This is a genomic window from Streptosporangium oxazolinicum, assembly GCF_039537505.1.
GTDB classification, from domain to species: Bacteria; Actinomycetota; Actinomycetes; order Streptosporangiales; family Streptosporangiaceae; genus Streptosporangium; species Streptosporangium oxazolinicum.
Map to the genome: position 1 here is coordinate 1 of NZ_BAABAQ010000003.1, position 182,665 is coordinate 182,665.

Annotated in this window: 184 protein-coding genes and 1 tRNA gene; 81 read left to right on the forward strand and 104 right to left on the reverse strand. The window is 68.8% G+C overall.

What is annotated here, in order from left to right:
- Positions 1-416: phage terminase small subunit (locus ABD817_RS09590; RefSeq protein ID WP_344917293.1), on the forward strand; the 416-nt coding region annotated here is incomplete at its 5' end.
- 9 nt (positions 417-425) lie between these two features.
- Here the strand turns inward: ABD817_RS09590 and ABD817_RS09595 are convergent.
- Positions 426-794, reverse strand: coding sequence for a hypothetical protein (locus ABD817_RS09595; RefSeq protein WP_344917296.1), 369 nt, complete (start codon positions 792-794; stop codon positions 426-428).
- Positions 795-1,069: 275 nt separating this feature from the next.
- On the opposite strand from ABD817_RS09595, the gene ABD817_RS09600 reads away from it, so the two are divergent.
- From ABD817_RS09600 to ABD817_RS09690, 19 genes are all read left to right on the forward strand, one after another.
- Positions 1,070-2,491 (forward strand): terminase TerL endonuclease subunit, encoded by a 1,422-nt coding sequence (locus ABD817_RS09600; RefSeq protein ID WP_344917298.1) that lies wholly within the window; start codon positions 1,070-1,072, stop codon positions 2,489-2,491.
- A gap of 73 nt (positions 2,492-2,564) precedes the next feature.
- A complete protein-coding gene (locus ABD817_RS09605) occupies positions 2,565-4,010 on the forward strand; it encodes a phage portal protein (protein WP_344917301.1) in 1,446 nt (481 codons plus the stop codon).
- A 75-nt stretch (positions 4,011-4,085) separates the two neighbouring features.
- Positions 4,086-4,664, forward strand: coding sequence for a hypothetical protein (locus tag ABD817_RS09610; protein ID WP_344917304.1), 579 nt, complete (start codon positions 4,086-4,088; stop codon positions 4,662-4,664).
- 75 nt (positions 4,665-4,739) lie between these two features.
- Positions 4,740-5,756: a hypothetical protein gene (locus tag ABD817_RS09615; RefSeq protein ID WP_344917306.1), complete on the forward strand. Its 1,017-nt coding sequence runs from the start codon at positions 4,740-4,742 to the stop codon at positions 5,754-5,756.
- Between the two features lie 70 nt (positions 5,757-5,826).
- Positions 5,827-6,198: a hypothetical protein gene (locus ABD817_RS09620; RefSeq protein WP_344917308.1), complete on the forward strand. Its 372-nt coding sequence runs from the start codon at positions 5,827-5,829 to the stop codon at positions 6,196-6,198.
- On the forward strand, positions 6,195-6,563 hold the full coding sequence (locus tag ABD817_RS09625; protein WP_344917310.1) for a hypothetical protein: 369 nt from the start codon (positions 6,195-6,197) through the stop codon (positions 6,561-6,563). The genes ABD817_RS09620 and ABD817_RS09625 overlap by 4 nt, the downstream gene beginning before the upstream one ends.
- Positions 6,560-6,853: a DUF5403 family protein gene (locus ABD817_RS09630; protein WP_344917312.1), complete on the forward strand. Its 294-nt coding sequence runs from the start codon at positions 6,560-6,562 to the stop codon at positions 6,851-6,853. The genes ABD817_RS09625 and ABD817_RS09630 overlap by 4 nt, the downstream gene beginning before the upstream one ends.
- Positions 6,853-7,284, forward strand: a complete 432-nt coding sequence (locus ABD817_RS09635; RefSeq protein WP_344917314.1) for a hypothetical protein — start codon at positions 6,853-6,855, stop codon at positions 7,282-7,284. Before ABD817_RS09630 ends, ABD817_RS09635 begins: the two co-directional genes overlap by 1 nt.
- Before the next feature lie 49 nt (positions 7,285-7,333).
- Positions 7,334-8,182 (forward strand): phage tail tube protein, encoded by an 849-nt coding sequence (locus ABD817_RS09640; RefSeq protein WP_344917316.1) that lies wholly within the window; start codon positions 7,334-7,336, stop codon positions 8,180-8,182.
- Between the two features lie 127 nt (positions 8,183-8,309).
- Positions 8,310-8,660 (forward strand): hypothetical protein, encoded by a 351-nt coding sequence (locus ABD817_RS09645; RefSeq protein ID WP_344917318.1) that lies wholly within the window; start codon positions 8,310-8,312, stop codon positions 8,658-8,660.
- A 460-nt stretch (positions 8,661-9,120) separates the two neighbouring features.
- Positions 9,121-12,324, forward strand: a complete 3,204-nt coding sequence (locus ABD817_RS09650; RefSeq protein ID WP_344917320.1) for a hypothetical protein — start codon at positions 9,121-9,123, stop codon at positions 12,322-12,324.
- 78 nt (positions 12,325-12,402) lie between these two features.
- A complete protein-coding gene (locus ABD817_RS09655) occupies positions 12,403-13,482 on the forward strand; it encodes a hypothetical protein (RefSeq protein ID WP_344917322.1) in 1,080 nt (359 codons plus the stop codon).
- Entirely contained in the window at positions 13,482-15,029 is a 1,548-nt protein-coding gene (locus tag ABD817_RS09660; RefSeq protein WP_344917324.1) for a Gp37-like protein, read from the forward strand. Before ABD817_RS09655 ends, ABD817_RS09660 begins: the two co-directional genes overlap by 1 nt.
- Before the next feature lie 3 nt (positions 15,030-15,032).
- Positions 15,033-16,349: a hypothetical protein gene (locus ABD817_RS09665; protein ID WP_344917326.1), complete on the forward strand. Its 1,317-nt coding sequence runs from the start codon at positions 15,033-15,035 to the stop codon at positions 16,347-16,349.
- 27 nt (positions 16,350-16,376) lie between these two features.
- The gene (locus ABD817_RS09670) at positions 16,377-17,438 is read left to right on the forward strand and encodes a hypothetical protein (RefSeq protein WP_344917328.1); all 1,062 of its coding nucleotides are present in this window, start codon (positions 16,377-16,379) and stop codon (positions 17,436-17,438) included.
- Positions 17,439-17,452: 14 nt separating this feature from the next.
- Complete coding sequence (locus ABD817_RS09675) at positions 17,453-17,701, forward strand: hypothetical protein (protein WP_344917330.1); 249 nt, start codon at positions 17,453-17,455, stop codon at positions 17,699-17,701.
- A 147-nt stretch (positions 17,702-17,848) separates the two neighbouring features.
- Positions 17,849-18,574 (forward strand): CHAP domain-containing protein, encoded by a 726-nt coding sequence (locus ABD817_RS09680; protein ID WP_344917332.1) that lies wholly within the window; start codon positions 17,849-17,851, stop codon positions 18,572-18,574.
- Positions 18,574-19,125, forward strand: coding sequence for a hypothetical protein (locus ABD817_RS09685; RefSeq protein WP_344917334.1), 552 nt, complete (start codon positions 18,574-18,576; stop codon positions 19,123-19,125). The genes ABD817_RS09680 and ABD817_RS09685 overlap by 1 nt, the downstream gene beginning before the upstream one ends.
- 150 nt (positions 19,126-19,275) lie before the next feature.
- Positions 19,276-19,548: a hypothetical protein gene (locus tag ABD817_RS09690; RefSeq protein WP_344917336.1), complete on the forward strand. Its 273-nt coding sequence runs from the start codon at positions 19,276-19,278 to the stop codon at positions 19,546-19,548.
- On the opposite strand, the gene ABD817_RS09695 is transcribed toward ABD817_RS09690, so the two are convergent.
- Positions 19,535-19,786, reverse strand: coding sequence for a hypothetical protein (locus ABD817_RS09695; protein ID WP_344917338.1), 252 nt, complete (start codon positions 19,784-19,786; stop codon positions 19,535-19,537). The two genes, ABD817_RS09690 and ABD817_RS09695, sit on opposite strands and share 14 nt — an antisense overlap.
- Positions 19,787-19,894: 108 nt before the next feature.
- Here ABD817_RS09695 and ABD817_RS09700 point away from each other — a divergent pair, with 108 nt between their 5' ends.
- The 3 genes from ABD817_RS09700 to ABD817_RS09710 are packed head-to-tail and all read left to right on the forward strand — an operon-like array spanning position 19,895 to position 21,029.
- Positions 19,895-20,236: a hypothetical protein gene (locus tag ABD817_RS09700; RefSeq protein ID WP_344917340.1), complete on the forward strand. Its 342-nt coding sequence runs from the start codon at positions 19,895-19,897 to the stop codon at positions 20,234-20,236.
- The gene (locus tag ABD817_RS09705; protein WP_344917342.1) at positions 20,233-20,763 is read left to right on the forward strand and encodes a DUF4082 domain-containing protein; all 531 of its coding nucleotides are present in this window, start codon (positions 20,233-20,235) and stop codon (positions 20,761-20,763) included. Before ABD817_RS09700 ends, ABD817_RS09705 begins: the two co-directional genes overlap by 4 nt.
- An 8-nt stretch (positions 20,764-20,771) precedes the next feature.
- A complete protein-coding gene (locus tag ABD817_RS09710; protein ID WP_344917344.1) occupies positions 20,772-21,029 on the forward strand; it encodes a hypothetical protein in 258 nt (85 codons plus the stop codon).
- Positions 21,030-21,095: 66 nt separating this feature from the next.
- On the opposite strand, the gene ABD817_RS09715 is transcribed toward ABD817_RS09710, so the two are convergent.
- The 7 genes from ABD817_RS09715 to ABD817_RS09745 form a co-directional block, all read right to left on the reverse strand.
- Entirely contained in the window at positions 21,096-22,115 is a 1,020-nt protein-coding gene (locus tag ABD817_RS09715; RefSeq protein WP_344917346.1) for a hypothetical protein, read from the reverse strand.
- 83 nt (positions 22,116-22,198) lie between these two features.
- Positions 22,199-24,271, reverse strand: coding sequence for a methyltransferase, FxLD system (gene fxlM / locus ABD817_RS09720; RefSeq protein WP_344917348.1), 2,073 nt, complete (start codon positions 24,269-24,271; stop codon positions 22,199-22,201).
- Positions 24,268-25,551 (reverse strand): lanthionine synthetase C family protein, encoded by a 1,284-nt coding sequence (locus ABD817_RS09725; RefSeq protein WP_344917350.1) that lies wholly within the window; start codon positions 25,549-25,551, stop codon positions 24,268-24,270. Before ABD817_RS09725 ends, fxlM begins: the two co-directional genes overlap by 4 nt.
- A complete protein-coding gene (locus tag ABD817_RS09730; protein WP_344917352.1) occupies positions 25,548-28,532 on the reverse strand; it encodes a lantibiotic dehydratase in 2,985 nt (994 codons plus the stop codon). The genes ABD817_RS09725 and ABD817_RS09730 overlap by 4 nt, the downstream gene beginning before the upstream one ends.
- 200 nt (positions 28,533-28,732) lie before the next feature.
- Complete coding sequence (locus ABD817_RS09735; protein WP_344917354.1) at positions 28,733-28,900, reverse strand: FxLD family lanthipeptide; 168 nt, start codon at positions 28,898-28,900, stop codon at positions 28,733-28,735.
- Between the two features lie 118 nt (positions 28,901-29,018).
- Positions 29,019-29,150 carry a hypothetical protein gene (locus ABD817_RS09740; RefSeq protein WP_344917356.1) on the reverse strand — a complete coding sequence of 44 codons (132 nt, stop codon included), beginning with the start codon at positions 29,148-29,150 and terminating at the stop codon, positions 29,019-29,021.
- On the reverse strand, positions 29,150-29,623 hold the full coding sequence (locus ABD817_RS09745) for an ATP-binding protein (RefSeq protein WP_344917358.1): 474 nt from the start codon (positions 29,621-29,623) through the stop codon (positions 29,150-29,152). The genes ABD817_RS09740 and ABD817_RS09745 overlap by 1 nt, the downstream gene beginning before the upstream one ends.
- Before the next feature lie 225 nt (positions 29,624-29,848).
- Here ABD817_RS09745 and ABD817_RS09750 point away from each other — a divergent pair, with 225 nt between their 5' ends.
- A complete protein-coding gene (locus ABD817_RS09750) occupies positions 29,849-30,664 on the forward strand; it encodes a helix-turn-helix domain-containing protein (RefSeq protein ID WP_344917360.1) in 816 nt (271 codons plus the stop codon).
- The gene (locus tag ABD817_RS09755) at positions 30,652-30,855 is read left to right on the forward strand and encodes a DUF397 domain-containing protein (protein ID WP_344917362.1); all 204 of its coding nucleotides are present in this window, start codon (positions 30,652-30,654) and stop codon (positions 30,853-30,855) included. The genes ABD817_RS09750 and ABD817_RS09755 overlap by 13 nt, the downstream gene beginning before the upstream one ends.
- Positions 30,856-30,938: 83 nt before the next feature.
- On the opposite strand, the gene ABD817_RS09760 is transcribed toward ABD817_RS09755, so the two are convergent.
- The 12 genes from ABD817_RS09760 to ABD817_RS09815 all read right to left on the reverse strand — a co-directional run bounded on the left by ABD817_RS09760 (position 30,939) and on the right by ABD817_RS09815 (position 39,103).
- Complete coding sequence (locus tag ABD817_RS09760) at positions 30,939-31,082, reverse strand: hypothetical protein (protein WP_344917364.1); 144 nt, start codon at positions 31,080-31,082, stop codon at positions 30,939-30,941.
- A 110-nt stretch (positions 31,083-31,192) separates the two neighbouring features.
- Positions 31,193-31,438 (reverse strand): hypothetical protein, encoded by a 246-nt coding sequence (locus tag ABD817_RS09765; RefSeq protein ID WP_344917366.1) that lies wholly within the window; start codon positions 31,436-31,438, stop codon positions 31,193-31,195.
- Complete coding sequence (locus tag ABD817_RS09770) at positions 31,438-32,274, reverse strand: N-6 DNA methylase (RefSeq protein WP_344917368.1); 837 nt, start codon at positions 32,272-32,274, stop codon at positions 31,438-31,440. The genes ABD817_RS09765 and ABD817_RS09770 overlap by 1 nt, the downstream gene beginning before the upstream one ends.
- An 80-nt stretch (positions 32,275-32,354) precedes the next feature.
- Entirely contained in the window at positions 32,355-33,623 is a 1,269-nt protein-coding gene (locus ABD817_RS09775; protein WP_344917371.1) for a DUF3987 domain-containing protein, read from the reverse strand.
- 80 nt (positions 33,624-33,703) lie between these two features.
- On the reverse strand, positions 33,704-33,940 hold the full coding sequence (locus ABD817_RS09780) for a hypothetical protein (protein ID WP_344917373.1): 237 nt from the start codon (positions 33,938-33,940) through the stop codon (positions 33,704-33,706).
- Complete coding sequence (locus ABD817_RS09785) at positions 33,940-34,212, reverse strand: hypothetical protein (protein ID WP_344917375.1); 273 nt, start codon at positions 34,210-34,212, stop codon at positions 33,940-33,942. The genes ABD817_RS09780 and ABD817_RS09785 overlap by 1 nt, the downstream gene beginning before the upstream one ends.
- 308 nt (positions 34,213-34,520) lie before the next feature.
- Positions 34,521-35,036, reverse strand: a complete 516-nt coding sequence (locus ABD817_RS09790) for an antirestriction protein ArdA (RefSeq protein WP_344917376.1) — start codon at positions 35,034-35,036, stop codon at positions 34,521-34,523.
- A 200-nt stretch (positions 35,037-35,236) separates the two neighbouring features.
- A complete protein-coding gene (locus ABD817_RS09795; protein WP_344917378.1) occupies positions 35,237-35,461 on the reverse strand; it encodes a hypothetical protein in 225 nt (74 codons plus the stop codon).
- 187 nt (positions 35,462-35,648) lie between these two features.
- Complete coding sequence (locus ABD817_RS09800; RefSeq protein ID WP_344917380.1) at positions 35,649-36,236, reverse strand: DUF7178 family protein; 588 nt, start codon at positions 36,234-36,236, stop codon at positions 35,649-35,651.
- Between the two features lie 361 nt (positions 36,237-36,597).
- Positions 36,598-36,858 carry a hypothetical protein gene (locus ABD817_RS09805; protein WP_344917382.1) on the reverse strand — a complete coding sequence of 87 codons (261 nt, stop codon included), beginning with the start codon at positions 36,856-36,858 and terminating at the stop codon, positions 36,598-36,600.
- Between the two features lie 1,196 nt (positions 36,859-38,054).
- Positions 38,055-38,657, reverse strand: coding sequence for a hypothetical protein (locus ABD817_RS09810; protein WP_344917384.1), 603 nt, complete (start codon positions 38,655-38,657; stop codon positions 38,055-38,057).
- A 68-nt stretch (positions 38,658-38,725) separates the two neighbouring features.
- On the reverse strand, positions 38,726-39,103 hold the full coding sequence (locus ABD817_RS09815; protein ID WP_344917385.1) for a hypothetical protein: 378 nt from the start codon (positions 39,101-39,103) through the stop codon (positions 38,726-38,728).
- A gap of 339 nt (positions 39,104-39,442) precedes the next feature.
- On the opposite strand from ABD817_RS09815, the gene ABD817_RS09820 reads away from it, so the two are divergent.
- On the forward strand, positions 39,443-39,745 hold the full coding sequence (locus ABD817_RS09820) for a hypothetical protein (protein ID WP_344917387.1): 303 nt from the start codon (positions 39,443-39,445) through the stop codon (positions 39,743-39,745).
- A gap of 161 nt (positions 39,746-39,906) precedes the next feature.
- Here ABD817_RS09820 and ABD817_RS09825 read toward each other — a convergent pair whose 3' ends face one another.
- The 19 genes from ABD817_RS09825 to ABD817_RS09915 form a co-directional block, all read right to left on the reverse strand.
- On the reverse strand, positions 39,907-40,380 hold the full coding sequence (locus ABD817_RS09825) for a hypothetical protein (RefSeq protein WP_344917389.1): 474 nt from the start codon (positions 40,378-40,380) through the stop codon (positions 39,907-39,909).
- Positions 40,380-40,574 (reverse strand): hypothetical protein, encoded by a 195-nt coding sequence (locus ABD817_RS09830; RefSeq protein ID WP_344917392.1) that lies wholly within the window; start codon positions 40,572-40,574, stop codon positions 40,380-40,382. Before ABD817_RS09830 ends, ABD817_RS09825 begins: the two co-directional genes overlap by 1 nt.
- Before the next feature lie 9 nt (positions 40,575-40,583).
- Positions 40,584-42,398 (reverse strand): DNA polymerase, encoded by a 1,815-nt coding sequence (locus tag ABD817_RS09835; RefSeq protein WP_344917395.1) that lies wholly within the window; start codon positions 42,396-42,398, stop codon positions 40,584-40,586.
- 101 nt (positions 42,399-42,499) lie between these two features.
- Entirely contained in the window at positions 42,500-43,054 is a 555-nt protein-coding gene (locus tag ABD817_RS09840; RefSeq protein ID WP_344917397.1) for a hypothetical protein, read from the reverse strand.
- A 65-nt stretch (positions 43,055-43,119) separates the two neighbouring features.
- Positions 43,120-43,773, reverse strand: coding sequence for a hypothetical protein (locus tag ABD817_RS09845; RefSeq protein ID WP_344917399.1), 654 nt, complete (start codon positions 43,771-43,773; stop codon positions 43,120-43,122).
- 35 nt (positions 43,774-43,808) lie between these two features.
- Positions 43,809-44,627 carry a metallophosphoesterase gene (locus ABD817_RS09850; RefSeq protein WP_344917401.1) on the reverse strand — a complete coding sequence of 273 codons (819 nt, stop codon included), beginning with the start codon at positions 44,625-44,627 and terminating at the stop codon, positions 43,809-43,811.
- Complete coding sequence (locus ABD817_RS09855) at positions 44,618-44,824, reverse strand: hypothetical protein (RefSeq protein WP_344917403.1); 207 nt, start codon at positions 44,822-44,824, stop codon at positions 44,618-44,620. The genes ABD817_RS09850 and ABD817_RS09855 overlap by 10 nt, the downstream gene beginning before the upstream one ends.
- Entirely contained in the window at positions 44,821-45,144 is a 324-nt protein-coding gene (locus ABD817_RS09860; RefSeq protein ID WP_344917405.1) for a hypothetical protein, read from the reverse strand. The genes ABD817_RS09855 and ABD817_RS09860 overlap by 4 nt, the downstream gene beginning before the upstream one ends.
- Positions 45,141-45,284, reverse strand: coding sequence for a hypothetical protein (locus ABD817_RS09865; protein WP_344917407.1), 144 nt, complete (start codon positions 45,282-45,284; stop codon positions 45,141-45,143). Before ABD817_RS09865 ends, ABD817_RS09860 begins: the two co-directional genes overlap by 4 nt.
- Entirely contained in the window at positions 45,284-45,610 is a 327-nt protein-coding gene (locus ABD817_RS09870) for a hypothetical protein (protein ID WP_344917409.1), read from the reverse strand. The genes ABD817_RS09865 and ABD817_RS09870 overlap by 1 nt, the downstream gene beginning before the upstream one ends.
- Before the next feature lie 37 nt (positions 45,611-45,647).
- The gene (locus ABD817_RS09875) at positions 45,648-46,289 is read right to left on the reverse strand and encodes a toprim domain-containing protein (protein ID WP_344917411.1); all 642 of its coding nucleotides are present in this window, start codon (positions 46,287-46,289) and stop codon (positions 45,648-45,650) included.
- A gap of 214 nt (positions 46,290-46,503) precedes the next feature.
- A complete protein-coding gene (locus tag ABD817_RS09880; protein ID WP_344917413.1) occupies positions 46,504-46,629 on the reverse strand; it encodes a hypothetical protein in 126 nt (41 codons plus the stop codon).
- Positions 46,626-47,054 carry an endonuclease VII domain-containing protein gene (locus ABD817_RS09885; RefSeq protein ID WP_344917415.1) on the reverse strand — a complete coding sequence of 143 codons (429 nt, stop codon included), beginning with the start codon at positions 47,052-47,054 and terminating at the stop codon, positions 46,626-46,628. Before ABD817_RS09885 ends, ABD817_RS09880 begins: the two co-directional genes overlap by 4 nt.
- Positions 47,041-47,931, reverse strand: a complete 891-nt coding sequence (locus ABD817_RS09890) for an AAA family ATPase (RefSeq protein ID WP_344917417.1) — start codon at positions 47,929-47,931, stop codon at positions 47,041-47,043. Before ABD817_RS09890 ends, ABD817_RS09885 begins: the two co-directional genes overlap by 14 nt.
- On the reverse strand, positions 47,931-48,716 hold the full coding sequence (locus ABD817_RS09895; RefSeq protein ID WP_344917419.1) for a hypothetical protein: 786 nt from the start codon (positions 48,714-48,716) through the stop codon (positions 47,931-47,933). Before ABD817_RS09895 ends, ABD817_RS09890 begins: the two co-directional genes overlap by 1 nt.
- Positions 48,717-48,726: 10 nt before the next feature.
- Positions 48,727-49,524, reverse strand: a complete 798-nt coding sequence (locus tag ABD817_RS09900) for a PD-(D/E)XK nuclease family protein (protein WP_344917421.1) — start codon at positions 49,522-49,524, stop codon at positions 48,727-48,729.
- 20 nt (positions 49,525-49,544) lie between these two features.
- A complete protein-coding gene (locus tag ABD817_RS09905; RefSeq protein ID WP_344917423.1) occupies positions 49,545-49,793 on the reverse strand; it encodes a hypothetical protein in 249 nt (82 codons plus the stop codon).
- An 84-nt stretch (positions 49,794-49,877) separates the two neighbouring features.
- On the reverse strand, positions 49,878-50,300 hold the full coding sequence (locus ABD817_RS09910; RefSeq protein ID WP_344917425.1) for a hypothetical protein: 423 nt from the start codon (positions 50,298-50,300) through the stop codon (positions 49,878-49,880).
- Positions 50,301-50,958: 658 nt separating this feature from the next.
- Positions 50,959-51,114, reverse strand: a complete 156-nt coding sequence (locus ABD817_RS09915) for a helix-turn-helix domain-containing protein (protein WP_344917427.1) — start codon at positions 51,112-51,114, stop codon at positions 50,959-50,961.
- Between the two features lie 237 nt (positions 51,115-51,351).
- Between ABD817_RS09915 and ABD817_RS09920 the strand changes: the two genes are divergently transcribed.
- Positions 51,352-51,957, forward strand: a complete 606-nt coding sequence (locus tag ABD817_RS09920; RefSeq protein ID WP_344917429.1) for a hypothetical protein — start codon at positions 51,352-51,354, stop codon at positions 51,955-51,957.
- Positions 51,958-51,992: 35 nt separating this feature from the next.
- A complete protein-coding gene (locus ABD817_RS09925) occupies positions 51,993-53,204 on the forward strand; it encodes a tyrosine-type recombinase/integrase (RefSeq protein ID WP_344917431.1) in 1,212 nt (403 codons plus the stop codon).
- Positions 53,205-53,545: 341 nt separating this feature from the next.
- Here ABD817_RS09925 and ABD817_RS09930 read toward each other — a convergent pair whose 3' ends face one another.
- Both ABD817_RS09930 and ABD817_RS09935 read right to left on the reverse strand, forming a co-directional pair.
- Complete coding sequence (locus ABD817_RS09930) at positions 53,546-55,186, reverse strand: GTP-binding protein (protein WP_344917433.1); 1,641 nt, start codon at positions 55,184-55,186, stop codon at positions 53,546-53,548.
- A complete protein-coding gene (locus ABD817_RS09935) occupies positions 55,183-57,849 on the reverse strand; it encodes a GTPase (protein WP_344917435.1) in 2,667 nt (888 codons plus the stop codon). Before ABD817_RS09935 ends, ABD817_RS09930 begins: the two co-directional genes overlap by 4 nt.
- A gap of 685 nt (positions 57,850-58,534) precedes the next feature.
- Between ABD817_RS09935 and ABD817_RS09940 the strand changes: the two genes are divergently transcribed.
- The gene (locus ABD817_RS09940; protein WP_344917437.1) at positions 58,535-58,780 is read left to right on the forward strand and encodes a hypothetical protein; all 246 of its coding nucleotides are present in this window, start codon (positions 58,535-58,537) and stop codon (positions 58,778-58,780) included.
- Positions 58,781-58,997: 217 nt separating this feature from the next.
- Here the strand turns inward: ABD817_RS09940 and cobA are convergent, their stop codons facing one another.
- From cobA to ABD817_RS09975, 7 genes are all read right to left on the reverse strand, one after another.
- Complete coding sequence (gene cobA / locus ABD817_RS09945; protein ID WP_344917439.1) at positions 58,998-60,230, reverse strand: uroporphyrinogen-III C-methyltransferase; 1,233 nt, start codon at positions 60,228-60,230, stop codon at positions 58,998-59,000.
- Positions 60,231-60,383: 153 nt separating this feature from the next.
- Positions 60,384-61,484, reverse strand: a complete 1,101-nt coding sequence (gene cobT / locus ABD817_RS09950) for a nicotinate-nucleotide--dimethylbenzimidazole phosphoribosyltransferase (protein ID WP_344917441.1) — start codon at positions 61,482-61,484, stop codon at positions 60,384-60,386.
- Between the two features lie 111 nt (positions 61,485-61,595).
- Positions 61,596-62,423 carry a sirohydrochlorin chelatase gene (locus ABD817_RS09955; protein WP_344917443.1) on the reverse strand — a complete coding sequence of 276 codons (828 nt, stop codon included), beginning with the start codon at positions 62,421-62,423 and terminating at the stop codon, positions 61,596-61,598.
- Positions 62,424-62,766: 343 nt separating this feature from the next.
- Positions 62,767-63,309 (reverse strand): GNAT family N-acetyltransferase, encoded by a 543-nt coding sequence (locus ABD817_RS09960; protein ID WP_344917445.1) that lies wholly within the window; start codon positions 63,307-63,309, stop codon positions 62,767-62,769.
- 184 nt (positions 63,310-63,493) lie between these two features.
- Positions 63,494-64,165 (reverse strand): LutC/YkgG family protein, encoded by a 672-nt coding sequence (locus tag ABD817_RS09965; RefSeq protein WP_425583305.1) that lies wholly within the window; start codon positions 64,163-64,165, stop codon positions 63,494-63,496.
- A complete protein-coding gene (locus tag ABD817_RS09970; RefSeq protein ID WP_344917447.1) occupies positions 64,162-65,568 on the reverse strand; it encodes a lactate utilization protein B in 1,407 nt (468 codons plus the stop codon). The genes ABD817_RS09965 and ABD817_RS09970 overlap by 4 nt, the downstream gene beginning before the upstream one ends.
- Before the next feature lie 106 nt (positions 65,569-65,674).
- A complete protein-coding gene (locus tag ABD817_RS09975; RefSeq protein ID WP_344917449.1) occupies positions 65,675-66,469 on the reverse strand; it encodes a (Fe-S)-binding protein in 795 nt (264 codons plus the stop codon).
- 70 nt (positions 66,470-66,539) lie between these two features.
- On the opposite strand from ABD817_RS09975, the gene ABD817_RS09980 reads away from it, so the two are divergent.
- Positions 66,540-67,295 (forward strand): FadR/GntR family transcriptional regulator, encoded by a 756-nt coding sequence (locus tag ABD817_RS09980; RefSeq protein WP_344917451.1) that lies wholly within the window; start codon positions 66,540-66,542, stop codon positions 67,293-67,295.
- On the opposite strand, the gene ABD817_RS09985 is transcribed toward ABD817_RS09980, so the two are convergent.
- Entirely contained in the window at positions 67,224-68,717 is a 1,494-nt protein-coding gene (locus tag ABD817_RS09985) for a sulfatase family protein (RefSeq protein WP_344917453.1), read from the reverse strand. The genes ABD817_RS09980 and ABD817_RS09985 overlap by 72 nt on opposite strands.
- A 111-nt stretch (positions 68,718-68,828) precedes the next feature.
- Between ABD817_RS09985 and ABD817_RS09990 the strand changes: the two genes are divergently transcribed.
- Positions 68,829-69,848: an LLM class F420-dependent oxidoreductase gene (locus ABD817_RS09990; protein WP_344917455.1), complete on the forward strand. Its 1,020-nt coding sequence runs from the start codon at positions 68,829-68,831 to the stop codon at positions 69,846-69,848.
- A 14-nt stretch (positions 69,849-69,862) separates the two neighbouring features.
- Here ABD817_RS09990 and ABD817_RS09995 read toward each other — a convergent pair whose 3' ends face one another.
- A complete protein-coding gene (locus tag ABD817_RS09995; RefSeq protein ID WP_344917457.1) occupies positions 69,863-71,869 on the reverse strand; it encodes an FtsX-like permease family protein in 2,007 nt (668 codons plus the stop codon).
- Positions 71,866-72,612, reverse strand: coding sequence for an ABC transporter ATP-binding protein (locus ABD817_RS10000; protein WP_344917458.1), 747 nt, complete (start codon positions 72,610-72,612; stop codon positions 71,866-71,868). The genes ABD817_RS09995 and ABD817_RS10000 overlap by 4 nt, the downstream gene beginning before the upstream one ends.
- A 156-nt stretch (positions 72,613-72,768) precedes the next feature.
- Here ABD817_RS10000 and ABD817_RS10005 point away from each other — a divergent pair, with 156 nt between their 5' ends.
- Both ABD817_RS10005 and ABD817_RS10010 read left to right on the forward strand, forming a co-directional pair.
- A complete protein-coding gene (locus tag ABD817_RS10005) occupies positions 72,769-73,419 on the forward strand; it encodes a response regulator (RefSeq protein WP_344917460.1) in 651 nt (216 codons plus the stop codon).
- Positions 73,420-73,565: 146 nt separating this feature from the next.
- Complete coding sequence (locus ABD817_RS10010) at positions 73,566-74,276, forward strand: DUF4328 domain-containing protein (protein WP_344917462.1); 711 nt, start codon at positions 73,566-73,568, stop codon at positions 74,274-74,276.
- Between the two features lie 114 nt (positions 74,277-74,390).
- Here the strand turns inward: ABD817_RS10010 and ABD817_RS10015 are convergent, their stop codons facing one another.
- Positions 74,391-74,657 carry a DUF6504 family protein gene (locus tag ABD817_RS10015; protein ID WP_344917464.1) on the reverse strand — a complete coding sequence of 89 codons (267 nt, stop codon included), beginning with the start codon at positions 74,655-74,657 and terminating at the stop codon, positions 74,391-74,393.
- 72 nt (positions 74,658-74,729) lie between these two features.
- Positions 74,730-75,485, reverse strand: a complete 756-nt coding sequence (locus ABD817_RS10020; protein WP_344917466.1) for a GntR family transcriptional regulator — start codon at positions 75,483-75,485, stop codon at positions 74,730-74,732.
- A 565-nt stretch (positions 75,486-76,050) separates the two neighbouring features.
- Here ABD817_RS10020 and ABD817_RS10025 point away from each other — a divergent pair.
- From ABD817_RS10025 to ABD817_RS10055, 7 genes are all read left to right on the forward strand, one after another.
- Positions 76,051-77,220, forward strand: coding sequence for an ABC transporter substrate-binding protein (locus tag ABD817_RS10025; RefSeq protein ID WP_344917468.1), 1,170 nt, complete (start codon positions 76,051-76,053; stop codon positions 77,218-77,220).
- Complete coding sequence (locus ABD817_RS10030) at positions 77,217-78,095, forward strand: ABC transporter permease (protein WP_344917470.1); 879 nt, start codon at positions 77,217-77,219, stop codon at positions 78,093-78,095. The genes ABD817_RS10025 and ABD817_RS10030 overlap by 4 nt, the downstream gene beginning before the upstream one ends.
- Complete coding sequence (locus tag ABD817_RS10035; protein ID WP_344917472.1) at positions 78,083-78,937, forward strand: ABC transporter permease; 855 nt, start codon at positions 78,083-78,085, stop codon at positions 78,935-78,937. The genes ABD817_RS10030 and ABD817_RS10035 overlap by 13 nt, the downstream gene beginning before the upstream one ends.
- Complete coding sequence (locus ABD817_RS10040; RefSeq protein ID WP_344917474.1) at positions 78,934-80,055, forward strand: ABC transporter ATP-binding protein; 1,122 nt, start codon at positions 78,934-78,936, stop codon at positions 80,053-80,055. Before ABD817_RS10035 ends, ABD817_RS10040 begins: the two co-directional genes overlap by 4 nt.
- Entirely contained in the window at positions 80,045-80,710 is a 666-nt protein-coding gene (locus ABD817_RS10045; RefSeq protein ID WP_344917476.1) for an HAD family hydrolase, read from the forward strand. The genes ABD817_RS10040 and ABD817_RS10045 overlap by 11 nt, the downstream gene beginning before the upstream one ends.
- Positions 80,711-80,747: 37 nt before the next feature.
- Positions 80,748-82,634 (forward strand): serine/threonine protein kinase, encoded by a 1,887-nt coding sequence (locus ABD817_RS10050; protein WP_344917478.1) that lies wholly within the window; start codon positions 80,748-80,750, stop codon positions 82,632-82,634.
- A 66-nt stretch (positions 82,635-82,700) separates the two neighbouring features.
- Positions 82,701-83,663, forward strand: a complete 963-nt coding sequence (locus ABD817_RS10055) for a quinone oxidoreductase family protein (RefSeq protein ID WP_344917481.1) — start codon at positions 82,701-82,703, stop codon at positions 83,661-83,663.
- Between the two features lie 212 nt (positions 83,664-83,875).
- Here the strand turns inward: ABD817_RS10055 and ABD817_RS10060 are convergent, their stop codons facing one another.
- Genes ABD817_RS10060 through ABD817_RS10070 form a run of 3 tightly spaced genes read right to left on the reverse strand, consistent with a single transcriptional unit; the run spans position 83,876 to position 86,665 of the window.
- On the reverse strand, positions 83,876-84,964 hold the full coding sequence (locus ABD817_RS10060; RefSeq protein WP_344917483.1) for a PucR family transcriptional regulator: 1,089 nt from the start codon (positions 84,962-84,964) through the stop codon (positions 83,876-83,878).
- Positions 84,964-85,767 carry an ABC transporter permease gene (locus ABD817_RS10065; protein ID WP_344917485.1) on the reverse strand — a complete coding sequence of 268 codons (804 nt, stop codon included), beginning with the start codon at positions 85,765-85,767 and terminating at the stop codon, positions 84,964-84,966. The genes ABD817_RS10060 and ABD817_RS10065 overlap by 1 nt, the downstream gene beginning before the upstream one ends.
- A complete protein-coding gene (locus ABD817_RS10070; RefSeq protein ID WP_344917487.1) occupies positions 85,736-86,665 on the reverse strand; it encodes an ABC transporter ATP-binding protein in 930 nt (309 codons plus the stop codon). The genes ABD817_RS10065 and ABD817_RS10070 overlap by 32 nt, the downstream gene beginning before the upstream one ends.
- 138 nt (positions 86,666-86,803) lie before the next feature.
- Between ABD817_RS10070 and ABD817_RS10075 the strand changes: the two genes are divergently transcribed.
- Both ABD817_RS10075 and ABD817_RS10080 read left to right on the forward strand, forming a co-directional pair.
- Entirely contained in the window at positions 86,804-87,637 is an 834-nt protein-coding gene (locus ABD817_RS10075; protein WP_344917488.1) for a patatin-like phospholipase family protein, read from the forward strand.
- A 166-nt stretch (positions 87,638-87,803) separates the two neighbouring features.
- Positions 87,804-88,838, forward strand: a complete 1,035-nt coding sequence (locus ABD817_RS10080) for a 1-acyl-sn-glycerol-3-phosphate acyltransferase (protein WP_344917490.1) — start codon at positions 87,804-87,806, stop codon at positions 88,836-88,838.
- 175 nt (positions 88,839-89,013) lie between these two features.
- On the opposite strand, the gene ABD817_RS10085 is transcribed toward ABD817_RS10080, so the two are convergent.
- From ABD817_RS10085 to ABD817_RS10105, 5 genes are all read right to left on the reverse strand, one after another.
- Complete coding sequence (locus ABD817_RS10085) at positions 89,014-92,310, reverse strand: NACHT domain-containing protein (protein WP_344917492.1); 3,297 nt, start codon at positions 92,308-92,310, stop codon at positions 89,014-89,016.
- Between the two features lie 117 nt (positions 92,311-92,427).
- On the reverse strand, positions 92,428-92,643 hold the full coding sequence (locus ABD817_RS10090; RefSeq protein WP_344917494.1) for an SHOCT domain-containing protein: 216 nt from the start codon (positions 92,641-92,643) through the stop codon (positions 92,428-92,430).
- A 178-nt stretch (positions 92,644-92,821) separates the two neighbouring features.
- Complete coding sequence (locus ABD817_RS10095; RefSeq protein ID WP_344917496.1) at positions 92,822-94,330, reverse strand: cobyric acid synthase; 1,509 nt, start codon at positions 94,328-94,330, stop codon at positions 92,822-92,824.
- A 386-nt stretch (positions 94,331-94,716) separates the two neighbouring features.
- Positions 94,717-95,619: a cobalamin biosynthesis protein gene (locus tag ABD817_RS10100; protein WP_344918098.1), complete on the reverse strand. Its 903-nt coding sequence runs from the start codon at positions 95,617-95,619 to the stop codon at positions 94,717-94,719.
- A 67-nt stretch (positions 95,620-95,686) separates the two neighbouring features.
- Positions 95,687-96,493, reverse strand: coding sequence for a phosphotransferase enzyme family protein (locus tag ABD817_RS10105; RefSeq protein WP_344917498.1), 807 nt, complete (start codon positions 96,491-96,493; stop codon positions 95,687-95,689).
- Between the two features lie 351 nt (positions 96,494-96,844).
- Between ABD817_RS10105 and ABD817_RS10110 the strand changes: the two genes are divergently transcribed.
- Positions 96,845-96,918 (forward strand) — tRNA-Arg (locus ABD817_RS10110).
- A 262-nt stretch (positions 96,919-97,180) separates the two neighbouring features.
- Here the strand turns inward: ABD817_RS10110 and ABD817_RS10115 are convergent.
- The 3 genes from ABD817_RS10115 to ABD817_RS10125 are packed head-to-tail and all read right to left on the reverse strand — an operon-like array spanning position 97,181 to position 98,080.
- Positions 97,181-97,411, reverse strand: coding sequence for a hypothetical protein (locus ABD817_RS10115; protein WP_344917500.1), 231 nt, complete (start codon positions 97,409-97,411; stop codon positions 97,181-97,183).
- Positions 97,412-97,445: 34 nt separating this feature from the next.
- Positions 97,446-97,733: a hypothetical protein gene (locus tag ABD817_RS10120; protein ID WP_344917502.1), complete on the reverse strand. Its 288-nt coding sequence runs from the start codon at positions 97,731-97,733 to the stop codon at positions 97,446-97,448.
- Positions 97,730-98,080 (reverse strand): hypothetical protein, encoded by a 351-nt coding sequence (locus ABD817_RS10125; protein ID WP_344917503.1) that lies wholly within the window; start codon positions 98,078-98,080, stop codon positions 97,730-97,732. Before ABD817_RS10125 ends, ABD817_RS10120 begins: the two co-directional genes overlap by 4 nt.
- Before the next feature lie 316 nt (positions 98,081-98,396).
- On the opposite strand from ABD817_RS10125, the gene ABD817_RS10130 reads away from it, so the two are divergent.
- Positions 98,397-99,890 (forward strand): NsdA family TPR-like regulatory protein, encoded by a 1,494-nt coding sequence (locus ABD817_RS10130; RefSeq protein ID WP_344917505.1) that lies wholly within the window; start codon positions 98,397-98,399, stop codon positions 99,888-99,890.
- Here ABD817_RS10130 and cutA read toward each other — a convergent pair.
- Entirely contained in the window at positions 99,856-100,116 is a 261-nt protein-coding gene (gene cutA / locus ABD817_RS10135; protein ID WP_344917507.1) for a divalent-cation tolerance protein CutA, read from the reverse strand. The two genes, ABD817_RS10130 and cutA, sit on opposite strands and share 35 nt — an antisense overlap.
- A gap of 719 nt (positions 100,117-100,835) precedes the next feature.
- On the opposite strand from cutA, the gene ABD817_RS10140 reads away from it, so the two are divergent.
- Positions 100,836-102,068: a hypothetical protein gene (locus ABD817_RS10140; protein WP_344917509.1), complete on the forward strand. Its 1,233-nt coding sequence runs from the start codon at positions 100,836-100,838 to the stop codon at positions 102,066-102,068.
- Positions 102,065-103,834 carry an ATP-binding protein gene (locus ABD817_RS10145; protein WP_344917511.1) on the forward strand — a complete coding sequence of 590 codons (1,770 nt, stop codon included), beginning with the start codon at positions 102,065-102,067 and terminating at the stop codon, positions 103,832-103,834. Before ABD817_RS10140 ends, ABD817_RS10145 begins: the two co-directional genes overlap by 4 nt.
- Positions 103,835-104,066: 232 nt before the next feature.
- Here the strand turns inward: ABD817_RS10145 and ABD817_RS10150 are convergent, their stop codons facing one another.
- Positions 104,067-104,816: a GNAT family N-acetyltransferase gene (locus tag ABD817_RS10150; RefSeq protein ID WP_344917513.1), complete on the reverse strand. Its 750-nt coding sequence runs from the start codon at positions 104,814-104,816 to the stop codon at positions 104,067-104,069.
- A gap of 1,016 nt (positions 104,817-105,832) precedes the next feature.
- Between ABD817_RS10150 and ABD817_RS10155 the strand changes: the two genes are divergently transcribed.
- The 4 genes from ABD817_RS10155 (at position 105,833) to ABD817_RS10170 (ending at position 111,292) form a co-directional block, all read left to right on the forward strand.
- Entirely contained in the window at positions 105,833-107,404 is a 1,572-nt protein-coding gene (locus ABD817_RS10155) for a zinc-ribbon domain-containing protein (RefSeq protein WP_344917515.1), read from the forward strand.
- 638 nt (positions 107,405-108,042) lie between these two features.
- Positions 108,043-108,798, forward strand: coding sequence for a DinB family protein (locus ABD817_RS10160; protein WP_344917517.1), 756 nt, complete (start codon positions 108,043-108,045; stop codon positions 108,796-108,798).
- Positions 108,799-109,340: 542 nt separating this feature from the next.
- Positions 109,341-109,937, forward strand: coding sequence for an RDD family protein (locus ABD817_RS10165; protein WP_344917519.1), 597 nt, complete (start codon positions 109,341-109,343; stop codon positions 109,935-109,937).
- 434 nt (positions 109,938-110,371) lie between these two features.
- Positions 110,372-111,292 (forward strand): TIGR03620 family F420-dependent LLM class oxidoreductase, encoded by a 921-nt coding sequence (locus ABD817_RS10170; RefSeq protein WP_344917521.1) that lies wholly within the window; start codon positions 110,372-110,374, stop codon positions 111,290-111,292.
- A 124-nt stretch (positions 111,293-111,416) separates the two neighbouring features.
- On the opposite strand, the gene ABD817_RS10175 is transcribed toward ABD817_RS10170, so the two are convergent.
- Positions 111,417-112,082 carry a class I SAM-dependent methyltransferase gene (locus ABD817_RS10175; protein WP_344917523.1) on the reverse strand — a complete coding sequence of 222 codons (666 nt, stop codon included), beginning with the start codon at positions 112,080-112,082 and terminating at the stop codon, positions 111,417-111,419.
- 304 nt (positions 112,083-112,386) lie between these two features.
- Between ABD817_RS10175 and ABD817_RS10180 the strand changes: the two genes are divergently transcribed.
- The 4 genes from ABD817_RS10180 (at position 112,387) to ABD817_RS10195 (ending at position 114,372) form a co-directional block, all read left to right on the forward strand.
- Positions 112,387-112,674: a hypothetical protein gene (locus ABD817_RS10180; RefSeq protein WP_344917525.1), complete on the forward strand. Its 288-nt coding sequence runs from the start codon at positions 112,387-112,389 to the stop codon at positions 112,672-112,674.
- Between the two features lie 105 nt (positions 112,675-112,779).
- Positions 112,780-113,214, forward strand: coding sequence for a hypothetical protein (locus ABD817_RS10185; protein ID WP_344917527.1), 435 nt, complete (start codon positions 112,780-112,782; stop codon positions 113,212-113,214).
- A 45-nt stretch (positions 113,215-113,259) separates the two neighbouring features.
- Entirely contained in the window at positions 113,260-113,883 is a 624-nt protein-coding gene (locus tag ABD817_RS10190) for a histidine phosphatase family protein (protein ID WP_344917529.1), read from the forward strand.
- 153 nt (positions 113,884-114,036) lie between these two features.
- Positions 114,037-114,372 (forward strand): SCO4225 family membrane protein, encoded by a 336-nt coding sequence (locus ABD817_RS10195; RefSeq protein ID WP_344917531.1) that lies wholly within the window; start codon positions 114,037-114,039, stop codon positions 114,370-114,372.
- A 405-nt stretch (positions 114,373-114,777) separates the two neighbouring features.
- Here the strand turns inward: ABD817_RS10195 and ABD817_RS10200 are convergent, their stop codons facing one another.
- The 5 genes from ABD817_RS10200 to ABD817_RS10220 all read right to left on the reverse strand — a co-directional run bounded on the left by ABD817_RS10200 (position 114,778) and on the right by ABD817_RS10220 (position 118,671).
- Complete coding sequence (locus ABD817_RS10200) at positions 114,778-114,957, reverse strand: hypothetical protein (RefSeq protein ID WP_329084556.1); 180 nt, start codon at positions 114,955-114,957, stop codon at positions 114,778-114,780.
- Positions 114,958-114,976: 19 nt separating this feature from the next.
- Positions 114,977-115,444 (reverse strand): signal peptidase I, encoded by a 468-nt coding sequence (gene lepB / locus ABD817_RS10205; RefSeq protein ID WP_344917533.1) that lies wholly within the window; start codon positions 115,442-115,444, stop codon positions 114,977-114,979.
- A 124-nt stretch (positions 115,445-115,568) separates the two neighbouring features.
- Positions 115,569-117,386 carry an ABC transporter ATP-binding protein gene (locus ABD817_RS10210; protein ID WP_344917535.1) on the reverse strand — a complete coding sequence of 606 codons (1,818 nt, stop codon included), beginning with the start codon at positions 117,384-117,386 and terminating at the stop codon, positions 115,569-115,571.
- A gap of 167 nt (positions 117,387-117,553) precedes the next feature.
- Positions 117,554-118,108 (reverse strand): TlpA disulfide reductase family protein, encoded by a 555-nt coding sequence (locus ABD817_RS10215; protein WP_344917537.1) that lies wholly within the window; start codon positions 118,106-118,108, stop codon positions 117,554-117,556.
- Complete coding sequence (locus ABD817_RS10220; protein ID WP_344917539.1) at positions 118,105-118,671, reverse strand: MauE/DoxX family redox-associated membrane protein; 567 nt, start codon at positions 118,669-118,671, stop codon at positions 118,105-118,107. Before ABD817_RS10220 ends, ABD817_RS10215 begins: the two co-directional genes overlap by 4 nt.
- A 232-nt stretch (positions 118,672-118,903) precedes the next feature.
- Between ABD817_RS10220 and ABD817_RS10225 the strand changes: the two genes are divergently transcribed.
- Positions 118,904-122,431: a BTAD domain-containing putative transcriptional regulator gene (locus ABD817_RS10225; protein WP_344917541.1), complete on the forward strand. Its 3,528-nt coding sequence runs from the start codon at positions 118,904-118,906 to the stop codon at positions 122,429-122,431.
- Between the two features lie 159 nt (positions 122,432-122,590).
- On the opposite strand, the gene ABD817_RS10230 is transcribed toward ABD817_RS10225, so the two are convergent.
- The 3 genes from ABD817_RS10230 to ABD817_RS10240 form a co-directional block, all read right to left on the reverse strand.
- Positions 122,591-123,007: a TIGR03668 family PPOX class F420-dependent oxidoreductase gene (locus ABD817_RS10230; RefSeq protein ID WP_344917543.1), complete on the reverse strand. Its 417-nt coding sequence runs from the start codon at positions 123,005-123,007 to the stop codon at positions 122,591-122,593.
- Between the two features lie 346 nt (positions 123,008-123,353).
- Entirely contained in the window at positions 123,354-125,567 is a 2,214-nt protein-coding gene (locus ABD817_RS10235) for a family 2 encapsulin nanocompartment cargo protein terpene cyclase (RefSeq protein ID WP_344917545.1), read from the reverse strand.
- A 203-nt stretch (positions 125,568-125,770) separates the two neighbouring features.
- Positions 125,771-125,971: a hypothetical protein gene (locus tag ABD817_RS10240; RefSeq protein WP_344917547.1), complete on the reverse strand. Its 201-nt coding sequence runs from the start codon at positions 125,969-125,971 to the stop codon at positions 125,771-125,773.
- A gap of 160 nt (positions 125,972-126,131) precedes the next feature.
- Between ABD817_RS10240 and ABD817_RS10245 the strand changes: the two genes are divergently transcribed.
- On the forward strand, positions 126,132-127,160 hold the full coding sequence (locus ABD817_RS10245; protein ID WP_344917548.1) for a hypothetical protein: 1,029 nt from the start codon (positions 126,132-126,134) through the stop codon (positions 127,158-127,160).
- Positions 127,147-128,331 (forward strand): helix-turn-helix domain-containing protein, encoded by a 1,185-nt coding sequence (locus tag ABD817_RS10250; RefSeq protein WP_344917550.1) that lies wholly within the window; start codon positions 127,147-127,149, stop codon positions 128,329-128,331. Before ABD817_RS10245 ends, ABD817_RS10250 begins: the two co-directional genes overlap by 14 nt.
- A gap of 47 nt (positions 128,332-128,378) precedes the next feature.
- Here ABD817_RS10250 and ABD817_RS10255 read toward each other — a convergent pair whose 3' ends face one another.
- The 7 genes from ABD817_RS10255 to ABD817_RS10285 form a co-directional block, all read right to left on the reverse strand.
- Positions 128,379-129,104 (reverse strand): hypothetical protein, encoded by a 726-nt coding sequence (locus ABD817_RS10255; RefSeq protein ID WP_344917552.1) that lies wholly within the window; start codon positions 129,102-129,104, stop codon positions 128,379-128,381.
- Positions 129,105-129,117: 13 nt separating this feature from the next.
- The gene (locus ABD817_RS10260) at positions 129,118-132,381 is read right to left on the reverse strand and encodes a CHAT domain-containing protein (protein WP_344917554.1); all 3,264 of its coding nucleotides are present in this window, start codon (positions 132,379-132,381) and stop codon (positions 129,118-129,120) included.
- 112 nt (positions 132,382-132,493) lie between these two features.
- Complete coding sequence (locus ABD817_RS10265) at positions 132,494-132,718, reverse strand: hypothetical protein (protein ID WP_344917556.1); 225 nt, start codon at positions 132,716-132,718, stop codon at positions 132,494-132,496.
- Positions 132,719-132,876: 158 nt separating this feature from the next.
- Positions 132,877-133,338 carry a hypothetical protein gene (locus tag ABD817_RS10270; RefSeq protein ID WP_344917557.1) on the reverse strand — a complete coding sequence of 154 codons (462 nt, stop codon included), beginning with the start codon at positions 133,336-133,338 and terminating at the stop codon, positions 132,877-132,879.
- Positions 133,339-133,517: 179 nt separating this feature from the next.
- Complete coding sequence (locus ABD817_RS10275; RefSeq protein WP_344917559.1) at positions 133,518-134,360, reverse strand: SAM-dependent methyltransferase; 843 nt, start codon at positions 134,358-134,360, stop codon at positions 133,518-133,520.
- A gap of 115 nt (positions 134,361-134,475) precedes the next feature.
- Positions 134,476-135,390 (reverse strand): helix-turn-helix domain-containing protein, encoded by a 915-nt coding sequence (locus tag ABD817_RS10280; RefSeq protein WP_344917561.1) that lies wholly within the window; start codon positions 135,388-135,390, stop codon positions 134,476-134,478.
- A gap of 177 nt (positions 135,391-135,567) precedes the next feature.
- On the reverse strand, positions 135,568-136,245 hold the full coding sequence (locus ABD817_RS10285; protein WP_344917563.1) for a hypothetical protein: 678 nt from the start codon (positions 136,243-136,245) through the stop codon (positions 135,568-135,570).
- 316 nt (positions 136,246-136,561) lie between these two features.
- Between ABD817_RS10285 and ABD817_RS10290 the strand changes: the two genes are divergently transcribed.
- On the forward strand, positions 136,562-137,026 hold the full coding sequence (locus ABD817_RS10290) for a PepSY domain-containing protein (RefSeq protein WP_344917565.1): 465 nt from the start codon (positions 136,562-136,564) through the stop codon (positions 137,024-137,026).
- Positions 137,027-137,144: 118 nt separating this feature from the next.
- Here ABD817_RS10290 and ABD817_RS10295 read toward each other — a convergent pair whose 3' ends face one another.
- On the reverse strand, positions 137,145-137,825 hold the full coding sequence (locus ABD817_RS10295; protein ID WP_344917567.1) for a hypothetical protein: 681 nt from the start codon (positions 137,823-137,825) through the stop codon (positions 137,145-137,147).
- Between the two features lie 121 nt (positions 137,826-137,946).
- On the opposite strand from ABD817_RS10295, the gene ABD817_RS10300 reads away from it, so the two are divergent.
- Positions 137,947-138,195 carry a hypothetical protein gene (locus ABD817_RS10300; RefSeq protein ID WP_344917569.1) on the forward strand — a complete coding sequence of 83 codons (249 nt, stop codon included), beginning with the start codon at positions 137,947-137,949 and terminating at the stop codon, positions 138,193-138,195.
- A gap of 110 nt (positions 138,196-138,305) precedes the next feature.
- A complete protein-coding gene (locus ABD817_RS10305; RefSeq protein WP_344917571.1) occupies positions 138,306-138,602 on the forward strand; it encodes a hypothetical protein in 297 nt (98 codons plus the stop codon).
- Positions 138,603-138,948: 346 nt separating this feature from the next.
- Here ABD817_RS10305 and ABD817_RS10310 read toward each other — a convergent pair whose 3' ends face one another.
- Positions 138,949-139,578 (reverse strand): nucleoside/nucleotide kinase family protein, encoded by a 630-nt coding sequence (locus ABD817_RS10310; RefSeq protein ID WP_344917572.1) that lies wholly within the window; start codon positions 139,576-139,578, stop codon positions 138,949-138,951.
- Between the two features lie 302 nt (positions 139,579-139,880).
- On the opposite strand from ABD817_RS10310, the gene ABD817_RS10315 reads away from it, so the two are divergent.
- A complete protein-coding gene (locus ABD817_RS10315) occupies positions 139,881-140,273 on the forward strand; it encodes an isoamylase early set domain-containing protein (RefSeq protein WP_344917573.1) in 393 nt (130 codons plus the stop codon).
- A gap of 267 nt (positions 140,274-140,540) precedes the next feature.
- Here the strand turns inward: ABD817_RS10315 and ABD817_RS10320 are convergent, their stop codons facing one another.
- A complete protein-coding gene (locus tag ABD817_RS10320; protein ID WP_344917574.1) occupies positions 140,541-141,653 on the reverse strand; it encodes an acetate/propionate family kinase in 1,113 nt (370 codons plus the stop codon).
- A 332-nt stretch (positions 141,654-141,985) separates the two neighbouring features.
- On the opposite strand from ABD817_RS10320, the gene ABD817_RS10325 reads away from it, so the two are divergent.
- Positions 141,986-142,333 (forward strand): STAS domain-containing protein, encoded by a 348-nt coding sequence (locus tag ABD817_RS10325; RefSeq protein WP_344917575.1) that lies wholly within the window; start codon positions 141,986-141,988, stop codon positions 142,331-142,333.
- A 113-nt stretch (positions 142,334-142,446) separates the two neighbouring features.
- Here the strand turns inward: ABD817_RS10325 and ABD817_RS10330 are convergent, their stop codons facing one another.
- The gene (locus ABD817_RS10330; RefSeq protein ID WP_344917576.1) at positions 142,447-142,665 is read right to left on the reverse strand and encodes an EF-hand domain-containing protein; all 219 of its coding nucleotides are present in this window, start codon (positions 142,663-142,665) and stop codon (positions 142,447-142,449) included.
- 165 nt (positions 142,666-142,830) lie between these two features.
- On the opposite strand from ABD817_RS10330, the gene ABD817_RS10335 reads away from it, so the two are divergent.
- From ABD817_RS10335 to ABD817_RS10345, 3 genes are all read left to right on the forward strand, one after another.
- Entirely contained in the window at positions 142,831-143,310 is a 480-nt protein-coding gene (locus tag ABD817_RS10335) for a GNAT family N-acetyltransferase (RefSeq protein ID WP_344917577.1), read from the forward strand.
- Between the two features lie 396 nt (positions 143,311-143,706).
- The gene (locus ABD817_RS10340) at positions 143,707-144,774 is read left to right on the forward strand and encodes a lytic polysaccharide monooxygenase auxiliary activity family 9 protein (RefSeq protein WP_344917578.1); all 1,068 of its coding nucleotides are present in this window, start codon (positions 143,707-143,709) and stop codon (positions 144,772-144,774) included.
- A gap of 202 nt (positions 144,775-144,976) precedes the next feature.
- On the forward strand, positions 144,977-145,522 hold the full coding sequence (locus ABD817_RS10345; RefSeq protein ID WP_344917579.1) for a cellulose binding domain-containing protein: 546 nt from the start codon (positions 144,977-144,979) through the stop codon (positions 145,520-145,522).
- A 129-nt stretch (positions 145,523-145,651) separates the two neighbouring features.
- Here ABD817_RS10345 and ABD817_RS10350 read toward each other — a convergent pair whose 3' ends face one another.
- Positions 145,652-145,897, reverse strand: coding sequence for a type B 50S ribosomal protein L31 (locus ABD817_RS10350; protein WP_344917580.1), 246 nt, complete (start codon positions 145,895-145,897; stop codon positions 145,652-145,654).
- A gap of 2 nt (positions 145,898-145,899) precedes the next feature.
- Complete coding sequence (gene rpmG / locus ABD817_RS10355) at positions 145,900-146,064, reverse strand: 50S ribosomal protein L33 (protein ID WP_344917581.1); 165 nt, start codon at positions 146,062-146,064, stop codon at positions 145,900-145,902.
- Positions 146,065-146,270: 206 nt separating this feature from the next.
- On the opposite strand from rpmG, the gene ABD817_RS10360 reads away from it, so the two are divergent.
- Entirely contained in the window at positions 146,271-148,052 is a 1,782-nt protein-coding gene (locus ABD817_RS10360) for a sialidase family protein (RefSeq protein WP_344917582.1), read from the forward strand.
- 126 nt (positions 148,053-148,178) lie between these two features.
- Complete coding sequence (locus ABD817_RS10365) at positions 148,179-150,524, forward strand: Tex family protein (protein ID WP_344917583.1); 2,346 nt, start codon at positions 148,179-148,181, stop codon at positions 150,522-150,524.
- Positions 150,525-150,688: 164 nt separating this feature from the next.
- Here ABD817_RS10365 and ABD817_RS10370 read toward each other — a convergent pair whose 3' ends face one another.
- Together ABD817_RS10370 and ABD817_RS10375 are read right to left on the reverse strand one after the other, a co-directional pair.
- Entirely contained in the window at positions 150,689-150,886 is a 198-nt protein-coding gene (locus tag ABD817_RS10370; protein ID WP_344917584.1) for a hypothetical protein, read from the reverse strand.
- 4 nt (positions 150,887-150,890) lie between these two features.
- Positions 150,891-151,436, reverse strand: a complete 546-nt coding sequence (locus ABD817_RS10375; protein WP_344917585.1) for a GNAT family N-acetyltransferase — start codon at positions 151,434-151,436, stop codon at positions 150,891-150,893.
- 779 nt (positions 151,437-152,215) lie between these two features.
- Here ABD817_RS10375 and ABD817_RS10380 point away from each other — a divergent pair.
- Positions 152,216-153,625 carry a ricin-type beta-trefoil lectin domain protein gene (locus tag ABD817_RS10380; protein WP_344917586.1) on the forward strand — a complete coding sequence of 470 codons (1,410 nt, stop codon included), beginning with the start codon at positions 152,216-152,218 and terminating at the stop codon, positions 153,623-153,625.
- Between the two features lie 45 nt (positions 153,626-153,670).
- Positions 153,671-154,996 carry a ricin-type beta-trefoil lectin domain protein gene (locus ABD817_RS10385; RefSeq protein ID WP_344917587.1) on the forward strand — a complete coding sequence of 442 codons (1,326 nt, stop codon included), beginning with the start codon at positions 153,671-153,673 and terminating at the stop codon, positions 154,994-154,996.
- Between the two features lie 161 nt (positions 154,997-155,157).
- Here ABD817_RS10385 and ABD817_RS10390 read toward each other — a convergent pair whose 3' ends face one another.
- From ABD817_RS10390 to ABD817_RS10425, 8 genes are all read right to left on the reverse strand, one after another.
- The gene (locus ABD817_RS10390) at positions 155,158-156,600 is read right to left on the reverse strand and encodes a WGR domain-containing protein (RefSeq protein ID WP_344917588.1); all 1,443 of its coding nucleotides are present in this window, start codon (positions 156,598-156,600) and stop codon (positions 155,158-155,160) included.
- Positions 156,601-156,666: 66 nt separating this feature from the next.
- Complete coding sequence (locus ABD817_RS10395) at positions 156,667-157,644, reverse strand: phosphotriesterase family protein (protein WP_344917589.1); 978 nt, start codon at positions 157,642-157,644, stop codon at positions 156,667-156,669.
- A gap of 167 nt (positions 157,645-157,811) precedes the next feature.
- Entirely contained in the window at positions 157,812-158,468 is a 657-nt protein-coding gene (locus ABD817_RS10400; protein ID WP_344917590.1) for a DUF998 domain-containing protein, read from the reverse strand.
- A gap of 263 nt (positions 158,469-158,731) precedes the next feature.
- Positions 158,732-159,895: a 4-hydroxybenzoate 3-monooxygenase gene (locus ABD817_RS10405; RefSeq protein WP_344917592.1), complete on the reverse strand. Its 1,164-nt coding sequence runs from the start codon at positions 159,893-159,895 to the stop codon at positions 158,732-158,734.
- Positions 159,896-160,057: 162 nt separating this feature from the next.
- Positions 160,058-160,804 (reverse strand): IclR family transcriptional regulator, encoded by a 747-nt coding sequence (locus ABD817_RS10410; protein WP_344917593.1) that lies wholly within the window; start codon positions 160,802-160,804, stop codon positions 160,058-160,060.
- Positions 160,805-160,867: 63 nt separating this feature from the next.
- On the reverse strand, positions 160,868-161,311 hold the full coding sequence (locus ABD817_RS10415) for an SRPBCC family protein (protein WP_344917594.1): 444 nt from the start codon (positions 161,309-161,311) through the stop codon (positions 160,868-160,870).
- A 23-nt stretch (positions 161,312-161,334) separates the two neighbouring features.
- A complete protein-coding gene (locus ABD817_RS10420) occupies positions 161,335-162,240 on the reverse strand; it encodes a phosphotransferase enzyme family protein (RefSeq protein ID WP_344917595.1) in 906 nt (301 codons plus the stop codon).
- Positions 162,240-163,688, reverse strand: a complete 1,449-nt coding sequence (locus tag ABD817_RS10425) for a helix-turn-helix domain-containing protein (RefSeq protein ID WP_344917596.1) — start codon at positions 163,686-163,688, stop codon at positions 162,240-162,242. Before ABD817_RS10425 ends, ABD817_RS10420 begins: the two co-directional genes overlap by 1 nt.
- Before the next feature lie 230 nt (positions 163,689-163,918).
- Between ABD817_RS10425 and ABD817_RS10430 the strand changes: the two genes are divergently transcribed.
- A complete protein-coding gene (locus ABD817_RS10430) occupies positions 163,919-164,203 on the forward strand; it encodes a hypothetical protein (RefSeq protein WP_344917597.1) in 285 nt (94 codons plus the stop codon).
- Positions 164,204-164,525: 322 nt separating this feature from the next.
- Positions 164,526-165,263: a glycosyltransferase family 2 protein gene (locus ABD817_RS10435; RefSeq protein WP_344917598.1), complete on the forward strand. Its 738-nt coding sequence runs from the start codon at positions 164,526-164,528 to the stop codon at positions 165,261-165,263.
- Between the two features lie 10 nt (positions 165,264-165,273).
- Here the strand turns inward: ABD817_RS10435 and ABD817_RS10440 are convergent, their stop codons facing one another.
- Together ABD817_RS10440 and ABD817_RS10445 are read right to left on the reverse strand one after the other, a co-directional pair.
- A complete protein-coding gene (locus tag ABD817_RS10440; protein ID WP_344917599.1) occupies positions 165,274-165,639 on the reverse strand; it encodes an STAS domain-containing protein in 366 nt (121 codons plus the stop codon).
- A gap of 87 nt (positions 165,640-165,726) precedes the next feature.
- Positions 165,727-166,101, reverse strand: coding sequence for an STAS domain-containing protein (locus tag ABD817_RS10445; protein WP_344917600.1), 375 nt, complete (start codon positions 166,099-166,101; stop codon positions 165,727-165,729).
- Between the two features lie 98 nt (positions 166,102-166,199).
- Here ABD817_RS10445 and ABD817_RS10450 point away from each other — a divergent pair, with 98 nt between their 5' ends.
- Positions 166,200-167,441, forward strand: coding sequence for a hypothetical protein (locus ABD817_RS10450; RefSeq protein ID WP_344917601.1), 1,242 nt, complete (start codon positions 166,200-166,202; stop codon positions 167,439-167,441).
- Between the two features lie 518 nt (positions 167,442-167,959).
- Here the strand turns inward: ABD817_RS10450 and ABD817_RS10455 are convergent.
- On the reverse strand, positions 167,960-169,315 hold the full coding sequence (locus tag ABD817_RS10455) for an APC family permease (protein WP_344917602.1): 1,356 nt from the start codon (positions 169,313-169,315) through the stop codon (positions 167,960-167,962).
- A 196-nt stretch (positions 169,316-169,511) separates the two neighbouring features.
- Between ABD817_RS10455 and ABD817_RS10460 the strand changes: the two genes are divergently transcribed.
- Positions 169,512-169,841, forward strand: coding sequence for a hypothetical protein (locus tag ABD817_RS10460; protein ID WP_344917603.1), 330 nt, complete (start codon positions 169,512-169,514; stop codon positions 169,839-169,841).
- A gap of 358 nt (positions 169,842-170,199) precedes the next feature.
- Here ABD817_RS10460 and ABD817_RS10465 read toward each other — a convergent pair whose 3' ends face one another.
- On the reverse strand, positions 170,200-171,330 hold the full coding sequence (locus tag ABD817_RS10465) for a glycosyltransferase family 4 protein (protein ID WP_344917605.1): 1,131 nt from the start codon (positions 171,328-171,330) through the stop codon (positions 170,200-170,202).
- A 72-nt stretch (positions 171,331-171,402) separates the two neighbouring features.
- Between ABD817_RS10465 and ABD817_RS10470 the strand changes: the two genes are divergently transcribed.
- The 3 genes from ABD817_RS10470 to ABD817_RS10480 are packed head-to-tail and all read left to right on the forward strand — an operon-like array spanning position 171,403 to position 176,772.
- On the forward strand, positions 171,403-172,224 hold the full coding sequence (locus ABD817_RS10470; RefSeq protein WP_344917606.1) for a PIG-L deacetylase family protein: 822 nt from the start codon (positions 171,403-171,405) through the stop codon (positions 172,222-172,224).
- A 54-nt stretch (positions 172,225-172,278) separates the two neighbouring features.
- Positions 172,279-173,340, forward strand: coding sequence for a lysylphosphatidylglycerol synthase domain-containing protein (locus ABD817_RS10475; protein WP_344917607.1), 1,062 nt, complete (start codon positions 172,279-172,281; stop codon positions 173,338-173,340).
- Between the two features lie 60 nt (positions 173,341-173,400).
- The gene (locus tag ABD817_RS10480) at positions 173,401-176,772 is read left to right on the forward strand and encodes an ATP-binding protein (RefSeq protein WP_344917608.1); all 3,372 of its coding nucleotides are present in this window, start codon (positions 173,401-173,403) and stop codon (positions 176,770-176,772) included.
- A gap of 149 nt (positions 176,773-176,921) precedes the next feature.
- Here ABD817_RS10480 and ABD817_RS10485 read toward each other — a convergent pair whose 3' ends face one another.
- Positions 176,922-177,500 (reverse strand): hypothetical protein, encoded by a 579-nt coding sequence (locus tag ABD817_RS10485; RefSeq protein ID WP_344917609.1) that lies wholly within the window; start codon positions 177,498-177,500, stop codon positions 176,922-176,924.
- 169 nt (positions 177,501-177,669) lie between these two features.
- On the opposite strand from ABD817_RS10485, the gene ABD817_RS10490 reads away from it, so the two are divergent.
- The 5 genes from ABD817_RS10490 to ABD817_RS10510 all read left to right on the forward strand — a co-directional run bounded on the left by ABD817_RS10490 (position 177,670) and on the right by ABD817_RS10510 (position 182,567).
- On the forward strand, positions 177,670-178,215 hold the full coding sequence (locus tag ABD817_RS10490) for a DedA family protein (protein ID WP_344917610.1): 546 nt from the start codon (positions 177,670-177,672) through the stop codon (positions 178,213-178,215).
- Between the two features lie 43 nt (positions 178,216-178,258).
- A complete protein-coding gene (locus ABD817_RS10495; RefSeq protein ID WP_344917611.1) occupies positions 178,259-179,272 on the forward strand; it encodes a D-alanyl-D-alanine carboxypeptidase family protein in 1,014 nt (337 codons plus the stop codon).
- A gap of 139 nt (positions 179,273-179,411) precedes the next feature.
- Positions 179,412-180,059 carry a GntR family transcriptional regulator gene (locus tag ABD817_RS10500; RefSeq protein WP_344917612.1) on the forward strand — a complete coding sequence of 216 codons (648 nt, stop codon included), beginning with the start codon at positions 179,412-179,414 and terminating at the stop codon, positions 180,057-180,059.
- 144 nt (positions 180,060-180,203) lie between these two features.
- Positions 180,204-180,884 carry a cysteine hydrolase family protein gene (locus ABD817_RS10505; RefSeq protein ID WP_344917613.1) on the forward strand — a complete coding sequence of 227 codons (681 nt, stop codon included), beginning with the start codon at positions 180,204-180,206 and terminating at the stop codon, positions 180,882-180,884.
- A 3-nt stretch (positions 180,885-180,887) separates the two neighbouring features.
- Positions 180,888-182,567: a SulP family inorganic anion transporter gene (locus ABD817_RS10510; protein ID WP_344917614.1), complete on the forward strand. Its 1,680-nt coding sequence runs from the start codon at positions 180,888-180,890 to the stop codon at positions 182,565-182,567.
- Positions 182,568-182,665 lie beyond the last annotated feature (98 nt).

The window sequence follows — 182,665 nt, forward strand, 5'->3', positions numbered from 1 at the left end:
GAGGGCCTGCCCCGAAGGAAAACGCCGTCAGGCGCAACACGGTGGACCTGAGCCACCTGGAAGGCGACGAGGACGTCCCCGACAAGCTGAGGAAGCTGTTCAAGCGAGATGGCTACTGCATCGCCACGCAGCGCTGGTGGGACACCTGGGCGGCCTCTGAGCAGTCCGAGGCGTTCCGTGCCACCGACTGGATGCGTCTCCAGATGCTCGCCCCCTTGGTCGAGGCGTACTTCCGCAGGCCCGGACACAACGCGTTGGCCGAAATCCGGCAAAACGAGAGCCTCCTGGGCGCCACGGTCACCGACCGCATGCGCCTGCGGATGAACAAGATCGAGAAGAAGCCCGACGACAAGCCCGGCACGTTTCCCGAGAACGTCGCCGACTTCGAGCTGTACAGGTCGCTCGGAGGCGCGTGACCAGAGAGGTCAGCGGCCGGGATGTTTGTCGGCGTAGTGCGTAATGAACTCTCGCTCCGTCCGGACGAGCAAAGCATTGGTTCGAGCTTCGCCCTCCACCGCGAGCTGTTCGATCAAGTCCTGGGCGGTGAAATCGGCCGACAGCATGACCCGTCCGGGCGACTGGCTGTCCATCTGCTCGTCGTAGTACCAGGGGCAGATCGGACAGCGGAATCGTAGAACCCCGTCGCCCAAGTTCTCCGGTTCCGGAATGACGCTCGGCGGCGGAGGCGGCTTTCGCAAGTCCTCCCGGTAAGCGCGCAGCGCTTCGTCCGAGCTTTCACGGCCCCGACGCTCGCTGGCCGCTTCGATCTTGGCCCATATCTCGTCGTAGTCCATCGGGCTCCCTCCACATCTTCATTGTCGCCTGCTTGAAGGCCCCATGCCTGGAAGCGACCTGAGCACCCGTTGGGAGGTGACCCACACTCCATGCAAAGTGGCAACGTTCCCGAAGGTGTCCCCCACCCGACGCGCAGCCTGGGCTACCAGATCTTGCGCTGGGGCGAGAAGTATCTCGTCCAGCCGGACGGCGAGCACGCCGGTGAACCCTGGCAGTTCACCACCGAACAGAAGATCTTCCTTTTGTGGCTGTACGCCATAGATGAACGAGGTAAGTGGCTGTACGACACAGCCTGCCTTCGCCGCAGCAAGGGGTGGTTACCAGGGGAAAAACCCCTGTCCTGGCAGCGCTCGCGATCGTTGAGTTCATCGGCCCCTGCCGGTTCTCCCACTTTGACGAGAACGGTTATCCGGTCGGCAAGGCGGTTCGTCTGCCGCTGATCCAGATCGCCGCGACCAGCATCGACCAGACGGCAAACACCCGAGACATGATCCGCGGGATGCTCTCCAACTCCCCCGCCGAGGTCGAGTACGACCTGGAAATCGGCAAGGAGAGGGTGCAGTTTCGCAGCGGGCGCCCTGGCCGCATTGAGCCCGTCACCAGCTCCAGCCGGGGTCTGGAGGGCGCAAGGCCGACGTTCTGCCTTGGCGACGAGACGCACCACTGGGTTCCCTCCAACGGCGGAGTCTCCGTGTTCGAGGTGCTCGACCGCAACGTGCGAAAGACCGCTGGCGCGGGCTCGCGCTTCGTCGAATCCACCAACGCGCACAATCCGAACGAGGACTCGGTAGCGCAGCGCACCTACGAGGCGTACCTGAAGCGGCCCAACGGGCGGCTGCTGTACGACTGCGTGGAGGCTGACTCCGACGAGATCGACCTCAAGGACCTCGGGGCCGTTGAGCTGGGTCTACGGCAGGCGTACGGCGACTCGCGGTGGGTGGACATCCCAGGGCTCCTGGAAGCGATCCAGGACCCGCGTACGACTCAGGCACAGGCGTACAGGTTCTATCTCAACAAGATCCAAGAATCATCCGACGCCTGGATGGCCAAGCCCGTCTATGACGGCCTGCTGTCCAACGTCGACCCGATCAAGCCCGGCGATCAGATCAGCATCGGCTTCGATGGGAGCCTCTACAGCGACTCCACGGCGATCGTGGGCTGCCGCTTGCGGGATGGCAAGTTGTTCCTGATCCACCTGGATGAGCAGCCGGACCCGAAGTTCTCCAAGAGCGCGGCCGACTGGCAGGTGGACACCCTGCTCGTGGATCGCAAGATGCGCGAGGCGTTCGCCACCTACCGCGTGATGTGGATCTTCGCCGACCCCAGCTACTGGCAGAACGTGGTCGGGACCTGGGCCTTGGACTTCAAGGAGAAGGACCCCGAGGGACGAGACATCGTCTTCGAGTTCTCCCCGCAGCGCGCTACTCAGATGACGAAGGCCATCGAGCGCATGCACACCGCAGCGCATCTGGCCGAGGACATCTGCCACGACGGCAACCCCGACCTGGCCCGCCATGTGGCCAACGCGGTGACCTACGAGGTCCCCCAAGGGACCTTGATCCGCAAGGAATCCAAGCGGTCCAAGAAGCGGATCGACGCCGCCATCGCGGCGGTCTTGGCCTATGAGGCCCGCGCTGAAGCCATTGCTGACGGCCGCATGAAGGTCCGGCGTAGAGCCCGGCTCCGCACTTACTAGCACAGCACCACGAAGGCCCCCGCGTGTGTGTCGGGCACCTTTTCGTGCCTGATCCACATGGAGGTTTGGCCTGTTGGCTGTTTTCGCAAAGCCACAGACACCGGTCGAATGGATACGTCACCTTGAAGGACAGCTTGCTGTCCAGCAGGCACGGGTCTCCAAGCCGACGCACTACTACGACTCCGATGTCCTGGGGTCCAGCCTGACCTACGCCCAGGAGAAGTTCCGCGAGATCTTCGGGGACACGTTCGTGGGTTGGAGGGACAACTTCGTCCCTCTGATCGTGGACAGCATCAGTGAGCGCTTGAGCGTTCAGGGCTTCCGCTTCGGAGGCCCTGAGGAGCAGGCGGACAAGGATGCGCAGCTGATCTGGCAGCGCAACTGCTTGGACGCCGACAGCAGCTCGGCGCACATCAACGCGCTGGTCCAAGGCTCGTCGTACATCACGGTGTGGGCCAACCAGGACCGCGAGCCGCAGATCACCCCGGAGTCCGCGGACGAGGTCGTCGTCCAGTACCGGGCGGGCAGTCGCCGCGAACTGGAAGTGGCCTACAAGCAGTACTCCGACGACTGGGGTACCGAGTTCTGCACCCTGTGGACGCCCAACTTTGCCTACACCTCCACTAAGGGACTCCGTGGTTGGAACGATCCAGTTACCAAGAAGAACCCGCTGAAGGTCGTCCCGGTCGTTCCACTGAACAACCGCTCCCGGCTCAAGTTGCTGCCGTACAGCGAGATCAGCGGTGTGATCCCGATCGCGGACGCCATCAACAAGGTGTCCATGGACGCGCTCACGGCCTCGGAGTTCGCCGCTTACCCCCAGAGGGTATTGAGCGGGATCGAGCCTTACGAGAACGAAGACGATGAACGCCGGGCGATGATGAAGGCGTACATCGACCGCATCATCACCCTGGACAGCCCGGACGCGCGCTGGGGGCAGTTCGACCCCGCCGACCTGAGTAACTACGTCCGGCTGATCGACATGCTGGTTCAGCACATGGCCAGTCAGAGCCGTGTGCCCTTCCACTACTTCTTGCTGAACGGCGGGGTCGCTCCCAGTGGCGAGAGCATCACAGCTGCCGAAGCCGGGTTGGTGGCCAAGGCGCGCGAGCGGATGTTGCACTTCGGCGAAAGCTGGGAGCGCGTGATGCGGCTGGCGTTCAAGGTCAAGAACGACCCCCGCGCGAAGGCGTTCGACTGCGAGACCATCTGGGCCGATCCCGAGCACCGCAACAAGGCGGCCCTGGCCGACTCGTTGGTCAAGCTCAAGGAGATCGGGGTCCCCGATGAGGTGCTTCAGGAGAAGTACGGCTTCACCCCCACCGAGATCAAGCGCAACCTCACGCTGATCAAGGCACAGCGTGAACGAGAAGCCGAGCAGGCCATCAAGCAGCAGACGGCTCTTGCTCAGGTCGCCGCCCCGGCTGGAGCCAGCACACCTGGCCAGCCGCAGAAGACTTCGCCCCCATCGAAGGACGCGAGCGTCGAGCGCCAGAAGGCCCGGCAGAAGGCTGCCTGACCCGGCGTGTGTCCGGCCCTGCCCGCACGGGCGGGGCCTTTCTTATGCCATCCGCACGGATACGGAGACACCACATTGAGCACCCCGCAGAGCACCGAGACCCCGCCATCTGTCGATGAGCTACTGAACCGCATCGCTCAGCTGGAGGATTCCGAGGCGAAGCTGAGAACCGAATCCCGCAAGTGGGAGGAGCGGTCGAAGACCAACTACGCCAAGCTCATGGAATACGAACGCGCTCAGACGGGCGCCCCTGAGACGGCCAAGGCCGACCAGGACCAGGCGATTGCCGAGGCCGTGGACAACGCGCGCCGAGCGCTGCTGGGTGAGTTCGGGCCGAAGCTGGCCACCGCGGCCTTCGAGACCGCCGCCGCCAAGGCCGGTCTGGATACCGCTGATCTGCTGGACGTTCTGGATGTCTCCAAGTTCCTCGCAGAGGACGGTTCGCCCGACTCCGAGGCCATCTCACAGAAGGTTTCGGCTCTCGCCTCCAAGTGGTCGCAGCCCGAGTACGCCCAAGATCTCGGCATCGGCCCGCAGGGTTCTGGCACTGCCGGCCAGCTCACCCGCGAGGCGCTTTCCCGCATGTCGCCCCGCGAGATCAACCAGGCCCATGAAGACGGCCGCCTGGATGCGCTGATGAGCGGCGAGATCTAACACCCCCTGCATCAACCAGGCCCTCGGCACCACGCCGGGGGCCTTTTGCATGCCCCATAACTAAGGACCCCCACCTTGCACAACAGCACGTTCGCGAATGGCACCTACAAGGACACCGGCGCGCGGCTGACCACCGGCACCAGCAACGTCTTCATCCCCGAGGTGTGGACCGCGAAGCTTTTGACCAACACCGAAGACCAGCTCGTGCTGGGAAGCCTGCTCGGCACGAACACCTACGAGGGCGAGTTCCGGCGCGAGGGGGATGTGCTTCGCATCCCGCACTTCCGTGACACCGTCCAGGACAAGGGCTTGGTGAGGGCGTACGGCTCCATCGGCTCGGCGGACCGCGCCGAGCTGGAGTACATCAAGATGCAGGTCGCGAAGGGCGCCTCCTGGCACTTCGAGGTCGACAACCTTCACCAGCTCCAGACCAAGCAGGGCATCAACCTCATGCAGGAGCTGGTCCGCCAGCGCGCCCGCAACGCGGCGGAGACCCTGGACGCGCTGGTCGCCGAAGCCATCGTCCTGGCCTCCCAGGAGACGGCAGTGGACTCCGGCCTGGGCAAGGACGCCAACTCCGACTCCAAGGCCGAGCCGCTGCACGGTCTGGTCGAGTCCGTCGCCCTGGGCACCGGTACGCAGGCCCGCTACAACCAGATCGTCGACATGCTCTCGCTGCTGGAAGACGCCAACGCCGAGGGCGACAACTTCCTCATCATCGGCACGACCGTCAAGGCCGAGCTGCTGAAGCTCAAGGAGTTCATGGACGCCGCGCATTGGGGCGGCACTCCGATCATGGTGAAGGGCTTCATCGGCAGCATCGTCGGCGTGCCGGTCATCGTCTCCAACACGGTCGGCCCGCGCGTGACCCGTAAGGGCAAGCAGGCCCTGGTAGGCGCCTCCCACAACGCGGCTCGCGGCGTGGACATGATCCTGGGCTCTCGGGGTGCAGTGGCCGCCGTCGTGCCGCACGCCGACATGGACACCTATAAGCCGGAGGCCAAGTTCACCGACGCCGTCAAAGCGCGTGTCCACTTTGACGCCAAGGTGATCGCCCCCCACTCGCTCGTCGTTGCCCCGACCGAGCCCTGATCCCTCGTACGCCTGTGAGCCCCCGGCCTGACGCCGGGGGCTTGCCCCGTGCTGCTCGAAAGGGGGCCGCATGCTGATGACGGTCGCCGACATCGAAGCTCGCACCGCACAGGTCTTCGAGGACGAACGGCTCACCCAGGTTCAGTCAGCCATCGCCGACATCACCGCTTTGGTGGAGACGTTCCTGCGGCGCAGCTACGCAACCACCCAGGCCCCGGCCGCCGTGAAAGCGATTGCCTGCCTGGAGGTCATCAGGGCACTCAACACCGACCCCGGGGTCGCGTCCGACCGCGTCGGTGACCTGGCCACGGGCTACGCCTACGGCGGCGCCGTGGTCACCCTCTCCCCAGCGGCGAAGGAATCTCTTCGCCCGTGGCGCAGTCGCAACAGCGTGGGCTCGATCCAGATCATCAGCCACCTCGCACCGGAGTGCCCGGCATGATCCTGGACAAGGCCAACGAAGACATTAAGGTCTTTCACACCGAGTGGGTTCCTGATGGCTACGGCGGCGGAAAGAGCCCGGTGGCCACCGCGGACTTCACCGAGTTCAAGGCGTTCGTGTTGCCGACCGGCTTCGCTGGTGCTGGGTGGGCGGCAAACCAGAGGTTCGCCTCGCAGGGGTGGGCCGATACCGCCCGCATCACCCTGGTCATCAAGTGGCGGCCCGAGTTGGCCGAGCTGGACCAGTGGTCTCGCGTCGAGGCTCAGGGCCTGCTGTGGACGGTCGTCCAACAGCCGCGCCGGTGGAGCAACCGCCGAGTCAGCTACATCACGGTCCTGTGTGAGCTGCTGGGAGACCCGCCGTGAGCTACTGGGTCAACCCCGACATCGAAGAGATAGTCGCCGGTCTACCGGGCGTTCGGGCCGAGGTCATCGAGACCGCCCACCGGGGCGCGAGGCTGCTGCGCCGCAACATCAACTCGTCGACGGGTGCGATGGCGGCCAGTGTCGAGTCCGAGGCCCTGGGGGCCAAGGACGCCTGGTTCGGTCTGAACGACGAAGGCGCGATGGGCTACAACTACGGCCACCACAACACCTGGTCCGACGAACCGGTCCCCGGCAGCCACGTCATCGCCAAGACGATCGGGGGGCTGTGATGATCCCCGATCCGGAAAAGGTCATCATCGCCGCCCTCGCGCACTACATGCCGGACCTGGTCACCGATGGCGTCCCCCGCATCCACAGCCAGCCTCCCAAGGAGTGGGCGCAACAGCCCTTCCTCGTGGTGCGCGCCACAGGCGGCGGAGCGAGTAGGCACCCGCACCTGTTCGCGGTCTGCTACTTCGAGGTGGAAGCGTTCGACGCCACGCGCGGAGGCGCCTCTCAACTCGCGCGCCGAGCCGGGGCCTGCCTGTCCAAAGCCAGCCGCCAGAGCTACCGCTACGAGACCCCCGACGAGGCCGGATACCTGTTCGGCCACCGCGAGGTCAACGCGCCTTCGCGCGTCTACGACGGCCTCTCTTCCAAGCATGGCGATAGCGCCATGTTTCAGGGGACCTATCAGATCTCCGTCCGGGCGCTGCGCTAACGCTAACCCCCTTCCTTCTTTCTACCTGCCTGCACATAGGAGATTGGTAATGCCCCCGACGTACCTGACCAAGGACCCGGTCCTCGTTCCGGCGACGGGCCACGTGTTCGTCGCGAGCCCCGGCACCCCGAAGCCCGTCCTGCCGCTTGACATCCTCAACCTGCGCACCCTGCGTGAGAGCGTTGGTGTCGCCTGGGCCAGCATCGGCAACACGAGTCTTGAGAACGGCATCGCTCACGACTCCGAGGGCGACGAGCCGGAGGTACTGGGGACCTGGCAGAAGCCGGCACTTCGTACGACCAGCCCGGCGAAGATTTACACGCTGACCTTGGCGTTGGCCGACTTCAACGTGGAGACCTACAAGCTCTACTACGGCGGCGGCGGCGTTGCTGCGGATGGCTCGTTCATCATCCCGTCCGTCCCTAGCGCCACCACCAAGGCCATGCTCATCGTCGCTGTCGATGGTGACCGTCACGTGGTCGAGTATTACGAGCGCGTGAGCCTCATCGGTGCTGAGGGTGTGACGTATGACCCGGCCGCGCTGAGTGAGATGCCGGTCAAGGCGACCATCCTGGGCGGCACCTCCGGCCTGGGTGAGATCTCCCCGGTCATGTGGGGCGCCGCAGTCGAGATCACTCCCCCGACCCTGACCTCCGTCAACCCGGCCACCGCTGCGCCCGGCGCCACGATCCAGCTCATCGGCACGAACCTGGACGCCCCGCTCACCGTGTGGTTCGGCGTCTACGAAGGCACCGGGGCGGTCACCACCCCGACCGGTACCCAGGTCACCGTCACCGTCCCGACACCGATCGAGTCCGGCGACCTGCCGGTGGATCTGCGGGTCGAGACGAACTTCGGCGAGACCGCGTCGAAGCCGTTCACCATCGACCAGTCCTGATCATCCTGCCTTTCTCATGCCTTTATATATGAGTCTGGTAACTAAGACCCCCGTTGAGAGCGCTCGGGAATGGCGCTCTCGGCGGGATTTTCCATTCCCACGTTCCCGCTGCTGTGAAGGAATCCCCATGGCTGTTTTGAAGTACGAAGACCTGGTCAACGACGTCAAGCGCGCGCTGGCCGAAAAGGGCCTTGAGTTCCACGCCAAGGACGGCGAGACCGTCACCCTTCGCCCGGTCCTGCTCCTCGGCAAGGAGGAGCTCAAGGTCGTCACCACCCTGCTTGGCGTGGTCGGCGATGAGGGCGCGGACACCTTTGTTCGCATCGAGGCGATGGACGCGATGCTCCTGGCTTCTGCCGACAAGAAGCAGTCCCTGAAGGACTCCCTGGACGACCTTCCGCCGCAGATCCGCACCCGCGTTTTCGACGCCTGGATGAAGGCTGGTAACGGAGACGCTCTGGGGGAAGCCTCAGCCTGATCGAGCTCATCGACCAGTACGGGGATGAGCTGGCCGCCGACTTTCAGCGGATCTACCACACTGATATCCGCGACATTCCGCGCGGCCGACTCTCTCCCAAGCTGGCGCTGGCGTGGATCAGGCAGCTCCCCATCGACTCGGCCTACGTCACAGCGGTCCGCGGTGGCCATCAGTACGCGGGGTGGGACCGGCAGACGTTCGTGCTGGCTGACCTCTACGACGCCGTCAACGCCTTGATCTATCTCTTCCAGCTGTCGAACTCCGACAAGCCGAAGAAGGTCGAGCCCTTCCCCGCCTACCCCCGCCCCGGCGCTCCGGCTGCGGCTCAGGCCCCCAAGAAGCCCACCCCATTGCTTGCCCGCCTGCGGGGTGAGGACGCCCCTGCGCCTGTGATCGGGCCTGGCCAGCGGAAGGTCCCCCTTCCTCCGTCTCCCCCTTAGGGGGCGGACCGGAGGAATCCATGGCGGGAAGTCCCGCTCGCAAAGAAGTCGGCCGGGTCGGCGTCAAGGTCGTCCCGGACACCAGTGACTTCAGCAACAAAATCAAGGCCGAGCTTGCCAAGTGGTCGTCCAAGACCATCGACATCGAGGTCAACGCCGACCTCGACAAGTTCGACGCCGACCTCAAGCGGGCCCTGCGCGACCGTGAGGTCCGGGTCAAGGTCACGCTCAACGCGGGGCAGGCCGATGCGTCGCTGAAGACGTTCCTGCGCGACCGCAGCGTGGACGTCAAGCTCCAGCTCGACACCGCCAACGCCAGTGCCCGCGTCGCGGAGGTCACCAAGACCGGCAGCAAGCGGGTCGACGTCAACGCCGATGTCGCGGCGGCGAAGGCGAAGATCAAGGAGGTCACCAGGCCGGAGACCAAGAAGGTCCGGGTCGAGGTTGACCGTTCGAGCCTGACGTCGCTGTCGGGCTCGCTGCGTGGGGTCGGTGGCCTCGCCCTCGGCGTCCTGGCCGGAGTCTCCGCAGCGGTCGGCCAGACCATGCAGTCCTTCGGCACGCTCGGTGAGAGCGCCCAGGGTGCCTTCTCCGGCATGACGCGGGCCGGGGGCCTGGCCAGTAACGCACTCGGCTCGGTCGGCTCCGCCGTCGCGGGCGTCGTGGCGAGCCTGGCCCAGATGGCGGGCACGGTCGTCATCGTCACCGCCGTAGTCGCCGCACTCGGCTCGATGGTCACCGCCGCTGTGTCGGCGGCCCTGGCGGTCGGCTCGGTCGTCATCGGGGTGGCCGCGCTGGCAGCCGTGCCGCTCGTCTTCGCCGCGATCGGCACGGCGATCGTCGCCACCAACGACGACCTGCGGGCCGATTTCAAGAGCCTCGGAGACACCCTCAAGCAGACCCTCGGCACCGTCGCCACGCCGATGGTCGAGGGCCTGCGCAGCTCGATGTCGCTGCTGAACGACGCGCTTCAGAAGGGGACACCCCTTTTTTTCGATCTTGTCGAAGCGTTTCGACACTCGGCAGCCGCCCTCCCCGTACTCACCCAGGGGCTGCTGTCCTTCGCCACCAACGCGCTCGGCGGGCTCAACAGTGGGCTGGCCAACCTCAGCGCCTCGGGTTTTTTCGTCGGGATCTCCGATGGCCTGTCTGTTTTGGGCTCCGCGTTTGGAACGTTCCAATTCCACTTGTCGGTATGGGCTTCCGCCCTCTCCGCAGGTTTCCAGGCGATCACGGCCGCAGCCCTCCGGCTAGCCCCCTCGGTCGCCACCCTCATGGGGTCTTTTGCGTCTTTTTCCCCTGGCGTCATCGACAGCCTCGCATCAGGTTTTCAGCGGCTTTTCGATGCCTTCTCCCGCAACAGCGCCGTCTACGGCCGGGCAGCTCAGGCGTTCGCCGACTCCCTGGCGGCAATGGCACCCGCCCTGGAACAGGTAGCCGCCGCCTTCGCCCGGATGGCGCCCGAGGTGCTGGCCACCCTCGCCGTCGCGGTCAGTGCGCTGGCCTCCCAGCTCTCTGACTCAGCGGCCATCGACGGCATCACCAACCTCACCACGGCGTTGATCAATTTCGCCTCGTCGGCGGCCTCGGCCGCCTTGTCCATGGCCGACTACATGGGCGACGCGGCGGAGAGTACGGCAGAATTCGGCGACCTGATCTCGGGAACGCTCAAGGCCACGGCCACCGTCAGCACCGAGCACCTGCGGGGCCTGGTCACCCAGGCTGACTCCACCAAGGAAGCGGCCACCAACCTCCAGCGCCAGCTCGGACTCACCCTGTCAGCCATCGTGGGCGAGAGCGTCGGCCGGATGCGCGAGTTGAACAGCTCGTGGCAGTCGAGCATCGACGGCCTGGTGGAGACCGGCAAGACCGGCTCCGCCGAGCTCAACGCAGGTTTCCGAGAGCAGTTCACCGGCTTGATCAACACGGTCACCGCCACGGGCGGCAAGGCCGATGCAGCCTGGCAAGCCTCCATGCAAAAGCTCATCGCCACGACCGCCGCCAGCGGCGATCCGCTGGCCATGAGCATGAGCGCGAACATGCAGTCGGTGCTCACGGCGATCCAGACCAAGAGCCCCGAGGCCATCGCCCAGGTCACGAACATGCTCAAGGGGATGGAGAACCAGACCCAGGCCAGCCAGATCGCCCAGCTCATGGGCATCAAGCTGGACGAGACCAACGCTAAGATCGCCGCTGGTGTTACGGCCGCTCAGTCGAACTTCGCCAAGCTTCCCCAGGTCATGCAGGAGATCATCAACTCCGCGAAGACCCCGGAGGAGATCGGGGCCAAGCTCACCGCGATGAACTCCATCATCGGGGCGAAGGCCACCGAAGGTGCGGCGGCCTTCCGGAAACTGCCCGAGGGCATGAGTCAGGCGGTGCTGTCGGAGAGCGTCTCGACCGGCATCACCTCGGTCATGAGCAAGATCACGACTGCGGTCACCACTGGGGTTGCCACCTCTAAGACCGCTTTCGCCGAGCTGCCCAAGAGCATGTCATCAGTGGTCGTCTCGGACGGCTCCATCGTCTCCGGCGTCCAGGGACAGATGACCAAGGTCACCACGGCGATCCGGACCGGGGCAACCCAGGCGACCACGGCCTTCAGGAAGCTCCCGACCGACATGGCCTCGGCGGCGCGGGCCGACAAGACCCCGGACGCGGTCAAGGCCAACATGTCCAAGGTCACCAGCAACATCAAGTCCGGAGTCACCACGTCGGTGGCTCAGTTCAAGTCGCTCGCGTCACAGGCTGCATCGGCCGGCAAGCTCTCCGGGTTCGTCTCGGCCGTCCAGGGCGCGATGAACTCGGCCAAGACGGCGGTCTCCTCCGCCGTCTCCACGATGATCGCCTCGCTCAACAGCCTGAACCGCACCTTCAAGGGCCCGACCGTCTCAGCTCCCACGGTGCAGGGCGGCGGGGCGGCCCCGGCCAGCCTGGTCGCTCCGCAGTCCATGAAGATGGCGCCGATGGTGATGATGTCGCTGATGGCCGTCGAGGACGTCACCCCGATGGCGGCAAGCATGTCCGCTGTGTCCGCCGTCACCGAACTGGCGCAGGGCGTCACCACCTACGCCCGCCAGCTCAAGGCCAGGAACGAGGCGCCCGAGGGACGCCAGCCGACCGTGCAGAAGATCTATAACTTCACCATCAACGCCGCCCCGAACATCCCCACCGAAGAGCAGCTCCGCAAGCAGCTCTCCTACGCCGACACCCTCTACGAGTAACCCCCGCTCCCCCGCACTGGGGCCCCGGCCACACCCTCCCGGCCGGGGCCTCTCTTTTCGCTGCCTTCAGGAGGCTCCGTGCTGTTCAAGCCCACTGTCGTGCAGTTGCTGGGAGTCGATGGCCAGCTCTACACCCTGACCGAGGAGACCTCCACCGGCGCGGCCATCATGCTGCGGCGCGGAGCCAAGGGGCTGGACGCCCCCAGGTGGGACGTCAAGGCGGACGAGTATCCCGCCATCGACGGAGGGTTCGTTCGTTCCGCCCGAGCGGGCATCCGGGAGATCTTCCTACCTCTGACCATTGCCGGAACCACGCGCCCGGAGATGGTGGCGCTCAGGCGCCGCTTCGTCAACAGCCTCAACCCCGCCCGAGGTCTGGTCACCCTCCAGACGACCGAGTACCAGATCCCCGACGACCTCGGTGACGCGGCGACCTTGGACGACATGATCGCCGAGCCGCCTCGCGCGATCTCGTGCTTCTACGCCGGAGGGATGGAGGGGGGCGAGGGAAGCGAGGACGGGGTCCACTGGGCCCGCTACGGCCTCATCCTGCGCTGCACCAGCCCCTACTTCTTCGGCCTGTCTCGCATCCGTGCCAGCTTCCAGGTCTATGACCAGTTGCGGGCCTTCATGGGCGATGCCCCCGCCGCTGACCCGTTCGTGTCGGTGGACGGCGCCACCCCCGGCGCGGGCCTTCAGCTGTCCACCAACCCGATCTGGGCGGATGAGATCAGCCTGTTCAACCCCGGTGGCATCGGCACCCAGCCGCGCTGGGAAATCCGCGGGCCCTTCAACTCTCGTCTGCGGCTGCTGCTGCTGGACGACGAAGGAGCGACTCTCAAGGAGCTGCGCTTCTCCGATGCGTTCCCCGTGCTCACCTCTGAGGTGCTCGTTATCGAGACCGTCAAGGGATCGCAGAGCATCCGCGTCTACCCCGAGGTCAGCCCGAGCGGGAACTACTCCCCCACCGCAGGCAAGTCCGTCTACTGGGCCTTCGACACCGCCTCGTCGCTGTGGGCGATCCCACCCGGCACCAACCGGGTGGCTCTGTCCATCGACAAGCCCACCGGCATGACCCCCGCCCAGGAGACCGCCTGGCGAGCGGCCAACAGCCCCCGCGCCTATGTCTCCTACCTGCCTGCCTACCTGGGAATCTGATGCGTAACTTCCGAATCGCCATCCGGGAGTCCTTGTTTCCCCGCAGTGTTGCGGAGGGCGGCGAGGGCCTGCCCCCGCTGTCCACCGTCGGCGAGATCGACGCCTACACCGACTTCGCCGCCATCCTGCGCCACAACGCAGTCGGCACCTGGACCCTCACCACCCCGGCCGGACACCCCCAAGCCAAGATGCTCACCCCTGGCCGGGGCATCATCGTCCGCCAGGAAGACGACAGTGAGCCTCTCTTCAGCGGCCCCATCCGCCAGATCGAGGAGCGCTGGGATGAGGAGAACTCCGGAGAGGGCTCCATCGTGGTGTCCGGAGTGGATGACAACTACTTGATGGCCGAGCGCCTCGCCTGGACCAACCCGGCCGCTGACATCCACCTGGCCTCAGCCGTTCAGTACTGGCAGGCCAACCCGTCTTGGCCCCATGTTGCCGAGCTGCTGCGCCAGCTGTTCCTGGCCAACACCCAGGGCCTGGCGGTGCGCAGGCTGGACCGGCTGTTCATCCCGACTGCCGACTCGACCACGAACTTCCTCCGCGACGACTCCGCGCGAGCGGCCCGGCTGCGCTTCGACCAGGCCGACCAGCTCACCTCGATGCTGAGCGCCGTCTACGGCTTCCGGATCAGGTTCGTCTGGCACCCCAACCCCTCCGAGGTCGCCAGCAACGGCGACCCGAACGCATCAGGCCCCGGCATCCTGCTCAAGCTGGAGCCGATCGCCAACCTCACCGGTGAGGTGCGCTTCGGCGCGGAGCTGGGCAACCTTCGCGGCCTGCACTACACGCTGCGCGCCCCCGAGGCCACCCGCCTGGTGGTGGCCACCCAGAACAGGACCTGGCGCGAGCTGGAGCGCACACCCACCTACACCACCGCAGGAGCCGTAGACGGCTACACCGAGAACTGGGTGGACAGGTCCGGCCCCGAGCGCTGGTACGGCTACTTCACCAACGACCAGTACGACCCCGACTGGTGGGGCGATGCGGCCGAAACGCCGGCTGATCGTCAGCACACGCTGGCGTGGGCGGCCCAGGGCTTCTCCGCCACCGAAACCGAGTGGGGCGTTACCGCTGAGCGGCTGCGCGACCGCCGTGACATCGGCTGGCAGTGGCTCCAAGACCCCGGCAAGCAGGCCGGTTGGGCGATGGACCCGCCCGTCTGGTCGGCCCAGTATCGCGCCATTCAAGACGAGGTCGAGGCTTTCAACCTCGATCAGGGTCCGCAGGCGTCTATCCGTATCGACCCGATCGAGACCAACAGCGTGATGTTCGGCCGGGCCTACGGCCTGGGCGATGTCGTCCGCGTCGAGCTCAAGTCCGGCACCCGAGACGAGATGGTGCGCGAGGTGCGGCTGACCTCCAACGTCGAGGACGGCCCGAGGGTGGTCCCGACCATCGGCACCTACGGCTCCGGTGAGACCCCTTACCTGTACGCATCCATCCGGGCTCTGTGGGCCCGCGTCACCGGTGTGGAATCTCGCGAGCAGCTCCACGAGCTGGACGAGGTCGCGGGCGTGGACTTCACCATCAGGAAGGCGGCGTAACCCGTGGCGTTCAACAACGTAGCGATCGACCAGGACCCCGGCACCTTCTGCCTGGTGTACACCTCGGGCGGCGCCCAGGTGCCGCTACCTAACCGGGTCCACCAGGTGAACTTCACCTGCACCGTGACGCACAACGTGGTCCTCCAGCTCGATGGCGCCACCATCACCTCCTCCTATCTCTACAGCGGTGGCGCGACGGTGCGCGCCATCCGCCTGCCCGTCCCGAACGACGGACGCCACCACCAGGTCAAGGTGGTGGACCGGGGAGTCAACGGCACCCCGGCCGCGCAGTCCAGCTCGATTGAAGTTTGGTCCGACTGCGCCGGGGTGGTCTCGCACGTCGTGCAGGCGGTCACGCAGAACCCGGCCACCAACGAGCAGTACGTGGACGTGACGGTCTCCAACACCGGCGTGATCCAGCAGGCGTACACCAACCGGCTGCTGCTCGACGGCGTGACGGTGGGCACGGAGATCGTGCTCAACCCCGGCCAGTCCGCCACCCGCCGCATCACCATCCCAGCCGACAGCCGACAGCACGTCATCAAGGGCGAGGTGAAGATCGGCTCGTCCTTCGCCAACGACCCGTGCCTGTGGTACGTGATCGCGGCGAACGCGCCCATCCCACCGCCGCCCGACCCCTCGGCGGGCGCCAGCGAGTTCAAGCCCGGTGAGACCGTCATCATCCAGTCGGCCACCTCCAGCTCCCCGCTGGCAGTCGATGGCAGCGAGTGGGTGCTGATGGAGATCAGCCCTCGCAACGCAGGCACCTGGAAGCCGGTGGGCTACGGAGGCGGGCTCATCGCCCCGCAGGAAGACGGAACCTGGTCGACCGCCATCCCCACCACGGCCGCCACCTACCCGGTGGGCTCGCAGTGGGATGTGCGCGCCCGGCGCTTTCGCAACTACCGCGAGTCCACGCCGACGCTGCACTACTTCAACATGGTGGCCGGTACCGTGCCCGACCCGCCCAACGACGGCAGCGGCAACCCGCTGCCGACCCTGACCGCTCCCACCATCACCGGCCCAACCGGACGTGACCAGGCTGGCGGAACCTGGCTGAAGATCTACGGCACCGGCACCCCCGGCGCGCGGCTGGAGTTCTCCACCGAGCGGGTCACCGCCTGGGGCCAGACCAACTACGTCCCCGAGCCGACCACGGTCGGCGCGAACGGCCGGTGGGAGACCCGCGTCTTCGGCAAGAAGCAGGTCGATCCGCACGATTACAAGGTCCTGGGATACCGGGCTCGTATCCGGCAGAACAAGCAGTTCTCCCCCTGGTCCAACCGCCTGGACGTCACCTGGCGCCATGCGTGGCGCTGACCACTACGTGAAGGATGTGTAAGAGGTATGGCGGATCTGGAGACCCCGGACCCCAACGAGCACGGATGGCCCTTCGCCACGGGTGCCGGCCGGGTCGTCACGGCCGAGAACTGGGAGACCATGGCCAGCACCTGGCAGCTCAACGGGGTGCGCGGGATGCCCGGCCCCGAGGTGCCTCTGGCAGGCAACCGCGGACTGTACGCCGTCCGATTGAGCAACACCCAGGTTGAGATCCAGCCGGGCGTAGCCCACATCGGTGGGCACTTCTATGAGCTGCGCTACCCCCGCGTCTTCGACCTGGATATCACCGGTACAGGCTTCGACGGCACCAACGTTCGGCGCGACCTGCTGACCCTGCGCCTGGACCGGGCGGAGAGCGTCTTTCGCTTCGTTCAGGTGAAGGGCGGCATCGGCGCCGGGACCATGACGCTCCCGGCCGGGGGCGATGAGCTTCCCCTGGTCCAGATCGACATCACCGGGGGGGTTGGTCTAACCGGCGACCCCGCCGACCGCCGCTGGTTCCTGTCCCGCCAGGTCCGGCCCATCAAGGGCCCCTACGGGTTCCTGCACCCCACGCCCGCCAACGGCGAGCTGGGCGTGGACTACCACAACAACTACCTGGTGGTGGGGGCCAACGGCCTGTGGGTGCCCGCCAGCCAGGTCTTCAACAACGACCCCAACCCCGCGACCCTCGACGCCATCGCGAAGGTGGCCGGGCTCATGCCCACCGCGTGGACGGATGTGACCTTCCTCCTCTCCTCGGTGACGCACGCCAACACCACCACAGCCAAGGTGCAGGTCTGCAAGGCAGGCAATGTCGTTCACATCCGGGGCGGCATGGTGGCGACCACCGCTGGCACGGCGCTTAACACAACCGTTGCCAAAACGGACGTCATCAGCATCCCCACTGGGTTCCGGCCCGACCGGGCGGTTTACCTGACCGCCGTCGCCTTCGAGTCCGACACCCCCTCCACCCCCACCCTCGCCGTGAGGATCGCCACCAGCGGAGCCTTGCAGGTCTTCACCCCGGCAACCCTGCGTTCCAACATCCTCCGAGTGGACTTCACCGGCACCTACTGCCTGAGCTGAGAGGAGACGAAGCCATGGACGACAACACGGATCACAACCTCGGTGGCGTGTTCATCAGCACAAGCCAGGTCTACAACACCCTGCTCGAAGTCAAGTACGACGTGCGAGGCATGGCCTCCAAGCTCGACAGCTCCCAAGAGAAGGTCACCGACCACGAGTCCCGTATTCGGGGCCTGGAGAAGTGGAAGTACGCCATCTCCGTCTCGGTGGTCGGCTCCCTGAGCGCGCTCGCCATCACGGTCATCAAGGTCATCAACCCCTGATCACGAAGTAAGACATCCCCCTCGGGGCCCTGCCGGAAACGGCGGGGCCCTTTGTCGTTTGGAGGACCATTGACCACCGCTGCGAAGGTCATCGCAGAGGCTAGGGCGGACCTAGGCATGCGTGAAAGCCCCGCAGGGTCCAACCTCGTGCCCATCACACGCGAGTTCGGGAAGATTCCCGGCTACCCCGGCGGCGGCTACGGCTACCCCTGGTGCGCCGCCGCGACGTCGGTGTGGTGCAAGGCGGCCGGGCTCAAGCCGAACACCGATTACCCCCACACCGCTGGCGTCCTGTCTCAGTACTCCTGGGCCAAGGCCAACAAGAGGTGGTTCACCACCCCGGCCGTGGGTGACCTCGTCGTCTACACCTCGGGCGGCGCGGCTGGCATCTACCACGTCGAGCTGGTGGAGAAGGTGACCGGCTCGACCATCACCACCATCGGCGGCAACACCTCGGGCAGCGCCGACAACGGCGTCCAGGGCAACGGCGACGGCTGCTACCGCAAGACCCTCAGCCGTTCCAACGCCCGCATCTACGGCTACGTGCGGCCCCGCTACGCGGCGGCCCCTGCCACCCCCAAGCCGCCTTCGGCTCCCGTTCCCACCACGCCCAAGCCCACCCCGAACTGGACGGAGACCCTCGTGGAAAACCTGCCGACCCTGACCAAGGGGTGCGAGAAGACCCCGGCGCTCAAGCGCCACATCAAGACCGCCTTCAAGTTGCTGGATGCCCGCGGATTCCCGGTCGGCGATCTGGTCGATGACCAGACGTTCGGCGAGCCCATGGACAAGCAGGTCCGCGCGCTTCAGAAGTTCCGTGGCCTGACCGTGGACGGCGTCATCGGCCGTGACACGTGGGTGGCTCTGCACTGATGGACCCCAACGACCTCCAGGCCCGCCTTCAGGCGCTCGCCGCCCAGCGAGCGAATTCGCCGACTTCCGCCCCAGCGCCGGTTCCAGCCCCCGTTCCGCAGCCCCGCTACCAGCCCCCAACCGAGATCCCGCAGGAGCCCGAGCCCGAGTGGCCCACGTGGGTTCCCCAGCAGCTGCTGAGTGAGGAAGTCGAGCCGCCCGTGGTCGACGCTGACCCCTTCTTCGAGCAGTACTTCACTCCGCAGGCCGACCCGCAGACCGCGATGTATGAGCCCTTCGACCAGCTCGACGACCTTCGTGACGACCAAGAGGAAGCAGGACAGGTGCAGATCACCCCCTCCGCCAACGCGGCCTACCGCGCCAAGCGAACCGCCCTTCAGGGCCTGATCGTCTCGGTGCTGGTCGCCGTGGGCGGGGTTCTCACCTCGCTCCAGCTCGACGCCGGGGTCGACTGGAAGCTCGTTGCCGTCTCGGTCGGCCAGGCCGTCCTGACCGCCCTCGTGTCGTACCTGCACAACGACAACAGCGCCGCAGCTTCCGCCTCCGAGTGACCCCGTAGCAAGAAGAAAGAAGGCCCTCGCCCCACTCGGGCGGGGGCTTTGTCATGCCCGAAAGAGAGGGACCAGGTGGCGGGGACGTACCGCTTCAACATTGACCAGGGCACGACCGTTCGGCGTCCCCTCCGCTGGCTCCGAGACGGCGTGCCTGTGGACCTCACGGGCGCAACCGCCCGCATGGAGATCAGGGCCAAGGCCGGAGGCGCCCTCATCCATCGGCTCGACACCACCAACGGAGGCATCACCCTCGGCGGAACGTCCGGCACGATCCTGCTCTCCATCGCCCCCGAGGTCTCCTCGACCTGGACCATCCTCAAAGCCGTCTACGACCTCGAAGTGGTCGAAGCCAGCGGCGCGATAACCCGCCTGATCCAAGGCCCCGTCTCAGTCTCCCCGGAGGTGACTACCGGTGAGTGATGTCGTAGAGGTCTACAGCGGCGGCCAACTGGCCGAGGTAATCGAGGTCGGATACCTGACCTTCGGCGGGGGTGCCGACACTCCCGGACCTCCCGGCCCGGCCGGTCCGGCTGGCGCTCCGGGGGAGCCCGGCCCCCAGGGCGAGGACGGTCCGCAGGGACCTGCCGGAGACACCGGGCCTCCCGGCCTTAAGGGCGACCAGGGCATTCAGGGCGTTCCAGGTCCGGAAGGTGTCCAAGGGCCTCCCGGCCTGCAAGGTCCGAAGGGTGACGCGGGAGCTACCGGCTCTACCGGCGTCCAAGGGCCCAAGGGCGACACCGGCACGGCGGGCGCGGCAGGCGCTGGGGTGCTGACGTACTCGGCGACCGGCGAGGTCTCGGCGGGTGTCGGCCAGTTCCGGTTGTACAACGACACCTTGGCCGCGTGGACGATCCGCAGCGTGCGAGCCACGGTCGGCGTCGCGCCCACCGGTGGTCCGCTCATCGTGGACGTTCACCTCAACGAGGTGACGATCTTTAGCACCCAGACCAACCGGCCGACCGTCGCCGCAGGCGCGACCACCTCGGGCAAGATCACCTCGATGAACGTCACCGCCGTCCCGATCGGCGGCTACATCACGGTCGACGTGGACGTGGTCGGCACAACACTCAAGGGGTCCAACCTCGTCGTGCAGGTGGTGGTCGCATGACCCACGTGCTGTGGGAGCCGACGGTGCCACCAGTCGTCACCGACACGGGCTCTGCGGGAGTCGTCATGGGGCTGAAGTTCCGCTCGACGCTCCCCGGCTTCGTCACCGGCATCCGCACGTACGTCGGCGCTGTGCGGGCCGGGGTTCGCACAGCCAACCTATGGACGAGGACCGGCAGCATCCTGGCTTCGGCCACGCTCAGCACCGAACAGCCGGTCGGCTGGATGTGGGCCAACTTCGCTGCACCGGTCCCGATCGAAGCCAACACCACCTACGTGGCCACCCACCACTCCACCACCGGCATCTTCTCGGTGACCCTGGATTACTTCGCCACCACCGCACACACCAACGGCCCGCTGACCGCGCTGGCCACCGGCACGGACGGCGGCAACGGGGTCTACAGCTACAACGCGGCTCACATCTTCCCGACGTTGACCTCCCGCGCCGCGTGCTACTGGATCACCCCCGTCTTCGAGACGAGCGCGGACGGAACCGTCAACGGCTGGGGACCTGTCCCCCCCAACTAAGGAGAAACGTGGCGTTCGAACAGGCCACCCCACACCACGGCCAGTCCGCGTACACCATCCACATCACCGATCCCTCGCTCCCCCGCGAGGAGTGGCAGACCGGCCCGGCTGGCTACGCCCTCCAGGTCGTCCCCCTGGGGTCCTCCATGGACTACCAGTGGCCCGACGCCGTTCAGCACTTCCTGACGACCCTGGTTGCAGCCCACCCCGAGTGGACGGTGACCGGCTACCGGTCCTTCCCCAGCACGCAGGTGATCACCCCGTAACGCAAGCGCCCCCCGGCTTCGGCCGAGGGGCGTTTTTTTGCGTTGTGCCCCTGCTTGTTCCCTCTTCTACAGCCGAGTCGTGACGCTCTCGCTTGTCCTGACCGCTGCCAGAAGTTCCGCCAGCAGCAAGGGTGGGATCGTGCCGACGCCAAGCCCTGAACAGCGCACGGTGGCCGACAGCGTCTCCTTCTGACTGCTGTTCAGGTGCGGTTTGCACCCGTCGTGGAAGAGCACTTCGCGGGCGGCGTACCCGTCGCCGCCTGCCACCGCCTCGTTTACCAGGCGCGCGGCGGCATGGGCTGCGAGCTGCTCGATGTTGCCCGCCAGGTCCAGGACGGTCACCCCCAGGCGGGTACGCCAGGCTAGAAGGTCCGGTGTCGGCTCCAAGGCGAGGTAGTGCTCGACCATGGCGGCAACGGCAGTGGTGGTCGACCAGCCGCCCGCTCGAAGGCATGCGACGCTCAAGCAGGCGGCGACGGCCTGTTCCCACGGCTCGGGTACCGTGCTGCCTTCGATCATCGCCAGTGCGGTGGTGACGTCCCCTCCCAGGCAGCGGGCCAGGATCGCGACCTGTCGCCCGTCCAGCAGCCGCTGGCCGACGCCATGGTGCTGCTCGACGTGGGCCAGCGCCTGCTCCCAGCGGCCCGCACCGGCCAGGGCCCGGGTGCCGTCGCCCAGCAGGATCGACCACAGCCACTGGCATACCGTCTGGTGGTCGTCGTCGGTGGCGGTGAGCGTCCGGAAGGATATGGTCCGGCCGTCGATGACCACCTGCGAGCGAGAGCATGCCGCCCGGTAGAGCGCATCGAGTAGCTGGTATGCGCCCTCGCCGTCACCGCTTCGGATTTTGAGCCGGGCCAGGTTGACGACCGGTTCCAGGGCGCGCCGCGCAGCCTGCGCGCCCATGGATTGGGCGCACAGGTGGGCGGTGAGCTGTTGGTGACACAGGGACCGGGCCAGACCGGGCAGGCCGCAGTCGCTAGCGATCAGCGCGGCCTTGTTGGCCGCAGTGGCGGCCAAGGCCAGGCGGTCATCGGCCGTAGCCGGGTTGGCGGCGGCCCGCGCGAGCGCGGTCACCTCCTCCACCCGCCGCTCCAGCGGCGGGCACGCCGGGCGGGGCCGGGCGACTAGGGGGAAGCGGAGTAACGGCCCGGTCAGGTCCATGTTCGCTACTCCCAGATGACGGTGATCGGGCGGTGCGGGCGCTCCAGTACGAACCGGTCAGCGGCCGGGTCAGCGACGGGTGCGTTGGGCATCTCGAACCGGACGGCGCGGCTGCGGTACTGCTCATTCCAGATCTGGACCAGCTCGGCCACCCGCTCCGTGAGGTCCTGGCTGGGTCCGTGGCCGATGACGCCGACCTCGTACAGCTTCCCGCCGTCCTCGGCCGGCCGGGCGGGTCGGGTGGTGAGGTAGGCGAGGCCCGCGCCCTGGACGGTAGCCATGGAGCCCCACGGGAACATAGGGACGACCTGGCCGCGCTCGGTGGCCGCAGGCTCGACGTTCATCCGCATCAGGGGGTTGGGCAGGTGGATGCACAGCCACAGCTCCATCCACTCGTACGGCACCTCCGGCGGGAAGGTCACACCGGTCCATCTCTCGTGGCGTTCGCTGTCCAGCACCCCGGCGAGCGCCTGGCCGTCGACCGCCTGATCTTTGTGAACCTGGAGAGTCACGTCTTCCTCTGGGGTGAGAGCGACGATGCGTCGCGCATCGTCGCCGATCCCGCGCAGCGGCATGAAGACTGCCAGTGTGCTGTGCGTGCTGTGCCAGCCGTACTCGCCGCGTTCAAAGACGATGCTGCGCGAGGCGGTGCCGCGCAGGCGCAGCGGCACGACCAGGCGCCCACCGGGGGCGAGCTGTTCCAGCCAGGCGGCGGGCACCTCGTAGGCGCCTACGGTCGCGATCGCCCGGTCGTAGGGAGCACCTTCGGCATGGCCGAGGGCGCCGTCACCGAGAATGACCTCAACGTTGCCCACGCCTGCGGCCTCCAGGTGCTCCCGGGCTCCCTCGACGAGGTCACGATCGACGTCGATCGTGACGACGTGGCCGTTCTCGCCGACAATGGCGGCCATGATCGCGGCGTTATAACCGGTGCCCGCTCCTATTTCCAGGATTCGCTCCCCGGGCTGGAGGGCGAGCTGCTCCAGCATCACCGCGACCATTCCCGGCTGGGAGGCGGCGCTGATCGAGGCGCCTGAGGCGTCCGTCTTGGTGTAGATGGGGTTGTTGGTGTACGCCTGCTCCAAGGGGACGTCGGGGATGAACAGGTGCCGTGGGGTCTGGCGGAAGGCGGCCTCAATGGCAGGGGTGCGGATCACGTTTCGGGAGCCCAGCCGGTCGACCATCTCGGTTCGGAGCTGGTCGGCAGACAGAGAGTGGTCACTGATAGTAGTCACTCGGTTGACCTTAGTGGTTGTGAGGGTGGCGGCGGCAGGCAGTGATCTTGTCACTGCCTCCGCCCTGAACACGGTCTCCACCGCCAACGCGGCCAGCATGGACTGATCCCCCAGGGGCAGCCCGGCACGGTTGGCGTGGAAGATGAAGTGGTGGGCGACGACGGCACGAAGGCCCCGCTGTAGCCGCCCGCACCGGGCCAGGTCGGCCAGGTCCTGTCCGGTCTTTTCGAAGGCGCTGATCCATCCGTCGTGGCCGACCAGTGGGCCGCCGGTCGCCGGGTTAGCCAGGGATTGGGTGTCGACAGTCATGAGCCGCCTCATCGCCCGAGCCAGCTCGGAGCTTCGCCCGGGGGCGAGGGCATCGGGCTCAGCGGGACGCAGCGCGGCGACCTTGGCCCAGGCGTCGCCCTGCTCGAACCAATCCAGACCTGCGGCGCGCAGCATCGCGCTGAACAGCACGACCGTGCTCTCCCGCCGTCCCAGGGAGCGGGCGCCGGGGCCGGTGGCACGGTTGAGCAGGTGAAGGCTGTCGTGGTGGAACAGCCGGTGGGCGACATCCATACCTTCAGGCCCGCCGAACGCCAGGGCCTCGGGCTCGTAGATCCCGGGCGTCCAGCCGACGATCCGGCCGTCAGCGGCCAGCTCGTCCAGAAGGTCGGCGACAATGGAGGAAAGATCATCAGGCAGGTACCGTAGCCTCCAGGGCTGCTTGCGTACGAACCACCAGCCGTGCAGAAGACCAGCGTTTTGGGCCGCGATCAGTGCCGGGCGCAAGTCATCGGCGGCGACCTGCTCGGCGGTCGCCCGGTCGGGGAAGGCGATGTTGTATTGGCGCCAGGTCATCGGCATCCTCCGAATCCTCCGATGAGCAGGCAGGCGTCCCACGCCGAGGCGGGCGGTGTGGCGGCGCTGGCTGACAGGTGGGCCAGGGCGATGCCGGCCGCCCCGTCCAGCAGGCCCGGCCCGGAGCCGCCCGGCGAGAGCAGGGCCTTAGCCGCAGTGTCGGGATGGGCGGGATGGGCGACGAGCAGGCCCGGCAAAAACGCGCGCAGCCGGGCGGCGGTGTCCGGATCGGCGTCGGCGGCGGCCCTCACGGTGATGTGGGCGAGCCCGGCGTATCCGTGGCAGAGTCCGGCGTCGGCGGGCACACGCAGGTGGGGGGCTGCCAAGGCGCGCACCAAGGCGTCTTCGGCCATGTGTCGGCGGTCGGCGTCGCCAGTGGCCAGGGCCGCGAGCTGCTGGACGCGGGCCAAGCCAGCGGCGCCGTAGCACCAGCCGGGACGCTGCGGGCCGAAGGTGTCCCGGTGTCCGGCGCGTAGCTGGGGGCGGTTGACCCAGTACGGCCAGAGCGGGCCGGTGTCGGTGTCGGTGCGCCACCGGTCAAACCAGTCGGTGATCCGATCGATCGCTTCGCGGTGCCCGGGAACGGTGATCCCACAGCGCAGAGCTAGCGCCAGGACGGCCAGAGGGCCGCCGATCCCGTGGGCCACGCCGCAGTTTCCATGGCCTCCGGCGAACCGGCCGCTGTCGCGCCCCGAAGGCCCCGAGGATGTCCACCAGCCGGGCAGCGCCTCCCCGTTGATCTCTATAGGATCGGTCAGACGCACCAGGTACTCCAGGACAGCGCGCACCGCCGCCCCGCCCGGGTCACGGCGCAGCAGGTAGGAGCCGACGCCAGCCAACCCGCGGATCACGTCGAACTCGGCCAGGGCGGGAAGGCGGCCCGCGTCGATGCGGGCGTGGGCGATGCCGACCCGGCGGCGGACGTCCGCACTGATCGTCTGATCCAGGTTCTCCAGAGCCCGCCCGTAGGAGCCGGGCAGGGCGGTGGCCGCACACGCCAGGACGTGAGCCAGAGCCGGAGCGCCGTGGAACAGGTGGCTGCCAGGCCCGGCGGTGAGCGGGGCGCGGGTGGCATAGGCGAGCCAGTCATGGGCGCGCCGCCACGGTGCGAGCCCAGCCCCGGCGCGTTCGGCGTGCAGCAGGGCGACGCCCAACGCTCCGTGGGCCAGGGACTGGTGCCACCACGGCTCAGCGCTCAGCGGCCCGGGAACGGCCTCGGGGTGCGCGAGCCGGTCGGCGACCGCTTCGGCCAGCGCGGCGGCGGGGTGTCCGCCGGTCATGACCGGCTGCCGCTCGTACGGGCCGTCCAGGCCAGGGCTGCGGCTCGGGCGAGATGGACGCCCACAGCCTCGTCGTCGAAGTCGATACCGCAGGCGCGGACGAAGTTGAGGTGCATGAGGGAGCCAAGCACGTCGTCCACGTCGACGCCGTGGGTGTCGGGGCCAGGCAGGTGGGTGCGGTAGCAGGCCAGCGCCGCCTGCCTCGGCTTCCACGCCTCGACGATGGCGGCACCGCCCGGGACCGCGCGCAGCGCCGCCCAGTCGTCGCGGGGGTCGGCCAGGCGGACGGCCTCGGTGAATACCGGGCGCGAAACCGGTTTCGCCGCAGCGGCGGGGACGTGCTCGATCAGCCACCGCATACCCGAGGCGACGCTGCCGGTGAACGCCTCGGCGATCGCGACGGTGTGAGCGGCCACCAGCGCCTGCCGGTGGGGCCGCCTCGGCAGGCGGAGCTGGGTGAGCAGGGTCCGAGAGTCGGCGCCGAACACCGCCTCGGCCGCGCGCATCGCCGCCCCGGCCCCCCAGCGGCCGGTCTCGGGGTAGGAGGTGGAGTAGGTCACCTCGCGCAGCAGCCCGGCCCGGTGTACCTCCTCGGCCCAGGTGCTCACCGTGCGGGCGGTCGGGCCGAACGCGGCCGGGTCAGGCAGGGCGATGCGCAGCCGCAGGTGGTGGTCGGGGTCGCGGTAGCGGATGTACCACCAGCCGGTCGGCTGACCGAGCCGCTCCAGCAGGTCGGGCAGGTACTCGGTCAGCACCACGTCCTGACGGTGGATGTCTCCGTACAGGCTGGCCAGCAGGATGCGTGAGGCGGCTGGTGCCTGCCCCCAGCCCAGGCGAGTGATCCGCGCCGGGGTGGGTTTCGGCAGGCGCGGCCAGGGCGGCGGTTGCGTGGCGCTTAGCGGCACGATGACCTCGTGGGGGCGCTCGCCGCACCATCCGGCGGCTTCCGGAGCGGGTGCTTCGGCCAGAACGGCGTGCGGCGCGGTGTTCAGATGGGTGCGCAGCAGCACCCGGTGCCCGGCCAATCCCAGATCCAGGGGCAGCCTCCGGTCCCCTTCGGAGAGGTGAACGAAGCGCGGCAGGCGGCGCCGGATCTGCCAGGAGATCAGCGCGTCCTCCCACACCGCCCAGGGTTCGGTCTGAGCGGGCAGTTCGGCCGCCTCCAGCCGCCACCGGGCCGGTGCCACGATGATGCGGCCGTAGCGCAGCCGGGGCAGAAACGGCAGGCGCTCGGCGGCGCCCCAGTGGAACGTCATTACCTGCGCGTACTGGGCGCGGCTGAGTTCGGTCAGGAAGCGGGCAAGCGGCGGTGTGTGGGCCACCAGGTTCAGCGCGTGCGTTCCCGCTGCTTCCAGCCGGTGCCCGAGCGCGGGCGCGGCTAGGTACATCCGGCGGCCGTCACACCCCACCGCCAGATCCTCAGGGGTCAGGACTAGGTCATCGGCGCTGCGGTGTTCGGCCATGCTGATCACAATCGGCAGGGTCTGCGGGGCCCGGGTTACGTGCGCGGTGCTCGGAAGCAGCGGCGGGAAGGACAGTTGCGCCGCCACGGTCTCGCGGTCGCCGCCCGGCAGGGTCGCCAGCTCGGCGGCCAACTCCGCTTGATCCTGCGGCTGAAGGAGGCTGAGGAAGCGGCCGGTCACCACCCCGGCGGCCCGGGAGACGGTCACGACCTCCACCCGGAAGTCGCCACGCCGCAACGTCTGCTGGTCGGCGGCGTGCACGCGCACCCCCAGCTCCAGATGCGACGGTGGCCGCAGCGGCTCGGCGCCTAGTTCCAAGGCGGCGATCAGGGACTCGTCCAAAATCACCTCGTCGCGGCCATCGAGCGCGGCGCCCTGGGCCAGTGCCAGGAGCGCCTCATCCCGGCTTGACAGTGGCGAAGGCCGCTCGGGTGTCACCGTTCCCGGGTATCCGTCGGGCCAGCCAGTGCCGCTGTCGCTGACGACGTCCAGCACCGGAACGAGTGATCCAAGACCAAACCGCTCGTAGAACCTCTGGTGGTAGGACCTCCACGCGGGGGTGGCGTAGGGGTAGGGGCTCAAGCGTGTCAGGAGCAGCGCGGCGCGCTCAACCTCGCGGGCGACCTCCTCGGGCAAGACGACCTTGGCGTCCAGCCGCAGATCCACCGCCAGGGGGTGCCGCCTGCTCTGGGCGATCCGGCGCATCCGCGCGGTCACCTCCTCGCGTACCGCGCCGCCCTGGCTCGCGGGCACCTGGTTGTGCTGCTCCAGGAGCGCGTGGATCTCCTTCAGGTCGGCGGCCAGGTCGGCGATCGCCGCCACCGTCGTGGCGCCGACCATCGTCAACTGCTTCACCAGGTGCCCAAGGGCATCGGGCTCGGTGCTGGGGGCGTGCAGGCTGGTGATCAACGCGCCACGGGTGATCAGCTCGGCGAGCATCGCCGTCATCTTCGCCGGCGTGGCCACCGGGAACTCCACCCGAACCTTCGCCTTCAGGTCCTCCACCCGGATCGGCGCGCGTGCCGCGTCGATCACGGCACGCACCGCGACGGTGTGACGGATCGAGGTCTCTACCGCCCCGCCCCCTTGCGGCCGGTAGGGCACGATCAGGCGGTTCCCACGGACCGTCAGCGTGGTGTTGGCCACCACCGGCAGCCGCTCCAGCAGGTCAGGGCACCCTTCGAGGGTGGTGATGACCTCGGCCAACCAGGCGGCGTCGGGGCGAGCAAAGGCGTGGTGCTGGGTGCCCCAACTCAGGTGCGGTTTACTTCCGAAGGCCGCCGGGGCCACCCCGGCGAGCCAGCCGAACGGCGTGGCACGCCCTGTCATGCGCAACATGTAGCGGGCCACAGCCAGCACCGCTCGCCGAGTCTCACGAACGGCCGGGGCGTCGGCCGCGCACAGGGCGTGCACCTGCTGGGCGAGCGCCGGGCTGGCGTGGCCCAGGGCCTCGGCGATGCCGTCGATCATCCAGATCTGCCGGAGCCAGTCCACCCAAGAGGGGACGCGCTCGGGCACGGAGTCGGTCAGATCGGGCCATGGCGGCAGGTCCGGCCATGAGTGTGCGACAGCGCGGATCAGTGCCGGTCCTGCGGACCGAAACCCGGGAAGGGCATCGCCAGGCACCTCTACCTCCATGTCGTGATTGATTGACAGCCGACGCCGCCGCCGGGAAAACCCGTACGGCGGCGGCGACCGGTACGTGGGCGTACGCCTGATCAGGCGGCGCCGGTGGTGCAGGCGCCGCAAGTGCTGCTGCATCCGTCGTCGGTCAGGTTGATCAGACCGCAGGGGTCGGCGATCTCCAGCGTGCGGACGTCAAGGTCGAACAGGTCCTCGATCGTCGCAGCCGTCTCCAGCCCCAGTTCCTCCGTTGTGATGGTCATCGGACTCCCTTCAGGTGACTGCCGAATCCGGCCCAGGGCCGGTCTTGCCCCGAGGGCGCCCGCAGGAAAGGCGCCCCCGGGAGTCGGTGTGCGGCCAGGCGTTTCCTGCCGCACGGGTTCACTGGATCGTCGCGAGCACCGCAGTGGACGACGCTGCGGCGTTGTTGAGCAGGTAGGCGGCCCTGTTCTGGAGCTTGACGACGTGCTCGGCGACGTCCGGGGCGTCAACGTGGGCCGAGCATGGGGTCATCACGACGACAACCTTTCAGCGTCGCCGGGCAGGGCATCAGCGTTCGCTAGATCGGCCCACACGACGCGATGACCGCACAGCGTGAGGTGTGTGCCGCAGCGAACCGACAGCACCGACACCAGGCCGAGGCCACGCCCCGATAGCTCCATGGAGCCCTCCTGAAGAGGGGTAAAGCGTGGCTCTGGTTTCGACGTTCCAGGATCGATCACCGTCAGGCGAATGAAGCCGTCCCCGAAGCCGAGCTGCACCTTGATCCAGTTGCGTTGCGGGCCCGCTGGCACGTGCTGGATGACGTTGGTCACCAGCTCCGATACGACCAGCAGAGCGTTGGATCGGATCGACGAGTGATCATCTGCTAGCCATAGATTGATCGCTAGCCGTGCCTGCCGTGGCGCCTTGTCGCCGCGCCGCAGCGTGGTGCCCTCCCATATGGCTACCTTGGGAGTCTGCGTGAGTATGGTTTCTGCTGGCACGAAATCACCGACTTATCCGAGTTGCTGCCCGTTTTCTCCGAGACAGACCTGCTGTCGTTTTCGCTGCGTCGGCTCCCAGCATGGACACTCGCACAGTCCATCGGTACGTTAATCACGCGAAACCTGCACGACAAAGAAATACAGCCGTCTTGTATTGCTTGTCTTTTCGTCGTCGCTGTACAGTCGCCAGCAACAGTTTCTCCTGCTCACAACCATGGAGACGCCATGGCGACTAACCCAGGTGACCAGATGTCACCCCGGGCCCGCTTCGCCTCAGATCTTGCCGAACACCGCAAAGCTGCCAGGATGACGCAGGCCGCGCTCGCAGCACGCATACGCTGCCACGAATCGCTTATCAGCCACATCGAGACAGGCCGCCGACCCCCCACATCTGACTTCGCCCAAGAAGCAGACAAAGCTTTCGATCTTGACGGACATTTTGTCGCTCTCTTCAAGCGAATATCCCAATCACCTACACTTGGCTGGTTTGCTCGATGGGTTGAGGAAATCGAACCACGAGCCGTTATCCTGCAATCCTGGGACCCGCTGCTCATTCCGGGACTGTTACAAAACGCCGATTACGCCCGTACGATCTTCGCCACGACCGCCTCCGCCAACCACGTGGAAGAGCGCGTACAGGCCCGCACCCGCCGCATCGCGATCTTCGACAGCCCGTACCCGCCGACCTTCCTCGGGCTCATCGACGAGGGGGTGCTACACCGCCCCATCGGAGGACCTGCCGTCCTAGCGGGTCAACTTCACTACCTGCTAGAACTGTCGCAGCATCCACGGATCACTGTCCAGGTGGTGCCTACCGCTGCGGGTTCCATATCTGGCATGATGAGCGCGTTCGCGTTGGCGCGACTGCGCGACGGCTCCGAGGTCGTCTCGGCCGACTCGGTACTGTCTGGACAAGTCACCGGCGACCACGAAGCGGTCGCGCGCCTCAAGCAGAGGTATGACAGCATTAGAGCGGATGCGCAGTCGAAAAACATAACACAACAGATAATAGAGGATGCGATAAGGCAATGGACCAGTTGAACCTCAATGGAGCGGAATGGCGCAAGTCCAGCGTCAGTGGCGACAATGGACAGTGCGTGGAAGTCGCCACCAACCTCTCCGGCATCGTCGCCGTCCGTGACAGCAAGAACCCAACCGGCCCGGCGCTCGTCTTCACTCCGAAGGAGTGGGGCGCGTTCCTCGGCGGCGTCAGGGCCGGCGAATTTGGGTGATGGCCGCTGGGCCTGTAGTTAAAGCATCAGAGAACCCCGGTTGCTGTCGTTACCGGGGTTCTCGCTTGCGGCCTCCTGACTGTCTACTCGTAGGCCAGGTGCTCGAAGCACTCGACCGCTGTACGGCGATTTGGGAAGTATCGGGTCCGGTGGGGGTCGAAGCTGTCGGCGAAGTGGGAGCGCTGGACAAACCATCGCCCAGCTCCCCCGGCCACAGTGAACGTCACCGTTCCAGCTCCCGAGATGTCCCGATCCGCAGTCTCAAAGTGGCGGACCCTGGCTCCCTTACGGTCAGCAGGGATGTCTGGCTTCCACGCCGACCCATCGGGCATGTAGCTCATGAGAACAGGTGCGGGTACTTAGTCGTGTCCACCACACCGCTGTCCACGTAGCGGTTGTAGGTGGTGATCAGGGCGTCGATCAGCATCGACAGCTCCTGGGGGCTGACCTTGACCGTGGCCTGGGCATCCAGGCCGGGCGCGCGAGTTCTGGTGACGAACTCTGTGGTGCCGTCCGCGTGGTCGTAGACGGTCATCGTGTGCAGCAGCTCGATGCCGGTCGAGTGGTCCCGGATCGTGTGCATCAGGCCCCCCGCTCCGCTTTTCCAGGGAAGGTGAGAAGGGCTTCAACGTCGTGGGCGGCGCGCAGCAGTCGCGTCACCTCGCGCCCTGTCTTGACGGCCTCAGCCCAGTTGCTCACTGCCTCGGCCTTGTGCTTGGCCGCACGCTCGAAGCCGTCACCGTGCTTGATCGTGTCTCCGCACCAGACGTAGACGTGTGAGCCTAGATTCCAGACCAGCGCGTTGACTGCGGAACAGGCCGCTGCGATGTCGTCGATGTCGGTCATGCTCCAGACGTAGTTCGCGGGATCTCCACCCAGCCGCTTGATCTGTTGGGCGAAGGCGCGAACCATGCCTCCGCTCCCTGCGGTGGGCTCATCGAACGTCATGCCCTTCTCGGGCAGCTCCGTCATCAGCATTGCGGCCATGGCATCGCAGACATCGGGCGGCGTGTGGTGCTCGCCCAAGCCCTTGCGGGCTCCATGTGAGCGCAGCTCGGTGACGACGTAGCTCAAGATGTCGGTCTCCAGTCCCTGGTAGGACTTGACCCGCTTGCGCATGGCCGTCTCCGCCACGGCCTTGGCCGCTGCTGCGGTGCGGTCGTTGGGGTCGTCGAGCCAGCTCGTGATGGGGCGAGCCATAGTCGCGAGGTGGGGGTGTTCCAACCACCAGCTGGCCCAGACCTTCCGCAGGAGGTCCGTGAACTCTTCGGTGCTCATCGTGGGAAGCTTCATCAGGGCTTGTGGGTCGGTGACGAGCACGGAGGCCACCACACCCACGGGGATCGCGATCCCGCCTGGTTGGTGGTGGCTGAACCATGTCTCGCTCACTGCCTCGGCGATCGAACGTTCTGGTCGCATCGGTTCCCTCTCAGGGGGTTAGGGCATGAAAAAGGCCCCGGCCATATGGCTCAGGGCTCGTCGTGGTTTCTGGTGGGGGTTTAGGTCATCTTGAACAGGGCCTGGTCCTCCGGCTCGAAGACCACCGCGGATTCCTCCGCCGCCTCCTCCTTCCAGGTGAGTAGGGTTGCCGGGCGGCCACCCTCGGACCGCAGCTTGGAGATGACCACGAACTCACAGCCGTCAGCGATGGCCCGGATCTCGGCGGCCCTGACCTTCTGGAACTTGCGGGCGACCTCCGTGCTGGTCACACCCTCCGGCCCGGCCTCCCGGACGTAAGCAAGGATGCGCGCCGGGATGTCGTCGCCGGACGCCGACGTCTCAGGCAGCGTGTACGTGACCGTCTCGACCATGTAGGTGACGATCGCCAGCGCCGCATCGAAGTCCGCAACCGTGATCTCTGTGCGCTTGTCGGCCAAGGCGTAGAGCCCGGCCAGACGGATCATGTAGGCCATGGCCCGCTCGGTGTACTGCCCGAGGGCTTCATTGCCGTTCGTCATCGCGTCGCAGATCTCGCGATGCTTGGTCTCGAAGACCTTGGCCACGTCCTTCGGAACGCTCAGGTCTGTGACCTCCTGGGCGAAGTTGACCATGCTCCGGAACCGACTCCCCAGACGCTCGATGACCTTACCTGGGCTCGCCGAGGCGAACACCGGGAGCTTCTTCGACTGGATCACCCAGACGGGGAAAAACCTGTTGTACGTGCCGCCCGTCGCGTCACGGCTACCCGAGATCGCACCCCAGTTCACCGGCTGCACATGCCCGACGATCGCAACGTGCGGCTTGTAGATCTGGAGGTCTACCTGGCTGGTGCGGTGGCCGATGGTCGAGCCGTCCCACGCCTTGCGGAGGTATCCACCGATCTTGGTGTCTCGCCGGGCGTTGGCGATGAACTCGTCCATCTCTTCTGAGACGAACAACATGGGGGCCGACACGCCTCGGATCGCGCGCTCCGCCAGCTCGTTGGCGAAACCCAGCCCCGTGGCCGGGAGGTTGTACGAGACGTTGTTCGCAGTGAAGACGCCGAGACCGGACTCAACGACCCTCATCGCGATTCCGGTAGCCGTACCCTTCCGGCCCACACCCGTAGGCCCAACCAGCACCGGCCAGAAACTCAAGGGCATTGCACCCTTACCGGTGCCAACGCCAGGCTGGTTGCCCACCGCAGCGCTGAATGCCGCTATCAGGGTGACCAACACACCCACCTTGGAACCCTCGGTGTATTTGTCGATCTCCTCAACCATTCTGCCCATGGGGCCATGGAACATGTCGTCCCCGGCTACAGGCATTTCGGTGTTAGCGGTGCTCATCTCCATTCTCCTTTACCAAGTAATTCGAGTCATTAGAAGCTCGGTAAGGGGCACCCATTCGGGTACCCCAGGCCCAACCGCTACACGCTCCGGTGGTCGTTCCAGTGGTATCCGCAGTCCTTATCCGGCAGGCCCTCGAAGATTTCTTCGACCTGCAATTCAGACCGATCGCACTCGTTGTTGTCCGCGTGAATGTTCTTCGCCCGCCATATCGCATCCGCTTCATTCAAAGCAGATACGGCCCAGGTGTAAGGCTCCTCGCCGTCCTCGCGCTCAGTGCCCGAGATGGTCACGGTGTAGGTCTTGAGCGTTGTCATCAGATGGCCAGTTCTTCCTCGTTGCATTCGGCGACGGTGTAGGCCAGGCCATCAATCCAGAGCTCAATGTTCAGGGCCGTGGAGTCTCCGTGGATTTCCTCGTGGGCGTTCCTCACAGCGTTCCTGATTACGCGCTCCCACTCGTCTCCGGGCAATGTCCGAAGCTGGTCGGCGATGATGTCCGAGGCAATTTCTGCGTTGTCTCCGTCACTCACCTTGGCCTTGCGGTAGGTCTGCTGAACCTGCTGTGCTCTGGCAATGGGATTTCGCATTTCAGTTCTCCCGCTCTTGTAGTTCCGCGATTTGGCAGTTAAGGCAGGTGGTCATGCCTCTTTTGAGAAGCTCGCTACCGGCTTCAAGCCCACACCGGATGCACGGATTGGCCATGAATCCCCTCGCGCATACCGCGCATGTACAGATTTCGTCATACGAGTAGGGGGCGCGAGGCGGAAAATCCGCAGGGTTTATCCCCATCACCTCATAGAGGAGGTGGCAGACAGAGCAGGAATCCCACCCGTTAGCGATTTCCCACGCCATGTTGCCCCACTTGCAGTACTTACAGGTCATGCCAATTCGCCTTTCAGACGGATCGGAAAACGTTGCCGGTGGCGGAAATCCAGTGATCGGATTCCCATGCGACGGCGTCCACCTCGACTCGGAAGCCGGGTGGGCAGTTGGCCAGTTCCGGATAGATGTCTTCGGCGTATTGCCAGGCGTATTCCTCGATCGAATCGAAGCGTCCGCAGTATGCATCCCGCCAGCCACTAACGCATTCATCCAAGCTCTCAACCCCGCCGATGTAGGAGAGGTATTCGGCGAATGCGTCACGCTCGTCTTCGTGGATCTCAAGAAGCGCTGAATGGGCTTCCCAGATCGAGCCGAGGTCCTGGTACTCGGAGAATGTGATTCCGAAATCGCACTCGGAGTCGCTGAGGAGGATTTCCTCAGCACCCCTGGTGACCTGCTTGACCTTGTCCCTGAACTCGTCAAGATCTGCGCACTGGTCAAGGTCAACCCAGTCGCCGACCAGCTGGCCGCTGGTGTATGCGGCGAGGTTCCAGAAGTGAACGGTGATGGTGGATTCGTTAACGCGCATACCTAGCTGCCCTTCGTGAACCTAATCGGATTGCTCGGTAAGGGGCACCCGTTAGGGCGCCCCAGGCCCAACCTTCCGCTGGCTATCCGAATAGCTTGATGAACAGCTCCATGTGTTCATCGCAATACCATTCGTCGTCTTCTTCTTTCGTGGCGTCTTTCGGACATCGATCGATAGGGAATCCAACACTGAGATTCCATTCACACTGCATTCCTGTCTCCCCTGTCTGTCTGGTCGAGCATCTCGACCAACTTGCACCTGTGGTTGAATGCGCGGTCGACTATGCATTCCAGCCAGTCGCCGTCGTCTATTCCGTAGACCATGACTCCGCAGGTAGCGCAGTCGAATACTCCGCCGAATGTGTCGCTGTATACGACGTCCTTGATCCGGTTGAGCACGATTTTCAGTGCTTCGCTGTCGCTCATTCCTCTTCCTCGATCCCTTCGATGCGCACGAACCGAGTCCAGGAGCACTCGGGATGTGTCATGGCATCCGCAGCATGTCCGGTGCAGAATTCGGCCTCGCGAGTTCCACCGGTAGATAACTTGACGGATAGGTGCCAGCGCACTTTGTAGTTGCAGAAGCCCCATTCGCAGCGCTTATAATCCACGCTCATGCGCCTTTGCCCTGCTCGGTCCAGACCACCCAGGTCACGGCCTGGACGACTTGCGGCAGCTCTCCCAGGCGCTGTGCGGCCTCACGGTAAACGTGTGCCATAAGGGCATAGCGGCCTCTCGCACCCAATCCACGTGACCCCTGCCCATACCTTTCACCCACGGCAATGTCGTGGGCATGGCGGTCAATGCAAATGGCATCTGGATCGGTGGGGTCAAGAATGCACCGGTAGAAGTGACCCGTCTTGATATCCATCGGAAGAACCTGCTCAGGCAGTTCACCAGACATAATCCTTTCGGCCTTGCGCAATGCGTCACCGAAGTGACCGGATGCCTTGCCAGAATCGAATGCACGATTGGCCAGCTTGATGTTCTCGCCCCATCGCTTGTTAGCGGAAAGCGCGGCGATAACGCCTGCTCCCCTGGCCACGTGTCCGTCAGACATCATTTCCGCGAGCTGGTGAGCGGTCGGATACCAGTTTTGACCGCGCGCTCTCTGGTCGCATGTGGCCGAATCCCAGACCCGGATGATGTTGTTCACATAACGCTCGCGGGTCTCCGCGTTGGCCTTAATCGGAATAGTCACAGCACACCTCATGAGGGTTGTTGGTGTATACGGGAAGTGCCCCTAGTCGCATTCGAAGCGCTACTCATGCCATGGCATGCAAGGGGCTTTTGCTAAGCTCAGTCGTTGATTCCGTGCGAATGCAGAACGTAAGTAATCGCCTCTCGGTCTCTCGCGTCTGCCTCAGAGGCGAGTTTCGAGAACAGCCGAGTCACACACCTGCACTGCTCCGCATATCCCATTACGTATTTCTCACCGGTCACAGGGCTTGTGCGTATATGCACAACACACCCGCAACCGAGCTGACGGATCTCCGAACTTCTGCACATCTCTACCAACTCCTAATGCTGCCAAACTTATGTATACGGGCACGGAAAGGCCATTAAGCCGCATCGAATCCCAGGTAGTAGTTGTCCTGAGCTGCGTACCACTGCTCAATCTGAGCGAATGCCGCCCACACGTCGTGGGCCGTACCAATGAATCGAACACGCTCACCGTGGACGATGTATGCCTCATGGGTTTCCCAGACCGTAGAATCGGCCCGCTCTTCCCGACGTATTGTCACGCCCTTTGTCTCACTATTACCGTCCTTCATGGCCAATCCATCGCGGTGAGGATAGGCGCCATAGGAGAAGTCGAGCATTTTTCCTCCAGTTGTGATCTGAGAACCACATGGATGATGTGATCCTTAGACCACCGCCGAAGCGGTGTTACCTGGTGACCGGCCAACAATCGGCGGAGACTTTTCCGGAATCAATATGATCCGGTTTCGGCGTCAATCGCCGATCACCTCAAAATTCGCCTGTTCATAACGTCCGACAGGCAGCCCGTAGATGGCTGATTCGCAAGATCAGCCCCGCTATTGATTTTTCAAGATTCGAGTCCCGACCGCCGTCTCGCTTCTGCGGAGTTCTGCGGTGGTGGCGGGGATCTCCCGCCTGCCGCCTACTTGGCGGCCCTGCTCCCTGCTCCCTTCCGTCGTGCTCAGTGGTGATGTGGAGAACATTGATGCATAAGTTGGGCAGTGTCAACACTCTTCACTCTTACTGCCCAACTAATACATGGTGCTGCCCAACTAATAAATAGGCTCTGAGCTGGGGAAACACACTCGGCGGACTCCCCCTAAAGAATCTTGAGATTGCCCATCAAAGGGCAGCTAGAAGACTCTCAAGGCCCCCTGAATGTGGCCCAGGTCACCCCGAAAGAGCCTTCTCGGGCTCGCCCTCGGACACTTCCCCTCACAAGGCCGTCCCCACAAGACGGCCCCCTCCTACTCCCCCGCTGCTCCCTTCCTCCCCGTGTTCCCCCTTGCCGTGCGGCACGGACAGCACCATGCACAGAGAGCACCATCAGCACGGACGCGCTTGCCCACACACAGGGCAGGGGGTTGGCACACAGGGCCAAGCAAGCGCGCTCACAGTGAGGCAGGCAGAGGGCAGGCAAGCGAGTGAAGCGAGCAAGGGAGATGAGGGATCAAAGGTGAGGTATGAGGCACTGCGTAGAAAGAAGTAAAGAAGCCTGTGATCTTCACTCTTACTTCTCTCTCACCGTGCCGGGGCACGGATGGATCAAGAGAGGAGAGTGATCAAGGGGTGGGGGGATACCTAAGATCATCCTTCTCACGAGCCCGGAGGGTCTGCCTCCTCCGAGCAAGTACAAGTCTGGGATCGTTCTGTACGCCACTCTCGGGGCCTAAAACGGCAGATTGGCAAGGGGCTCAAAAAGACAAAATCCCCGCTCAGAGGGCCCTTCTGGGGCCGTGAACGGGGTGTTTGTGGGGCCGCGGTGAGGCGACGGCCAGCAACCCGGAAACTGCCGGTGAGAACCGCGGAATCTGGGTCAGTTTTCGGGGCCGTAGGGGTTGTTGTCCGCAACCCAGAACTTGACGTCGATGCCCGCACCAACCCGGTCGACCGCGACGAGGGGAGCGCCGCGCGTGTGCGCAAGGCACGGGATCAGGTAGAAGCTTGGCCAGGGGAAGCCGAGCTGGACTCCGACGATGTAGAGCCAACCGGTGGGGAATCTCAGGCGCCTGACCGTGCATTGGTTGCTCTGGTGCAGGACCTCGGGCGTAACGTCGGGCGTGGAGGTGTAGTCGGCCTCGGGCAGTGAGGCGGCGACCTCTTCAAGGGCGAAGTCGTAGATGTGTGATTCCGTCTTGGGTGCCCACACACTGAGGTAGTTGAAATTTCCTTCAATAAAGGTCCGAAGGATTCGTCCCTTGAAGAAAGGGATCGCGAAATGGGAATCCTCGGGGTCGAGGGCGACCCCGGCAGGGATCATGTATTCGTAGATGTAGCCATCTACGTATTCCTGTCGCAGGACATGCACTCCTGTGGGGGTGTGCGTGAGAACTTCGAGATCACCTGTGGGGTGAAGTGCATCTGCTGGGCCGTGACGAGTGGCGGCCTGTGATGCCAGCGAGGGAGGAGTGCCTGACATGTTGAAATTTTTACCATTGCACCCACCAGTTTCCGGTCTCGTACCGGTCACAGTGAGTAAAGGAAAAGTCAAACTTTGGTAGATCCAGGGTTTTCCAGTACGTTTGGCTTTCCGGCCTTCTTCCACGCCTGTTCGACCTGGTAGCCCACCTTCCCGGTTTGGCTGACCTCCATGTTCCGGCCCCTCGCCCAGGCCCGCGCGAGGGCGGCGTCGGAGGGGGTCTCCTTCGGGGTCCTTCTGCGCCTTGTCTTGGGGGCCGGAACTGGCTCCGTGACGAGACTGGAGTTGCTCTCGACGGTGTCCCACGCCTTGGTGAAAGTCAGCTGATGGTCGTCACAGAGGTCGTTCTGCTTGCGCTCGCCCTTGAGGTTGGTCCACTCGTTGTGATGCGTGGCCGCAGCATCGGTTTCGTGCCAGTCGCACACGATGATGACCTTGGTAGCCATGCATCCCCTCCGGTGGGCCTGATGAAGAAGAAAGAAGTCGGGCCGGGGCCCGAGTTTGGTTGAGGGAGGATCTTACCAACCTCACCCCCGCCGCAGCGGGGGCGATCGGTTGCGCTGATGGCTGTGGAGTTGGTCACAAGGGCTGGAGATCTCCATGGGTCGGGAAACCGCGTTCCGAGAGGGTTTTTCGAAGTCCACTCGAAGTTGTCGGAGATCTTCATTGATGGTCTCTTTACATTTTTCGAGCATTCTCGACGTCCGATAGTTTGTGAATGAAATACCCTCCAATGACCCGAAGTTGCCCCCATCGCACCATCCGACGTCTAGGAGGAATGCGGTATGTGCGAGATCACTCCTAATCCGGTAGGTGACGAGGCCCGGAGAGAGTTGCGGGCCTACGCCAAGCTGCTGAGCGATATACGCAGTACGGAGAGCGTCCTGTCCGCGCTGCGGGGGCGGTCGATGGCGGCCAGGGCGTACCGGGAGATGGCACACAAGGTCAACCTGTCCTTGTACTTCCTGTTCCAGATCTACGACTGGCTCCTGACCCACCAGCCCGAGCTGGTGAAGGACATCTTGGAGCCGTTCCGCTGCCCTCACTGCAAGGCCAACCTCGACCCCCCGATGGGGGCGGAAACCTGAAAAAGGCCCCCGGCCCGGAGGCCGGGGGCGTCTCTCAGAGGTGCTACTCCCCCTGTGGGGTGGCGATGCGGACCCTCACAGGAAGACGACCAGGCCCATGAGGACGACGCCGATGATGATGCAGGCGATGGAGATGAACAGGAAGATGGCGTCTTCGATCTTCACAGGAGGCTCTCCAGCTCGCGCAGGCGGACGGAGACCACGGCCATCGCCGTGTAGTCGTTGGCCTTGGTGAGCCGGTCGAGGAGCTTCCTGGCCTTGACTATGCGGTTCTCGATCCGCGGCTTCAGACCGTTGTCGATCGCCTTCTTGTGGGCCAGCTCGGCGCGCAGGACCTCATTCTCCTTACGGAGCTGGGTAACCGTCTCGTCGAGCTGGAGCAACCTGTAGACGGCATCGAGCAGGTCGGTGTCCTTCAGCAGCGAGCCGTAGTTGTTCGGGCGGTACTGCGGGTATTCAGCCATGGGTTTCTCCAGTTCGGTGACGGTGAGCTTGGTGAGTTCGATTTCGGCGTGCAGGTTGCTCTGGCCTGGCCAGTGGCTTTCGAGCGAAACGTCTTGGAGCGGGAGGAAGGACAGCTCTCGCACGTCGAGCAGGAGGGCTCCGTTGAACGTCTTGGCCACGTGGAGTTCCATCAGAAGGGGATCTCCGAGCGGTCGACGCCTTCCCACATCACGTCGGTGAGGACGTCGCTGAGCTGACGGTGCAGTTCGGTGGCGGCCTCGGCGAGCTGGTCGGCGGAGGTGGCCCAGGGGTCCGAGGAGAGCCCGGTGGTCTCCTCGAACAGAACGCTGTTGAAGTGGGTTGAAGCGATGAGATCGACGTGCAAGTGGTTCTCCTAGTAGTCAGCGCCGTAGTCGGGAAGTGAGCCCCAACTCCGCTTTCCGATTGCCACGTCGGTGGTGAAGTCGATGCCTCGGATCTGTGTGCGGAGGCATTCGCCGATCGACAGAGCTAGCTCCTTGGCCTGCTTGCGCGGCAGGCTGGCTACGACCTCGTCATGGACGGGCAGGCGTAAGTAAGAAGTAAGTCCGGCCCTGTCGCACTTGATCAGCCCTCGGGCCGTCACGTCGCGGGACGCGGACTGGATGGCGTAGTTGATCGCGCTGTAGGCGCGGTCGGAGTCCACGTGCAGGCGGCGGCCCGTGATCGTGGTGATGTAGCCCGCCTTGCCCGCTTCGCGGGTCATCTGTTTGGCCAGCTTGGCGACGCCGGGGTACGCCTTGTTGAACCCGGCGATGGTCTGTCGGGCTACGGCCTCGGTGACCTTTCCCTGCTCCACGAGGGCCTTCCAGCCCCCTCCGAAACAAACCAAAAAGTTCGCCATCTTGCCTACGCCACGGGTGACGCCTGCGGCGTCGGCGGTGATCTGGTGCAGGTCCTCGTTGTTGGCGAAGGCCCGGTGCATACGCTCGTCGCCGCTGAGCGCGGCGGCCATGCGCAGCTCTTGGCCCTGGTAGTCGATCGACCCGGAGACTTCTTCCTCGTCGGCGAGGAAGCAGCGGCGGATCATCCAGTCCGAGGACGGGAGGGTCTGGGCCGGGATGCCCGTGATGGACATGCGGCCTGTGCGGGCCTGGAGCGTGTTGATGTTGGCGTGGCAGCGGCCGTCCTCATCCGCGTTGTCGAGGAAGCTTTCGGGCCAGGTTCCGGCCCATTTGCCGGCCTTCTTGTACTCCTTGATCGCCTTAGCGAAGTACATGCCGCCTTCGGCCAGGTGCTCCAGGAGGTCATCGTTCACCTGCGGCTTGCCCGTGGAGGTCTGGAGGAACTCCGTGTGCCCCATGTAGACGAGGGCTTCGAAGACCTGGTCGGTCGAGCCGGGGTTGAAGGTCTCGGCGTCGATGAAGCCGAGCTTCTCAACCTCGCGCTCGATCTCCATCAGCCAGTACTCCTCCTCCTGTCGGAGGCGGGTAGCCAGCTCGGTGGTGTAGGCCCGGTCCAGCAGGTAGCCGCGCTTGGAGATGTCGGAGCAGATGCGGGCGATCTCGTGCTCATAGCCAACGAGGTGTTGGGCTGAGGAGGGGATCTTCGGCGAGAGCGTCTTGGCCAGGACCCAGGACAAAACCGGGTCCATCAGCGAGTACAGCTGGTAGATCTCGTCATCGAGCGAGACCGACTCGAAGTACTGCTCCTTGGTGACCTTGAGGTCCTTGCACTGCTGGCCAACGCTGCCCTTGATGTCCTTGGCAGCCACCGGGTCAACGTAGACCTCGGTCAGCTCCTCCAAGCTGTGTCCGGGGCCGCCTTCCTTGCGGGCGCGGGAGTCGACCAGGCGGCTGATGATCCCAGTGTCGATGGTTTTGGGGAACAACTCCCCGAGGGGAACCCCCAGGTGGCGATCCGCCACCTGGAGGTCGAAGGACGCGTTGTGGATGTAGAGCCGTTTGGCGTGGCGAAGCGTCGTCGCGGCGTACCACTGGATTCGGGGGTGCCGCTCAACGGGGAGATACCAGGACTGGTCTCCCGCGCTGAACTGGGCGGTGCGAATCCGGAAGCCGGGCTTGTAGACGGCCAGGCTCGTGGTCTCCGAGTCGTAGCCAAACTCGGTGTTGCGTGACGCCCACTCCGCGAACGGCGCGAGGTCGGCTTCGGTCTCTACGACGTTGCCAGTGATCGTGCGGCCCGCGAGCCGCATCTCGTGGGTCCGCACTGCCAAACTCCTGTATTAGGGCATGCTGAAGTGCAAGAGGAGGATGAATGTGACGACCCAGATCGTCAGGAACACCAGAAGCACGTCTCGTGGGTCAGGCATTAGCGCTGCTTGACGAAGATCGGCTTGCACTGGTCGGGGTCGCCCTTCGGCAGCGAGCAAAAGTGCCCGGCCCAGGAGGTGTTGCCGCTGGTGCCAGTGCGGTAGGTCATCTCGCCGTGTGCGCAACTCTTGCCCTGCTGGCCGGGCGGGGTGGATGTCTGCTGGTGAGCCTGGCCACCACCGCTCGCGGCGGCGGGGCGGGCCACTGCGCCGGAGTCGAGACCCTTGGCGTACTTGGCGACCTTGGCGGTCAGTTCCAGCAGCGCCTTGGCCTCGGTGTTGAGGGTGTTAAGGGCCTCCTCCACGCTGGCGGAGTGGAAGACCGTCCACGGGGCGTCGTATCCCGCGCCGTACTTGATGGTGGTCGTGACACCCTTGGCCTCGGTGCTGTTGTTCGCGGTGATGGTGCGCTCCTTGCTCGGGGTAGGGGTGCTGCTCGGGGGGATGTTGTTCTGCGCCTCGTCGGCGGGAAGCGTGGGGGTGGGTGCTGCGGCGACCCACGGGTCCGCGGCCGGTGCCTCGGAGGCCCAGGGGTCGGCGTCGTAAGCGCTCATATAACTGCCAATCTCATGTATGCGGGGTCGTCAGCGGGTCGGGCCGAAGGTGGAATTGGCCAGGCTCAATTCCCCTGTTTGCGCGTGATGTAGATAGCGTCCTCATTGGGCAGGGCGCGGCGGGCGCCCGGCCCCTCGTGGTGGACGATCGACTTGTTCATATGGCGGTTCATCTCGCGGGTGAGCTGCGCGATGGCCTCGCTGAGGCGGCGCTTGTCGGGCTCTGGCAGGCCGAGGTCCTCGGGGCCATAAGCGGCGAGGATGGTGTCGGCGGCCTTGTCGCTGACCCGCTCCAGCGCCTTGTTGATGTCGGCGAGGTTGGCCCAGATACTCCGGGCCTCCACCGCGACGCCATGGTTGGCGTCCTTGCCGGGAGTCACCCAGGCGTCGGGGTTGTAGTAGAACTCGCGCAGCAGGGCGCGGACCTCGCGGGGCGTGTAGACCACTGTGGCGGTGTTCATCATGTAGGCGTAGTGCTGTCGGCCGCAGTACACGCTGGCCCGCTCAGAAAGAAGAAAAAGCAGCACGTTGTACTCGGAGCGGTTGTAGTCGGCCGCGTGGTCCAGCTTGGCCGAGATGTGCTTCCACTCGGTGAGGGCCTGGGCGATGACCTCGTGAGCGATGTCATCAGCGTCCAGGGCCGGGTACTGGCGTGCGTACTTCCGGCCGACTGCTGCGGCGGCCAGCATGAGCAGCTCTGCCTGCTCGTCGTTCAGCATCCTGCCGCTGCCAATCTTATGTATGAGGGCATGGGTCATGACGCGGCCTTGAACTTGCCGCTGGGGGTGCGTTTGAGAGCGCCGTAGCGCTCGCCTTCGACCACGAAGGAGCCATCGGCGAAGATGTCCACGGGGTACGGGCTGACGTCGTACTTGCCGACGTAGAGGATGCCGAAGCCCTGCTGCCAGTTTGCGACCGCTCCAGCTCCGAGGTACTGGGTTTTGCGGACGTCCATGAGGTTCCCTACCTCGAATCCCCACCTGCGGATGGCCTTGCCGCCAAACCACTGGGAGGTGTGGCGGCGGACGCCCAACCTGTGAGTGTGTCCCATCACGATGTTGATCCCGGCCTTAGCGGCGTGGTTGTAGGCCGTCGTGCCGGCGATCTGAGACATGCCCTTGATCTCGTGGCCGTGGATGGCAACGGTGTCCGGTCCGATCTTGGTGAACGGGGGCATGACGTTGATCCCGAAGCCGTCGAAGTCACACAGTTTCGCGGGGTGGAACATCTCGGTGTACTCGGCCAGCGCGGGGGCCTTCGCCGCCAGGTAGAGCATTCCTCGCTCATCGTGGTTTCCGATAAGGACATCCGTTGGCCCCCCGTATCGGGCTCGCAGGGGCGTCAGGACTTCGCGCTTGAAGCCGTCTGTGTGCTCGACCACCACCTGCCGGTACTCCTCGCGGGTTCCCTGGGACCAGCGGGAAGGGGTGGGCAGGTCGAGGAAGTCTCCGATCTGTATGACCTGATCAGGCTGGTAGTCCCCGATGAAGTTGATGACATTCTTGAGCGCACGCTTGTCGTGGTACGGGTACTGGATGTCGGAGATGACAACGATCCGCTTGGTCAGTCCCACAGGCCCTCCTTGACGATTTGATCGACGTTGTTGCAGTACATCCACGTCCACACGCCGGTGGATTTGTCCCAGACGCGCTCGGCGGTGAGCTTCACGGCGTTGTGGAAGGCGCAGCCGGGCTCGCACCACAGGCCGCTTTGCTGGCGTCTCTTGTGTCGTCGGAGCGCCGCGTAGCGGGCTCGCATCTGGAGGTTCACTCGGCGTCCTCGGCGTCCCCGGCGCTGAGGATCTCTCGTTCCTCGTCGGTCAGGGCGTCGTCGTCCCAGACGTAGCCGAGGTGAAGCCACAGGTCGTAGGAGTTAGGCAGCTCGGGGTCCTTCCAGACCAGGAATCGTGCGCCCTGGGCCTGGTCGCGGCCGGTGGTGAGGCATTGGCGTATCAGCCGGGCGAGCATGGCCTTGATGGTCTCGGCACTGGGGATGATCAGGCCCTCTTCGACGTGGTAGCACCAGCCCTTGGCTTCGAACAGGCCCGCCAGTTCCTCGGGGTCGACTTCCCACTCGCCGGTCAGATTCATTTGCCGCCCCTTCGCTCAGCGTGGAGGAGGACGACGGAGGTCAGCTGGAGGGCCTCGTCGTCGGTGAAACCGCATGTCTTCAGCTCGCGGAAGGCGAGCTTGATGTCCTCGGCCGCCTGCTCGATGTACTCGGGCAGCATCACGGCCCCACAAGGAGGTCGTGAGCGGAGCGGTAGGTGGGGCCGGGCACAGCGGGCGGCGTAGGCGCGAGGGCCTGGGCGGTGGAGCCGGGGAAGGCGAGGTCAAGCGCGGCCTTGAGGCGGGTGAGCTTGTACCTCAGCATCACGTTGTAGGCGATGCCGTCCTCAACCTCTTCGAGGGCGTACTGGACGATCTCCTGGAGGCTTTGGCGCTCGAATTTCTGGTTGGCGCCTTCCTCGTACTGGGCGCGGCCGACAGTCAGGATGCGATCCTGGACGGCGATGACGGCCGACATGATTTCTTGCGCGAGTTCTTCGCTGGTCACGAGCTGCCAATCTTATGTATGAGTGGAAAAAAGGGGGTCAGACGCCGATCTTGGCCCGTATCCCACTTCTGCCATGGGCCGAGAAGTAAGAAGTAACGTCTCCCCCGGTCATCGGGATCGGCCTGACGTTGTCGAGTCCAGAGTTGGCGACCTTGGCTACCAGCTCGCGGCCGGGGTCGTCGTCATCGTGCAGGAAGAAAACAGAGTCGAACTGCACGAGCAACCGTCTCCAGATCGGCTCCCAGGAATTCGCGCCGGGTACGCCCACGCAGGGCAGGCCGCACTGGTTGACGATGATCCGGTCGAACTCGCCTTCGGACATGCAGATGTTCCTGCTGCCCCGTTGGAGCGCCTCAGTGCCGTACAGGCGAGGTATATCGCCAGCGAGCGAGCGGTACTTGGGACCATCGCCGCCACCGAGCCGCCGAAAGCGAAGCGCTACGCACTCGCCGTCCGGCGTGAGGTAGGGGATGGCCAGGTGGCCTCGGACGTGTTCGTGTCCGGGTTCAGGAGAACGGACGACGCCTAGCCGGTGGCTTGCGATGGACTCCTCGCTCAGGAGCCGGTCCGGGCCCATCAGGTAGGCCAAAGCCTCGTCGTCGAGCTGGTCGTGATACACCCTGGAGGTCAGCTCCATAAACCTCCTGGAGGATGCGCTGGGGACTACTGTCGCCTTCATTCAGTTCGACTCTCCGTAGCAGGGTGTAGGCGTTGCCGAACGCAGGGCACGCCTGGCACCGGAACGCCTCGTAGCGGACGCTGGCGGATGCGTGGGAGTCATCGTGGAAACGGGCAGCGCATGCTGCGCCACCGCCCTCCTGCCTCCACGTGGGGGACGCTGGCGCCGAAGTACTCCAGCAGGGGTGTGATCGGGAGTTCCATAGCTGCCAAACTCATGTATAAGAGCGTGCGGAAAGGGCCCTCTGGAGGGCGAGCATGATCTCTGGGTTGCCGGGCCTCTCGTCGACAGGTCGCGGGCGGCGAAGGTCGGTGGGGATCTTGGAGGTGTAGTGCTTCATCGTTTTCTCCTCTGTCGTCCGTTGTTGGCCTCGGGCGCGGCGTAGCGGTACCCGATGACATCAATCGCGGGTGGGCGTTCCAGGTATTCAGCAGCAGCGCGCAGAACCTCCGGCCGGTCGCGGGCGGCGGTCAGCAACCGTCCGTTACACATGCGGCACAGCAGTCCGCGCACGACTCCGTCTCGGTGGTCGTGATCCACGCTCAGGCGTTGCTTACGGGTGCCCTCGCAGATGGCGCACGCGCCGTTTTGGGCGAGAAAGAGTGCGTCGTACTCTCCGATATCCAGGCCGTAGATCTTGCCGACCCTGCGTCGATGGTGGGCTTCGCTACGGGACCTCTTCTGGCAGGTGGTGCAGATGCGCCCCCGAGGGCCTGAGTAAAAGCGCTCCTGGCGGTTCAGCCCGCACCGCTCACATCGCTTCATGGAACTCGCGCTCGAAGATTCCCTCGACCTCGGCCTCGGTCTCCCATACATCGGCCGGCACTCCGCCCCCGGGTCGGTCCTCCATGTCGGTGATGCTCATCCGGTCCAGGTCAGCGTTCAGCTCGACCATCAGGTCTCCGGCGGCGGAAGCCCGGCCGGATCGGTTCTTGAGCACGTACACGCCCAGCGCGCGGCCGAACGCAGTGAAGGTGTCGGTGTATGCCAGCCCAAGCACGAGGGTTTGGAGCTTCGAGATTTTGCCCCTGATGTCCTTGAGCTTGAGCGGCTGGTCTCCGGACTCGGCATCACCCACCACGTGGTGCAGGACGACCACCGCGGCCTCGGTCTGGCGGGCCAGGTCCACCAGGAACGACATCGTCTGTTCTAGGCCGACGAACCCCTCTGCCCCGGACTCATCGAAGACGTTGGCGAGGTTGTCTAGGACGAGTAGCTCTGGCCACCTGCCGTACATGTAGGCGTAGGCGTACACCTCTTCTTCGATTTGAGTGAGGCTGGGGGCTGCGTCGAAGTCGAACCAGATCCTCGTGAACTCGGCCAATGCCTTGTCGTAGCGCTGGCCCCTGTCCGCCTTGTAGGCGGCCTCGATCTCGGCCACCCGATCCCCGGTGAGGATCGCGGCGGCGCGGATGGCCTGGGTGACCTCGTCGCTGTCGGCGCTCATGTAGATGCCCCTGCACCCGGAGCGGATCGCGAGGTTGAGGGTGAAGGCGGACTTGCCGACTCCCGGCGCGGCGGCCACCATCACGACCTGAGAGCGGCGCACGTGGGCGGTGGCCTCGGCCAGCGACTTCCACACGGTGGGGATCGGTGTGCCCGCGTCCTTGGCCTTCCTTTTGGCGTGAGACAGCAGCAGCATCAGGTGGTCGTCGCCCGCAGTGCGCGGTACGCCCAGAGCACCTGCGAGCGGGGCACCCACTCTCGAAGCCTGCCGAAGCCGTAGGCGGCGTAGGGCATGCCGTCCTTGCCAAAGCCGGTGTAGAGGCGCATGCCGTTGTGGACCTCTGGGATGTCCAGTTCCGCTGCGACCTCCGAAGCCGTAGGCGTGCGGCGTCCCTCTGGCCTCGCACCTCGCAGCGCGGCGGGAGCAGCCTGTTCCGGCATGAACGTAGGTGTCGCGGCCTCCAGCTTGTCGAGCCTGGCGTTGAAGTCGGCCAGCGCCTGGGCGATGCCGTTCAGGGCAGGCACGATGGCGGCCACGAGTACGCTCTCCGAAGTGGGGGCGTTCATGTGAACGTCGCGGGTGGACTCCTCCGCTTGGAGGAGGTATGAGCGCACCGCCTGAGCGACCGGCGAGTCCCGCAGCAGCATGCCCAGGTTGAGCACCGCCCTGCGGTCCCACACCGCGACGTTGCGACGCCAGCCGGTATTGAGGTTCGATTCGAACCTCAATCCCTCTCTGAGTGCCTTGAGCTGCGTGCCCTCGAAGACCCGGTAGCCGTTACTCGTGAACTCTTCTCTGTGGCGCTTGACCATGGATGCGATGGCCTCGCGGGGCACTTCGTAATACCCGGCCACCTGTTCGGTGGTCGCGAAGCTCTTCCCTGGCAGGGTTGCCAGGCCCTTCACCTTGTCGAGCACATCAACCCGGTGGGAGAGGGCAGCGCGCTGCTGCTGGTTGTCGATGATCTCTAGCGTGGTCATTGTCGTTCTCCTATTTCAGGGCGGGGCAGTGAGGTTTGACGCCGCAGGTGCGGCAGTTTTCGCCGGGGTCAGGTAGGAACAGGCCCTGCTCCTCGATCTGCACCTGGCGCTTGAACCACGTCTCAATCCACGCCTCGTCGAGGGTGGTCAGGTCGATCGGCATGGTGGGTTTGCCGTCGCGGGTCATGAAGAACTGACCCCACGTCACGTCCAGGCCGAGCACTTGGAGCACGGCTAGGCGGTAGACGATGAGCTGGAACGGTACGGCGGGTACCTTGGTGCCGCTCTTGATGTCTCGGACGAGGACCTCGCCCGTGGTGGTGTCCTGCATCAGGACGTCGATGTAGCCGCGCACGTTCACACCACGGAACTCGACCTCGAAGCCGATCTCGGATGCGATCGAGCCGTCAGGCATGACATACGGGGCCAGGGTGGTGTCTGCAAGGTTGTATTCGATGTAGGTCGCTATCTGCTCCTGGCCACTGTCGTAGCGGTCCACGAGGTCGTTCTGGACCTTCTTCCTGCCGCCTACGAGCCAGCGACTGCGTTCGAAGGCTGTCTGGTCGGCCTTCTCCATCTCCTCGCGCCAGGTGGTGCGGAAGACCTCCTGGGCATCTCCGATCGGCATGGTGCGCCCGGACTGCTCCCAGGCGTCGGCCGCCACGTGGATGGCCGTCCCTTGCATAAGCCATCCGGCCGGGAGGGCCGGTAGGCGCATTACACGCTCCAGCTCGAATGCCGTGCCGCAACGGGCGATACTGGTGAGCCGGGATACCGAGGTGCGCCTTACCAATTGGATGCTGCCCAACTCATATATGTGGGCATGGGTCAGGCCGCGTCTTTCCAGAAATTCACGCAGATGCCGTCCGGATAGTTGAAGGCGTCTCTGATCAGGGCATCCTGAGGCAGAAGTCGGAGACCGGCGATGATGTCGGCGATGGTGTGGGGAACGTCGATGTCTACGACGATTTCGTAGTACACACCTTGATCGCCTCTGGCAAGTCCCACCACCAGGCCGGTGCGCCGCCACACGGTTTCGGGGGCTTGGAGGTCGTTGAGGTTGTCGGGTCCGAGCATTTAGAGCTGCCAATCTTATGCATGTAGGGGTGAAAAAAGCGGCCCCAGCGATGTGGGGCCGCTGATCCCCTGGAGGGGGCTTGGCTATTGTTCGAGAGCCTGTTCCGCGTCGGCAAGGACTTGCCTGACGTGCCAGTTGTCTGGGTCGGCATCCTTCTCGAAGAATCCTTTTTCCTTGCTGTAGTCGATGTCCTTGTTCGCTTCGATTAAGCGGTTCGCCCAGCGAAGGGCCGTGTGCTTTTTCGTAAGGGGTATCTCTTGCCCCTGCGCGATTCGGCTCAGACGGCGCAATGAGTTCGCCGGGCCACTCTGGCTGTGCTCTCTAGCGAGCTTCCAAGGAATGGCCTTGTCATGCCTCAGATATCTCTGCTTCGTCAGTCCGAGCCGTTCGACGGCCTGCTGCACACCACCGACGGTCATGTGAAAGTATTCCGCAATCTCGGCATAGGGCTTGTTCGCCTCTACCATCTGCCGAAGCTTCAGCGGATCAATTTTAGTTTCCGGCATTTCGTTCCCTTATGTGATGCTCATGGTCAGGTCATCGAACTGCTCCTTATGCTGAGCTTTATGGCTGTATGCGGTGGTAGTAGAAGAGGACACATACGTCTTCAGCACGCATGACTAACATTTGGAAGGATATCCCTTTTATTAAGTGTGGGCATTGCATTCATTTGTGATGTAACCGCTCGATAGCTGGCCAAACGCACGGACAACAGGTCGCACGCTTGAAAGCTATCGAATCCACGTGTCAGGTTCCAACCCAGAGCCAGTACTGCCTGCATATGTAGGCCCACGGTTTTCGGTTTAGATTCACAGAACCTTTGCGGTCATGCGATGACTGGGGCGCGGCCGGTGATGGCCGTCTTTCTTTCCTTCGGTTCCCCTCACGAGATTTCAGCGGTTCGCCTTACGAGCTTAGCTACTGATCCCGGACCGTTCTTCTGGCGACGGTGCCCACGTTAATGCTGTCAATTTCCGTGCGCGTTCCCACTCTACTTTCCAGCCTTTCGGGCCGGTCGGTGATGGTGCGCTATTTGAAAGCTACCAAACTTATATAAGTCTGGCAACTGCCGCCACTTCGAGATCTTCACTGCCAGATCTTGTGGACTTGTTTCTGTGCTGCATCTCGCAGCGACAGGCGATCTCATTGAGTTGTCGGCTTGAGCTAGAGGGCTTGGCGCTCAAGCCAGGACTCCACGTTGCGCTCCCTGAACCTGAGGTTCCTGCCGACCCGGTAAGCCGGAAGGCCCCAGGTCTTCCACTGGTCGTAGACCGTGCTCTTGGGCACGCCCAAGTAGTCGGCCACGTCCTCAACCGACATCAGCCGGTTACTGCCGCCACTGCTCAACCGCTCTTCTTCTCCCTCCCGCCTGCGTGCACACGCGTGAGCGCATGCCCGCATGTGTACATGGTGAGCCGTCATCCGCTGCCGAACCGCGAAAGATCAAACCTCTCGACCTGGCCGAATCCCTAGGCAGGCAGGAGTAAGACTGCACTAAATATCGGGAGATCGCAACATCTGTTTCGAAACTCCCTATATTTCTGTTACGGTGACCCCATGAGCAACCAGCCACCACCCCCACGGATCGCCATCAAGGGCCACCACCACGCCATCCGCGTCGGCTCCTGGTCCGTCCTGTGCACATGGGATGGCAGAAGTAAGAAGGTCGGCCCCGCGCAGATGGTCATCATTCCCCACCCCGAGGGCGACCCCGAAGAGATCGCCAAGGGCATCACCCCTGGCGTCCTGCGAGCCATCCCACTCGGCGAAATCATCAAGTCCGAGCGAATGACCACGCAGACCGCCGCCGCCACACTCGCTAAGAAGGAGGCCAGGGAAAGCGGCGCGAGCGCCGCCTCACAGATCAAGCGCATGGTCACCGACCAGCCACGCCCCGGCAGAGCCGGACGACCCCCGATCTTCTACGCCACAGTCGCCTTCGCTTACACCAGCGCCCTGATCGCCAAGGAAGACAGCCCCGTGGCCTGGCTCACCCAGCAGATCGGCGCAGACCGCAAGACCGTGGAGAACTGGCTCCGCCTCGCCCGCGAAGAACACGGCATGCTCACCACAGCCACGCATGGCGTCGCCGAAGGCATCCTCACCCCCAAGGCCGAACGGGCGCTCATGGACGCCGCCAAAGCGGCCCAAAACCGCCCCTAAATCCCTCTACCAGCACAAACAAGAAAGACACGTACGTGGCAAACCTGATCAAGAAATGCGAGTGCGCCGACACCAAGGCCGCCCGCAAGCTCGACCTCCGCAAGCCCGAAGACCGCAAGGCCGCCGAACGGGTGTGGGGCAGATGCGAACACTCCTGGACCGTCCGCTACCGACTCGGAGGCCGGGACACCCCCCAGAAAGAGCAGTCCTTCCCCCACGACATGAGGCGCGACGCCGAGAAGCTGGTCCTGGACATCAAGGGCGACAAGGTCAGCCACCTGCGCCGCGTGGCGGACCCCAAGGCCGGGGCCATACTGTTCACCGACTACGCCGAGACATGGCTCACTGGTCGTGTCGGCCTGGCCGACAGCAGTGCCCGACTCTATAGATCAAGGCTGACTCATCAGCTCAACCCGGATCTTGGCCACCTGAAGCTCAATGCCATCACACGCCAGCACATCAAAAAACTGATCTCGGCCCTGCGCAAGGCGGGTTACTCCCCCAACACGGTCCACGGCGCGTTCATGGTCGTCAACGCGATCCTCAACGAGGCCGTGAAAGACAAGGCACTGGGTGAGTCCCCCTGTGTTGATATCGAACTGCCCTCCATCGGGCAGAGCAGAGACTTCGTGGTGCCGTCCTGGGATCAGATCAGGAGGCTTGCGGAAGCGATGCCCGACGATTGGGCACTGACGATCTGGCTGATGGCCGGGTGCGGGCTACGGATCGGGGAGGCCCGCGCCGTTGATGAGAACTGCATCATGTTCGGAGGCCGCAGGCTCAGAATCACCCAGCAAGTCACCCAGAGGCACAGTCTCGCCCCTCTCAAGCACCGGGAAGAGGGCGACTACCGAGACATGCCGTTGCCACCATTCGTCAAGGTAGCCATCACAGCCCACATCGCCGCCCACGGCGTCAGCGGTGACGGCCTCCTGTTTCGGGGGCGCAAGAGCCCATACATCAACTCCAGCACCTACCAGAGGGCGTTCAAGGTCGCTGTCGAGGCGGCGGGGCTGCCCGAAGGCTTCACCCCTCACGGGCTACGTCATGCCTTCGTCTCCCTGCAACTTGCCCAGGGTGTACCCATCACCGACCTGTCCCGCTGGTTGGGACATGCCGACATCAAAATCACCTACCGCATCTACGGCCACATGGTCGAAGAGGCGTGGGATCGAGCCACGGAAGCGATGGAAGCCAGCTACCGCGCCAGCATCAGCCCCCACGTGGAAAGCGCGGCGGCGTGCTGACGTTGTGCTGACCTTTGGATCACCAAAGCCCCTATATAACTGGGGTTTTTGCTCCCCTGCCATACATGTCGTTCATCGTGCCTCCCATGAGAGCCGGCCGAGTGCCGGCGGCATGAAAGACACGATGGCCCGGCCCACCCCCCGCACGGATTACCGAATCACGTTCTGTGGATAACCCCGGCCTCACCACCCCGGAGCGGCCCGCACCGGTTCCACTCCGCCGTAGAGAGCCATAGAGACAAGAGACAGGTGACAAGAAGGCAAGGACAAGAGGGCGAAGAGGGATCGGGCCGACGTTCCCGGACACCCCAAGACGAACGCTGACGAAGAACCGGCAGTCCTTAGCTCCGCAGGCCCCGCATGGCGGTGTAGAACTCGTTATAACGGGTCAGCTCCCGCTCCACCGGCTCGATCACCATGCTCTCGGCGACCCCGGCGACCCTGCGACGCATCTCGCGCTCCAGCGCGTCACGCTCGTTGCCCGCGCCGAGCACGACGAAGTTGCGGCTCGCCGTCGCGGTGAGCAACCCGAGCCCCAGGACAGAGAAGATCATCAATCCGACCCACGGCAGCGAGGCCGCGTCACCGAACACCTCCAGCCCCTCCGGCGGATTCCCCGAGCCGAACACGCCGTAGGTGAGAGCCGTACCGACCCAGGCCAGGCCCGCGACGAAGAGCAGGACCAGAAGGTACTGCCAGACCAGAAGCAACCGCCACCAGCCCGGAACCCTGTCCAGGCGCGGCGCGACCTCCGACAACTCCTCGGAGAGCACCTCGGGCAGCTGCGAGGAGCGGGAACGCGCGGCGTCCCTGATCCCGTTCTGCCACGCCTCGTGCATGCCCGAGGTCAGGCCGTCGGCGAGCGCCTGGACGGCGGTGTCCACCTCGGCGGGCTGCGCGCTGACCGAGCCGCCGGTCAGGCCGTGGATCTCGTCCCGCAGGTTTCCCAGGCGCAGGCTGTTCAGCGGGTCGGGGCGGAGCTTGGCGGCCCAGCGGGTGTAGGGCCAGCCGACCCACTCACCGGACCTCGCGGCGTACACGTTCTCCAGCGCCTCACCGACCGCGGGGACGCCGACCGCGTCGCAGAGGGCGTCGGTGAGACCGATCCTACGGGCGTCGTCGATGGAGGAGGGCGGGACGGAGGCGTTGTCGGCGGGCATGACCTTCGCGAGGCGGAGCGTCAGCCGGCCGAGGTCGGCCTCCAGCCGCTGGGTCGCGGCCCTGCGCTGGGAAACGGTCTCGGCGAGGACGGCCTTGAGGTCGTCGACGCCCCTGCCCGTGATCGCCGAGGTGGTGACGATCACGGGGTGCTCGACCCCTTCGCGGCGGAGCAGGTCGTCCAGGTCCGCGACGCACTCGGCCAGCTCCTCCTGGTCGAGCCGGTCCGCCTGGTTGAGCACGAAGATCGTCACCGCCTCGTGCCCGGCCAGGTCGGTCACGTAGCGCCGGTGCGTGGAGGCGTCGGCGTACTTCTGCGGGTCGAGCACCCACACGACGAGGTCGGCGACCTGGATCAGCCGGTCGGCCTCGGTGTCGGTCAGTGCCCGGATGGAGTCGTGGTCGGGCAGGTCGAGCAGGATCAGCCCGTGCAACTGGCCCTCGCCCCGGTCCAGGGCACTGGCCCGCGCGAAGCGGTGCCGCCACTGGATCTGCAGCCAGTCGAGCAGCGGGCCCGCGCCGTCCAGGCCCCAGACGCAGGCGTGCGTACGGGCCGTGGTCGGGCGGCGTACCCCCGTCGGCGACAGTTCCAGGCCGGAGATCGAGTTGAAGAGCGTCGACTTGCCGCTGCCCGTACCCCCCGCGAGCGCGACCACGGTGTGGTCGGAGGAGAGCTTGAGCCGGTCACCGGCGCGCAGCAGCAGTTGCCCCGACTCGGTGAGGAGCTTGGGCTCGACCCTGCCCGGCCCCAGTTCCACGATCCGGGCCAGCGCGGCGAGCCGGCTGCCGAGACCCTGGCCTGACTGGGTGGTGCCAACGCTCATCGGGCGACCTCAAGGTTGTACGTTGCCTGGTAAAGGCGGGTGGCGGCGGATTCGTCAGGTACGCCCGCACCGTCGAGAGCCTGGGCGTAACGCGCCATCTCGTCGTCGAAGAGCAGGCCGATCCGGGCTCGGAGATCGCTCCGGGCCTTCACGCCGATGTTGCGCAGCGACTCCGCGCCGAGCAGCGCGTGCACCAGCCGTTGCGGTAATGCCCCGGTGCCGTTCTGCGCGTCCGAGGAGCCGTAACCGAGCAGCCCGATGGTGAGGATCAGCGAGAGGGACTCGACGTCGAACGAGATCACCCTGGCCACCGACCGCTTGGTCACCCCCTCGGTGCGGATCAGCTCGATGATGTGCTCCTGCCAGGCCGCGATGGTCCGGCCGGTCCTGCGCGGGAACTCGTCGGACGCGCGGCCGAGACCGGGCGCCTCGGCCAGGGCCTCCTGCGCGCCGGGGCGGTTCAGCCAGCGCGAGGCGGCCTCCTCCGCGGCCCGCTGCGCCGCCGAGACGACCACCGACTCCAGCCCGGCCCGCAGCGCGGACTTCAGGGCGCTGAGCCGCTCGGGCGCCTGCTGGCCCGCCTTGCCGCCGAAGCGGCTCGGCCTGCGCAGGTGGAGGGTACGCATGAGGTCGCCGGACCCGGCGAAGTCCTGCCAGCGGGCGAGCACCTCACCCCGGAGCAGCGAACCGTCGCCGGTGCTCTTGTCGATGTCAGCCAGTGCCCGCGCGTAGGCGCCGTCCACGTCACCGCGGAGGTCCCTCCGGAAGGCGACCTGGATCTCCAGGTGCTTGGCCAGGGCGGGGACACGGGTGCGGAAGCTGTTCAGCACCCCGTCCAGGGTCGCCTGTACGGCCTGCGCGCGGCGCCGGTCGTCGACCGACAGCTCCGTCAGCCAGAGACGAAGCTCGCTCACCTCGTTGTCGGGGAGCATCCCGTCGGTGACCCTGCTCTCGTTGACGACGAACCGGTCAACCTCGCCGAGACCGTACTCGGTGAGCATCCTGACGAAGTGCTTGGTGATCACCTCTCGGGACCTGGGCGGGACCCGGGAGAGCACGATGGCCAGCCGGGCCCCGCGCTCCTTGGCCAGGCGGAGCAGCCGCCAGGCCGGGGCGTCGGCGTACCGGGCGGCGGTGGTGACGAAGATCCACAGATCGGCCGCGTCGAGCATGCGGTGGGCGATCTCGTGGTGCTCCTCGACGACCGAGTCGATGTCGGGGGTGTCGAGCAGGGCCACGCCGGAGGGGAGGCGCTCGGTGGAGACGAGCACGAGGCCCCCGGAGGCGGCCTCGGGGTCGGGCTCGCTGAGCCGCCGGAGGCTGCCGAGCAGATCTCCCTTGGCGAACCACTCGTGGTCGTCGGGGTGGCAGGCCAGGACGGGCGTACCGGTCGTCGGACGGCGCACGCCGGTCGCGCTGACCTTGGCGTTGGCCAGGGTGTTGAGAAGCGTGGACTTGCCCGCGCCGGTGGAGCCCGCGACCACGACGAGCGCGGGCGCGGTGCTGGTGTGGACGCGAGGGATCACGTAGTCGTCGAGCTGGGCCAGGATCTCGCTCTGGACCCGCCTGGCCTCCTCCGCGCCGGGAAGGTCCAGGCCGAAGCTGAGGTCGGTGACACCGGTGCGTACGGCGGTGAGCGCGCTGCTCAGCGCCTCGGAGACGGCCTCGGGAAGCGGGGTCTCCCGCGTCCGGCCGCCCGGCGCCCCCGCACCGGCCTCGTCTCGGGTCTCCTCGTCCTCGTCTCGGGCGGACTCGTCTCGGGCGGACTCGTCTTGGATGGACTCGGCCTCCGCGTCGCCGTCGGCGGTTCCGACTCCGGTTCCGATTTCGGTCCCGTCCCGGACGTCGTCAACGGCCTCGTCGTCGCCTTCGTTCCTGTCCTCGTTCTTGTCCTCGTCGTCGTCCTCGCCCCGCGTCTCGTCGGCGGTCGCGGAGACCTCGGCGTCACCCACGGTTTCACCGACGACGCCTGTGGCAGCGGTACCGGCATCGCGCCGGATCTCGCCGCCGCTCTCGGCCTCGACACCGGTCCCGGCGGGTTCGGCGTCGCGCCGGGATCCTTCGCCGGTCTCAACGGCCCGCGGAGCCCTGTCATCGGACCCGGCGTCATCGGTCTCGGTGTCGCCGACCTTGGCGGGCTCGTCCTCGACCTCGTCGTGGGGCGAGAGATCGTCACGGCCGTCGCTCCCGGCAGTGGCCCGCGAAGTGTCGTCGGACCGCGAGGTGCCCGCGGTCTCGTCGTCCGTCAGGGACCGCCCGACCTCGACGTGGTCCTCGACGACCTGGTCGGCGGAGGGCGCCCCGCCGTCTCCGGAGCCGTCGCGCGGCCCCTCGGGGGTCGTGTCGAGGATGACGACGACCCTGTCCCGTTCCTCATCGATCCTGCTCGCGCGAAGGGGCGGAACGCCTCCGGCGGGGGACCTCTCGTCCTCGCCGTCGGGTGCGCCGCTCCCGGGCCGGGAGGGAGGAGCCTCGGCGGCCGTACGAGAGGCGCCGACGCCTTCTCGGTCAGCGGGTTCCGGAGCTTCCCGGGGAAGGAGACCCGGCGCCTCACTCCCGGTGCCACCGGGCGGGGGCGTGGCAGGGCCACCGGTACGGGGACTCGGGGGGACCGGAGCGCCCGGACGGAAAATCGCGCCCGGAGCGGAGTCGGGGACGTCCACACTCCGGGGAGCGGCGGAAGCGCCGGGAGCCCCGGAGGAGGGCGTGGCGGGACCGCGAGGAGCGCTCGGCGGGACGGGAGCACCCGGACGGAAGAGCGCGCCCGGAGCGGTGTCCCCGCGAGAGGCGCCCGGTGAGGCGGGGGTGCCCCCACGAGAGGCGCCCGGTGAGCCCGGGACACCTCGGGGGGCGGGAGCACCGGAACCGGGGGCGGCACCGGGCGAGCCGGGAATGCCCCCACGGGGAGCGGCCGGATGGCCGGGAGCGGTACCGGGGCCACCCGCGCGAGAGCCGGGAGCTCCTCCCCTGGAGGCGGCGGGAGCACCGGGGGAAGGCGTGGCGGGGCCGGGAGCGCGAGGAACGCCAGGTGGGACGGGGACACCCGGACGGGAAGCGCCCGGGGAGGCGGGAGCCCCCTGACCGGGAGCCGCGACAGGGCCTGCGACGGGGCCGCCCCCGCGAGAAGCGGGAGCCTCCTGACCCGGCATCGCACCGGCGCCGCCCCCGCGAAAACCGGGAGCCCCCTGGCCGGGGGCCGTACCGAGGCCGCCCCCGCGAGAGCCGGGAGTGCCCTGACCCGGGGCCGCACCGGGCGGCGCGGCGGGGCCGCCCCGTGAGGGGCTCGCCGGACGACCGCCCTGGGTGCCCGGGGAGGCGGGCCTGGCGGCCGCGTCGCGGGAGGTGGTGATGGCGGCGATCTTGGCCTGGGCGGCGGCAGCGGCGGCGTGGAAGGCCGCCATCGCCTCCTCGGAGGCTGGCGGGGCCGCCGGATCGCTCGCCTCGGCCGGGGTCGCGGAGCCTGTCCGGCTCGGCCCCGCGGGGCCCGCCGTCCTGCCCGAGGGCGTGGCCGGACCGATCCCGCCGCCCTGCGTCCGGCCCCGGGGCACGGCGGAGCCGGTGGCCGCTCCGGGAACGGCCGTCCCGGGAGGCTGAGTCACCGGAGGCTGGGGCCCGGGGGGCCGGGTGCGGGCGCGGATGGAGGCCGCGTCGTCGTCGGCGCGGATGGCGCCGAAGGTCACCGTCTGCTCGCCGGGGGATTCCTTGTCATCTGAGTCATCTGACGAGGTGTCGTCAGGTGGCTCCTGGGGGGTGCCGGCGAGGCGAGGGTCACGGCCACCACCCGAATGGGGGGGCCTGTTGGAAGCCGATTTCACGGTACTCGCTCCGCTCGAACCATCTCGACCTCCTGGCCGACCTTCACGACATCGCCGACGATCACGATCGCAGGTGGCCGAATCCCGGCCGCGCTCACGCGCTCCGCCACAGTGGATAGCGTGGCGTAAAGAGCGCGTTGGGTGGGAAGAGTACCGTCCTGTACCACCATTACGGGAGTTTCCGGCGAACGTCCGTCATGGATCAGCGTTTCGGCGATCGTTCCGATCCGTTCGACCGCCATCATAAGCACCAGGGTGCCGCCGGATCTGGCCACGTTGGGCCAGTCGACGGTGGATCTCTCATCGCCCGGCGGGACGTGTACGGAGATCACGTGAAATTCCTGGCTCACGCCGCGATGCGTCACGGGCACGTTGGCGGCGGCGGGCACCGCGACCGGGCTGGTGATGCCGGGGACCACGATGACCGGGATGCCCTCGCGGGCGCAGGCGAGCATCTCCTCGCCGCCTCGGCCGAAGACGAACGGGTCGCCTCCCTTGAGCCGGACCACGAACTTGCCCTGCCTGGCGTGCTCGATCAGCAGCTCGTTGATCCTCTCCTGGGCCATGTAGCGGCCGTAGGGGATCTTCGCGGCGTCGATCAGCTCGACGTCCGGGGAGAGCTCGTCGAGCAGGGCCTGCGGGGCGAGGCGGTCGGCGACGACCACGTCGGCCTGGGCCAGCAGCTGCCGCCCGCGGACCGTGATCAGGCCGGGGTCGCCGGGTCCGCCGCCGACCAGGGCGACGCCCACCGGCTTGGTACGGTTGCGCCTGGCGTCGACCGTGCCGTCCCTGAGGGCTCCGACGACGGCGTCCCTGATCCCGGCGGCGCGGCGGGGATCGCCTCCGGCGGTGATCGCCACGCTGATCTCGTCCACCTTGCCGCTGGCCGGGGTCCAGGCCGCCGAGGCGTCCTTGTCGTCGGCGCGTACGCACCAGATCCGCTTGGCCTCGGCCTCCGCGGCCACCGCGGCGTTCACCGTACGGTCGTTCGTGCAGGCCTGCACCAGCCAGGCCCCGTCGACGTCGCCGACCTGGTAACGCCTGGCCTCCCAGGTCACGCGGCCTGTGGCGATGAGGTCGTCGAGGGCGTGCGTGACGCTCGTCGAGACGATGGTGACCAGGGCTCCCGCGTCGAGCAGCGCCGGCACCCGCCGCTGGGCGACGCGTCCTCCCCCCACGACGAGCACTCGCCGCCCGGAGAGGCGCAAGCCAAGCAGGTAGGGCGACATGACGACAGATCTCCCGTTCACGAGGAATTGTGAGGCATGGCGTGCTAAGAGGTAAACCTACCGGCTAACGGCCCCCTCTTCGCTGCTCCCGTGTTAACAGCTGTCAAGGAAGGGCTGACCGCTGTCAACCTGCCGGCTTAAGACTTCCGTAGATCAGGCTTCCTTGTCCGTCACACCGGCGGAATCGAAGGTCGCGACCTCGTGCATCACCCTGACGGCGGCGCAGACGAGGGGGTGGGCGAGCAGACCGCCGGTGCCCTCGCCGAGCCGGAGTTCCAGCTCGACCAGGGGCCGCAGCCCGAGGTGATCCAGGGCGACGGCGTGGCCGGGCTCGGCCGAACGGTGTCCCGCCACGCAGTGGTCGGCGACGTCGGGGGCCAGCGCCGCCGCCGCCAGGGCCGCCGCCCCGGCGATGACACCGTCCAGGATGACCGGTACGCGAAGAGCCGCCCCGGCGAGGACGAACCCGGCGATCGCCGCGTGCTCCAGGCCGCCGACCGCTGCCAGCGTCTCCAGGGCGGACATCCCCGACAGGGCGGACGTCCCCGAGGTGCCGCCCCGCTCGCGCTCCAGGCCGTTCGCCCGGAGGGCCTCGCGGACCACCTCTATCTTGCGCGCCAGGGTCTCGTCGTCGACACCGGTGCCCCTGCCGGTCACCGCGGCCGCGTCGTGCCCGGTGAACGCGCAGATCAGCGCGGCCGAGGCGGTGGTGTTGGCGATGCCCATGTCCCCGGTGATCAGGCAGCGGGCGCCTCCCTCGACGAGGTCGCGGGCCGTCGCCATCCCGGCCTCCAGGGCCGCGATCACCTGCTCGGGGGTCATCGCCGGTCCCCGGGACAGGTCGGCCGTGCCGTACGCGACCTTGCTGATCGTCAGGCCGGGCGCGGGGTCGAGGTCGGCGGCCACGCCGACGTCGACGACCGTCACCGAGGCGCCGACCTGGGCGGCGAAGGCGTTGGCCACGGCGCCGCCCGCGAGGAAGTTGCCGACCATCTGCGGGGTGACCTCCTGCGGCCACGGGGTCACGCCCCTGGCGTGGACACCGTGGTCGGCGGCGAAGATCGCCAGAGCCGCGGGGACCGGGAGTGGCGGCGGGCTGACCGCCGCGGCTCCCGCCAGCCGTACCGCCACGTCCTCCAGGACGCCCAGCGCGCCGCGGGGCTTGGTCAGGCGGTCCTGGTGGGCTCGGGCCTCCGCGACGGCCGCCGGGTCCGCGGGACGAATCGCCGCGATGGTCTCCTCAAGCATGGTCATGTGATCAGTCTCCCCTGGATATGACTTTTCGGGAAAAGAGCAGAGAAGCCGTACCGGGCCGCCGGGGAGCGCGGCGAGGCGCCGTCGAGGCACCAGGGGCTTGGAGAAAGATCACCAGGCGATGCCGCTGAGCGCCTCCTCGTAGCGCTCGATGACCACGTCGGCCAGGCCCTCGCAGTCGCCGATGACGTCGGCGCAGCGGACGTCCAGGCTCGGGTGACCGGCGGCGTAGGCCATCGCCTGCGCCCAGACGCGGTCGAGCAGGCCACCGGCGAACAACAGGTAGGGGACGACGATCACACGCTTGGCACCGAGGCGGCGGCAGCGCTCGATGCCGCCGGGGACGCCGGGCGGGGTGAGGGAGACGAAGGCCGTCTCCACGGTCATGTACTCGTGGGCGTGGGTCTCCCAGAAGAGGCGGGAGACCCGGTGCACGTCGGCGTTCGTCTCGGGACTCGTGGAGCCGTCGCCGACCAGGACCACGGCGGTCTCGCCGATCTCGATGTGCTCGGGCTCGTCGTCGAACGCCCCGGCGGCGGCCGGGACCAGCCGGAGGCTGGCGACCTCGGCGGCCGCGTCGGCCAGGCGCTCGGCGAGCAGCGCGAGGACGCGGGGGTCGGAGCCGAGGGGGCGGCCGTAGTCGCAGGTCAGCATGGGGTGCCTCTCCTGCTCGCGGGCCATCGCGGAGGGGATGTCCGCGCCGAGCCACACGTCGCCGGTGAGGCTCATCGGCTGGGCCACCATCCGGTGGTGCCCGCGCGCGACCAGCGAGGCGACGGAGTCGCTGAGGCGCGGTCTGGCCCTGGCGATGTAGCCACCGGAGACGTCCGCCGCCGTCTGATCCAGACGGCAACGGAGCCGATGGACGAACCTACCGAATTCAGCAGATCCATTGTCGTCGTGCGAGCCCTGCCCGATGAGCAGCAGCGGCGGTTTCATGGAAACAGGACTCCAATGACCTTGACCTGGGGTTACGCAGTGGCGATTCGCGACAATATCCGATAACGCCACTCCATGGACAGGTAACGGATCGGTAAATTACGTCTTTTCTCACGCGGGTATCGACGGGCCACGAGGATCGGGTCGGTGACGGCGGGCGATGCCCCCTCACCGGCCGGGCCGTCTGGATCACACGCCCTGGCACGGTAGCCGGACTCGCGGGAGACGTCCAGCACGGCCGCGCCCGTGTTTCACGTCCCGCCTGCCCCGCGCCGCGCGCTCACCTCTCCCGACCAGGCACGCCTTCCAGCGCGTCGCCCGCGACGCGAAAGTTCCGCATGGATCACGACAGATCAGTTCTGAGCATCCCGAACACCACGATGTCGCGCGGGCCGTCCTCCCCCAGCTCGGCGGCGCGCAGTACGCCCTCCCTGACGAAACCGGCCTTCTCCGCGACCCGGAGGGAGGCCGTGTTGCCCAGGTCGGCGCGGAGCTCGATCCTGCGCATCGCGGTGGTCTCGAACACCCAGCGCGCCACCCCGAGCACGGCCTCGGTGGCGTAGCCCCGGCCCCGGTGCAGCGGGTGCACCCCGTACCCGACCTCGGTGGTCCCGGCGCCCCAGAGGGTCCTGAAGAGGCTGATCGCACCCACGACCAGCCCGTCGGCCTCCACGGCCAGGTGCACGCCCTGACCGGAGCGGCGCAGCTCGTGCGCGCCGTGGGAGAGCCACTGGGAGACGCCCGACGGATGTCCGGGCGCGCCGGGCGGCAGGAACCTGTCGCGCGCCTTGATCACCGAGCGGACGCGGGCGGCGTCGCCGGGGTGGAAGGGCCGGATCACGAGCCGTCCGGTCAGGATCGGCGGATCGGGTGCGAACGCGGTCACGCGCCCTCCTAGCCGGGGAATGTGCCGGGGAGTGTGTGGCCCCAACCTCATCCCAGCGGCCCCGCCCGCGCAAGCCCGCACCTCCGCCGCATCCCAAGCGGTCCCGAGCGGCCCCGAGCGGCCCCGAGCGGGCACGGCTGGGAACCGCATCCGGTGCCGGTGGGGCGGGAGCACACCGCCGGGCTCAGCGGACGATGACGACCTCCAGCGTGCGCGGGCCGTGCACGCCCTCCACCCGGTTCAGCTCGATGTCGCTGGTCGCGGAGGGGCCGCTGATCCAGGTCAGCGGCCTGGAGGGGTCGAGCCTGCCGAGGGCCTCCGGGACTCCGGCCACGATCTGCCCGGACCGCACGACACACAGGTGGTAGTCCGGGACCAGGGTGAGCGCTCGCCGTCCCTGCCCCGGACCGGCGTCCAGCACGATGGTGCCGGTCTCGGCGATCGCGACCGCGCATCCGGTGACGACCCCGTCCACCCCGTCCAGCTCCACCGCGCTCAGCGGGGGGTCGTCGGTGACCGGGGTGTCCGGTGCCCACTCCGGCGGCAGGCCGTCCGGGACGACCAGCCGGGTGGCGCCCCGCCGGGCCAGCGCCGCCGCGATCGTCGCGGCCGCCTCGGCCTCGTCCACCACGTGCACGACGGCCCGGTAGTCGGCCACGCGCTCGGCGAGCAGCTCCACCACGCCCTCCGTACCCGTCGGGTCCGCCGGGTACGGTGACGTGCGGTAGGCGCGGGTGATCTCGACGTCGGGGGCTCCGGCCACGGCGGAGCGGATCCTCGACAGGATCCGCTCCCGGCCGCTCACGCCGGACGGGCGCCCGGGTCCGGGCCCGGGGGTGGATGCTCCGGCGGTCATCGGACGCCTCCGTCGGTACGGTTCCACCAGTCACGGAAGGACTCGGGGGGAATGTCGGGAATGTCACGGGTGTCGGTCCAGCCCGACAGCGGCCCCGGCAGGCGCCCGGGGACGAACCTGCGCAGGCGCCCGCCGAACCGCTGGGCGCGCGCCAGCCGCGCGGGGCGGTTGAACACCCACCCGGCGGCGCGCATCCCCATCCGCTCGACGCGGGCGTGGCGGACCTTGCCACGCAGGTGGACCAGGACCTCGGGGATGTCGATCGCGACCGGGCAGGCGTCGAAGCAGGCACCGCAGAGGGTCGAGGCGTACGGCAGCGACGCGTCCAGCTCCGTGGCCGTCCCGCGCAGCTGCGGGGTGAGGATGGCGCCGATCGGCCCCGGATAGACCGAGCCGTAGGCGTGTCCCCCGGCGCGCTCGTAGACCGGGCAGACGTTGAGGCAGGCGGAGCAGCGGATGCAGCGCAGCGCCTGGCGGCCCACCTTGTCGGCGAGCACGTTCGTGCGGCCGTTGTCGAGCAGCACCAGGTGGAACTCCTGGCCCTCGACCGCGCCCGTCCAGGTGGACGTGTAGGGGTTCATCCGCTCACCGGTGGAGCTCCTGGGCAGCAGCTGGAGGAAGACCTCCAGGTCCCGCCAGCTCGGCAGCAGCTTCTCGATGCCGACCACGCTGATCAGCGTCTCGGGCAGGGTGAGGCACATCCGCCCGTTGCCCTCGGACTCCAGCACCACCAGCGTGCCGGTCTCAGCGATCATGAAGTTGGCGCCGGAGATCGCGACCCTGGTCGACAGGAAGCGCTCGCGCAGGTGGAGCCTGGCGGCCTCGGCGAGGGCGCGGGGCTCGTCGGACAGGTCCTCGGGCGCCGCGCGGCCCCAGTCGGCCATCTTGTCCTGGAAGATCTCGCGGATCTCCGAGCGGTTGCGGTGGATCGCCGGGACCAGGATGTGCGAGGGCCAGTCGTCACCGAGCTGGACGATCAGCTCGGCCAGGTCGGTCTCGTACGCGGTGATGCCCTCCTCCAGGAGGGCCTCGTTGAGGCCGATCTCCTGGGTGGCCATCGACTTGACCTTGACCACGCTGGTCTCGCCGGTGGCCTTGACCAGGTCGGCGACGATCCTGTTGGCCTCTTCGGCGTCGGCCGCCCAGTGGACGTGGCCGCCCGCCGCGGTGACGGCCTCCTCCATGCGGAGGAGGTAGCGCTCCAGGTTGCGCAGGGTGTGGTCCTTGATCTCCTTGCCCGCCCTGCGGAGCTCGGCCCAGTCGGGCAGCTCGCCGACCACGGAGGCCCGCTTGCCGCGGATCGTGTGGGTGGCCTTGCGGAGGTTGTATCTGAGCTGCGAGTCCTGCACGGCGGCCGCGGCGTTCGCAGGGAAGGCGGGCATGCCCAGGAACGTGCCGCTCACCGGTGGGCCGTCCTCTCATGAGTCCTCTCGCCGACGATCCGCCCGCCGACGGCCTGCTCGCCGACGGCCCGCCCGCCGACAGTCCTCTCGTCAACAGCCGGGACGCTCATCGGGTGGCCTCCGTGGCGGCGAGGATCTCGGCGAGGTGCATGATCCGCACACCGGTGCGCTGGCGCCTCAGGGTGCCGCCGATGTGCATCAGGCAGGAGTTGTCGGCGGCGCACAGCACCTCGGCGCCGGTGGTCGCGACGTTGTGCACCTTGTCGGCGCACATGGCCGCGGAGATCGCCGGGTTCTTCACCGCGAAGGTGCCGCCGAAGCCGCAGCACTCGTCGGCCCCGGGGAGCGGGACCAGCTCCAGCCCCCTGACCTGCTCCAGCAGGCGGGTGGGCCGGTCGCCCACCCGCAGGATGCGCATCGAGTGGCAGGTCGGGTGGTAGGTCACCCGGTGCGGGAAGTAGGCGCCCACGTCGGTGACGCCGAGGACGTCGACGAGGAACTCGGAGAGGTCGTAGACCCTGGGCACCAGCTCGGCCACCTCGGCGGCGAAGGAGCCGGACGTGCCCTCCTCGGCGGCCCCGGGGACGAGACCTCCCGGGCTCCCCGATCCGGTCATGGCGGGGGTGCGGGCGAGCCGAGGGTACTGCTCGCGGACCATCGCGGCGCACGATCCCGACGGCGCGACGACCGCGTCGTACCCGGCGAAGACGTCCACGAAGTGCCGCGCGAGCCGCCTGCCCTCCTCGGGATAGCCCGTGTTGACGTGCATCTGGCCGCAGCAGGTCTGCGCCCGCGGGAACTCGACGTCACATCCGAGGCGGCGCAGCAGCGTGACGACCGCCTGCCCGGTGCCGGGAAACAGTGTGTCGTTCACGCAGGTGATGAAGAGGGCGACGCGCACGGCACTCCTTCCTTTCAATGGTCCGACCATAGTATGGTCTGACCACATTTCCCCACAAGAGGAGGTCCTCTTGAGCGGTTGGCAACCGGTCCGGCGCACCCGGGCGTTCGAGGACGTGATCGCTCAGATCGAACGGCGCATCGCGGACGACGGACTCAGGGTCGGCGACCGCCTGCCCGGCGAGCGGCAACTCGCCGAGCAGTTGCGGGTGAGCCGGTCGTCGGTACGCGAGGCGATGCGGGTGCTGGAGACGCTGGGAGTGGTGTCATCGCAGGTAGGACGGGGTCCGGACGCGGGGGCCTTCCTCATCTCCAGGCCCGCGGAGGCCCTGAGCGACCTGCTCAGGCTCCACCTCGGGCTGTCGAACCTGTCGCTGGAGGAGGTCGTCGACGCCCGGCTGATGATCGAGAAGTGGTCGGTCTCGCACGCCGCCGTCCACGGGGCCGACCTGTCCGCGCTCACCTCCGCACTGGAGCGCATGGACGCCACGGCGACGGCCGAGGAGTTCGTCGAGTACGACACGGCCTTCCACGTGGCCATCGCCGAGGCGTCGGGCAACAGGCTGACCACCGCCATGATGCTCTCCCTGCGCGACTCGCTCCGCCGCTACGCGGTCGAGGCGGTCGAGCGCCTGGGCGACACGTCCGGGCTCATGGCCGACCACCGCCGGATCCACCGGGCCATCGCCGCCGGGGACGCGGCGGAGGCGTCGGCCGCCGTCGAGGACCACCTGCGGCGGGCCTATCCCGGCATCTCACGTTCCCCACGGGCTGAGGACCACGAGGGGCTTGAAGGGCAGCAGGGGCGGTCTGACCGAATCGGCTGAGCGGCAGGCGGCGCCCGAGCAGGAGACCAGGGCGTCGAGTTGCCGGTTGAACTCGGCGATCACGGGGAGCGGGGTCTCAGCGGCGAGGTTGTGGAGCTGGTAGGGATCCCTGGTGAGGTCGTAGAGCTGGTACTCGCCGGTGGAGTAACGGACGAAGGTGCTCTGGGCGGTCCGCATCCCCTGGTAGGCCGGGACCGGGGTCTGGCGGGCCGAGCTCGGACTGGTCGGGCGGTAGAACTCCAGCAGCACGTTCTGGCGCCACGAGAGCGGCTTCTCCCCCCGCAGGAGCGGCAGCAGGGAGCGCCCCTCGGCGAAGTCGGGGAGCGTGGCCCCGGCGAGCTGGGCGAACGTCGGGGCCAGGTCCACGCTCGCGGCCACGTCGCCGATGGCGCGGCCCGCCTGCACACCCGGCCCCCTGACCAGCAGCGGCACCCTGACCGACTCGTCGAAGGGCGTGGTCTTGCCATGGGCGAGCCGGTGCTGCCCCAGGTGGAACCCGTTATCGGAGGAGAAAAAGATATACGTTTCATCCAGCTTGCCGGAGGCCCTGAGGGACTCGACGAGGGCACCCACCATGTCGTCCACGCCGAGCATCGCCCGGAGCCGGTCCCGGTAGTGCCGGTCGATTCTGCGGATCTTCGAGGCGTCGAGCGGCGGGAGCGACCTGAGCCAGAGGGGCTCGGCGCTGACGTCCGCCTGGTTGAAGGACGGGGTGCGCGGGGCCACCACCCCGGCGAAGGCGGCCTCGTGCCGGGGGGCGTAGTTGGCCGGGTTGTGCGGGGCGACCGGGGCGAGGTAGAGGAAGAACGGATCCTGGCTGGGCTGGGAGACGAACGCCCTGGCCTTCGCGCTGAGCACGTCGGTCAGATAGTCCTGCGGCGCGAAGCCGTAGTCGCGCAACATGCCGTTCTCGTTGAGCGTGTAGCCGTACTCCTCGTACAGCCTGCGCACCGGCACGTCCCACTCGTCCCAGCCCGGAGGCACGTGGGTGGCGGAGGTGGCGCCGCCGGGATAGTGGTTGAGGTATTTGCCCATCAGTCCGGTGCGGTATCCGGCCGACTTCATCCAGGTGGCGATGTTGGAGCGTTCCAGACCGGACGTGTAGTACTTGGTGAAGCCTCCCTCGGGAGCGGTGTTGGTCAGCACGCCGTGGCTGTGCACGTACTGGCATCGCATGATCGACGCGCGCGAGGGGCAGCACCAGGAGTTCGGGACGAAGAACCGGTCGAAGCCGGTGCCGCCCTGGGCGAGCAGGCTCCAGATGTTGGGAAATTTCTGCAGATCACCCGCGTCCAGGTCGTCGACGAGGACCAGCACGATGTTGGGCCGTCCCGCCGCGTGCGCCACCGCCGGGATCGTTCCCATGGCGGCGAGGGCGAGGAGCGACATCAGGGAGAGGAGTTTGCGAGCGGCGTTGAGCACAAGTGCACGCTTCCCGGGAGACCGAATTTCGACACCTCACACTCGACCGACCAATATAGAACGTGTTCTAATTACGGGGTCCGTCCGGCGTCACGTCGCGAGGAGACCACCGTGAGCACCGACCTGAAGCTCGGCCTGAACCTCGGCTACTGGCAGCGGACCGCCGACGACGCCACCGAACTCGTCCAGACCGCGGAACGGCTGGGGTACGAGTCCGTCTGGACCGCGGAAGCCTACGGTAGCGACGCCTTCACCCCCCTGGCCTGGTACGGCGCGCGGACGTCCCGCATCAAACTGGGCACCTCCGTGGCGCAGATCTCGGCCAGGACCCCGGCGGCGACGGCGATGACCGCGATGACCCTGGATCATCTCACCGGCGGGCGGCTGCTGCTCGGCATCGGCGCGTCGGGGCCCCAGGTTGTCGAGGGCTGGTACGGAACGCCGTTCCCCAGGCCGCTCGCCCGCACCCGCGAGTACGTCGAGATCATGCGCAAGGTGTGGCGCCGCGAGGAGCCGGTGACCAGCGACGGCGAGCACTACCCCCTCCCCTACCCCGGAGGCGCGAACCTCGGCAAGCCGCTGAAGCTGATCACCCGCCCGCTCCGCGCCGAGATCCCCCTCTACCTCGGCGCGGAGGGCCCGAAGAACGTCGCGCTCGCCGCCGAGATCGCCGACGGCTGGCTGCCGCTCTTCGTGTTCCCCGAGAAGATCGAGCGGATGTACGGCCCCTCCCTCTCCGGCGCCGGTCCCGGCTTCGACATCGCCGCCATGGTCATAACCGTGATCACCGACGACGTCAGGGCGGCGCTGGACGGGGTGAAGATGATGCTCACCCTCTACATCGGCGGCATGGGGGCCAAGAGCCACAACTTCCACGCCGACATCATCGGCAGGATGGGCTACGCCGAGGCCGCCGAGGAGATCCAGGCCCTCTACCTGGCCGGACGCAGGGACGAGGCGTTCAACGCGATCCCCGACGAGCTCGCCGACGGCATCTCCCTGGTCGGCCCGGCCGATCGCGTCCGCGAGCGCCTGGAGCTCTGGCGGAAGAGCCCGGTGAGCAACCTCCTGGTCATGGGCCCCCGCGACGAGACCTCCCTGAGGACCCTCAGGGACCTGGTCCTGGGCTGACCCGCCCCCGGTTCTCAGTCCGGCCGTGGGGCCGGGTCGGCGGTGACGGAACGCAGGAGCGGGGCGCTCGCCGCCCCCGCGCCGATCACCCCGGCGAACCCGAGCACGACGCAGACCAGCAGGATGACCGCGCCCGTGACGTTCATCGCGACGGCGGCGAACGGCAGGGCGCAGAAGACGCCGACCGCGATGGTGCCGCCTCCCATGACCGCCAGCGGGATGAGGGTCTCCGCCCTGCGGGCCGCGTCCAGGACCTCCAGTGGCGTACCGGCCAGGCGGAGCAGCGCGTAGGTCTGCCTGCGGTCGAGGACCGAGGAGGCCGCGGTGATCCCGGCACTGGCGATCGCCACCAGGAACGAGACCGCGAGCACGATGATCGTGCCGGTGCCGACGTCGTCGAGGATCTGGGCGGTGAGCCGATCGTCGTCGGCGCCCGAGGTCGCCCCGTGTCCGGGCACCAGCCCCTCCAGGGCGGTACGCGCCCGGTCGACGGCCGCCGCGTCCACCGGCCCCTCGGACCCGGAGCCCGCGGAACCGGGGGCGGCGCGGCCCACGGTGATGGCGATCACCTTGTCGCCCCTTCCCGCACGGCCGCTCCTCCCCACGGGTTCGACCACCGCCCGGACGCCCGCCGCGGACAGGCGCTCGCGGGCCTCGGCGGTGATCTCGGCCGCCCGCGCGGAGGGCACGGCCAGGCGCAGTTCCGCCCGCGTGCCGTCGAACACGACGTCGCCCGGGGCGAGGAAACCGATGAACCCGGCCACGAACCCCGTCATGGCCACGCCGCTCACCGTCCGCCAGGCGGACCTGGGGTCGTCGATCAACCGGCGCCCGGCCAGCAGGCGGGCCGGGCCCCTGGCCGCCCGGACGGTGATCCGGCCGATCATCCCGACCACCCACGGGCCCGCGAGGTTGACGCACAGGAAGGCGCCGCCGATGACCGCGGCGATCACCCCCACCCCGGCACCGGAGCTGAGCGTGGGAACCGCCACCAGGGCGACGAGCAGCGCGACGACCCTGACGAAGCGCATCGCCGGAGGGGTCTCCCGCTTGGCGACACCGAGCGGGCCGACCACCACGCGGCGCAGGCCGACCACGGCCGACGCCCCGACGAGCAGCGGCACGGCCACCAGGACGGCGAGCGTGGGCAGCACCCCCGGCCACACGTCGGAGGGGAACCAGGGGCCTCCCCTGATCTCGATCCGGGCCAGCAGCGGGACGAGCAGTCCGTACAGCGCCGTTCCCAGCACCGCGCCACCGAACGCGGTGATCACCGCCTCGGCGACGGTCATGGCGACCACCTGGCCGGGAGACGCGCCGACCAGCCGGAGCGCGGCCAGGCGCTGGTCCCTGCGGGCCACGGTCAGGCGGGCCGCGGCGCCGCCGAACACCAGCAGCGGGACGACCATGAGCACGCTCGCGATCAGCCCGAGCGCGCTGTAGCCCTGCGCGCCGTCCGTCGTCCTCCCCGCGAAACCGGAGATCCTCGTCGGTACGGCGCCGCCGCGCCAGTCGTCCGACGTGGTGGCTCTCATCACCGGTGAGCCCGGGGCCTGCCCGCGTACCACGACCAGCTCTCCCGGGTACACGAGCGCCTCGTCGCCGATCGTCCCGCCGCGCCTGCCCGGAAAGCGGGCGGCGAGTTGGTCCGCCGGGAGTTCTCCGGCGAGTTCGGCCATCGCCGGGGAGAACCACACCTCTCCGGGGGCGGGGAAGCGGTCCAGGCCGGGCGGCCGGGGTGCCCTCGGCCCGAGCGCGGCGAGATCCACGACCGTGATCCACCGGTCGCGCACGTAGTCCGTGCGGACGGCCTCGATCGCCACGGCCCCGCTCGCGGCCGGGACCGGGTTGCGCCACGCCTCCCGCTCGCCCCTGCTCTGGAAGCCGAGGTTGGCCACGACGGCGAAGAGCAGCAGCGCGGTGGAGACCGCCACCGCCCCCGCGGTCAGCCCCGCCCCCAGCAGACCTCGGCGACCCCCGCCGCGCAGCAGCCGCCAGCTCAGGCCGAGCAGCCCGCTCATCCGCTCATCCCGGGAAACGCCCGGACCGTCTCGGGGCCGCCCCGCTCCCGCACGCCCTCGCGCGGATCCCCCGTGCCGGGGCCGGGCAGAAGGTGGCCGTCGCGGACCTCGACCACGCGGTCGCACCAGCGGGCCACCTGGGGATCGTGGGTGACGACGACCAGCGAGGCCCCGTTGTCCCGGGTGGCGTGGGCCAGCAGGCGCATCGTGTCGTGGCCGGTGTTCTGGTCGAGCGCCCCCGTCGGCTCGTCGGCGAAGACGACCGCGGGGCGGGTGACCAGCGCGCGGGCGATCGCCACCCGCTGCGCCTGGCCGCCGGAGAGCTCCCCTGGGCGGCGCCCCTCCATCCCGCTCAGACCGAGCGGGCCGAACCAGTCGTGGGCCCGCCGCACCGCGTCCGCCCGGGGAACACCGCCGAGCATGAGCGGCAGCGCGACGTTCTCGTCCGAGGGAAGCTCGGGCAGGAGCTGGCCGAACTGGAACACGAAGCCGAAACGCGTGCGGCGCAGGGCGCTGCGCTTCCGCTCCCCCAGCGTGTCGACGCGCTCGCCGAGCAGGTGCACCTCGCCCGCGTCCGGCTTCATGATCCCGGCCAGGCAATGGAGCAGCGTCGATTTCCCCGACCCGCTCGGCCCCATGATCGCCACGGCCTCACCCGCGTGGACCGCCAGCCCGACACCGCCCAGCGCCACGGTCGTTCCGAAGCGCTTGACCAGCCCGGATCCCTCAAGAACAACATTCATGCCGAGGACTCTCCCGCGCGAGGGCGCGGCGGCGGATCGGCCGATCGTCTCCCCGGTCCCGGGCGGAGTCGGCCGAAAGGACGATCCGCCACGTTCGCCGGTACATCGGCCGGATGCCCGATCCGCACCCGCCTCCGGGCTGGCACAATCCATCAGGTGACGATTCGGGTGCTCATCGCCGACGACCAGGAACTCGTACGAACCGGGTTCCAGATGATTCTGGACGCCCAGGAGGACATGGAGGTCCTGGCGACGGCCGCCAACGGGGCCGAGGCCGTCGAGCTGGCGCGACGGCTACGGCCGGACGTGTGCCTGCTCGACATCCGGATGCCCAAGCTGGACGGCCTGGAGGCCACCCGCGTCCTCGCGGGGCCGGGGGTGCCCGACCCGATGAGGGTGGTCATCGTCACCACCTTCGACCTCGACGAGTACGTCTACGGGGCGCTGCGCGCCGGGGCGACCGGCTTCCTGCTCAAGGACAGCGGGCCGACGCTGCTCATCGAGGCGATCCGGGCCGCGGCGGCCGGGGACGCGCTGGTGTCGCCGTCGGTGACCGTACGCCTGCTCGAACACCTGTCCCACCCTCGGGCCGGTGGCGTCCGGCCGCCCAGTGAGCCCCTCACCGAGCGCGAGCTGGACGTCGTGCGCCTGGTGGCCAGGGGGCGGACCAACCAGGAGGTCGCCGCCGAGTTGTTCGTCTCGCTGTCGACCGTGAAGACGCACCTGGGGAGCATCCAGACGAAGCTGGGCGCCAGAAACCGGGTGGAGATCGCCGCGTGGGCGTGGGAGTCCGGCATCGTCGGCTGAGCGGGACATCTAGGCTGATTAGCGGAAGAGCTGACGGGATAGAAAAAGGGCAGGTCCTCGGCGCATGGCGGGGGGAGATATACATGCGCTCTATCCCATCTCTTCAAAGGTCGGCTTCGGCCGTCTATGTCACTCTCACCACACTGGTGATCGCGACCGCCGCCCTGGTGGTGTTCGAACAGGTCCGTGGGCGGCGCCTCGTCCTGGAGATAGCCGGGCTCGACGGCGACCCCCACGCCCCCGGCGCCGACGCGGTCTTCGGCGCGGTCACCGTCTTCGCCATCCTGATCATGTTCTTCGCCGCGACCGCGATCGCCGTCGTCGCCGCGTACCTGAACTGGCTGCTCCGCGCCCGGCAGGGCGCCGACCGGCCCGCGGTGGCGCCGGTGCTGGTGAGCTGGTTCGTGCCGGGGGTCAACCTGGTCGCGCCCGCCGTGCTGGCCGACCGGCTGTGGTGGGCCTCCCGTCCGCCGCTGGACCGCCGTCTCCACTGGGTCGCGCTGCTCACCGCTTGGTGGCTGAGCTGGCTGGTCGCGTTCACCCTGGTGCTGGCACGGCTGTGGCCGGGGACGTCCCAGGGGGGCACGAACCTGACCGGTTTCGGGCCGCCCGAGCTGATCGCCGTCGCGGTCGCCTCCCTGCTGTGCGCGATGACCGTACGGCAGATCACCGGGATCCAGGCCGCGGGTTCCCGGCACCGGCGGCAGATCAAGGTGGAGCGTCACCTCCCGCCGCCCCCGGCGGAGCCGGTCCCGCACCCGCTCGCCGGGAACCCCCCGTCTCCCTCCCCCGAGACGCCTTCGCCGGAGCCCTCCGGGCAGGACCGGTCCCAGGAGGTCCACCCCGCCGGGCAGTGAGCGAAGGCCGCCCCGCCCGGTGCGAGGCACGCCGGAGCGGGGTGTCGGCCGCCCATCGGCCACCCGTCCGCGAGGCGCGGCCTTTCAGCTCGGCCGGAGCCCGTCGGCGGGGCGTCAGTCCCATGCCCTGATCAGCAGCCAGCCTTCGCCCGCGGTGTCGAACCTGAGCTCGTAGGTGCCGATCCGGCCGCCCGAGGCGGCCTCGGCCCGCCAGAACCGGCGCTCGCCGGGATCGCTGTCGGAGATCTTCCACCACTCCCGCGCGACGACCCAGTGGTCGAGGACCCGGCGGACGGTGTGGAGGCGGTCGCGCCAGACGAACTGGATGGGCTGCCCGTCGCGAATCCACACCTCGATGGGGTCGCCGTAAAGTCTGCTCAAGACGCTTCTTCTCCCGCGGCTTTCGGATGAGCACCCGGGGGAAGACGGGTCTGGCGTGTCGAACATACGTTCTCACGGGGCCGGGCGCAAGTCACCCATCTGCCGTACGAGCGGGTTGGCGTCCACCGAGTTGCGGATGCTGAAGGTCACGCTGCCCGCGCGGTAGCGGTCGTCGGACCACTCGACGGGCCGTCCCTCGTGGGTGGTGGTGACCCGGCGCTGGCGCAGCAGCGGGCTGCCCCTGCGCACGGCCAGCAGTTTGGAGTCCTGGACGCCCGCGGCCACCGCGTCGATGAGGTGCTCGCCGTAGGCGAAGACGAGGCCGACGCTCTCGTAGAGGGCCTGGGTGACCGACTCGCAGCCGGGTTCGATGCGCTCGACGGCCGGGGCGATCCATCCGGCGTAGACCGTGCGCTCCAGCATCACCGGCTCGCCCTCCAGGGAGCGCAGCCGCAGCACGGAGAGCACCGGCTCGCCCGGCTGGAGCGCGAGCCGTACGGCCTCGGTGGCCCCGGCGCCCCTGCGGCGCTGCTGCAGCACCTGCCCGCTGACCCGGTAGCCCATCGCCCGCGCCCACTGGGCGAAGCTGTGCAACTCGGCGAAGCTCTGGCTGCGCTCGCGGCCGAGCACGATGCGCCTGGCCCCCTGCCGGGACCCGACCAGGCCCTCGGTGGCGAGTACGGCGACCGCCTGGCGGACCGTGCCGCGCGAGGCCGCGAAGCGGGTGGCCAGTTCGGCCTCGGAGGGCAGCTGGGCGCCCACGGGATACTCGCCTCGCATGATCGCGTCGCGCAGCTCCTCCGCGATGCCCATGTACCTGGCCGTCACCTCCGCGTCCCCTCGGGTGCGCCCGCGAACGCGAGAGCCCCTCCCCGCGCGCCCGTCCACGTCCCCTCCGGACGACCCGCGAACACCCGCGCCCTCGCCTCCGGACACCCCGCGACCACCCGCACCCTCTCCAGGCCCCCCGCGAACACCCGCACCCTCTCCGGACACCCCGCGAACACCCGCACTCTCGCGACCACCCGCACCCTCTCCGGACACCCCGCGAACACCCGCGTCCCATCCGGTGCGCCCGCGACCCTCAGGGCCCTTTCCCACGTATCCGCGAACACCCGGTGACCGCGCAATCTCGCCTCGCCTCTCACGCCGCTCTCTCGCGTCCGGGCCCGGCGCGCGTCGGCGGAATCCCTCGCTGCGCACACCTGGCGTCCGGCTCAGCCCCACCCTAAACAAACGTCAAAGCCACACATAGCCCGGGTCCGCGCATTTCACCGCCGTACTTCACCCGTTCACCAAACAGCAACTGATTCACGACACAGGAGGTCTAGCTTGTTTGTACAAGTTCGTCTAATTTCGTGAAATATTGCGCGACACCCCCTTGGGAGACACAGTGATCGCATCCCGAGTTCGCTTCGCAGGCCTGGCGGCCTTCCTCCTGGTGGGCGCCACGGCGTGCGGAGCCGCCCCCACCACGGCGGCACCGTCGGCGGGCGCCTCCGACGGAGGCTCCTCGGCCGGAGTGGACGCCAGGACCGCCACCTCCGCGGCCGACTTCGGCGGGCTGGACAAGCTCGTCGAGGCCGCCAAGAAGGAGGGCAAGCTCCACGTCATCGCCCTCCCGCCCGACTGGGCCAATTACGGCAAGATCATCGAGACCTTCACGGCGAAGTACGGCATCGAGATCGAGAGCGAGACCCCCGACGCCGCCAGCGCCGACGAGATCAACGCGGTGAAGACCCGCAAGGGCCAGGACCGCGCCCCGGACGTGCTCGACCTCGGCCAGTCCTTCGCGATCAGCGGTGCCGCCGAGGGCCTGTTCGCGCCGTACAAGGTCGAGACCTGGGACAAGATCCCCGAGAACCAGAAGGAGGCGAGTGGCCTCTGGTTCAACGACTACGGCGGCTACGTCTCCATCGGCTGCGACGCCAAGAAGATCGCCAAGTGCCCGGAGACCTACGCCGACCTGCTCAAGCCCGAGTACAAGGGCAAGGTCGCCATGAACGGCAACCCGACCAAGTCGGGCTCGGCCTTCGCGGGCGTGTACGCGGCGGCCCTCGCCAACGGCGGCTCCTTCGACGACATCCAGCCCGGCCTGGACTTCTTCAAGAAGCTGAAGGAGGCCGGGAACTTCAACCCCGTGGAGACCACCCCGGCCACCATCGAGAAGGGCGAGACCCAGATCAGCATCGACTGGGACTACAACAACGCCGCCTACGCCCCCAAGATGGCGGAGAAGGGCCTCGACTGGAAGACCGTCATCCCCAGCGACGGCAAGTACTTCCAGCTCTACGCCCAGGCCATCAACAAGGACGCCCCGCACCCGGCCGCCGCGCGCCTGTGGCAGGAGTTCCTCTACAGCCCAGAGGGCCAGAACCTCTACCTCGGCGGCTTCGCCCGCCCGGTGCTGCTGCCCGCGATGAAGGCCGACGGCACGGTCGACGCCGCCGCGGAGGCCAACCTCCCGCCGGTCGAGGGTGAGCCCACCTTCCCGACGGAGGAGCAGGTCAACAAGGCCAAGGAGGTCCTGGCCGGAGGCTGGGGCGCCGCGGTCTCGGGATGACGGTCCCGGCTGTCACGGCCGCCGCCCCGCGCGGCGGCCGTCCTCGATCCAGGAACTGGCTGGGAGCCCTGCCACTGCTGGTCGTGACCGCGGTGGCCTTCGGGATCCCGGCGCTCACGCTGCTGGCCGGGGCGTTCACCGTCAAGGACCCGGCGACCAAGGTGTCCTCCTTCGGCACCGCGAACATGGCCAGGAGCCTCCAGGGGCCCTACCTGAACGCCCTGCTCAGCAGTGTCCAGCTGTCGGCCGTGGTGGCGGTCGCCGCCGCGGTCGCCGGGACGTTCCTCGCCCAGGCCGTGATCACCTCCCGGTTCACGGCGCTGCGCGAGGCCGTGCTGACCTTCTCCGGCGTGCTGTCCAACTTCGGCGGCGTACCGCTCGCCTTCATCTGGATCGCCACCCTGGGCAACTCGGGGGTGATCACCACCGCGCTGGGCCTCGGCCCGGGGGTGCTGTACAACTTCTGGGGCCTGGCCCTGGTCTACATGTACTTCTCGGTGCCGCTGATGGTGCTCGTCGTGACCCCGGCGCTGGACGGCCTGCGCCCGCAGTGGCGGGAGGCGGCGCAGAACAACGGCGCCACCACCTGGCAGTTCTGGCGCTACGTCGGCATCCCGGTGCTGACCCCGGCCCTGCTCGGCGGCCTCGTCCTGCTGTTCGGCGGCGCGTTCGCCGCCTACGCCACCGCCTACGCCATGGTCGGCAGCACGGTCCCGCTGGTCACCCTGCAGATCGCCGAGGCGCTCACCGGGGACGTCCTCATCGGGTACGAGAACGTCGCGCTCGCGCTGAGCCTCGACATGATCGTCGTCGCGCTGCTGGTGATGGCGGTCTACCTGCCGCTGCAGAAGAGGAGCTCCCGATGGTTGCGGTAGCCACGCTGCCCGACGTCACCCCGGGCCCCGCCGCCACCGCCCGCCCCGGGCGGCGGCGGGCCTGGCGGGGGATCGTGCTGGTCGTCGCGGCGCTCTACTTCGTCGTGCCGATGGCGGTGTCCTTCTGGTTCACCGTCTACTCGGAGGGCCGGGGCTTCTCGCTCGCCGCCTACGGGCGGATCCTGTCGGCGCCCGGTTTCCTGCCCAGCCTGCTGCTCTCCCTCGCGCTCGCCGCCGCGACCATCGTCGCGGTGCTGCTGCTCACCCTCCCGGCGATGCTGGCCGTACGGCTCGGCGCGCCCCGGCTGCGGCCGGTGCTGGAGCTGCTCTCCACGCTCCCGCTGGTCGTACCGCCGATCACCTACGTGGTCGGCATCAGCACGGCGCTGCGCGACGGCGTCGACGCGCTGGCCGCCACCCCGTTCTGGGCGACGCTCATCGCCATCCAGGACGAGAGGTTCCCGTTCGTCCTCGTGCTCGCGTACGTGATGCTGACGCTGCCGTTCGCCTACCGGTCGCTGGACGCCGGGCTGCGCGCGATCGACGTGCGGACGCTGGTGGAGGCGGCCCGCAACCTGGGCGCCTCGTGGCCGTACGTGCTGTTCCGGGTGATCATCCCCAATATCCGCTCCTCCATCGCGAGCGCCTCGTTCCTCACCCTCGCGCTGGTGCTCGGCGAGTACACCGTCGCCGCCCTGCTCGGCTACGAGACGTTCCCCGTCTGGATCGTCACCATCTCCGGGAACGACGGGCAGCTCTCCGTCGCCCTGTCGATCATCAGCCTGCTCCTCATCTGGCTGCTGCTGCTCACCCTCTCGGGTGCGGGAAGGAAACGTCGATGACCGTCGAGTTCCGGGGGCTGCGCCGCGCGTTCGGCCGTACGGTGGCCCTGGACGGCCTGGACCTCACCGTCGAACAGGGCGAGCTGATGGCCCTGCTCGGCCCCTCCGGCTGTGGGAAGACCACGGCGCTGCGCTGCGTCGCCGGTTTCGAGCACCCCGACGCCGGGGCGGTGCTCGTGGACGGCAAGGACATCACCCGGGTCCCCGCCAACCGCCGCGACGCGGGCATGGTCTTCCAGTCCTACAGCCTGTTCCCCAACCTCAACGCCAGAGACAACGTGGCCTTCGGGCTGCGGGTGCGCAAGGTGCCGACCGCCAAACGGCACGCGCGCGCGGACGAGTTGCTGGAGCTGGTCGGCCTGCCGACGCACGCCCAGCGCTACCCGCACGAGCTGTCCGGCGGCCAGCAGCAGCGCGTCGCCCTGGCCAGGGCGCTGGCGCTGGAGCCGCGCGTACTGCTGCTCGACGAGCCGCTGTCCGCGCTGGACGCCAAGGTCCGCGTCTCGCTGCGCGAGGAGATCCGGCGGCTCCAGCTCGAACTGGGCATCACCACCATCTTCGTCACCCACGACCAGGAGGAGGCCCTGTCGGTCGCCGACAAGGTCGCGGTGCTGCGCGCCGGGCGGCTGGAGCAGTGCGGCCCTCCGGCCGAGGTCTACGACCGGCCCGCGACCCCGTTCGTGGCGGAGTTCGTCGGCGCGATGAACCACGTCCCCGGCCGCCTGTCCGGCCAGGAGGTCACCGTCATGGGGGAGCTCATGCCGGTGGACGGCCCCCTGCCGTCCTCGCCCGACGTCGACGTACTGGTACGCCCGGAGGCCGTGCTGGTCACGCCCTCCCCCGACGGGAGGGCCACGATCGTGGCGTCGTCCTTCCGCGGCTCCACCGCGCGGCTGCGGGTGAAGGTGGGCGAGCTGGAGGTCCTCAGCGACGTGCCGGGACACGACGCGGTACGCCTCGCGCCGGGCACGCGGGTGGACGTCGCCCTCGTGCAGCGGCCCGTGCTCGTCGCGGCGCGCACCGCCCCCGCGCCCGTCCTCACGGAGCCCGGGGAGCCCGCAGGGTCCGCAGGGTCCGTGACGCCCGCCGAGTCGGAGGACGTCGCGGGTGTCGGGTGAGCTCGGGGCCGTCCTGTTCGACATGGACGGCACGCTCGTCGACACCGAGGGAATGTGGTGGCAGGCGTGCGTGGCGGTCGCCGCCGAGCTGGGCCTGGAACTGACGGAGGCCGACGCCGGCCACGTCCTCGGCCGCCTGGTCGAGGACGCGGCCGGCTACCTCGTACGACACCTGCCGCCCGGCGCGCCCGGCGTGGCGGAGGTCGGGGCGCGGCTCACCGAGTCCTTCGCCGGGTGGGTCTCCGGCGGGGTGACACCGCTGCCCGGCGCGATCCGGCTGCTGGACGACCTGAAGGCGGAGGGCGTGCCCACGGCACTGGTCAGCGCCTCGCCCCGGCTCATCGTGGACATGGTGCTGCGCGGCGTCGGGGCGGAGCGGTTCGCGCTGGTGCTGGCCGCCGAGGACACCGCGCGCGGCAAGCCGCTGCCGGACCCGTACCTGCGGGCGGCCGCCGGGCTGGGCCTGGACCCCGCCGACTGCGTGGCCGTGGAGGACAGCCCGACCGGGCTCGCGGCGGCCCGCGCGGCGGGGTGCCGGGTGGTGTCGGTCTCCGGCGATCCGGTGGCGGAGGACGTGCTGACCGTGGACAGCCTGGAAAAAGTGGACGTGCCGCTGTTGCGACTGCTGGCGAGCGGCAAGAGATCGCTAGGCTGAAACACTCATGTGACGGCGTATGCGGTTAGGTACAAAGGTGAGCACCCTCAGTCCCGACGAACCCCAGCAGATAGGCCGGTACCGCGTGCTCAGCCAGCTGGGCCGGGGCGGGATGGGCACGGTCTATCTTGGCGAGTCCCCTGACGGGCAGCAGGTCGCCATCAAGGTCATCAATCCGGAGTACAGCCAGCACGAACGGTTCCGGATGCGTTTCCGCAGGGAGGCCGAGGCGGCGCAGCGGGTCCGCAGGTTCTGCACGGCCGCGGTCATCGAGGCGGTGCTCGACGACGACCAGCTCTACGTCGTCACCGAGTACGTCACCGGCCCCAACCTCGAGGAGGCCGTCGACTCCGGCGGGCCGCTCCGCGGCTCCAGCCTCGACGCGCTCGCCGTCGGGGTGGCGACCGCGCTCACCGCCATCCACGGCGCCGGGGTGGTGCACCGCGACCTCAAGCCGTCCAACGTGCTGCTCTCCCCCGTCGGCCCCCGCGTGATCGACTTCGGTATCGCCCGCGCGCTGGACACCCTCGGCGGGATGACCGGGACCGGCGAGATCCTCGGCACCCCCCGCTACATGGCGCCCGAGGTGCTGCGCGGCGAGCCGGTCTCGGTCGCCTGCGACGTGTTCTCGTGGGGCTGCCTGATGGCCTTCGCCTCCAGCGGGCGGGCGCCGTTCGGCGGCGAGGCGCTGCCCGCGGTGCTGTACCAGGTGCTCAACACCGAGCCCTCCCTGGAGGGCATGGAGCCCGCGCTGCGCGAGCTGGTCACCTACGCCCTGGCCAAGGACCCTCGGCACCGGCCCACCTCACAGCAGCTCCTCGACCACCTGGTGGGCCGCTCCGCCGCGCCGGAGCAGGCCGCCCACTCCGTCCAGGTCTCCTGGCAGGGCCCCCCGGAAACGCCGGGCGCCCCCTGGACCGGGACCGGGACCGGCCCCGGTACGCCCTCCGATCCTGGCTGGAGCCACCCGGGACAGGGCGCGGAGCCCGGCCGGGGCCACACGCCCCACACCGCGCCGTCCCCGGGGGGCGGTCACCCGGTCTCCGGCGCCTCGTGGCCGGGTTCCGGCCACGCCGTGCCCGGCCTCGCGCACGACGGTCCCGGCCACACCCTGCCCGGTCCGCCGGGGGGCGACACCAGGCCCTCCTGGCTCGGCCGGGCGGCCGAGCGGCGGAGACTGGCCGCCGGGGTGGCCGTGGCGGCCCTGCTGGTGGTGGCCGGGGGAATCGGGCTGCGTCTCGCGCTCGCTCCCGGCGGCCCGCCGGAGGACCTCACCCTGCTCTACCAGGACGACTTCACCCAGAGCGGCACCGGCTGGAGCGGCGGCACCTACAGCCCGATGACCGGCACGTACGGCTACTCCCCCGAGGGCTACTACGCCGTCGACGTCAGCGGTTACTCCCATGTCCGGCGGGAGCAGGCCCCGATCCCGTTCGTGCCCACCCCCCCGGCCACCCCCGACCCCACGGCCAGCCCCATTCCGATCACACCGACCAGGATCCTGCTCGGCTCCGACATCACGATCCGTTCCGGCACCACCGGCATGGGCGAGTACGGGCTGTTCTGCCGGGGCGAGGACGACAACAGGGCGACGCGGTACGAGTTCCTGCTCGACACCTCGGGCAACGCCCGCATCCGCAAGACCGTCAAGAGCGCCGGGGGCGAGCTCACCGAGCCCGTCAAGGTCGACCTGCCCAGGGGCGAGGCCATCCGGCTCGCGGCGGAGTGCGCCGGCGTCGAGGGGGGCGTGCGGCTCACCATGTGGGTCAACGACGAGCAGACCCAGACGTTCCTCGACACCAACCCGCTGCCCAACGGGCTGGTCGGCGTGATCGCCCGGGTGGGCGAGAACGGCAACGCCGTCCTGCGGACCGCGTTCGACAACTTCACCCTGCACGGCCCCGCCTCCACCAGACAGCCCTGACGGCGAGTGATCCGCACGCCGCCGGGGACGATCGGGGCACCTGACCGACCAAAGGAGTTCAGCACGATGCGCGCCATAGTCGTCTCCGCCACCGGCGGGCCCGAGGCCCTCACCTACACCGACGACCACCCGGACCCCGAGGTGAATCCCGGCGACGTCCTGGTCGACGTCGCCGCCTCCGGGGTGAACTTCATCGACGTCTACCACCGGATGGGCCGCTACCCGCTCTCCCTGCCCTTCGTCCCCGGCGAGGAGGGCGCGGGCACCGTCGCCGCGGTCGGCGAGGACGTCCGCGACGTCGCCGTCGGCGACACCGTGGCGTGGTCGAGCGTGCCGGGCAGCTACGCCTCCAGGACCGCGGTGCCCGCCTCCAAGCTGCTCGCCGTACCCGAGGGGGTGACGGCCGAGGTCGCGGCGGCCGTCACGCTCCAGGGACTGACCGCCCACTACCTGACGCACTCCACGTACGAGGTGAAGGAGGGCGACGACGTCCTGGTGCACGCCGCCGCCGGGGGGATGGGCCTGCTGCTCACCCAGATCGCCAAGCTGCGCGGCGCCCGGGTGATCGGCACGGTCTCCACCGAGGAGAAGGAGATCCTGGCCCGCCAGGCGGGCGCCGACGAGGTGTTCCGCTACCAGGGCTTCGCCGACGCGGTCCGCGAACTGACCGGCTCCGGCGTACACGTCGTCTACGACGGGGTGGGCGCGGCCACCTTCGACGAGAGCATCGCCTCGCTGCGACCGCGCGGCATGATGGCGCTGTACGGCCAGGCCAGCGGCCCGGTCCCGCCGATCGACCCGCAGATCCTCGCCAGGAACGGCTCCCTCTTCCTGACCCGTCCGACCCTCGGCTCCTACATCGCCACCCGCGACGAGCTCGCCTGGCGCGCCTCCGACCTCTACGGCTGGGTGGCCTCCGGGCAGCTGCGGGTGCACATCTCCGAGCGCTACCCGCTCGCCGAGGCCGCCCGCGCCCACGAGGACCTCGAAGCCCGCCGTACGACCGGCAAGGTGCTCCTCATCCCGTAACGGCGCGTCGGACGGGCGGGGCCGGGCCGGTCGGCGTGGCAGGTGATCGGCCCGGTCGGTGTCCGGCCGGTATCTGGTCGGCGCGTCGGGCGGGAGACCCGGTCAGCGCAGCGGGTGGGCGGGCCAATCCATTCAGCGCGACGGGCGAGCGGCCCGGTCAGCGCAGCGGGTGGGCGGGCCAGTCCATTCAGCGCGACGGGCGGGCGGCCCGGTTAACGCAGTGGGTGGGCGGGCCAGTCCAGGAGGCGGGCGCCCAGGACCGCCGTCTCCAGGGTGAAACGCTGGGTGGAGTCGTCCGGCGAGAACCCGGTGAGGCGGCGGATCCGCTCCAGCCGGTAGGTCACCGCCCGGGTGCTGACACCGAGCCTGCGCGCGGCGGCGGTCTGGTTGCCCTGGGAGGCGAAGACGGCCTCCAGCGTGGCGAGCAGCGGCTCGGGGCCGCCCCGCGCCTCCAGCAGCGGGCTGAGCACGCTCGTCACCAGGTCCTCGATGGCCGCGCGGTCCCGCAGCAGCACCGGGAAGACCAGCAGGTCGGCGGCTTTGAGGACGGGGGCGCGCAGTCCCAGCCGGTCGCCGAGCTCGATGGCGTTGGCGCCTTCCCGGTAGGAGGTGACCACCCCGCCGGGGCCCCGGTGCGCCCGGCCGAGCCCGACCCGCCAGCCGGGCGCGAACGCCTGGCGCACGTGGTGGGTGAACTCGCCGTTCGCGACGGTGAGGCCGCCCGGTGCGACGCACACGAGCATCCCGTCGCGGACCGCGACCAGCACGTTGTGCGAGCCGAACCTGGCGACCAGCGCGTCCTCGATCCGCCGGGCCGTCCCCTCGGCCTCCCCCGCGAGCCCGCCGTCCCCCGGAGCCACGACCGCGACGGTTCCGGGAGCTCCGGGAGTACCGGCGGGGCGGGTGGCTCCGGCGGGGCGGGCGACGGCGACCACGTACGTCTCGGCCAGGCGGAGCCCGAAGTGCTCGGCCCGCTCGGCGAGCCTGTCGGCGCGGCCCTGGAGCAGGTCGTCGACGAACTCCCTGCGCGCCGTCTCCTCCTGGCGCAGCGCCGACCGCTGGGCGTCCTCGTACCCCTCCATCAGGGCCGAGACCGTACGGCGCAGGGCCGGGAGCGGGGTGGGGCTCACCGACTCGGCCATGGCCAGGGCGGCCTCCACCAGGGTCCGCACGGACGCGCCTCGTTCGGCGGCCAGCGCACCGGCGGCGCGGCAGTCGTCGAGCTCGGCCCGGCCGGGCAGCCTGCCGGTGGCGGCCGCCTCCCGTAACATCCGGAGATGGCCGCCGAGCAGCTCGTCCATCAGACTCCCACGTCACGCCTGTCGAAGGCCGGTATCGCGATCAGGAGCAGCGCGACGGTCGCCCCGGCCAGCACGAGATAGTCCCACACCGGGAACCCCAGCTGGATCGGCCGTCCGTCGAGGTAGTAGTGGAACGGCGAGATCCAGCGCAGCCAGGACACCCCGTCCACGTTCTTGCCCATGGTCTCGACCACGTACCCGGCCACGGCGACCACCCCGACCACCGCCAGGGCGACCCCCCTGCGCCCCGTCGCGGCACCGACCGTCAGGCAGAGCGTGCCGAAGAAGAGGGCGAGCAGCAGGACGCCGACGTGACCGGCGAGGATCCTGCCGGCCGGGACATTCATGTCGACGGTCGTCGCCAGGCCCAGCACCACGAGGAAGGTGACCGCCGCCACGCCGAGCAGCGCGACGGCCAGGGCGGCGAAGCGCTCCAGGACCAGCCTCCTGCGCTCGATCGGGAGGGTGAGGACCAGCTCCAGCGTGCCCGACTCCTCGGGCCGGGCGATCGCCCGGTTGCCGATCGCCGCGGCGCACATGATGAACAGCAGCGGCCCGAACAGCTGGTAGACCAGCGTTTGCAGGAAGCCGGAGCCGCTGGTGAAGCCGTCCTCCAGGCCGCCCATGAGGTCGCGCATCGCCCCCGGGAACTTGGTCAGCGCCACGTCGCCGTAGAGGTCGGGGTTGCTCTGGATGGTCGGGTAGTAGGCCAGGTAAAGCGTGAAGAACGCGCTGATCCCGACGGCCCAGCCGAGCAGTGCCCGCCGGTCGTCACGCAGGCTCTTCGACACCAGTGAGGGCATCGCGCGTCTCTCCTTCCTCGTGCTGGCTGTAGTAGGTGAGGAAGATCTCCTCCAGGTCGGGCTGGGCGCTGACCATGTGCACCACGGTGAACCTCGCCGCCGCCTTGATCAGCGCGTCCGGGCGGCCGTCGAGGGTGCAGCGCAGCCCGGCCCCCTCCACCCGCAGGTCCCGTACGCCGGGCAGGTCCTCGAACGCCTCGCGGGGCACCGGGGCGTCGAAGTGGAACTCCACCCGGCGCACCGCCTTCTCCCTGAGCGCGGAGACGTCCTCCACCGCGACCAGCCTGCCGCCTCGTACGATACCGACCCGGTCGGAGACGTCCTCGACCTCGGCCAGCACGTGGGAGGACATCAGCACGGTACGGCCCGAGGCGCGGACCTCGCGGACCATCGCGAGGAACTCCTGCTGCACCAGCGGGTCCAGGCCGCTGGTCGGCTCGTCGAGGATGAGGAACTCCGGCTCGTGCATGAAAGCCTGGATGAGCCCGACCTTCTGCCTGTTGCCCTTGGAAAGTTTGCCCATGGGTACCGACAGGTCGGCCTCCAGCCGTTCGGCCAGCCCCTCGATCCGTCCCCTGGGCATGCCGCCGCGCACCGCGCCGAGGAAGGCGAGGAACTCCCCCGCCCGCTCCCTGCCCTCCAGGGCCAGCTCGCCGGGCAGGTACCCGATCCGGCTCCGCACACCCGCCTCGCGGGGATTCCTGCCGAGGACCGTCATCCGGCCCCTGGTGGGGCGGATGACGTCCAGGAGCAGCCTGATCGTCGTCGTCTTTCCCGCGCCGTTCGGGCCGAGATACCCGAACACCTCCCCGGGCCGGATCTCCAGGTCGAGATCCTCAAGTCCCCGGCGCCCGCCGTAGAACTTGGTGAGCCCCTCGGTCTCCACCACCGCTGTCATGGGTCAGATCGTGCCCTCTCGCCGCCGCCGGGGTCATGGCCGGACCCGGACAGCTGGCCGTCCGTTCGTTGCGCGGATCCGGAACCCACCCGGCCGGGCCGGGAATCCGGTGCTCCGGCGCGGGGCTATGGTGAGCCCATGAGCCTGGACACTGCCTTCGTACTGGGTGGCGGGGGCCTTCTCGGCGCCCACGAGGTGGGCATGCTGCGGGCGCTCGACGAGGCGGGCATCAAGCCCGACGTGATCGTCGGCACGTCCGTGGGCGCGCTGAACGGCGTCGTGCTCGCCGCCTCCCCCGGTGACGCGGTCGCGCGCCTGACCACGCTGTGGAGTTCGGACATCGTCCGTACGGCGTTCGCGGGGTCCTGGGTGGCCCGGCTGTCGACCCTCGCCAGGAGCGGCACCCATCTGCACCCCTCCGAGCCGCTGCGCGACCTGCTGGCCCGGACGCTCCAGGTCTCCCGCATCGAGGATCTCCCCGTGCCGTTCCAGTGCGTGGCCGCCTCCGTCGAGCGTGCCGCCGCGCACTGGTTCACCGAGGGGCCCCTGGTCGACGCGGTCCTCGCCTCCTGCGCCGTTCCCGGGCTGCTGCCGCCCGTCCGCGTCGGCGACGGCCACTACCTCGACGGCGGGCTGGTGCACAGCATCCCGGTCGGCCGGGCCGTCGCACTCGGCGCGCGGCGGGTCTACGTGCTGCACGTGGGCAGGATCGAGCGTCCCCTGGTGGTGCCCCGGCGCCCGTGGGAGGTCGGCATGACCGCCTTCGAGATCGCCCGGCGGCACCGCTTCACCGAGGAGATGGCCACCCTGCCGGACGACATCGAGGTCCACGTCATGCCGTCCGGGGGCGAGGCCCGTCCGGGAATGGACCTCTCCCAGCTGCGTTATCGGGATATATCGCATATATCTGAATACATTGATCGCGCGTACCGGGCCTCGGCCGACTACCTGGCCCGGCACTCATCCACCTGACCCACACCAATCAGGCCGCCCCTGGAAGTAGCCGGTCCAGTAGACACATTGGGGTACTTCACAGGAGTACGTCCACATCAGTACCCACCTGAGTCACACCGGCATCCACCCGCGAACCACACCGCGCATCCGCACATCCACACATCCGCACAGGCAGGAGCCACTCGTGCTGCCTCCTCGCATCGTCCGCCGACTGGTCCTGGCCCCGCTCGTCATCGTGCTCACCGTCGTCGCGGTGCTCACGCTCCCGATCTGGCTGCTGGTGGTGACCGCGGCCTCGCTGCGCCTGCCGCCCCCGCAGCGGCGCGGCACCCGGCTGGTCTGGTTCGCGGTGGCGTGGCTGACGCTGGAGTCGATGGCGCTGTGCGCCTGCCTGTGGCTGTGGGTGGCGAACGGCCTGGGCGGCCGGATCAACCGCGACGAGTACCAGGAGCGGCACTACGAGCTGATCCAGTGGCTCCTGTCCAAGATCTACGAGGCCGCGGTGCGGATCTTCCGCCTCAGCGTCGAGATCGACGAGCCGCCGCCGACCTCCGACGAGATCTCCCGCCGCCTCACCCGCCCCGTCATCGTCCTGTCCCGCCACGCGGGCCCCGGCGACTCGTTCCTGCTCGTCCACCACCTTCTCGCCCGGTACGGCAGGCGCCCGAGGATCGTGATGAAGGCAGCCCTGCAGTTCGACCCCTCGCTGGACGTGGTGATCAACCGCCTCCCCAACGCCTTCGTCCCCCGCAAGGTCGCCGAGAGCGGCATCCTCACCGAGATCCGCCGCCTGTCCGCCGACATGGACGCCGACGACGCGCTGGTGATCTTCCCGGAGGGCGGCAACTTCACCCCCAGGCGCCGCTGGCGGGCCATCCTGCGGCTGGAGCAGAAGGGCCTGGCCGAGGAGGCCGCGCGGGCCCGCAAGCTGGAGCACCTGATGGCCCCCCGCCCCAACGGGGCCATCGCCGCCATCGAGGCCTGCCCCGAGGCGGACGTGGTCTTCGTCGCGCACACCGGCCTCGACGACCTGGTCACCCTCGGGGACATCTGGCGCCGCCTCCCGCTCAGCGCCAAGATCAAGGCCAAGTGGTGGCGGATCCAGGCCGCCGACGTGCCGCGTGACCGCGAGGACCAAATCCGCTGGCTCTTCGACCAGTGGGAGGAGATCGACACCTGGATCGCCGAGAACCAACCGGCCCCCGCCCCCGCGACCTGAGTCGAAAACCAACTGCTCCTGACCCTGTGACCCGAGCCGAAAACCAGCCAACCCTGCCCCTGCGGCCCGAGCCGGAAAGCAACCGCCTCTAACCCTGCGACCCGAGCCGGAAACCGGCCGACCCTGGCCCCGCGACCCGAGCCGAGAACCGGCCGCCTCCCGCGCCCATGGCTGACTACAAGCGCTGGATCCTCGCGGTCGGATCGAGCAGGTCGGTGTTCCGGAGTTCCTGTCCGTCGTTGAGCTCGATGATCAGGCCCGGTTTCCCCGCGAGGGGCGCGACATCGACCACACCGGGCAGCTTGGCCAGATTGACCTGCTCCAGTTTCTCCAACGCCCCGAGAGGCGAGAGGTCTCGAACGTCGCAGTCCTCGATGTTGACCCTCCGGAGTCCTCCCAGCCCGGCAAGCGGTGTGAGGTCAGAGAGGTTGACGCACGTGGAGAGCGTCACCTCCTCAAGAGCGAGTGACGCGAGCGGGGTGATGTCATCCAGCCAGGGAGCGCGCCGAAGCCCGATCCGCTCGACGTTCGGGCAGTTGCCCACGAGCCCGTCGAGCCCTTCGAGGGCCGAACAGTTGAGTCGCAGTTCCACCAGGCCGGGAAGCCTCCCGAAGACGGAGGGGTCGGAAAGGCGGCGGCAGCTGAAAAGACGCAGCGTCCTCAGCCCGGTCAGCAGGGTCAGTGGGGTGAAGTCGGTGACCTCGTCGAGGCGGTCGAGATTGAGTTCCTCGACCATGTGGAAACGGTCGACGAACTCGATGTCCGGCGCCGGATCGCTGCGGAACGCGGAGGCTCTCCGCAGCGCGGGCGGCATGGCAGGCCACGGGGAGTCGACCGGCTCCTCCTTGAATCTCACCCACAGTCTTTTCAGGCCCGTGTGACAATCCAGCACGTCAAGCGATCCCGGCCCGGCGAGCATGAAAACGCTAAGGCCTCGCAACGGCCGGACGTCCCGGAGAAATCCGAGATCCTCACCGTCGAAGGCGATCCGCAGGTCCCCCAGATTGCGCAGGTACCGGAGGTGGGGGAAGACCCTGGGATTCTGCACACTCACATAGCCGTTGTGCACCCAGGGAATAAGGGGAGAGTCGGCCATCACTCGCCGGGCGTACTCCTCGGGGTCGAAGTAGTCCCACGCCGTGACCAGTTCGTGCTGCACCTCGAAACGGGAGTCTCCGGCGTATCGGGAGAGTCGCTCCAGCGCCTCGGGACCGTTGATCAGCCAGCACGTCCGTACCGTCGCCGTCGCCCGCGACGAGGAGAGCCCGGTGATGTCGTCGGGGAGGCGCCGGAGCACCTCCTCCCCCGCCGAGGCGAGAACCGCGGCCTCGCCCGCGTTCCGGGGAGGGATCACGGCCGCGAAGCACCCCTCGATGTCCCCGGCGAGACCCCTCGGCAGTTCCGGGATCGTCTCCAGGCAGCCGACCACGAGCAGCCGCAGCCGCCGGGCGTGTCTGCCTCCCTCGGCGACGCGGGCGAGCAGCCCCCTCAGCAGTTCCTCGCGCAGCGGCGCGTTGGCGTGCCCGGCGGCCATCACCACCGTCTCGCGCCACTGGTCGAGGTGGGCCCGCTCGATCAGCGGCTCCACGTCGGCGCCGTCGGCCGCCTGCTTGGCGGCGAGATACTCCTGCACCGTGCGGTGCACGAAGTCGATCCGCCCGGTGACGGGTTCCCTGATGACACCGCTGCGCTGGAGGAGATGGTCCAGCAGGGCCTCGGCGGTGCACTCCACCCGGGGCATGGTCTGGATCTTCTCCTCGACCCGCTTCAGCGCCGTCGCCTTCGACAGCTCGGACCGGCCCCACACCCCGAGCTGCCAGGCCAGGTCCTGCAGGACCCGCACCTTCTGCTCCGGCTCCAGGACGACCTCGGAGACGATCCCCCGCTCGGCGTCCCGGCGCTGGAGCAGGAGTTCGAGCGCCGCCGCGTACAGGCCCATCCGGTTGCGCGGCAGCTGCTTGCCCCGGTCCAGGTTCAGGGCGCACAACATCGCCGCGAGCAGCGGCGTCGAGGCGAGCGTCTGGAGGTACGGGCTGCTCTCGAACCTGGCCAGCAGCGCGCCCTCGTACTCGTCGAGCTTCTCGGCCGCGAACGGCAGGTTCCCCGAACCCCGCATGGCGGTGTGCCACTGCCGTACGAGCTCCCGCAGGTGGACCGGGGTCATCGGCTCCATCGTCACCGACGAGAACCCCTCCTCCTCCAGCCACCGGGCGTCGGCCGCCGCCGGACGGGAGGTCACGACGACCCGGATCTCCGGGTAGGCCGCGAGAAGACCGTCCAGCCATCGTCTGACGGCCGGGCGGTGCCGGGGGCTCAGCTCGTCCACGCCGTCCACCATCAGCAGTGCCCGTCCCGAACCGAGGACCCGGTGCGCCCAGCCCTCGGGCATCAGCCCGGCGACCGGCCGCGCGACGTCGGCGAGGAAGTCCTCGGGGGCGGGAAGGTTCCCCTCGCCGTGGCTGCGAAGCTTGATCACGAACGGGACGGAGCCGTTCCACCCCGCCAGCTCCCCGGTGAGGCCGCCACGGGCCGCCGTCACCGCGAGCCAGCGCAGCAGCGTGCTCTTGCCGGAACCCGCGCCTCCCCTGAGCAGCACGCGCCGGAACCGGCCGAGCGCGCTCTCCACCCGTGACGTGACGGGCTCGTGGCGGACCTCCGCATCGGTCAGTTCGGCGAAACGGGCGCGCGGAAGACCCCCGGCCCGGTCGAGTTCGTCGGGACACGCGTTGAGGCTGATGTAGGCGACGCTCAGCGTGGCCCGGGGGCGGTAGGTCTCCACCCGGACGCCGAACAGCTCGACCTCGTCGAGGGTCGTGCTGATGTGCCCGAGATAGCGGCGCAGGAACTCGTCGTCGTCCCGGGTGCCCGAGGGCGCGTCGAGGGAGCGGGCCGGGAGGCGGGCGAGCACCGAGGAGACCTGCTGGCCGAGGGTGGCGAGGCGGTCGTCGGCGGACGCGGCCCGGCCGAGAAGCTCGCTTCCCACCCGGGGCAGGTACTGCGGGAGCTGCTGGACGATCCGCACCAGGCAGTCGAGGCACTCGTCCAGCAGCATGTCGAAGAGGCGTGCCCCGGCCTCGCCCAGGTGCCGGGCCGGGTCGGGCAGACCGGCCCGGACGGCCTTGGCGAGCTTGATCGGGTCCATGTCCGCGGCCAGGAGCGCCCCGTCGGAGAGGTCGGCGGCCTGGACGGTCGCCACCACCTCGCGCAGGACGGCCGCCCGGTCGTTCTCGGTGAGCCCGCCGTACTCCCGCTCGACGAGCACCGCGAGCCGTCTCTCCACCCCGTCGGCGATCGCCTCCAGCTGCCGTTCGAGGCTGCGCCGCAGGAACCGGTCGGGAAACCCGCTCTGGATGAGGGTGGTGAGATCGGCGCCCCGTTCCGCCCTGGCCGTCCGGGCGGCGAGCCCCTCCCGCACGGCGCGTTCCACCACGGCCTTGCCCGCGGCGGCGGCGATGGCTTCGATTCCGGGCATCCTGCTCCTCGGCACGCTGTGGAGTTTCCCTCCAAGGATTACCGAGGATCACCGAAAAGCCAGTGATACGCCGACAAAACCCATCAACTCCCCGGAGGGCGTTGCGGCTCGCCGGGCCTACCAGTCCTGGGAGAGGCCCGACATGCGGCGGAGGTATTCGTCCTCGTCGATCTCACCGGCCGCGTAGCGGCGCTTGAGGATCTCGCGGGGATTGTCGGCGGACGCGCGGGCCTCGGCCGCCCGTGCCGCGGACGCGCGGACCAGCAGGGTCACGCCGAGAACCACCACCGCGATCACGGCGATGACGAAGAGCAACACCAGGACGCGGGACATCGTCGGCCTCCCATACCCCCCGTCGGATCCGGTGGGGGAACACCGAGTTTACCCGGCGGAGAAGCTTTCCCTTTTCCGGCGGATGAGGTGATTCGTCGGCCTTCGATCCCATAAATCCCCTCGACCGGCTCAACCGGCTCGACCTTCACAGGGAACACCGGTTCGCCGGTTTGTCGGTTCAACCAGCGGAGAAGTCCGGAGCCTCGCGCGAACCCCCGCCGGGCGGCAGCGACGGCAGCCCCCGGGGCACCCCGCCCTCCAGCAGCCGGAGCAGGGCGCCGGTGTCGACGTTCCGCTCGATCAGGTCGCCGAGCGCGTCCAGCCTCTCCTCCCTCAGGGCGGCGAACGACACGTCCGGCGCCGGGGTGAAGTCACGGCCGGAGACGGCGGCCACGTCGGCGAGGAAGGCCCGGCGGAAACCGTCGTTCTCCAGGGCGCCGTGCCAGGTGGTACCCCACACCGAGCCGTCACGGCAGCCGTCCAGGAAGGGCTCGCCGCCGTCGGCCGTCACCACGCCGTGGTGGATCTCGTACGCGGAGACCGGATGACCGTACGCGGCGCCGACCGGGCGGCCCAGCGTCTTGTCCGCGGCGAACTCCACCGACGCGGGCAGCAGCCCCAGCCCCTCGACCATGCCCGCCCCCGACTCGACGTCGTCGCGGATGGTCCTGGCGAGCATCTGGTAACCGCCGCAGATGCCCAGCACCGCCCGCCCAGGCAGGGCCGAGGCCAGGCCGGTGGCACGCAGCCACGCCAGGTCGGAGACCGTGGCCCGGGAGCCGGGCAGCACCACCAGGTCGGCGTCGTCCAGCTCGCCGGGGGAGGTCACGAAACGGACAGTCACCCCCGGCTCCGAGGCGAGCGCGTCCACGTCCGTGAAGTTGGAGATCCGCGGCAGCCGTACCACCGCCACCCGCAGGGTCTGCCTGCCGTACGGAGCCCGCGCCCCGATCGCGGGCCGGTTGTCCAGGGCGAGGGAGTCCTCGACGTCCAGCCAGAGGCCGTCCAGCCAGGGCAGCACCCCGTACACCTCGCGGCCGGTCAGCTCCCTGATCATGTCCAGCCCCGGTTCGAGGATCTCGGGCGCCCCCCGGAACTTGTTGATCACGAATCCGGCGATCAGCGCCTGGTCGGCGGGCTCCAGCAGCGCCACCGTCCCGTACAGCGCGGCGAAGACCCCGCCCCTGTCGATGTCGCCGACCACGATGACCGGCAGGTTCGCGGCACGGGCCAGGCCCATGTTGGCGATGTCGCCCCGGCGCAGGTTGATCTCCGCCGGGCTGCCCGCCCCCTCGCAGACCACCACGTCGTACGTGCCCCGCAGCCGCTCCAGCGCGTCCACCGCGACCTGGCGGAGCCGCTCCTTGACGTCCCAGTACTCCATCGCGTCGACCTCGGCCATCGGCCTGCCCATCACCACGACCTGGCTGCGCCGGTCACTGCCCGGCTTGAGCAGGATCGGGTTCATGTCCGCGCTGGGCTCCAGCCCGCACGCGGCGGCCTGCATCGCCTGTGCCCGGCCGATCTCGGCGCCGTCGGCGGTGACGAAGGAGTTGAGCGACATGTTCTGCGCCTTGTACGGCGCGACCTTCACCCCCTGCCTGGCCAGCCAGCGGCAGATCCCGGCGGTGACGACGCTCTTGCCCGCGTCGGAGGTCGTCCCCGCGACCAGCAGCGCCCCCTTCACGCCCTCGCTCCGGCCTTCGCTCCGGCCCAAGGAGCGGTGAACGTGACATCGGGACGGATCAGAACGACAACCAGTTTTCCGGGGGAATCAACCATCATGCCGACAGCATGCCGTTCCGGCGGCCACACCGCCCACCCGGCCTCCCCTCGGTGGGCCGGACGCGCCCCCGCCGTCCGCTATCTCCGCACTCGCGAGTGTTTGCCATGTGCGCGTTCGTGTCGTCGCCGCAGAGTGCCGGACGAACCGCCCATACGCGCACGGCCCCGGTTCCGAGGACAGGTTCCAACCTCTTGCGTGCAGCCAGACGATCACCGGTCGTACCGCCGTGGTTAGAGACTGCGTACGCCTGAGAGCACCGAGGAGCGGATGTGGAGAGCGGCACACGCTTACCGGCGCCGCAGCACGGCCAGAACCGCCAGGGCCGCGGCCCCTAGACCCACCGCCCGCGCCAGCCGTACGGCACGGCGGATGTCCGCGACCGAGGGCCCGGGGCCGTCGCCCATCTCCGGCCGGTGCTCCACCCGGGTGCCGTACACGTTGACCCCGCCCAGGGTGAGGTCCAGCGCACCCGCGAAGGCGGCCTCGCAGCGGCCCGCGTTGGGGCTGGGGTGGCGGTGGCCGTCCCTGCGCAGCACCGCCGCCGCGCGCCGCGCCGAACCCCCGACCAGGGGGGCGCCGAGCACGGCGAGCAGTCCGGTGATCCGGGCGGGCACGAAGTTGGCGACGTCGTCGAGGCGGGCCGCGGCCCACCCGAAGCGCTCGTAGCGCGCGTTCCGGTGGCCCACCATCGCGTCCAGGGTGTTGACGGCCCGGTACGCGAGCAGGCCGGGCACCCCGGCCACCGCCCCCCAGAACAGCGGCGCGACCACCGCGTCCGAGGTGTTCTCCGCGATCGACTCGACGGTGGCCCTGGCGAGCCCGGACTCCCCGAGCCCGGACGGGTCGCGCCCGCACAGGTGTGGCAGCCGCCCCCGCGCCCCCGTGAGGTCGCCGTTCTCCAGGAATCCGGCCATCGCCGCGCCCTCGCGGCCCAGTGTCGTACCGCCGACGACAGCCCACGTCGCCGCCGCGCTCAGCGCGGCCCGTACCACCGGGTTGCCCGACCGGGTCGCGACGTGGCCGAGCAGCGCCACCGGGACGACGCACAGGGCCACGTGGAGGACGCCCCGAGCCCGGTCGTCGCCGTACACCCGCTTCTCCACCCCGGCGGCGGCGGTGCCGAACAGCGCGACCGGGTGCCCGCGCCGGGGATCGGCGAGCACGGCGTCGATCGCGACCCCGGCGAGCATCCCCACCCCCTCGGCCACCCCGGGCCGCCTTCCCCTCACCGTGCTCCTCACCGTGGCCGCCGGCCGCCTAGACGAGATGCTCATGAAGCTCATCCTGGTGGGTCTCCAGCCACACGCGGGCCCGCCGGATGCGCTCCCCCGCCCCACCGGCCCACATCCGGGCCCACCCGCCGTTCTCTCCCTGCGCCTCGGCCTTGACCCGCATCGCGTGGTACGAGCGGCCGAAGCGGAGCCGGGCGAGATCCAGCAGGCGTCGGCGGTCACGGGGCGCCAGACCGTACGCGTCGCAGAACAGGCGGAGCCGGGGGCCGACGTCGAGACGGCGCTGGCGCGGCTCCAGATCGATGGGATCGGCGATCGGCGCCCAGTGGCGCAGCGTGGTCACCACGTCGAACAGCCGGGTCGTCGGCCGGGCCATGTCGAAGTCGATCAGCGCGGCGGGGAGCCCGTCACGGAAGATCACGTTGTCGAGGTTGACGTCGCAGTGCCCGATCAGCCGCGGTGCCGCCTCGTCGTTGGACCCGGCCTCCCAGACGGCCCCCCTCGGCGGGACGAAACCCTCCGCCGCGTCGTGCAACCCGCGCAGCAGCCGCGCCAGCGCGGCCAGGGACTCCCCGGTGAGCGCGTACGAGGGCAGCGGCCGAGCCGCGGACTCCCCCTCGACATAGCTCAGGATCTCCCTGCCCCGCTCGTCCACCCCCAGCGCCCGGGGGGCACCCTCGAACCCGGAGCGCTCCAGGTGACGCAGGAGCGCGTGCACCGAACCGGTGGAGGCCCTGCTGGGCCGCCGGACGGTGTCCCCGACCCGCACCACCCCGTCGGTGACATCACCGCCCAGAAGGGGAATCTCCTCTTGGACCGTGGCGACGAACATGGCATACGAGCCTAGACCGCCTCGCTCCCCCAGGAGAACGATTCGGGCAGACCACTCCCACCGAAAGGTCCACCCGGAAGCCCTCCGAGCCCCCTCCGAGCGCCCGCCCCGCTCCCTCCGAGCGCCCGGCTCCGCCCTCGCCACACCCGGCGGAAGAACGACCAGGTCAACCGGCCGGAAGAATCCTCCACCATCGCGGATCCGCCACCCCGAAGGCCCACCACCCACCCGGGCCGGAGCGGGTGAGCGTTCACTCTCTCCGGAGGATGGGTGATCCACAGAGTGATCCTCACGACACCAACCCAAAACCGATACGTAGGCACTCCCCGGATCATGCACAATTGAGCGGGAGCACCCTTAGCTCAGCTGGATAGAGCATCGGACTTCTAATCCGACGGTCGCAGGTTCGAATCCTGCAGGGTGCACAAATGATCAAGGCTTGACCTGCACGACCTTACCCTGCGGGGGATCCGGTGGGGCAACCGGACGGACCGGGGAGACCGGAGGGAGACCGTCAGCCTCGGACGCCTCCCGACAGCCGCCGCTCGCGGAGCGTACACGGAATGCCCGAGGCCTCGTTTCCCCAAGTGAGCCCGAGGATTCCGGAGTCCCGAGGAGCGATTCCAGGGCCGGAACGGCGAAGGACCCCGAGGTGATGTGCCCTGGGCTCGGTGGAGTCGAGGCACATCAATCCCGGCGTGGCTCAGACTGAACCGGGGACAGGATCTTGGCCGAGCCCGTCTTAACGGTCGAGCCTGCGTCCATGACGACGATCCACCACACCAGTCCCCCGGCGTGCTCGCCCATGGCGTAGACGGTGCGTCCCTTGAACAAAGCATCGATGCCCTTGACCTGCTCGACCTCCTCGCCCCAGCCGACGAAGCAGCTGTGCGGGAAGACCCGCTCACGCGACGACACGACCAGCCGAGGCCCGCCGTGCCGCCGCGTCCGCCTATCGGGCCTCCCCGGAGAGCAACGCCCTCCATATATCGCTGGCCTGCCGGATCGGCCACCGATAGGTCTCGTGTATTGCCGGGCTGCCTTCTAGTTGAAGCGTGCGCCGGATGAAGCCTTGCCCTCCGGCCTGGCACAGCTCGTACAGGGTGGCCCGGCAGTAGCAGGTCCAGGTGATCACCCGCAGGCGCGCCGTCCCCCGGTCAGGGGTCAGCCAGACCAGCCGCGTGTGGCCCTTCTGTGGTGTGGGCACGTGGGGGCTCAGGCAGCCCGTCAGCTCGATCACTGCGGAGCACACCCACTCGGGCCGGGAACCGGGACCGGTCCTCGCTCGCGAAGCTCACCGTAGCGATCGGCCACCCGGCGTGCAGCCGTCGCCGGATCTCCCGCAGGGCAGAAGGCATATCGCCGAAGGCGAGCCCGGCCCGTCTCCTGTCCGGCCCACCAGCGAAACACCTGGCCGTCGGTCCACACGACCAGCCCGAACCAGACCGACACCAACGCCAGCCCGTACCCGTCATGAACATCCGAGGCGATGTTCAACGCGGCCAACTCATCATGCAGCCGCCGCGCCGCCCGTACCGGCGTGATCGCCTTCTGCCGGCTGATGGCCCGAATCTCATTCCCGCTCATTCCGCTGCCACCTCGCCAGAACCCAGGCGGTCGAAGCACTTGATCCGGACCGGCTTTACCGCCTGACCGTCAATACGGCATTCGACATCGGCACGGCTCCGGCGAATCCACCGCCAGCCACGGCCACAGCAGGCCCCGCAATCCTCGCCCGTCGACTCATCCTCGGAAGTCATGGATCAAGGTTCGTCACCTGGGGTTACTCAACCCATCCCGAGCCGGAATCCTTGCCCCGAATAGTCAATATCCCTTGACGGGATAACTCTCAACGGCAAGCGTTGTATATCCGGAAGCCGAGGCCGCAAAGGAGACACCACGTATGCCCGCAGATGCGACTAAACCAGTCGTTATCCTGCCGGAACTGTGGCAGCGCCCCGAAATGCTAACAGCCCTCCAAAACCGCAATATCGGCCAAGTGTTTCAACTCATCCGCCAATACGCCGGAGTCAGTCAAACCCGCATCGGCACCGCCGTGAACCTCAGCCAAGGCAAGATCAGCGAGATCATGAAGGGAACCGTCAAGGTCACCGCCTTCGACGTCTTCGAACGCGTCGCCGATGGCCTGGACATACCCAACCCCGCCCGCATGGCCCTGGGACTCGCCCCCACCCGCACCACGCCATCTCGCGTGATCGACACCACCGCTCATCCCGCCGCAGTCATCCTGTCTCGGGATGGAAGGCCAACAAGCTCTCTGCCTAGCATGGAAAGCGTCGTAGCCACCAGCCCGCGCCGGCTCGACGACCCCTGGGACGTCGACCTTCCAACGCTGGCCTGGATCGCGGGAAGGCTGGACTCACCGATGGACCGTCGAACGATGCTCCTGCTCGCCGCCGGAATGACCGCCGAAGCCGCGGCCACCATCAGCGACCCCTGGGAGCGACTCTCTCGCGCCCTGACCGGACCCCAAGCCCTCGATGACGACACCATCGAGCGTCTCGAAGCGCGCACCATCGGCTTTCACCGCCTGGAGTACGTCCTTCCGGCCCGAGCCATCTACCAAGGGCTCACCACCCACATCAACGAACTCAGCACCCTGCTCCAAAGCGGCCCCTCCGACCGCTTCCGCCGACGTCTGGCCTACACCGCCGGCGAAGCCGCCACCCTCGCCTCCTGGATCGCCTGGGACCTCAAGCAGCCCGGACAATCCACCGCATTCGAACGCGTCTCAGCCCTGGCCGCAAAAGAGAGCGGACACCAGATCATCCAAGCGTGCACCCACGCCTACAAGTCGTACGCCGTCGAAGGCCGCGCCGCCTACGAGGCCATACGCCAGGCTCAGCAGTTCCTCCCCGCCCAGGGAGACGACGCCACCCGCGCCTGGCTGCTCAGCCGCGAAGCCGAAGAACTCGCCGCCCTCGGTGACCGCCGCGCCATCGAGGTGATGCACCAGGCCGAAGAGGCATACGGCCGAGCCCGCCCCCACCGCGAACGCGCCTGGACTCGCTTCCTGGACCCCGGCCGGATGGCCGCCTTCCAGCTCTCCACCTACGTGCGACTTGGCGATGAGCACCACGTCATCGAAGCTGGCCAGACCGCCCTGTCGGCCGTTGCTCAGGAGAGCGACCACAAGAAGGCCGCGATCGTCTACGCCGACATCGCCCAGGCCCACCTCCAGATCGGCGACATTGCCGAAGGAATCACCTACGCCCGCCGAGCCCTGGAATCCGCCCAGCGCAGCGAATCCACCTGGGGGATCGAGCACCTCGCCACCGTGGAGAAGGCCCTGGCGCCTCACACCGATCAGGCTGTTCGCGAGCTGCTCGGCGACATCGCCGCTACTCGCCGGACCGCGGGGCCGTCTCCCGCCTGATCCACTCCAGGTAGTCAGTCGTGCCGGCTACGAGTGCGCTGGCGATGATCTGCGGCACCTCATAAGAGTGCAGCTCTCGCACACACCGAGCCAGGTCCTCGAATCGCTCGCTGGCCGTCGTCATCAGCAACAACCACTCGCTAGAGCGCTGGATCTCCCCGGCCCACCAGTAGGTCGACTCGATCGGCGCGACGATCTGAGCCCCTGCGGCTAGCCGACGCTCCACCACTGCCGAACAAATCCGATCAGCCTCATCACGGCTGCCAGCAGTGACGCGAACCTCGATGCAATCCGAAGTGTTTTGGATCATGCCAACACACTGCCGAATTGTTCTCATAGGTATCAAGCGCGGCGGCGCTCGCCGCCGCACGGCCCGCCGCCCGCCGCACTGCGCGCCCCCCGCACTTGCCCATCAGTCGCCGCACCTGGGCCGCGCCACCGTCCCACCACCAGATTGACGTGTCCGCCGACACTGCTGTTCTCGGGTCTAAGACGGTTGCGCCCGACGATCGCCTGATGACGGTTGAGGTCTACTCAGGGCTGGGGGCGATCGACGGTCTGGGACTTCGTACCTCAGCCCCAGCCCACCGATATGCGGACATCACGGATGTGAAAGCCAGAGAAGTTAGCGATGAAGGGTCAAATAGACATGAAATGCAACCTTATGTCTCTTTTTGAGGGTTTAGACGCTTTCTGGCTTTAAGGATCTTGGTGTTGCAGTAGTTAGCGGTGATGCGTGGCTAGACTTGGTGAACTTGTGATAGCCATGAGGTTCGTGTTGCTAAACTCCTACAGTTGTGTGGTCACAAGCAGGAGCTTCGTGGATCCCCAGCAAGATCGGGAATGCTGTCGAGGCCGGACGTCTGCTCGCCAGAGGAACGGCTCGCTCTTGCAGGTGTAGTTATGTTGTCCTGGTCTCTGGCGTAGTAAGGCTTACCTACGTAAATGACTAGTTTTCATCAGCCGGGGAATCGAGTAGCTAGCGCAGCGATCCGGGGTTACGTCTACCAGTTCGATCGCACCATAATAGAGATCTTGCAGGCTTCCCGGGACAGCGTTGTCACTGTGGAGGGATGTGAAGATATTGACATCGACAACGGAATCCTTCCAGAGTCGATTCAATGTAAATATCTAGCAAGCGCTAAATACTCTCTCGCTGGCTTGAGGGATGTCATCCTCCCTATGCTGCAATCTTTTAATGACGGGAGGCGTTGGCAGTATCGCCTTTATGCTCATTATGCGGATGGACGCCAAGCTCCCACAGCATTGACTCTCCAAGATCTAAAAATTTCGCTGACGGAAACGAAGCGTAAGTCGGCCGAAACCATTGAGCACTATAAGGACTTCTCGGAAGAAGTCTTAAGGGATTTCGTTCGACACTTCACCATCACATCTGGCAATTCTATTGAAAGTCAGAAGCAAGAAGTTCTTGCGGCGTTAAGCGAAAAAATGTTTGCAACGCTGGAAGACTCCAAAGACCTTCACTACGGAAATGCAATTGCCTATGTAATGGATCTCGCTATGAGGCCCACCGAGGATGAACGAAAAATAAAGAAAGGGGAATTTATCGAGCAAGTCAATAAGCGGAAGATGCTCTTCACTCGATGGCAGGAAGAAGTTCTTGGGAGGACACGCATCGCTAAGATGATGCGTAGTCGATTAAAAACATCGAGATCCCTTAGGCCAACTAACCGGAGAACTCTAGTGGTTAATGGTCGAGATGCTGCCCAAAACGGCAGGGTGAGGGAAATTGCACACTTAATCGAAATCCTAGCGACAGAGCACTACGGTCCTGGCCGACTCCACAGCGCTAAGCCATGGACCGTGGTTGTCGAAGGGGCCGATTCTGATGTTGGTGCTCTTAAAGTGAGCTTAATCAATGAAGGAATCGTGTTCAATGACGGTTATGAAAGCATAGCTTTCAGTCCGGAAATATTCGATACCCCTCCTGTGATAAACGTTAATGGAAGTAAGATAAGATCGGCATCTCACAGTATTCGGATTGTCGGGTCGGATACATATATCAAGTACATGCATGAGCTTAAGAGCCCGCATGTGATCGTTAGCTTTAGCCATGCCTCGCCAGCTTGCTACTCCTCTGACAAAGTTCCTTATGAGTTCCATCTGCGATCGACTAATACAGAAGAAATGATCCACATATTAAGGGCCTCGACATGACAGATCTGAGTGAAGTGGCAAGTGTAATTAGCGTAGCACCTGACTTAATACAGATCGAGGTGAGATCTTCCGACGAGTATCGTGATCTTGGCGTAGAGATAGAGATAGGCAGTTATCTAAAGATTTCCGACGATAACGACTTGGCTATGGTCGTCATCGTTAAAAGTTATCGCATCAAGGATCGCCTAGGGGATGCTAGCGGCCAGGAGCTAAGCACGCTCAGCTTCGTGATTGATACACAGCCAGTTGGTCGTCTTCAAGACGGGAAGTTTAGCCGAGGTGGAAAGCAAATAGCCATTCCTCCGACACGAATTGAGATCGCAGGAAAAGATGTTCTGGAAGAGATATATAGCAGCGTAGAAGATAAGAAGAAGTTTAGTTTTGGATCCTTAGTTCAAAATGAAGCTGTTCGTGTAGTAGTCGATGGTGACAAGTTTTTCGGTAAGCATATAGGGGTTATTGGATCAACGGGATCCGGAAAGTCATGTACTGTTGCGAAGATCATTCAGGAGGGAACAAAGCCGTCCAGCGCTCAAGAGAATGGTGGGATATTAAATAACTCACACGTTATCATATTTGATCTGCACGGCGAATATCGATCAGCTTTTCCGGATTCAAATGTTATAGATACAACAAATCTTAAGCTCCCTTACTGGCTCATGAATTCAGAAGAGCTGGAGGAGATGTTTATAGAGAGTCGCGAGAATAACTCGCACAATCAAATATCGCAATTCAGGCAAGCCGTTATTGAGAACAAAAAGCGTTATTTGCGAGAAGGGGGCAGAGGGGTTTCGTATGACTCACCTGTCTATTTTAGCTTGCGGGAGGTTATTAACTATCTGAGTAATCTAAACTTGGAGGTTATCGGAAAGCTTGATAACGAACACCTGCCCAAGTTGGCTAATGGCGATTTAGTTCAGAATCGTTCCGACTTCTATTTCCCCTCTCTGCTTAGATTTGCGGAGCAATCTACGGCAGGTGGGAGAAAGGCTAGCAACGGCCCTTTTCACGGCGAGTTTAATCGATTCTTGATGCGCCTTGATGCGCGACTAAATGACAAGCGGCTTTCATTTCTCTTAAACCCTCGTAAAGAAGATGCCGAAGAGTCTGAGTATGGGACAGATGATCTAGCTGAGATCCTTGGTCAGTTCACTGGTTACGGATTCCAGAAAAAGAGAAATATAACAATAATTGACCTGAGCGGAATACCTTTTGAGGTGCTAAGCGTTGTCGTATCGCTCATCACGCGACTGATATTCACGTTCAACTTCTACTTCAAAAAGAATAAGGTCTCTAGCGGTAGAGATCTTCCCTTTTTGCTAGTCTACGAAGAGGCTCATAACTACATACCACAGAGCGAAGGAGCCAGATATGGATCGGTGAAAAAAGCCATCGAGCGTATAGCAAAAGAAGGTCGGAAATACGGCGTTTCACTTATGATTGTTAGCCAGCGTCCATCAGAGATATCGGAAACCGTTTTTTCGCAGTGCAATAATTTCGTTGCGATGCGCCTCACTAACCCTGCTGACCAGCACTATGTTAAGCGGCTACTTCCCGATACGGTGGGTGCCATAACTGACGCGCTGCCCTCTTTGGAAAAGCAGGAAGTCATTGTCATTGGCGATTCAATCTTGGTGCCGTCTCTGGTTAAAATCGATGACATTGATCGACGGCCGGATTCGCATGACATTAATTTTCATACCGAATGGCAACAAGATTGGTTGGATGTTGCCGTTTCGGGAATTCTGGAAAAATGGCGCGAGTAGGCGATTTGTTGATCATGGATGAGTGTATCATTGGGTTCAGCTTCGGCTCCCCTTTTATTGCTTGATTGGACAATCGAGAGAAGGCTCTTCAACCTTTCCCTGACCTCTCCTTACTGTCAGGGCGCCCGCAGCTGAGAAACTCGTCGAGACAACGACTGCTGGCGGGGCACGGCCGTCACTACCGTGTGGATGTGCAAGCAGCGCAAAGGAACTGGCGTCGTCTGAGTGCCTCTTATATGAGACGAACAAAGAACTGCTCGTCCGGGCCCGGCCCGACGAGAGCATTGTTGCCGAAGATCACCCACAAGTTGAGCGGGGTCTCCGGCGGTAGCACGTCGAACCCGTGCCGCTGGTAGAAGAGATCAAGGCCAGGAGTGGCGGACGGCATCTGCCCGTAGAGCAACTGGTAGCCGCAGTGGGAGTAGATCCGCGTGCAGTACTTGAGCAAGGCGCTGCCAATTCCTGCCCTACGTGCAGACTCCACCACGGCCAGCGCCTTGATCCTCGATACGCCGAGTGCCCCGCATATCACCGCATTCAAGATCTGCTTTGGGTCGCTGGTGCGCATGGATTGGATGTACATCTGCACCACGCTCACTGGCGGATAAGCTACCAGGGCACCCACGATTCCATGGTCGCGGTGTTCGGCTACGAGGATGAGCGCGCAGTTGAGATAGATGGTGGTGGGGTCCTCTTGCTTATCGAAGAACTTCTTAGCCATATACCCTTTGAACGCTTCTCGCCCGCCTTGAAGGCAGACCTGGAGTGCAGCGCCGGCGAATCCCTCAGCTACGGAGTTAAAGAGTTGGCTTTCCATCTCGACTCCGACCATCCCTGCGAATTCACCCACCCGGTCCATGTCTGCGGTGGTGGCTTGCCGGATAAGGAGCTGAGGCGTGGCGGCCCATCCTTCGACCAGGGCTCGCTTGTTCAGCGGTGACTCTGGTTTGCGCTGCGCTCGTATCCGCTTGCCCTTGCCCATGTGTGCCCTCCGTGTTTCCTCGCCGACGGCTCACGCTAGGCGTTACATTCCGTCGCGGTCTGTTGACAGATAGGCCAGGTTGCGGTGTCTGGAAGGCACGCCAGCAAAGCGCCTTGGAGGGTTACGCCAGGGCGGGGAGAGTGATGGCCCCGTGCTTCCCCATGGGGACCACCAGCGCATGAGGCATGGAAGTCGATCGTGGATCGGCTGAGGAAGGGTCCGCTAGGAACTCAGACCGATCGCTGGTTGAACCTTGGCCCCACCTGCAGTGATGTAGATGTGTGCAATGATCATGGTGGCGAGAGCACCAGGGAGGTGTCACGCCGCAGGTCAAGCACTATGTCGAAGTGAGAGCCGTCACGTCCTGTAAAACTGCTGGTTTCGCCTACAGAGGTTCAAATCCTGTACCTGCCGCCAGTCAGACTGGTAGCTCAGAGCCCCTTGCCCAGCAGGAAGAAGTTTGCCGAATTGTTCTTATAGGCGTTCAGGCGTTTCTGGCCGAGGCCCAAGTGGCCAATAATGATCCAAGTCCTGACACTTCCTTGTAGTTCCGGAGACGCCTCTTGGATGCTTCATGGCCGGCTGTGCCTACGCCGTTGACTCCCGGCACCGATCTGAAGGATCGCCTGCGGATACTCCAGGAGATGCGCAGATACTGGGAGAGCGTCTCGACAGAGCGCCGAGCCCATATCCGCGAACAAGTCGCCGCAGCCCGGAAACGACAGGGTGACGTTACCGCATACTGGGACAAGCACAAGGCCGTCGTCAAGGAGCGGTGGCGGACTAGGCCGCTTGGCCGTGGAACCGTCACTGTGGCAGACATCCCCGAAGTGGCCCTGCAGTGGCATCCCGCGAATCCAGCCTCTCCAGCCCAGGTGCTGGCGAGCCACCAGGGCCGGGCGGGGATACCGAGCCCGTACCGTTGGCTATGCCCACTGAAGCAGGGACACCCATCGTGGCCCGCCTGGCCCAAAGATCGCATCCAGGCCGGTGCCGGATGCCCAGAGTGCCGACATTTGACCTCGCTTGCCGACGTATCTGCGCTCGCTGAGCAGTATCGAGGTGCGATTCCCGCAAACGAGCTCTCGTTCGCATCCCATGACCTTGTCGATTGGGAGTGCCACACCTGGGCGGCAAACCCGGAGTCGGGTCTGTGGCACAAAGTGACGCACCGCTTCAGCGCAGTAGTGAAAGAGCGTGCTTTGCAGGGCAATGCGTGCCTTGTGTGCGCGGGTTACGTCATCGACGACACGAACTCTCTCCACACCTGGTTTCCCGAGATTGCGGCTCAACTCGATGATGACGACTTGGACCCCCACACCCTTCCCACCAGCAGGCACAACGCCACGCGCAAGGGTGGCGTTGAACTCGGCAAGCGGTACGCAGAACTGCCGTGGCGATGTCGTCACGGTCATCGCTGGTACGCAACGATCGCGAACCGGGTCGCAAGCGGCGGCTGCCCGGACTGCTCGCCCTCCGGCCTTTCGAAGGAGCAGGTCCGCCTCACCGCGGAACTGTCGGGGCTTCTGACGCTCGTGCAACCCGACCGCTCGGACCCTCGGCTACCGGACGGTCTGCCGAACTTCGGCTCACATCGCATTCCGATACCGGCCCACCTGAAGCCAGCTGAATTCCGGTACGGGAAGATTGAAGTCGATGCGATCTTCGAATTCGGCGGCTACCTCATCGGCTTGGAATACGACGGCGCTTTCCACCACTCCGGAAAACGAAGGGACCGGCTTGCGTTCACTGCGTTGAAAGATCGCATTCTCCTTCAACTGGGCTATCTGCCGGTCCATGTCCGGCTCGGGAGCGTACCCGAGTTGGACTCTCCAGGTGCGGTCATTGTCAAGCTGGGCGAGAGGGCTACCGCCTATGAGGCAGCCACGAAGGTGGGACAGGCGCTCGTGGAAAGACTGCGACGTCCTGTCCCGGGCCTGACCGATTACGTCCGCGTGGGTCAGGCCAAGTCGGCCGACCTGGCTGAGCGGTACATCGAGTGCGTGTGGGGCGTCAAGCGGCCGCGTGCGAGCAAGCGCAAACCGGAGGGGACACCGCGCAAGTTAAGAGAACTGCGTGTCACGCCGCCGGATGCTGCCAGCTGGCTGAGACCGGCGGGTCCTCCATACAGGTCGGCCACGAGGAAGGGGGTGACTCTCCGCGATTATTACTGTCGATGTGGCAACAAGGCCGAAGCTCTCGTCCAAGCTGACGTGACCCGTGGCAATACGCGCAGTTGCGGCTGTCGCGCCGAAGGCAGCAAGGAGGTCAGACACCTACAGATTCCTCGTGCCGTGACCCAGGAGGTTCGCCGCTGGGCAGCCGAGAGAGACCTGAACGTGCCGGGAAATGGGCGAGTGTCCGCGCGCCTGATCGCCTCATACTTGCTGTGTAGCGCGGACCAAAAGAACCTTCCGCGCGATGAACAGGGCCTGGTGGTGGAGGGGGCTGTTCGGGAGTGGGCGCTCGAAGAGGGGATAGAACTGCTTGCCAGAGACCGACTGTCGGAGCAAATATGGTACGACTTCGCCGCTGCCCGCGGCGGCTCCATTTTGGAAAGCGGTCACGTCTACGGCGATGCCCTGTAAAAATGCGCCGACAAGGGGAGCAACAGAAAGGCGTGACCCTCGCGTGGGTACCCGCGATGGAGACTGAGCACTTTTCAAGATCCGGAACATACGCGGATTCACCTCCCCTCCCCCAATGGGATCACGTGACTCGCCAGCAGGTCAGCGCACTGTCAAGCCGATAAGTAGCAATCCACTTCTAATCCGACGGTCGCAGGTTCGAATCCTGCAGGGTGCACAGCCAAGACCAGGTCATCCACGCGCTGACCTGGTCTTTCGCTTGTCCGGGGTCCGAGCATCTCAGGCAGCCGTATGTCACCACTCGCGGAACATACGCGGAATGGATCCGGCCCCGTTCTCTCAGGCGAGCCCGAGGATTCCGGGGCCGGAACGGCGAAAGACCCCGAGGAGTCCCGGGGTCCTTCCACGGAGCATGATCCGTATCGCCTGACGAGCGCGACCAAGATTCTTTGGTTGGCCACCTCGCGTCGGCCGTCGATCGCCTGACTTCGGCGGGCGCTCCCTCGGTTGCGGGCGATCGGCGCCCTGCGGCTGGCCTGTGTCGCCCAAGCGAAGCGGGACGCGGGCGTGAGCACGTTGGCCCCGAAACTTGGTTGCCAAAGGTGGCGCAGGCGGGACGGGTGCGGAAGACTGCCTCGATGGCTGCTGAGTACGCCCAGAGTGACCAGTTCCGTGGTGCCCGCATCCACCTGTGCGACCTTGCCGGTCTCGAAATCCGCGATTGCGAGGTCAGCAACCTGAAGATCGTTGACTGCTATGGGAGCGACGTCTACCTCGGTGGCGACTTCGAGCGTCTCGTCGTCAACGACGTCGACGTGACCGCCTACGTCAAGGCCGAGCTCGACCGGCAGCACCCCACGCGGGTGCTGGCGCGTGAGGCCGCATCCCCCGGCGACTACCGGGCTGCTTGGGATGCCATCGAGGCGCTGTGGGCGGCGACACTCGACCGCGCCAGGCTGTTGCCCGAGGCCACGCTGCACGAGCAGGTCAACGGCGAGTGGTCGTTGGTCGAGACCCAACGGCACCTGCTGTTCGCCGGTGATGCCTGGCTCGGCAATGCCGTGCTGGAAGAGGAAGCGCCGTACCACCCGTTGGGCTTCCCTTACGGCGGGATGCCGCCCGACGCGACGGCGAAGCTCGGTCTCACCCTCGAAGCCACCCCGACACTCGACGAGGTGCTCGCACCGCGGCTCGCCCGCATGGCCACGATGCGGCGTGTCGTCGACGGGCTCACCGAGGCCGAGCTCGATCGGGTGTGCGGTCGCAGGCCGGCGGACCCGTATCCCGACCAGGAGTACGTCGTGCGCCGCTGCCTCAAGGTGGTGCTGAAGGAAGAGGCCGAGCATCACCGTTATGCGGTGCGCGACCTCGCCGTGCTTGAGGCCGGTGCCTGAACTGGCGCCGGCCCGGCCGGAAATGGCCTCCAGCCGCATTGCGTGCTGCTGGGACGGTCATCTAACGGTCACGTCGACCACAAGACCACGCTGAAGCATTTATCACCCAAACGGCTCTGCTGTCCTTCGTGAGCACCCCACTTCGAGTGGCTCGATTACCTGCGCACGGGCTGGCTCCATTGGCCGATGTTCGACATTTCTGGGGTGAGCAGCAGTGGGTGTCAACGACATGCTTCGGCTATCCGTCTTCTAATCGGTGTGCGAATCTCCGGTCACGAGCGGAGGGGCGGCGCTCATTGAGTGGTGGCCAGTTGCAGGAGCGTCGTCCACTAATCGCTCTGATGGTGTTGGCCGTCTGGGGACAAGCGGATCCGCGAACATCTCGCGTCTGGTGGATTCGTGCTGCTGGTGGGTGACCGCACCGCCGGGAAGCAGCCGGGTCCGCGCGGGCGGTCGATCGCGGCCGCGCTCAACCCGCCGGTCCCCGGCACCTCCCGCCACTCCGGTGTCACATGTCAGAATTGTCCGGCACACTTACCGGCATGACAGTCGCCCCCCACGTTCCGGCAACACCAACTCTCGCCGCGAGGCGTCACCGCCTCGCGGCCTCCCTTATCGACAGCCTGATCTGTGTCATAGTGATCTCGCCGGTTTATTCACTGCTTGAAGATGTCGAGGTGTCCGAGAAATCGGTCCTCGTCAGTTATCTCAACCCCTACGCGGGGAATCCCAACTGGCCGATCGAAGTCGCGGTCACCGTCCTTTTCGCCGCCTACTTCTGGGTGCAACACGCGCTGTGGGGCCAGACGCTCGGCAAGCGGCTCTGCCGTCTGAAGGTGGTGTCCAGCGTGACCGGAGGGCCACCGAGCCTCCGTCATGCGGGAATCCGTGCTCTCGCCTACCCCGCCATGATGTCGGTGCCGTATATCGGGGTGCTGATCAACCTGGTCGACATGCTGTGGATATTCGGCGACTCGAAACGCCGATGTCTTCATGACGTGATCGCTAAGACCGTCGTGATCGACCTTGGTGGCCCGAACAGGAATCGCCTCGGAGGGTCCGGCTTCCTGTTCGGCCTGGGCATCATCGTCGCCCTCTTCGCCGCCTTCGTGCTCGTCTCCATGCTGGTGGCCCTGTAGCCGGCCGGGTCGGCCCGGCCGGTACCGGGCCCTTGCGTGACTCGACCTGGAGGCTGGGAGGCTCGCGCTCACACGGTGTCTCCCAGGCACCGAGCTCACCGATCCGCCGTGGACCGGCCGTCCTGCCCGCCGACCGGAAGTCGTGGTGTCCCCGCTCCTCCGGCTCCGGAGACGACACGGGCCGCCCGGTCCGCGTCACGACGTTGGAATCCCCCGCTCAGGCCGTGGAAAGACAACAGGTTCGGTCTGGAATGGACAAGCCGGCGCGCTGAGGGAGTTCTCCCACCTCCGTGGTCAGGAAGGCTTTGATCGTGACCGGCACCGGGAGCGGGTCTCGGCGACCGTGTCTCGACGACCGCGGAGGACGGGGCACGAGCTCCCCGGCCGGAACAGGCGTGTGACCGTCTCAGCCAGGCTTCCCGGAAGGACCCGCCATGCGGAAGCGACGTACCCCGGTGGTCGACCTGCCCATACTCAAGGAGCGCCTGGGCAAGGTGGGCGTGTGGCTCTCGCTCCTGGGCGGGGAATCGGCCGCCACGGGCCGCAGGGTCGCCTCGGCCATCGAGGAGCTCGGTTACGGGGCCCTCTGGATCGCCGAGGCGCCCGGTGGCAAGGAGTCCCTGGTCAACTCCGCGATCCTGCTCTCCGGCACCCAGAGGCTCATGGTCGCCACCGGTATCGCCAACATCTACGGGCGGGACGCGGCCGCCGCGGTGGCCGGGGCGAACGCTCTGGCCGAGATGTCGTCGGGTCGCTTCGTCCTCGGACTCGGCGTGAGCCACGCCCCGCTGGTCACCATCCGCGGACATGAGTACGGGCGACCTATCGAGACCATGCGCGCGTACCTCGACGCCATGGACCAGGCGCCCTACGACGCGCCCCTGCCCGAGCCGCCGGCCCGGATGCTCGCCGCGCTGCGGACGAAGATGCTGCGAATGGCCGCCGAGCGCTCTCAGGGCGCGCACACCTACTTCGTCACCCCCGAGCACACCGCCATGGCCCGGGAGACCATCGGCCCCGACCTGTTGCTCGTTCCCGAACAGGCGGTGGTCCTGGAGACCGACGCCGACCGGGCCCGGACGATCGCCCGGGACTACATGGCGTCCTACCTGAAGCTGCCGAACTATCTGAACCATCTGCGTACGCTCGGCTGGCCCGACGCCGATCTCGTCGACGGCGGCAGTGACGCTCTCGTCGACGCGATCGTCTGCTGGGGCGGCCCCGAGACGATCTCCGAGCGGGTCGGCGCGCACCACGAGGCCGGAGCCGACCACGTGTGCGTCCAGCCTCTGGCCGACGATGTGGAGGGGTGTCTGGACACCCTCCGGTCGCTCGCCCCGGTTCTCCTCCGGTGACGAACGGGCCGGTGACGAACAGGCTGTTGACGAGCGGGCTGGCCGGACGCCGACGCCGTGGAGGAGTGCCACGCGCCTGGGCCCCACCGGCCGCTCGCGGTCAGATCCCATCGTTCACTCGCGGTCAGACACCACCGGCCGCTCGCGGTCGGACGTCGGCGCCACCGGGTTTCCTGGCCGCGAACCGCTCGATGACGCCGAGCTTGAAGCGCTCGTGACGCTCGACGGTGAATCCCATCGCGCGTACCAGGCGCACCGGCCGGCGGCGGTAGTGCTCCCCGGACAGCGGTACGGTGACCGCGTCCACCAGCCCCTGCAGCACCCGGACCGGCCAGGCCGACGAGGCTACGTGGTCGGCCAGGAGCAGCGACCCGCCCGGCCGCAGGACCCGTGCCATCTCGGCGAGCACCACCCGCTCGTCGGGGAACCCGCACATCGCGAACGTGCACACGACCGTGTCGAAGCGTTCGTCGGCGAAGCTCAGCGCCCGCGCGTCGTCCTGCCGCAGATCGACCGCCCGGCCGAGGTCGTCGGCTCGGCGCCGGGCCGTCGCCAGCATCGAGGCGCTCCACTCCACACCGGTGAGCCGCACCTCGTGGGGGTAGTGGGCGAGGTTCAGACCGGTGCCGACCGCCACCTCCAACACGTCGCCGACCGCCTGACCGCACAGCCAGGGACGGGTGTCGGCGAAGAGGCGATCCTCGGCCACCGCCATCCGCCGGTCATAGGAATCGGCTTGCCGGTCCCAGTAGCGGCGCAATCGCCTGTCTCGTGAGGAAAAGTCCGACATTGGATCACCCTAGCCTCCAGGGAAGCACGAGCAGCGTCCGATCGGGAAGCACTCGGAAACGACGAGACTCCGGGGCGACCCCCCAGACAAGACCGGGGTCCGCGGGTGACGGGAGAAGCCAGGCGCGACCGGTCCCGAGGCGCTCCGTGGGCGCCCCTCGGGTCCGCGGATAACGGGAGAGACCGGGCGCGTCCGCGTGAGATCCGCCTGCTGTCAAGCGATCTCCGTCGACCGCCCGCACGCGCACGAGAGGCAGGGGAAATCGACCAGGATGTACGGTGCTGTTGAGGAGGTCAGACGCCATATGGCAGATGAGCAGATTACGACAATCGGCAGATGCTACGTATGCAAGCACACCTTCGGTTTCATCCCCGCGAGCGTCACGACGGTCACGATCGATCCCGAGAGCGGTCTTCCTCCCGGCATGACGGTGCTGGGTGGCTTCCGCGAGCCGACACCGGAGGCGACGGCCAGATCGGTCGAGGAACCCATCTGCCCCGGCTGTGTGGACAGGGCGAAGCGGTTCCGGGACTCCGCGGATTCGCCCGCCCTCCGATTCGAGACGTGGCAGAGCGACCCTGACCACCGTTGATCCCCGAACTCGGCCGCTCCGCATGCCTGGCCGGGCATGGACGGAAGTCACGGTTCGTCAGATGCTTGCGTCCATTCCCGGACCCGTATACAGCTGGACGTGATCATGTCGCACCCGTTGACCGGGGAGCCGTACGACTGCCCCTCGACGCTCGCCCTACCGGACAATCCGGAGCGGGGCCTGCTGGATCTCACCGGCGCACCGGCCGTTGTCAGAGCCTGCGGCTACCACACCCATACGGGCATGGAACAGGCCACGCTGGTGGGCTCCCGCGTGGTCTCCGGTCAGGTCGCGCACGTCCTCATAGAGGAGATCAGGGAAAACAGGGCACCGAACCGGATCAGGCGGTGCCCCGCGCCCACGTTCTGGGAACTCTGGCTCATCAGGCAGGAAGGCGTCGGCGAGATCCGCCTGCGTGTGGAACTGGGCATGTGCGGCTTCATCACCGACGGAGTGACCCATCAGGCGATACCGCCCAGCGCGAGGCTGGGATTCGTCCACGCCACGACTCCCCCTCCCCCTCCGGAGCTGCTGGGCTGAGCGACGTACCCGGACGAACGTGACCACTGACAGGAGCGTCCAGAGATGGCCGGAACGGCGACCCGCTATCTGTACCTCACCCGGCACGGCGAGGCCTCGCCGGTCGAAGGCGAGCTGACGGAGAACGGCCGCCGGCAGGCCGTGCTGCTCGGCAGGCGGCTCCGGGGTGTGCCCATCTCGGCGATCCACCACGGCCCGCTGCCCCGGGCCGACCAGACCGCGCGGCTGGTCGGCGAGCAGTTGGACGAAGTCCCCCTGCGTGTCTCGGAGGTCGCCGGAGACTACGTCCCCTACACCCCGGAAAGAGAGGAACTGCCGCCCGAGGCGGCCGACCACTTCCTCCGCTTCCTCGGCCTGTTCCCTGCGGAGGAGCGCGAGCGCGGCGAGGCGCTGGCCCGCGAAGCCCTGGAGCGGCTGACGGGCCCGGTGGAGGGCGACGAGGACCGCCACGAACTGGTCGTCACCCACAACTTCCTGGTCGGCTGGCTCGTACGGGCCGCGCAGGACGCCCCACGGTGGCGGTGGCTGGGGCTCAACCACTGCAACGCGGCGCTGACCGTCATCCGGTACGCGCCCGGCCGCCCCTCTGCCCTCCTCTTCTTCAACGACATGAGCCACCTGCCCGCCGAGCTGCGCTGGACCGGTTTCCCCGCAGAGCAGCGCGCGTGAGACCCGGCCCGGACACGGTGGCGGCCTGTCCGAGCCTCGGCGCCGTCGGCTTCGTTGACGCCGTTGACACTGTTGGTGCCGAGTATCCGTACCGGGGCAGGTTAGGTGTTCGTCCCGAGATCTCGATGGCGATCCTGGGGCAGAGTCGGAGTCATGACATCAATTCGCAGTGTGTTCCGCCCGGCGTCCCGGTACAGGCGGGGCACCCTCGCCCTCGTCGTCAGCGGCCTCTACGTCCTGCTCGTCATCGCCGGGCTCGTCGTCGTCGCGGTCGGCATGCTCCAGTCGGACGACCAGGGCCTGTCGGCGGTCATGTTGATCCTGGTGACCCTGCCGCTCTCGTGGCTGGTGATGATGATCCCCGGGGAGGCCCTTCCCGTCGGCGCGCACCTGCTGCTGCTCACCGTCGCCGGGCTGCTCCAGGCCTCGCTCCTATGGTTCCTGTTGCGCGGGCCGCGTAAGGACGTGTCCCCGCCGGAGGGGAAATGACACGCGCCGACGCGCCGCGTTCGCGAATCGGTTCAGGTCAGGGGTAGCTGACGACGTTGCTCGTCCCGTACGACCCGACGACGGGGGTGCCCGCGTCGTCGATCGTCCGTTCGATGCCGCCGCTGCCGTCGAGGAAGACCGTCACCATGTTGTGGAACTTGACTCCCGGCGCCCTCTGGACTTACGTCAAGTCTTAAACAAAGGGGTGTCGTACCTCTATACGGTTAGCCACACCTCGCGCTACGGCAGCGCGGTACCTTTGTTGGCTCGTTCCGAATCCGGTCGCCCCCTCGGAGACCGCGCGTCCCTCGCGGGAGCCCGCTCACGGCGTCGGCGGGAACACGCCGGGAGGGGCTGGACGGCTCACCGCCGCCCAGCCCCCGGTATCCCGCTTCCCGCGTTCCGTCAGCAGTCTCCGCAGGCGGTGTAGTCGGAGGAGCAGTCGGCGAAGATCCAGTGACGCTTGTACCAGCCGCCCCCGCAGTGGCTGCAGTAGGTCTGGGGAATGCAGATCGCCCCGGCGGTGGTGCTGGGCAGAAGGTGGGTGAGGAGCCGCTCTCCGGCCCGCTGCGCGAACTTGATCATTGCTGTTCTCCCTTTTCACTCACCGGCCGGCGAGGTGCCGGCTCGGAGACGGTGGCAGGTGGCGGACGACCACGCCGAGCAGCTGCCGGGCGTGCACGTAGCCGAACCTGCGCGAGTCGAGGCTGACCGCGAGGTTGTCGCCGACGACGACGAGGCGATCGGCGGGTACGACGCGGTCACGGGTGGCGGACAGGGCCGGGACCTCCCGGTGCGGCACCGGGTCGCCGGGTACCGCGACCACCCGCTTGACCATCCAGTCCCGCCCCATCTCGGCGGGCGCGGCCATCACCGCGAGCGCTCCGGCGCGCACCGCGCGGATGCCCGCCCTGCGCACCAGAACGCGATCGCCGTCGCGCAGCGTGGGTTCCATGCTCCGGCCGCTGACGGTGACCGTGAGGAAGTGCCGCCGCAGCACCAGCGGGACCAGGACAAGCACGAGAAGCACGAGGAAGGCCGCCATCCACACCCCCGGCACGGGCGCGGTCACCCGACGCCCCCCGCGTCCGGGAAGGCGGTCACCGGACGCCCCCCGCCAGCGAGCGACCCCGCCGAGGGAGGCGCGGTCACCGGACGCCCCCCACCGGCGAGCGACCCCGCTGAGAGAGGCGCGGTCACGGGGCGACCGCCGTGGCGTACCCGCGTGCCTGGATCTCGAAGAGCTCCGCGTACCGGCCGCCCGCGCGTACCAGCTCGTCGTGGCCGCCGAGTTCCGCGATCCGCCCGTCGGCGAGGACGGCGATCGCGTCCGCGTCGCGGACGGCGCTCAGCCGGTGTGAGATCAGCAGCGTGGTCCGGCCGGTCCGGTGCTCGCGCAGGATGGTGTGCACCTCGTGCTCGGCGTGCGGGTCGAGTCCCGAGCTGGGCTCGTCGAGGATCATGAGGTCGCACCGGTCCCGCAGCAGGGCGCGAGCCAGGGCCACCCGCTGCCACTGCCCGCCGGACAGGGTCACCCCGGCCTGCTCCTCGTCGCCGGCGGAGCCTCGGAAGAACACCTTGGTCAGCAACGTGTCGTACCCGTGCGGCAACCGGCGGATCATCGCGTCCGCACCCGCCCGGACGGCCGCGGCCTCGACACGCGGGTGGTCGCCGAGTGCGGAGAGGTCGCCGACGGCGATGTTCTCCGCGACGCTCAGGTCGTACTCGCCGAAGTCCTGGAACACGGCCCCGACCCGCTCGCGCAGCGCCGCCGGGTCCAGGTCGCGCAGGTCGACGCCGTCCCACAGGATGGATCCCCGCTCGGGGTCGTGGAAGCGGCACAGGAGCTTGACCAGGGTGCTCTTGCCCGCGCCGTTGAGGCCGACGAGCGCGAGCGACCGCCCGAACGGGATGGACAGGGTGACTCCGCGCAGGATCCACGGCTGCTCGGGCCCGTAGCGGAACCAGACGTCCCGCAGCTCGACGCCGTGACCGAGGGCGGAGGCGGCCATCGGGTGGGACGGCAGCGACAGATCCGGCTCGGCCCCGCGTACCGCCTCGTAGTGGTCGAACAGCAGCAGCGACTGGTGTGCCGCGGCGAGGCGCCGCACCCCGGCGGCCAGGGCGCCCTGCGTTCCGGCGACGGCCGCCACGAACACGGAGAGATCCCCCACCGTGGCCCGTCCCGCCACCGCCTCGCCGATGATCCACACCAGCCCGGCGCCCGCGATCGCCGCCGCCAGCAGGGCCAGCGCGCCCTGGCCGCGCAGCTGGCGCAGCCCGACGCGGCGCTGCTCGGCGCTGACCGCCCGCAGCTCCGCCAGCATGCGGTCGCGGAAGAAGTCACCGAGGCCGAAGAGCCGTACCTCCTTGGCCGCGTGCGGCATGCTCAGCAGCCGGGCGAAGAACAGCTCGCGGCGCTGGCCGTGGCCGGTGCTCCAGAGCATGGCGGCCTGCTCCCGGCTCAGGTCGAGATGCACGCGGACGAGGGGCACCACGGCCAGCAGGACCAGGCCCGCGGCGACGGGGCTCACCGTCATGAGGGTCGCGAGGAACCCGCCGATCACGATGCCCGCCTGCGCGAGGCCGAGAGCGCTCGTCACCAGCCGTCCGGGACCCGACCGGCTCGCCTGCTCGGCGAGGTGCAGCCTGTCCTGGAAGCCCGGGTTCTCCAGCCGTACGAGGCCGGGCAGCCGGTTGACGGCCGTGTAGAGACGGTCCCTGGCCAGCAGGTTCACCCGGCGCTCCAGCTCCGCCTCGGCGTATCCCGCCAGGTGCGGCACGGTTCCGGCCAGCGCCCCCAGCACCAGCAGGGCGACCGCGTACGGGAGCAGCGCGGAGACCGTGGCGCCGGGACCGGTCAGCCCGTCCAGGACGAGCTTGGTGAACCAGGCCGTCAGGACGGGCACCAGTCCCGCGGCGCAGGCGAGCACGACCTGCCCCACCACGTGCCCGCGACCGCTCGTCCAGGCCAGTGCCGCCGCCCGGCGCGCATGCCCGAGCCCGGTGCGCACCCCCAGGGCCGGGCTGGCACCCGCGCCCCCTCCGGCGCCCCCTCCCGCGCCCCGGACCGGGTTCCCGCCACCCGGAACCGGGCTTGGGGCCTCACCCGTGGACCGGCTCGCGCCGCTCCCCCGGACCGGATTCCCGCCGCCGTCCGGAGCCGGGTCCTGGGCCGCGTTCACGCCGGTGTGACGACCGGGAAGCCGGTCAGGTCGGTGCCCGACGCGCGGACCGCGCCCCGGTCGTCCATCAGGTACATCGCGGGCAGGCCGTGCACCGCGAACGCGCGGTACACCGGGCCGTCGATCTCCTCGACGACGACGCGCGCCACCGCTCCGAGCCGGGCCGCGAGCTCGCTCGTCTCCTCCGGGTCGCCGATCAGCACCGCCAGCACGTCCTCACGCCGGAAACCGCCGCGCTCGGCGTACTCGATCACCTGCGGCAGCCGCTCGTGGCAGAGCGAGCACTGGGGGGTGAAGAATCCGACCAGGCGGGCGCCTCGCCCGTCGACGGGCTCCCCGTCGAGAGTGGTCGCCGCGAACTCCGCCGGTGTGGCGCCGGGTGGCAGCACCGGTGCGGGTACCTCCCCACGGCCGTGCCCGTGGCTGTGACTGTGCCCGGGGGGCCGTGCCGCGCCGAGGAGCCGCAGCCGCGAGACGACCCCCAGCAGCACGACGAGATTGAGAACCGTCAGCGTCAAGCAGAGAACGACGGCGGCGACGAGGTACGTCATCGGAGCACGCTCCTGTCTGGAGAGCCGGCCGGAGAGCCGGGCGGCTGGAAGATGTGCACGAGATCGTCGAACCGGATGAGCAGGAGCGCTCCGACCAGCCCCGCGAGGACGGCCACCGCGACACCCTCCGCGCGGATCGCGGACGGAACCGCGGCCACGGTCGTGGCCGCGTAACCGAGGGCGGCGACGGCCGTCAGGAGCGCGTTGCGGACCAGGTGGGGCCACCCCATCGGACTCGACCGGGTGCCGAAGCACAGGCAGGACGCCCGCACCCGGCGCAGGAGGGTCGCCGCGACCCCGCCGGTGAGGACCGCGCAGAGCGCGGCGGCGACGGCGAAGCCGGGGGCCGCCGCGCCCGGCGTGGCGAGCAGCAGTACCGCCGACACCTCCGCGAGGATCACCCCGGTGGCGGTCCCCGTGCGCCATCGGGGTGCGACCAGCCGCGTCTCCACCAGGGAGCGGGCGAACGCGCGGAACGCCTCCGCGTCACGCGCCTTGCCCACTACGGCGGCGGCGAACACGACGATCTGCACGACGCCGCACGCGATCGCGACATACCCCACGGTTCTCTCCCGTCTGTGCGAGCCGCTGTCCTCGACGACGACGTTAAAGAGGGGCACCGTGTGCTTTACTGCAAAGATTCTTAACAAATCCGCGAGCCGGTCGGCACCGCGCCGAGCAGGCCGTACTCCGCTGCCGGGCGGGCGGGCGAGGGTGAGCGAGCGGCAGAACCGGCAGGAACTCCGGCAGCAACACGCGTGATCGGCGGATGTGCGACGGGAGAGACGCGCAGTCATGCAGAGACGATCGGTACAGGTTTCGGCGGGAGAGGCGCTGCGGAGCCGACGGGCCGCGGCCGGGTGGAGCCAGCGTGACCTCGCGGTCCGGGCGGGGGTGAGCGTCCGCACGATCCGCGACATCGAGCGGGGCAGGGTCGCCCGCCCGCACCGCACCTCCCTGGAGCGTCTGGTCTCCGCCCTGCCGATCCGCGACGCCGAGCGGGCCGGGCTGCTCGCCGCCTTCGAGCTCGCCGACCGGGGACCGGCCGCCCGCGGCCCGCTGACCCGCGCGGGCGCCGGGGACGACGGCGACGGCGGGAACGGCGGGGACGACCTGTGGATCGGCGTGCTGGGCGCGCTGTCGGTGCGGCGGGGCGGGGCGGCGCTGGAGGTCGGTTCGGCCATGCCCCGCGCGCTGCTCGGGCTCCTGGCGCTGCGACCGGGGCAGCCCGTCTCGACGGGGGAGATCGTCGACGTGCTGTGGGAGCACAACCCGCCTCGGACGTGCGGCAACCTCGTCCAGGTCTACGTCGGCCGGCTGCGGACCTCCCTGGAGCCCGCGCGGGCGGCCCGGGAGGCGGCACGGACGATCCTGCGCACGCCGGACGGGTACGTCCTCGACGTGGCCGACGGGCAACTCGACCTCGGCAGGTTCGACGCGCTGCGCGCCGAGGCCGAACGGGCGGGGGCCTCGGGAGACCGTGCCGGGGCGCGGGAACTGCTGGCCGAGGCGCTGGGATGCTGGCGCGGCCCCGTACTGGCCGGGTCGCCCGGCACGCTCCGCGACCACCCCGCCGCGGTGGCGGCGTCCCGTCGCCGCGTCGAGGCGGCGCTCGGCTACGCCGACATCGCGGACGGTGAGGCCGACCACCGGCGCGTCGCCGCGTCACTGTGGCCGCTCGTGAACGACGAACCCCTGCACGAGGGGCTCGCCGCCCGGCTCATGACGGCGCTCGCGGGCTGCGGTGAGCAGGTCGCGGCGCTGCGCCTGTTCGCCGACATCCGCGCCAGGCTCGCCGGTGAGCTGAACGTCGAGCCGGGCGCCGAGTTACGCGCGGCGCACCTGGACATCCTCCGCCGCCGCCCGTTGGCGCCCCTCGCCGCCCCGGCCGCCCTGGCACCGGCACCGTCCTCGGGGGCGGTGGCGGTTCCCGCCCAGTTGCCCGCCGGGGTACCCGCGTTCGCGGGGCGCGTGGCACCGCTGCGGCAGCTGGACAGGCTGCTGGAGAGGGCCGGGGAGAATCCGACGATCGCGGTGATCACGGGAACGGCGGGGGTCGGCAAGACCGCCCTCGCGGTGCACTGGGCACACCGCGTACGGCACCGGTTCGCCGACGGGCAGCTGCACGTGAACCTGCGCGGGTACGCGGCCGACAGCCCGTTGCGTCCGATCGACGTGCTGTCGCGGTTCCTGCACTCGCTGGGCGTGCCACCCGACCAGGTGCCCTCCGACCAGGAGGAGGCCGCCGCGCTCTACCGGACCCTGCTGTCGGGCAGGCGGGTGCTCGTCCTGCTGGACAACGCCGCCGGCCCCGACCAGGTCAGGCCGCTGCTGCCGGGAGACACCGGCTCGGTCGCCGTCATCACCAGCAGGGACGCCCTCGGCGGGCTCGTCGCGCGCGACGGGGCGCACCGGCTGGTCCTGGACGTGCTGACCGCCCGGGAGTCGCACACCCTGCTGAACCGCCTGCTCGGTTCCGCCCGGCTGCGCGCCGAACCCTCGGCCGCGCTCGATCTCGCCACGCTCTGCGGGCACCTCCCGCTCGCCCTGCGAATCGCCGCCGCCAACCTCCTCGGCAGCAGGCACCGGACGCTGGCGGAGTACAGCGGGGAACTGCGCGAGGGCAACAGGCTCAGCGCCCTCCAGGTTCCCGGCGACCCCGAGTCGGCGGTCAGGGCCGCCTTCCAGCTGTCGTACGCCGTCCTGCCCGTCCCGGCGCGGCGGCTCTTCCGGCTGCTCGGACTCGTCACCGGGCCCGACGCCACCGTAGCGGCGATGGCGGCGCTGCTGGACACCACACCGGCGGAGGCCGCCGGGCTGGTGGGCGTCCTGACGTCGGCGCACCTGGTGGACGAGCCGGCACCCGGCCGGTTCGCCCAGCACGACCTGCTGCGGCTGTGCGCGGCGGAGTACGCGGAGAGCGAGGAGACCGAGGACCAGCGCCGGGCGGCGCTCACCCGCCTGCACCGGCGCTACCTGGCCACCTCGGATGTCGCCGCCCGGCTGCTGTACCCGCAGTTCATGCGCCTGGAGCTGCCGCCCGCCGAGGTCGCGCCGTCGCCCGGCGGCTTCGACGACCACGCGGCGGCGTCCGCCTGGCTCGACGGCGAGGTGTCCAACCTGGTGGCGGCCGTCACGTTCACCGCCGCGCACGGGCCGCACGAGCTGGCCTGGCTCATCGCGGACACGCTGCGCGGATACTTCTTCCTCCGCCACAGCGCCGTCGACTGGACGACCGTGGTCGAGGCGGGACTCACCGCCGCCGAGAGCGCGGGGAATCTGAGGGCGCAGACCATGCTGCGGCTCAGCCTGGCGGGCCTGCACGGTTTCCAGGGACGGCAGCGCCAGGCCCTCCGGGACTACACGCTCGCCCTCGAACTGGCCCGGCGCAGCGGCTGGCGCGAGGGCCAGATCGCCGTCCTCGGCAACCTGGGCGCCACCCACGCCGACCTCGGGATGCTGGCCCAGGCGAGCGAGGACCTGCGGCTGTCCCTCGACCTCAACCGCGAACTGGGACTTGAGGGCGGGCAGAACGTCAACCTCGGCAACCTGGGCTGCGTCTATCTCGAGATGGGCCGCCTGCGCGAGGCGGCCGACTGCCTTGAGGCGTCACTGGCCATGAGCCGCCGCCTCGGGCACCGCGGCAGCGAGGCGAACAACCTCGCCGCGCTGGGCGAGGCGAAGCACGCCCTGGGACGGCTGGACGCCGCCCGCGAGGATCTCGTCGCGGCGCTCGCGCTGCACCGGCAGGTGGGCAACCGCGGGAACGAGGCCGACACCATGCGCAACCTCGCCGCGGTCCACCGCGACGCCGGACGGCTCGCGGAGGCGCTCGACCTCGCCGGGACGGCGCTGGACGCGTCGTGGCAGACCGGCCATCGGCGCCTGGTGGCGGACGCGCTCAACACGCTCGGCACCGTTCACCAGCACCTCGGCGACCTCACGTCCGCCGGGCGATATCAGGAGGAGGCGCTGCGGACGGCTCGCGCGGCGGGCACCAGATACCCCGAGATGAAGGCGCTGCTGGGGCTGGCGGCCCGCTCGACCTCGCTCGGCGAGCACGACGCGGCCCTGCGGCACGCCGACCTGGCGCTGGTCATCGCGCGCGGCGCCGGATACCGAATGCACGAGGGCCAGGCCCTGACCGCGCGGTCACGGGCCCACCACGGACGCCACGACACCGAGCGGGCCGGACGCGACGCCGAACAGGCCCTCGCGGTGCACCGGGAGACCGGCCACGCGCCGGGCGAGGCCCGCACCCGCGAGCTGCTGGCGAGCATCGACGCCTCCCGGCGCCCACGCGGCGCCGGTGAGCGGCCGTGAGGGTGGCCGCCGGTTCGCGGAGCCTCGCACGACCGTAGAGGGTGACCGGCGGTTCGCGGAAGCTCCGTACAGCCAAGGTGGCCGGCGGTTCGCGAGGCCCTCGCGCGATCAGGGGGCGTCACCGTCGCCGCGGCGCTTCTCGCGCGGGTGATCCGTCCGTCAGGTTCCGGAGTACGACCATCCGGACCAGCGAGTCACCTCGATCAGGATCACCGGCCCCTCGGGAGCCCGCTCCCGATACTGGGAGTATCTCTCGACGAGTGCCGTTATGGCCGCGGCCCGCTCGGCACCGGTGTCCAGGACGGTCGCCTCGCCGTCGGCGCGCACCCACCACAGCCGGGTCCAGTCGTCGTCGTAGTGATCGGCGAGGACGCACACCCGGGCGTTCTCCCGGATGTCGCGCAGGCGCCGCAGGTCGGTCGTGGTCTTCGGCTTGTGGTCGATGGCGGTCATCACCCGGTCGCCGTCCACGGCGAACGTGACCGGCACCAGATGCGGCGTCCTGTCGCCGCTCACCGTGGCCAGCCGCGCGACGCGTTCGCCCGCCATCCTCCGCCTGGCCTCGTCGTCCCTCACCGGAGGGCTCCTCGCCGAATCGCGTCAGACCGGATCGTCTCGAACCGGATCACCTTGAACCGGATCGCGTCAGGCTGGATCGCAGTGGACCGGATCCGGATCGCGTCGGACCGGGAGGAGAACTCACGATCTCGTTTCCCGTCCGGTTCGCCCGCAGCTCGCACGATCTCGCCCTCCTCTCCGGTCCACCCGCGACTCACCCGACCCCTTCCCGCCCGGCCTCCCGCGAACCGGACGTGAGGCCGAAAGCGTAAGACCGAAAGCGGGAGGCTGGACGCGGGAGGCCGGGCACGGCGGCCCGTACCCGGTCCTGTCCCCTTACCCGGTTACCGGGCGAACGTGTCGTTCAGCGCCCGCCGATGTGGGCGGCGAGGGTCCCCAGCCCGGTGGGGCCGCCGACCGGGCGGGTCCTCGCGGGCGGGTGGCGCAGCTCGGACTCGTCGTAGCGGCGGGTTTTCATGTGCCACAGCAGCACACCGGCCATCCAGTCCTGCAGCTCCGCCACGTATCCGTCGAGCGTCTCCCTGGCCTCCCCGTCGAGGTCGAACTCGTCGGCGAGGACGGGGAGCTCGGTGGCGACGATGTGCTCGAACTGCCGCATCCTGGACGTCATCAGGTCGTTGACGATGTCGGCGGCCTGCCTCGGATCACAGCCCAGGAAGTCCTGGACCACCAGGACGCAGTTGTGCAGCTCGCCCTCGAACTGGATCTCCTTCTGGTACGAGCAGAGGTCGTTGACCAGGCAGGCGTAGTCGGCGGCCGAGTCGTCCAGCCCGCGCATCGTCCGGGTGCCGTAGATCTCGGGCGACACCGCCTGACCGTGGGCCAGCCGCGACAGGCTCATCGTGAGGTCTGCGCCGAAGGTTTTGCGGCGCATCTCGATGTAGTCGACCGGGTCGGGGACCCGGTTCTGGATGTGGTTGGCCAGCTCCCACAGCCAGCTCTCCGTCATGTCCTCGACGGCCCGGCGGAACCTGGCGCGCGCGGCCTCCGACATGGGGACCGCCGTACGGAACCACAGGTCGGCCAGGCCCCGCTCGATCGGGTTGACCGGCGGCGGGGTGGCGGAGAGGTCGAGCGGCATGAACGCCGACAGCCGCTCGTTGAACACCTTCGCACCGGCCATGTCGCGGCGGGACCCGAACACGACCGGGAAGTAGTCGTCCGCGTACGTTCCCCAGGTGAGCCAGAACGTCGAGATGTCCAGCTCGGGGCCGGGGGCGTCCGGATTGATCGCCCCGGCGCAGACGGCGAAGTCGTAGGTGTCGAGCTTGTGCTCGGTCCAGACCGCCAGCCCGGGAAGGCCCGGCAGCTGCTCGAACATCCCCATCTCGCGCGCCCATGCCACCGCGTTGCGGCGGGAGCCGTCGAGGTGGGGATTCATCCGGGCTGTGTACGGCATGTAGATCTCGGGCAGCGGCAGCGGCCCCACCTTCCGCAAGGGGACGTGGGTGTGGCTTCTGACGCCCCCCGGGCCCGTGAGGCCGGGCGCAAGCCTGACGCGCGCCGCCGAGATGCCCAGGCCCGTGGGCCCGCCGAGCAGGGCCGGGGCGGCCGGGGCCGCCCGCGAGGCTCCGTTCATGTAGCGGCTGGAGCGCATGTGCCACTCGTGGCCGCCCGACTGCCAGTCCTGGAGCCCTTTGACGTACGCGAGGACGTCGAGGCGGGACCTCAGGTCCAGGCCGTGCTCCTCGAAGAGCGGGGGCAGCTCGGTGAGGGCGGTGTTCTCGAACTGGTGCAGCCGGGAGGTGATCAGGTCGTTGACGGCGTCGGCGGCCCGCTGGGTGTCGTAGCCCAGGAAGCGCTCGAAGACCAGGACGCCGTTGCTGAGCTCGCCCTCGTCGCCGACCTCCCGCTCGTAGGAGAAGAGGTCGTTGCGCAGGTGCACCGCGTCGGAGAAGGTGTCTCTCAGCACGCGCATCGGCCTGCTCGCGGCGACGGCGGCCGGGACCTCGGCGCCCGCGGCGTGCTCGACCAGGTTCGCCGACCAGGGGGCGCCGCCGACCTTGCGCCGCATCTCGATGTACTCGATCGGGTTGGCGACGCGTCCCTCGTTGATGTTGGCGAGCTCCCACAGGGACTCGTCGAGGAGGTTCTTCGTGCTCTCGACGAACCGGGCCCGCCAGTCGGCGGACCTCGCCGGGATCGTCCGGGCCCACAGGTCGGCCAGACCGCGCTCCACCGGGTTCTCCGGCTCGGGGGGAGGCCCCGTGGGGTGCACCGGCATGAAGGCCGCCAGCCTGTCGAGGTATTCCTTGGCCCCGGCCAGGTCGCGGCTGCGCTTGAAGGTCTCCAGGAAGTGGTCGTCGAAGAAGAACACCCACACGTACCAGTCGGTGACGAGGTCGAGCTCGGGGGCGGGGGCGTCGGGGTGGGTGTAGGCGCACAGCAGGCCGTAGTCCATGGCGTCGAGCTTGTGCTCGTCCCAGATGCCGAGATCGGGGTCGAGGATGCCCATGTCGTACGCCCAGGCCCTGGTGTGCTCTCGCGCGGTGTCCACGTGGGGGTTCAGCCTGGCCGGATACGGCAGATAGAAGTCAGGGAGCTCGAAGGGTTGCATGTTCTGTCCTTCCATATCTGACTTCGACGCTTTCGAGGGCGCCCTGGGCATCGGACGCCGGGACCGCGACGGAGTAGCGGGTGGGCGGATCGGCGGGGCGCCTGCCCTTCGGGAGCCTCGCCAGCCAGAACGTTACGCAATGACCACGGACAGTGAAAGGGATTATCGCGAATACCCCATGCGACCCTCCGGTCCCACCCGGATCAGGACGTCCGATGCGCTCCGGCCAAGACGGGACGTCGCGCCCCGGCCGCGAGGTCGCGGAGCGTGTCGGCGAACGCGAGCGCCTGCTCCGGTGTCATGCGGGGCTCGGTGCCGACGTAGAAGACCACGATGTCGCCGCTCGGGGACGTCGTGGCCGCGAAGGGGAGAGAGGGGGTGATGACCATGATGGGACTCATCATCGCCTGCCCCACCGACAGTTCGCAGTTCCTTTACGCCGGACTACGCCCGACACGAGAGACACGCAACATCAACTAGAGCCTTCGCGGGAGTATGATGCGCGGAAATGAAGTGTCGGCGACGATCGCCCGACGCGGAGCGAAGTGTGAGCGGAGGTCGCCGATGGGCGCGGGGTCGTCGTTGTCACACCGGGAAGAGCCGGGCCGGGAGGCGCCGGACCAGGCGGAACCGGACCAGCCGAGGTCGGGCCAGGCGGGGCCGGGCCAGAGGCCGGAGCAGGTGACAGGCCAGGTCTCGGACCGGGTGACGGGCCAGGTGGCGGACCTGGTCTCAGGGCGGATGGCGGGCAGGGTGTCGGGCTGGGCGGGCGAGCGGTTCGGCGACCGTGCCGACGCCGTACGACGGCGGCTGGCCGCGTCGCTGCTGGAGGCGATGGGCAACGCGCAGGACGCGCAGAGTTCCGGACACAGCGACAAGCGATACACCTACGGCTTCACGATGATGGCCAGGCGCTACGAGGCGCTCGCCGAGGGGCTGCGCGACGAGCCGGGTTTCCAGCTGGTCAGGCCGCACGGCTCGCCGCACCACCTGGTGGTGCTGGGCGGCAACCTGCTGCTGCCCTTCCGCTACGCCGAGGACGACCGCACGCCGATCTCCGAGGCCCGGGTCGGCGACGGCCGCATCTCCTCGCTGGTCCGCGAGCTGTTCGACCGGTTCGGCCCGGCGACCTCCTATCGTCAGGAGGAGCTGGACCTGGCGCTCGGGGAGGAGGCCGCCCAGGAGGAGCTGGACCTGTCCGCCGGGGCGGACGGACCGGACGGGCCGGTCGCGGTTCGCCCCGCGCTCACCGGGCTGCCCGGTGACACCCGGCTGATCCCCGTCGCCTACGCGGGCAACGCGCAGGCCGGCCTGCTGCGGCTCTACTGGGGCGAGGCGGAGCTCATCGACGAGTTCGGCAGGATCCGGTGGCTGCACCACGAGCCGATCCCGCTGCCCGCCGCCTCCCCCGGCGCCGTCCGTGACCCGTGGGCGGCGGAGCCCGGTGCCGCGTCACGCTTCGACGACGGTCTCGTACCGGCCCTCGCGCTGAGCACGAGGTCTCCGGTCGAGCGGAAGAATGGCAAGATCTTCCCCGTAAGCAGCGAGGCACCCGAGGAAACCGCGGTCACCGGCGACAATGAGCAACCGTAACCAGCCCCCTCTGTTCGGCGCTCCCGGCGCCTCCGGGAGCGGCGGGCCGAGCCCGCAGGCCGTCGCCGACGCGTTCGACCAGGGACGGCTGACCCAGGCGCGGCAGCTGGCGGGGATGACGAAGAAGGACCTGGCCGAGCGGATCGGCGTCACCCCCGCGGCGGTGGGGCAGTACGAGACGGGCATGACCCGTCCCCGGCCCGACCTCGTTCCCCGCCTGGCCGACGCGCTCGGCGTGCCACCGGCGTTCTTCCTGCTGGGCCGCCCGCACGGCAAGCTGGACGGGTCCATGGCGCACTTCAGGAGCCTGCGCTCCACCCGCGCGCACCAGCGGGCCAAGGCCGCGGCCTTCGTCGAACAGGTGTGGGAGCTGGCCCACGCCCTGGAGAGGCAGGTCAGGCTGCCGCACGTCGCCCTTCCCGGTTTCTCCGGCGGCGAGGTCCACTCCGGCGTCGAGCTGCCCGGCGACCCCGCCCAGGCCGCCCGCGCCCTGCGGCGGCTCTGGGGGCTGGGCACCGGCCCGCTGTCGCACATCGTCCGGCACATGGAGGCCCACGGGATCGTCGTGGTCTTCCCGCCGCCCGACGAGGACGCCACCACGGTGGACGCCTTCTCCACCTCCCAGCTGCCCCGCCCGATCGTGGTGCTGACCGCCAACCGGTTCGACGACATCCACCGCTACCGGTTCACCGCCGCCCACGAGCTGGGCCACCTGGTGCTGCACGGCGACACCGCATCGGGGGACACCCAGCAGGAGCGGGAGGCCGACGTCTTCGCCGCCGAGTTCCTCACCCCGCGCGACAGCATCCTGCCCGAGCTGCCCGGCCGCCTCGACCTGCGCAGGCTGGTCGAGCTCAAGCACACCTGGGGCGTGTCGGTCGACTCCCTGCTGTACCGCTGCCGCGAGGTCGGCCTGATCTCCGATTCGGCGGCGAGCCGCGCCTACCAGCGGCTCAAGACGCTGCGCGACCAGCCGGGCTTCGCCGCCGAGCCGATCAGCGGCTACCCCGGCGAGCAGCCCGTGCTGCTGCGCCGGGCCTTCGACCTGGCCGTCTCCGAGACCGGCCTGACCATGGCACAGCTCGCCGCCCAGCTGGCCTGGCCCGTCTCCCGGGTGCGCGAGCTGCTCGACCTGCCCGACCATCGCCCGGCGCTGCGCCTCGTTCCCTGACGATGTCCCCTGAGGATGTCCCCTGACGCCCCTCCCCCCGCCCCGGGTCAGGCACCGACGGCGGGCGGTTCGGCGTGAGCCGTCAGGTCGATCTCCCGGAGGGCCGGGGACAGCTCGGCCCTGTACCGGATCATCCCCAGCCTCGCCTGCCTGAACGTGGCCGCCAGCATCAAGCGCGCCGACACGGGGGCACCGGCGGCGCCCCGGACGACCAGCGTCACCCGCTCGTCTCCCAGCAGCGGGTGACGGGACGTACGGCGGAAACGCCATTCGGGGTCACTCTGGTGCTCCCCCAGCCCGACCAGGTAGTGCTCCTCCGCCTTCTCCTCGGGCGCGTACTCCAGCTGGGACTCGACGAACATCAGCTTGGCGCCGATGGTGAGCTTGACCCCGTTGCCGGACGGCGCGGTCGCCAGTTTCGGCGTCATCGACCAGGCGATCGGCGGCTCGTGGGGGGCCGGTGAGTCCAGGAGGACGCCCAGGGACGCGTCCACGAAGGGATCCGGTCCCGGCCGGAAGCTGCACACCAGGCTCAGGAGGTAGAAGTCGGCTCCCGCACCGGCACGGACGAACTCGCTCCGTTCCCCCTCGTCGGCGCCGTCGGCCTCGTCGGCGATCAGCCTGCGCACGTAGGGCCGGCTGAGCGAGACCCTGCCGGGCAGTCTCGGCGCGGCGGCGGGGCGGCCGAGCCTCGGCACGGCGACGAGATCGAGGGCGGTCGGCTCCGGTACGGGCGGCATCAGTTCCATCGTCGTCCCCTGCTCTCTCGGCATCCCATCTCGATTCTCACTCCCGGCGCCAGTCGCCGACGAAGCAGAAGGCGCCCCAGTCGCGGTAGGCCGGGAACAGGTCGCGGGTGCTCCGCTGCGCCCGGCGGAAGGCGTCCAGAGGTTCGGCACCGGCCTGGAGTTCGGCGTGCAGCGAACCGAAGAACAAGGTCGCGGGCCCAGGGTGGACCGGCCACAGGCATCCGACGACGGCGCGGGCTCCGGCCAGCAGGAGTCCGGCGGGCAGGCCACGGAGGTTGTCGTTGATGTCGAAGCGGCCCAGCGCCGACTCGCACGAGCCGAGCGTGACGACCTCGACACCGCGCAGGTCGGCCCGGAGCACGTCGTGGGCGAACAGGCGGCCCTCCCCCGTCTCGCCCGGAGCGAGATACAGGCACTGGAACCAGGGCGCGACCTCGTCGTGCGAACCGTGGGCGGCGATGTGGAGGTAGCGCGCCCGCGCCGCCTCCGCCAGGACCCGCTCGGGAGTCGCCTCCGCCCCGGTGACGACCGTGCCCCGGGCGAGCGCCGCCACGCCGGCCGCGTGCGACTCCAGGCCGGGTTCAGCGGCCAGGCCGTACGGGACGCCGCCGTGGGAGGAGCCCACGGAGACGAGGCCGCCCCCGTCGCGGGTCCGTGGCGACGGCGGCCGGGACAGCGGTTCCAGGCTCGTCAGCGTGGTGACGGTCCAGTCGTCGGCCAGCGGGCGGCCCCGATGGTGGAGAAGGTGGAACGGCAGGTAGTGCAGCGGGCCGTGAGGCCAGAGGCAGAGGTGGTCCCTGCCCTCTCTCCGCCACGCGTCCAGGCGGTCGGGAAGGTTCCCGAGAAGCTGCGCCGCGCCCTCGGCGAGCAGGTCGGCGCCGCGCCGGCCCACCGGCCGGTGCAGCGGGTCCTCCAGCACCGCCTCCCGGATCTCGGCCGTCTGGAAGACCAGCGGATGCGCGACGTGGTCGTAGCCGTCCCTGCTCAGCCGCATCAGGATCGGCAGCTCGCCGGTGGGCGGCGTGAGCACCCGGATCTCCAGGTCGTCCCTGGTCATGGCCACCAGGTGCAGCCCGGCGGTCTCGCGGGGCGGGTCGCCGACGGTGAGCTGCCCCAGGAACATGGACACCAGGACGGTCCTGTCGGGAAGATGGCGCCGGAGGTCGTCAAGCCTGACCACGCGCTCGTGGTGGCGATCCCGTACCGCCCGGACACCGGGACGGTTCAGCAGCCAGCGGGTGGTCTCGCGGTCGAGAGCCCGCTTGAGGTTCTCCAGCAGCTCCAGCTCGTCGCTCCCTTGACGGCTCTCCCCGCGCCCGGTGTAGCAGAGCATCCTGATGTCGTCGATCGGGTCGTCCTCCGCGACGGCCCTCTCTCCCAGGCCGCTCTCCGCGGCTCCGATCCGGGCCAGGAGCCCGTCCACGCCCGGCCACGGCCGGTAGACGTCCGTCCGGGCCGCGGTGACGGCGAAGTCCAGGCCCTTGGCCGTCTGGTAGAGGGTGAGCAGCACGTCCGGCGAGACCGGGGGCCGCTCGACGAGCCGCTCGGCAACCTGCTGGCACGCCACGTACCCGGCCCAGGAGACGCTCTCGTCGAGGCTGGAACCCGCCCTGGACAGCGCGGCGCACAGCCACACGGCCGAGGCCGCGACGGTCTCCTCGTCACCCCGCGCGGCACACGAGGCGATCTGTTCCAGGCACTCGACGACAGCCCCCGTGAGATCCACCTCGGTGTACGCGACCGCGGCCCGCGCGTAGAAACCGACCGCGGCGGGCAGCTCGCCCGCCAGCTGTCTCCCGTCGGCGCACCGCAGGGCGAGTTCGGCCTCGAAGTGGCCCAGCGCGGGGCGATGGGCGGCGAACGCCTCCGGCCGCGACTCGCGCGCCTTGTCGAGGAGTTCCAGGGCGAGGAGTTCCTCGCCGTGCGGCGTGTGGGCGGCCAGGTGCGCGAGTCCCACCGCCAGGACGTCCTCCGGCCAGTCCTCGGCGTCGGCGCGCCCGCGCAGCAGGTCCGCGCTGTCAGCGAGCGGGGCCGGTTCCGCCGGGCAGGGGAGACGGTCGCCGGTGAGCGTGTGGACCTCGGCGTTCCACAGTTCCCGGCGGATCTGCCGGTCGTCGAGGTCCCCAAGGTGCTCGTGGACCACGGAGGCGAGTTCCCGCCGGAGCCGGTGCCGTCCGGCGTCACGCAGCAGGCGCAGCGCGTGGAAGGCGATGTTCACCGCCTCCTGGGCGCCGCGCGTCCTCACCAGGTCGGGGAACGCCACCGGCAGGATCCGCTCCAGCGACGCGGGCGGCTCCGCGACGCCGAGGCCGTGGAGAACGCGCAACAGGTTGACGTGGGCGTGCGGGTCCCGGGCGGCGTCCAGGAGCTCGACGGCCTCGGTGGCGTAGCGGCCCATGAGGCCGTTCACCCAGCCGGGGCTCTCGGGGTCGGCCCAGCCGAGCAGCATGAGCGCGTCGACGAGACCTTTCAGGCATCGGGCTCGCGGGTGGCCCGTGCTCAGCGCGGCGGCCCCCTGCAGGTAGGTGAGCGCGTCAAGGGCCGCGTCCCGTGGATGGGGCATCCGCTCGTCGTCACCCGCCGGTTCATCCGAAATGTCCATGTACTGGGCACCCGGCCCCATGCTCAGCCGCTGTTCCTCGACGGCCCGCCATTGTTTGTAGGCGTCGCCGGGTGTGTCATGCCCCATGATCCCGATGTACGGGTCGACCCTGAGAATCCCGGCCGCGAACATGGTCTCGGCCAGCTCCTCCAGGTCTCCCTCCCTCCGAAGGACGTCTATCTGGGCGTCGGCCACGGCGCAGGCGTGCTGGAAACGTCTCCTGTCGGGCTCGAAGACCAGGCTGAACCTGGTCATCTCGACGAACAGGTCGGCGGCTCTCCACCGGGGGCCGGGGCGCACCGTCTCCCAGCGGGCGTCGGCCGCCTCCATCAGCAGGCGGGCGATCAGGTACGCGCTGTCGGCGCGACCGGCGTTGAAGTTGTGCCCGGCGAGCCCGGCGAGCGCGTCCGCCGCCTCCACGGTCAGGGAGCGCGCCCCCTCGCGTGCCCTGACGACGGCCTGCTCCTCGGAGACGACGCGCTGGTGGACGTCGCGGACCAGCCCCACGACCCACCGCAGCACCGCGTCGACCAGCGGGTCCGGCCCGTCGCCGTCCGTGTCGACCCGCGCATCCGACCCCGCGCCGTCCGTCTCCTCCGTATCGATCGACGGACCCGGTCCGGCACCGTCCGCGACGGCCGGTGGGGCCGGCCGGATGTCGTCCGTACCGACCGGCAGATCAGGTCTGTTGTCGTCCACCGGCCCACTTTCCCAGAGCCGGGACTCCTCTGGGCGTTTACGGCGCTACAGGACAGTGGACATCGCGATCACCTTCGCGGAGACGCCTCTCGCCGGTCGCCCCGGCCGGCCCCTACTCGTCCTCGACGCGCTCCCTGATCCACTCCAGGCCGTCCTGCCAGGAGGCGAAGGCCTGGAGATAGCGTCCGTCGCGGGCATGGAAAGCGTGATACCGGAAATCTCCGTCGCTGCCCGTGCGTATCAGGTCGTAGAGATCGTCCTTGGAGCGATACCACACGCACTCGCCGTCGGCGGGACGCGAGGGCGATGCGTAGGCGAACTCACGTGTGATGGACATGGGACGGATGCTACGGACCGACGAATCAGCGGGCAATGCCCGTATCCATTTCATTCAGGGATGAAGTTCGCCCTCCCTGAGATCCCTGCTGGAAACGCGTGCGCGGGATCACCGGCCCGCACCGGGCGCGCTCGCCCGGTGCGGATCGGCCTCGCCTGTCACCCGGCGGGCGGCGTGGGGGTCGGGCTCACCCGGTGGTCGGTCAGGTGCAGGTCCCCGCCGAGCGTCACGCGCAACTCGTCCAGGACCTTCCTGGCGCCGAGTACGGTCCACAGCTCCCCGACCAGGTGGGGGTTGTACTCCGGCGCCTGGTCCATCCACTGGTCCTTGCCGGACTGGGTGACGAAGGTGCTGATGAAGAACTGGCCGACGGAGGTCTCGCAGGCTCCCGTGCGGATGTCGATCGCGTCGACCTGGATCTGGGGCTTGCAGTCGACCTTCTTGGCGAGCTGCTCGACGGTCGGAGGCGGACCCGCGGGGGCCGCGTTCCCGGCCGCGGCGGCGGGGGCGCTCGCGGGCTGGTCCGCGCTGCAGGCGAGGGAGAAGGACAGGGCGAGAATCACCGTGGCGACCACCCGGGCGTTCCTGGCGACACCGGTCTGGCGCGAATGTGTCAACATCCTTCAGATACGCTCACCGGCCCCGGCGGGTTCACCGTTCCCCGGCCCGGTGTCGGCCGAGGACACCCGAAGGGACGCGAGGGGGCGCTGATCGGGGATCCCCGGCTCCCCGGGCCTCGGGCATTCATCCCCCCGGGATTCCCGTCCGCGCTCCCCGGGGGAACGCGGACGGGACGCTCCTAGGAAACCCGCCCGACGGCTCCGACGGTGATGGCACCGGCCCCCGGCGGGATGACGACGTCGCCGGGGTCGGGCCGCCAGTCGTAGACGGGCACCAGGCCGGGTTCGAGCATCTCCAGCCCGTCGAACAGGCCGCGGATCTGGGTGAGGGTACGGGGGAAGATGCCGCCCGCGGTGGTCGTGCCGTAGACGCCGCGGCCCTCACGGACCTGGTCCTCGGTGAGGTCGCCGGAGGTGACGTGGGAGATCACCACGTGGCTGCCGGGGGCCAGCCGCTTCCCGAAGGAGGCGGCGATGCCGGAGACCTCCTTGTCGTCGCCGACGAAGTGCAGGATGGACACCATCAGGACGGCGACCGGCTGGTCGAAGTCGATGCGCTCGCGGACGTCCGGGTGGTCGAGGATCGCCTCCGGCTCCCGCAGGTCACCGGGGATCACGATGGTCCGCGCGTTGTCGGCGAGGAGCGCGCGGGCGTGGACGAGCACGATGGGGTCGTTGTCGACGTACACGATCTGGGAGTCCGGCGCCTCACGCAGGACGACCTGGTGCACGTTCTCCTGCGTCGGCAGACCTGTGCCGATGTCGATGAACTGGCGGATCCCCGCGGCGACGAGATGCCGCACGGTACGGCCGAGGAAGGCGCGGTTGGAGCGCGCCACGTCCTTGACGTTGGGGACGAGTTCCACGATCTTCTCGCCGGCGATCCGGTCGGAGGCGAAGTTGTCCTTACCCCCCAGGTAGTAGTCGTACATACGAGCCACACTCGGGATCGTAGGGTCGATTCCCGGCGGAGCCTGCTCGTGCTCAGTCATATCCTCGCCTTCACCACGTCTTTCCCGCATGGTAGACGAGCGATCGACACCTTCAGATCATGAACCGATATTTCACCAGATAACTGGACAAGATGGCCTCAAGCCATCAGGAATCGCAATTCCCTCGAAACCACGCCGAACCTCATCAGCCCGCGACCTCCGTACGGAGGTCGCGCAGGAACCGCTTGCTCTCGGAGACGGAGTACGCCTGGATGCACAGACGGTCCATGACCTGCATGTAGTGGTCGGTCTCCTCAAGCTTGTCCATGTAGAGGGCGCTCGTGAGCTGCTCCATGTAGACCACGTCGGGCAGGTCCCGCTCGGGGAAGCGCAGGATGGAGAACGGTCCGCCGGCCGCGGCGTGGCCACCCCGCTCGAACGGCATGATCTGCAGCTTGACGTTGGGCATCTCGACCACTTCGAGCAGGTGGTCGATCTGGGCGCGCAGCACGTGGGGCCCGCCGATGGGCCGCCGCAGCACGGCCTCGTCCATCACGGCCCACAGCGTCGGGGCGTCCGGCTTGGTCAGGCGCTCCTGGCGGGCCATGCGGAGCGAGACGCGGCGGTCGACCTCGTCCGGGGAGGCGGCGCCGTGCACGAGCATGATGACGGCCCGCGCGTATTCGGGACTCTGCAGGAGGCCGGGGATGAACTGCACCTCGTAGGTCCGGACGACCGAGGCGGCCTCTTCGAGCCCGACGTAGACCTCGAACCAGCTGGGCAGCAGGTCCCCGTACTTGTGCCACCAGCCGGGGGCGTTGGCCTGGCGGGCCAGCGTGAGCAGCGAGGCCCTTTCCTGGGTATCGGTCACCCCGTACATCGTCAGCAGGTCCGCGACATCGCGTTCCTTGAAGCCGACCCTCCCGAGTTCCAGCCGGCTGATCTTGGCGTGGGAGGCGCGGATGGCGTAACCGGCCTGCTCGCGGGTGATGTCCTTGGCGACGCGCAGCCTCCGCAGCTGGGCACCCAGAAGAATCCGCAGGATGGTGGGGCCGCCACCGCCCGCGTACGCGAGAACGCCGCCCTGCTCGCCGCTGTCCTGCGCGGTCTGTCTGGCCATGTGGGCTCCCTGTCGCACCCTTCCTACGGTGCCACAGTTTCACACATACAGCGCGTTTCGCACAGCACCACTGGACACGCGCCCGCGCATGTGCTTGCACCCGTAACCGCGAATCGCAACAAATCTCTCTTTACCGCGAGCCTCCCGCCCGGCGGACCGTGTCCGAAACCCCCGGCGCTACAGTCCCGACGCGAGGTCGTACGAGTCCTCGTACGCGTCGTCACGGAAGATCCCCCGGCTCGCGGCGGTACGGCGCGACAGCATGCCGCGCACGATGTCGCACAGCTCGCTCGTCTCCCTCGGCGACAGCACCTGGCTGAGACGGCGCTCGACCACGCCCCCGCTCAGCGGCCCCGGCGCCCTCGTCACGTTGAGGTAGCCGGACAGGAACGCGATCCTGAACAGCTTCTCCTGCGAGGGCGACTCGGCGGAGCTCCGGCCGGACGCCCTGACCGGCACCGCCGGGTCCTCCCCCTCGCGGGAGATCTCCAGCCCGGGAAGCAGCAGGTGCGCGGCGGCCCGCTGCAGGGCCAGCCCGTACGCGCGCATGGATCCGTCGGGGGAGAAGGCGACGATCGAGCGCCCGACGGCCTCGGCGGAGTCCGGCGACAGGTCGGCGATGCCGGTTTCCTCACCGAGGCAGGTGTAGACGCGCACCACCCGCTCCCCCACGTACCCCGGCTGGACGTGCTGGGAGAGCGTGACGGTCACCGTGGACCCGTCGGGGTTGCGCAGCTCGGCGATGTCGGCCGCGTGGGTGACGTACGTGGTGGAGTGCTCGCGCTCGCACCACGAGGGGCACGAGTCCTCGGAGCGGGGGCGAGGAGTCCCGACGGAGGCCGTGATGTCGTCCATCCCAATCCTTCCAGCCTTGCGGTGTGGAGGTCCGCGTCATCGAGGGCGCGCGGGCACGACGGCCGCTCGCGCCCGGCCACGAGCCGGGACCACGGCTCCGGTCCGGGCTCGCGCCGCCGATGACGAGGTCGCTTTCACCGGCAGGTACGCAGGACCGGCACGCCGGGTTCAGCCGACGTCACCCGCCCTTTCCTCCGCCGCGCCCCCGGGGACGCGGAGGGGCGGAACCGGGACTCCGGACCCGCTCGACGGTCTTAACCTGCCTTTAGGGTTGCCGCAGCGTGCCGCTAACGGGGATCCCGGCAAGCTTTGGGACATGCGAAACACGACGAAACTCACCATCGCCGCCGCCGGACTCCTCGCCGTTGTCTCCGGAGGTGGCGCAGTGGCCTTCGCCGGGACCGCGACGCCCACCCCGGCCCCCAGTGGTACGGCGACGACTCCCGCGCCGGTCAACGAGACGCCCGGGACCGGCACCGCACCCGCGACCCCCGCGCCCGGAGAGGCCGAGGCCAAGGTCAAGCGGGACGCGGCCATCAAGATCGCTCAGGACAAGGTGCCCGGCGCCAAGCTCGTCAAGGCCGAGTTCGACGGCGACGACACTCCCACCAGCTGGGAGGTCGAGCTCCTTCAGGGTGACGTCGAGCACGAGTTCGAGATCGACGCCACCACCGGCGCGATCCTGGAGCAGGACCAGGAGACCGAGACCGCCGCCGAACGGGCGGCCGACGCCGCCGATGACGCCAACGACACCGACGACGACGACCAGGACGACGACTGACGGGAGGGAGCCCGTGACGCCTCGCGTGTCACGGGCTCCGTGCCCATACCGGCCGGATAACACGGAGCGGGTCACTGACACGGGGTGTCAGTGACCCGCTCCTGGCATGCGCGGGCGGTCAGCGTCGCCGTACCCGGTAGGCGACGGCGGCGAGCGCGGCGGCCCCCAGGAGCGCCGCCACCACGTACGAGGGCTGCCACCAGGACCGTCGCTCCACGACCGCGACGGTGGTCGTCACCCCGGGTGAGCCTCCGGCGGGCGCCGCCGCCGGGGTGGCGGCGGGCGTGGGGGTGGCGGCCCGGGAGGGAGGGACGCCGGGAGTGACGTCGCCGACGGGGACACTCGGCGGACGGACGGCGTCCCAGTGATCCTTCTGCTTCGGCTGGTTCGCGATCATCTGCCGGAACTCCCGGGGCACCGGGGCGACCCTCAGCTGTCCCGGCACGGTCAGGGTCCCGATCTGGTAAGGCTCGAACCAGCCCTGGATTCCCTTCACCTCCCACGTGCCCTTGGGCAGGGAGACGGCGGCGGCGTAGTGGGCGGGCTCCTTCAGCTCCACGCCGGGGAACCGGAGCCTCCTCTCGCCGTCGGTGAACTCCAGCGCGACCTCCCCCAGGTCGTCACCCACGTACGGGTGGGTGCCGTGCTGGAGCAGCCAGAAGCCGAGGGTGTACGTCGTGTCCGGGCTCGTCGCCGGGACCGGGTCCATCACGGTGAGCGCCCAGCCTCCCGCCCGCGCCGGGGCGCCGAGGGCCAGCAGGGGGACGATGAACGCCAGGAGGAAAAGGATTCGTCTCATGCGGGAGGTACACCGGCCGGGCCTGTCGGGTTCCCGTCACCGCGCGGAGCGCTTCCCGGCCACCGGGGCACGACGGCCGGGGCCGTGGAGTCGAGGCCGCGAGCAGGGGTATGGACAGCGGATGAGCCATCAGGAAGAACTGCGTCAGGTCGAAGAGGATCTGGAGAGACTGCGTGCCGAGATCGCCGAGTTGCGCGTGCAGGTGGGGGAGGTCGGCCCCACCGACGCCATCGAGCGGGCGATGCTGATCAATCAGGCCGACGAGCAGGAGAACCTTGTCGGCGAGCTCGAAGCCAGGCGTCAGGACCTTCTCAAACGCCTGGGCGAGGGCGGCGAGCGGAACCACGCGGAGCCACGCGAGACGACCTAGGGCGACGGAACCCACATGCCCCGAAAAGCCTCCACCTGCGGTTTGTCACATTCGGTTATCCAGTGTCCCCCGGGGTAACCATAAGAACGAACCGTCATCAGGGGGATGAAATGATCAACATGCTTCACAAGATGGGCGTGACTTCCGGCATGATGTACGGCGCCGGGATCGCTTCGATCGGCCTGTCGTTCGCGGCGTGGCTGACATCGCAGTCGGCGGAGCACGCGGGGGTCGACCGGGCGGACCGTTGGGGGATCTTCATCGGCGAGTGGGCGCCGACCTTCTTCGCGATGGGGGTCGCGCTGCGCATGGAGGAGACCCGCGAGGAGATGCGGCCCTCCCCGGATCAGGAGTCGCTCCGCGGTTCGTACTCCGAGGGCAGGATGCCCTCGCGCGCGGGCGTGTAGCGCCTCCGCCGGAGGATCGAAGGCAGGGCGTGTCCCCACGGGGCACGCCCGGCTCCGGCCCTGGCTCCGCCCCTGGCCCCAGCCCTGGCTCCGGCTCCGAGCTCGTCCCGGCTCCGGTCCCGGCCCAGACACGTCCCGGCTTCGGGCTTCGGCTCCGCCCTAGGCTCGTCCCGGCTTCCGGTCCCGGCCCGGACGCGTCCCGGCTTCCACCTCCGCCCCAGGCTCGCCCCGGTCCCGGAATCGTCCCGGCTTCCGGTTCGGCCTCGGCCCCGCTCGTCCCGGCTTACGCGTCCGGCTCCGCCCGCTTTCGCGTCCCTCCCGTCCCTCCCGTCCGCCGGGATACGGCTCATGACGGTGTGACCAGGGCCGGATGTCTCGGGTCATCGACGCGGACGACCACGTCGGCGACCCGCGCCGGGGCGACCTCCTCCTCGTAGCGCGCGTAGGCGGGCAGCGTCCAGTGCCGCTCGTCCGGGGTGCGCCGGGCGAGCGCGCCCGGCGAGAGCCTCAGGTGCACGGTCAGCTCGAACGGCAGTCCCCGGCCCAGCAGCAGGGGTCCGGCCAGCAGCAGCACACCCCCCGGGGGAACGGTGACGTACGGCGCGCGGGTGGCCCTGTCGGTGGCGCTGTCCCACAGCGTGGGCAGCACCTTCCCCGACCGGCCGGGGTCGAGCGGCCCCAGGACCTCCCTGACCAGCCCTCCGTAGTCGAACCAGTCGGTGTAGAAGGAGTCCGGGTCGGTCCTGCCGTACTCGAAGCGGAGCGAGGCCGGGCGCAGGAAGTCGGCGGTGGAGACGCGGAGCACCTCCCTGCCGCGCAGCCGGAGCGGGTCGGCCAGCGCGTCGGCGAGTTCCTCCGGCCGTGCCGCCGGAGCCCCGTCCAGCGCGACGCGCACCCAGGAGTCGCGGGGCTCCGCGGCCACCCGGTCAGCGAGTTCCTCGACCAACGACGACGGGGAGATAGGCCGTATGTCCACCCCACCATCCTGGACCATCCTGTCCGGCGCGCTCCCGCCTCCGGCCAGGGGCGGGTCAACCATCACGACCGGGTCAAAGTCGGACGTGATGCCGATCAAATATCGGTCTGTCCGGGTTGTCCCGCCGCTACGGGCGGTAACGATCCATATGAATCGACGGCTCGGCCGTGACCGGGCGTCGGCCTCCCGGTCGCGTCACGTCCATGTCGGCGCGATCCGGTAGTTGGCGTGATCTTCACGTCTTTCCGCAACCAAGATCACGGCATGTTACGCACGGAGACAGCGATGTCAGGAGGATTTCAGTGATCAAGCGCGGTAAGCCGACCAAGAACGGCCAGGTCAAGCTGACTTTCACCATAACGGAGAGCCCGACCGCCGGAGGGATCTCGCTGGTCGGCGACTTCAACGACTGGGACCCCTACGCCCATCCCATGCAGCGCAGGGACGACGGCACCTACCAGGTGAGCGTGATGGTTCCCGCACGGCAGCCCATCCGCTTCCGCTACCTCGCGAACGGCGGCGTGTGGTTCGACGACGCGGACGCGGACCACCACGACGAGCACGGCGGCCGGATCAATCCCGCGGACGTCCAGGAGGCGCCGGAAGGCCCCGGCGCGGCGCGTACCGTCGGCAAGCCGATGCGGCAGACGCTCTCGGCCGGGCAGCCGGTCACGGCCTCGGTGTCCGTCTCCTGACGCCTCGGTGACCGCTCGCAGGACGGGATGCCCCTCGCGGGAAGACCGTTCCACCGTCTCCGCGATCATCGTGGCGGCCCGCGCCTTCCCGTCCCGGCCCAGCACGGCAGAGACCCGGAAGGCGCGGGCCGCCCCGCGAGGAAGCGGGGGCGGACCCCGGACCCCGGGGCGACGAAGACCGTTCCCCGGTGCCCTGCGCACCACCTGCCGTGCGTGCGTACCCGCGGCGGAGACCGTTGGACGGCGCCCCGATCCCGCGCCGGATCCTCACGGATGCCCGTCGAGCGCGCCGAGGGTCTCCCGGGCGAGTTGCAGCTCCTCTCTGGGCCGGACCACCAGCACGGGCACGGCGGCGCCGGGCGCGCTCACCGTCCCGTCGGCGTCGAGGTCGGTACGGGCGGGTGGCCCGACACCGAGCAGCGAGAGCCTGCGGCAGACGGCCTCGCGGACCTCCGGCTGGTCCCAGCCGATCTCCCCGGTGAACACGAGCGCGTCGAGTCGGTCCAGGCTCGTCGCCGCGGCGGCGATCTCCCGGCTCACCCGGTGCTCGAACACCTCCAGGGCCAGCGCGGCGGCGGGATCCCCGGAGGCGACGAGTTCCCGGGTGTCGCCCGACTTCCCGTCCGAGAGGCCGAGCAGCCCCGACCGGCGTTCCAGGCCGTCGCGCAGCTCGTCGAGCGTGAGCCGGGAATCGGACAGCAGCCACAGGAGCATGCCGGGATCGACGCTCCCCGACCGCTTGCTCATCGGGACCCCTTCCAGCGGGGTGAATCCCATCGAGGTGTCCACGCTGCGGCCCTCGCGGACGGCGCACACCGAGGAGCCCCCGCCGAGGTGGGTCAGAACGACCTGGAGCGTGCGCGCGGGCCGGTCGAGCATCTCCGCGGCCCGCTCCAGCGCCCAGGCGTACGACAGGCCGTGGAAGCCGTAGCGGCGCAGGCCGTAGCGGCTCCTCCACTCCGCGGGCAGCGCGTAGGTGGCGGCGCCGTCGGGAAGTCCGGCGTGGAAGGCGGTGTCGGGGCAGAGCACGTGCGGAACGCCGGGCAATCTGCGCCGGGCGGCCTTGACGAGCGCGAGCGCGGGCGGCACGTGCAGCGGGGCGAGGTCGGCGTACTCCTCCACCGCCTCCAGCACGCCGTCGTCGACGACCGTCGGCCTCCGTACGGCCTCTCCTCCGTGGACGAGGCGGTGGCCGACCGCGGCGAGGCCGGTGTCGGGGGCGGCGTCGAGGAAGTCCGCGATCGCCCGCTCGGCCGCCCCGGGGTCGAGGCTCCGCTCGCTGTGCTCGGTGCGCAGGACCTGACCGTCCCGGACGAGGTGGAGTTGGAGGCTCGACGATCCCGCGTTGACGGTGAGCACCGCCGGATCAGTGGTTCCCATCCTCCTGGCGTGCCCGGGGGTGGATAGGGCAAACGGCACCCCTGGTGGGCCCCTCGTCCGTCACTCCGCGTGAGTGCCCGAGGTGAGGGCACCGAGGCCCTTCTCACCGTGACGACCTGGGGCGGTGATGTCCCGGAACGGGCCCGGAACGGGGCGCGGCGACCGGCCGTCGGCCCTCCTGACCGCTGACGGTTCGCAATCACTTGTTGAACTGTCATGAGCGACGGGCGTACGGTGGGGCTAATGGCACCCGTCCTTCGTACGGCTCCCAACAGGGCGCTGTCTCCAACTGCCGTAGACAGCGGGGCGATATGACTCGACTTTCCGTAACTGTGGACGCACACCCGCACTTCTCCGTGGTGACCCTGATCGGCGATCTGGACAAGTCCTCGGCACCTCTGCTGGAGGAGAGACTCGCGGATTTCATGAGGCGCGGTCACATCTGCCTGGTCATCGACACGACGGGGCTGGGATTCTGTGACTCCACGGGCATCTGGGTGCTGCTGACGAGCCTGCGGCGCGCCTACGAGCGGAAGGGCTGGCTGCGCCTCGTCGGCGTGCACGGATTCCTCGGCCGCCTGCTCGATCTGACCAGGCTGCGAGAGGCGTTCCCCATCGACTCCACCGTCGAGGAGTCGATGCGCGCGGTCTCCGAGGGGCACATCCCCGTCCCGCGCTGATCCTTGCCGATCTGCTGATCTCCGCCGATCCCCACCGGTTCCGGCCGATCCTGGCCGGTTCCGGCCGCCGATGGCCGCGGCCGGAACCGAGGTGGACCCCGAGCGGGGGCGGATCAGTCGCGGGAGACCAGGCGGACGAACTCCTCGAACGAGAAACGGCCGTCGCCGTCGGAGTCACCGCTCTGGTTCAGCGACCCGATGGCTTCGGCGGGCATGGCGGGAAAGTGCTCACCGAACTCCCGCTCCGTGATGAACCCGTCGCCATCGGTGTCGATGGCCGCGAACGCCTTCCTGAGCTCCGCCAGCCGCTCCCCGTTGGGCTCTGTCGACATGGTGACCCGCCTCTCTCAACGACCCGCACTTCGATCAGCAGACAACTTACGGGAGGAGTCCCCCGTACGACCACATGACCCCACATAGCCCGTTTTATCATCAAAAATCCTGTTTATTGGGATGGCTGGCCCGGTCCAGCCATGGCCCACACCTAGACTTCGGGCATGATTCGCCCCGCAACGCCGGACGACGTCCCGGCGATCATCGACATGATCCGTGGACTCGCGGAGTACGAGAAAGCGCTGGACAAGGTCGAGAACACCCCCGAACTGCTCCACGAGACGCTCTTCGGCCCCTCCCCCAGCGTGTTCTGTCACATCGCCGCCGACGGGGAGAGGATCGCGGGGTTCGCGCTCTGGTTCGTCTCCTACTCGACCTGGCTCGGCACCCACGGGATCTATCTCGAAGACCTCTTCGTCCATCCGGACCACCGGGGCGGCGGGTACGGCAGGAAGCTGCTCGCCGAACTGGCGGGCATCTGCGTGGAGCGCGGCTACGGCCGCTTCGAGTGGTCGGTGCTCGACTGGAACACCCCGGCCATCGACTTCTACCGGGCGATCGGTGCGGAACCGATCGGCGGATGGGACAGGTACCGGCTCTCGGGACCCGCACTGGAGAAGGCCGCGGCGGGAAGAGCACACTAAACCCACCGAGCAGGAGAAAGCCGCGGACCGGAAAAGCACGGCGACCCCACCGGGAAAGGGATTTCGTCCCTGCCCCACCCCTGCGGTGACGACCGGCAGGAAACCCCTTCCCGCCGGTCTTCCGTTTTCCCGTACGACGTTCTCCCACGCCGTGGAGATCCTCGCGCGAAAGCTCGCCGCGACGTGCTCCGACCGTGAACCTTTCATCCGGCGAAACCACCTCACCCCCTCCCTGAGCTGGTACGACGAGCCGTTACCACACCGAGGGAAAAGCGCTCCGTTTACACCCCAAGACCGGCCGCCTAGAGTCCGTCTCGCGTGAGCGCCTCACCGCCATTGATCAGCGGTTCGTCACCCCTCGAAAGGGAGGGTAATTCTGTGCGTAAATGGCGAAGTATGGCTGTCGCCGGTGTGGTCACGTTCATGACCGCGCTGCTCGCCGTCGTTCTCGTTCCCCAACCCGCCTCGGCGCACGGCGCCATGATGACCCCCGGCAGCCGGACCTTTTTCTGCTGGCAGGACGGTCTCACCCCGCAGGGGAACATCGTGCCCATCAACCCGGCGTGCTCGGCGGCGGTGGCCCAGAGCGGGGCCAACTCGCTGTACAACTGGTTCAGCCTGCTGAGGTCCGACGGGGCCGGGCGAACGCGCGGGTTCATCCCCGACGGCCAGGTGTGCAGCGGCGGCAACCCCGGCTACAGCGGGTTCGACCTCCCGAGTGCCGACTGGCCGGTGACGCACCTGACCTCGGGCGCGTCCATCCAGTTCAAGTACAACAAGTGGGCCGCACACCCCGGCTGGTTCTACCTCTACATCACCAGGGACGGCTGGAATCCCAACCGGGCTCTGACCTGGGGTGATCTGGAGGCCGAACCCTTCCACACGGCCGACCACCCGCAGAGCGTCGGCTCGCCGGGCACCAACGACGCCCACTACTACTGGAACGCCACGCTCCCGTCGGGCAAGTCGGGCCGCCACATCATCTACTCGGTGTGGAAGCGCTCCGACAGCGCGGAGACCTTCTACAACTGCTCCGATGTCGTCTTCGACGGCGGCAACGGTCAGGTGACCGGCGTCGGCCGGGCGGGTCCCACGCCCAACCCGACCGTGACGCCGACCCCGAACCCGACCCCCACCCCGACCGTGACGCCGACGCCGGGACCCGGCGGGGCGTGCACCGCCTCCTACCGGACCGTCAGCTCCTGGTCGGGCGGCTTCCAGGCCGAGGTGACCGTGAGAAACCCGGGCTCGGCCGCCCTCAACGGCTGGACGGCGAGGTGGACACTCGGCAGCGGTAGCACCGTGAACAGTCTGTGGAACGCCACGCACACCACGTCGGGGTCCACCGTCACGGCCAAGAACATCGACTGGAACCGGACGATACCCGGCGGCGGCTCGACCACCTTCGGATTCACCGGCACGGGCGCCAGTGGCTCCCCCTCCGTCACCTGCTCCAGCCCCTAGCGGGACGCGGTCCCCGCCGGTGCCACACCGGCGGGGACCGGCCCGCGCCCGTCCCCGCCCATCCCGTTCCGTTCCGTTCCGACACACAGACAGACACACAGACAGACGAGCGAACCGGCAGGCCACCCGGCCGTCGCATCCGCGCCGGATCACCGCCTCCCCACGGCCGCCGCGCCCTCGCGAAAGGGCGGAAGGGAGCCCCGTGCCGCCCACTACGAAGATCGCACCACTGCTGGGTCTCGTCTCTCTCGGAGTGGCGACGGCCCTGGTCGTGGCGGCCTGCTCCGGCGGAACGCCGGAGGGCGGGCACGCCGTGGCGCCCCCGCCCTCACAGCCCTCTCCGCAGGCCGCCCCGGCGTCCCCGTCCGTCCACGGGAACACCCCGGCGTCCTCGCCTCCCTCACCCGTCCACGGAACCGCCCGCCGGGAAACCCCGGCCGCGACCACCCCGAGGTGCCGGGCGACGGTCACCCTGGTGGAGTCGTGGCCGGGCGGCTACCGGGGGGCCGCGACGATCAGCAACAACACCGACCGGCCGATACACGGCTGGTACATCCAGTGGATGCAGCCGCGCGAGGCGACCTTCACCCAGTCGTGGAACGGCACCCACATGCAGAGCGGTCCCGTCGCGATGATCCACGCTCCCCCCGGGAAGTCGTCGCTGCCGCCGGGGGCGACCGTCTCCGACATCGGTTTCGTGGGAGCCGCCGCCACTCCCCCGGCCTTCACCGAGATCACCTGCGGCTGACGAGGGCGACCGCCCCCGCGACCCCGTACACGGTGCTCACAGCGGCACTGTGTGCCGCGTGGGGTGCGGGCGCGAGACGCGGTCGCCGAAGACCGGCTCGGCCCCGGCCGGTCCGGGGCCGGTCCGGCGTCAGCCCTTCCCGTAGCGCTGCTTGAAGCGCTCGACGCGCCCGGCCGTGTCGACGACCCGGCTGCGCCCGGTGTAGAAGGGGTGGCTCGCCGAGGAGACGTCGACGTCGACCAGCGGGTAGACGTTGCCGTCCTCCCACTCGATGGTCTTACGGCTGGTCACGGTCGAACGGGTCAGGAAGGCGAAACCGGCACTCGGGTCGCGGAAGACGACCGGGTGGTAGTCGGGGTGGATGTCCTTCTTCATAACTATCTGTCCTCTCGGAACGGCACGTGCCGGCGGATGATCGGGTCGTACTTGACGAGGGTGAGCCGGTCGGGGTCGTTACGCCGGTTCTTGCGGGTCACGTAGGTGTAACCGGTGCCCGCCGTGGACCTCAGCTTGATCACTGAGCGCGCCTCGTTCCTGGCCACGGTCGGCTCCTCTCGGGGTGGTGGATCGCACGATGCCGATGATAACGGTTTTCATTCACTCCGCATTCCCCGCATTCCCCCCACCCCTCGATCCGTCTCGTCCTTCCACGCTTCCAGCCCCGGCGCCCATGGCAGCGGGACGACGGCCGTGTGGACGTCACCCCCCGGTAACCTCCCGTCCACCCGCCCCCTGTTCGCTGTGATCCATGCCCTGGCCGGAAACCGAGATCGTCGGATCGGACGTCAGCCCTCCCGTCACCGTGTACGGCAAGGTCGACAGGAGTCCCGACGGGGAGCTCGCCCACGAGGGCAACAGGGTTCCCGACATCGTCGCCCTGGACCGACGTCGGCTGGTGGTCGCCTGGCGGGCCGGGGTCCGCGACGCGCGGGATCCGTCGCCGACCGACCAGGGCTCCATCATGTACGCCCGCTCGGAGGACGGCGGCCTGACGTGGACGGCGGGAACGCTCGCCGCCGCCACCGCCACGACCCGCTACCACTACGTGATCTTCCTCAACGACGCGGGCACGCTGTACGCGCTGCTCGGCCTGATCTCCGTCGAGGGCGACCGCGACCGGGAGGGCGACGTCGACGGCTTCCCCACCTCGCTGGTCGTCAAGAGGAGCACCGACGGCGGCCGTACGTGGACCCCCTTCCCCGTCACCGTCGACGTGCCGGACAACGGCAGGGGCGTGGTCGTCGCGGGCAAGCCGCTGCGACACGGCGGCGTGTGGCTGGTTCCGTACTGGCGACACTCGGGCGGTACGAACAAGGCGGGCGTGCTGCGCTCGGCCGACCTGAGGACCTGGACCTCCGGCGGGATCGCGGAGAACCCACCGGGGATCGCGATCGAGGAGCCGCAGATCGCGCTCTCGCAGAACGAGCGGAACGAGCGGAACGAGCAAGACGAGCAGGACAACCAGGACGCCCCCGGGACGCTCGTGATGGTGACCCGCGCCCTGGACCTGAGGAGCGGCACCTCGGCGGCGGCGCGCGACGCCCGCTACCGCTCGGGCGCGGCCCACAGCGCCACGGCGACCAGCACCGACGGCGGCCTGACGTGGTCGCCGCTCAGGCTGGACGCGAACCTGCCCAACTACTACGTCAAGACGTTCTTCACGCGCGACTCCGCGGGACGCCACCTGGCCATCTTCAACACGCTGGCCGGGCCGTTCACCGGCTCCTCCACGAGCAAGCCCGACCAGTATCGCGAGGTGCTCTACTACAAGGTCAGGCGGCCCGGCGAGCCCTGGGAGCCGGCCCGGCTCTTCGCCGACGGCCCCCGGCTGACGAAGGGCGCGGCCCGGGGATGGGACGTCTACCCCAGCGCCGACGAGTACGAACCCGGCCGGTTCTTCGTCGTCTGGGAGCACAACCAGACCAACATCAAGGTGGCCAGGCTCGACATCTCCCGTCCCGCCTCCGACGCGCCCCTCGCCACGGGCGACTGGACCGCGGGCGGCGCGAGGGGCTGGACGCTGAGCGGCGGCGCGCGGGTCGCCGGGGGCGGGCTCCGGCTCGCGAGCACCGGTACCTCGGCGTGCCGGGCGTCCTTCCCCCTCGACGCTTCCAAGGGGTGTGACTTCACCCTGGAGTTCCGCGGCAGGGTGGACGACGACAGCGCGCTCGACCCGCGTACCGGCAACGGTGTCTGCCTCGGCGCGAAGGTGGCCAACGGCGCCAGGCGGCTCATGCTGACCGTGCAGCGGAGCGGGGTCTGGACGATGCGCAAGGGGTCCGCCGTCTGGGAGAAGGTCTACTCGCTGGACACCGCCGGGCGGACGGCGACCTGGAGAGTGCGGGTGGACAGCGCCGGGACGGCCCGCCTGTTCAGGGACGGCGCCGACACCGGGGCGACCTGGGTGATCCAGGACAGCAGGGAGAACCCCCAGCTCACGCACTGGGTGACCGGCACCCCCGGCGGCAACGCGGCCGGGGCCACCGTCGAGTGGACCCGGCTCACCCCCACCTTCGAGATCCTGCCCTGACGCCCCGTTCCCGATACGGCCACGCGCCTCCTTTCCGGCTCTCGTGCGATTCGTCCCTCCGGCTCCCCGGCCCGCCGGGGAGGTGAGACGGTAGCTTGGGACTGCCATCACACAGGAAGAGAGATCGTGACCACGTCTATTCATCAGCGGATCGCCGAAGAGCTGGGTGTGCGCGAGCGACAGGTGAGTGCGGCGGTGGACCTGCTCGACGGCGGGGCCACCGTGCCGTTCATCGCCCGCTACCGCAAGGAAGCCACCGAGATGCTCGACGACACGCAGCTGCGCACGCTGGAGGAGCGGCTGCGTTACCTGCGGGAGCTGGAGGAGCGACGCGCCGCGATCCTGGAGTCGATCCAGGGCCAGGGCAAGCTCGACGACGCCCTGCGGGCGCAGATCCTGGCGGCCGACTCCAAGGCCCGCCTGGAGGACATCTACCTTCCGTACAAGCCCAAGCGGCGGACCAAGGCGCAGATCGCCAGGGAGGCGGGGCTCGAACCGCTCGCCGACGGCCTGCTGGCGGATCCGTCGGTCGATCCGCGGGCCGCGGCGGAGGCGTTCGTCGGCGAGGGAGTGGCCGACGCGGCCGCCGCGCTGGACGGCGCCCGCGCGATCCTGGTCGAGCGGTTCGGCGAGGACGCCGACCTGGTCGGCGAGCTGCGCGAGCGGATGTGGACGAAGGGCCGCCTGGTCGCGGGGGTCCGCGAGGGCAGGGAGGAGGAGGGCGCCAAGTTCTCCGACTACTTCGACTTCGCCGAGCCGTTCACCAAGCTGCCCTCGCACCGGATCCTGGCGATGTTCCGCGGTGAGAAGGAGGAGATCCTCACCCTCACCCTGGAGCCGGAACCGGAGCCCACCGGCACCTACGAGGGCCGCATCGCGCACCGCTTCGGCATCTCCGACCAGGGGCGGCCCGCCGACGCGTGGCTGGCCGACACGGTCCGCTGGGCCTGGCGCACCCGTGTGCTCGTCCATCTCGGCATCGACCTGCGGATGCGCATGTGGCAGGCCGCCGAGGAGGAGGCGGTGCGCGTGTTCGCCGCGAACCTGCGCGACCTGCTGCTCGCCGCGCCCGCCGGGAGCCGCGCGACCATGGGGCTGGACCCCGGGCTGCGCACCGGTGTGAAGGTCGCGGTGGTCGACGCGACCGGCAAGGTGCTGGCCACCGACACGATCTACCCCCACGAGCCGCGCCGCCAGTGGGACCAGTCGCTCGCCACCCTCGCCACGCTCGCCAAGCGGCACGGGGTGGAGCTCGTCTCGATCGGCAACGGCACCGCCTCGCGCGAGACCGACAAGCTGGCGGGCGAGCTGGTCAAGCTGGTTCCCGGCCTGACCAAGGTCGTGGTGTCGGAGGCCGGGGCCTCGGTCTACTCCGCCTCCGCGTTCGCCTCCCAGGAGTTGCCCGGCATGGACGTGTCGCTGCGCGGCGCCGTGTCGATCGCCAGGCGGCTGCAGGACCCGCTGGCCGAGCTGGTCAAGATCGATCCCAAGTCGATCGGCGTCGGCCAGTACCAGCACGACCTCGCCGAGACCAAGCTCTCCCGCTCGCTCGACGCCGTGGTGGAGGACTGCGTGAACGCGGTCGGCGTCGACGTCAACACCGCTTCCGCGCCGCTGCTCACCCGGGTCTCCGGCATCGGCGCCGGGCTCGCGGAGAACATCGTCCAGCACCGCGACGCCAACGGCCCGTTCCGCTCCCGCAAGGCGCTGAAGGAGGTGCCCAGGCTCGGCCCGAAGGCCTTCGAGCAGTGCGCGGGCTTCCTGCGCATCCGCGACGGCGACGACCCGCTCGACACCTCCAGCGTGCACCCGGAGTCGTACCCGGTGGTGCGGCGCATCCTGAAGAGCACCGGCGGCGACCTCGCGTCCCTGATCGGCAACGGCACGGCGCTGCGGGCCCTGCGCCCGCAGGAGTTCGTGGACGACACCTTCGGCCTGCCGACCGTCACCGACATCCTCTCCGAGCTGGAGAAGCCGGGCCGCGACCCGCGCCCCGCCTTCAAGACCGCGACCTTCAAGGAGGGCGTGGAGAAGCTCTCCGACCTCAAGCCCGGCATGCTGCTGGAGGGCGTGGTCACCAACGTCGCCGCCTTCGGCGCGTTCGTCGACGTCGGCGTGCACCAGGACGGCCTCGTCCACGTGTCGGCGCTGTCGCACACCTTCGTCAAGGACCCGCGCGAGGTCGTCAAGCCCGGCGACATCGTCCGGGTGAAGGTGCTCGACGTCGACATCCCGCGCAAGCGCATCTCGCTCACCCTCCGGCTGGAGGACGACGTCAAGCCCCCCGGCCCCCGGACCCCGCGCGACCAGCAGGGTGACGGCGGCGGGCAGGGCGGCAGGCGCGGCGGCGGGCAGGGGCGCGGCGACCGGCAGCGCCAGGACCGCGGGGACCGGCAGCGCAACGCGCCGAGCGGCGCGATGGCCGACGCCCTGCGCCGCGCCGGACTCGACGGCTCCGGCGGCAAACGCTAGGCGCCCATACGGGACACACCGCCGTCCCCGTACGCGGGCGAAAGCCGGGTGACTTCGGGACCGGTGCGGCCACCGCCTTCACGCGGCGGTGGTCACACCGTTCCCCGAGGGTCCCTGAGGGCGGCCCCCCGTCACGCCCCTGTGACGCGGGGCGGCGGCCCCGCTCACCGGGGGCGGCGGCCCCGGCGGAGGGCGGAGACGGCGAGGACGAGGCCGACGACGAGGGTGGCCAGGCCGATCCAGAACCACTCCCGCGCGCCGCTCATGGAGCTGCCGCCCACGTAGCCGAGGCCCTGGAGCGCCCAGAGGCCGCCCGCCAGGACGAGCAGGACGCCGAGGACGATCGGAAGCCAGGTCTTCATCGGTTCACAGATCCTTCGTGGTGTGCGGGTCGTGGAACTCGGAGGCGAGGAGGCCGAACAGCGCCTCGTCGACGAAGGACCCGGCCACCCAGGCGTGCGCGCGGAGCGTGCCCTCGCGCCGGAAGCCGGTCTTCTCCGCGGCGGCGATCATCGCGCTGTTGGTGGCGAGCGTCTCCAGGCCCAGCCGGTTCAGGCCGCGGATGCGGAAGGCGTAGTCGCACAGCAGCCTCAGCGCGTCGGGGGCGTAGCCGTGGCCGCGCGCCTCGGGGAGCAGCGAGATGCCCAGGTGCCCGTTGCGGTTGAGGGTGTCGATCCCCCAGACGTTGCAGGACCCGAGCAGGTCCCCGGAGAGGGACTGGACGGCGAAGTGGACGTTGGCCGGATCGGGCTTCCGCTGCTCGTAGTGGGCGATCACCTGGTCGATCGTCTCGGGAACCCAGGGTGTCGTGACGGCTCCGGCCGCCGTCTCCACGTCGTCGTTCAACCGGTGGAGCGCGACCAGGTCCTCCTTGGTGACGGCCCTGAGCAGGACCCTGTCTCCACGAAGCATGAACGGAACCCCACTCTCGATCGCCGGGCGGCGCGCGAGGACTCGCCACCCAACGGACATCACACCATACGAAAAGGCGGAAGGGACAATGGATAAACGTCCCGCCACGGGGTGCGGAGCCACACACGCGGCACCGCGACCGGCACCCCGCCGCACCCCGCCGCGCCGTGCCCCACGCGTCCCTCCCGCCACCGAACCGGAATCCCTTGACAGGAGATCCTGACAGCGACACCTCTTGGAACGTTCCCTCCAGGGGCTATTTCGTAAACAAACCTTACTTTTTACCGCCAGCTCACAGCGTTTCGCACAACCCGAAAACCGGGGTCGTGATACTTTTTTTACTCCTTACATTGACTCGAGAACGAAGCCTGCCTTAGTGTCCCGGGCAAGCGAGCCCTCGCCGTGAAGGGATCTCCATGACTCGCTTCCCCCGACGTCGCGTGGCGGCGGACGCGATGACCGCGCCCGCCCCATCGCCCTGACCACACCCCGTCACGGGTGTGAGGCGCACTGGCCGCCTCCCGCCCGCGAAGGTTCCCGTTCTCCCTGCCGTATCCGTCGCGGCAGGGCCCAGGACGCGCCGAGCAGCGCGTGCCGCCGGATGGCGGGCCCAACCCGGGCCACCGTACGGCCGCCCGCGGGAGGCACGCTCGCCGCGTCCGGCACCGCCCGCATGTCACCCCCTGATACGGGTCGTGACCCACGCGCGCGCGTCGCGTCCCCAACCGGGACGCGACAGCACCCGTGCGTCACTCCCAAGACGGAAGGAAAATCCGCGCATGGACACCGGACAGCCGTCTCACCGGCGCCGTCGCATGTCGCTCCCGACCACGCTCGGCGGCATGTTCACCGTCGTCGTCCTCGCCCTCGCCGGCGTGACGACCGCGTCTCCGGCCGCCGCCGCCACCGGGCAGATCACCGGCATCGGTGGCAAGTGCGTCGACGTCGCCGCGGCCAGCAGCGCCAACGGCACCCCCATCCAGCTGTACGACTGCAACGGCAGCGGTGCCCAGCAGTGGACCCGCAACGGTGACGGCACCGTACGCGCCCTGGGCAAGTGCCTGGACGTCACCGCCGCCTCCACCGCCAACGGAGCACAGATCCAGCTGTACGACTGCAACGGCAGCGCGGCGCAGCAGTGGACCTACAGCGCGGCCCGCGACCTCGTGAACCCGGCGGCCAACAAGTGCCTGGACGCCACCGGCCAGTCCAGCGCGAACGGCACCCGCCTGCAGATCTGGACCTGCACCGGGACCGCCAACCAGAAGTGGAACGCCCCGAGCGACGGCGGCAACCCGCCCACGAACCCCCCGGCCGGCAAGATGGCCGGAGCCCCGTACCTCTACATGGGCTGGGGCAACCCGCCGAGCCCGGCGACGATCATGAGCACCACCGGTGTGAAGTCCTTCACCATGGCGTTCATCCTGTCCGGCGGCGGCTGCACCCCGCGCTGGGACGGCTCCAGGCCGCTGACCGGCGGCACCGACCAGGCCGCGATCAACCAGATCAAGGCGGCGGGCGGCAGCGTCCAGGTCTCCTTCGGCGGCTGGTCCGGTAACAAGCTCGGCCCGAACTGCTCCACCCCGGCCGCCTACGCCGGCGCGGTGCAGCAGGTCATCAACGCCGTCGGCCCCGCGGTCGTCGACTTCGACATCGAGAACACCGACGAGTTCGAGAACTTCACCGTCCAGGACCGCATCCTCAACGGCCTGAAGATCGTCAAGCAGAACAACCCGAACGTCAAGATCGCCGTCACCTTCGGCACCGGGATCAACGGCCCGAGCTCGACCGGCATCCGCCTGATCAACCGGGCCAGGGAACTCAGCGTGCCGATCGACAACTACACGATCATGCCGTTCAACTTCGGCGCCTCGAACATCTACAACGCCACCGTCAGCTCCTCCGAGGGCCTGAAGAACGCGCTCAAGGCCGCGAACGGCTGGACCGACGCGCAGGCGTACGCCCGGATGGGCATCTCCGGTATGAACGGCCTGTCCGACCAGGGCGAGCTGACCACCACCCAGGCCTGGACCCAGATCCGTGACTGGGCCAAGGCCAGGGGCCTGACCCGGCTCGCCTACTGGGCGGTCAACCGCGACCGTCCCTGCCCCGGCGGCAACGCGTCCTCCGAGTGCAGTGGCATCTCCCAGCCCAACTGGGAGTTCACCCGCATCACGGCCGGCTTCTAGGCCGTGATCCCCCTCCATCGGACACCGGCTCGAAAGGAACGGCCGATGATCTCCACCAGCCCGGCACCCCCCGCCGGCCCCCGTCCCTCACGGACGCGGCTCGCCCGGATCGGCGGCCTCCTCGCCGCGACGATCCTCGCCCTCGGCTCCGCCACGCTCGTCCCCTCCCAGGCGGGCGCCCAGGCCACCGCCGTGCAAAAACCCGCCGCCCTGGCGGCCCCCGCGCCCGGCCCCCTCGTGTGGTCGGACGAGTTCAACGCCGCCTCCGGCGCCGGCCCCGACACCAGCAAGTGGCGCCGGGACGTCGGCGGCGGCGGCTGGGGGAACAACGAGCGGCAGTACTACACGGCCGGCAACGAGAACATCGTCCACGACGGCGCCGGCAACCTGGTCATCACCGCGCGCAGGGGCAACCCCGCGGGGCTCGGCTGCTGGTACGGCTCGTGCGAGTACACCTCGGGCAAGCTGACCACCGCCGCGACCTTCACCCGCACCTACGGCCGCTTCGAGGCGCGGATGAAGCTCCCCCGGGGCAAGGGCATCTGGCCCGCGTTCTGGATGCTGGGCACCGGAGGGGCCGGCTGGCCCGCGAACGGTGAGATCGACATCATGGAGAACATCGGCAGCGTCCCCGGACAGGTGCTCGGCAGCCTCCACGGCCCCGGCTACTCGGGGGGCAGCCCGCTGAGCGGCAGCTACAACCTGCCCGCGGGCCAGGCCTTCGCCGACGCCTTCCACACCTTCGCCGTCGACTGGGAGCCCGGCGCGGTGACCTGGTACGTCGACGGCATCCAGTACTCCAGGAAGACCCCCGCCGACACGCGGGGCAACCCCTGGGTCTACGACCACCCGTTCTTCATGATCCTCAACCTGGCCGTCGGCGGGAACTGGCCCGGCTCGCCCGACGGCTCGACCACCTTCCCCCAGCAGCTCACCGTCGACTACGTCCGCGTCTACGCCCCGCCCACCGGCGGTGGCGGTGGCCGTACCGGGCAGATCACCGGCATCGGCGGCAAGTGCGTCGACGTCGCCGCGGCCAACAGCGCCAACGGCACCCCCATCCAGCTGTACGACTGCAACGGCAGCGCCGCCCAGCGGTGGACCCTGGGCACCGACGGCACCGTGCGCGCCCTGGGCAAGTGCCTGGACGTCACCGCCGCCTCCACCGCCAACGGAGCGCAGATCCAGCTGTACGACTGCAACGGCAGCGGGGCCCAGCGGTGGACCTACAACGCCTCGACCCGTGATCTCGTGAACCCGGCGGCCAACAAGTGCCTGGACGCCACCGGCCAGTCCAGCGCCAACGGCACCCGCCTGCAGATCTGGACCTGCACCGGGACCGCCAACCAGAAGTGGAACGCCCCGGCCTGACCCAGCCCGTCGCGCTCCGTCGCGGCCCGTCGCGGGCCGGAACCTCCCCCTCGGTTCCGGCCCGCGACGGGCTTTTTCCGGTCGTCGTCCGATCCGCTTGGGACCGGGCCTTCCGGTCATCGCCGTGGGACGCCTCGGGAAGACGTGCTCGCCGGAGGGGATCAGAGCAGGCGCCTGATGTCCCCGTACGCGCGGTAGAAACCTCCCCGCTCGGAGAAGCGGACGCCCTCGACGAGATAGCGGGCCCCGGCCTCGCGGACGTCCTTGGGGAACTGCACGTTCCGCCGCGCGTCGTAGCCCTCGCTGAGGACCCGCACCCGGAGCCGATCGCCCTCGCGGAAACACTCCAGCACCACGCCGTCGCCGGTGTCCGGGACGGTGTCGAACACCACGGTCTCCAGCACGGCGGTGGGCTCCACCACCGTCAGCGCGGCGGACGCCTTGACGTCGACCGCCTCGGGGAGGACGCCGTCCTGGGCAGCCCTGATCGCCTCCTCGGTGGCGTCGATGCAGGCCAGGGTGCCGTCGGTGGTCACGATGTAGAGGCGGTCGTCGAGATACTGCATGGAGAAGGCGGAACCGCAGCCGGTGGCCAGCTTCCACAGGCGGGCGCCGTGCTCGTCGAAGCAGTAGATCGAGGAGTGGTTGTCCCCGGCGAAGACGTACCGGCCGTCGGGGGCGGTGGCGCAGGAGAAGACGGTGGCGTCGCAGCGGTAGCTCGCCAGCATCGCGCCGTCACTCTTACGCAGCCGGTGCACGGCGCCGCGCGCGGTGCCCGCGTAGACCGACCCGGCCTCCTGCCAGCCGAACAGCACCGCGCCGTTGACGGGCGTCTCCCAGACCGGCGCGCCGTCGGCGGCGTCGTAGCGGGCCACCCCGGTGGAGTGGCCGTGGTAGACGGCCTCGTCGTCGCAGCGGACCATCCAGGCCGAGTCACCCCTGCCCTTGCGCGCCCACTGGAACTCGTCCTCGTGGTCGATCGTAGTGATCCGCCCGGCTCGGTCGGAGACGCCCAGCACGCCCTCGTGGATGTCCAGCCAGTAGATGTCGACATCCTCGGCGATCTCGTACGCGACCCTCGGCACCTTGCCGCCGAGGTCGTAGACCTTGCCGTCGTCGGCGCCCGCGTAGATCCAGAAGTCGTCGCCGACGATGCACTTGACCCCGTCGGGCAGCTTGAAGCGGCCGGTGACGGTGCCGCCGTGGGTGACGGTGTAGACGTCGCCGCGCTGGTTGCCGACCCAGCAGCGCTCGGAGTCGACGAAGATGCCGAACGCCGCCGCGCCGCTGGCGAAGCGCCACAGCACCGGCGCCTGGGTGGCGGTGGAGCGGACGCTCTCCACGCTGCGCCGGGTGACCGCGCGGCGCTGGCGCACCCCCTGGACGGCGGGGGCGTAGCCCTTGCGGACCTTCTCGTTGATCTTCTTCGCGGCGGCCGCCTCGGCCTTCGCCGCGCTGGCGAACGCCGACGCCTTGGACTGCCCGGACTCGCCGATGCGGCCGTACCTGATCGTCACCTCGGTCCCGTCGACCACGACCTCGTAGAACTTGTGCGAGCTCCCGCCGTCCTCGGACAGTTCCAGGTAAGTGCTCCGCGCGGCCATGCTCCACCTTCTCGGTCGATCGACTTTCCGGGAGCGTATGGCAGCCGTACGACAAATAGTGAAAAGTCAGGAAAAGTAGCGGCGGGGGTTGTCGATCAGCATCTGGTCCACCTGCGCGTCGCTCACCCCGGCCTCACGCAGGGCGGGGAGCACGTCGTCGTGGATGTGGTCGAAACGCCAGTTCGGCGCGACCAGCGGGATGCCCTCGTCCCAGGCGTCGCCGAAGTAGTCCATGAAGCACGCGCTGTCGTGGCTGAGCACCATCCGGTCGGCGTAGCCCCGCTCGCAGAGCGCGGCGACGGTGGCGACCCGCGACGCCGTGGTGTTGTAGGCGTCCAGCCCGAAGCGGTCCATGCCGAGCGTCGCCCCGGTGTCGGCCAGCCGCATCAGGTGGTCGAGGTCGTTGGAGTCGCCCGAGTGCCCGAGCACGACCTTGGCCGGGTCGACCCCCTCCTTCAGGAACAGGTCCAGGACGAGCAGCCCGCTCCCGGTGGACGGGTTGGTGTGCACCGTGATCGGCACGCCGGTCCGCAGGTGGGTCCGGGCGACCGCCCGGCAGATCCGCTCGACGCCGGGGGTGAGCCCCTTCCTCTCGATCGCGCACTTGAGGAACGCGGCCTTGACGCCGGTGTCGGCGATGCCCTCGACGATGTCGCGGGAGAAGTCCTCGACCATCGGCTCGGGCACGTCCATCATCAGGCCGGGGCCCCGGTACTCGTACTGGTGCGGGACCTCGTCGAAGGTGTAGATCCCCGAGGCGACGACGATGTTCAGCTCCGGCACCTGGTCCGCCACCCGCCGCACGCGCGGGATGTAGCGGCCCAGCCCCCACACGGTCGGGTCGACGACGGTCCGCACGCCCTTGGCCGCCACGGCCTTGAGCTTGGCGACGGCGTCGGCCACCCGGTACTCCTCGTCCCACCACGCGCCCGTGCCGTAGTTGCCGACGTGCTCGGGGGAGAGGACGAAGACGTGCTCGTGCATGAGGGTCTGCCCCAGGTCGGCGACGTCGACGGGGCCTCGGACGGTGTTCACGACCGGCATGCGCGTCCTTCCGGGGGCCGGGGGTTCCGGGGGCGGTCCGACCGGACGGCGATGACACGTACCGAGCGATCGCTTCCCGCGAAGTTAGGCCGGGGCACCGGGACCGTCAACCTGCCACGCCACACGGTTCCACAACCGGCCAGGCACGGGCGGCCGGACACGGGCGATCAGGCGCGGGCGGCCACCGGGAGCGGGTGGCGGGCCCGGCCGCGCCGGGCCCCGGCCACCAGCCCCAGCATGGCCAGCACCGCCACCTCGAAGCCCACCACCAGCCGCTGGGTCACCCCCGCGGGGATGTCGTCGTTGGTCAGGTCCACACCGAACATCCGCACCACGTACGGGAAGACCACCAGGACCAGCACCCCCAGGGCGGCCAGGCTGAGCAGCCGGACGGAGCGGGCGTACGGGCTGGTCGCGTACCGCTTGGCCAGGAGCAGCCCGGCGATCGGCATCGTCAGGAAGGCCACGAACGCCGCGTACCTGTGGATGCCGCCGGACATCGACAGCGGCACGCCGGGCTCGTCGGTGGGGAAGGCTCCGATCAGCAGCATGCACAGGCCCCAGGTCCCGACCAGCAGGGCCGCGGCGCGGTCCTCCCCGCGCCGGGCCAGCATCGCCCCGATGATCGTCGCCGCGACGGCGAAGAGCGTCAGCGACAGGGGCAGCAGCCAGCCGTCCGCCTCGAACGCGTACTCACTGATCACGGTGTGCACCGGGTCGAGGCCGGTGACCACGTGCAGCCCGATCATCGCGACGGCCCCCGCGCCGATCGCCGCGTAGCCGCCGAGGACCATCCCGTGCCGTGTGAACGTCTGGCTTCCCATGCCTCAACGATGGCGACGAGCAAGATCCCGGAGTATCGGAGACAGCCCCCGGCCGCCCCTGAACGGCCCCGGATGCCCTCCGCGGCGGGGTGGTGCCCACCCCCGGGGGATCCCCGGCACATCATGCCCCTGAGCTGCGCGAAAGCCACCGATGGTAGGGCACTCCCCCTCAGGGTCGGCCCGCCGTCCGGCACCCTCACCGGGGCCCGGACGGCGGCGGGGCACGGGCGGACTCAGACGGACTCAGACAGACTCGGACGGGCTCAGACGTCGAAGGGCAGCCCGACGTAGTTCTCCGCGAGCGTGGTCGCGGCGGCCTCGGAGGAGGTCACGTAGTCGAGGTGGGAGGTCTGCAGGCGCCGCCCGTAGGGGTCGTCGGCGTCGAAGGTGTGCAGCAGCGTGGTCATCCACCAGGAGAAGTGCTGGGCGCGCCAGACCCGCTTCAGGCAGCTGGCGGAGTACGTGTCCAACAGCCCGGTGGAGCCCGTCTCGTAGAACTCGGCCAGGGCCGCGGTCAGCAGCCGTACGTCCGCGACCGCCAGGTTGAGCCCCTTGGCGCCGGTGGGCGGCACGATGTGGGCGGCGTCCCCGGCGAGGTAGAGGTTGCCGTACCGCATGGGCTCAGCGACGAACGAGCGCATCGCCGACACGTCCCTGGAGATGATCGGCCCCTCGGCTAGCGCGAACCCCGGGACCGTCTCCAGGCGTGCCCGCAACTCGGCCCAGATCCGCTCGTCCGGCCAGTCGTCGAGCGAGGCGTCCGGGGGAACCTGGAGATAGAAGCGGCTGATCTCCGGGGAGCGCATGCTGTGCAGCGCGAAGCCCCGTTCGGTGCGGGAGTAGATCAGCTCCTCGGACGACGGCGGGACCCGTGCGAGGATGCCGAGCCAGGCGAACGGGTAGTCGCGCTGGAAGACCGACAGGACCCCCTCGGGGATCGACGGCCGCGAGACGCCGTGGAAGCCGTCGCACCCGGCGATGACGTCGCAGTCGAGGCGCTCGCCGCGGAAGGTGAGATAGGGGTCCTTCTCCAGTGAGTGCAGGGCGACGTCGGGGACGTCGAAGAGGATCTCTCCCCCGTCGGCGAGCCGCCGGGCGATGAGGTCCTTGACGATCTCCTGCTGGCCGTAGACGGTGATGGCCCGGCCGGGGACCAGCTTCTCGAAGGCGATACGGTGCCCGGCCCCGCCGTAGCGCAGCTCGATGCCGTGGTGCGGCAGCCCCTCGGCGCGCATCCGGCCGCCGACGCCCGCCGCGTCGAGCACGTCCACCGTGCCCTGTTCCAGCACCCCCGCCCGCACGCGCCGCTCGACGTACTCCCTGCTGCGCGCCTCCAGGACCACCGAGTCGATGCCCCGCAGGTGCAGCAGATGGGAGAGGAGCAGCCCGGCGGGTCCCGCGCCGACGATCCCGACCTGAGTTCGCATGCCCCGAGCATTCCGCACCGCCCACCCGCACACACGATGCCCTTCCGCTCAGCGGAAAACCCCGCATGGCGAAAGCCGGGAGGAAGTCCGCACCCCGGAGCGGGAAGCGGGAAGTGCGGAGGCGGGAAGGGCGGAGGCGACAGCGGAGGTGACCGTGCGCGCTCAGCGGAGAGCCGCGGCGAGGTCGCGGGAGAGGGCGGCGGCCGCGGTCAGCACGGCCGGTGCCAGCCGCCGCGGATCGGCGGTGTGCCGCCAGGCCACCAGTGACAGCGCCGCCACCACCCGGCCGCCCGCCCCCCGTACCGGCACCGCGACCGAGCAGGTGCCCACCGACATCTCCTCCTGCGTGCAGGCGATCCCGGTCCTGCGGACCTCCGCCAGCTCGGTACGGAGCCGCGCCGGGTCCACCACCGTGTTCGGCGCGTGCGGGGTGAGCTCCCCGGCGAGCACCCGCTCCACCGTCTCCGGGTCGGCGAAGGCCAGCAGGACCTTGCCGACCCCGGTCGCGTGCAGCGGCAGCTCCCCCGCCACCCGCGAGACGACCGGCACGGAGGTGGGCCCGCGCAGTCGCTCGACGTACAGCGCCCGGTCGTCGCGGAGCACCGCGAGCTGCACGTTCTCGCGGGTGGCGGCGTAGAGGTCCTCCATGTACGGCAGGGCGAGCTCGCGCAGCTCCCTCGGCTCCGCGGCCTGGGCGCCGATCTGCCACAGGAGCATCCCGACCCGGTAGGAGCCGTCGGGGAGCCGCTCCACGAAACCGCCCTCCGCCAGCTCCCTGACCAGCCGGTGGCCGGTGGCGGGGGGCAGCTCGGCGCGGCGGCAGATCTCGGTGAGCGTGAGCCGCACGTCACCCGGCAGGAACGCGCCGAGGATGGCCATGACCTTCCCGGTGACCGTGGGCGCCCTCACGCGTCCCACCCTAGGGCCGCCGATCCCGCCTCGACGAGACCGGCGGCGGCCACGACGGGAGGCCTAGGAGGTGGACTCCAGGCGGGAGGCGAGGATCCCGGCGCGGGCGAGCTGCACCTCGCGGGCCTTCCTCGCGGCGTACCCCAGCAGCGGCCTCGCCCAGGCGTGCACCACGAGGATGTCCTCGACCTCGGTGCCCCCGTTCTTCTCGTTGAGGGTGAACCGGTAGTCCAGACGCACCCCGCCGGGACTGGCGACCTCGCCCTCGACGGTCCGCGGCGTGCTCCGCAGCGTCACCTTGATCATGTTGTCGTACTTGACGAGGCCGAGGAATCTGAACCGCTCCACCGAGGTGTAACGGGTCTCGGACTCCCCCCGCTCGACGTCCTTGACCGCGACCACCATCGGCGAGAGCCCCACGTAGCTCTGCGGCTGGCTCAGGTGCGCACGGAGCGCCTCCGGAGTGTTCCGGACATGGAAGGTGTTACGCAGTGTGACCTTTGGCATCGTATGCCCCCGTTTGAAGATCTTTACTGCGAGACACTAACGGGTTCGGCCATGTACCAGCGGGCATGTTGCTCACCTCGGGTGAGGGAATTCAGCCTGCGGGGAAGCTCGCGCCGGGAGAAGGGGTCGGCGGCGGCGTTGCGGATGTGGATGCCCACCGCGTAGATGTCCCGCACCTCCATGAGGGTGGAGTATCCCGGCCAGGACCGCAGGTCGCTGCCGTACGCGTCGGCGAAGGCGTCCACGTCGGCGGCGGTCAGGCCGAAGCGCCGCTGGCCGTGGTAGGTGTGGACCAGGTCCCACTCGCGGGGGCCGACCGCGACGCCGTCCCAGTCGCAGAGCACCACGTGGCCGTCCGTGCAGCGCAGCAGGTTGTCGATCCACGCGTCGCCGTGCAGCAGCACCGGCGAGTCCTCCACGCCGAGGTCCGACCAGCGCTCCGTCAGCTCCGCGATGCGGTCGCGCAGCCAGGCCCGCTGGCAGGGGGTGAGCTCTTCGGAGCGGTCCACCGCGCGACGCACCTCGCACAACGGGTCGACGAAGCGCCGCAACGCCACCGGCGGCACCGGCAGCAGGTGCAGGCTGCGCAGGATCTCGCCCAGCTCCGTGGTGGTGGGACGGCCGCTGGCCGGGACGTAGTGCCAGAAGGTGACGACCCTGCCCTCGTGCACCACGGGCTGCTCGGAGATCTCGTCGGCCGGGCGCACCGCGGGGAACCCCTGCTCGGCGAGCCAGCGGGCCACCGCGAGGACCAGCGGCAGCCGGGTCAGCGCGTTGGGAGCGGTGGCGATCCTGACCACGATCTCGCTGCGCAGCTTGAAGACGGCGTTGCTGCGCACCCTCAGCAGCTCCGCGTCCCTGTGGTCGATGCCGAGGTTCTCGCAGACCTCCCGCAGGACGGTGAACGCCTCCTCGGCGAGCGAGTTCATCAGCTGACCGGTGCCGCGCCGGTGACCAGGTCGTTCAGGCGTCGCACCGCCGCCGCCCTGTGTCGGGTCTGCGGCACCTCCGACAGCAGCGCCCGCGCGCGGTTGAGCACGATGGAGGTGCGGTGTTCCGGTGGAACCTGGAGCAGGGCCTTCTCCGCCAGGTGGCAGGCGTCGTCGACCTTGCCGTCGCGGACCATGTGCGCGGCCTGGTCGAGCAGGAGGAGGACCGGGTCGATGGCGTACGGCACCGAGGGCCCGGCCGGTCCCGGCTTCCAGTCGACGTCCTCGCCCAGCTCGATCAGCGTGCCGATCCGGTAGAACTGCAGCCGCCGCTCGGAGAAGCGGAACGCCAGGTGGTCGTGGCCCTCGGGGGGCATCCTGGCGAAGATCCGCTCCGCCTCGGCCAGCGCGACCCTGGCGGCCTTGTGCTCGCCCATCCGGGCCAGCGCCCGCGCCTCCGCCGCCGCACCGAGCGCCGCCGGGGAGCTGGGCGCGCTGCCCGCGAGCATCCTGGCCTCGCGGGCCAGCCGTACGGTCTCGGCCAGGTCGCCGTAGTAGTAGGGGAGCATCGCCTGCTGCGCCCGGACGAGGGCGCGCAGCCGCACGTCGCCCATGTCGTCGGAGGCGTTGCGCGCGGTGCCGTACCAGGCGTGGGCCTGGCGGGTGTCGCCGAGCTTCATCAGCGCGTCGGCCGACAGCAGCGCCAGCATGACGGTGGCGTTGAGCAGGCGGCGCTGGGCCATCGCGGGCTGGCGGGCCAGCGAGAGCGTCCGGACGTCCGACAGCTCCAGCATGAGCCGGTAGAGCATCGGCACCGGCGCACTGCTGATGTACTCGCGCCGGTAGCGCAGCACCTGCTCGTCGAGCCGGTCGAGCTGCTCCTCGGAGACGGTGGCGACGGCGAGCGTACGGTCCAGGTCCTGGCGGGTCCGCTCGACCTCGGCCAGCAGCCGGCCGGTCATCACCGACCGCGAGCCGAGCAGGGCGTGGTGGAACAGCGCCCGCCGCTCGATGTCGTCCTCGGACCGTTCCCGCTCCTCCGTCTGGTACGGCGTGCGGGTCTCCCCTCCGGAGACGACCACGACCTTGGCGCCCCCGCCGTCCTCGCAGTAATCTCCGGCCAGACCTAGCCTGACGGCGTTCGCGCGGTACAGTCGGGCCAGCAGATCGATGGTCTGCGGGCGCGGCCGTGCCCGGTTGTTCTCCCAGGCGTTGAGCAGGTCGATGCTGGCCCGAGCCTCGCCCAGGTCCTGGCGCTCACAGAGCTCCTCCAGTTCCTGTACGGACTGCCTGGCCGACCATCCCCTGGCCAGCCGGTGTGCCTTGAGCAGGCTCACCCCGCAGCAGCCGTGAATGGCCTGCGCGGTCTGCCAGTGGGTCCACTGCCTGGACGTCGCCTGCTCGCGCCAGCGCCGCGCACATGCGGGGGAATGCTCACCTCGGGCCACGGCGCCCCTCCCGGTCGCTGTTTACATAACATTAACAAGCCCGCACCTCAGCGTAAACGCAGCTGTGCGCGGCGTTCCGTTTATTCGTGGTTTCCCCACGGAACATCAACGACTTTCCGGTCTATTCCACTGTTCCTGCGGAGGATTGCGGAGGGACCGATTGCCTCAAGTGCCGCAAAACCGCACTCTGCAGAGAAGCAAGTCACCAGTGTCCGCCAGGAGTGATCCGGATGATGGCAGAGCACGGCGAGGGCATCGACCACCTGCGTCGGTTGGCCGCTCAGTTGGAGGCGCACGCCTTCCAGGTGCGCCTGAGGTCGGCCGCGGGGCTTTATCCACGGCTGCATGTGATCAACCCCATGGCCCCCGCCAGGACCGAGGACGTGCTCGCCGCCCACGAGGAGGACGGCGAGTGGTGGTTCTGGCTGTCCTGGGCGGGGCGCATCGGTCACGCGGAGGACGTCGCGACGGCCGCGGAGCGGGTGGCCAGTGTTCTTCATGTGATCCGGAGATAGGTGATTCTTGGGTCCGGCATGGGTAACACCCGGTGATCAAGCCCAGAATGGAGCGGCACCGTGAAAAGGATCCTGGTCATGCAACGTCCGCGTCCGCCCCGTGAGCCGGTGCCGCTCGATCTGCGCAGCCCCTCGGGTCGCACGCTCCCCTTCTGACGGTCCCTGACGATCCACATCGGGTCGCCCCTCCCCTTGGAGCAGTCGGTGAAGAGACCTTCCCGCTGCCCCCGAGGGGAGGTCAAGAGGCACGATCCTCCATAGCGATAAGGGCTTGCAAGAGGCTTTCAAGTGTTCTGCAGGTGGTTCGTTAGACCTTGTAACCATGAACAGCGCCCCTTTCGCTTTCAGTGTCAGCGTGATCGTCCCCGCCATGAACGAGGCGGAGAACCTCCCCCACGTCTTCGCGACCCTGCCGTCCTGGATCGACGAGGTGATCCTGGTCGACGGCAACTCCACCGACGACACCGTCGCCGTGGCCAAGGCACTCCGCCCGGGACTGCGCGTCGTCACGCAGACCCGCAGGGGCAAGGGCAACGCTCTCACCGAGGGTTTCGCCGCCGCGACCGGAGACATCATCGTCATGATCGACGCCGACGGTTCCACCGACGGCCGGGAGATCCACGCCTTCGTGACCGCGTTGGTCGAGGGCGCCGACTTCGCCAAGGGGTCCCGCTGTGCCCCCGGCGGAGGCTCGGACGACATCAGCCCGATCCGCTCGCTCGGCAACACGATGCTGACCAAGATGACCAACCGGCTGTACGGCACGCGCTACACCGACCTGTGCTACGGCTACAACGCCTTCTGGGCCCGCCACCTCGACGCGCTCGACCTCGACTGCGACGGCTTCGAGATCGAGACCCTCATGAACATCCGCGCCGCCCAGGCCGGCCTCGTCATCCGCGAGGTCCCCAGCCACGAGCGCAGCCGCATCCACGGCGCCAGCAACCTGCACGCCGTCCGCGACGGTCTGCGGGTGCTCCGCACCATCCTCCGCGAGCGCGAGGGGCGCGTCGGCGGCGTCCGGCTGCACCAGGAGCACGCCGGCCACGCCACCGCCTGAACCGGGGGCCTCAGGCCACCTCGAGGGCGTCGGCCACGGAGGGGAGCACCTCGAACACCTGGATCAGACCGGCGAGGTGCAGCCGCCGGGCCAGATTGCCCTGGACGCCGGTGAGGATGACCCTCACCCCCTTGTTCAGGCCCTGGTGACGCACCTGGAGCAGCTCGCCGATCCCGGAGGAGTCGCAGAACGTCAGGGCCGACAGGTCGAGGATGAGCCTCGGCGAGGACAGGGACCCCCAGGCCCTTCCCATCTCCTCGCGCAGCACCGACGTGTGGTAATGATCAAGCTCTCCACTCGCCCGTACGACGAGCGTCGTACCGTGCAGCCCGGAGGTGGCGGTGAAAACCGACTCCGGCTCGTCTCCCACGAACATGACCAACCCTCTGACCGACCCTTTGCCCAAGCAACAATAACTGTCTCATACGGCGCGGATCGCCCTGGCGCGGAGAAGCACACCCGTTCACGTCGCCTTGGGAAACGCCTCCATCGCCTCCTCGACCGTACGCCGGGTGTCGAACAGATCGGCCACCCCGAGACGCTTCAGCCGTCGCCTCATCACGGTGGAGGGGCCGACCAGGACGAGCGAGCCCGCCACCCGGCGGACGCGGGTGAGGGCGTACATGAGCACCCCGTATCCGGTGGAGTCGCAGAAGGTGACCTCGGTGAGGTCGATCACCAGGCGCGGGTGATCCGTCGCTTTCAGGGCGGCGTCGGCCTGCTCCTTCAGGAGCCGGGAAGAGCCGTAGTCCAGCGCCCCCACCGCGTGCAGGGCGGTGAAATGGCGGTGCTTGTCAGCTCGGACGCGGAATCTCTCATCATCTTCGGTCTTCGACATCGGCATCCTCCCCACCTAACGTCCCCGGTGCCCCGGCCGAGGGGTTCTAATCATGACGGGCACGGCCGGACTACGGAGGCATGCGGAACAATGGTGACATGCTGAGAGCGCGCCCGGTGGCGGTCATGGTCGTCGGAGCGCTTCTGATCACCGCGTGCGGCGCGGCCCCGACGGCGCCGGAACCCACCGCGACACCGGGCGGTACGGCCTCGCGGACCCCCGCCGCCCCCGGCTCCACCTCCCCGGGCCCCGTGCCGCGAGACCCCTCGGCGAGTCCCGTGGCGACCGGGGCGGTGGCCGCGTCCGCCGAGTGGACGGCCGTGGAGGGCGCGAGACTGCCGGGCGGCACGGCGCTGCTCGACGTGGCGGCGACCGGGCCCCGCGACGCCTGGGCCGTCGGATACCAGGACAGCGCGGAGGATCGGGAGGGCACCCCCGCCGTCCTCCGCTGGAACGGGAGCCGCTGGCGGGAGATCTCCCTGGGCCGGGAGACCGGCGCGCACCATCTGGAGGCGGTCGGCGCGGCCGGGCCCGACGACGTGTGGGTGGCGGGCAACGGCCCGAGCGCGTTCGCCGCGCACTGGAACGGGCGGGCGTGGGCTCCGCACCGGCCCTTCGGGGTGGCCGAGGACTACCGGCTGGCGGACGTCGCGACGGGCGGCGGCGACACGTGGTTCGCCGCGAACGGCCCCTCGGGCGCGGTCGTCCTGGAATGGGCGGGCGGCGAGTTCCGCAACGTGCTGAGCACCGGGGGCACCTTCGAGGCGATCACCTCCGGGAAGGGGCACGTCTGGGCGGTGGGGACGAGCGAGACCCGGACCCCGCTGGTCTGGCACGGCACGGCCGGATCGTGGGAGAGCCTGCGGACGCCCCCGATCCCGGGCGGCCGTCTCAGCGGGGTCTGGCAGGTCTCGCCGTCGGAGGTGTGGGCGGTCGGGCAGGTCTCGGCCACCCCGGAGGCCCCGCCTGACGCCCGGACCGGCGGCGAGGGGGCGCGGCCGCTCGTCGTGCGCTGGGACGGGACCCGCTGGACGCGGGTCGAGGTGCCGATCTCCCGGGGGAGCCTGCACGGGGTCACCGCCTCCGGCCCCGGCGACCTGTGGATCAGCGGCGTCGACGCCGACCACGCCGGGCAGGTGCTCATCCTCCACTTCGACGGCACCACCTGGTCACGCGAGTACGGTCCGCTGTTTCGTGCCTACACCGCCACCCAGCAGTACGACGAGACCGACGACGTCGGCGGCACCGTCCTGGCCCGGGTGCCGGGCGGCGACGCGCTGTGGGCGGTGGGCTCGGTCGGCGTGGGCGACGACGAGAAGGCGTTCGTGCTCCGCCGCTGAGGCTCCCGAGGCCACGAAGATCCTGAGCCGCCCCTGAGCCCGCTGAAGACCCTGAGCCCGCTGAAGACCCTGAGCCCCGCCGAGACCGTCAGCGCCTCCCGCACGGCCTTCCCATGCGGCCTTGCCGCACGGCCCTCCCGTGCGGCGCCGAGGTCTCGGGCTTGGAACAAACGGTGACCCTGCCGGAAACATAGGACTCCTAGTCTGCGGACATGGCGGACTATTTCTCCCAAACGCCACAGCAGAGCCCTCGACGCCACAGCCGGGACACCGGAGGTCAGACCTCCCTCTCCAGCGTCCCCAACGCCGCCCCACGTCCGCGCGATCCCGGCACACCCGAGCCCCGTCCGGCCAGTACAGATCAACACATACTTGGTAAAAAATCAGTGAAAAAGTCGGTCAGTTGACGTAGTCTCTCTCAAACTCCAACAAAGAGGGAGTATCACATGAAAAAGGTTCTTATCCTCCAAAAGCCCCGGCCGCCACGGAAACCCATCGCTCTGGACCTCCGCACCCCCTCAGGACGGGCTCTGCCCTTCTGAGCTCTGCCCTTCTGACAGGAAGAGCCGGTTGACGAACCAGAGGACCACCCCGATCACGAGCAGGACCGCCGCGCGGAGATAGACGTCTCCGCCCCTGCCGGTGATGGGGAGCGCCAGGACGAAGCAGACCACCGCCCCCAGGACCGGCATCCAGCTCGGCGCCCGGAAGTGATCGTGGTCCACCCGATCCTTGCGGAGGACCAGCACGGCCACGTTGACCAGCGTGAAGACGCACAGCAACAGCAGCACCGTGGTGTCGGCGAGGTCGCCCACGTCGCCGGTGGCGACCAGCACCGCCGCGACGCCCACGGTGAAGACGATGGCCACCCACGGGGTGGACCGCGTCGGATGGACCGACGCGAAGACGCGCGGCACGATTCCCTCCCGCGCCATGCCGTAGACCAGGCGCGAGGCCATGAGCATGTTGATCAGCGCGGTGTTGCCCACCGCGAGCAGCGCGATCAGGGCGAACAGCTTGGGCGGGAACGTCAGCCCGGCGACCTTGACGACCTCCAGCAGCGGACCGGACGAGTCGGTCAGCGTCTTGGTGTCGACCAGCATGGTCGCCGTGAACGCGACCCCCATGTAGATGATCGCCGCGACGGCCAGGCCGCCGAAGAGCGCGCGGGGGAAGTCTCGCTGCGGCTCCTTGGCCTCCTCCGCGAGGTTGACCGAGTCCTCGAAGCCGAGCAGCGCGTAGAAGGCGAGGGCCGTACCTCCCAGGACGCCGAGGAAGGCGCCGTTGGCCGGGTGGAACTCCAGGGCCCGCCCCGGGTCGCCGTCGCCGGACAGCAGGGCGAAGATCCCGATCGCGATGATCACCAGCAGGCCGAACGCCTCGATGATCGTGAGCACCACGTTGACCTTGATGGACTCGGAGATCCCGGCGAAGTTCACCAGCGCGATCAGGCCGAGGAAGATGAACGCGCCGACGACCACCGGCAGCGTGACGAACTCCCCGAGGTAGTCGCCGCCGAAGGCCCGCGCGGCGGCACTCGCCGAGGTGATCCCGCTCATCAACACCGCGAACGCCACGATAAATGTGACAAAGGGAATGTTAAACGCTTTGTTCGCATATAGCGCGGCACCGGCTGCCTGAGGATATTTGCCGACAAGTTCGGCATAAGCGGTCGCCGTCAGCGCGGCCAGCACGAAGGCCACGAGAAAGGGCACCCACAGCGCCCCGCCGACCTGTCCGGCGACCTTCCCGGCCAGGGCGTATATCCCCGCGCCGAGGATGTCGCCCACCACGAACACGAGCAGGACCTTGCGCCCGATGACCCGCTTGAGCGAGTGCTGACCGGAACCGGGATCGACGATCGCCTCAGCCATACCCCGCCCTTACCCAGCGCGGGGGCGAAATCACATCAGGTCACACGAGTCACTGCTGTAAGTGCCATGAAAGTGATCCGCAAGGAAAGCTGCCTACAGTCCCAACTGTCACGAAATGCAATGAAAGGCAGAAATGTTCCGCGCCCTCTCTCCTCGCCGCCTCGCCGTCGCCGCAGCGGGAGCCGCTCTCATATCGATGACCGCCGCCTGCGGCGCGTCCGCCAACAGCGCGGTCTGCACCGAGGCCTCGTGGTCGAAGCCCTTCGCGGACTTCAACACCGCCGCCACGGCGAGCGCCGGTGACCTCGGCAAGTTCAACGACGCCACCGCCAAGCTCGCCGCCGACCTCAAGGCGCTGGCGGGCACGGCCGACGGCGAGGTGGCCACCGCCCTCACCGACCTCGCCACGTCGTTCGAGTCGGTCAAGATCGACGCGAGCGACCCGGCCGCGGCCGCCGCGGCCGCCGGGTCGCTGACGACGAAGGTCCAGGAGGCGAGCACCAAGCTCGTCGCCGCCTGCTCCTAGGGACTGTTTTGTGGAGCTTCGCCGTTGCGAGGATCGTCCGGGTGAATGCCCCGCACGGCGGAGGAGGAGTCCATAACGGAGTCATGGGCGACGACGACAACGCCGCTGGGCGACCGCGGTAGGCGAAAAGATCCACAAAACAGGCCCTGGGACACCCCGGACCCGTGCCTCCTGGTGACAGAAGGCACTCCGGGTACGGCCGCCGCTCCGCCTGCGGGGGGCAGTGCGGCGCGGCGGCCGTACCGACGATCCCCACCGAGCTCCATCAGGCCCCCGCCACCGCACGGCGGGGGCCTCACGCGTTCCCGGCCGCTCTCGTACGCGTTCGCATGGGAGCCTCGTACGAGGCCGGACCCGGTCAGGTCCGGCCGGCGCGGGCCTGCTCGTAGCAACGTTCGAAGCCTTCGAGCACCGCGGGCCAGGAACTGCGGACGGGCTCGGTCTCCCGGTTGTTCGCCGCGATCGACTCGCGCAGCTCACGGTCGCGGACCAGCCTGGCCACCGACGCGACCAGCTCGTCGAACGTCCCCCCGAGGAGTCCCTCCTTGCCCGGCCGTACGAAGTCGGCCACCCCGCTCTGCGCGCGCGCCACCACCGGCACCCCCGCCGCCCTCGCCTCCAGCGCCGCCAGCCCGAAGGACTCACGGGGCGCGGGGGCGACGAACACGTCCGTCGAGGCGAGCAGCTCGCGGATCCGGTCGCGGCTGTAGCGGCCGGGGAGCGAGACCCAGCCGGTCATGCCGTTGGCCCTCAGGTAGCGCTCCATCTGCGGCCGGGCCGGGCCGTCCCCGACGACGGTCGCCCGCATCGGCGTCTCGGCGGGCACCTGGGCGCGGGCCTCCCGCAGGAGCCTCAGCAGCCGGACCGGCTGCTTGCGGGGCGCGAGCCGCCCCACCGCGACGACGTGCACCGGCTCGGGCCGTACGGAGTCGGCGGGGAGCGGAACGGGAGCCGGGGGACGGGGGGCCGCGCGCCAGCCGGAGAGGTCCAGGCCGTTGGAGACCACGTGCACCGGCACGCCCGGCCCGGCCACCGCGCGGATCGGCAGGGCCGCGGCCTCGCTCACCGCGGTGCCCACCAGCCCCCAGCGATGCCACCCGAACAGCAGTCGCAGCCCCCGGTAGAGCGCCCGCGTGACCGGATCCCACATGCTGTGCACGGTGACGACCACGGGCAGGCCCGCGCGGGTCGCCGCCCGCACGCCCATCCAGGCGAACGGGGAGACCGCGCCCGTGTGCACGTGCACCACATCGGGGCGCCGCGCTCGCATCAGGCGGAGCAGGTGTCCCGTCCCGAACGGGTGGACCGGCAGGTCGAAGGGGAGTCTCGCGACGATCCTGCGCACCCCGGGAAGGCTCTCCCCCGGGGTGGCGGTCGCCACCTCGACGTGGTGGCCCGCCTCGCGCTGCGTCCGGATCAGATCGGCGACCTGCACCTCGATCCCGCCGAGACGCGGCAGGTAACAGTCACTGATGTGGAGGATCCTCACCGTGCCAGCGTAGACCCGCGTGAGATCATGCCTGCGTGCCCCGCGAGGGCGCGTCCGAGTCGCGCGAACGGAGTGAGCCTGATCAGCAGCGTCAAGACAGCAGTGTTCTTCCATGCCCATCCCGACGACGAGGCCCTGCTCACCGCGGGCACCATGGCGATGCTCGCCGCCGAGGGCCACCGGGTGGTGCTCGTGGTGGCGACCTCCGGAGAGCGGGGCCAGGCCGACCTCGAACCCGGTGAGGCGCTGGGCGCCGCCCGGATGGCCGAGCTGTACAAATCGGCCGCGGCACTCGGCTGCGCCCGCGTGGTGAACCTCGGCTACGGCGACTCCGGGCTCGCGCCCGGCGGCGGGATCGCCGACGACCGGCCCGACGACGCCTTCATCGACGCCGACGCCGAGGAGGCCGCCCGGCGGCTGGCCGCGATCCTCACCGAGGAGAGGGCCGACCTGCTGACGACCTACGACCCGGCGGGCGGCTACGGCCACCCCGACCACGTCCAGGTGCACCGGGTCGGCGGCCGGGCGGCCGAGATCGCGAAGACCCCGATCGTGCTGGAGGCCACCGTCAACCGCGACCCCCTGCTGCGGGGGCTGCGGCTCGCGAGGAGGTTCTACCCGCAGCTCGACATCCGGGCCTTCGAGCGGGCGTACTCCCCCGGCGACGCGATCACCCACCGGGTCGCCGTGCGGCGCTTCGCCCGCCAGAAGCGGGCGAGCATGGCCGCCCACGCCTCCCAGGCCACCGGCGCCGACACCCGCACCCTCGGGGTGATGCTCAAGATCCCCCAGCCCCTTTACCGCCTCGTCTTCGGCACCGAGTGGTACGTCCGCCGGGACGCCCCGCTGGGCTCCCGGCTGAGGCACCCCTTCGAAGTTCCTCCGAAAGGATGAGCCCGGGACCGGCAGACTTGGTCGGGGGTACCGGATGACGAGCGGGCGTGTCGCATGAAGAGCAGGTTGTTCCAGGTAGGGCTGTCGGTCGTGTCACTGGCACTCGCCGCCACGCTCGTGTTCCTCATGCCCCAGCTCGTGGCCGCGCTGACCGGCAAGCACGTCTCCTGGGCGCAGATCGGCGCGCAGTTCGCCGCGCTGGGGGCGCGGGAGGTCGCGCTGATGACCGCCGTCTGGCTGCTCAGCCTCCTCGCCTACACGTTCGTGCTCACCGCCTCCCTCCCCGGGCTCACCCACACCCAGGCCCTGATGCTGAACGCGGGCGGCAGCGCGGTGAGCAACCTGCTCCCCTTCGGCGGCGCGGCGGGGGTGGCGATGACGTTCGCGATGACCAGGGGGTGGGGTTTCCCCGCGCGGGCGGTCGTGGTCTCCACGCTGACCACCGGCATCTGGAACACCCTGTTCCGCTTCCTGCTGCCCGCGGTGGGCATCGTGGCCCTGCTGTTCAGCGGGCAGCCGCTCAGCTCCTCGGTGACGAGGGCGGGCTGGGCGGGCGTGCTGTCCATCCTGGTGCTGGTCGCCGTGGTGACCGTCGCCCTCTACTGGGACCGTGCCGCGAACGTCCTGGGCCGCGGCCTCGACGCCCTGACCCGCCTGCTCCCTCGCCGGATCCGTCCCGGCGGGCACGCCGCCTCCGAGGCGCTGACCAAGTTGCGGACCGACACCTCCGAGATCGTGCGGCACCGCTGGGCGGGGCTCACGCTGGGCATGGTCTTCTTCCTCGGCTTCCAGTGGCTGATCCTCGTCGTCTGCCTGCACGCGACCGGCGCCTACCCCGGCCTGGCGCAGTCGATCGCCGCCTTCGCCCTGTCCAGGGTGTTGACCACGGCTTTGGTGACTCCCAGCGGTACGGGGATAATGGAGGCCGGAACCATCGGCGCGCTGGTCTTCTTCGGTGCTCCCCTGGACTCCGCCACCGCCGCCGCCCTCCTTTTCGGGTTCTGGACCTACACTGTCGAAATCCCCTTCGGCGGGCTGGCGTTGGGGGCGTGGACTTTCCTGCGCAGGCGTGAGAACGCCGCGACGGCCCCTGAAAAGGAGTCGATCAGCCGCTAGATTGGGAAATACGAAATACCTTGTATGCGATTGGAAGGCCCGCATAGCGTGGCGGCTGACATGGTGGCGTTCCGAGTTCTCGGCCCGGTCGAGGCGCATTCCGGTGAGGACGAGCTCGACCTGGGCGGGCTTCGTCAACGTGCGGTCCTGGCGCGCCTGCTCGTCGCGCGCGGGCAAGTCGTTCCCGTCGACTCCCTGCTGTACGACCTGTGGGACGACGACGCGGCCAAGGGCGCCCAGTCGGGCCTTCAGGTCTACATCTCCCGGCTGCGCAGGGTGCTGGAGCCGGGGCGTCCGCGCGGGGGTCCCAACCGGCTGCTGGTGACCGTGGCCTCGGGCTACGCGCTGCGCGCCGCTCCCGACCAGGTCGACGCGCTGCGTTTCGAGACGCTGGTCCGCACCGCGGGAGAGCAGCTGGAGGGCGACGACCCCGCCTCCGCGCGGGCCCGCCTGGAGAAGGCCCTGGGCCTGTGGCGCGGCACCCCGTACTCCGACTTCGCCGACCAGCCGTGGGCCGAGGCCGAGGTCAACCGGCTCACCGAGCTGCGCCTGGTGGCCCGCGAGCGGCACGCCGACAGCGGCCTGCGGATGGGTCTGCCCGCCGAGTCGGTGCCCGACCTGGAGGCGCTGACCACCGAGCACCCGCTCCGCGAGGAGGGCTGGCGGCTGCTCGCCCTGGGCCTGTACCGCTGCGGACGGCAGGGCGACGCGCTCGCGGCGCTGCGCCGGGCGCGCACGATCCTCTCCGACGAGCTGGGCATCGACCCGGGCCCGGCGCTGCGCAAGCTGGAGTCCGACATCCTGTCCCAGGATCCCGGCCTGCAGCTCGCCGCCCCGCCGCCGTCCAGGCAGCGCCAGCAGGTGGCCGCGGAGACCTGGCCGCCCAGGCCCACGGTGGCCCAGGTGGAGCTTCCCCCGCTGGAGCCGGAGCCGTTCGTCGGCCGAGACGCCGAGCTGGGCAGGCTCACCACCGCCGCGGCCAGGACCGGCCGCTTCACCGTCGCGGTCATCAGCGGCGACGCGGGCGCGGGCAAGACCACCCTGGTCCGCCAGCTCATCAGGCGGCTGTCCGACGACGGGTGGGGCATCTCCTCCGGCGCCTGCCCCGACAGCAGCGCAACTCCTCCCGGCTGGGCCTGGGTGGAGATCCTGCGCACCCTGGTGAACGCGGCCGGGCCCGGCGAGTACGCCTCGCTGCTCGCCCCGCTCCTCGACGACGCGGCTCCCGAGCCCGACGACGACCAGGCCTCCGGCGGGTTCCGGCTGCACCGGGCGGTGGGCGGCTACCTCGCCGCCGTCGCCAAGGAGACGCCGATCCTGCTCACCCTGGAGGACCTGCACTGGGCCGACGACCAGACGCTGGCGCTGCTCCGCGCGCTGCCGAGCCTGCTCGCCACCAGCCGGGTGCTGCTCGTGGTGACCTGCCGCGACAGCGAGCTGAGCGACCAGCAGGCCGACGTGCTGGCCGCGCTGGCCAGGCTCGGTCCCGTCCGGGTCGGCCTCACCGGGCTCGACACCAAGGCGGTGGCGGAGCTGGTCAGGGCGACCTGCGTCCGCGAGGTCGACGAGGACGCGGTCAACAGCATCGTCGAGCGCACCGGCGGCAACCCCTTCTTCGTCCGCGAGACGGTGCGCCTGCTCGACGCCGAGGCGGTGAGCGACCGCGCGACGGCCGCCGAGGTCATCTCCGGCGTGCCCTCCGGTGTCCGCGACGTGCTGCGCAGACGCGTCTCCCGGCTGCCCACGATCGCCCAGCAGATCCTGCTGCAGGCCGCGGTGATCGGCCGCGACGTCGACGTGGACGTGCTGGTCGACGTCTCGGGCGACGAGGAGGCCGTGGTCGACGCGGTGGAGGCGGCGCTGCTCGCCGGCCTGGTCACCGAACCCGGCCCCGGCATGCTGCGCTTCGACCACGACCTGGTCCGCGACACTCTTTACTCCGACGCCTCCCGGCTGCGCCGCTCCCGGCTGCACGCCGCGGTGGCCTCGGTGATCGAGCGCAGGAACCCCGGCGACGTGGCCGCGCTCGCCCACCACTACGACTCGGCGGGCACCAGCGAGACCGCGGGCAAGACGGTGCACTACGCGGGACTCGCCGCCGAGCAGGCCGAGCGGCGTTTCGCCCACCGCGAGGCGGCCACCCTGTGGGAGCAGGCCATCGTCGCCTTCGACAGGTCGGGCATCACCCACACACCCGACAGCACCAGGGAGCGGCTGCTGCTCACCCTGCGGCTGATCAAGGCGCTCGCGCTCTGCGGCGACATGGCCGCGGCCCGCAGGCGGCGGCGCGAGGCGATGGACGCGGCGCTGCCCCTGGGCAACCTGGAGCTCACCGCCCGGGTGGCCGCCTCACTGGCGGTGCCGCACAAGGGCATGGCCCGCGACTTCACCCGCACCGCCTGGGAGATCGTCGACGTCGCCGAGCAGGCGCTGGTCGAGCTGCCCGCCGGTGAGCAGTCGCTGCGGGCGAGCCTGCTCGCCACGCTCGCCCTGGAGCTGGAGGGGTCGGCGACCCCCCGGGGCGAGCAGGCCTCACTGGAGGCCGAGGAGCTGGCCCGCCGCTCCGGTGACCCCGCCCTGCTGGCGACCGCGCTGAGCGGGCGGCTGCGCCAGTCGTACGGCATCACCCCGGTGGGTGAGCGCGAGGTCATCGGCAGGGAGCTGCTGGAGGTCGGCAAGACGACCGGGCAGATCTCGGTGCAGGCCCTGGCCCACCTGGTGCTGATGGAGTGCGCCGCCGCCTCGGGCGCGTTCGCCGAGGCCGACGCGCACGTGGCCACCGCCGAGCAGCTGGCCAGGCAGTACGGCCTGTCCGCTCCTGCCTCCGTGGTCGCCTGGTACGCCGGGCAGCGCCTGATGATCGCCGGTGACTTCGCCGGGGCCGAGCGCGCCTACCGCGACGCCGCCCGGCTGACCGCGAAGGCCGGGATGCTGGAGGGCCGCCAGGACCTGCCGCTGATCACCACGTTCTGCCTGCACCTGGTGAACGGGCGGGCCGCCGAGATGGTCGAGCCGCTGGCCGAGGCGCACCAGCGCGGGGCCAAGTGGACCCTCGACGCCTACGCGGTGGCCCTCGCCTCGGCGGGCCACCACCGCGACGCGCGGGCCGTCATCGCGGTGAAGACGCCCGTGCGCCCCGACTTCCTCTACGAGCTGGCGATGATCTGGCGGGCCCTGGCGGGCATGCTGCTGGACGACCGGGAGCGGATGATCGAGGCGTACGACACGCTGAAGCCGTTCGCCGACCGGATCGCGGGCGCCGGAACCGGGGTGGTGGCGCTCTGGCCCGTCGCCCTCACCCTGGGCGACCTGGCGCTGCGGCTGGGCTTCGCCGACGCGGTGAAGCCGCACTACGAGAACGCCCTCGCGGTGGCTGAGCGGGTCGGCGTGGACCGGTGGGTGGAGGCGGCCCAGCGCTCCCTCGGCGGCTGACAGGTCCCGGTGACCGGGCCTTCCCGGGGGTCACCCCTTCCCGGGTGCGGGCTCTCTTCACGGAAGTGGGCTCTTCGCGGGGATCGACTCTTCGCGGTGGTCGGCTCTTTCCCGAAGGCGGCTCTTCCCGGGCCGTCTCCCGGGAAGGATCAGCAGCTGACGAGGAATTTCTCGCTGCGCAGCGGGGCGTCACCGGAGACCGACAGCACGACGCGGTACCAGCCGGGGTTGTTGACGACCCTGGGCTGCCACTCGACGATCTGGCTCTCGCCGCCGAAGCCGGACCCGGTGCCCAGGTAGGTCTGCCAGCGGCGGCTGCCGGGGCTCCAGCGCTCCAGGCTCCAGCCGTAGGAGACCGCGGCCCGGGGGTCGTCGTTCTCGACGAGGCTCCGGGCCTGGTACGGCCTGTCGCAGGGGCCGAGCGCGTCGGCCGCGCTGACGATGACCGTGCCGGGGGCCGTGAGCGCGGCGGGGGCCTGCTCCACGGTGGCCGGGACCCGGGCCGAGATCTGGGCCGAGATCTGGGCCGTGGCGGGCATCGATCGCGATGACAGCTCCACCGTCCGCGTCGGCGCCTGCGCCGCCGCGTCGGCCGGCCGGGCCGGGGTGCCGTACGTGGCCTCCACTCCCAGGTAGGCTCCGGCGAAGGCGAGGGTGGCGATGAGCAGCTTGACGACGTTCGCGGTTCCACTCGCCACCATCGGCGCCACACTGCTACGCGGACTCATGACAGACACCTTTCTTCGTTACCCCAAGGTGTACGCCCCGGTTCTTGCTCCGGAGTTGACGTCCGCTTGCAGGCGGGGTGCCCAAAAGGGGTCCGCCATGCCGATTCAGGTAAGCCTGCCCTAATATCGAGTCAAGGCAGGTGGGACGACCGTGGTGGTGATGTTCAGAATGCGACCTGTTGTGGCGGGCATCCCCGACCCGACCTCCGCGTCCTTCCTGGGCATGCCCCTGTGGCTGTGGGTGATCGTCGGCGGCGTGGCCCTGTTCGGCGCGTTCCAGGCCTACTACTGGATCGGCCACGTCCTGGGTTCCAGGCTCTACACCTCGCGCCTGGGCACCAAGATCGGCCAGGAGAACATCACCCGGGTCGAGAACGTCGTCAGGAAGTGGGGCGCGCTCGCCGTCTACGCCTGCTTCTGGGTGCCGGGGCTGCGCCACACGCTGCCCTGGGTGGCCGGGGTGCTGCGGATCTCCTACCCCTGGTACGTCGTGGCCAGCGCGCTCGGCTGCCTGACCTGGGTGCCGGTGACCTCCTTCGGCCTGTACTCGGTGATCTGGGGCTGGCTGGGCCTGGCCGCGCGGTCGCCGCTCCTGGCGGGCCTGGCCGCGCTGCTGGCGGTCGCGGTGGTCGTCGGGTTCGTCCGCTGGCGCCGCCACCGGGCCGCCCGCCGCGAGGCGGAGAAACACCCGCCGCAGATGCCGACTTTTCAATAGCCAAACCGACAACTTCCGTATATCGGCGGCATCCTCTGTCAGCATGGCTCGCATGCATCACGGGGGAACATCTCTCACAGCCCGCGCCGCGCTGGTCACCGCGGTCACCCTGGCCACCGCGTCTCCGGCGCCCGCCCTGGCCTGGGGAACCTCGGCACCCTCGCTGACCGGCGGCTCTCCGGCGCGCGTCCTCGCCACCGGGTCCACGGCGTCCGTCCTCACCGCCGCTCCCGCCGCACCCGGCGCGCTCACCTTCACCGCCGCGCCCGCCGGGGAGCGGCGCGCCTCCGTGCCCTCGGTGCCCGGACGGGCCGCGTACCTGTACGACGCGGACACGGGAACGGTCCACCTGAGCAAGCAGGCGGGAAAGCGGATGCCGGTGGCCAGCCTGACCAAGGTCATGACGGCGTACGTCATCCTCAGGGAGGCGAAGCTGGACGACACCGTCACGGTCCAGGCGGCGGACGTACGGCACGCGGCGGCGAACGGCGCGACGCACGCCTCCCTGCGCGCCGGGGAGCGGCTCACCGTCAGGGACCTGCTCTACGCGGTCATGCTCCCCTCGGCGGCGGACGCCTCCCACGCCCTGGCCCGCGTCTACGGTCCGGGCATCACGAAGTTCGTGGCGAAGATGAACGCCACGGCCCGTTCCATGGGACTGGCCGACACCCGGTACGCCAACGCCGACGGCCTGCCGAAGCCGAGTCCCGGTTACTCCACCGCCCTGGACCAGGCGAAGCTGGCCGACCTCGCGCTGCGCGACCCGGTGCTGCGGATCATCGCGTCCACCAGGCGCCACGTCGTGGCGAAGTCCAAGGTGCACCGGGCGCACGTCTGGACCAACTCCAACAAGCTGCTCGGCAAGGCGCCCGGCGTGATGGGTCTGAAGACCGGCTACACCAGCGCCGCCGGATACTGCCTGTCCTTCGCCGCCGACCGCGACGGCCACCGGCTCGTCGGCGTCATCCTCGGCGAGTCCAACGCCGACCGGCGCTTCCAGAGCGCGACGCGGCTCCTGGACTGGGCGAGCAAGCAGGGCGTGCTACCGGAGCTGTGAGAACGGGAGGTGGCGTCCTCCTCCGCCGCCGAAGGCCGGGGGGCAACCCGGCCGCACCACCCTCCCGCACGTCCCCGCACGTCGGAATCCGGCCGTTCTCTGAGAGAGTTTGTTCCACACGTCGAGAGGAGTTGGACGGGTGGAACCCGATGGGGAGCTGAAACACCCCAGCCTGGTCGAGCTTTCGATGCGACGGCTCCGTCACGAGATCCTCTCCGGTGCCCTCGCGCCGGGCGAGCGGCTGATCGAGGAGCAGCTCACCCAGCGGTTCGGCATCAGCCGGGCGCCGCTGCGCGAGGCGCTGCGATCGCTCGGGCAGCAGGGGCTGGTGGAGCACCTGCCTCGCCGGGGAGCCCGCGTCACCGAGCTGACCGGGGAGGACGTGGACGAGCTGTTCGGCCTGCGCGACGTGCTCGAACGCTACGCGGTCGAGACCGCGCTGCCGCTGTCCGGCGCGCACGGCATGACCGCGCTGGCCGAGGCGCTCGAAGGCATGGCGTCGGCGGTACGGCTGGACGACCCGTTCGGTGAGAACGAGGCGCACCGGCGTTTCCACGTCGCGCTGGTCGCGCTCGCGGGCCACCGCCAGCTGCTGATGGCGTACGAGCCCGTCATCCTGAAACTGCAGCTCTACATGGCCGCCAACCTGCGCAGGGAGGCAGAGCAGCGGGCCCCGTCCGAGGGGGTGGAGCGGCACCGGCGGCTCTTCGAGGCCATCGCCTCCGGCGATCCCGCCGTCGCGATCGACGCCCTGTCCCGGCACGGGGCGCGCACCTACATCGGCTGAACACCCGGCCACCGGAGGGCGTGCGCCGGACGGCACGATCACGCTCCGGTCCGGCACGCTAACAGTGACGTAACCGGATAGGAAAACCACCGACACAATTCTGTCGACAATCGACAAAAGGAGGATCCGAGGAACGGAGTCAACGTGTCCGATCCGCTTCTCGTCGAGGCCGAGCCGTACGCGTACGGATTCGATCCGCGACACACAGCGCTGCTGCTCATCGACATGCAACGGGACTTCGTCGAGCCCGGGGGTTTCGGGGAGACCCTGGGCAACGACGTGTCCATGCTGCGGCGGGTCATCCCGCCGCTCCAGGAGGTGCTGGCCGCCACCCGCGCGGCGGGGATGACCGTCGTCCACACCCGCGAGGGGCACCTGCCCGACCTGTCCGACTGCCCGCCCGCCAAGCTCAACCGCGGCGCGCCGTCGCTGCGCATCGGGGATCCCGGCCCCAGGGGACGGATCCTGATCCGCGGCGAGTACGGCCACGACATCATCGACGAGCTGGCCCCCGCCGAGGGCGAACTCGTCGTCGACAAGCCCGGCAAGGGCTCCTTCCACGCCACCGACCTGGACCGGACCCTGCGGGCCGCGGACATCCGCAGCCTGATCGTCACCGGCGTCACGACCGAGGTGTGCGTGCACACCACCGTCCGCGAGGCGAACGACCGGGGGTACGAGTGCCTGGTCCTGTCCGACTGCGTGGGCTCGTACTTCGCCGAGTTCCAGCGGTACGGGCTCGAAATGATCGCCGCCCAGGGCGGCATCTTCGGCTGGGTCGCCCCCTCCGGCGGCTATCTCAAGGCACTCGAAACACGGAGCTGACCGATGACCACGACAACCGACCCCGTCAAACTCAAGCTCCCCTGGTGGGTCAGCGGGGACACCAACGCCTTCTTCGGCCTCGGCTTCAACGTGATGGTCAACGTACTGGTGCTGAGCGGCCTCTGCCTCGGGGTCGTCCACCTGCCCGGCTCCGACGTCTTCGGCGTCATCCTCCCGGCGATGGGCATCCAGCTCCTGATCGGCAACGTGTACTACACCTACCTCGCCCGGCGGCTGGCCCGCCGCGAGAACCGCACCGACGTGTGCGCGATGCCGTACGGTCCCAGCGTCCCGCACATGTTCATCGTCGTGTTCGTGATCATGCTGCCGACCTACCTGGCCACCAAGGACCCCCTGCAGGCCTGGGTGGCGGGGCTGGCCTGGTGCTTCATCATCGGCGTCATCGTGCTGATCGGCGCCTTCGTGGGTCCGTACATCCGCCGCTTCACCCCCAGGGCGGCGATGCTCGGCACCCTGGCGGGCATCTCGATCGCCTTCATCTCGATGCGGCCCGCCGCGCAGATGTGGGAGGCGGCCTGGATCGCGCTGCCGGTGCTGGTGATCATCATGGTCGGCTTCTTCACCGACCTGAGGCTGCCGGGCAACATCCCCGTCGGGCTCGCCGCGCTGCTGGCCGGTACCGCGATCGCCTGGATCGGCGGCTACATGAACCCCGCCGACGTGGGCGCGGCCGCCGAGAACATCGCGGTGAGCCTGCCGTCGCTGAACCTCGACCGCCTCCTCGAAGGACTCGGCCAGGTCTCGCCGCTGCTGGCCACCGCCATCCCGCTGGGCATCTACAACTTCACCGAGGGCATGAGCAACGTGGAGAGCGCCGCCGCCGCGGGCGACTCGTACAACCTGCGCTCGGTGCTCCTGGCCGACGGCGCGGGCGCGGTGGTCGGCTCGATGCTGGGTTCGCCGTTCCCGCCCGCCGTCTACATCGGTCACCCGGGGTGGAAGTCCGCGGGCGGCCGTACGAGCTACTCGATGGCGAGCGGCGTCGTGATCGCGCTGTTCTGCTTCCTCGGCATGTTCGCGCTGCTCGGCGCGGTGCTTCCGGCGCCCGCGATCGTGCCGATCCTGCTCTACATCGGCCTGCTCATCGGCGCCCAGGCATTCCAGTCGGTGCCGAAGGCCCACGCGGTGGCCGTGGTGATCGCGATCATCCCCAACATCGCCTCCTGGGCGCAGGGCTACATGGACAACGCGCTCGCCGCCGCGGGGACCAGCGCGCGGGAGGTCGGGTACGACACGATCGCGCAAAGCGGGACGGTCTACGAGGGAACGGCCCTGCTCGGCGGCGGCGCCGTGCTCGCCGGTCTGGTGCTCGGCTCGATCACGGCCTTCGTCATCGACCGGTCGTTCCTGTGGGCCGCCGGGTACGCCTTCGTCGGCGCGGCCCTGGCCTTCATCGGCCTGATCCACGGCGAGCGGGTCGAGTGGAACGCCAACGGCCAGGTCTCCCTGGGCTACCTCTTCGCGGGACTGATCCTGCTCGCCTTCGTCCTCCTCAAGCCCAAGCCGTCGGACGAGGCACCGAGCGAGACAACGAGCGGGACACCGACAGGGACACCGAGCGAGACGCCGACTGGGACACCGGAGGAGACGCCGGACGTCACCGGCGAACCCGGGCGGACCCCCGCGAGACCCGTCTCCGCGGAGGCCCCCGCCACCCCGTGAACGACACCCCGTGAACAGCACTTCGTGAACGGCACTTCGTGAACCGGCCGGCACCGGCTCGCGAACCGCTCCGCACCCCCACGTCCTGCGTCCCCGCC

Bases quoted from the DNA above. Each gene is read 5' to 3' on its own strand.
- ABD817_RS09595 (WP_344917296.1), bottom strand. From the start codon at position 794: ATGGACTACGACGAGATATGGGCCAAGATCGAAGCGGCCAGCGAGCGT.
- ABD817_RS09620 (WP_344917308.1), top strand. From the start codon at position 5,827: ATGCTGATGACGGTCGCCGACATCGAAGCTCGCACCGCACAGGTCTTC.
- ABD817_RS09625 (WP_344917310.1), top strand. From the start codon at position 6,195: ATGATCCTGGACAAGGCCAACGAAGACATTAAGGTCTTTCACACCGAG.
- ABD817_RS09635 (WP_344917314.1), top strand. From the start codon at position 6,853: ATGATCCCCGATCCGGAAAAGGTCATCATCGCCGCCCTCGCGCACTAC.
- ABD817_RS09640 (WP_344917316.1), top strand. From the start codon at position 7,334: ATGCCCCCGACGTACCTGACCAAGGACCCGGTCCTCGTTCCGGCGACG.
- ABD817_RS09645 (WP_344917318.1), top strand. From the start codon at position 8,310: ATGGCTGTTTTGAAGTACGAAGACCTGGTCAACGACGTCAAGCGCGCG.
- ABD817_RS09650 (WP_344917320.1), top strand. From the start codon at position 9,121: ATGGCGGGAAGTCCCGCTCGCAAAGAAGTCGGCCGGGTCGGCGTCAAG.
- ABD817_RS09660 (WP_344917324.1), top strand. From the start codon at position 13,482: ATGCGTAACTTCCGAATCGCCATCCGGGAGTCCTTGTTTCCCCGCAGT.
- ABD817_RS09670 (WP_344917328.1), top strand. From the start codon at position 16,377: ATGGCGGATCTGGAGACCCCGGACCCCAACGAGCACGGATGGCCCTTC.
- ABD817_RS09675 (WP_344917330.1), top strand. From the start codon at position 17,453: ATGGACGACAACACGGATCACAACCTCGGTGGCGTGTTCATCAGCACA.
- ABD817_RS09685 (WP_344917334.1), top strand. From the start codon at position 18,574: ATGGACCCCAACGACCTCCAGGCCCGCCTTCAGGCGCTCGCCGCCCAG.
- ABD817_RS09705 (WP_344917342.1), top strand. From the start codon at position 20,233: ATGACCCACGTGCTGTGGGAGCCGACGGTGCCACCAGTCGTCACCGAC.
- fxlM (WP_344917348.1), bottom strand. From the start codon at position 24,271: ATGACCTGGCGCCAATACAACATCGCCTTCCCCGACCGGGCGACCGCC.
- ABD817_RS09725 (WP_344917350.1), bottom strand. From the start codon at position 25,551: ATGACCGGCGGACACCCCGCCGCCGCGCTGGCCGAAGCGGTCGCCGAC.
- ABD817_RS09735 (WP_344917354.1), bottom strand. From the start codon at position 28,900: ATGACCATCACAACGGAGGAACTGGGGCTGGAGACGGCTGCGACGATC.
- ABD817_RS09740 (WP_344917356.1), bottom strand. From the start codon at position 29,150: ATGACCCCATGCTCGGCCCACGTTGACGCCCCGGACGTCGCCGAGCAC.
- ABD817_RS09750 (WP_344917360.1), top strand. From the start codon at position 29,849: ATGGCGACTAACCCAGGTGACCAGATGTCACCCCGGGCCCGCTTCGCC.
- ABD817_RS09755 (WP_344917362.1), top strand. From the start codon at position 30,652: ATGGACCAGTTGAACCTCAATGGAGCGGAATGGCGCAAGTCCAGCGTC.
- ABD817_RS09765 (WP_344917366.1), bottom strand. From the start codon at position 31,438: ATGCACACGATCCGGGACCACTCGACCGGCATCGAGCTGCTGCACACG.
- ABD817_RS09770 (WP_344917368.1), bottom strand. From the start codon at position 32,274: ATGCGACCAGAACGTTCGATCGCCGAGGCAGTGAGCGAGACATGGTTC.
- ABD817_RS09775 (WP_344917371.1), bottom strand. From the start codon at position 33,623: ATGAGCACCGCTAACACCGAAATGCCTGTAGCCGGGGACGACATGTTC.
- ABD817_RS09780 (WP_344917373.1), bottom strand. From the start codon at position 33,940: ATGACAACGCTCAAGACCTACACCGTGACCATCTCGGGCACTGAGCGC.
- ABD817_RS09785 (WP_344917375.1), bottom strand. From the start codon at position 34,212: ATGCGAAATCCCATTGCCAGAGCACAGCAGGTTCAGCAGACCTACCGC.
- ABD817_RS09790 (WP_344917376.1), bottom strand. From the start codon at position 35,036: ATGCGCGTTAACGAATCCACCATCACCGTTCACTTCTGGAACCTCGCC.
- ABD817_RS09795 (WP_344917378.1), bottom strand. From the start codon at position 35,461: ATGAGCGACAGCGAAGCACTGAAAATCGTGCTCAACCGGATCAAGGAC.
- ABD817_RS09805 (WP_344917382.1), bottom strand. From the start codon at position 36,858: ATGCTCGACTTCTCCTATGGCGCCTATCCTCACCGCGATGGATTGGCC.
- ABD817_RS09810 (WP_344917384.1), bottom strand. From the start codon at position 38,657: ATGTCAGGCACTCCTCCCTCGCTGGCATCACAGGCCGCCACTCGTCAC.
- ABD817_RS09815 (WP_344917385.1), bottom strand. From the start codon at position 39,103: ATGGCTACCAAGGTCATCATCGTGTGCGACTGGCACGAAACCGATGCT.
- ABD817_RS09820 (WP_344917387.1), top strand. From the start codon at position 39,443: ATGTGCGAGATCACTCCTAATCCGGTAGGTGACGAGGCCCGGAGAGAG.
- ABD817_RS09825 (WP_344917389.1), bottom strand. From the start codon at position 40,380: ATGGAACTCCACGTGGCCAAGACGTTCAACGGAGCCCTCCTGCTCGAC.
- ABD817_RS09840 (WP_344917397.1), bottom strand. From the start codon at position 43,054: ATGAGCGCTTACGACGCCGACCCCTGGGCCTCCGAGGCACCGGCCGCG.
- ABD817_RS09845 (WP_344917399.1), bottom strand. From the start codon at position 43,773: ATGCTGAACGACGAGCAGGCAGAGCTGCTCATGCTGGCCGCCGCAGCA.
- ABD817_RS09860 (WP_344917405.1), bottom strand. From the start codon at position 45,144: ATGAATCTGACCGGCGAGTGGGAAGTCGACCCCGAGGAACTGGCGGGC.
- ABD817_RS09865 (WP_344917407.1), bottom strand. From the start codon at position 45,284: ATGCTGCCCGAGTACATCGAGCAGGCGGCCGAGGACATCAAGCTCGCC.
- ABD817_RS09875 (WP_344917411.1), bottom strand. From the start codon at position 46,289: ATGAAGGCGACAGTAGTCCCCAGCGCATCCTCCAGGAGGTTTATGGAG.
- ABD817_RS09880 (WP_344917413.1), bottom strand. From the start codon at position 46,629: ATGAAGCACTACACCTCCAAGATCCCCACCGACCTTCGCCGCCCGCGA.
- ABD817_RS09885 (WP_344917415.1), bottom strand. From the start codon at position 47,054: ATGAAGCGATGTGAGCGGTGCGGGCTGAACCGCCAGGAGCGCTTTTAC.
- ABD817_RS09890 (WP_344917417.1), bottom strand. From the start codon at position 47,931: ATGCTGCTGCTGTCTCACGCCAAAAGGAAGGCCAAGGACGCGGGCACA.
- ABD817_RS09895 (WP_344917419.1), bottom strand. From the start codon at position 48,716: ATGACCACGCTAGAGATCATCGACAACCAGCAGCAGCGCGCTGCCCTC.
- ABD817_RS09905 (WP_344917423.1), bottom strand. From the start codon at position 49,793: ATGCTCGGACCCGACAACCTCAACGACCTCCAAGCCCCCGAAACCGTG.
- ABD817_RS09910 (WP_344917425.1), bottom strand. From the start codon at position 50,300: ATGCCGGAAACTAAAATTGATCCGCTGAAGCTTCGGCAGATGGTAGAG.
- ABD817_RS09915 (WP_344917427.1), bottom strand. From the start codon at position 51,114: ATGTCGGTTGAGGACGTGGCCGACTACTTGGGCGTGCCCAAGAGCACG.
- ABD817_RS09920 (WP_344917429.1), top strand. From the start codon at position 51,352: ATGAGCAACCAGCCACCACCCCCACGGATCGCCATCAAGGGCCACCAC.
- ABD817_RS09930 (WP_344917433.1), bottom strand. From the start codon at position 55,186: ATGAGCGTTGGCACCACCCAGTCAGGCCAGGGTCTCGGCAGCCGGCTC.
- ABD817_RS09940 (WP_344917437.1), top strand. From the start codon at position 58,535: ATGGCGGCGATCTTGGCCTGGGCGGCGGCAGCGGCGGCGTGGAAGGCC.
- cobA (WP_344917439.1), bottom strand. From the start codon at position 60,230: ATGTCGCCCTACCTGCTTGGCTTGCGCCTCTCCGGGCGGCGAGTGCTC.
- cobT (WP_344917441.1), bottom strand. From the start codon at position 61,484: ATGACCATGCTTGAGGAGACCATCGCGGCGATTCGTCCCGCGGACCCG.
- ABD817_RS09955 (WP_344917443.1), bottom strand. From the start codon at position 62,423: ATGAAACCGCCGCTGCTGCTCATCGGGCAGGGCTCGCACGACGACAAT.
- ABD817_RS09965 (WP_425583305.1), bottom strand. From the start codon at position 64,165: ATGACCGCCGGAGCATCCACCCCCGGGCCCGGACCCGGGCGCCCGTCC.
- ABD817_RS09995 (WP_344917457.1), bottom strand. From the start codon at position 71,869: ATGAGCGGGCTGCTCGGCCTGAGCTGGCGGCTGCTGCGCGGCGGGGGT.
- ABD817_RS10000 (WP_344917458.1), bottom strand. From the start codon at position 72,612: ATGAATGTTGTTCTTGAGGGATCCGGGCTGGTCAAGCGCTTCGGAACG.
- ABD817_RS10030 (WP_344917470.1), top strand. From the start codon at position 77,217: ATGACGGTCCCGGCTGTCACGGCCGCCGCCCCGCGCGGCGGCCGTCCT.
- ABD817_RS10035 (WP_344917472.1), top strand. From the start codon at position 78,083: ATGGTTGCGGTAGCCACGCTGCCCGACGTCACCCCGGGCCCCGCCGCC.
- ABD817_RS10040 (WP_344917474.1), top strand. From the start codon at position 78,934: ATGACCGTCGAGTTCCGGGGGCTGCGCCGCGCGTTCGGCCGTACGGTG.
- ABD817_RS10055 (WP_344917481.1), top strand. From the start codon at position 82,701: ATGCGCGCCATAGTCGTCTCCGCCACCGGCGGGCCCGAGGCCCTCACC.
- ABD817_RS10060 (WP_344917483.1), bottom strand. From the start codon at position 84,964: ATGGACGAGCTGCTCGGCGGCCATCTCCGGATGTTACGGGAGGCGGCC.
- ABD817_RS10065 (WP_344917485.1), bottom strand. From the start codon at position 85,767: ATGCCCTCACTGGTGTCGAAGAGCCTGCGTGACGACCGGCGGGCACTG.
- ABD817_RS10070 (WP_344917487.1), bottom strand. From the start codon at position 86,665: ATGACAGCGGTGGTGGAGACCGAGGGGCTCACCAAGTTCTACGGCGGG.
- ABD817_RS10075 (WP_344917488.1), top strand. From the start codon at position 86,804: ATGAGCCTGGACACTGCCTTCGTACTGGGTGGCGGGGGCCTTCTCGGC.
- ABD817_RS10085 (WP_344917492.1), bottom strand. From the start codon at position 92,310: ATGCCCGGAATCGAAGCCATCGCCGCCGCCGCGGGCAAGGCCGTGGTG.
- ABD817_RS10090 (WP_344917494.1), bottom strand. From the start codon at position 92,643: ATGTCCCGCGTCCTGGTGTTGCTCTTCGTCATCGCCGTGATCGCGGTG.
- ABD817_RS10100 (WP_344918098.1), bottom strand. From the start codon at position 95,619: ATGCTCGCCGGGGTCGCGATCGACGCCGTGCTCGCCGATCCCCGGCGC.
- ABD817_RS10105 (WP_344917498.1), bottom strand. From the start codon at position 96,493: ATGTTCGTCGCCACGGTCCAAGAGGAGATTCCCCTTCTGGGCGGTGAT.
- ABD817_RS10125 (WP_344917503.1), bottom strand. From the start codon at position 98,080: ATGAGCGGGAATGAGATTCGGGCCATCAGCCGGCAGAAGGCGATCACG.
- ABD817_RS10130 (WP_344917505.1), top strand. From the start codon at position 98,397: ATGCCCGCAGATGCGACTAAACCAGTCGTTATCCTGCCGGAACTGTGG.
- ABD817_RS10140 (WP_344917509.1), top strand. From the start codon at position 100,836: ATGACTAGTTTTCATCAGCCGGGGAATCGAGTAGCTAGCGCAGCGATC.
- ABD817_RS10145 (WP_344917511.1), top strand. From the start codon at position 102,065: ATGACAGATCTGAGTGAAGTGGCAAGTGTAATTAGCGTAGCACCTGAC.
- ABD817_RS10150 (WP_344917513.1), bottom strand. From the start codon at position 104,816: ATGGGCAAGGGCAAGCGGATACGAGCGCAGCGCAAACCAGAGTCACCG.
- ABD817_RS10160 (WP_344917517.1), top strand. From the start codon at position 108,043: ATGGCTGCTGAGTACGCCCAGAGTGACCAGTTCCGTGGTGCCCGCATC.
- ABD817_RS10165 (WP_344917519.1), top strand. From the start codon at position 109,341: ATGACAGTCGCCCCCCACGTTCCGGCAACACCAACTCTCGCCGCGAGG.
- ABD817_RS10170 (WP_344917521.1), top strand. From the start codon at position 110,372: ATGCGGAAGCGACGTACCCCGGTGGTCGACCTGCCCATACTCAAGGAG.
- ABD817_RS10175 (WP_344917523.1), bottom strand. From the start codon at position 112,082: ATGTCGGACTTTTCCTCACGAGACAGGCGATTGCGCCGCTACTGGGAC.
- ABD817_RS10180 (WP_344917525.1), top strand. From the start codon at position 112,387: ATGGCAGATGAGCAGATTACGACAATCGGCAGATGCTACGTATGCAAG.
- ABD817_RS10185 (WP_344917527.1), top strand. From the start codon at position 112,780: ATGTCGCACCCGTTGACCGGGGAGCCGTACGACTGCCCCTCGACGCTC.
- ABD817_RS10190 (WP_344917529.1), top strand. From the start codon at position 113,260: ATGGCCGGAACGGCGACCCGCTATCTGTACCTCACCCGGCACGGCGAG.
- ABD817_RS10195 (WP_344917531.1), top strand. From the start codon at position 114,037: ATGACATCAATTCGCAGTGTGTTCCGCCCGGCGTCCCGGTACAGGCGG.
- ABD817_RS10200 (WP_329084556.1), bottom strand. From the start codon at position 114,957: ATGATCAAGTTCGCGCAGCGGGCCGGAGAGCGGCTCCTCACCCACCTT.
- ABD817_RS10215 (WP_344917537.1), bottom strand. From the start codon at position 118,108: ATGACGTACCTCGTCGCCGCCGTCGTTCTCTGCTTGACGCTGACGGTT.
- ABD817_RS10225 (WP_344917541.1), top strand. From the start codon at position 118,904: ATGCAGAGACGATCGGTACAGGTTTCGGCGGGAGAGGCGCTGCGGAGC.
- ABD817_RS10235 (WP_344917545.1), bottom strand. From the start codon at position 125,567: ATGCAACCCTTCGAGCTCCCTGACTTCTATCTGCCGTATCCGGCCAGG.
- ABD817_RS10240 (WP_344917547.1), bottom strand. From the start codon at position 125,971: ATGATGAGTCCCATCATGGTCATCACCCCCTCTCTCCCCTTCGCGGCC.
- ABD817_RS10245 (WP_344917548.1), top strand. From the start codon at position 126,132: ATGGGCGCGGGGTCGTCGTTGTCACACCGGGAAGAGCCGGGCCGGGAG.
- ABD817_RS10250 (WP_344917550.1), top strand. From the start codon at position 127,147: ATGAGCAACCGTAACCAGCCCCCTCTGTTCGGCGCTCCCGGCGCCTCC.
- ABD817_RS10255 (WP_344917552.1), bottom strand. From the start codon at position 129,104: ATGCCGAGAGAGCAGGGGACGACGATGGAACTGATGCCGCCCGTACCG.
- ABD817_RS10265 (WP_344917556.1), bottom strand. From the start codon at position 132,718: ATGTCCATCACACGTGAGTTCGCCTACGCATCGCCCTCGCGTCCCGCC.
- ABD817_RS10270 (WP_344917557.1), bottom strand. From the start codon at position 133,338: ATGTTGACACATTCGCGCCAGACCGGTGTCGCCAGGAACGCCCGGGTG.
- ABD817_RS10275 (WP_344917559.1), bottom strand. From the start codon at position 134,360: ATGCGGGAAAGACGTGGTGAAGGCGAGGATATGACTGAGCACGAGCAG.
- ABD817_RS10280 (WP_344917561.1), bottom strand. From the start codon at position 135,390: ATGGCCAGACAGACCGCGCAGGACAGCGGCGAGCAGGGCGGCGTTCTC.
- ABD817_RS10285 (WP_344917563.1), bottom strand. From the start codon at position 136,245: ATGGACGACATCACGGCCTCCGTCGGGACTCCTCGCCCCCGCTCCGAG.
- ABD817_RS10290 (WP_344917565.1), top strand. From the start codon at position 136,562: ATGCGAAACACGACGAAACTCACCATCGCCGCCGCCGGACTCCTCGCC.
- ABD817_RS10295 (WP_344917567.1), bottom strand. From the start codon at position 137,825: ATGAGACGAATCCTTTTCCTCCTGGCGTTCATCGTCCCCCTGCTGGCC.
- ABD817_RS10300 (WP_344917569.1), top strand. From the start codon at position 137,947: ATGAGCCATCAGGAAGAACTGCGTCAGGTCGAAGAGGATCTGGAGAGA.
- ABD817_RS10305 (WP_344917571.1), top strand. From the start codon at position 138,306: ATGATCAACATGCTTCACAAGATGGGCGTGACTTCCGGCATGATGTAC.
- ABD817_RS10320 (WP_344917574.1), bottom strand. From the start codon at position 141,653: ATGGGAACCACTGATCCGGCGGTGCTCACCGTCAACGCGGGATCGTCG.
- ABD817_RS10330 (WP_344917576.1), bottom strand. From the start codon at position 142,665: ATGTCGACAGAGCCCAACGGGGAGCGGCTGGCGGAGCTCAGGAAGGCG.
- ABD817_RS10335 (WP_344917577.1), top strand. From the start codon at position 142,831: ATGATTCGCCCCGCAACGCCGGACGACGTCCCGGCGATCATCGACATG.
- ABD817_RS10340 (WP_344917578.1), top strand. From the start codon at position 143,707: ATGGCTGTCGCCGGTGTGGTCACGTTCATGACCGCGCTGCTCGCCGTC.
- ABD817_RS10350 (WP_344917580.1), bottom strand. From the start codon at position 145,897: ATGAAGAAGGACATCCACCCCGACTACCACCCGGTCGTCTTCCGCGAC.
- ABD817_RS10360 (WP_344917582.1), top strand. From the start codon at position 146,271: ATGCCCTGGCCGGAAACCGAGATCGTCGGATCGGACGTCAGCCCTCCC.
- ABD817_RS10370 (WP_344917584.1), bottom strand. From the start codon at position 150,886: ATGAAGACCTGGCTTCCGATCGTCCTCGGCGTCCTGCTCGTCCTGGCG.
- ABD817_RS10375 (WP_344917585.1), bottom strand. From the start codon at position 151,436: ATGCTTCGTGGAGACAGGGTCCTGCTCAGGGCCGTCACCAAGGAGGAC.
- ABD817_RS10380 (WP_344917586.1), top strand. From the start codon at position 152,216: ATGGACACCGGACAGCCGTCTCACCGGCGCCGTCGCATGTCGCTCCCG.
- ABD817_RS10385 (WP_344917587.1), top strand. From the start codon at position 153,671: ATGATCTCCACCAGCCCGGCACCCCCCGCCGGCCCCCGTCCCTCACGG.
- ABD817_RS10390 (WP_344917588.1), bottom strand. From the start codon at position 156,600: ATGGCCGCGCGGAGCACTTACCTGGAACTGTCCGAGGACGGCGGGAGC.
- ABD817_RS10395 (WP_344917589.1), bottom strand. From the start codon at position 157,644: ATGCCGGTCGTGAACACCGTCCGAGGCCCCGTCGACGTCGCCGACCTG.
- ABD817_RS10400 (WP_344917590.1), bottom strand. From the start codon at position 158,468: ATGGGAAGCCAGACGTTCACACGGCACGGGATGGTCCTCGGCGGCTAC.
- ABD817_RS10405 (WP_344917592.1), bottom strand. From the start codon at position 159,895: ATGCGAACTCAGGTCGGGATCGTCGGCGCGGGACCCGCCGGGCTGCTC.
- ABD817_RS10415 (WP_344917594.1), bottom strand. From the start codon at position 161,311: ATGCCAAAGGTCACACTGCGTAACACCTTCCATGTCCGGAACACTCCG.
- ABD817_RS10420 (WP_344917595.1), bottom strand. From the start codon at position 162,240: ATGAACTCGCTCGCCGAGGAGGCGTTCACCGTCCTGCGGGAGGTCTGC.
- ABD817_RS10430 (WP_344917597.1), top strand. From the start codon at position 163,919: ATGATGGCAGAGCACGGCGAGGGCATCGACCACCTGCGTCGGTTGGCC.
- ABD817_RS10435 (WP_344917598.1), top strand. From the start codon at position 164,526: ATGAACAGCGCCCCTTTCGCTTTCAGTGTCAGCGTGATCGTCCCCGCC.
- ABD817_RS10440 (WP_344917599.1), bottom strand. From the start codon at position 165,639: ATGTTCGTGGGAGACGAGCCGGAGTCGGTTTTCACCGCCACCTCCGGG.
- ABD817_RS10445 (WP_344917600.1), bottom strand. From the start codon at position 166,101: ATGTCGAAGACCGAAGATGATGAGAGATTCCGCGTCCGAGCTGACAAG.
- ABD817_RS10450 (WP_344917601.1), top strand. From the start codon at position 166,200: ATGCTGAGAGCGCGCCCGGTGGCGGTCATGGTCGTCGGAGCGCTTCTG.
- ABD817_RS10455 (WP_344917602.1), bottom strand. From the start codon at position 169,315: ATGGCTGAGGCGATCGTCGATCCCGGTTCCGGTCAGCACTCGCTCAAG.
- ABD817_RS10460 (WP_344917603.1), top strand. From the start codon at position 169,512: ATGACCGCCGCCTGCGGCGCGTCCGCCAACAGCGCGGTCTGCACCGAG.
- ABD817_RS10475 (WP_344917607.1), top strand. From the start codon at position 172,279: ATGAAGAGCAGGTTGTTCCAGGTAGGGCTGTCGGTCGTGTCACTGGCA.
- ABD817_RS10480 (WP_344917608.1), top strand. From the start codon at position 173,401: ATGGTGGCGTTCCGAGTTCTCGGCCCGGTCGAGGCGCATTCCGGTGAG.
- ABD817_RS10485 (WP_344917609.1), bottom strand. From the start codon at position 177,500: ATGAGTCCGCGTAGCAGTGTGGCGCCGATGGTGGCGAGTGGAACCGCG.
- ABD817_RS10490 (WP_344917610.1), top strand. From the start codon at position 177,670: ATGCGACCTGTTGTGGCGGGCATCCCCGACCCGACCTCCGCGTCCTTC.
- ABD817_RS10495 (WP_344917611.1), top strand. From the start codon at position 178,259: ATGGCTCGCATGCATCACGGGGGAACATCTCTCACAGCCCGCGCCGCG.
- ABD817_RS10510 (WP_344917614.1), top strand. From the start codon at position 180,888: ATGACCACGACAACCGACCCCGTCAAACTCAAGCTCCCCTGGTGGGTC.